The organism is Nocardia sp. NPDC049149 (assembly GCF_043197455.1).
Classification (GTDB): Bacteria; Actinomycetota; Actinomycetes; order Mycobacteriales; family Mycobacteriaceae; genus Nocardia.
Genome location: NZ_JBICTD010000003.1, coordinates 113,065 through 343,750 on the forward strand (window position 1 = coordinate 113,065; position 230,686 = coordinate 343,750).

209 protein-coding genes, 2 tRNA genes and 1 pseudogene (1 of these 212 cut by a window edge) are annotated in these 230,686 nt (G+C 66.4%); 92 read left to right on the forward strand and 120 right to left on the reverse strand.

What is annotated here, in order from left to right:
- The 4 genes from ACGFNJ_RS11405 to ACGFNJ_RS11420 form a co-directional block, all read right to left on the reverse strand.
- On the reverse strand, positions 1-178 hold the 5' portion of the coding sequence (locus tag ACGFNJ_RS11405) for a serine hydrolase domain-containing protein (RefSeq protein WP_393446132.1). Its footprint begins 1,205 nt before the window's first position; only the first 178 of its 1,383 coding nucleotides appear in the window; its start codon is at positions 176-178; its stop codon lies beyond the left edge, outside the window.
- 116 nt (positions 179-294) lie between these two features.
- A complete protein-coding gene (locus ACGFNJ_RS11410) occupies positions 295-1,917 on the reverse strand; it encodes a hypothetical protein (protein WP_393446134.1) in 1,623 nt (540 codons plus the stop codon).
- Between the two features lie 176 nt (positions 1,918-2,093).
- Positions 2,094-2,591, reverse strand: coding sequence for a hypothetical protein (locus tag ACGFNJ_RS11415; RefSeq protein WP_393446136.1), 498 nt, complete (start codon positions 2,589-2,591; stop codon positions 2,094-2,096).
- Positions 2,592-2,758: 167 nt separating this feature from the next.
- Positions 2,759-4,219 carry an aldehyde dehydrogenase family protein gene (locus tag ACGFNJ_RS11420; protein WP_393446138.1) on the reverse strand — a complete coding sequence of 487 codons (1,461 nt, stop codon included), beginning with the start codon at positions 4,217-4,219 and terminating at the stop codon, positions 2,759-2,761.
- A 164-nt stretch (positions 4,220-4,383) separates the two neighbouring features.
- On the opposite strand from ACGFNJ_RS11420, the gene ACGFNJ_RS11425 reads away from it, so the two are divergent.
- The 3 genes from ACGFNJ_RS11425 (at position 4,384) to ACGFNJ_RS11435 (ending at position 6,912) form a co-directional block, all read left to right on the forward strand.
- Positions 4,384-5,211 carry an IclR family transcriptional regulator gene (locus tag ACGFNJ_RS11425; RefSeq protein WP_393446140.1) on the forward strand — a complete coding sequence of 276 codons (828 nt, stop codon included), beginning with the start codon at positions 4,384-4,386 and terminating at the stop codon, positions 5,209-5,211.
- A gap of 74 nt (positions 5,212-5,285) precedes the next feature.
- The gene (locus ACGFNJ_RS11430; RefSeq protein WP_393446142.1) at positions 5,286-6,488 is read left to right on the forward strand and encodes an alkane 1-monooxygenase; all 1,203 of its coding nucleotides are present in this window, start codon (positions 5,286-5,288) and stop codon (positions 6,486-6,488) included.
- An 88-nt stretch (positions 6,489-6,576) separates the two neighbouring features.
- Positions 6,577-6,912 (forward strand): Lsr2 family protein, encoded by a 336-nt coding sequence (locus ACGFNJ_RS11435; RefSeq protein ID WP_393446144.1) that lies wholly within the window; start codon positions 6,577-6,579, stop codon positions 6,910-6,912.
- 7 nt (positions 6,913-6,919) lie between these two features.
- Here the strand turns inward: ACGFNJ_RS11435 and ACGFNJ_RS11440 are convergent, their stop codons facing one another.
- From ACGFNJ_RS11440 to ACGFNJ_RS11455, 4 genes are all read right to left on the reverse strand, one after another.
- The gene (locus tag ACGFNJ_RS11440) at positions 6,920-7,402 is read right to left on the reverse strand and encodes an SRPBCC family protein (RefSeq protein WP_393446146.1); all 483 of its coding nucleotides are present in this window, start codon (positions 7,400-7,402) and stop codon (positions 6,920-6,922) included.
- 67 nt (positions 7,403-7,469) lie between these two features.
- Entirely contained in the window at positions 7,470-8,699 is a 1,230-nt protein-coding gene (locus tag ACGFNJ_RS11445) for an MFS transporter (RefSeq protein ID WP_393446148.1), read from the reverse strand.
- Complete coding sequence (locus tag ACGFNJ_RS11450) at positions 8,692-9,453, reverse strand: DeoR/GlpR family DNA-binding transcription regulator (protein WP_393446150.1); 762 nt, start codon at positions 9,451-9,453, stop codon at positions 8,692-8,694. The genes ACGFNJ_RS11445 and ACGFNJ_RS11450 overlap by 8 nt, the downstream gene beginning before the upstream one ends.
- Positions 9,454-9,613: 160 nt before the next feature.
- Entirely contained in the window at positions 9,614-10,804 is a 1,191-nt protein-coding gene (locus tag ACGFNJ_RS11455) for a serine hydrolase domain-containing protein (protein WP_393446152.1), read from the reverse strand.
- Positions 10,805-10,846: 42 nt separating this feature from the next.
- On the opposite strand from ACGFNJ_RS11455, the gene ACGFNJ_RS11460 reads away from it, so the two are divergent.
- The 4 genes from ACGFNJ_RS11460 (at position 10,847) to ACGFNJ_RS11475 (ending at position 13,515) form a co-directional block, all read left to right on the forward strand.
- On the forward strand, positions 10,847-11,677 hold the full coding sequence (locus ACGFNJ_RS11460) for a serine hydrolase domain-containing protein (RefSeq protein WP_393446154.1): 831 nt from the start codon (positions 10,847-10,849) through the stop codon (positions 11,675-11,677).
- 99 nt (positions 11,678-11,776) lie between these two features.
- Positions 11,777-12,310 (forward strand): DUF3145 domain-containing protein, encoded by a 534-nt coding sequence (locus ACGFNJ_RS11465; protein WP_393446156.1) that lies wholly within the window; start codon positions 11,777-11,779, stop codon positions 12,308-12,310.
- Positions 12,311-12,557: 247 nt separating this feature from the next.
- A complete protein-coding gene (locus ACGFNJ_RS11470) occupies positions 12,558-13,058 on the forward strand; it encodes a GNAT family N-acetyltransferase (protein ID WP_393446158.1) in 501 nt (166 codons plus the stop codon).
- Between the two features lie 85 nt (positions 13,059-13,143).
- Positions 13,144-13,515 carry an iron chaperone gene (locus tag ACGFNJ_RS11475; protein ID WP_393446160.1) on the forward strand — a complete coding sequence of 124 codons (372 nt, stop codon included), beginning with the start codon at positions 13,144-13,146 and terminating at the stop codon, positions 13,513-13,515.
- Between the two features lie 53 nt (positions 13,516-13,568).
- On the opposite strand, the gene ACGFNJ_RS11480 is transcribed toward ACGFNJ_RS11475, so the two are convergent.
- From ACGFNJ_RS11480 to ACGFNJ_RS11490, 3 genes are all read right to left on the reverse strand, one after another.
- Positions 13,569-14,699: an NDMA-dependent alcohol dehydrogenase gene (locus tag ACGFNJ_RS11480; RefSeq protein ID WP_069165244.1), complete on the reverse strand. Its 1,131-nt coding sequence runs from the start codon at positions 14,697-14,699 to the stop codon at positions 13,569-13,571.
- 145 nt (positions 14,700-14,844) lie between these two features.
- A complete protein-coding gene (locus ACGFNJ_RS11485; RefSeq protein WP_393446162.1) occupies positions 14,845-15,375 on the reverse strand; it encodes a DinB family protein in 531 nt (176 codons plus the stop codon).
- 71 nt (positions 15,376-15,446) lie between these two features.
- Positions 15,447-16,511, reverse strand: a complete 1,065-nt coding sequence (locus ACGFNJ_RS11490) for a phosphotransferase family protein (RefSeq protein WP_393446164.1) — start codon at positions 16,509-16,511, stop codon at positions 15,447-15,449.
- Positions 16,512-16,591: 80 nt separating this feature from the next.
- Here ACGFNJ_RS11490 and pabB point away from each other — a divergent pair, with 80 nt between their 5' ends.
- Both pabB and ACGFNJ_RS11500 read left to right on the forward strand, forming a co-directional pair.
- Positions 16,592-18,808 (forward strand): aminodeoxychorismate synthase component I, encoded by a 2,217-nt coding sequence (pabB, locus tag ACGFNJ_RS11495; protein ID WP_393447798.1) that lies wholly within the window; start codon positions 16,592-16,594, stop codon positions 18,806-18,808.
- A 116-nt stretch (positions 18,809-18,924) separates the two neighbouring features.
- Positions 18,925-20,868, forward strand: coding sequence for a TerD family protein (locus tag ACGFNJ_RS11500; protein WP_393446166.1), 1,944 nt, complete (start codon positions 18,925-18,927; stop codon positions 20,866-20,868).
- Between the two features lie 112 nt (positions 20,869-20,980).
- Here ACGFNJ_RS11500 and ACGFNJ_RS11505 read toward each other — a convergent pair whose 3' ends face one another.
- The 4 genes from ACGFNJ_RS11505 to ACGFNJ_RS11520 form a co-directional block, all read right to left on the reverse strand.
- The gene (locus ACGFNJ_RS11505; protein WP_393446168.1) at positions 20,981-21,712 is read right to left on the reverse strand and encodes a TetR/AcrR family transcriptional regulator; all 732 of its coding nucleotides are present in this window, start codon (positions 21,710-21,712) and stop codon (positions 20,981-20,983) included.
- Between the two features lie 24 nt (positions 21,713-21,736).
- Complete coding sequence (locus ACGFNJ_RS11510) at positions 21,737-22,966, reverse strand: cytochrome P450 (RefSeq protein ID WP_393447800.1); 1,230 nt, start codon at positions 22,964-22,966, stop codon at positions 21,737-21,739.
- A gap of 267 nt (positions 22,967-23,233) precedes the next feature.
- Positions 23,234-24,625 (reverse strand): epoxide hydrolase family protein, encoded by a 1,392-nt coding sequence (locus ACGFNJ_RS11515; RefSeq protein WP_393446170.1) that lies wholly within the window; start codon positions 24,623-24,625, stop codon positions 23,234-23,236.
- Between the two features lie 121 nt (positions 24,626-24,746).
- Positions 24,747-25,358: a DUF3592 domain-containing protein gene (locus ACGFNJ_RS11520; RefSeq protein ID WP_393446172.1), complete on the reverse strand. Its 612-nt coding sequence runs from the start codon at positions 25,356-25,358 to the stop codon at positions 24,747-24,749.
- A gap of 213 nt (positions 25,359-25,571) precedes the next feature.
- Between ACGFNJ_RS11520 and ACGFNJ_RS11525 the strand changes: the two genes are divergently transcribed.
- A complete protein-coding gene (locus ACGFNJ_RS11525; protein WP_393446174.1) occupies positions 25,572-26,012 on the forward strand; it encodes a hypothetical protein in 441 nt (146 codons plus the stop codon).
- 98 nt (positions 26,013-26,110) lie between these two features.
- Here the strand turns inward: ACGFNJ_RS11525 and ACGFNJ_RS11530 are convergent, their stop codons facing one another.
- Positions 26,111-26,401, reverse strand: a complete 291-nt coding sequence (locus ACGFNJ_RS11530; protein ID WP_393446176.1) for a hypothetical protein — start codon at positions 26,399-26,401, stop codon at positions 26,111-26,113.
- Between the two features lie 446 nt (positions 26,402-26,847).
- On the opposite strand from ACGFNJ_RS11530, the gene ACGFNJ_RS11535 reads away from it, so the two are divergent.
- A complete protein-coding gene (locus ACGFNJ_RS11535; protein ID WP_069165236.1) occupies positions 26,848-27,126 on the forward strand; it encodes a hypothetical protein in 279 nt (92 codons plus the stop codon).
- A gap of 66 nt (positions 27,127-27,192) precedes the next feature.
- Here the strand turns inward: ACGFNJ_RS11535 and ACGFNJ_RS11540 are convergent, their stop codons facing one another.
- Positions 27,193-28,521 carry a carotenoid oxygenase family protein gene (locus ACGFNJ_RS11540; RefSeq protein WP_393446178.1) on the reverse strand — a complete coding sequence of 443 codons (1,329 nt, stop codon included), beginning with the start codon at positions 28,519-28,521 and terminating at the stop codon, positions 27,193-27,195.
- 157 nt (positions 28,522-28,678) lie between these two features.
- On the opposite strand from ACGFNJ_RS11540, the gene ACGFNJ_RS11545 reads away from it, so the two are divergent.
- Positions 28,679-29,197, forward strand: a complete 519-nt coding sequence (locus ACGFNJ_RS11545) for a PadR family transcriptional regulator (RefSeq protein WP_393446180.1) — start codon at positions 28,679-28,681, stop codon at positions 29,195-29,197.
- A 28-nt stretch (positions 29,198-29,225) separates the two neighbouring features.
- Here the strand turns inward: ACGFNJ_RS11545 and ACGFNJ_RS11550 are convergent, their stop codons facing one another.
- A complete protein-coding gene (locus ACGFNJ_RS11550) occupies positions 29,226-30,494 on the reverse strand; it encodes a VWA domain-containing protein (RefSeq protein WP_393446182.1) in 1,269 nt (422 codons plus the stop codon).
- 138 nt (positions 30,495-30,632) lie between these two features.
- On the opposite strand from ACGFNJ_RS11550, the gene ACGFNJ_RS11555 reads away from it, so the two are divergent.
- Together ACGFNJ_RS11555 and ACGFNJ_RS11560 are read left to right on the forward strand one after the other, a co-directional pair.
- Entirely contained in the window at positions 30,633-32,006 is a 1,374-nt protein-coding gene (locus ACGFNJ_RS11555) for an MFS transporter (RefSeq protein WP_393446184.1), read from the forward strand.
- Positions 31,999-32,418 (forward strand): MarR family winged helix-turn-helix transcriptional regulator, encoded by a 420-nt coding sequence (locus ACGFNJ_RS11560; protein WP_393446186.1) that lies wholly within the window; start codon positions 31,999-32,001, stop codon positions 32,416-32,418. The genes ACGFNJ_RS11555 and ACGFNJ_RS11560 overlap by 8 nt, the downstream gene beginning before the upstream one ends.
- 11 nt (positions 32,419-32,429) lie before the next feature.
- On the opposite strand, the gene ACGFNJ_RS11565 is transcribed toward ACGFNJ_RS11560, so the two are convergent.
- Both ACGFNJ_RS11565 and ACGFNJ_RS11570 read right to left on the reverse strand, forming a co-directional pair.
- Positions 32,430-33,113, reverse strand: a complete 684-nt coding sequence (locus ACGFNJ_RS11565; protein WP_393446188.1) for a hypothetical protein — start codon at positions 33,111-33,113, stop codon at positions 32,430-32,432.
- A gap of 153 nt (positions 33,114-33,266) precedes the next feature.
- Positions 33,267-33,440 (reverse strand): CsbD family protein, encoded by a 174-nt coding sequence (locus tag ACGFNJ_RS11570; RefSeq protein ID WP_393446190.1) that lies wholly within the window; start codon positions 33,438-33,440, stop codon positions 33,267-33,269.
- A 222-nt stretch (positions 33,441-33,662) separates the two neighbouring features.
- Here ACGFNJ_RS11570 and ACGFNJ_RS11575 point away from each other — a divergent pair, with 222 nt between their 5' ends.
- The 8 genes from ACGFNJ_RS11575 (at position 33,663) to ACGFNJ_RS11610 (ending at position 40,766) form a co-directional block, all read left to right on the forward strand.
- Positions 33,663-33,995, forward strand: coding sequence for a hypothetical protein (locus ACGFNJ_RS11575; RefSeq protein ID WP_393446192.1), 333 nt, complete (start codon positions 33,663-33,665; stop codon positions 33,993-33,995).
- Positions 33,992-34,672 (forward strand): chemotaxis protein CheB, encoded by a 681-nt coding sequence (locus tag ACGFNJ_RS11580; protein ID WP_393446194.1) that lies wholly within the window; start codon positions 33,992-33,994, stop codon positions 34,670-34,672. The genes ACGFNJ_RS11575 and ACGFNJ_RS11580 overlap by 4 nt, the downstream gene beginning before the upstream one ends.
- Before the next feature lie 20 nt (positions 34,673-34,692).
- A complete protein-coding gene (locus tag ACGFNJ_RS11585) occupies positions 34,693-36,585 on the forward strand; it encodes a CheR family methyltransferase (RefSeq protein ID WP_393446196.1) in 1,893 nt (630 codons plus the stop codon).
- Positions 36,586-36,649: 64 nt separating this feature from the next.
- Positions 36,650-37,507 (forward strand): GAF domain-containing protein, encoded by an 858-nt coding sequence (locus ACGFNJ_RS11590; RefSeq protein WP_393446198.1) that lies wholly within the window; start codon positions 36,650-36,652, stop codon positions 37,505-37,507.
- Between the two features lie 15 nt (positions 37,508-37,522).
- On the forward strand, positions 37,523-38,275 hold the full coding sequence (locus tag ACGFNJ_RS11595) for a GAF and ANTAR domain-containing protein (protein WP_393446200.1): 753 nt from the start codon (positions 37,523-37,525) through the stop codon (positions 38,273-38,275).
- Between the two features lie 154 nt (positions 38,276-38,429).
- Positions 38,430-39,176, forward strand: a complete 747-nt coding sequence (locus ACGFNJ_RS11600; RefSeq protein ID WP_393446202.1) for a phosphoribosyltransferase — start codon at positions 38,430-38,432, stop codon at positions 39,174-39,176.
- Positions 39,177-39,315: 139 nt separating this feature from the next.
- Positions 39,316-40,215, forward strand: a complete 900-nt coding sequence (locus ACGFNJ_RS11605) for an STAS domain-containing protein (protein ID WP_393446204.1) — start codon at positions 39,316-39,318, stop codon at positions 40,213-40,215.
- Positions 40,216-40,283: 68 nt separating this feature from the next.
- A complete protein-coding gene (locus ACGFNJ_RS11610; RefSeq protein WP_393446206.1) occupies positions 40,284-40,766 on the forward strand; it encodes an anti-sigma factor in 483 nt (160 codons plus the stop codon).
- Between the two features lie 4 nt (positions 40,767-40,770).
- Here the strand turns inward: ACGFNJ_RS11610 and ACGFNJ_RS11615 are convergent, their stop codons facing one another.
- The gene (locus ACGFNJ_RS11615; protein WP_393446208.1) at positions 40,771-41,277 is read right to left on the reverse strand and encodes a flavin reductase family protein; all 507 of its coding nucleotides are present in this window, start codon (positions 41,275-41,277) and stop codon (positions 40,771-40,773) included.
- A gap of 124 nt (positions 41,278-41,401) precedes the next feature.
- Positions 41,402-41,764 (reverse strand): MerR family transcriptional regulator, encoded by a 363-nt coding sequence (locus tag ACGFNJ_RS11620; protein WP_393446210.1) that lies wholly within the window; start codon positions 41,762-41,764, stop codon positions 41,402-41,404.
- 50 nt (positions 41,765-41,814) lie between these two features.
- Between ACGFNJ_RS11620 and ACGFNJ_RS11625 the strand changes: the two genes are divergently transcribed.
- Positions 41,815-42,456, forward strand: coding sequence for an NAD(P)H-dependent oxidoreductase (locus ACGFNJ_RS11625; protein WP_393446212.1), 642 nt, complete (start codon positions 41,815-41,817; stop codon positions 42,454-42,456).
- Between the two features lie 51 nt (positions 42,457-42,507).
- Here ACGFNJ_RS11625 and ACGFNJ_RS11630 read toward each other — a convergent pair whose 3' ends face one another.
- From ACGFNJ_RS11630 to ACGFNJ_RS11655, 6 genes are read right to left on the reverse strand one after another with little or no spacing between them, the layout of a single operon-like run.
- A complete protein-coding gene (locus ACGFNJ_RS11630) occupies positions 42,508-43,524 on the reverse strand; it encodes an N-acetylglucosamine kinase (RefSeq protein WP_393446214.1) in 1,017 nt (338 codons plus the stop codon).
- Positions 43,521-44,804 (reverse strand): 6-phospho-beta-glucosidase, encoded by a 1,284-nt coding sequence (locus ACGFNJ_RS11635; RefSeq protein WP_393446216.1) that lies wholly within the window; start codon positions 44,802-44,804, stop codon positions 43,521-43,523. The genes ACGFNJ_RS11630 and ACGFNJ_RS11635 overlap by 4 nt, the downstream gene beginning before the upstream one ends.
- The gene (locus ACGFNJ_RS11640) at positions 44,804-45,694 is read right to left on the reverse strand and encodes a carbohydrate ABC transporter permease (protein ID WP_393446218.1); all 891 of its coding nucleotides are present in this window, start codon (positions 45,692-45,694) and stop codon (positions 44,804-44,806) included. The genes ACGFNJ_RS11635 and ACGFNJ_RS11640 overlap by 1 nt, the downstream gene beginning before the upstream one ends.
- Positions 45,695-45,697: 3 nt before the next feature.
- Entirely contained in the window at positions 45,698-46,654 is a 957-nt protein-coding gene (locus ACGFNJ_RS11645; RefSeq protein WP_393446220.1) for a carbohydrate ABC transporter permease, read from the reverse strand.
- Between the two features lie 9 nt (positions 46,655-46,663).
- Positions 46,664-48,007 carry an ABC transporter substrate-binding protein gene (locus ACGFNJ_RS11650; RefSeq protein ID WP_393446222.1) on the reverse strand — a complete coding sequence of 448 codons (1,344 nt, stop codon included), beginning with the start codon at positions 48,005-48,007 and terminating at the stop codon, positions 46,664-46,666.
- Positions 48,008-48,048: 41 nt separating this feature from the next.
- Positions 48,049-49,233 (reverse strand): ROK family transcriptional regulator, encoded by a 1,185-nt coding sequence (locus ACGFNJ_RS11655; protein ID WP_393446224.1) that lies wholly within the window; start codon positions 49,231-49,233, stop codon positions 48,049-48,051.
- A gap of 304 nt (positions 49,234-49,537) precedes the next feature.
- On the opposite strand from ACGFNJ_RS11655, the gene ACGFNJ_RS11660 reads away from it, so the two are divergent.
- A complete protein-coding gene (locus tag ACGFNJ_RS11660; RefSeq protein WP_393446226.1) occupies positions 49,538-50,440 on the forward strand; it encodes an SGNH/GDSL hydrolase family protein in 903 nt (300 codons plus the stop codon).
- Here the strand turns inward: ACGFNJ_RS11660 and ACGFNJ_RS11665 are convergent, their stop codons facing one another.
- Positions 50,441-51,058 (reverse strand): phosphotransferase family protein, encoded by a 618-nt coding sequence (locus ACGFNJ_RS11665; RefSeq protein WP_393446228.1) that lies wholly within the window; start codon positions 51,056-51,058, stop codon positions 50,441-50,443.
- Between the two features lie 400 nt (positions 51,059-51,458).
- Entirely contained in the window at positions 51,459-52,403 is a 945-nt protein-coding gene (locus tag ACGFNJ_RS11670) for a CocE/NonD family hydrolase (RefSeq protein ID WP_393446230.1), read from the reverse strand.
- Positions 52,404-52,604: 201 nt separating this feature from the next.
- On the opposite strand from ACGFNJ_RS11670, the gene ACGFNJ_RS11675 reads away from it, so the two are divergent.
- The gene (locus ACGFNJ_RS11675) at positions 52,605-54,275 is read left to right on the forward strand and encodes a bifunctional 3'-5' exonuclease/DNA polymerase (protein ID WP_393446232.1); all 1,671 of its coding nucleotides are present in this window, start codon (positions 52,605-52,607) and stop codon (positions 54,273-54,275) included.
- On the opposite strand, the gene ACGFNJ_RS11680 is transcribed toward ACGFNJ_RS11675, so the two are convergent.
- Positions 54,276-54,695 carry a MerR family transcriptional regulator gene (locus ACGFNJ_RS11680; protein WP_393446234.1) on the reverse strand — a complete coding sequence of 140 codons (420 nt, stop codon included), beginning with the start codon at positions 54,693-54,695 and terminating at the stop codon, positions 54,276-54,278.
- Between the two features lie 130 nt (positions 54,696-54,825).
- On the opposite strand from ACGFNJ_RS11680, the gene ACGFNJ_RS11685 reads away from it, so the two are divergent.
- Positions 54,826-56,136 carry a flavin-containing monooxygenase gene (locus ACGFNJ_RS11685; protein ID WP_393446236.1) on the forward strand — a complete coding sequence of 437 codons (1,311 nt, stop codon included), beginning with the start codon at positions 54,826-54,828 and terminating at the stop codon, positions 56,134-56,136.
- 180 nt (positions 56,137-56,316) lie between these two features.
- Here the strand turns inward: ACGFNJ_RS11685 and ACGFNJ_RS11690 are convergent, their stop codons facing one another.
- Positions 56,317-56,559: a hypothetical protein gene (locus ACGFNJ_RS11690; protein ID WP_393446238.1), complete on the reverse strand. Its 243-nt coding sequence runs from the start codon at positions 56,557-56,559 to the stop codon at positions 56,317-56,319.
- 157 nt (positions 56,560-56,716) lie between these two features.
- Positions 56,717-56,995 carry a hypothetical protein gene (locus ACGFNJ_RS11695; protein WP_393446240.1) on the reverse strand — a complete coding sequence of 93 codons (279 nt, stop codon included), beginning with the start codon at positions 56,993-56,995 and terminating at the stop codon, positions 56,717-56,719.
- 312 nt (positions 56,996-57,307) lie between these two features.
- Here ACGFNJ_RS11695 and ACGFNJ_RS11700 point away from each other — a divergent pair, with 312 nt between their 5' ends.
- A complete protein-coding gene (locus ACGFNJ_RS11700) occupies positions 57,308-58,369 on the forward strand; it encodes a cytochrome D1 domain-containing protein (protein ID WP_393446242.1) in 1,062 nt (353 codons plus the stop codon).
- Positions 58,370-58,440: 71 nt separating this feature from the next.
- Here the strand turns inward: ACGFNJ_RS11700 and ACGFNJ_RS11705 are convergent, their stop codons facing one another.
- The 3 genes from ACGFNJ_RS11705 to ACGFNJ_RS11715 are packed head-to-tail and all read right to left on the reverse strand — an operon-like array spanning position 58,441 to position 62,875.
- Positions 58,441-59,550 (reverse strand): hypothetical protein, encoded by a 1,110-nt coding sequence (locus tag ACGFNJ_RS11705; protein ID WP_393446244.1) that lies wholly within the window; start codon positions 59,548-59,550, stop codon positions 58,441-58,443.
- Entirely contained in the window at positions 59,550-60,665 is a 1,116-nt protein-coding gene (locus tag ACGFNJ_RS11710; RefSeq protein ID WP_393446246.1) for a YncE family protein, read from the reverse strand. The genes ACGFNJ_RS11705 and ACGFNJ_RS11710 overlap by 1 nt, the downstream gene beginning before the upstream one ends.
- Positions 60,666-60,721: 56 nt before the next feature.
- Complete coding sequence (locus ACGFNJ_RS11715) at positions 60,722-62,875, reverse strand: lipoxygenase family protein (RefSeq protein ID WP_393446248.1); 2,154 nt, start codon at positions 62,873-62,875, stop codon at positions 60,722-60,724.
- A gap of 560 nt (positions 62,876-63,435) precedes the next feature.
- Here ACGFNJ_RS11715 and ACGFNJ_RS11720 point away from each other — a divergent pair.
- Together ACGFNJ_RS11720 and ACGFNJ_RS11725 are read left to right on the forward strand one after the other, a co-directional pair.
- On the forward strand, positions 63,436-63,678 hold the full coding sequence (locus tag ACGFNJ_RS11720) for a hypothetical protein (RefSeq protein ID WP_393446250.1): 243 nt from the start codon (positions 63,436-63,438) through the stop codon (positions 63,676-63,678).
- Positions 63,679-63,842: 164 nt separating this feature from the next.
- Positions 63,843-64,808, forward strand: a complete 966-nt coding sequence (locus ACGFNJ_RS11725) for a hypothetical protein (protein ID WP_393446252.1) — start codon at positions 63,843-63,845, stop codon at positions 64,806-64,808.
- Between the two features lie 30 nt (positions 64,809-64,838).
- Here ACGFNJ_RS11725 and ACGFNJ_RS11730 read toward each other — a convergent pair whose 3' ends face one another.
- From ACGFNJ_RS11730 to ACGFNJ_RS11745, 4 genes are all read right to left on the reverse strand, one after another.
- Positions 64,839-65,264 (reverse strand): YbaY family lipoprotein, encoded by a 426-nt coding sequence (locus ACGFNJ_RS11730; RefSeq protein WP_393446254.1) that lies wholly within the window; start codon positions 65,262-65,264, stop codon positions 64,839-64,841.
- Positions 65,265-65,363: 99 nt separating this feature from the next.
- Positions 65,364-66,260: a hypothetical protein gene (locus tag ACGFNJ_RS11735; protein WP_393446256.1), complete on the reverse strand. Its 897-nt coding sequence runs from the start codon at positions 66,258-66,260 to the stop codon at positions 65,364-65,366.
- Positions 66,261-66,565: 305 nt separating this feature from the next.
- Positions 66,566-66,850, reverse strand: a complete 285-nt coding sequence (locus ACGFNJ_RS11740) for a hypothetical protein (RefSeq protein ID WP_393446258.1) — start codon at positions 66,848-66,850, stop codon at positions 66,566-66,568.
- 121 nt (positions 66,851-66,971) lie between these two features.
- Positions 66,972-68,114 (reverse strand): hypothetical protein, encoded by a 1,143-nt coding sequence (locus ACGFNJ_RS11745; RefSeq protein ID WP_393446260.1) that lies wholly within the window; start codon positions 68,112-68,114, stop codon positions 66,972-66,974.
- A gap of 275 nt (positions 68,115-68,389) precedes the next feature.
- Here ACGFNJ_RS11745 and ACGFNJ_RS11750 point away from each other — a divergent pair, with 275 nt between their 5' ends.
- The 6 genes from ACGFNJ_RS11750 (at position 68,390) to ACGFNJ_RS11775 (ending at position 78,680) form a co-directional block, all read left to right on the forward strand.
- Complete coding sequence (locus ACGFNJ_RS11750; RefSeq protein WP_393446262.1) at positions 68,390-69,259, forward strand: hypothetical protein; 870 nt, start codon at positions 68,390-68,392, stop codon at positions 69,257-69,259.
- Between the two features lie 626 nt (positions 69,260-69,885).
- Complete coding sequence (locus tag ACGFNJ_RS11755; RefSeq protein WP_393446264.1) at positions 69,886-72,579, forward strand: ATP-binding protein; 2,694 nt, start codon at positions 69,886-69,888, stop codon at positions 72,577-72,579.
- Positions 72,580-73,180: 601 nt separating this feature from the next.
- On the forward strand, positions 73,181-73,894 hold the full coding sequence (locus ACGFNJ_RS11760; RefSeq protein WP_393446266.1) for a hypothetical protein: 714 nt from the start codon (positions 73,181-73,183) through the stop codon (positions 73,892-73,894).
- 140 nt (positions 73,895-74,034) lie between these two features.
- Positions 74,035-74,490 carry a GNAT family N-acetyltransferase gene (locus ACGFNJ_RS11765; RefSeq protein WP_393446268.1) on the forward strand — a complete coding sequence of 152 codons (456 nt, stop codon included), beginning with the start codon at positions 74,035-74,037 and terminating at the stop codon, positions 74,488-74,490.
- 968 nt (positions 74,491-75,458) lie between these two features.
- Positions 75,459-77,639: a hypothetical protein gene (locus ACGFNJ_RS11770; protein WP_393446270.1), complete on the forward strand. Its 2,181-nt coding sequence runs from the start codon at positions 75,459-75,461 to the stop codon at positions 77,637-77,639.
- Between the two features lie 105 nt (positions 77,640-77,744).
- A complete protein-coding gene (locus ACGFNJ_RS11775; protein WP_393446272.1) occupies positions 77,745-78,680 on the forward strand; it encodes a hypothetical protein in 936 nt (311 codons plus the stop codon).
- 274 nt (positions 78,681-78,954) lie between these two features.
- Here ACGFNJ_RS11775 and ACGFNJ_RS11780 read toward each other — a convergent pair.
- Positions 78,955-79,028 (reverse strand) — tRNA-Ile (locus tag ACGFNJ_RS11780).
- Positions 79,029-79,192: 164 nt separating this feature from the next.
- On the opposite strand from ACGFNJ_RS11780, the gene ACGFNJ_RS11785 reads away from it, so the two are divergent.
- Positions 79,193-79,624, forward strand: a complete 432-nt coding sequence (locus tag ACGFNJ_RS11785) for a nitroreductase family deazaflavin-dependent oxidoreductase (RefSeq protein ID WP_393446274.1) — start codon at positions 79,193-79,195, stop codon at positions 79,622-79,624.
- A 6-nt stretch (positions 79,625-79,630) separates the two neighbouring features.
- Here ACGFNJ_RS11785 and ACGFNJ_RS11790 read toward each other — a convergent pair whose 3' ends face one another.
- Together ACGFNJ_RS11790 and ACGFNJ_RS11795 are read right to left on the reverse strand one after the other, a co-directional pair.
- Complete coding sequence (locus ACGFNJ_RS11790) at positions 79,631-79,795, reverse strand: hypothetical protein (RefSeq protein ID WP_393446276.1); 165 nt, start codon at positions 79,793-79,795, stop codon at positions 79,631-79,633.
- 54 nt (positions 79,796-79,849) lie between these two features.
- A complete protein-coding gene (locus ACGFNJ_RS11795) occupies positions 79,850-80,854 on the reverse strand; it encodes a zinc-binding dehydrogenase (protein ID WP_393446278.1) in 1,005 nt (334 codons plus the stop codon).
- 621 nt (positions 80,855-81,475) lie between these two features.
- Between ACGFNJ_RS11795 and ACGFNJ_RS11800 the strand changes: the two genes are divergently transcribed.
- On the forward strand, positions 81,476-81,982 hold the full coding sequence (locus tag ACGFNJ_RS11800; protein ID WP_393446280.1) for a hypothetical protein: 507 nt from the start codon (positions 81,476-81,478) through the stop codon (positions 81,980-81,982).
- Here the strand turns inward: ACGFNJ_RS11800 and ACGFNJ_RS11805 are convergent.
- From ACGFNJ_RS11805 to ACGFNJ_RS11815, 3 genes are read right to left on the reverse strand one after another with little or no spacing between them, the layout of a single operon-like run.
- Entirely contained in the window at positions 81,979-83,757 is a 1,779-nt protein-coding gene (locus tag ACGFNJ_RS11805; protein ID WP_393446282.1) for an SDR family oxidoreductase, read from the reverse strand. The two genes, ACGFNJ_RS11800 and ACGFNJ_RS11805, sit on opposite strands and share 4 nt — an antisense overlap.
- Before the next feature lie 31 nt (positions 83,758-83,788).
- On the reverse strand, positions 83,789-84,895 hold the full coding sequence (locus tag ACGFNJ_RS11810; RefSeq protein ID WP_393446284.1) for a PDR/VanB family oxidoreductase: 1,107 nt from the start codon (positions 84,893-84,895) through the stop codon (positions 83,789-83,791).
- Between the two features lie 14 nt (positions 84,896-84,909).
- A complete protein-coding gene (locus ACGFNJ_RS11815) occupies positions 84,910-85,812 on the reverse strand; it encodes a metal-dependent hydrolase (RefSeq protein WP_393446286.1) in 903 nt (300 codons plus the stop codon).
- Positions 85,813-86,080: 268 nt separating this feature from the next.
- On the opposite strand from ACGFNJ_RS11815, the gene ACGFNJ_RS11820 reads away from it, so the two are divergent.
- Positions 86,081-87,472: a wax ester/triacylglycerol synthase family O-acyltransferase gene (locus tag ACGFNJ_RS11820; protein WP_393446288.1), complete on the forward strand. Its 1,392-nt coding sequence runs from the start codon at positions 86,081-86,083 to the stop codon at positions 87,470-87,472.
- 44 nt (positions 87,473-87,516) lie between these two features.
- Here the strand turns inward: ACGFNJ_RS11820 and ACGFNJ_RS11825 are convergent, their stop codons facing one another.
- Together ACGFNJ_RS11825 and ACGFNJ_RS11830 are read right to left on the reverse strand one after the other, a co-directional pair.
- Positions 87,517-88,413: an alpha/beta fold hydrolase gene (locus ACGFNJ_RS11825; RefSeq protein WP_393446290.1), complete on the reverse strand. Its 897-nt coding sequence runs from the start codon at positions 88,411-88,413 to the stop codon at positions 87,517-87,519.
- Between the two features lie 92 nt (positions 88,414-88,505).
- Positions 88,506-88,964: a MaoC family dehydratase gene (locus ACGFNJ_RS11830; protein ID WP_393446292.1), complete on the reverse strand. Its 459-nt coding sequence runs from the start codon at positions 88,962-88,964 to the stop codon at positions 88,506-88,508.
- Between the two features lie 310 nt (positions 88,965-89,274).
- Between ACGFNJ_RS11830 and ACGFNJ_RS11835 the strand changes: the two genes are divergently transcribed.
- Positions 89,275-90,018: a glucose 1-dehydrogenase gene (locus tag ACGFNJ_RS11835; RefSeq protein WP_393446294.1), complete on the forward strand. Its 744-nt coding sequence runs from the start codon at positions 89,275-89,277 to the stop codon at positions 90,016-90,018.
- 2 nt (positions 90,019-90,020) lie between these two features.
- On the opposite strand, the gene ACGFNJ_RS11840 is transcribed toward ACGFNJ_RS11835, so the two are convergent.
- Entirely contained in the window at positions 90,021-91,040 is a 1,020-nt protein-coding gene (locus tag ACGFNJ_RS11840; protein WP_393447802.1) for a YdcF family protein, read from the reverse strand.
- A 239-nt stretch (positions 91,041-91,279) separates the two neighbouring features.
- Between ACGFNJ_RS11840 and ACGFNJ_RS11845 the strand changes: the two genes are divergently transcribed.
- Both ACGFNJ_RS11845 and ACGFNJ_RS11850 read left to right on the forward strand, forming a co-directional pair.
- On the forward strand, positions 91,280-92,494 hold the full coding sequence (locus ACGFNJ_RS11845; protein ID WP_393446296.1) for a lipase family protein: 1,215 nt from the start codon (positions 91,280-91,282) through the stop codon (positions 92,492-92,494).
- A 58-nt stretch (positions 92,495-92,552) separates the two neighbouring features.
- A complete protein-coding gene (locus ACGFNJ_RS11850) occupies positions 92,553-93,578 on the forward strand; it encodes an FAD-dependent oxidoreductase (RefSeq protein ID WP_393446298.1) in 1,026 nt (341 codons plus the stop codon).
- Between the two features lie 52 nt (positions 93,579-93,630).
- Here ACGFNJ_RS11850 and ACGFNJ_RS11855 read toward each other — a convergent pair whose 3' ends face one another.
- Both ACGFNJ_RS11855 and ACGFNJ_RS11860 read right to left on the reverse strand, forming a co-directional pair.
- Positions 93,631-93,882: a CsbD family protein gene (locus tag ACGFNJ_RS11855; RefSeq protein WP_393446300.1), complete on the reverse strand. Its 252-nt coding sequence runs from the start codon at positions 93,880-93,882 to the stop codon at positions 93,631-93,633.
- Between the two features lie 179 nt (positions 93,883-94,061).
- A complete protein-coding gene (locus ACGFNJ_RS11860) occupies positions 94,062-94,694 on the reverse strand; it encodes a LysE/ArgO family amino acid transporter (RefSeq protein WP_393446302.1) in 633 nt (210 codons plus the stop codon).
- Positions 94,695-94,767: 73 nt separating this feature from the next.
- Here ACGFNJ_RS11860 and ACGFNJ_RS11865 point away from each other — a divergent pair, with 73 nt between their 5' ends.
- The 3 genes from ACGFNJ_RS11865 (at position 94,768) to ACGFNJ_RS11875 (ending at position 96,894) form a co-directional block, all read left to right on the forward strand.
- Positions 94,768-95,640, forward strand: a complete 873-nt coding sequence (locus tag ACGFNJ_RS11865; protein ID WP_393446304.1) for a LysR family transcriptional regulator ArgP — start codon at positions 94,768-94,770, stop codon at positions 95,638-95,640.
- Positions 95,641-95,761: 121 nt separating this feature from the next.
- Positions 95,762-96,097, forward strand: coding sequence for an Lsr2 family protein (locus tag ACGFNJ_RS11870; protein ID WP_069166776.1), 336 nt, complete (start codon positions 95,762-95,764; stop codon positions 96,095-96,097).
- A gap of 71 nt (positions 96,098-96,168) precedes the next feature.
- Positions 96,169-96,894 (forward strand): PaaX family transcriptional regulator C-terminal domain-containing protein, encoded by a 726-nt coding sequence (locus ACGFNJ_RS11875; RefSeq protein WP_393446307.1) that lies wholly within the window; start codon positions 96,169-96,171, stop codon positions 96,892-96,894.
- Positions 96,895-96,934: 40 nt separating this feature from the next.
- Here ACGFNJ_RS11875 and ACGFNJ_RS11880 read toward each other — a convergent pair whose 3' ends face one another.
- Positions 96,935-98,569 carry an acyl-CoA dehydrogenase family protein gene (locus ACGFNJ_RS11880; RefSeq protein WP_393446309.1) on the reverse strand — a complete coding sequence of 545 codons (1,635 nt, stop codon included), beginning with the start codon at positions 98,567-98,569 and terminating at the stop codon, positions 96,935-96,937.
- 89 nt (positions 98,570-98,658) lie between these two features.
- On the opposite strand from ACGFNJ_RS11880, the gene ACGFNJ_RS11885 reads away from it, so the two are divergent.
- Positions 98,659-99,699, forward strand: coding sequence for a crotonase/enoyl-CoA hydratase family protein (locus tag ACGFNJ_RS11885; RefSeq protein ID WP_393446311.1), 1,041 nt, complete (start codon positions 98,659-98,661; stop codon positions 99,697-99,699).
- A 2-nt stretch (positions 99,700-99,701) separates the two neighbouring features.
- Here the strand turns inward: ACGFNJ_RS11885 and fabD are convergent, their stop codons facing one another.
- The 9 genes from fabD to ACGFNJ_RS11930 all read right to left on the reverse strand — a co-directional run bounded on the left by fabD (position 99,702) and on the right by ACGFNJ_RS11930 (position 117,304).
- Positions 99,702-100,544, reverse strand: a complete 843-nt coding sequence (fabD, locus tag ACGFNJ_RS11890; RefSeq protein ID WP_393446313.1) for an ACP S-malonyltransferase — start codon at positions 100,542-100,544, stop codon at positions 99,702-99,704.
- Positions 100,545-100,550: 6 nt separating this feature from the next.
- Positions 100,551-101,513 (reverse strand): zinc-binding alcohol dehydrogenase family protein, encoded by a 963-nt coding sequence (locus ACGFNJ_RS11895; protein ID WP_393446315.1) that lies wholly within the window; start codon positions 101,511-101,513, stop codon positions 100,551-100,553.
- Positions 101,510-103,177, reverse strand: a complete 1,668-nt coding sequence (locus ACGFNJ_RS11900; protein ID WP_393446317.1) for an FAD-dependent monooxygenase — start codon at positions 103,175-103,177, stop codon at positions 101,510-101,512. The genes ACGFNJ_RS11895 and ACGFNJ_RS11900 overlap by 4 nt, the downstream gene beginning before the upstream one ends.
- Positions 103,174-104,724, reverse strand: coding sequence for an FAD-dependent monooxygenase (locus ACGFNJ_RS11905; RefSeq protein WP_393446319.1), 1,551 nt, complete (start codon positions 104,722-104,724; stop codon positions 103,174-103,176). The genes ACGFNJ_RS11900 and ACGFNJ_RS11905 overlap by 4 nt, the downstream gene beginning before the upstream one ends.
- The gene (locus tag ACGFNJ_RS11910) at positions 104,721-109,202 is read right to left on the reverse strand and encodes a beta-ketoacyl synthase N-terminal-like domain-containing protein (protein WP_393446321.1); all 4,482 of its coding nucleotides are present in this window, start codon (positions 109,200-109,202) and stop codon (positions 104,721-104,723) included. Before ACGFNJ_RS11910 ends, ACGFNJ_RS11905 begins: the two co-directional genes overlap by 4 nt.
- Positions 109,203-109,230: 28 nt before the next feature.
- Positions 109,231-110,325, reverse strand: coding sequence for a phosphopantetheine-binding protein (locus ACGFNJ_RS11915; RefSeq protein ID WP_393446323.1), 1,095 nt, complete (start codon positions 110,323-110,325; stop codon positions 109,231-109,233).
- Entirely contained in the window at positions 110,322-115,070 is a 4,749-nt protein-coding gene (locus ACGFNJ_RS11920) for a beta-ketoacyl synthase N-terminal-like domain-containing protein (RefSeq protein WP_393446325.1), read from the reverse strand. The genes ACGFNJ_RS11915 and ACGFNJ_RS11920 overlap by 4 nt, the downstream gene beginning before the upstream one ends.
- Before the next feature lie 32 nt (positions 115,071-115,102).
- Entirely contained in the window at positions 115,103-116,341 is a 1,239-nt protein-coding gene (locus tag ACGFNJ_RS11925; RefSeq protein WP_393446327.1) for a multidrug effflux MFS transporter, read from the reverse strand.
- 231 nt (positions 116,342-116,572) lie between these two features.
- Positions 116,573-117,304, reverse strand: coding sequence for an AraC family transcriptional regulator (locus tag ACGFNJ_RS11930; protein ID WP_393446329.1), 732 nt, complete (start codon positions 117,302-117,304; stop codon positions 116,573-116,575).
- Positions 117,305-117,381: 77 nt separating this feature from the next.
- Between ACGFNJ_RS11930 and ACGFNJ_RS11935 the strand changes: the two genes are divergently transcribed.
- Positions 117,382-118,566, forward strand: a complete 1,185-nt coding sequence (locus tag ACGFNJ_RS11935) for an MFS transporter (RefSeq protein ID WP_393446331.1) — start codon at positions 117,382-117,384, stop codon at positions 118,564-118,566.
- Here the strand turns inward: ACGFNJ_RS11935 and ACGFNJ_RS11940 are convergent.
- From ACGFNJ_RS11940 to ACGFNJ_RS11980, 9 genes are all read right to left on the reverse strand, one after another.
- Entirely contained in the window at positions 118,548-122,324 is a 3,777-nt protein-coding gene (locus ACGFNJ_RS11940; protein WP_393446333.1) for a hypothetical protein, read from the reverse strand. The genes ACGFNJ_RS11935 and ACGFNJ_RS11940 overlap by 19 nt on opposite strands.
- Before the next feature lie 284 nt (positions 122,325-122,608).
- Positions 122,609-122,884: a hypothetical protein gene (locus tag ACGFNJ_RS11945; protein ID WP_393446335.1), complete on the reverse strand. Its 276-nt coding sequence runs from the start codon at positions 122,882-122,884 to the stop codon at positions 122,609-122,611.
- A gap of 34 nt (positions 122,885-122,918) precedes the next feature.
- Positions 122,919-123,443 (reverse strand): hypothetical protein, encoded by a 525-nt coding sequence (locus ACGFNJ_RS11950; RefSeq protein ID WP_393446337.1) that lies wholly within the window; start codon positions 123,441-123,443, stop codon positions 122,919-122,921.
- Positions 123,444-123,555: 112 nt separating this feature from the next.
- On the reverse strand, positions 123,556-128,679 hold the full coding sequence (locus ACGFNJ_RS11955; RefSeq protein WP_393446339.1) for a hypothetical protein: 5,124 nt from the start codon (positions 128,677-128,679) through the stop codon (positions 123,556-123,558).
- 101 nt (positions 128,680-128,780) lie between these two features.
- On the reverse strand, positions 128,781-129,080 hold the full coding sequence (locus tag ACGFNJ_RS11960; RefSeq protein ID WP_393446341.1) for a hypothetical protein: 300 nt from the start codon (positions 129,078-129,080) through the stop codon (positions 128,781-128,783).
- A gap of 503 nt (positions 129,081-129,583) precedes the next feature.
- Positions 129,584-131,185 carry an FAD-dependent monooxygenase gene (locus tag ACGFNJ_RS11965; protein ID WP_393446343.1) on the reverse strand — a complete coding sequence of 534 codons (1,602 nt, stop codon included), beginning with the start codon at positions 131,183-131,185 and terminating at the stop codon, positions 129,584-129,586.
- 155 nt (positions 131,186-131,340) lie between these two features.
- Positions 131,341-132,174 (reverse strand): class I SAM-dependent methyltransferase, encoded by an 834-nt coding sequence (locus ACGFNJ_RS11970; RefSeq protein WP_393446345.1) that lies wholly within the window; start codon positions 132,172-132,174, stop codon positions 131,341-131,343.
- Between the two features lie 32 nt (positions 132,175-132,206).
- Entirely contained in the window at positions 132,207-133,073 is an 867-nt protein-coding gene (locus ACGFNJ_RS11975; RefSeq protein ID WP_393446347.1) for a hypothetical protein, read from the reverse strand.
- Positions 133,074-133,810: 737 nt separating this feature from the next.
- On the reverse strand, positions 133,811-134,704 hold the full coding sequence (locus tag ACGFNJ_RS11980) for an NADP-dependent oxidoreductase (RefSeq protein WP_393446349.1): 894 nt from the start codon (positions 134,702-134,704) through the stop codon (positions 133,811-133,813).
- A 329-nt stretch (positions 134,705-135,033) separates the two neighbouring features.
- On the opposite strand from ACGFNJ_RS11980, the gene ACGFNJ_RS11985 reads away from it, so the two are divergent.
- Positions 135,034-135,396 (forward strand): hypothetical protein, encoded by a 363-nt coding sequence (locus ACGFNJ_RS11985; protein ID WP_393446351.1) that lies wholly within the window; start codon positions 135,034-135,036, stop codon positions 135,394-135,396.
- Between the two features lie 25 nt (positions 135,397-135,421).
- On the opposite strand, the gene ACGFNJ_RS11990 is transcribed toward ACGFNJ_RS11985, so the two are convergent.
- Positions 135,422-137,143: an amidohydrolase gene (locus ACGFNJ_RS11990; RefSeq protein ID WP_393446353.1), complete on the reverse strand. Its 1,722-nt coding sequence runs from the start codon at positions 137,141-137,143 to the stop codon at positions 135,422-135,424.
- Positions 137,144-137,734: 591 nt separating this feature from the next.
- On the opposite strand from ACGFNJ_RS11990, the gene ACGFNJ_RS11995 reads away from it, so the two are divergent.
- Both ACGFNJ_RS11995 and ACGFNJ_RS12000 read left to right on the forward strand, forming a co-directional pair.
- On the forward strand, positions 137,735-138,649 hold the full coding sequence (locus ACGFNJ_RS11995; protein ID WP_393446356.1) for a TIGR03619 family F420-dependent LLM class oxidoreductase: 915 nt from the start codon (positions 137,735-137,737) through the stop codon (positions 138,647-138,649).
- A gap of 108 nt (positions 138,650-138,757) precedes the next feature.
- On the forward strand, positions 138,758-139,684 hold the full coding sequence (locus tag ACGFNJ_RS12000; protein WP_393446358.1) for a LysR family transcriptional regulator: 927 nt from the start codon (positions 138,758-138,760) through the stop codon (positions 139,682-139,684).
- Here the strand turns inward: ACGFNJ_RS12000 and ACGFNJ_RS12005 are convergent.
- The 3 genes from ACGFNJ_RS12005 to ACGFNJ_RS12015 all read right to left on the reverse strand — a co-directional run bounded on the left by ACGFNJ_RS12005 (position 139,633) and on the right by ACGFNJ_RS12015 (position 142,509).
- Positions 139,633-140,376 carry an SDR family oxidoreductase gene (locus ACGFNJ_RS12005; RefSeq protein ID WP_393446360.1) on the reverse strand — a complete coding sequence of 248 codons (744 nt, stop codon included), beginning with the start codon at positions 140,374-140,376 and terminating at the stop codon, positions 139,633-139,635. The genes ACGFNJ_RS12000 and ACGFNJ_RS12005 overlap by 52 nt on opposite strands.
- 31 nt (positions 140,377-140,407) lie before the next feature.
- Positions 140,408-141,178, reverse strand: coding sequence for an oxidoreductase (locus ACGFNJ_RS12010; protein ID WP_393446362.1), 771 nt, complete (start codon positions 141,176-141,178; stop codon positions 140,408-140,410).
- Positions 141,179-141,594: 416 nt separating this feature from the next.
- Positions 141,595-142,509 (reverse strand): LysR family transcriptional regulator, encoded by a 915-nt coding sequence (locus ACGFNJ_RS12015; RefSeq protein ID WP_393446364.1) that lies wholly within the window; start codon positions 142,507-142,509, stop codon positions 141,595-141,597.
- 168 nt (positions 142,510-142,677) lie between these two features.
- Here ACGFNJ_RS12015 and ACGFNJ_RS12020 point away from each other — a divergent pair, with 168 nt between their 5' ends.
- Together ACGFNJ_RS12020 and ACGFNJ_RS12025 are read left to right on the forward strand one after the other, a co-directional pair.
- Positions 142,678-143,490 (forward strand): TIGR03619 family F420-dependent LLM class oxidoreductase, encoded by an 813-nt coding sequence (locus tag ACGFNJ_RS12020; protein WP_393447804.1) that lies wholly within the window; start codon positions 142,678-142,680, stop codon positions 143,488-143,490.
- 429 nt (positions 143,491-143,919) lie between these two features.
- A complete protein-coding gene (locus tag ACGFNJ_RS12025) occupies positions 143,920-144,876 on the forward strand; it encodes an NAD(P)-dependent alcohol dehydrogenase (protein ID WP_393446366.1) in 957 nt (318 codons plus the stop codon).
- A 237-nt stretch (positions 144,877-145,113) separates the two neighbouring features.
- Here the strand turns inward: ACGFNJ_RS12025 and ACGFNJ_RS12030 are convergent, their stop codons facing one another.
- Entirely contained in the window at positions 145,114-145,365 is a 252-nt protein-coding gene (locus ACGFNJ_RS12030) for a hypothetical protein (protein ID WP_393446368.1), read from the reverse strand.
- A 732-nt stretch (positions 145,366-146,097) separates the two neighbouring features.
- Between ACGFNJ_RS12030 and ACGFNJ_RS12035 the strand changes: the two genes are divergently transcribed.
- Both ACGFNJ_RS12035 and ACGFNJ_RS12040 read left to right on the forward strand, forming a co-directional pair.
- Positions 146,098-146,862: a GNAT family N-acetyltransferase gene (locus ACGFNJ_RS12035; protein ID WP_393446370.1), complete on the forward strand. Its 765-nt coding sequence runs from the start codon at positions 146,098-146,100 to the stop codon at positions 146,860-146,862.
- 255 nt (positions 146,863-147,117) lie between these two features.
- Positions 147,118-147,987: a hypothetical protein gene (locus tag ACGFNJ_RS12040; RefSeq protein ID WP_393446372.1), complete on the forward strand. Its 870-nt coding sequence runs from the start codon at positions 147,118-147,120 to the stop codon at positions 147,985-147,987.
- 146 nt (positions 147,988-148,133) lie between these two features.
- Here the strand turns inward: ACGFNJ_RS12040 and ACGFNJ_RS12045 are convergent.
- Positions 148,134-148,206, reverse strand: a tRNA-Asn gene (locus ACGFNJ_RS12045).
- Between the two features lie 77 nt (positions 148,207-148,283).
- A complete protein-coding gene (locus tag ACGFNJ_RS12050; protein WP_393446374.1) occupies positions 148,284-149,198 on the reverse strand; it encodes an endonuclease/exonuclease/phosphatase family protein in 915 nt (304 codons plus the stop codon).
- A 177-nt stretch (positions 149,199-149,375) separates the two neighbouring features.
- On the opposite strand from ACGFNJ_RS12050, the gene ACGFNJ_RS12055 reads away from it, so the two are divergent.
- On the forward strand, positions 149,376-149,522 hold the full coding sequence (locus ACGFNJ_RS12055) for a hypothetical protein (RefSeq protein WP_167837714.1): 147 nt from the start codon (positions 149,376-149,378) through the stop codon (positions 149,520-149,522).
- A 531-nt stretch (positions 149,523-150,053) separates the two neighbouring features.
- On the forward strand, positions 150,054-150,299 hold the full coding sequence (locus ACGFNJ_RS12060) for a hypothetical protein (RefSeq protein WP_014982787.1): 246 nt from the start codon (positions 150,054-150,056) through the stop codon (positions 150,297-150,299).
- Positions 150,300-150,436: 137 nt separating this feature from the next.
- Here ACGFNJ_RS12060 and ACGFNJ_RS12065 read toward each other — a convergent pair whose 3' ends face one another.
- Positions 150,437-151,072, reverse strand: a complete 636-nt coding sequence (locus tag ACGFNJ_RS12065; protein WP_393446377.1) for a TetR/AcrR family transcriptional regulator — start codon at positions 151,070-151,072, stop codon at positions 150,437-150,439.
- Between the two features lie 134 nt (positions 151,073-151,206).
- Here ACGFNJ_RS12065 and ACGFNJ_RS12070 point away from each other — a divergent pair, with 134 nt between their 5' ends.
- Positions 151,207-152,145: an oxygenase MpaB family protein gene (locus ACGFNJ_RS12070; RefSeq protein WP_393446379.1), complete on the forward strand. Its 939-nt coding sequence runs from the start codon at positions 151,207-151,209 to the stop codon at positions 152,143-152,145.
- On the opposite strand, the gene dnaG is transcribed toward ACGFNJ_RS12070, so the two are convergent.
- The 6 genes from dnaG to ACGFNJ_RS12100 all read right to left on the reverse strand — a co-directional run bounded on the left by dnaG (position 152,142) and on the right by ACGFNJ_RS12100 (position 159,844).
- Positions 152,142-154,073, reverse strand: a complete 1,932-nt coding sequence (gene dnaG, locus ACGFNJ_RS12075) for a DNA primase (RefSeq protein WP_393446382.1) — start codon at positions 154,071-154,073, stop codon at positions 152,142-152,144. The genes ACGFNJ_RS12070 and dnaG overlap by 4 nt on opposite strands.
- Before the next feature lie 115 nt (positions 154,074-154,188).
- Positions 154,189-155,448: a deoxyguanosinetriphosphate triphosphohydrolase gene (locus ACGFNJ_RS12080; protein ID WP_393446384.1), complete on the reverse strand. Its 1,260-nt coding sequence runs from the start codon at positions 155,446-155,448 to the stop codon at positions 154,189-154,191.
- Entirely contained in the window at positions 155,448-156,128 is a 681-nt protein-coding gene (locus ACGFNJ_RS12085) for a YdcF family protein (RefSeq protein WP_393447806.1), read from the reverse strand. Before ACGFNJ_RS12085 ends, ACGFNJ_RS12080 begins: the two co-directional genes overlap by 1 nt.
- 128 nt (positions 156,129-156,256) lie before the next feature.
- A complete protein-coding gene (locus ACGFNJ_RS12090) occupies positions 156,257-156,391 on the reverse strand; it encodes a hypothetical protein (protein WP_393446386.1) in 135 nt (44 codons plus the stop codon).
- Positions 156,381-159,098 carry a class IV lanthionine synthetase LanL gene (gene lanL / locus ACGFNJ_RS12095; RefSeq protein ID WP_393446388.1) on the reverse strand — a complete coding sequence of 906 codons (2,718 nt, stop codon included), beginning with the start codon at positions 159,096-159,098 and terminating at the stop codon, positions 156,381-156,383. Before lanL ends, ACGFNJ_RS12090 begins: the two co-directional genes overlap by 11 nt.
- A 68-nt stretch (positions 159,099-159,166) precedes the next feature.
- On the reverse strand, positions 159,167-159,844 hold the full coding sequence (locus tag ACGFNJ_RS12100; RefSeq protein ID WP_393446390.1) for an MBL fold metallo-hydrolase: 678 nt from the start codon (positions 159,842-159,844) through the stop codon (positions 159,167-159,169).
- Between the two features lie 133 nt (positions 159,845-159,977).
- On the opposite strand from ACGFNJ_RS12100, the gene ACGFNJ_RS12105 reads away from it, so the two are divergent.
- Positions 159,978-161,957: a TPM domain-containing protein gene (locus ACGFNJ_RS12105; RefSeq protein ID WP_393446392.1), complete on the forward strand. Its 1,980-nt coding sequence runs from the start codon at positions 159,978-159,980 to the stop codon at positions 161,955-161,957.
- Positions 161,958-162,145: 188 nt separating this feature from the next.
- Here ACGFNJ_RS12105 and ACGFNJ_RS12110 read toward each other — a convergent pair whose 3' ends face one another.
- Entirely contained in the window at positions 162,146-162,745 is a 600-nt protein-coding gene (locus ACGFNJ_RS12110) for a CGNR zinc finger domain-containing protein (RefSeq protein ID WP_393446394.1), read from the reverse strand.
- 87 nt (positions 162,746-162,832) lie between these two features.
- Here ACGFNJ_RS12110 and ACGFNJ_RS12115 point away from each other — a divergent pair, with 87 nt between their 5' ends.
- From ACGFNJ_RS12115 to ACGFNJ_RS12125, 3 genes are read left to right on the forward strand one after another with little or no spacing between them, the layout of a single operon-like run.
- Positions 162,833-163,612 carry an MBL fold metallo-hydrolase gene (locus tag ACGFNJ_RS12115; protein WP_393446396.1) on the forward strand — a complete coding sequence of 260 codons (780 nt, stop codon included), beginning with the start codon at positions 162,833-162,835 and terminating at the stop codon, positions 163,610-163,612.
- A gap of 7 nt (positions 163,613-163,619) precedes the next feature.
- Positions 163,620-164,921 (forward strand): MFS transporter, encoded by a 1,302-nt coding sequence (locus ACGFNJ_RS12120; RefSeq protein ID WP_393446398.1) that lies wholly within the window; start codon positions 163,620-163,622, stop codon positions 164,919-164,921.
- Positions 164,922-164,942: 21 nt separating this feature from the next.
- Complete coding sequence (locus ACGFNJ_RS12125) at positions 164,943-165,761, forward strand: MerR family transcriptional regulator (RefSeq protein ID WP_393446400.1); 819 nt, start codon at positions 164,943-164,945, stop codon at positions 165,759-165,761.
- A gap of 4 nt (positions 165,762-165,765) precedes the next feature.
- On the opposite strand, the gene ACGFNJ_RS12130 is transcribed toward ACGFNJ_RS12125, so the two are convergent.
- Together ACGFNJ_RS12130 and ACGFNJ_RS12135 are read right to left on the reverse strand one after the other, a co-directional pair.
- A complete protein-coding gene (locus ACGFNJ_RS12130) occupies positions 165,766-167,214 on the reverse strand; it encodes a molybdopterin-dependent oxidoreductase (RefSeq protein ID WP_393446402.1) in 1,449 nt (482 codons plus the stop codon).
- A 92-nt stretch (positions 167,215-167,306) separates the two neighbouring features.
- Positions 167,307-168,611: an acyltransferase gene (locus ACGFNJ_RS12135; protein ID WP_393446404.1), complete on the reverse strand. Its 1,305-nt coding sequence runs from the start codon at positions 168,609-168,611 to the stop codon at positions 167,307-167,309.
- An 83-nt stretch (positions 168,612-168,694) separates the two neighbouring features.
- Between ACGFNJ_RS12135 and ACGFNJ_RS12140 the strand changes: the two genes are divergently transcribed.
- Complete coding sequence (locus ACGFNJ_RS12140) at positions 168,695-169,303, forward strand: TenA family protein (protein ID WP_393446406.1); 609 nt, start codon at positions 168,695-168,697, stop codon at positions 169,301-169,303.
- A gap of 78 nt (positions 169,304-169,381) precedes the next feature.
- On the opposite strand, the pseudogene ACGFNJ_RS12145 reads toward ACGFNJ_RS12140, so the two are convergent.
- Positions 169,382-170,301: pseudogene (locus tag ACGFNJ_RS12145) on the reverse strand (NADP-dependent oxidoreductase).
- A 141-nt stretch (positions 170,302-170,442) separates the two neighbouring features.
- Between ACGFNJ_RS12145 and ACGFNJ_RS12150 the strand changes: the two are divergent.
- A complete protein-coding gene (locus ACGFNJ_RS12150) occupies positions 170,443-170,892 on the forward strand; it encodes a DUF1707 domain-containing protein (protein WP_393446408.1) in 450 nt (149 codons plus the stop codon).
- Between the two features lie 50 nt (positions 170,893-170,942).
- Here ACGFNJ_RS12150 and ACGFNJ_RS12155 read toward each other — a convergent pair whose 3' ends face one another.
- A complete protein-coding gene (locus ACGFNJ_RS12155; RefSeq protein ID WP_393446410.1) occupies positions 170,943-172,334 on the reverse strand; it encodes a glycine--tRNA ligase in 1,392 nt (463 codons plus the stop codon).
- 205 nt (positions 172,335-172,539) lie between these two features.
- Here ACGFNJ_RS12155 and ACGFNJ_RS12160 point away from each other — a divergent pair, with 205 nt between their 5' ends.
- The 3 genes from ACGFNJ_RS12160 (at position 172,540) to ACGFNJ_RS12170 (ending at position 174,455) form a co-directional block, all read left to right on the forward strand.
- Positions 172,540-172,890 carry a helix-turn-helix transcriptional regulator gene (locus tag ACGFNJ_RS12160; protein WP_069164319.1) on the forward strand — a complete coding sequence of 117 codons (351 nt, stop codon included), beginning with the start codon at positions 172,540-172,542 and terminating at the stop codon, positions 172,888-172,890.
- Between the two features lie 3 nt (positions 172,891-172,893).
- Complete coding sequence (locus tag ACGFNJ_RS12165) at positions 172,894-173,340, forward strand: Fur family transcriptional regulator (RefSeq protein WP_393446412.1); 447 nt, start codon at positions 172,894-172,896, stop codon at positions 173,338-173,340.
- A 134-nt stretch (positions 173,341-173,474) separates the two neighbouring features.
- Entirely contained in the window at positions 173,475-174,455 is a 981-nt protein-coding gene (locus ACGFNJ_RS12170) for a hypothetical protein (protein WP_393446414.1), read from the forward strand.
- A 106-nt stretch (positions 174,456-174,561) separates the two neighbouring features.
- Here ACGFNJ_RS12170 and ACGFNJ_RS12175 read toward each other — a convergent pair whose 3' ends face one another.
- On the reverse strand, positions 174,562-175,608 hold the full coding sequence (locus tag ACGFNJ_RS12175) for a hypothetical protein (RefSeq protein ID WP_393446416.1): 1,047 nt from the start codon (positions 175,606-175,608) through the stop codon (positions 174,562-174,564).
- Positions 175,609-175,714: 106 nt separating this feature from the next.
- On the opposite strand from ACGFNJ_RS12175, the gene ACGFNJ_RS12180 reads away from it, so the two are divergent.
- From ACGFNJ_RS12180 to ACGFNJ_RS12190, 3 genes are all read left to right on the forward strand, one after another.
- Entirely contained in the window at positions 175,715-176,320 is a 606-nt protein-coding gene (locus ACGFNJ_RS12180) for a TetR/AcrR family transcriptional regulator (RefSeq protein ID WP_393446418.1), read from the forward strand.
- A 121-nt stretch (positions 176,321-176,441) separates the two neighbouring features.
- Positions 176,442-176,870, forward strand: coding sequence for a hypothetical protein (locus ACGFNJ_RS12185; protein ID WP_393446420.1), 429 nt, complete (start codon positions 176,442-176,444; stop codon positions 176,868-176,870).
- A 152-nt stretch (positions 176,871-177,022) separates the two neighbouring features.
- Positions 177,023-177,589 carry a hypothetical protein gene (locus ACGFNJ_RS12190; RefSeq protein WP_393446422.1) on the forward strand — a complete coding sequence of 189 codons (567 nt, stop codon included), beginning with the start codon at positions 177,023-177,025 and terminating at the stop codon, positions 177,587-177,589.
- Positions 177,590-177,604: 15 nt separating this feature from the next.
- On the opposite strand, the gene ACGFNJ_RS12195 is transcribed toward ACGFNJ_RS12190, so the two are convergent.
- From ACGFNJ_RS12195 to recO, 7 genes are all read right to left on the reverse strand, one after another.
- Positions 177,605-178,210, reverse strand: a complete 606-nt coding sequence (locus ACGFNJ_RS12195; protein WP_393446424.1) for a response regulator — start codon at positions 178,208-178,210, stop codon at positions 177,605-177,607.
- Positions 178,207-179,430 carry a sensor histidine kinase gene (locus tag ACGFNJ_RS12200; RefSeq protein WP_393446426.1) on the reverse strand — a complete coding sequence of 408 codons (1,224 nt, stop codon included), beginning with the start codon at positions 179,428-179,430 and terminating at the stop codon, positions 178,207-178,209. Before ACGFNJ_RS12200 ends, ACGFNJ_RS12195 begins: the two co-directional genes overlap by 4 nt.
- A gap of 180 nt (positions 179,431-179,610) precedes the next feature.
- Positions 179,611-180,399 (reverse strand): ABC transporter permease, encoded by a 789-nt coding sequence (locus ACGFNJ_RS12205; protein ID WP_393446428.1) that lies wholly within the window; start codon positions 180,397-180,399, stop codon positions 179,611-179,613.
- Position 180,400: 1 nt separating this feature from the next.
- Positions 180,401-181,342, reverse strand: coding sequence for an ABC transporter ATP-binding protein (locus ACGFNJ_RS12210; protein WP_393446430.1), 942 nt, complete (start codon positions 181,340-181,342; stop codon positions 180,401-180,403).
- Positions 181,343-181,419: 77 nt separating this feature from the next.
- A complete protein-coding gene (locus tag ACGFNJ_RS12215; protein ID WP_393446432.1) occupies positions 181,420-181,833 on the reverse strand; it encodes a YbjN domain-containing protein in 414 nt (137 codons plus the stop codon).
- 14 nt (positions 181,834-181,847) lie between these two features.
- On the reverse strand, positions 181,848-182,681 hold the full coding sequence (locus ACGFNJ_RS12220) for an isoprenyl transferase (RefSeq protein WP_393446434.1): 834 nt from the start codon (positions 182,679-182,681) through the stop codon (positions 181,848-181,850).
- A 61-nt stretch (positions 182,682-182,742) separates the two neighbouring features.
- Positions 182,743-183,495, reverse strand: a complete 753-nt coding sequence (gene recO / locus ACGFNJ_RS12225; protein ID WP_393446436.1) for a DNA repair protein RecO — start codon at positions 183,493-183,495, stop codon at positions 182,743-182,745.
- 175 nt (positions 183,496-183,670) lie between these two features.
- Here recO and ACGFNJ_RS12230 point away from each other — a divergent pair, with 175 nt between their 5' ends.
- Positions 183,671-184,051, forward strand: coding sequence for a DUF1870 family protein (locus tag ACGFNJ_RS12230; protein WP_167837715.1), 381 nt, complete (start codon positions 183,671-183,673; stop codon positions 184,049-184,051).
- A gap of 4 nt (positions 184,052-184,055) precedes the next feature.
- Here ACGFNJ_RS12230 and ACGFNJ_RS12235 read toward each other — a convergent pair whose 3' ends face one another.
- Genes ACGFNJ_RS12235 through ACGFNJ_RS12245 form a run of 3 tightly spaced genes read right to left on the reverse strand, consistent with a single transcriptional unit; the run spans position 184,056 to position 186,027 of the window.
- The gene (locus tag ACGFNJ_RS12235; RefSeq protein ID WP_393446438.1) at positions 184,056-184,517 is read right to left on the reverse strand and encodes a hypothetical protein; all 462 of its coding nucleotides are present in this window, start codon (positions 184,515-184,517) and stop codon (positions 184,056-184,058) included.
- A gap of 57 nt (positions 184,518-184,574) precedes the next feature.
- Entirely contained in the window at positions 184,575-185,174 is a 600-nt protein-coding gene (locus ACGFNJ_RS12240) for a TetR/AcrR family transcriptional regulator (RefSeq protein WP_393446439.1), read from the reverse strand.
- Positions 185,161-186,027 carry an alpha/beta fold hydrolase gene (locus tag ACGFNJ_RS12245; protein ID WP_393446440.1) on the reverse strand — a complete coding sequence of 289 codons (867 nt, stop codon included), beginning with the start codon at positions 186,025-186,027 and terminating at the stop codon, positions 185,161-185,163. The genes ACGFNJ_RS12240 and ACGFNJ_RS12245 overlap by 14 nt, the downstream gene beginning before the upstream one ends.
- A 220-nt stretch (positions 186,028-186,247) precedes the next feature.
- Here ACGFNJ_RS12245 and ACGFNJ_RS12250 point away from each other — a divergent pair, with 220 nt between their 5' ends.
- Positions 186,248-187,690, forward strand: a complete 1,443-nt coding sequence (locus ACGFNJ_RS12250) for an amidase (protein ID WP_393446442.1) — start codon at positions 186,248-186,250, stop codon at positions 187,688-187,690.
- Here the strand turns inward: ACGFNJ_RS12250 and mtnC are convergent.
- The 7 genes from mtnC to ACGFNJ_RS12285 form a co-directional block, all read right to left on the reverse strand.
- A complete protein-coding gene (mtnC, locus tag ACGFNJ_RS12255; protein WP_393446444.1) occupies positions 187,665-188,348 on the reverse strand; it encodes an acireductone synthase in 684 nt (227 codons plus the stop codon). The genes ACGFNJ_RS12250 and mtnC overlap by 26 nt on opposite strands.
- A 118-nt stretch (positions 188,349-188,466) precedes the next feature.
- Positions 188,467-189,384, reverse strand: coding sequence for a GTPase Era (gene era, locus ACGFNJ_RS12260; RefSeq protein ID WP_393446447.1), 918 nt, complete (start codon positions 189,382-189,384; stop codon positions 188,467-188,469).
- Complete coding sequence (locus ACGFNJ_RS12265; protein WP_393446449.1) at positions 189,377-189,757, reverse strand: cytidine deaminase; 381 nt, start codon at positions 189,755-189,757, stop codon at positions 189,377-189,379. The genes era and ACGFNJ_RS12265 overlap by 8 nt, the downstream gene beginning before the upstream one ends.
- Positions 189,754-191,112, reverse strand: coding sequence for a hemolysin family protein (locus tag ACGFNJ_RS12270; protein WP_393446451.1), 1,359 nt, complete (start codon positions 191,110-191,112; stop codon positions 189,754-189,756). The genes ACGFNJ_RS12265 and ACGFNJ_RS12270 overlap by 4 nt, the downstream gene beginning before the upstream one ends.
- Complete coding sequence (gene ybeY, locus ACGFNJ_RS12275; protein WP_069164339.1) at positions 191,109-191,663, reverse strand: rRNA maturation RNase YbeY; 555 nt, start codon at positions 191,661-191,663, stop codon at positions 191,109-191,111. Before ybeY ends, ACGFNJ_RS12270 begins: the two co-directional genes overlap by 4 nt.
- Positions 191,664-191,738: 75 nt before the next feature.
- Positions 191,739-192,800 carry a PhoH family protein gene (locus ACGFNJ_RS12280; protein ID WP_393447808.1) on the reverse strand — a complete coding sequence of 354 codons (1,062 nt, stop codon included), beginning with the start codon at positions 192,798-192,800 and terminating at the stop codon, positions 191,739-191,741.
- Between the two features lie 162 nt (positions 192,801-192,962).
- A complete protein-coding gene (locus ACGFNJ_RS12285) occupies positions 192,963-193,898 on the reverse strand; it encodes a LysR family transcriptional regulator (protein ID WP_393446454.1) in 936 nt (311 codons plus the stop codon).
- A gap of 155 nt (positions 193,899-194,053) precedes the next feature.
- On the opposite strand from ACGFNJ_RS12285, the gene ACGFNJ_RS12290 reads away from it, so the two are divergent.
- Positions 194,054-195,268, forward strand: a complete 1,215-nt coding sequence (locus ACGFNJ_RS12290) for an MFS transporter (RefSeq protein ID WP_393446456.1) — start codon at positions 194,054-194,056, stop codon at positions 195,266-195,268.
- A 120-nt stretch (positions 195,269-195,388) separates the two neighbouring features.
- Positions 195,389-196,237, forward strand: coding sequence for an alpha/beta fold hydrolase (locus ACGFNJ_RS12295; protein WP_393446458.1), 849 nt, complete (start codon positions 195,389-195,391; stop codon positions 196,235-196,237).
- Positions 196,238-196,373: 136 nt separating this feature from the next.
- Here ACGFNJ_RS12295 and ACGFNJ_RS12300 read toward each other — a convergent pair whose 3' ends face one another.
- From ACGFNJ_RS12300 to hrcA, 3 genes are all read right to left on the reverse strand, one after another.
- Positions 196,374-197,114, reverse strand: coding sequence for a 16S rRNA (uracil(1498)-N(3))-methyltransferase (locus ACGFNJ_RS12300; protein ID WP_393446460.1), 741 nt, complete (start codon positions 197,112-197,114; stop codon positions 196,374-196,376).
- On the reverse strand, positions 197,115-198,272 hold the full coding sequence (gene dnaJ, locus ACGFNJ_RS12305) for a molecular chaperone DnaJ (protein WP_393446462.1): 1,158 nt from the start codon (positions 198,270-198,272) through the stop codon (positions 197,115-197,117).
- A 144-nt stretch (positions 198,273-198,416) separates the two neighbouring features.
- Complete coding sequence (hrcA, locus tag ACGFNJ_RS12310; protein ID WP_393446464.1) at positions 198,417-199,448, reverse strand: heat-inducible transcriptional repressor HrcA; 1,032 nt, start codon at positions 199,446-199,448, stop codon at positions 198,417-198,419.
- Between the two features lie 288 nt (positions 199,449-199,736).
- On the opposite strand from hrcA, the gene ACGFNJ_RS12315 reads away from it, so the two are divergent.
- The 4 genes from ACGFNJ_RS12315 to ACGFNJ_RS12330 are packed head-to-tail and all read left to right on the forward strand — an operon-like array spanning position 199,737 to position 204,763.
- Entirely contained in the window at positions 199,737-200,246 is a 510-nt protein-coding gene (locus ACGFNJ_RS12315) for a YbaB/EbfC family nucleoid-associated protein (RefSeq protein ID WP_393446466.1), read from the forward strand.
- Positions 200,243-200,557 (forward strand): WXG100 family type VII secretion target, encoded by a 315-nt coding sequence (locus ACGFNJ_RS12320; protein ID WP_393446468.1) that lies wholly within the window; start codon positions 200,243-200,245, stop codon positions 200,555-200,557. Before ACGFNJ_RS12315 ends, ACGFNJ_RS12320 begins: the two co-directional genes overlap by 4 nt.
- Positions 200,557-204,237 carry a toxin glutamine deamidase domain-containing protein gene (locus ACGFNJ_RS12325; protein ID WP_393446470.1) on the forward strand — a complete coding sequence of 1,227 codons (3,681 nt, stop codon included), beginning with the start codon at positions 200,557-200,559 and terminating at the stop codon, positions 204,235-204,237. The genes ACGFNJ_RS12320 and ACGFNJ_RS12325 overlap by 1 nt, the downstream gene beginning before the upstream one ends.
- Positions 204,230-204,763, forward strand: a complete 534-nt coding sequence (locus ACGFNJ_RS12330; protein ID WP_393446472.1) for a hypothetical protein — start codon at positions 204,230-204,232, stop codon at positions 204,761-204,763. Before ACGFNJ_RS12325 ends, ACGFNJ_RS12330 begins: the two co-directional genes overlap by 8 nt.
- Positions 204,764-204,927: 164 nt before the next feature.
- Here ACGFNJ_RS12330 and ACGFNJ_RS12335 read toward each other — a convergent pair whose 3' ends face one another.
- Entirely contained in the window at positions 204,928-206,115 is a 1,188-nt protein-coding gene (locus ACGFNJ_RS12335; protein WP_393446474.1) for a hypothetical protein, read from the reverse strand.
- A gap of 137 nt (positions 206,116-206,252) precedes the next feature.
- Positions 206,253-206,672, reverse strand: coding sequence for a DUF4254 domain-containing protein (locus ACGFNJ_RS12340; protein WP_393446476.1), 420 nt, complete (start codon positions 206,670-206,672; stop codon positions 206,253-206,255).
- Between the two features lie 318 nt (positions 206,673-206,990).
- Here ACGFNJ_RS12340 and ACGFNJ_RS12345 point away from each other — a divergent pair, with 318 nt between their 5' ends.
- The 5 genes from ACGFNJ_RS12345 (at position 206,991) to ACGFNJ_RS12365 (ending at position 211,373) form a co-directional block, all read left to right on the forward strand.
- Positions 206,991-207,839 carry a helix-turn-helix domain-containing protein gene (locus tag ACGFNJ_RS12345; RefSeq protein ID WP_393446478.1) on the forward strand — a complete coding sequence of 283 codons (849 nt, stop codon included), beginning with the start codon at positions 206,991-206,993 and terminating at the stop codon, positions 207,837-207,839.
- 199 nt (positions 207,840-208,038) lie between these two features.
- Complete coding sequence (locus ACGFNJ_RS12350; RefSeq protein ID WP_393446480.1) at positions 208,039-208,611, forward strand: DUF3558 domain-containing protein; 573 nt, start codon at positions 208,039-208,041, stop codon at positions 208,609-208,611.
- A gap of 42 nt (positions 208,612-208,653) precedes the next feature.
- On the forward strand, positions 208,654-209,130 hold the full coding sequence (locus ACGFNJ_RS12355; protein WP_393446482.1) for a hypothetical protein: 477 nt from the start codon (positions 208,654-208,656) through the stop codon (positions 209,128-209,130).
- A gap of 104 nt (positions 209,131-209,234) precedes the next feature.
- Entirely contained in the window at positions 209,235-210,329 is a 1,095-nt protein-coding gene (locus ACGFNJ_RS12360) for a hypothetical protein (protein ID WP_393446484.1), read from the forward strand.
- A 267-nt stretch (positions 210,330-210,596) separates the two neighbouring features.
- Positions 210,597-211,373 (forward strand): ESX secretion-associated protein EspG, encoded by a 777-nt coding sequence (locus tag ACGFNJ_RS12365; RefSeq protein ID WP_069164358.1) that lies wholly within the window; start codon positions 210,597-210,599, stop codon positions 211,371-211,373.
- A gap of 102 nt (positions 211,374-211,475) precedes the next feature.
- On the opposite strand, the gene ACGFNJ_RS12370 is transcribed toward ACGFNJ_RS12365, so the two are convergent.
- The gene (locus tag ACGFNJ_RS12370) at positions 211,476-212,603 is read right to left on the reverse strand and encodes a DMT family transporter (protein WP_393446486.1); all 1,128 of its coding nucleotides are present in this window, start codon (positions 212,601-212,603) and stop codon (positions 211,476-211,478) included.
- 587 nt (positions 212,604-213,190) lie between these two features.
- On the opposite strand from ACGFNJ_RS12370, the gene ACGFNJ_RS12375 reads away from it, so the two are divergent.
- Positions 213,191-214,462, forward strand: coding sequence for a helix-turn-helix domain-containing protein (locus ACGFNJ_RS12375; RefSeq protein WP_393446488.1), 1,272 nt, complete (start codon positions 213,191-213,193; stop codon positions 214,460-214,462).
- 2 nt (positions 214,463-214,464) lie between these two features.
- Here the strand turns inward: ACGFNJ_RS12375 and ACGFNJ_RS12380 are convergent, their stop codons facing one another.
- Positions 214,465-215,226: a histidine phosphatase family protein gene (locus ACGFNJ_RS12380; protein WP_393446491.1), complete on the reverse strand. Its 762-nt coding sequence runs from the start codon at positions 215,224-215,226 to the stop codon at positions 214,465-214,467.
- 264 nt (positions 215,227-215,490) lie between these two features.
- Here ACGFNJ_RS12380 and ACGFNJ_RS12385 point away from each other — a divergent pair, with 264 nt between their 5' ends.
- On the forward strand, positions 215,491-216,204 hold the full coding sequence (locus ACGFNJ_RS12385) for a YbaB/EbfC family nucleoid-associated protein (protein WP_393446493.1): 714 nt from the start codon (positions 215,491-215,493) through the stop codon (positions 216,202-216,204).
- A gap of 2 nt (positions 216,205-216,206) precedes the next feature.
- Here ACGFNJ_RS12385 and ACGFNJ_RS12390 read toward each other — a convergent pair whose 3' ends face one another.
- From ACGFNJ_RS12390 to hemW, 4 genes are all read right to left on the reverse strand, one after another.
- Positions 216,207-216,869: a TetR/AcrR family transcriptional regulator gene (locus ACGFNJ_RS12390; RefSeq protein WP_393446495.1), complete on the reverse strand. Its 663-nt coding sequence runs from the start codon at positions 216,867-216,869 to the stop codon at positions 216,207-216,209.
- Positions 216,870-217,054: 185 nt separating this feature from the next.
- The gene (locus ACGFNJ_RS12395; RefSeq protein WP_393446497.1) at positions 217,055-217,858 is read right to left on the reverse strand and encodes an alpha/beta fold hydrolase; all 804 of its coding nucleotides are present in this window, start codon (positions 217,856-217,858) and stop codon (positions 217,055-217,057) included.
- 328 nt (positions 217,859-218,186) lie between these two features.
- Positions 218,187-218,396 (reverse strand): hypothetical protein, encoded by a 210-nt coding sequence (locus ACGFNJ_RS12400; RefSeq protein ID WP_069164364.1) that lies wholly within the window; start codon positions 218,394-218,396, stop codon positions 218,187-218,189.
- A gap of 274 nt (positions 218,397-218,670) precedes the next feature.
- On the reverse strand, positions 218,671-219,846 hold the full coding sequence (gene hemW, locus ACGFNJ_RS12405; RefSeq protein WP_393447810.1) for a radical SAM family heme chaperone HemW: 1,176 nt from the start codon (positions 219,844-219,846) through the stop codon (positions 218,671-218,673).
- 379 nt (positions 219,847-220,225) lie between these two features.
- Between hemW and ACGFNJ_RS12410 the strand changes: the two genes are divergently transcribed.
- The 6 genes from ACGFNJ_RS12410 to ACGFNJ_RS12435 all read left to right on the forward strand — a co-directional run bounded on the left by ACGFNJ_RS12410 (position 220,226) and on the right by ACGFNJ_RS12435 (position 226,221).
- Positions 220,226-220,318, forward strand: a complete 93-nt coding sequence (locus tag ACGFNJ_RS12410) for an Ms4527A family Cys-rich leader peptide (protein WP_393446500.1) — start codon at positions 220,226-220,228, stop codon at positions 220,316-220,318.
- Between the two features lie 137 nt (positions 220,319-220,455).
- Positions 220,456-222,258 (forward strand): nitrite/sulfite reductase, encoded by a 1,803-nt coding sequence (locus ACGFNJ_RS12415; protein ID WP_393446503.1) that lies wholly within the window; start codon positions 220,456-220,458, stop codon positions 222,256-222,258.
- A 45-nt stretch (positions 222,259-222,303) separates the two neighbouring features.
- Positions 222,304-223,023 carry a phosphoadenylyl-sulfate reductase gene (locus ACGFNJ_RS12420; protein WP_393446506.1) on the forward strand — a complete coding sequence of 240 codons (720 nt, stop codon included), beginning with the start codon at positions 222,304-222,306 and terminating at the stop codon, positions 223,021-223,023.
- Positions 223,020-223,991 (forward strand): sulfate adenylyltransferase subunit CysD, encoded by a 972-nt coding sequence (cysD, locus tag ACGFNJ_RS12425; RefSeq protein ID WP_393446509.1) that lies wholly within the window; start codon positions 223,020-223,022, stop codon positions 223,989-223,991. Before ACGFNJ_RS12420 ends, cysD begins: the two co-directional genes overlap by 4 nt.
- A 1-nt stretch (position 223,992) precedes the next feature.
- Positions 223,993-225,288 carry a sulfate adenylyltransferase subunit 1 gene (locus ACGFNJ_RS12430; RefSeq protein WP_393446513.1) on the forward strand — a complete coding sequence of 432 codons (1,296 nt, stop codon included), beginning with the start codon at positions 223,993-223,995 and terminating at the stop codon, positions 225,286-225,288.
- A gap of 177 nt (positions 225,289-225,465) precedes the next feature.
- Positions 225,466-226,221 carry a sirohydrochlorin chelatase gene (locus tag ACGFNJ_RS12435; RefSeq protein ID WP_393447812.1) on the forward strand — a complete coding sequence of 252 codons (756 nt, stop codon included), beginning with the start codon at positions 225,466-225,468 and terminating at the stop codon, positions 226,219-226,221.
- A 4-nt stretch (positions 226,222-226,225) separates the two neighbouring features.
- Here ACGFNJ_RS12435 and ACGFNJ_RS12440 read toward each other — a convergent pair whose 3' ends face one another.
- A complete protein-coding gene (locus tag ACGFNJ_RS12440) occupies positions 226,226-226,849 on the reverse strand; it encodes a TetR/AcrR family transcriptional regulator (protein ID WP_393446516.1) in 624 nt (207 codons plus the stop codon).
- A 179-nt stretch (positions 226,850-227,028) separates the two neighbouring features.
- Positions 227,029-227,973, reverse strand: a complete 945-nt coding sequence (locus ACGFNJ_RS12445; RefSeq protein ID WP_393446519.1) for a helix-turn-helix transcriptional regulator — start codon at positions 227,971-227,973, stop codon at positions 227,029-227,031.
- A 96-nt stretch (positions 227,974-228,069) separates the two neighbouring features.
- Here ACGFNJ_RS12445 and ACGFNJ_RS12450 point away from each other — a divergent pair, with 96 nt between their 5' ends.
- From ACGFNJ_RS12450 to ACGFNJ_RS12460, 3 genes are all read left to right on the forward strand, one after another.
- Positions 228,070-228,474 (forward strand): VOC family protein, encoded by a 405-nt coding sequence (locus ACGFNJ_RS12450; RefSeq protein WP_393446522.1) that lies wholly within the window; start codon positions 228,070-228,072, stop codon positions 228,472-228,474.
- A gap of 492 nt (positions 228,475-228,966) precedes the next feature.
- A complete protein-coding gene (locus tag ACGFNJ_RS12455) occupies positions 228,967-229,563 on the forward strand; it encodes a sigma-70 family RNA polymerase sigma factor (RefSeq protein ID WP_393446525.1) in 597 nt (198 codons plus the stop codon).
- Positions 229,560-230,360, forward strand: a complete 801-nt coding sequence (locus tag ACGFNJ_RS12460) for an anti-sigma factor domain-containing protein (protein ID WP_393446528.1) — start codon at positions 229,560-229,562, stop codon at positions 230,358-230,360. The genes ACGFNJ_RS12455 and ACGFNJ_RS12460 overlap by 4 nt, the downstream gene beginning before the upstream one ends.
- Positions 230,361-230,686: the final 326 nt, after the last annotated feature.

The window sequence follows — 230,686 nt, forward strand, 5'->3', positions numbered from 1 at the left end:
CGGTCGGTCGCCCCGCCGCAGCCCACCCGTCCGCTCGGCCCCGCGAATCCCACCAGGCCAGTTGGCCGTCCCGAACGACAGCGGCAACCAGCGAAGGCACCCGATACGTCGCCTGCTCCACCGCGAGCCGATGCGCCAACGCACGCTCGGTCGTCGGCAACAGCACACTTCCTGGCATCTGACACCTCTTCTTCGTCTGGTCGGGCGCGACGGCTGTCGCCGGGAACGTCCCGAGGGTAACGGCACGAGATTTGCGCGGCGTCTGAAGTTATTGCACGAAAATGGATGCCGCGCTCAGTCCCAGCGATCGAGGGTGTAGCGGACTCGGATGCCACCAGCGGTGACTCGGAAGGTGTGGCCGAGTGTGCCGCCTTTGGAGAGCAGGAGGCCGCAGACTTCTGCTTCGTCTTTGCCGGAGACCACGGCGTCCTTGGCGTAAGCCTCCAGCGTCTTGCGGATTTCATGGAGGTCGCTGGTGAGGAATTCGGGGAAGAAGCCTGCACCGGTCGTGTAGGTCGTGTCTTTCGCGCCTGCGAGGGCGAAGAGGACCGATTGTTCGCGGGCGGTGCGGTCGAATTCGACGTGCCAGGTCGCGGGGTGCGGGATGACGGCGGTCACCTGACGGTGTTCGCCGGGGCGTAGGCCCCACTGGGCGGCTGGGGAGCCGTTGACGTAGACGTACCAGGTCACCGGGTTCCGGGTTTCGAGGTTGTCCCACTGGATGATCGGGGGCGCGTCGGGGTTCGCAGCGGTGACCATCGCGCCGTAGCTGGTTGAGGTAGACGGCACCTCGAATTCGATGCGCTCTGCGGTCGGAAGGACAGTGCGGGCGAACTTCTCCCAGGTCATCACCACCGGCGTGGCGTCGAGATCGGTTTCTCCCCTACGCTTCTCGGCGGGGATCAGGTGGGCGAAGACGCCATCGGAGCGCGAAGGTGTGTCCGTCGGCGACCAGATCGACTGCACGTCGGACAGTTTCGCGAAGCGTCGCTCCAGTGACCCGGCGGCGCCCAGCTCAGCCATGACCTTTTCCGCACGCGCGATCATCGCCGCAGTGGGTGCGGCGGTGGGCCGACGGTACTGGAGCGGGTCCATCTTCTCCGCGAAGCGACGCTTGACGCTGTCGAAGGGAAGGTCGTCGGCGAGATCGGTGAGTAGCGTGCCGATCATGCCGCTTTTGACGTGACAGAAGCTGGCCGGAGCGGTGGCGGCGGCCACCCAGATGAGGTTGTCGCGCTGTCGCTGCGCGGAATCGCCCTGTCCGCGTATCGCATTGAGCTTCTTGTGTAGTTCCAACAGCCATTTGCCTGCGCCGAGAATCGCGTCCGAGCGGTAGAGCTGCTCGGTACGCAGCAGGGCCACTGCCTTTTTCACGACGTCGTGCGGAAATTCCGTGAGGGCGCGCTCGAGCATCTCCCGGTCGGCATTCTTCGCGGCAACGTACTGCGAAGTCGTCGCGAGCACCGACGGCGTATGCACCAATTGTTCAGGCGGAGTGAGCGAAAGGTGGGTCCACGAGCCGCGCTCGGGATGTCCCCACCGGGTCGCGCTCGCGCAGAAGAGCGAGGTGATCGGCCTGCTCTCGACCTGCTCGGCCAACGCAGCGGCCGCTTTCGCGTACTGCGGCGGCGCGCTGTCGGCCGACCACAGCGCGGACTTGGCCTTAGCGTCTTGACCGACGACCACCAGCCCGCCATAGCGCTGCACGAACAATCGGCAAGTGCCACAGTTGTTCTCGGCCGCGAGTTCCGGCGTGAGCGCACCGAGGAAGATCTCGAACAAGTCCTCGCGCCCAACGGTGAACAGTGCGTCGCCTTTGGTCGCGGTCGCCAGGAACCGGCGCTGCACTCCCTCCAGGAACTCGGTGTACCGGTCGTCGACAGGTGGCTCGGCGCCAACCGCGGCATGCGTTGTCATAGTGGGTTTTCGATCTCTAGTGCGGATTTCGTGATCTCGACCCTAGCGCTCGGCGGACCGGCCTCCCGCACGAATATTCCCAGCGCGGCCATGGTCCGCCCGGTCTGATCGCCGCCGGGCGGAACAGGCCAACGCCGCGAACGAGGATGTGGCGTTGACGACCTTCGGGTGCCGGATCAGCTCATGATGATGCCCGACCGCACACCGCCACCGGTCGAGTAGAGCGAGAAGGCATGTCCCTTGGCGGTACAGGACAGGCCAGGACCGGAGTAGTGGCCGCCTGTCGCTACGCAGGTTGCGCCGGCATGAGAGACCGAGATGCTCGCGTAGCCCTCGCCGGTCTTGACGTCGGACATGTTCGGGTTGCCGCCCGGCCGGGTGAAGGCGCCGCGAGCGAAGCCTGGGTGGGCGGGCAGCGCGGGGTGGTCGATGACTACTTGGTCGACCGGGAATGGCACAGGTACCGCGGCGTTGCCGACGGGAATGGCCACGATCCGGCTCGGGGCCACGTCGCATCCGACGGTGCCGTCGCCGGTGATGGCACAGTTGACCTCGGGACCGTAGTTGAAGTACACGGTGTCGGGGGTGTCGGCGTTAGCGGCCGCGACCAGCACGAACGGTGCCACCGCCGCGGCGGCCGCAATCCCGGATAGCTTCTTGCCAATGCTGTTCATGAGCTCTCCTCGATGAGATCGACAATGCAGGTTCCTGTCGGATATCTCTCGATTAATAGCTACAAGATAGCTGAGTGTTACACCGTGTCGCTATCGACACGGAACCAGGCGGACGCCAACCCCGCGAGGCCGGCGCCAATGCGGACCGCGCCAGAGGTCTCCCGCCGTCAGCCGGGGAACGTCGTGTGGACGGTCGCCATCGTGACCCAGCGGGTGTTGGTGAACGCCTCGATCCCCCACCGGCCGCCGAAGCGACCGTAGCCGGAGGTGCCGAAACCGCCGAAGGGTGCGTTCGGTTCGTCGGCGACGGTTTGGTCGTTGATGTGCACGATGCCGGTGCGCAGTTGGCGCATCAGGCGGAGGGCGCGTGCGGTGTTCTCGGTGAGAATGCCTGCGGTGAGGCCGTTTTCGGTGTCGTTGGCCAGCGCGGCGGCTTGCTCGTCGGTGGTGAAGGTGGCGACCGTGCAGACCGGGCCGAAGGCTTCGCTGTAGTAGAGGACGGCGTCCTTGGGCACCCCGGTGAGCACGGTGGCGGGATGCACGTTGCCCTGCGGCACACCACCTCCGGCGGCCACCGTAGCGCCTCGGTCGACGGCGTCCATGATCAGCCAGGAAATCTTCTGCACGGCAGAGTGATTGACCAACGGGCCGATCACGGTGTGCGGCTCGTCCGGGCTGCCTGTCGGCAGACCGGCAACGGCGTCGGCGAACTTGCGGGTGAATTCGGCGGCCACCGACTCGTGTACGAGGATGCGATCGGCGGACATGCAGATCTGACCGGAGTTGGCGAACGCGCCGAAGACCGCCGCCGACACCGCGTAGTCGATATCGGCGTCGTCCAGCACGATCACCGAATTCTTGCCGCCCAATTCGAGCACCGCTGGCTTCAGGTGCTTGGCGGCCAGCGTGCCGATGATCCGGCCGACGTCGGTGGATCCGGTGAAGTTCACCGCGCGCACCCTCGGGTCTGCGATCAACGTCTCGGCGATCGGCGCCGCATACGCCGGATCGTTGGTGACGACGTTCAGCACGCCTGCGGGCAGCCCGGCATCGCGCAGCACGTCGGCGATGAACATCCCGCACGAGAGCGGCGCGGACTCACTCGGCTTGAGCACCACGGTATTTCCGGCCGCCAACGGCGCGGCGACCGCGCGGGCGCCGAGGATGATCGGCGCATTCCACGGCGCGAATGCCGCGACCACACCCATCGGCTCGCGCAGCGAAAGCCCGAGCACACCCTCTTGCTCCGCCGCGAGCACGTCGCCGCGCGGCGCCGTCATCGCCGCCGCGGCCTCCCGAAAGATGTTGGCACCCAACGACACATTGAAGTGGGCCCAGCCGCGGGTGGCGCCGATCTCACCCGCCATGAGCTCGGCCGCCTGCTCGGCACGCTCATCGAGCAGTGCCGCGGCCTTGGTGAAGATCGTCCGCTTGGCGAATGGGCTCAACGCCGACCACTCCCCGAACGCGCCCTGCGCCGCATCGATCGCGGCGGTCACATCCTCGGTGCCCGCCGCCGCGACGGTGGCGTACGGAACACCGGTGTACGGACTGATCACCTCGGTGGTCCGGCCTGCGCTGGCAGCCACTTCTTTGCCGTTGATCATGAGCTCACGAGACACGGTCATGGGGCTTCCTCGAACTCGATGCGCGGGGTCGAAGGCGACCGACAGTGAGGGTCGGCAGGAGGCAGAGCCGAGGGGTTGTCCGTCACTGTGGGTCGCCGCCACCGAGATTCGCGGGACGCCGCCCGGACCACTACATTGATTCCATTCAATGGGAGTAAATGCTCGTGGCTAGATCAACCAGTGGTGAATCGGTGCTGTCTCGGATAGTGCGCCTGTACGAGGCGTTCGATCCGGACGCCACCTCTGTCACCGTTTCCGAACTCGCGCGTCGCGCCGATTTGCCGTTGGCGACGGCGTCGCGGCTGGTGAGTGCCCTCGTCGAACACGAGTGGCTGCACCGCGACAGCAGCAGGCGCGTGCAGATCGGGGTCAGGATGTGGGAGCTCGCCGCCCGCGCCTCACCGACGCTCGGATTGCGCGAGGCCGCGATGCCGTTCATGGAGGACCTGCACGCGGCCGTCGGCCAGCACGTGCAACTCAGTGTGCGCCAACAACACGAGGTGCTGTACGTCGAGCGGCTGTCCGCGCCCGGCTCTGTGCGGATCGTGAACCGGCTCGCCGGGCGGCTCCCGTTGCACGCCTCCTCGCCGGGCTTGGTGTTGCTGGCGCACAGCTCCGCCGAACTCCAAGAGACGATCTTGACCGGTCCACTGCCTGCGTTCACGCCGCACACCGTCACCGATCCAAAGGTGCTGCGCGCAAAGCTGAGTGAGGTCAGGCGTACCGGATATGCCTTCTGCGAGGGTTATATCGATGAGGTATCGACTGCGGTAGCGGCACCGCTGTACGCCTCGCGCGGCCACGTCGTCGCCGCATTGTCGGTGCTGGTGCCCAAGAACGAGTCCGCGCGCACGACGATTCCCGCGGTGCTCGCCGCTGCACACGGCATCTCGCGAGCCCTCGGCAACCGCAGCTCGGAGCGCACTTGCCGCCGAGTAACGGAGTCGCCTGCCGCGACGACTTATCGTGAACGGCAACAAGTCACACCGTGAACCATTCACCTCGTGAAGCACCGGGCACCGCGCCAATCGCCAAGCCTCCTGCCGCCTTTCCATTTGGAGGAGTTATGAAGTTCATCGGCGGGAGTTCCGGCCGCACCGACCCGAAGCGACATCTGTGGATGTTCGGCCTGCTCGCGCCTGCGTGTGCCTTACTTCCGTCGCAGCTGGTGCTGCGGACCGGCGCCCCGGTGTTCTGGTGGATCGGCCCGGTCATCGTGCTGATCGTGATCCCGGTGCTGGACTGGGTCGTTGGCGAGGACGGCACCAATCCGCGCGACGAGGACTACGAATCACTGTCCAACGACCGGTATTACCGCTGGTGCACCTACCTGTTCCTGCCGATCCAATTGACCGGGTTGGGTATTGCCGCCGCCATGTGGACGGGCACCGAGCTTGCGGTGGTCGACAAGCTGGGGTTGGCCGTCACTTTGGGTTTCGTCAGCGGCATCGGCATCAACGCCGCGCACGAACTCGGCCATCGGGTCGAACATCTGGAGCGGTGGCTGGCCAAGATCGCGCTGGCACAGTCGGTGTACGGGCATTTCTTCATCGAGCACAACCGCGGGCATCACGCCAGGGTGGCGACGCCGCAGGATCCCGCGAGCGCGCGGCTCGGCGAGTCGCTGTGGGAGTTTCTGCCGCGCAGCGTGATCGGCGGTTTCCGTTCGGCGGTCAGGCTGGAACGGCGCAGGTTGATGCGGAAAAAACTGCGGTGGTGGAGCATCGACAACCACATCCTGCAGGCATGGTCGATAAGCGTGCTGCTGTTCGGCGCGTTGATCGCGGTGTTCGGCATCGCGGTGCTGCCGTGGCTGCTGCTCCAGGCGGTGATCGCGGTTGGGTTGCTGGAGACAGTGAACTACGTCGAGCATTACGGCCTGCTACGCGCCAAGCGCCCCAACGGACGGTGGGCCCGCTGCTCACCGCGCGACAGCTGGAACAGCGACCGACTGGTCACCAACATCTTCCTGTTCCATCTGCAGCGCCACAGCGATCACCACGCCAACCCTGGACGCCGGTATCAGACCCTGCGCAGCACCATGCAGGCACCGCAGCTGCCCGCGGGCTACCCGACGATGATCGTGCTCGCCGCGATCCCGCCGCTGTGGCGCTCGGTGATGGACCCGAGGGTGCTCGCCCACTACGACGGCGACATCACCCTCGCCAACGTCCAGCCGCGCCGACGGACCGGTGATGCTGAGCCCGAGGCGAAACGGACATCGGCGTCCCTCGGCAAGCGACTTTGGGGCCGTTCGCCCGCGCACTGAAACACGTGCCTGTGGTCAAGTGGAAACATCCTGCCATCGGATGGCTAGGATGGGCCACTCATTCGATTACAACAAAAGGGGAATCTCCATGGCACGCAAGGTCGTCGTAACACTCGTCGATGACTACGACGGCAAGTCTCAGGCCGAAGAGACAGTGCACTTTGCCTTGGACGGAGTCGCATACGAGCTGGATCTGTCGGCGCTCAACGCCAGCCAGCTGCGCGGCATCTTCGAGCAGTGGACGCCCAACGCCCGCAAGGTCGGACGGGCACCTCGGACGAAGGGCACCGCAGCGCGCCCGGCAGCCGGTCGCGAACAGACCGCCGCCATGCGCGAATGGGCACGCAAGAAGGGCATCGAGGTGTCCACGCGTGGCCGGATCTCGGTCGAGGTCGCCGAGGCCTACATGAAGGCGAACGCCTGACGAACGATCAGGCTTGCGCTTCAGCGGTTTTCGCGAACCGGGCAAGCACAGCGGACCAACCGCCACCCTGCTCGACAATGGCGTCACGGAGGGCTTCAGCCGCGACGAGTCGGTCGAGGTGGCGGTGTTCGAGGGTGACGCTGGTCTGTCCGGGACCGGTCGCGGTGAAGCGCACCTCGATCTCACCGGCACGCTCGAGGTCGGGGTCGTACTGCCAGTAGCCGTTGATCTGCCAGGTCACCACCAGTCGGTTCGGCGGCTCCCAGGCGACGACCCGACCCCAGTCGCATTCGCTGCCGTCGGTGCCGCGCTCATGCCAGCGGCCGCCTATCCGGGGTTCCACGATGGCGTCGGCCATTCCGGTTCGTCCGATGTGGTAGACCGCAGGCCACCAGGTGCCGAACGATTCGGTGAAGAACGTGAACGCCTTGTCCAGCGGGAGCGCAACGGTCGCTGCGCCGTGCAAGGCGGTGTCTTCGAGTGCGGTCATGCGGGTTTCTCCTGTTCTGGATCTGTCTCTCGGAACGGCAGTCGACGCATCGTTGTCGGGTTTCGGGTTATCGGAGCAGGCTGTCCGCGGCGTCCACGGCAGGTTGCTCGCTCTTCGATCGGGTAGCGAAGGCTCCGCTGTAGCGGGCGGTCGCGGCGATGGCCAGCGCGAGCAGCGGGAGAACCCACAGGGCGGTGTCCAAGCCGACCACGTCGGCCAGATGACCGATCAGCGGTGGGCCGGAAACATAACCCAGCCAGCCGAGTGCCGCGACCGTGGCGATCGCCGAACCCGCGTTGGTCGGCGAATTGTCTTGGCTCGCGGCGCCTGCGGCACTGAACGCGCTCGGCACGATCAGTGCCAGGCCGATACCCATTGCCGCAAAGCCGACTATCGGCTCGCGCGCGAGCAGCGCGACGCTCATGCCTGCGGCGAAAACCAGTGCCAGTGCCGGAAGCAGCGAGGCGTTGCGGAACCTGCTCTGCAACATGGTTCCGCTCAGGCGCACCGTCACCATCGCCAACGCGTACCCCGCGTAGCCGAGGCCGGCGAGTGCCGCGCCCGCGCCGAGTTCGTCACGCAGGTAGGTCGCCGACCAGTCGGCCGCCGCGCCTTCACCGAGCATCGAGGCAAAAGCGATCCCGCCCAATGTGATAACGATCGGCGCTGGACGTAGTCGACGAGACTTCGTGCCCGACTTATCCTTTCGCACGCGCGGCCCGGCACTGTCCGGAATGAGCGCACGCGACAACACTTCTATCACCACCACCGCCGTGATCCCGAGCACCGCGAACTGAACGCTCAGGTCGATGCCGACCAGGACGGCAGCGGCGCCGACCAGCGCGCCGAGGAACCCGCCGATACTCCAAATACCGTGCAGCCGTGCCATGATCGGCTTGCCGACCGCCCGCTCGACGGTCACCGCCTGGGTATTCATCGCGACGTCGAGCGACCCCTGGAACAGGCCCCAGAAAGCAAGCGCGCCGAACAGTTGTACCGGCGAACCCGCCGAGCCGACAGCAATACCGCCGAGCGCGTAGCCGACGATAGTCAACTGGATCATGCAGCGACTACCCAGGCGTGGCAACAGTCGTGTCGACAGCAGCATGGCCGTCACCGACCCGATCGGCGCGCCGAGCAGCGCGGTCCCCAGCACACCGTCGCTCAGCGCGAGTTCCGCCTTGATGTGCGGGATGTGCGCGGTCCACGAGGCGAACAGCAACGCCTCGGCCAAGAATGTCGCGGCGATCGAAACCTGGATGCGGGCAAGAGAAGAACGGTCGAGCAGGTCAGACACAGTGGACCTCGATGCCGTCCGCGCGCAGCGTGGCGACGGCATCCTCCGGCGCGTCGACATCGGTGACGACCACGTCGATCTCGGCCGTCGCGCAGACCACCGCCAGCGCGGTCCGCGCGAACTTGCTCGAGTCGATCATCGCGATCGTCCGCGCCGACGCGGCCGCCGCGGCCCGCTTCACCGCCGCATCCTGTAAGTCGTGGGCCGTGATCCCGCCGCGCGGACTCAACCCGCAACACGTCATCAGCATCGTGTCCAGCCGCAACATCGAGATGTTCTGCTCCGCCATCGGGCCGACCAGCGACGACTCACCCTTGCGCACCGTCCCGCCCGGCAGCAGCAACGTCACGCTCGGCGCCGACGCGAGCACCACCATCGAGTTGACTGCCAACGGCACCACCGTGACCCGCCGCGCGCACAGTTCGTGCGCAGCCGCTAAACCTGTTGTCCCACTGTCGAGTACGACTGACTCACCCTCGGCGATCAATCCCACCGCCGCGGCCGCGATCCGCGCCTTCGCCGCCGACTGCTCCATCTCGCGCATCGCGAACGGCATCTCCTCCCCGCGCAGCATCGTGCTCACCGCACCGCCGCGCACCCGCCGCAGCACTCCCGTCTGCTCTAGCTCCGCCAGATCCCGCCGCACTGTGACCTCCGACGTCTGCAGCGCCCGCGCCAACTCGGCAACAGTCACCGACTCCGACGCCTTCAATGCCCGAACAATCTCCGCATGCCGATCCTCCGCAACACTCATACTTTCAAACGTACATCAAATCTGATCATTTGAAAGCGAATTTTGATCGATTGCGGACGTCCGTAGGCACGCCGTGGCACCAAAACATGACGCGGCGGATATAGCGGAAGCGCGGCAGACCATGCCTCGCAGCAGGCGGAGTCGCGAAAGACGGTGCGGCTCAGACGCAGCGGAGCATGGCCTCGCGGAGGTTGCGGCTGCGGACGTCGTCGAGGACGGCGAGGCCTAGTCGGTTCATCGCGTACCCGAAGCCGAGACCTGTTGCCGGATCGGCGAATCCGAAGGAACCGCCGAGGCCGGTGGTGCCGTAGGCGCGTTTGTCGGAACCGAAGCGGAAGTCGCCGCCGGACTTGCGGAAGCCGAGGTGGTAGCGAGTCTTGACGTGCAGCACCAGATCACCGGCCGGGACGTCGGTGGCGAAATCGGCGGCGGCCAGCTGGTCGAGCACGGTGTTGTCGATCGGCAGTGCACCGGTGCGGCCCGCGGCGGCGCCGTAGACCTGAGCCAGTGCGCGAGCGTTGCCGACGCCGTTGGAGCCGGGGAGCTCGACCGCGAGGAATTCACGTCGCGTGGCCCGCGCCGGGCTGCCGCAGCGCGGATTCGTCAGCGCCTCATATGCCAGACCGCGTTTCGCGAAGATCTCGGCGCCGATCCGCAGCGGAACGTCGCGCTCAAAGCGCAGCGCGTCGAGCCCGCGAGTCGCGGCCATGGTGGCGATGCGTTCCAGCCCTTGGTCGGCGGGCCAGCCGATATGGAAGTCGACGCCGAGCGGTTTCGCGATGTCCTCGGCGAAGATTCGCCCGAGTGTGCGGCGCTGCTTGTCGACCCGGCGCAGCAGTTCGCCCTGATACAACCCGAGGGTGATCGCGTGATACCCGTGCCTGGTGCCAGGGCGCCAGGCCGGCTTCTGCGCGGCGAGGATCGGTGCGAGACCGTCGAGGTCTGCGATCTGGTGCAGCCGCACCACCGGATTCAGGCCGGACAGCCCGGCCTGATGGTCGATCAGCTGCCGCACCGTGATCGCGCCCTTGCCCTGCGCGGCGAACTCGGGCCAGTACGTCGCCACCGGCTCCTCGTAGTCGAGCAGTCCCTTCGACACCGCGGCCGCGAGCGTGAACGCCGCCAACCCCTTCGTCGACGAGAACACCGGAACGATCGTGTCGCGCTCCCACGGCAGCGTCCGGCGGCGGTCGCGATGGCCTGCCCACAGATCCACCACCGGCCGATCTCCGGCATACACCGCGACGGCGGCGCCGATTTCGCCGTGCTGAGCGAAGTTGCGGCGGAATGCGTCGGCGACGGGCCCGAAGCCGGGTTCGACATCGCCGTGGATCGTGGGGAGCGCGTTCATGGTCATTCGATGGTAGCGGCGTTCTTCTCGTAGGCTCGCTGAGTGCGTTCACTCGAGCAGATCAGGCAGTGGCCGGTCCGGCACGCGGCGGCCGCGGTCGTCACCGCCGACGGCGAGACGACGAGCGAGGGCGACGTCGATCGGGTGTTCCCGCTCGCGTCGGTGACCAAGCCGTTGGTGGCCTACGCGGTGCTTGTCGCGGTGGAGGAGGGCGCGATCGAATTCGATCAGCCCGCAGGCCCACCGGGGTCGACGGTGCGGCACCTGCTCGCCCACACCTCGGGGCTCGCGTTCGACACCACCGATATCCAGGCGGCGCCCGGCACGCGGCGCATCTATTCCAGCATCGGATTCGAGGTGCTTGCCGAGTTCGTCACCGCGGAGACCGGAATCGCGTTCGAGGAATACCTGCGCGACGCGGTATTCGAGCCGCTCGGAATGAAAGACTCGGCGCTGGCCGGATCGGCGGGCCACGCGGGCCGCTCGACAGCAGCTGACCTGTCTCGTTTCGCGGCGGAATTGCTCGATCCTCGTTTGATTTCCGCGCAGACGCACGCCGACGCGACCTCGGTCCAATTTCCCGGCCTCAACGGCGTGCTCCCCGGCTACGGTTCGCAGCGCCCGAACGACTGGGGATTGGGTTTCGAGATCCGTGACGGAAAGTCGCCGCACTGGACCGGCGGCACGAATTCACCGCGCACGTTCGGCCATTTCGGACAGTCCGGGACATTTTTGTGGGTCGACCCCGCGTCGTCTTTGGCGTGTCTTGCATTGACCGATCAGAATTTCGGCGACTGGGCGAGAGCGGCCTGGCCGCCCCTCAGTGATGCCGTTATTGCGGAGGCGACATCCTCGCACGCAACACGGCGGTGAAGTAACACATGTAACATCGGGCACTCCAGTACACTTTGGCAACACCAGCAGACGGGCCGTTGGGGAAGACGTCCCCCGTCGACGCTGGAGGTGTTAGTGGTGCGCGCATCGAGTCAGTTCGCGGACGTGACGGCGGGTGTGGTGTACATCCACTCGTCGCCCGCCGCGCTGTGCCCGCACGTCGAATGGGCGCTCACCTCGGCTCTGAGCTCACCCGCCAAGCTGCGCTGGACCGCACAGCCCGCGGACGGCCAACTGCGCGCGACCAGTGAATGGCTCGGCCCGGTCGGCACCGCCGCGCGGATCGCGCAGTCGCTGCGTTCGTGGCCGGTGCTGCGGTTCGAGGTCACCGAGGACCCCAGCGACGGCGTCGACGGTGAGCGCTACTGCTTCGTACCCGGCCTCGGCCTCTGGCACGGCTCCACCAGCGCCAACGGTGACGTCACGCTCGGTGAGATGCGCCTGCGCGCAATGCTGCGCGCCGCAGGCGAACTCGGCAAATACACCGCCTACGATCTGGCCGCCGAGATCGACCGCGCCCTCGGCACCCCATGGGACGAGGACCTCGAGATCTACCGCTACGGCACCGAATCCGGCGCCGAAGTCACCTGGCTCCGCCGCGACGTCGGCTGACGCAACCCGAAAGCCCTACTCGCTCAACGTTGTACACGAGGTCTTCGCAAAGAATTGCGGCCGAGGACAACGCGATTCGTTTGCTCATCGGACATCCTTTCGCTCGCCCGTCCATTCTTCCCAGAAACCCCACCGTGCACGGATATTTCGGACAACTCCGAGGCCAGCCGAATATCATTCCGCGACAAAGGTTTCGAATCGAGGGCGGGTACCGACCGGTTTCCCGCCCAGCGGGACAATCGTCGTCGTGTCTGCCGAAGGTATCTGGACCGTCGCCCCCGAACCCGTCGACTCTCCTGCCGCCACGGCCCTGTGGCGGGACTACTACACCGAGGTCAGCGACCGCTGGTACCAGCTCAACGAGGGACATGCGACCGATCCCGTCGAGCTGGAACGCGGCCTCGCGGCGACCACCGGCGCCGAGCTCGCACCACCGCGCGGCGTATTGCTGATAGCCCGCCGCGCGGGCGCACCAGCCGGGTCCGCAGGCCTGCACCTGCTCGACAGCGAAACCGCGGAGCTGAAGCGACTCTTCGTCCGCAAGCACCTGCGCGGATTCGGCGGCGCCACAGTTCTCGTCGATGCGGCGGAGTCCGCAGCCCGGGCACTCGGAGCGCGCCGAATCGTGCTGGATACCCGTCGTGATCTGGTCGAGGCGCGGGCGCTGTATGCCCGGCTCGGTTATGCGGAATCGTCACCGCACAACGACCAGATGTATGCCGAGTGCTGGTATCGCAAGGAGCTGTAGAAAGGCGACACGCTGCCTACACTGAGTGTTGCTCCACCTTCTCAACGATGCACATCGGTAGCCGATCACAGATCGGAGGGATCCCGTGGCAGAGCAGCCAACCACAGTCGACACCTATATCGCCTCCTTCCCCGAGGAGGTACGCGGCATCCTGAACGAAATCCGCGACACCATCCAGCGCGCCCTGCCGGACGCGACGGAAGCCATCAGTTACGACATCCCCACCTTCAAGCTCAACGGTCACAGCGTCGTGCACTTCGCGGGATGGAAGAAGCACATCAGTGTGTACCCGATCCCCGAGGGCGACCGCAGCTTCGAGCGCGCGATCGAACCGTATCGAGCGGGCAAGGGAACGTTGAAGTTCCCACTCGCCAAGCCGATCCCCTACGAGCTGATCGCCGCCGTAGCCACCAAACTCGCCAGCCGGAAACCACGGGCGACACTCGAAAGCGTCTGACACCGCCGTGACGTGGCCGAGTTGCGGCTCGGCCGGTCACGAACGCGCGTCGGTTACCAGTCGGCCTCGGTGTACTTGATGATGCCGCGGATGTTCTTGCCGTCGAGCATGTCCTGGTAGCCCTGGTTGATTTCCTCCAGCGAGTAGCTGCGGGTCACCATGTCGTCCAAGTTGAGTTGACCGGACTTGTACAGGCGGAGCAGGTTCGGCGCGTCCTGGCGGGCGTTGCCGCCGCCGAAGATGCAGCCCTTCACCGTCTTCTGCAGCATGGACAGCAGGAAGCTGTTCATCTTGACGTCTCCGTGTTCCATCCGGCCCATCGAGGTGACCACCAGGGTGCCCGCCTTCGCGGTGAGGATGAGACCTTCCTCGATGTAGTCGCCGTGCATTTCGCCCATGGTGAGAATGACCTTCTCGGCCATCCGCCCCTCGGTGGCGTCCATCAGCGGCATGATCGCGGCGGCCATGCTCTCGTAAGTGTGCGTGGCGCCGAACTTCTGCGCCTGCTCGCGCTTCCACGGATTCGGGTCGATGGCAACGACTTTCGACGCGCCGGAGAGCACCGCGCCTTGCAGCGCGCTCATGCCGACACCACCGATCCCTGCGATCACCACGGTGTCGCCCGGCGTCACCTGTGCGACGTGCGTGGCGGAGCCGAAGCCGGTCGGCACGCCGCAGCCGACGAGGCAGGCCACCTCGAACGGGATGGTCGGGTCGATCTTCACCACCGAGGTGTGGTGCACGGTCATGTACGGCGCGAACGTGCCGAGCAGGCACATCGGGATGACGTTCTCGCCGCGTGCCTGGATGCGGTAGGTGCCGTCGCTGATCGCCTGGCCCATCAGCAGGCCTGCACCGAGATCACACAGCGCCATGTTGCCGCTCACGCAGGCCGGACAGCGGCCGCAGGCGGGGATGAACGACAGGATCACGTGATCGCCGACCGCGAGATCGGCGGGCGTGTTCGGTCCGAGCTTGGTGATCACGCCTGCCCCCTCGTGCCCGCCCATCACCGGGTAGGCGGGCATCGGCGTCGCGCCGGTCACGATGTGATGGTCCGAATGGCACATGCCTGCCGTCTCGAGCCGGATCTGCACCTCGCCGGAGACCGGATCGCCGACCTCGATCTCTTCTACCGACCATGGTTGGTCGATCCCCCACAGGATCGCGCCCTTCGTCTTCATTCCTGTCGACCCTCTCGCATGCACGTGCTTATATGTGACTGCACCCACACTACGAGAAAAGTGGAACGCGTTCTAGTACCGGCTCGAAAATTCAGCGGTAACGGTGATCAGACCACCCGAACACGTTCTAGTACGGGGCCAGATCTCAGCCGCGGACGTCGTGCACGTGGTGCACCAGATCGTGAATGAAGTAGCGGGCGAACGAGTCGACCGTGAAGACCGCGCCGTCGCTGCGTTCACCGCGCCGGTCACGATGCGCGAGCGGAACGGACTCGAAGGCGCCAGCCACAACGTCGGCGGCCTGAGCCAGTTCGGTCGCAACCCGCGCGGGGTCTTGCAGGTCGTAACGGTCGTTCACAGCGGTCTCGTCCTGGTCCCAGTTCGTGAACCGCGGGATCGAGCCGTCCGCAGTGCCCGCCAGCATCAGGGCGAGGCGAACATCGAACAGGCGGCACACGTCGCGGACGTGCGCACCGTACTCGAGCGCCGACCAGGTCGAGTCGTCCGGCCGCACTCGGACATCGGGACGGTCGAGAACCTCGGCGAACCGAGCGGCACTGTCGCGCGTCAATGCGGGCACCGCTTCGTAAGCGGTCGCGGTGGGGTCGAAACCACAATCAGGACAAGGGCGTTCGGTCACCCAGGTCCAGTTCTTCACATCAGGAACGATCGGCATGCGCCAAAGATAGCGTGGCCGAATATCTCCAGCGACAGATATTCAGCCAATCAGCCGCAACATCCCGACAATCACTCCATCAGCTGATGGGCACGCTCGAACAACTCGAGCGTGATGGCGTGCAGGAAGTCGCCGACCTGCTTGGGCGCCTTGCCCGCGAACGCGCGGGCGTGCGTCCCCTCCAGCACGATGCCGAGCTTGAAACAGGCGAGCACGGTGTACCAGGACACGGCGCTGAGATCGCGCTCGGAGAACCGACCGTAGTGGGCGACCATCTCCTCCGGCGTCGGCAGCCCGCCTGCCCCACCCAACTTGCCGACCAGCGCCGCGCCGGTGGTCCCAGGCACCGGCCGGGTGGCGATCTGCCAGCCGAGATCGAGCAGCGGATCACCGATGGTCGACATCTCCCAGTCGACCATGGCCGCGACCTCCGGGCCGTCGTAGGAGAACATCATGTTCGCCAGGTGACAGTCGCCGTGCAGGATGCCCGGCGTCCATTGCGCAGGCCGATGGCGATCGAGCCACTCCCCGGTCCGCTCGACGCCGGGGATCTCGGGGCCTGGGTAGCCCTCATTGGTCGAATACGATTCGAGCTCACCGAGCCAGCGCGGCACCTGACGCTCCAGGAAGCCTTCAGGCTTGCCGTAGTCGGCGAGGCCGAGCGCCTGGTAGTCGAGCGCGCCGAGCCTGGCGATCGCCTCGACCGCGGACAGGCCCATCTGCTTGCGGATCTCCGGATCGCCCGCGTGCAAGTCCGGGAGCTCGTTGGCCGGATTGAAGCCGTTGATCGGCTCCATCAGATAGAACACCGCGCCGATCACCGAGTCGTCCGGGCACGCCGCGATCACTCGTGGCGCGCGCACGTCGGTGCCGTTGATCGCGCCGAGCAGGCGCGCCTCCCGGCGGATCACGTCGTTGCTCTTGGCGCGCAGATGCTTCGGGCCGCGCCGCAGCACGTAGTCGCGACCGCCGCGGGTGAATCGGAGCATGACGTTCTGGGTGCCGCCGCCGAGCGCGGCCACCTCCTCGAATTCGCCTGCGGGCAGGCCCTGCTCATCCATCCACTTGCCGACCAAGGCGAAGTCGACGAGTTCCCGATCCACACCGACGGGTTGCGCAACAGACATGCCCAACATTGTGCACCACCCGCCGGCCTAAACTGACGGCACACGACAACAGTTAGGCGAAACGCGTGCGGCGTAGGGTTTCGGGCACCATGCGCACGTTGCTGATCGACAATTACGACTCCTTCACCTACAACCTGTATCAGCTGATCAGCCAGGTGAACGGCATCGAGCCGACCGTCGTGCGGAACGACGAGGTCGGCGAGCTCGAATTGGCGCGCTTCGACAACGTGGTCATCTCCCCTGGCCCAGGCAGGCCGGAGGTGCCCCGCGATATCGGGATCTCGGCGACGGTGATCCGCGAGGCACGATTGCCACTGCTCGGCGTGTGCCTCGGGCATCAGGGCATCGTGGTCGCGGCGGGCGGCACCGTCGCCGTCGCACCGGCGGCGCGGCACGGCTACCTCGATCGGATCGAACACGACGACCGCGACCTGTTCGCCGGACTGCCGCAAGGGTTCACCGCCGTCCGCTACCACTCGCTCTGCGCACAGCGACCGCTGCCGGACCGCCTGGAGATCACCGCGACGGCCGCCGACGGAGTGATCATGGGCGTGCGGCATCGCGATCGGCCGCAGTGGGGCGTGCAGTTCCATCCCGAGTCGATCGCCAGCGAATTCGGCGCGACCATCCTCCGCAATTTCGCGAAACTGACTGCGGCACACCGGGTATCGCCTACCGACCGGGACACGCTTGTCCGGCGCTCCGAGCCGGTGACGATGCGGCTGCGCCCCGTCACCCTCGACCGCCCCGACACCGGATCGCGGCCGACTGCCGCTGTGTCGGCATCTGAGCAATTCCCCTCTGTCGCTACGCGATTCAACGCCCGCCCGCCGCGCACCGAAATTCTGGACCGCTACGGCGGGAGACCGCGGCGATGGCAGTTGCAGCACACCGTGATCGAGCGGCCGATCGATACCGAAAGCGCGTTCGTCCGGCTGTACGGCAACTCCCCCACCGCCTTCTGGCTCGACAGCGAGCATGTCGAGCCGGGACTGGATCGGTTCTCGTTCCTCGGCGATGCCAGCGGGCCACTGGCCGAGGTGGTGCGGTATCGGGTCGGCACCGGCGAGGTGACCGTCGAATCGTCGGACGGGAATCGGCGCGTCGTCGCGGGCGGGGTGCTCGACTATCTGGCCGCCGAATTGCGGCTGCGGCGCCTCGAACTCCCCGACCTGCCTTTCGATTTCGCAGGCGGGTACGTCGGATACCTCGGCTACGAGGTGAAAGCCGACTGCGGCGGGCAGGTCGCGCATCGCGCGCCGACACCGGACGCGCAATGGCTCTTCGCCGACCGGATCGTGGTGGTCGATCATGTCGGCGGCCGCACACACCTGCTGTCGCTGACGGATTCGACACCGGACACCAAAGCCGCGGGCGCCGACTGGCTGCGCGACACCAGGGAAACTCTCGAGTCCCTGCCCACCTGGCGGAATCCGCCCACACTCGAGGTGCCCTCGGACAGCGACCGTGTCGAGCCGTTGCTGACCCGCGGCCACGAGCGGTACCTCGCCGATATCGCGGTCTGCCAGGAGCGGTTGCACGCGGGCGAGTCCTACGAGATCTGCCTCACCGACAGCGCGACCGTGCCCGCCGCGGAGGACGACGGCCTCGACTTCTATCGCACGCTGCGCCGCTGCAACCCCGCGCCCTACGCGGCATACCTGCGGTTCGACGACCTCGAAATCGCCTGCTCCTCACCGGAACGCTTCCTGAAGGTCGATCGCAGGCGCGCGGTGGAGAGCAAGCCGATCAAGGGCACCGCCGCGCGCGGCGCCACCGCGGCCGAGGACAACGAGCTGGCCCGCGCGCTGGCCGACAGCCCGAAGACCAGGGCCGAGAACCTGATGATCGTCGACCTGCTGCGCAACGACCTCGGCCGGGTGTGCGAGATCGGCAGCGTGCACGTCCCCAAGCTGATGGCCATCGAGTCGTACATGACCATGCATCAACTGGTGTCCACCGTGCGCGGCACGCTGCGCCCCGACGTAGACGTGATCGACTGCCTGCGTGCGTGTTTCCCCGGCGGTTCGATGACCGGCGCGCCGAAGCTGCGCACCATGGAGATCATCGACGAGCTGGAAACCGAAGCGCGCGGAGTCTATTCGGGCACCATCGGCTTCCTCGGGCTCGGCGGCACCGCCGATCTCAACATCGTCATCCGGACCGCCGTGCGCTACGACGGTCGCTGGCGGATCGGCGCGGGCGGGGCCATCGTGCTCGATTCCGACGCCGAGGACGAGTTTCACGAGATGGTGCTCAAGGCCGCAGCCACGCTGCGTGCGGCACGCGACCGCGCCAGTCACTGACATCTGCGCGAACCCGCTGTGAGCGTGGGAAATCCCCATCGACGGCCGTGCGCCCCGCCGAGTGAGGGGACCGACGGAGTCGGCGTGTCGGAGGGTCGTGGCATAGTTCGAGCACGATGAAACTCAGCAAAGGCGCCAATGCAGCGGTACCGACATCCCTTCTTGCCGTGGTTGTTTCGTGGCGGTCGGCGCATGCGGTAGATGCGCATGCCCTGCTGCTCGGCCAGGACGGCACGGTGCGCACCGACCGGGATCTGGTGTTCTACAACGCGCCACGCCACGTCTCGCAGGCGGTCACGCTCGATCAGCAGCCCGCACCGCAGACCGCGCGGCTGAGCGTCTCACTGCCCCGCACCGAGGCGGACGTGGCGCGGATCGTGATCAGCGGCTCGGTCGACGAGGCAACGTTCGGCGACATCACCGGGCTCACCCTCACCATCCACGATGCCAACGGCCCGATGGCCGGATTCGACATCGAGAACGCCGACGCGGTCACCGCGCTGATGTTCGGCGAGTTCTACCGCAGGGACGGACAGTGGCGATTCCGCGCCATCGGCCAGGGCTGGGACACCGGATTGACCGGGCTGGTCACCGAATTCGGGGTCAGCGTCGACGATCCGGCCGAGCGGGCGCGGACCGCGCACCCGGCCGACCCGTTCGGTGGTGTTCGTCGGACACCGCAGGCATCGGGGCTCGCACGCGGGCCGGTCCTGGGTGATCCGAGCCGAGAACGCGGCCCGGCGAACATGCCGGACCAGGGTGATCCGAACATGCAAGGCAGCTCGACGGAGGCGCCGAACCTGGGTGATCCGAACCGAGAACGCGACTCAACGGGGGCACTGGACCTGGATGATCTGAACTTGCGCGCCGCCGACCGAGTTTCGGCAGGCTCGCGAACGGACCTGCTCGACGAGCCGCCGGTCCCGGAGGGCCGATGGCACCGGACCGTCGATCTCGCACGACGGCGGGAACCCGCGCCCGCACCCGCACCGCCGCCGAATCCTCAACTCGCCGACTGGCATCTGGACCCGGAAAATCCGGCTCGACTGCGCTGGTGGGATGGCACGGAGTGGACCACCGCCACCCAACAGCACCTGCCGCCGAGCGACCGGCATTGCGCGCGTTGCGGAAACCTGCGCCGCCGCAAACTGTTCGGCGGTCTCGCGCCGTGCCAGTCCTGCGCGGGCGAGATCGAAGAGTTCCTGACGCACTGGCACACTCAGGCGTGGCGCGTCCTCACCACCTATGGACCGCGCGGCCCGGAGTGGGCGGGACTCTGGGCCTCGTTGCGGTATCAGCGGATCGAGGAGTCCGCGGGCCGCGACGCACTGCGCGATGTCGGGCTCAGCTATGCGGAACGGCTGGTCACCTTCACCTTCGCCGACGGCGAGGTCGAGCAGGACGAGCTGGCGGCGTTCGAGCATGCCGTCGCCGAGCTGGCCTTGGCGGGCCCGCTGATCGAGGATCTGCGCAGGCGAATGCATCGCGGCCGCACCCTGTCCCGGCTGCGGGCCGGCGAGCTGCCGGTGATGCGGACGCCGGGCCTGCACCTCGACCCCGAGGAGAAGGTGCACCTCGACCTGCCCGCCGTCCACGTGCGCCAGCTGGCGCGCGGTCCACGGCTGACCGACGGCCGACTCATCGTCAGCAACAAGAAGCTCCGTTTCGTCGGCGACGGCACCGGCACCGAATTGCCGTGGAACCGGGTCGTTTCCGTGCATGCCGAGCAGGATGCCGTGGTGCTGGCCGCGACCTCGGCCCGTGGCGGCGCCACCTTCACCGTCACCGACCCCGACTACGTCGCCGCCGCACTGGAGGGTGCGCTACGGGTCGCCAAACGCCTCATCCTCACCCCTGGCCAGCGGGACACCCGCAGCATCCCGCAGGAGGTGAAAGCCGAAGTGTGGCAACGGGACGGCGGCAAATGCGTCGAATGCGGAGACAGCCACTACCTCGAGTTCGACCACATCATCCCGCTCAGCCGCGGCGGCGCCACCAGCGCGACCAACCTCCAAATCCTCTGCCGCGCCTGCAATCGCGCCAAAGGCGCACGCATCTGAGGTCACGCCGAGGTGCGATCGTGCCCTTCTGAATCCGCACCCTTCTGGGGATCCGCACCGGTTCTGAACGCCCGCAACCGGTGCGGATCCCCAGAAGGAGTACGGATTTCGGCTACTCGCGCTCGTCGAGCAGGCCTATCGTTCGCCCCAGCTCGGCGAGCGTCGCGTCGAACAGGACCTCCGGATTCGACAGCGGGATCGGGTAATTCCCGAAAACCTCCAATGTCACGTGGCCGTAGAGGCGTGCCCACATCTGGATCATCAGATAGGTGACGCCGAGGTCGAGCTTCTCCGCGGGGAACTTCTGCCCGGACTCCGACAGCGAGGCGAGCAGCTCGGTCTGGAAATGCACGAGATCCTCGCGCAACTCCGGCGGAATGACGTCGGTGCGCGGCGTCACGATGTCGTAGTTGGCGAGCAGCCTGCCCGCGGCGGCGAGGAAGATCCGGCCGAACGGCTCGTCGAACCGGCGCAGCGCCCTGGCCTCTCCGCTGCCCGGCGAGGCGAACACCAGGGTGAACTCCCTGGTGTGCGCCAGCGCCCAGCGGCGAAATCCCTGGCAGATGGCGAAGAACTGGACGACGCCGTCGTCCGGCAGCGTCGCGATCTCGGCCGACAGCTCGGCGGCCAGGTCGGCGCAGACGTCGAGGCGCAGTCGTTCGAGCAGGTCGTCCAGTGAGCCGTAGTACCGGTACAGCGCAGGCGCGGTGATGCCGAGCGCGCGGGCGATCGCGCGCAGGCTCACCGCGTCAGGGCCGTGTTCGACCAGCAGCGTCCGGGCCACCCGCCGGATCTCCGCGTCGGTCACGACCGGCGAGCGGCCCCTCGGTTTGGGGTTACTCACACCGCCTCCTTCACGCTTGATCGCTCAAGCGTATTTGACGTCCCATCGTTTGATGCCGTTCAGCCACCCCGAGCGCAGCCGGACCGGATCGGCGACCTGGCTCAGGTTCGGCATCGCGTCGGCGATCGCGTTGAACATCAGATCGATCTGCAGGCGAGCGAGATTGGCGCCGACACAGTAGTGGGTGCCGGTGCCACCGAACCCGACGTGCGGGTTGGGGTTGCGCAGCACATCGAAGGTGAACGGGTCGTTGAACGCCTCCTCGTCGAAATTGGCCGAGCCGTAGAACAATCCGATCCGCTGCCCCTTCTTGATCTGCTGGCCGCCGAGCTCCAGATCCTGGGTCGCGGTGCGCTGGAAGGCATTCACCGGGGTCGCCCAGCGGACGATCTCGTCGGGCGCGGTGCGCGGGCGCTGCTCCTTGTACAGCTCCCATTGCGCCGGGTTGTCCACGAAGGCCTTCATGCCGTGCGTGATCGAGTTGCGGGTGGTCTCGTTGCCTGCCACCGAGAGCAGGATGACGAAGAAGGCGAACTCGTCCGACGCCAGGCCCTCGCCGTCGATATCGGCGTTCACCAGCTGGGTGACGATGTCGTCGGCCGGACACTTGCGGCGTTCCTCGGCCATGTTCCAGGCGTAGCCCATCACCTCGGCGGTGGCGGCCTGGTGATCGCCCTCGAATTCGGGGTCGTCGTAGGAGATCATCTGGTTGGACCAGTCGAAGATCTTCTTGCGGTCGTCCTGCGGGATGCCGATGAGCTCGGCGATCGCCTGCAGCGGCAGTTCGCAGGCGACCTGCTCGACGAAATCGCCGGTGCCGGACTTCTTGGCCTCGTGCACGATTCGCTCGGCGCGCTCGGTGAGCGCGGCGCGCAGGCTCTCGATCGCGCGCGGCGTGAAGCCCTTCGAGATGATCCGGCGGACCTTGGTGTGCTTGGGCGGATCGAGGTTGATCAGCAGCATGTCGCTGAGCATGTCGATCTGCTCGGGGCTGACCTCTTCGTTGAACCGGATGATGGAACCGTTCTCGTGCGACGAGTACAGCTCCGGATGCTTCGAGATCTCTTTGATGTGGTCGAGCTTGGAGACGACCCAGTAGCCACCGTCGTCGAACCCGCTGGACCGGCCGGACTGCGCGCACCACCACACGGGGGCGGTGCGGCGCAGCTCGGCGAACTCCTGAACGGGCAGTCGCTTGGCGAGCATGTCGGGGTCGGTGAAGTCGAATCCTGCGGGGATCGAGGGCGTGGTCACGGTCACGGTTATCTCCTACCGGTCTGGGCTGCAGACCTCACGACATTGTGTGGAACGCGTTCCAATTGAGATGCAACCACAGATCGCGACCTTGTGAACAGTGTTTAGTAAAACCCGTTTACTTGATTCTTCCACTGACTCCACACAGCGCCGATCACCCGCAGAATCGGCACACCCTCCCTGAACACCGCACCCTTTCTGCGGATCCGCACTCACTCTGGACACCCGGAAGAAGTGCGGATCCACGGACGGGGTGTGGATCCTCGGTCACTCGAGCCCGGCGAAGAAGGCGCGGAGGTCTTCGACTACTGCCTTCGGATCTTCCATGGACAGGAAGTGGCCGCCGTGGCCGAGTTCGGTCCAGCGGACGATGTGGTGATCGCGTTCGGCCCAGCGGCGGATGGTGATGTCGTGCGCGGAGACGAGCACGGCAGTCGGCACCGTGCCGCGTGCGGCCGTTGCCCAGTCCGCGGTACCGCCCGATTGTCCGACGCCCCAGTCGGTGCTGTCACTACCGATGGACGCCGCGGTGTCCTGGCTGCCGCCTGCTGCGGCAGCCCATTCGGCGTTGTGGCGCGTTTGCGCGGCACTCGAGTCAGCGCCATCACCTGACGCTGCCGCACCACCGTCCGCACCCGCGCTCGCACCGGATTCCGAAGCGCCCCAACTGTCGTCCGCCGTGTCGGCGGACCAGTCGGCGTTGCTCCAACCGTTCGCGGTGATCTCCTCGTAATAGATCTGCGCTGCCGAGCCCGCGGTGCCGGTCAGCCAATACAGCGAAACGTCGAGGAGCATGCGGTCCCGATCGATGCTGTCCTCCGGCAGCCCGTCCGCGGGCATCGTCAGCTCCTTGAACTTCTCGACGATCCACGCGAGCTGCCCCACCGGAGAATCGTGCAGCCCATAAGTCACCGTCTGCGGACGCTTCGAATTGCATTGCAGATAGCCATCGTTGAAGTTCTGCATGCGCGTCCAGCGCTGCTGCTCGACCTCGGTCAGCCCGTCCATCTCGCCCTCGATACCGATCGGGACGGTGATCATGCCGTTGACATGAACGCCGACAACGCGATCCGGATACTGCTTGCCGAGTTGCGGCGCAACCAACGAACCGGTGTCGTAGCCGTGCACGCCGAACCGGTCGTATCCGAGCCGCGTCATCACCTCCGCGAGCACCGTCGCCATCTTGGCGGCATCCATGCCCGGCCCGGCCAGCGGCGTGGAGAACCCGAACCCGGGCAGCGACGGAATCACCAGATGGAAGGCGTCGGCCGGATCACCGCCGTGCGCACGGGGATCCGACAGCGGACCGATCACATCGAGGAAGTCGGTGACCCCGCCCGGCCAGCCGTGCAGCAACAACAACGGCGTCGCATCCGGTTCGGGCGAGCGGACATGCAGGAAGTGCACGTTCTGCGCATCGACGGTGGTGATGAACTGCGGATGCGCATTGACCAGCGCCTCCTGTGCTCGCCAGTCGAATTCGGTGCGCCAGTAGGTGGCAAGGTCCTTCAGATAGTCGACCGGAACGCCTCGACTCCAGCCGACGCCGGGCACCTCGCCAGGCCAGCGAGTGTTGGCCAGCCGCGCATGCAGGTCGTCGATCTCAGCCTGCGGAATCTCGATACGGAAGGGGCGAATGCTGTCCGGTGTGTTTGTCATGGCCCCCACGGTATGGAGGGCTTAGGACAGGATCATTCCTAAGCAGAAACGGAACCTCCAACACAGCGAAAGCGCTACCCACGCATCACGATCCAGGGCGGCGTTCGATGCGGTGAACGACTCAATAACCACCGAGACGCGGAAAATGACCCTCGAAAGGCGGAAACGGGATCTGCCCGGTGCGACAGACGCGGTCGACACAGTAGATGGTGTTGCGATCGGCCGGAAAAACAGGGTCGTCCACCAAGGCCGTGAAACCGACATACAAAGCGACAAACGCGGCGAGGACAAAGAGCAGCACTCCCATGCCTGCCAGCAGCAGCACCGGCGTGCCCGTCGTTTCGGCCACGCGTCGGGGAGTGCGAGTGGTCGCAGCCCCCTCCTCGCCCTCCGCGTAGTAGACGGTCACGCGGTCGCCCTCGACCCTGGTTGCCGGGCCACCCGTCTCCTCGAACCGAATCACGCGGCCGTCACGGGCGGTGAATTCGTAGACGTGATGCAAGGTCGTGCGCACGCGGAAGTCTCCGCCGCCGCTCGTCGTGGTGAATATCCGCAGGCAACGTCCTTCCGCGGTCACCCCGCTGTCCCATGCGCGCCGGAGCCGGTCCGAGTCCTGGGCCAGCGCCCGGGTTCCCAGGTGCAGGAACATGGCGATGGTCGCAAAGAACCCAGCGATGATCAGCAAGACCCCAGCGATCATCAGACCGATCAGGACGTGGAACGTCTCGTCCATTGCCGCCTCCCCGAGTCAGGACCGCCCGCGATTGCGAACTATTCGGTCTCATCGAGAGTGTGCGCAGGACGTTATGCGCGAAGCATCATTTCCTGATCATCGTGCAGCTCAGGAGCAGGAGGCGCAGCCCAATACGCGGCAAACCGGGGACACCGAAGGATGTGCGGCCTCTAATGAGGGAGATCGATTGCCTCTCCTGTTCGGAGGTCCCCCATGCCCAGTTTGTTCGAACACGTCGGCGGCGAAGAGGTGTTGCACCGCGTCGAATCGGCGTTCTACGACAAGGCACTCGCCGATCCGGTGCTGAAAACCCTGTTCACCGAGCGACTACCGGATCACGTCGACCATCTCACCTGGTTCACCGCCGAATCCTTCGGCGGGCCCGACCGATTCAGCCGCGAACTGGGCTTCGACTATCTCATCGCGGTGCACCGCGGCCTGGCCATCACCGACGCGCAGCGGGAGCGGTTCATCGAGGTGTACATGGAATCCTTCGAGGAGGCAGGACTTTTCGACAACCCCGACTTCCGCCAAGCCGTCTACGAGCACGTCTCGTTCGGATCCCAAGTGGCCCAGCAGAACTCACACGCCAAAACCGACGCGCAACTCCACCCGATCCGCGAAGTACCCCACTGGACGTGGGCGGGCGACTGACCGCCCACCAGCCGTCCCACAAACCCTGTCGACTATTCACAGAGGTTCCCACCTCTGTGAATAGTGCCGAGCCGCTGTGGACGTAACCCACCGCCGAGCTAGCCGACTAGTGCGTTCATGATGGTGCCCGCGCTGGTGGCGACGACGCCGCCGATCATCGCGCCTGCCACCATCTTCGGGGACTGCAATGCGCCGCCCTGCCATTTCTCCCAAGCGAACTTGCCGCCCGCGAAAACGATGGCGAGGACGCCGGACAGGATCGCGAACCAGGTCAGGTACCGAACCATCTGTAACAGCTTGTCCGACAGGGGTGGCGCCTCCGGGGTGGGGTTGCTGATCTGCGCCAGAGTCGTGAAGGTATCTCCGACCGACGCCAGAATGATGCTCACCGTCTACTCCCTACACTCCGCTACAACCATCGAGCTACCACGCGCGAAAGTTGTTAAACCACCGACGAATTCGATCATGGTCGAGGATACGGGTCCGCCGACATGCCATGGGCGCTCTGCGCAGAACAACACAGCACCCGCCGCGATCACCTGCGGAATCAGCCCCCAAGCGGTAGTAGCAACCCGCCGGCGGATCCGGCGGTAGGCGGCGACCCGGGTCTTCGAGCACCCGCCTCTTCCATCATCCCGACCCAGCGCAACCCCGGCAAGGCCCCCACGACACCGAACTTTCCTGTGCCAACCCGCCCCTCGGCGCCGCGGGCAGCGGGCCATGCGCCGACTTCGACCACCTTGCTGTGCAGACGTGACTGCGTAGCAGCGAACAAACCGATACCATCACTGTCAGCGATTATGTCCCGTCCCGAATCCAGAGTGAGCTGACCACGATGATCTTGCTTGCCGTGCACGACACCCTGCTTGCGCAGATCGGAAACCCGCAGCCCGAGGCCCCGCCGGTTTCCGACAAGTTCCTCCAACTGGTCCGGTACTTCACCTGGTTCGTCCTGCTCGCGGGCATCACCGCCATCGTCTACGCAGGCGGCAAGTTCGCCTGGGAGAAATGGACCGGCGGCGGCCTCGACTCCCCGAAGATGGTGGCGGGCGCAATGATCGGTGGCGTCGTCGCCACCAGCGCGGGCACCATCATGAACGCCGTCATCGGCTAGCCGAGCCCCGCACCCCCGCCGCTGAAGCGACGAGGGCTACGAATGCGCTGGTAGCCGGGCGAAAAGTCAGTCGGCGAGCCAGCTTCCGTGGAAGCCGAACGGGACTCGGCGCGGTAGATGGATGGTGGCGACCGGCACTGCGCTCAGGTTGGTGGCGTCCAGGATCACCAGGTCGCTACGGTCGGATTCAGCGTCGTAGACGTAGGTCATCAGGTAGCCGTTGCCGCCGGGGTTCTCGTCCGCCGGGGCGAAGACCGCCTCGCCCGGTGTGCGGCCCGGCCCGAATTCATGGGCAGTACTGCTGCCGGTGTGCAGGTCGTAGCGGAGCAGCGCACCGGAATCTCCGCCGCGCAGCAGTGCACCCGAATCCGGAGCTACCGCGACGTGCCCGAAGCGCGCGTCCAGGCCGATCAGGCGATCGTCCACCCGGGGGAATTCAGCGGCACGATCATCGAGCTGTTCCTCGGCGACGGTGCCCGCGGCGAGATCGATGGTCCAGCGCCAGAGCGTTGCCTTCTCGAAGACATGCGAATCGGTCCGCCACAACTCCGGATAGCGCATCACGAAGAGCACGATCTTCCCCGGCTCGTCGTGCGCGTTGAGCGGATGGAAGACATAGCAGGGGTCGATCGAGAACCAGCGCACCTCGCCGAACGGGTCGTCGCGCCGCAGCACCCCGAGCCTTGCCTGGTAGTCGTCGCTCCAGCGGAACGGCATGCCCGCGCCGGACGCCGCGGTCTCCCTGTCGAAAAGGACTGGCAGATCCATGAATACGACGTGCTCCGCCGTGAGGTTGAAATCGTGGTGCATGGTCGCGGCAGGCACCTCGATGGGGCGGCTGATCAGCAGATTCCCGTCGGCGTCCGCGCGGTGATAGGTCAGGTACGGCTCCCTGACCACCTCGTAGCCGAAGAAGTGCAGTTCGCCGGTGACCGGACAGGTCTTCGGATGCGCGGTCATCGCCGTGCGCAGTTTTCCGTCGAAATCGTAGGAGCCGACGGTGTCCAGCTCACAGGTCAACTCGTACGGATACGACGACTCGACCAACGCGAGCGTGCGTCCGGCATGCCGGACGACGTGGGTGTTGGCCACCCCGGCCGAAAAATCCCGGTTGCCCTCCTCGTCGTAGCCGCGGGCACCGTCGGTGAAGGTGGTCGTGCGTACCCAACGGTTGCGGTACGAGACCGCCCGACCGTTCTCGATCCGCACGCCGTGCACCATGCCGTCGCCGGCGAACCAGTGGCGCGAGGCCGCGGCGTGCGGATTCGGGCCGTTGCGTAGGTACCAGCCGGTGAGCTCGGGCGGAATCTGCCCGGTGACCGGGAGGTCGATGACAGTCAGCTCGTCGGTGACGGGAGCGTAGTTGCCGGTGAGATGGGGAAGCGCAGTAGTCATGGGAGACAACCGATCTGATCGAACGCCTGCAAGCAGCTCGATCCGAAGGTGAGCGACGCGTCGGTTCGCGACGGTCGGTCGCTTATTCCTATTCTGACATGTCAAAAGTAGAATCAGATGATTCGACCTGTCAAGACTGGAATGTAGGGTGACCCGCATGAGTCTCCGGTATGCACTCCTCGGCATGCTGGCCGAGTGCCCGGCCAGCGGCTACGACCTGATCCGGCAGTTCAAGTCCTCGCTGGCCTACGCATGGTCGGGAACGCAGAGCCAGATCTATACCGAACTCAGCGCGCTGGCGGAGGTCGGCTTGATTGCCGTGTCGGACGCGGGCCCGCGCGGCCGCAAGGAATACACGATCTCCGACACCGGCCTGACCGAGCTACGCCGCTGGCTCACCGAAACCAAGCCGAAACCGCTGGCGCGCAACGAGAAGCTACTCCGCGTCTTCTTCCTCGGTGTGCTGTCCAAAAAGCAGGCCGAGTCCTATCTCAACGAACTGGCGATGATCGCCGCCGCCCAGGCGGCCGAACTCAGCGAACTGCGCGAATCCATCGACTGGCCGGACGACGAGTACTCCCGATACGGCCGGATCGCGCTCGAATGGGGCGAGCGGTACAACGCGATGAACGAGGAGTGGGCACGCTGGGCGATAGAGCAGATGCCAAGGCACTGAACATATTTCACAGCACCACTCGGAGGGGTCAGCGCAACACGCCCGCCGCCGTGGCAGCCTTGATCCAATCAGGAAACTCGCTGAGCAGGCGTGCATACAGCTCGGCGTCATCCACCCGATCGATGTCGTCGAGTGCGAAAAAGCCTGCGTTGTCGACGATTCGGTCCGTCATCTCGTCGAGTGACCGCAGGACGCCGTAGTTGGCCTTGCCGAGACCGATGAACTGCCAGAAGGCCGGTAGGTGTGAGGCCTCGCGCATGAGCGCGGCAATCTCCCGCTTCTTCGCGAAGCCGCCGTCGGTGAAGAAGAGGATCAAGGTCGGCCCGGCACCAGGGCGTAACGAGTCCATGATGTCGCGCATGATCGGCAATTCGTCGTTGCGGCCGCCGATCCGGTCATAGTCGATGCCGCCGTGGGTGCCGCCGAGATGCAGGAAGGTCTGCGCCCATGCGTCGCTGTGCTCGACGGTGATGTCGGGCAGCTTGGCGAACGACAGCGCGTAGAGATACGCCTCCAATGCGCCGTTGTCGTCGAGTTGGATCGCCACCGGGACCATCCGCTGCACCACGCGATGCACCACCTTGGTGCGGTACTGCTTGAGCATGCTGCCGGTCTTGTCGATCACCAGCACCACCCGCGCTCGGACTCCGAGGGCATTCTTGTCCAGCAGCACCTTGGCGACGGCACGCTTGCGCAGGTCGAGTTTTTCGCGCTTCTCGAAGGAGAGCGCGGCTTCGCCTGGGACGGTACGGATCTGAGGTTCGGTCGGCGCAGGCTGAGGTTGCGTTTGCGCGGACTCGTCCGCATCGTCCACCCGCACACCGTGATCGGTGACGAGTGCCGCGAAGCCGCCCGCATACCCCTGCCCTACCGCCCGGACCTTCCACTCCGCCCCGCGGCGATAGAGCTCCAACGCGATGACCACAGACTCGCTATCGAGGCCGTCGATCCGGTACTCGTACAACACATTTCCGCTCGCGTCGGCCACGGTCGCCACTGGCGCGCCGTACCGCACGAAGGACTCTGTCGGATCTCCCAAGGTGATGACCGCGCGCAACTGTGCGATCTCGGCAGGCACCTCGTCGAACGAAACCGCCAATGCCCCAGGCGCGCCCGCCTGCAACATGACCCCGGGCGCGCTGGGTTGATTGAAGAACACGAAATCCTGGTCCGAGCGCACTACGCCCGCCTCGGTCACCAACAGCGCCGACACATCGACGGCCGCCTCGGTCCGCACCGACACCACGACCCGCGCCGCGGCAAGCGCCCCGTTCTGCCCCTTGACCAGCGCACCCACCGAGACTCCCTAGAACGGACCAACGAACCGTAGTCAGGGTAGGCCAGTAACCCTCCCACCGAGGAAGAGTCCGCCTTTGAGCTGCGAAGTGGATCACAGCCCTTGCGTCAGGAAAGGTTGTAAGTCCACAATAGTTGTGTGGTTACAACTGTTGACGGGCTGTCGGCGCGGCGAAAGACGCTCGTGCTCGCTACCTGCTGCCTGAGTCTGTTGATCGTGTCGATGGACGCGACCATCGTGAATGTCGCGATACCGACCATTCAGGTCGATCTGCACGCCCCGCTGTCCCGATTGCAGTGGATCGTCGACGTCTACACGCTGACATTGGCCAGCCTGCTGATGCTGGCCGGCGCGGCGGCGGATCGGTTCGGGCGCAAGCGGGTGTTCCGAATCGGACTGACTACCTTTGCGATCGGGTCGCTGCTATGCAGCTTGGCGCCGACGATCGAGGTCCTGATCGGCGCGCGGTTCCTGCAGGCGATCGGCGGGTCGATGCTCAACCCGGTGGCGATGTCGATCATCACCACCGTCTTCACCGGACGGGTGGAACGTGCTCGCGCGATCGGGGTTTGGGGCGCGGTGGTCGGCATCTCGATGGCGCTCGGGCCGACCGTGGGCGGTGTGCTGATCGATACGCTCGGCTGGCAGGCTGTGTTCTGGATCAACCTGCCGATCTGTGCCGTCGCGCTGATTCTGACGACTGTCTTTGTGCCGGAATCGAAGTCCGCGACGGTGCGCGGCATCGACCCGATCGGGCAGGTGCTCGCGGTGGTGTTCCTGTTCTCGACGGTCTTCGGGCTGATCGAACGGCAACCGGTGATCTTCGTGGTCTCGGCGCTCGCGTTGGCGGCATTCGTGTATTACGAGGCACGCAAGCAGGATCCGTTCATCGATCTGCGCTTCTTCCGCAGCGTGCCGTTCAGCTCGGCGACGGTGATCGCCATCTTCTCCTTCGCCACGCTCGGCGCGTTCCTGTTCACCTGCTCGCTGTATCTGCAAACGGTCCGGCACTATTCGGCCGTGCACACCGGCCTGCTGTACCTGGCGATGGCCGTCGCGATGGTGATCTTCTCGCCGCTGTCCGGGCGCCTGGTCGGCAAGTACGGCACCCGGCCGTCGCTGATCGCCGCCGGTGTGATGATGACCGTCGCCGCCGTCCTGCTCAGCACGCTGAACCCGGCCACGCCGGTATGGGCGCTGGTGATCATGTTCGCGATCTTCGGCGTCGGCTTCGGCATGGTGAACGCGCCGATCACCACCACCGCCGTCAGCGGGATGCCACTGGATCGGGCAGGTGCCGCGGCCTCGGTCGCCTCGACCAGCCGTCAGGTGGGCGTGAGCATCGGCGTTGCCCTGTGCGGCGCGTTGACCGGTGCCGGGCTGTGGTGGGTGATCGCGGTGCTCACCGCGGGTGTCGCCATACTTGGCATTGCCGCGAACACCCCGTGGGCCGAACGCTCCAGCGATCGCGTCGCCCCGTTACTCGAACAGAAAGTGCCCGTTCATGCCTGAAGACACCCGTGCCGCCGACGAGGTGTGGGCGCTGCTCACCCGGCTCGTTACGGACAGCCTCGCCCCGTGGCGGCGCGCGGTGAGCGAGCGAACAGGGTTGCCGTTCAGCCGGATTCGAGTACTCAAGCGCCTGCGGCCCGGACCGATGACCGTGAAGGAATTGGCGCACGCCGCCGGGATCGACGCGCCGGCGGCCACCGTCGCGGTCAACGATCTGGAGGAGCGCGGTCTGGTTGTCCGAGAGATCGATCCGACCAACCGACGCCGCAAGCAGGTCTCCATCACCCTGCCGGGCCGGGCCGTGCTCGCCCAGGCATTGGCGACGCCCGACCCCGCGCCCGCGGAAGTCATCGCATTGCCCGACGAGGACCTGCGGACGTTGCGCGACATCCTGCGCAAGATCGAGACGTAACCGAAAGCCCGTCAGGCGCTGACGAACTCGCGATCGCCGTACAGGATGCTCGCCGCGTCCCATGCGCCGCCGAGGCCAGCGACGAACTGCTTGGCCAGCGCCATATCCGCGATCTCGGCCACGAGGATCAACGTGTTCGCCTCCGTGACCGAGCCGCCGACCAGGTGCTCGCGCGCCACCGGATCGGCGACCAGACCGTCATGGAACCGCTGCACGTCAACCCCGGCGACACTCACCGTGAACGCGTCCACCCCAGGCGAATTCGGCGCAAGCCGCTGGAAGGTCAGCACCGATTCCTGCTGGAACCGAACACGCACCTGATCGGCGATCTGCCGCAACTCGGCCTCGTCCACACAGGCCAGATGGAACTCGCGGGAGCGCTCGTAGGTCGCCTGCTGCCGTTCATCCGACCAGAAGACGCCGCTGACCAGAGTCGACCCGACCGGTAATCCGATGTGCTGCACCGCGATACCGTCGACGGCCAGCTCGAATCCGTCGAGCCGATTGCGCAGCCGCTGATCCGCCGGATCGGTGATCGTCGCCGTGTTGTCCGTGGCGAACAGTTCCGCGGTGGGCTGCAACGGATTTCCCGCCGCACACGACGCGGGCCCCGCCGCCGCCGGTCCTACTCCGCCGACCAATCCGGCCCCGACGACTACCGTCGCAACAACAGCCAGCATCCGTGCCGCGATCATCTGTGTTCCTCCCGAGCGTGATCCCGCGATGGACCATTGCACCCTATCCCCGGCACACTCGCGATCGAACGGTTCACTCAACGAACCGGCACGGCCGAGCGGGCGGCGCCCGGTGGGGCGCACGCCCGCTCGGCGGCACAAGCCGGACTTCGATCAGTTACGGAAAGCGTCCTTGACCTTCTCGCCGGCGTCCTTGAGGTTGGACTTGACCTGATCGGCCTTGCCCTCGTTCTTCAGGTCCTGGTCGTCGGTCGCCTTACCGAACTTCTCCTTCGCCTGACCGGCAAGTTCCTCGGCCTTGTTCTTGGCCTTGTCCGCTGTACTCATTGTCTAACCCCTTCCGTTGGGTTCGACCGACCTGCCTTCTTCGGGCCAGTCGGGTGCCGGATAGCCTGCCTGGGCCGAGGCAAACACGCGCGGCTGGTCGCCGGTACCGCCAATAGCCTGCGGTCACGCCCCCTAGCTGCGGCTTCAGGCGTAGAGTTCGAGTTGAAATCCCCCGAGTCCCGAAGCGTGGCTCTCCGTGCCCGCGACCGAACCGGAGGAATCATGACCCTCGTATCGCAGGACGAGACCGTCCACGATCAGCCCCCGCGCCCGCCATCCGCGCAGGCCACGCCGAAGCTCTACGGCGCCGCCGAGTTCACCGAATTGGGCGACCGATTGGTCAGGAACCTGTTCGATGCCGGCCTGCGGCTGGACAGCGTCCGCATGGCGTTCGATCGAGAGACGTTGACCACCGCGGAGATCGACGAACACCGCGTCGCGATTGTCGACATCCTCGCCACTCTCGATTCGATGATCCGCACGACCGGTCTGGCGATGATCGCCATGACCGCCACCGCGCCGATGGGCGGGCCACGAAGCAGACGGCGGCGATGAGTCCCTGGACGTACCGCGCCGCGCCGCGGCCTTCGCCGGGCGGGCATCTGTCGACGCGCTACCCTGAGCACGTGCACCTCACGGCTGGTCGGCCCGACCATGACCAGTACGCCGTCGTTGCCATAGCCTCGTCGGCGGGCGGTATCGCCGCGCTGTTCACGGTTCTCGGCGCTCTGCCTGCCACGTTGCCGGTACCCTTGCTCGTCGTGCAGCACCTCGACCCACGACACAAAACGGTGCTGGCCGAATTGCTCTCACGCCGAACAGAATTGCGGGTGAAGCTGGCGCAGACGGGGGAAACCATCGAGGCTGGAACGGTATACATCGCGCCGCCGAACCACCACCTACTGGTGGAGCCGACCGGGGTCCTCGCGCTGTCGGGTAGCGAGCTCGTCCACTTCGTCCGGCCTTCGGCGGATCTGCTCTTCGAGTCGGTGGCAGGCGCATACGGCACGCGCGCGATCGCCTGTGTGCTGACCGGCTCCGGCAGCGACGGCGCAACGGGGGTGAGCGCGGTCAAGTCCCGTGGCGGCACGGTGGTCGTGCAGGACCCGGCGGAAGCGGAATTCAAGGGCATGCCGGGCGCCGCCGTGGCAACTGGCGACGTGGATCTCGTTGTGCCACTGGACGAGATCGCCGAGGTGATCCGCGGTCTCGTGGTGCAGGGCGCAGCGTGACCGAATCGAGCGAGGAGATCATGACGGAACCGGGTGAAGCCTTCGACACCGTCGACCGCGACGTGGTGCCCGACCCGGCGCTCGAGGATCTGCTGTTGTTCATTCGCGATTCGCGCGGATTCGATTTCACCGGCTACAAGCGCTCGTCGCTGACCAGACGTATCCGCAAGCGCATGCAGGAGGCTCGGGTCGCCGACTACCTCGACTACCGTGATCTGCTGGAAAGCAATGCCGAAGAATTCCGCCACCTGTTCAACACCATCCTGATCAACGTCACCAGCTTCTTCCGCGATCCGGATGCCTGGCAGTACCTGCAACGGGAGGTCTTGCCGGAGCTGATCGCGAATACCGCACCGGACAGCGATATCCGGGTCTGGAGTGCGGGCTGCTCCAGCGGCGAGGAAACCTATTCGCTGGCAATAGCATTCGCTGAGGTGCTCGGCATCGACGAGTGCGTGCGCCGGGTCAAGCTCTATGGCACCGACCTCGACGAAGAGGCACTGCGCGAGGCGCGGTCCGGCGTTTACCCGGCGAAGGCGCTCGATCAGCTGTCCGTCGAACTCCGTGATCGGTATTTCGAGCCCGCGGGCGACAAGTTCGTCTTCCGATCGGACCTGCGCCGCCGGGTGATCTTCGGCCGCCACGACATCACCAGGGACGCGCCCATCTCGCGCCTCGATCTGCTCGTGTGCCGAAACACGTTGATGTACTTCAACGCCGAGGCCCAATCACACATCCTCGACCGGTACCGCTTCGCACTCCGCGACGGCGGATTCCTGTTCCTCGGCAAGGCCGAACTACTGCTCTCCGATGGCGATCGGTTCAGTGTGGCGAGCATGCGGCAGCGGGTGTTCCGGCGCAAGGCCGGTGCGGGCAAGCCGCTACGCCAGCCCCACCTGCCGCGGCTCGATATCGAGATCCAGGGTTTGGCCGTGAAGCGCCAACTCGGCGAACTCGCCATGGAGACAGCACCGTTCGGCATGGTCGGGATCGACACCGAGGGCAAGGTCGCCATCCTCAACAACCAGGTGCGTAGCCAATTCGGCCTGGCCCAACACGATGTCGGCCGGGCGCTGAGCGAATTGGAGATCTCTTACCGACCGGTCGAATTGCGCTCGTTGATCGAGCAGGCCGTCGCCGAACACCGCACCATCCGTCTCAGCGCGGTCGAACGCAAACTGAGCCATGACGAGGTCCAGTATTTCGAGGTGCTCATCCAACCGCTCAGGGCCAGTGATGGTTCGGACGTCGGTGTCGCTATTCATTTCATCGACACCACCGTGCCGACGCGACTCGCCATGGAAGTCAAGGTGAAAGGCGAGGAACTCGAAACGGCGTACGAGGAACTCCAATCCACCAACGAGGAACTCGAGACCACCAACGAGGAACTCCAGTCCAGCATCGAGGAATTGGAGACCACGAACGAAGAGCTCCAATCGACCAACGAGGAGCTCGAGACCACCAACGAGGAACTCCAGTCGGGCAACGAAGAACTCGAAACCATGAACGAGGAGATGCGCATCCGCACCGACGAATTGGATGAGACCCGAACGTTTCTCGAAGGTGTGCTCTCCAGTGTCGCGGCGGGTGTTGTGGTGCTCGACGATCAGCTGCGGGTCCGTAGCTGGAACCGCGGCGCGGAGGAACTCTGGGGGCTGCGCGCCCAGGAGGTGCACCAACACGTCTTCTTCACGTTGGACTTCGGGCTACCGACCCAGCGACTGCACGAAAGCATCCAGCGGTGTCTCGAGACAGGCATGCGGTACGGCCCGGTGGAGATACCGGCGATCAATCGCATTGGGCGCTCGATCATCTGCGCGGTGACCTGCTCGCCGTTGGACGGCAGCCGCGACGGCGTGGTCCTGCTCATGGAGGAGCTCGCCCCGAACATCGTTGCCATCGAGGGCGATTAACGCTCCTGCCAGCACGGAGAGGTAGGCTGAAGCGGTGCGGTCGTATCCGGACGCTCACCGGGAAATGGCTCGAGAGTGGCAGGAATTCGGTGCCGAGCGGGAGCGAGCAGCCCGCGCGGCGGCTGTTGCCGCGAAATACGAGGAGCTCGCCGCTCAGCCACCGCAATCCATGCGCCAGATACGACAGCGGATGGCGGAACTGCATCGGCGGATCGAGGCGCGCCACCGCGCTTGTGCACGCCTGCACCGCTCACATGCGCTTCGTCTGCAGCGGTGGGCCCTCGGCGATCGAGCCACGCTCCGACCGGTTTTCATGGCCGCGGTCGCCGAACAGCTCGGTGCGGACAGCGCCGCGGTCACCCTGTTCGGCCCTGCTGGTGAGGAGCTGCTGATCGCCGCCTCGGATGGCACGGCACGGGCGGCACACGACCTCGAACTGCTCGTCGGCGAGGGTCCGGCCCACGACGCGCTGGTCAGCCGGGAATGTGTCATCGCGGGCAGCACGGAACTGGCCACTCGCTGGCCGGAGTACGGACCGGCGGTTGCCGAGCTCGGCGTGCGGTACGTAGCGGCGGCCCCGCTGCGCTCGTCGGACCTGCTCGGCGTGTTGTGCGCGTTCACCAGCCGCACGGAACTGCGCGACGAGGTCACCATGGCGGCCGCGAGAATGGCTGACGCCCTTGCTCATACGGTGTTGCTTGGTGCGTCGGGGATCGCTCCCGACGGCACCATGCATGGCAGCCTGTTCAACGACGCCGACTACCTGACCACCGTGCATCAGGCCGTGGGGATGGTCGCCGTGCAGTGCACCTGTGATACCCGCGCGGCGTTAGCGCTGCTGCGCGCCAGGGCCTTCGCCGACGGTGTCACCGTCACGGAGGTCGCCCGCCGAGTGCTTGAGGATGGGTACCAATTATGTTGATCGTCAAGGTGTTCCATGACTGACGAGCTCGCACTCGGTATGTCGGAGCTTGCCGCGCTGTTGCTGAATGGCGATGACGTGGCCGACTCACTCGGTGCTGCCGCGGATATCGTCGCGCGCATGCTGCCGGACCAGCCGGAGGTGGGAATCACGCTGACCCGCGAATCCGGAACCGTCCACGGCGCTTCGAGCAGCGCACGCGCGATGCTCGTCGAGGAATCGCGACGCGACACGGCAGAGGATCCGTCCCAGCAGGCAATCAGTACCGCACAACAGGTTTCGGTCCCGGACATGGCCAACGAGCACCGCTGGGGTGGCTATGCCACCCGCATGCTCGCGTGCGGAATCCGATCCCTGCATGCTCAACCGCTGACCGTGTCCGGCGAAACCGTCGGCGCGCTGTCCCTGTATTCTCCCCGCCCGCGCGGCTTCACCGAGCGAGCCAGGCTTGCCGTCACCATGACCGCCGAGCACATCGGTGTGCTGCTCGCTGTCGCGATCGACACCGCCCAGCAGGCCGCGGTCACCGACCAGCTGCGCGCGACACTGGCCTCCCGATCCACCATCGACCAAGCACTCGGCATCCTCATGGCCGAGCACCGATGTTCGCGCGAGGCAGCGTTCCGAATCCTGCGGGAGAAGTCCCAGCGGCACAACACTCGCGTCGCAACCCTGGCCGCAGAGATCATCCAGGCCGTGAGCGGGGGCAAACCGACCCCGCTGCGATTCATCGAACCGGCCAAGCGATCGCCCCGCGGCTGGCTGTGATCTGTCTACTCGCCCAAGGCATTTCGCACGTCCTTCGGATCGCTGATCGGCAATCCGGCGGCACAGCCCTTACCAGCGAGTAGAATTGGTGCCGTTCACCCCGGGTCCCGTAGCGCGGCTTGCGGATCATGCATCTCGATGCCGAGGCACCAGCATGGACGATAGCGCGTTACCCAGCGGCGGCGCCGGTCGCCAGACCCACCCCCGTTCGCCTTTCCTCGATCGCCGTGAGGCCGGCCGTCGACTGGCCGACCGATTGCAGTTCTACCGCGGCCCCGACGTCGTCGTCCTCGGCGTACCACGCGGCGGCGTACCGGTGGCGCACGAGGTCGCCGCCCGCCTGTGCTTGCCCCTCGACGCCATCATCGTCAACAAGCTCCGCGTCCCCTACCAACCGGAGCGCGCGTACGGGGCCATCAGCGAGGACGATACCCGCATCATCGACGATGTCGTCGTGCACAGCACCTTCCTGACCCGCACGGAGCTTGCCGACACCGAACGCAACGAGCACGACCGATTACGCCGCAGGGCCGAACAATTCCGCAGATCCCGGCCGCGGGCGACACTGCGCGGACGTACCGCGTTGATCGTCGACGACACCGTCGAGACCGGCATCACGGCACGCACCGCCTGCCGCGCCGCGTATCGGCACGGCGCGATCCGGGTCGTCCTGGCCGTTCCGATCGCACCGCACCGCATCGTTCGAGCGTTGTCCTACGACGCGGACAAGGTCGTCTGCTTGGCGACGCTGGCCCATGCTCTCCCCCTCGACGACTCCTACCTGCACTGCGAACCGGTCACCGACACCGACGTCACGAACCTGCTCGGTTCGCCCATGCCGATCGCGAGCAGGCATCGGCCGGGGCACCACCATTCGCCTCGCCCAGAAACCGCCATATAGCCGCCGTGCAATGGATCGGCGGCCGGGAATAGGTATACGATTCGGCAGGCGGTGGATGGTCCAAGAAGGCGGCTGGCCACTGGGTTTTCGAGCACGCGAGCCTGCTGCGTTGGATGGACCGGAGGCGACATTGTCCGAAATGTCGATTACTGCGCTTACCGTGGCGGACAACAACTCCACCGGCGCCAGCGAAGGTCTGCTCTCGGAACTGGTGGAGCATCTGCGGCAGAATCGCACCGTCCTACGGGAGGAGTGGGCGCGCCGGATCACCGAGGCGCAGTTGCTCACCGCGATGACGCCCGACGAGATGTTCTCCGAAGTCACCTCGGTGTACGACAACTACATCGAAGTGCTCGAGACCGGTTCGGTCGAAGCGCTGCAGGCCTACGCGCGCGATCTGTCCGAGCGCATCATCCCGAGAGGCGTCGAGACCGACGAGGTGCTCGGCATCGTGCTGCTGCTGCGTGACGTGCTGGCCCGCTCGCTGTTCAAGAAGTATCAATCCGACTTCCAGCTGCTCAACGCGGTGCTCGACGCCTACGAACCCGCCGCGAACCGCATCGCCAACACCGTGGGCGTCTCCTTCGTCGAGGAACGCGAACGCATCATTCGCCAACAGCAAGAAGCGATTCGCGAACTGTCCACGCCGGTGCTTCAGGTGCGTGAACAGTTGCTGATTCTGCCTATCATCGGTGTGCTCGACGGCCAGCGTGCCCGTCAGCTCACCGAGCAACTGCTGCGGGCGATTCGGGCAAACCGCGCCAAGGTGGTCGTCATCGACATCACCGGTGTGCCGCAGATCGACTCGACGGTGGCCAACCACCTGGTGCAGACCGTCGACGCCTCCGGCCTGATGGGCGCGAGCGTGATCATCACCGGTCTCTCCTCGGAGATCGCGCTCACCCTGGTGACCATCGGCCTCGACCTGTCGAAGATGAACGCCGTCGGTGACCTGCAAGGCGGCATCGAAGAGGCGGAACGGCTGCTCGGCTACGAGGTGAGCAGGACCAGCGACAACTCACGGCGACCGGACGCCTGAAGGCCGCGCTCGCGTCGGTGATCTCGGCCACCCTGTGCTGATCGTGGTTAGGCCGCGGTGGCGCGGGTATGGCCACAGTGAATCGATGGGAGGCGGTGCACATGATCAAGGCGATTTCCGAGTCTTCACCGCCACAACCAACAGCCGTGATCACCGAGCGAGTAGCTGTCGATCTGGGCGCTGAGCTGCGCGAACTGGGGATGTTGCGTGCTATCACCGACACGGTATGCATGATGGCCGATGTCACACTCGACGCGATTCCCGATATCCGGCTCGTCCTCAGCGAAGCCGCGACCGCGCTGATCCTCGACGCGGTACCCGGCTCGCGGCTCGGATGTGAATTCAATTACAGCAGACGACGAATGAGCGTGCGGCTCACCGTCACCGCGGCACGGCACGGTGAGCTCAGCCGGGATCCCTTGAGCTGGCGGCTGGTTGAGGTGCTCACCGACTCGGCGGAATTGGTCAGCAGCCCGTTCGATCCCGATACCGGCGGGTACCGGACCACCCTCGAATTCGGTTGGGCGCGTGCGACATCCGGGCAGAGGTGAGCGCTCAGGCCATGTGGCCCGGTTTCAGGTCGGCGACTGCCCGATAGCTCAGCGCGTCGGTGCGTGGCGGCGGTGCGCAGGCGGCGACCGGTTCGATGAGCAGGCCGACATGATCGCCGAGGTCGTAGCGGTCGAGAATGCGGCCGGTGAACCAGCCTGCGGCGGCGTCGAGGATCGGTAGCTCGTCCGGGCCATGATGCCAGGTGCAGTGCGCGAACTTGTTGATGTCATCGCCGGTTTCGGCGCCGAACAGTGCGGCGAGCGAGGACTGGGTCTGGCTCAGCAGGTGCACCGCGAGGTGTTCGGCGCCCGAGGCGACGCCGAAGGTGTAGTTACTCTTGGAGATTCCGACCAGGAACCGCGGCGGTTCGATGCTGACCTGCGAGGTGAAGCCGACCAGGCAACCAGCCTGCTGTCCGCCCGATCGGGTGGTCACGATGAACACCGGGTAGTCGGCGGCGGCGATCACCGCGTCGAAACCGGAACGGTCTGCTGTGGCGTTGTCCGACATGGTCCTCGCGCTCGGCTCGGCCGCACCCCTTCGCGCGCCCGGATTCGGCGCGGTCGAGGTCACGGCAGGTGGACAGTCCCAGACCAGACTACGAGACAACCGGGGTAGTCAGGTCAGTGGAATTTCAGCCACCGGCCGCCACGTCGGCGCGCAGCTTGAGCAGGTTCGCCTTTTCGAAGAGCAGACGCTCGATGCCCGCGTCCAATTGGCGGGTGCGCTCGTCGAGCTGGGACAACACGTCCGCGCGGTCGTCGTCGGTGGCGCTTTGCGGGGCCGTGCAGGCGATGTGGATCAGGACCGCGGCCTCGGAAAGGGACAGCCCCGAGGCGAGTAGGCAGCGAATGTCCGACACCGTCTTGACGTCTTCTTCGCGGTAGTGCCGGTAGCCGTTGGGATCACGATGCGGGGTCAGCACGCCCGCGTTCTCGTAGTGGCGCAGCATCCTCGGGCTCGCGCCGGTGAGTTTGCTCAGGTCACTGATGCGCACCGGACCTTCTCCTTGACATTGACGTTAGTGTCACACTTTAGCGTGGCGATATGACGAACGAACGGAATCGGCCGAACGTCCTGCTTGTGGTCTCGCACCCGGAGCACGACTCGGCCACTTGGGCCATCGCCAGGGCGGTCGAGCAGGGCATCCAAGCGGACGGCAGCACGAAAGCAACCGTCCACGACCTGACCGCATCGGGTTTCGATCCCGTGTGGAACGCGGCCGATCTCGCCGTGCACCGCCATCTCAGCCCGGTGCCCGATGACGTCAAGCGCGAGCAGGAACTGCTCGAGACAGCGGACGTGATCGTGCTGCTGTTCCCGGTCTATTGGTGGTCGCTGCCTGCCCTTGCGAAAGGGTGGATCGACCGGGTGTTCAGCCGAGGTTGGGCGTACGAGAACGGCGCGAACCGGGATCAGAGTGCGCTCACCGAGCTCCATTTCGTCGCGCTGGCCGGCGTCAACCAATCCAGCTACGAACGCCGTGGGTACAAGGACTCGCTGACAACCCAACTGCTGCAAGGCATCTCCGAGTACTCCAACATCGCGGAGTCCTCACTGCAGCTTCTCTACGGCACCGAGACGAGCGACCCGCAGGCACATGTGGAATTGGCGGCGCAGGGTTACAAAGTCGGCGCTGACCTGGCCCAGCGGGCCCAGGCGGCGTTCGACAAGCGGGTGTCGGCCTGACTGTCGATCATCGAACGCAGTGACCCGGGCAGCGACGCTGCCGCGACCGGGTCAGCTCTGGCCGACCCCGTTCGGAGTCTTGGTGGTCGGGTAGGCGGCGCGAAGACGCTGCTGGGCAGCGGGTTTCGCGCCGAGATGATCGAGTCCGAGCAGGGCGGCGCCGAGAACCGGTGGGGCGACGACGATTCGAGGCTCCGCGAGGGGCGCAGCCGCTGCCAGGCGGTCCATCAGATTGTCGATCAGCAGCGGCTGGCGGGCGGCAAGGACACCACCGCCGAGGACAACCGGGGTCGGTTCGTCGAGCAGGCGCAAACGGCGCAGCGCGACGACGGCGAGGCGGGTGATCTCGTCGGCTTGCCGGTCGATCAGGCGCAGGGCGATCGGATCGCCGGCCTCAGCCGTGCGGAACAGGACCCGAACCAGTTCGTGCAGTCGCTGTTTCGGCAACTGGCCGAGATGGATCGCCTCGGCTACTGCGTTTGCGCCGGCCAGGCCGAAGTACGTGCCGATGGCGGCCGACAGCGCGGTCGGCGCGCCACGGCCGTCCTCGGCGCGCGCCGCGTGCCACATGGCCTCGGCCGCCATGCCACCACCACCGCCCCAGTCGCCGGTGAGCCTGCCGAGTGCGGGAAAGCGAGCGGTGGTGCCGTCGGGAAGCAGTCCGACGCAATTGATTCCGGCGCCACACACCACCGCGACCCCGCGCGGGCCGTCAGTGCCCGCGCGGAGCAGGCCGAAGGTGTCGTTGGTGACGGCCACGGTGCTTCCCCACGGCCGGCCCGCGATGGCGGCGTGCAGCCGTTGCTCCTCGACCGGCAGGTCGACGTTGGCCATACAGGCGCTCACCCTGGTGGTCAGCAACCGCCCCGTGGTCAGTCCGGCCTGCTCGGCGGCTTGTTCCACCAACGGCGCCAGCCCGTCGATAGCACGGTCGACCCCGTCGCGTTGCGGTGCGAAGCCGCCGCCACGCGCGGTGCCGAGGACCGTTCCGTCGAGCGCGACCAGCGCCACGTCGACCTTGCTGTTGCCACCGTCGATGGCGAGGACGCCACGAACCTGTTCGTTCACGCCCAGCTCAGATATGCCCGGTTGTGGGCGATCAGCCGGTCGGTCAACCGGTCGGCGAGCTCGAGCTGACCGACCAGGGGGTGCGCAAGCAGCGCGTCGAACACCCGATCACGGCTGCCGTCCAGGGCGGCGCGCAGCGCGAGGTCTTCGTAGGCGGTGACGTGCGCGATCAGACCGGCGAACAGTGGTTCGACCGGGCGCTGCGGCAGCGCGCGTATCGTGCCTGCGTCCACCTGTGCCTGCACCTCGATCACGGCGTCGTCGGGCAGGAACGGCAGGATGTTGTCGTTGCGGACGTTGACTACCTGAACGCCCCCACCGGTACCGAGCAAGGACGCAAGCAGCTGCACTGCGGCCTCGGAATAGAAAGCGCCGCCGCGCTTTGCGAGCAGTTCAGGTTTGTGGTCAAGCGTCGGGTCGGCATACATCGCCAGCAACTGCCGCTCGATCTCCGCGACCTCGGCCGCCCGCGATCCCCCGGCCCGCATCTCTTCTACCACCACGTCGTGCTGATAGAAGTAGCGCAGATAGTACGAGGGCACGACACCGAGCTGCGCGAGTATTGATCGGGGCAGGCGCAGATCCGCCGCGATCTCCGCGCCGAAGTCGGTGAGCAACTTGGGCAATATCTCCTGCCCGGTCGCCGCCGCCGGATGATCGAGCAGGGTGACCCCCCGCTCCCAGGTCAGGTGGTTCAAGCCGACATGGTCGAGGCGGATCAGCTCCGGGTCGACGCCCAAGTGCGCGGCGAAGTTTCGCTGCAGATGGATCGCGACATTGCACAGGCCGACGGCGCGATGGCCCGCGTTCAGCAGGGCGCGCGTGATGATGCCGACCGGGTTCGTGAAGTCGATGATCCACGCGTCCGGGTTGGCCCTGCGGATCGACTCGGCAATGTCGAGCACCACCGGGACCGTGCGCAGCGCCTTCGCCAGGCCGCCCGCCCCGGTGGTTTCCTGTCCGACACAACCGCATTCGAGCGGCCAGGTCTCATCCGAGTTCCGTGCGGCCTGGCCGCCGATGCGCAGCTGCACGAGGACGGCATCGGCGCCGTCGACCCCCGCCGCGATCGAGGTGGCCGTGGAGATCCGTGCGCCGTGACCCTGTGTGGCGAAGATCCGCCTGGCCAGGCCTGCGATCAACGCCAGCCGGTCCTCGGCCGGATCGATCAGGGTGAGCTCGCCGATCGGGAGGGTGTCGCGCAACCGCGCGAAGCCGTCGATCAGCTCCGGCGTATAGGTGGAGCCACCGCCGACGATGGCCAATTTCAGTGCGGGCATCAGCCTTTGACCCCTGTCAGTGTCACGCCTTCGATGAAGGCCTTCTGGGCGAAGAAGAAGAGGATGATCACCGGCGCCATCACCAGCACCGTCGCGGCCATGGTGAGGTTCCAGTTGGTGTGGTGGGCGCCCTTGAACGACTCCAGCCCATAGCTGAGCGTCCAGGCCGCCGGGTTCTCGCTGGCATAGATCTGCGGCCCGAAATAGTCGTTCCAGCAATAGAAGAACTGCAGCAGCGCCACCGCCGCGATGGCGGGCTTGGCCATCGGCAGCACCACCTGCAGCAGGATCCGCAGATGCCCGCAGCCGTCGATGCGCGCCGCCTCGAGATATTCGTCGGGGATGGTCAGCAGGAACTGCCGCAGCAGGAAGATGGCGAAGGCGTCACCGAAGGCCAGCGGGATGATCAGTGGCCAGAGCGAGCCGGTGAGGTGAAACTGCTTGGCCCACACCAGATACATCGGGATCACGGTGACCTGCGGCGGCAGCATCATCATCGAGACGACCGCCATCAGCGCCAGGTTGCGGCCGCGGAAGCGGAACTTGGCCAGCGCGTAGGCGACCGGGATGCTGGAGAGCAACGTCAGCGCGGTGCCGACCCCGGCGTACATCAGCGTGTTACGCCACCAGGTGAGGAAACCCGGTGTCTGCCACACCTCGAGGTAGTTGCCCCACTGCCATTCATGGGGCCACAGGTCCGAGGTCAGCGACTGCCGGTCCGTCATCACCGAGGTGAGGAAGACGAACACGAACGGCAGCAGGAAGATCAGCGCGGCGGCGATCGCCAACGCGTGCACCGCAACCCAATTCAACGCGCGCTTGCGGCGCGGTCCCCTCGGCTCCGCAGGCTGCTCCAGGTCGAAGATCGGCCGGGCCGTAGTCATGGTCATCGCTCAGTCCTCCTGCAGGAAGCCGGATTTGCGCCGCAGCAGCAGTGCGGTGAAAGCCATCGAGATGGCGAAGAGGATCACCGCGACGACGCACGCCGAGCCGGTGTCGAAGCGCTGGAAACCGAGGTTGTAGATCATCTGCGGCAGCGTCCAGGTCGATCCGTGCGGGTAGCCCGGCTCGAAAGGCTCACCGGGACTGCCGATCTTGCCGCTGGCGACCTTGCTGGCCACGATCGCCTGGGTGTAGTACTGCGTCGTCTGGATCACGCCGGTCACCGCGGCGAACAGCACGATGGGGGTGATGTTCGGGAAGGTGATGTACCGGAACTGCTGCCACGGGCCCGCGCCGTCCAGCTTCGCCGCCTCGTACTGTTCCCTCGGCACATCGAGCAACGCCGCCATGAAGATGACCATCAGGTCCCCGATGCCCCAGACCGCGAGCATGGTCAGCGCGGGCTTGGACCAGCTGGGGTCGGTGAACCAACCCGGCTGCGGCAGACCGAGATTGCCGAGCAGATGGTTGACCGGGCCGGTTCCCGGGTTCAGCAGGAACGCGAAGGCCATGGTGGCCGCCACCGGCGGAGCCAGATACGGCAGGTAGAGCACGGTGCGGAAGAAGCCGACCCCGGTCTTGATCTTGGTGACCAGCAGTCCGATGCCGAGCCCGAAGATCACCCGCAGCGACACCATCACCACGATCAGCCACAGGGTGTTGCGCAACCCCGGCCAGAAGAACGGGTACTTGTCGAGGACGTAGGACCAGTTCTTCAAGCCGGTGAAGGTCGGCTCGGTGAATCCGTCGTACTTCGTGAAGGAGAAGTACAGGGTGGCCAGCAGCGGGTAGGCGAAGAAGACGGCGAACCCGATCAACCAGGGTGCGAGAAAAGCCAGGGTGCGGATCCGGTCCCGACGGCGCTTGTGCCGCAGCGCCTTCGGGCCGACCGTGCTCAACAGTGCCATCGTTTCAGGTCACTTCGCCTGGTCGATCGCCTCGTCGATTTCCTTGGCGGTGGCGGCCAGGCCCGCGCGCAGGTCGGGCTGCTTGCCCGCCTCGTATTCGTACCCGAAGTTACGCAGCGAGAGCTGGTATGCGCCGCCGTTGATGCTCGACGGCGTCGTCGAGGAGTTCGGGTTCTTGGCGATCTCGACGAAGGTCCGGAAGTTCGGATCCGTCGTCAGCTTCGGCGAGCCGAGCGCGTCGAACGTGCTCGGCACGTTGTTGATCGCATTGGCGAAGCTGACCAGCGCATCGGTGTCGGTGGTCAGGTACTTCACGAATTGCCATGCGGCGGTTTGCTTCCGGCTCGACTTGGCGATGCCGACGATGGTGCCGGTCTGGTAGCCGCGGCCATAGGTGGCGGCCTGATCGTCCGGGACGGGGAACGGTGCGGTGGCCCAGTCGAAGGTCACCGGGTCGGTGGCGATCGATGCGGTGCGCCACTCGCCGTCGAAGGACATCGCCACCTGGCCGGTGTGGAAGGGGTTCTTGGCACTGAACTCGTCACCGAAGCCGGTGCGGTACTTCTCCAGCTTGTCGAAGCCGCCGAGCTTGGCGATCAGATTCTTCTGCCAGGTGTACATCGCGGCGACCTTCGGGTCGGCGGCCACGGTCGACTTGCCCTGGGCGTCGAAGTATTTCGCGCCGTACTGGCCGAGGTAGTGCATGGGGGTGGTCTCGTAGCCGTGGTAAGTCGGCATGAAGCCGAGCTGTTTGTAGCTGTCGCCCTCGGCGATGGTCAGCTTGACCGCGGCGTCTTCGAATTCGCTGAAGGTCTTGGGCGGCGCGGTGATTCCGGCGGCGGCGAAGGCCGTCTTGTTGTAGTACAGGCCGTAGGCGTCGCTCAGCAACGGCAGCGAGCATTGATTGCCTTGGAACTGACTGTATTCCAGCATCGCGGCCGGGAAGGTCTTGACCGGGTCGATGCCGTCCTTCTTCAGCAACGGATTCAGATCGGCCCACACGTTGGCGGAGCAGAACTTGCCGACCTGGTCGGTGGTGAAGGAGGCGACCACATCCGGTGCGTCGGAGCCCCCCGCCCGCAGTGCCTGCTCGGTCTTGTCGTCGGTGATGTTGCCGACCAGCTTGACGTGAATGTTGGGGTGCAGTTTCTCGAAAGCGGCCACGTTGTTCTCGATGGCCTTGACCTCGTGGTCCTGACTCCAGCCGTGCCAGAACGTGATGGTGACGTCCTTGCCCTGGTCCGAACCGTCGTCACCGCCACCGGTGCTCTGGCCGGTACAGCCTGCGACGAGTAGGGCGACCATGGCGCTTGCGGTGGCGGCGGCGAGCGTGCGGAGCGTTGATCTGCGCATATGAGTGTTCTCCGATGGGTACTGCGTGGGTCTGGCGAGGATCAGTGGGTCGAGAAGACGGCGTCGCGGGCGGACGCCAACGCGCGCTGGAGTGCGCCGTGCAGGACGGGCGAACCGGTCAAGGTGCTGCTGCGCACCTCGGGTCGCAGGACGGTGAGCTCCGCCAACGCGTCCTCGACGAGACCGCGCAGCCGTTCGCCACCGGCACACGGCATTTCGCCGGCCAGGATCAACAGCTCCGGGTCGATCACGGAGACGATCGAGGCGAGCCCGAGGGCCAGCCTGCTCGCGAGTTCGGCGAGGAAGGCATCGCCCTCCCCCGGTGTGTCCGTGGCCTCGGTGACGACCAGTGCACCGGTCGGGGCGGTCAGGCCGTGGCTACGGGCCAGTGCCAAAACCGCTGGCTCCCCGGCCAATTCCTGGAACCCACCGGAGTTCTTCCTGCGGACGTCGTGCACGATCGGCGCGCCGGGCAGCGGCATGTAGCCGACTTCTCCTGCGCCGCCGTTGAAACCGCGATGCAGCTGGCCCGCGATCACGATGGCCGCGCCGATGCCGGTGCCGGTCCAGAGCAGCACGAAGTCTTCGCAGCCCTGTGCCGCGCCATGGGTCTGTTCGGCGATGGCCACCAGGTTGACGTCGTTCTCGATCGACACCGAAGTCCCGATGGCCGTTTCCAATTCGGCGACCAAGCGCGGCGGATGCCAACCCGCCAGGTGGGTGGCGTAGCGCAGCTTGCCGGTGGCCGGATCGAAGACGCCGCCGAGGCCGATCACCGCCTCGCGCAATGCGCCGTCGGCCAGGCCCGCCAGACCCACCGTCTCGGCAACTGCCTCGGCGACTTTGCCGATGGTGCGCGCCGCCGTCCATCCTTTCGTGGGCACCTGATGCTCGGCGAGCACGGTTCCGGTGATGTCCGCGACCGCAATTCGGACCTGCGTGTTGGTGACATCGAGCCCGGCCACATAGCCCGCCGCCGGATTCACCTGGTACAGCTGCGCATTCGGGCCGGGTCCGCCCGTCATCATGCCGACCGGCACGACCAGGCCCGCCGACTCCAGCCGGGCGAACAGCTGCGAGGCGGTGGGCTTCGACAGCCCGGTCATGGCGCCGATCTGGGTCCGCGACAGCGGACCGTTGGTGAGCAGCAACTCCAGCGCGGCGCGATCGTTGATGGCGCGCAACAGGCTTGGTGTCCCGGCGAGGGTGTATCGCGTGGTGGCCACGTGATGCCCGCCCTTCCAGTCCTGCCCGGGCGGCAACGGCCGGGTGAACTATTAGGAAAGTTTCCAATTACTTGAGGAGGGACTGTATGCCCGGTATGACCGGCTGTCAATGACCGCTTCGGCACCGGTGATCACCCGTCACCTGGGTACGCACATGCGGATCACAGTGCCGAGGCGATGGTGAAGGTCGACCTCCCTGCCGGTGGCGCCTCATCGCCGGGCATGTGAGTTGGGTGACATCGGGGCGAGGAATGGGAGGCGGGGAACTATCTTCTGGCGGATAGTCGTCGAACGGAGGTAGCTCGTGTTCCGCTTGCCTGCCGCGCTGTTGGCCGCGGTGACCGCCGTCGGCGTCGGCGCACCGGTCGTTGGCGCCGAAGCCGACATACCGGTCTACCGCGAATATGTCGCACTCGGTGATTCCTATACCGCCGATGTCTTCACGAGCTTGCCGCCGACAACGGAATTCGTGCCATTCAACTGCGATCAGTCCGCGACCGACTATCCGCACCAGGTTGCCGCAGCGCTGCGCGTCGGAGTCTTTCGGGACGCCAGTTGTGGTGGTGCGAAAACCGACAACATGGCCGGTCCACAAACCGTGCCGCTCGGCGTGAATCCGCCCCAGTTCGATCGGCTCACGCCGACAACGGATTTGGTGACGGTCAGCATCGGCGGCAACGACCTGCGGCTGCAAGAACTCATCGACCGGTGCCGCGACCTCGGCACCCTGCTCCCCGGCGCATCCACGTCGAACAGCAACGGCTGCCAAGATTCGCACGACGCATTCGCCGCTCTCGTGGCCGCGACAACACCGAAGGTAACGGCTGTCCTCGCGCAGATACGCGAACGCTCGCCGCGAGCGCGAGTGCTGCTGGTCAACTATTTGAACGCCGTGCCGACCGACGGCACCAGCTGCCCACCCTCACTTCCGGTGCACGATGACGACGTCGCGTATCTCGCTTCGACGATGGCCGACCTCAACACCATGCTGGCCAGGGTGGCCGCCGAGGCGCACGTGCAGTTGGTCGACACTTACGGTCCGTCACTCGGCCACGATGTGTGCCAAAGCCCAGAGGATCGCTATATCGAAGGCCTAATACCGTTCTCGCCCAAGAACCCCCAATTGCTCGCCTTCCCTTTCCATCCCAATGCCGCAGGCGCCAGCGCACAAACCCGAGCCGTGCTCGCCGCAATCACCGATCGATAATCACCCATCGAGCATCACCTTGATATCGGCGGCGATGCCCGGCAAGGGCGCGGTATTGCCGATCTGGGCGAACCAATCCCACAGTTCGAGCGCATGGTAGAGCCGGTAGATGCCGACCCGATCGGACCAGCGCTCCCGAAGCTCGCCATAACCCACCTTCAGGCCGGACAGCTTGGCCGGGTCGCCGTGCATCGCGTAGTAGTCGGCTTTGGCCAGATCCATCAGCGGGTCGGCGGCGATCGCGTTTTCCACATCGATCAGGCCGGTGAGCGCAGGCCCGGCCGGGCGGTCGACTACCAAGAGGTTGCCTTCATGAATATCGTTGTGGCACAGCACAGCTGATGTGCACTGCGCGAACAGTTCGCCGCGTTCGGCAACGTAGTGCTGAATACCCGAATGCAGCTCGGGGTCCCCGCCCAGATCACCGAATTCGGCCAGCTTCTTCTCGAACTGGCGGTGCATGTACGCGGTATTGCTCGACAGCGGGTCGAGGATCCGGTCGGTCAGATACCCGTAGGAGTCCCGGTCGATGGCGTGTATCGCACAAAGCAGCGCACCGAGCTGGCGGTAGATCGAGCGCAGGTCATCGTCATCGAAGCGGCACTCGGAGAGCGGCACCCCCCCGGCAGCAGGCTCATCACCAGGTAGTCGGTGTCGGCATGCAGGATCGTGGGGACCGGGCCGATCGAGTGCTGCTCGAGCAGCTGATAGACATACACCTCTTTCCGCAACTTCCACCGCCATTGAGGCTGGTAGATCTTGACGATGACCGCTGGAACCGCACCGGTACAACGTATTTCGTAGACCGCGCTGAGCTCGCCTCCGGTGCGCGGAATGACGTCGACGAGCGACGCGGCGGGCAATGCCTGGCGCAGTATCTTCTCAGCGGTCCGCGAATCGAGTGTCCCCTCCACGTGAGCCACGGTAGCCCGGTGTGCCACCGCAGCCCACGGAAATTCTGGCTGGCACGGTCAGGAGTGGTAGCGACCTTCCAGAGGTAGCGACGAAGGCGCCGTCGCTACCGCCAGGCGCTGTCGGCGGCACGCCCAAGGGGCAGCACGATTTTGGACGGGAACCGGGCGGAATGCTCGATGGTGGTGGTCGAGCCGAGTAGTCCTGGGATGTCCAGGGGATGCGGCATGCTGGCGGGGAAATTGCTGCTGGAGATCCTGACCCGGAGCCGGTGCCCGGCCTCGATTTTCTGTGCGGTCGGGAAGACCCTGACCTGAACCTCGGTGACCTGACCCGGCACCAGAGGTTGCTGCGAGGACGAAGTGTTCTGGTGGACAGCGGCATAGACGGTGCCGTCGGCGGTTCGCCATGACCGCTCCTCGTCGAGCGCACGCCGCTTGGCGGTGAGCGATCCCTCGGTGAGCTGGCGAACACTACCGTCGGGGGCGACATCTTCGACGGCCACATCGAAGGCGGCGTCGGTCGCGGTCGATGCGGCGAACAGGTCGGCCGTGATCGGCCCCGCGAGTGTCATGCCTTCATCGAATGGCGTTGTGGTGTAGGTCAATCCATTCTGCGGGCCGATTTCGGTCTGGCTGCACGGCTCGTGCAGATTGCCCAGCGAGAGCAGGTTGATCACGAATTCGAAGACACCACCGGTGGCTTTGCCGAACGCGCGACTGCACGGGCTGTTGACCAGGGAGTAGTCCCAGCGGTCCGCCGCCTGATCGCCAGCGGGTGGTGCGATCGAGAGTTGGTTGCCGTCAAGGTAATAGCTCGTCGGGGTGGTATCGGGGAACGGGTAGGCACTGGCGCTCATGCCGTTACCGTTGCCATCGATCACGTTGAGCGGCTTATTGTTTCGATCGATCCCGTTGTCCATACCCTTGAGCCAATGGTCGAACCATGCCGCGGTGTGTTCCTCGGTGCGGATGCGTCCGGTCGGCGCGAACCCCGTGGTGACGTGCGGCCATGGTCCCTGCAGGATTTGGTAGCGCGGGTCCGGCTGCATAGCAGCCTCCTGCGGTCGTCGAGAGGTCGAGCAGTTGTTCAAATGCAGAATATGTACTGACAGTTCCGAGTATGAGCCCATCGAATCGGCACCATATACACCGCGCTGAACATGCCTGTGGTGTTCGCGCCCATCTGCGTTCGGCGCGCACGTCCGGATGGTTCGGGGTTGGTGTCGGTGGCTGATGCGAGACTCTGGGACATGCGATGGGCGGTGATGGAGACCGAGGGTGGGGGTGCGCGTCTTTGCCCGCTTGATCGAGAGGGGCGGGTGGCGGGGGCGGTGGTGTGGGAGCCGTCGTTGGTTGAGGCGGTGCGATCGCGGCCGGAGGTCGAGCGGTGGGTGTGGCGGTCTACCGCGGAGATCTATCGGGGGTTGCTGGCGGGCGGGGTGCGGGTCGAGCGGTGTTATGACGTGCAGGCGGCGGAGGCGCTACTGATCGGGCACGAGGAGGGGCAGTCGGGGCAGGCTCGGTCGTTGGCGGCGGCCTGGGCGCGGCTGCACCGGTTGCCTGTTCCGCCGGATGCGCCGGCGCGGGCTGCGGAGACACAGCCGTCGTTGTTCGAGTCTGGGCCGGTGCCGTTGCCTGCGGGTACCGACGAGTTCACGGCGCTGCTGGAGGTCTACGCGGGGCAGTTGGCGCGGACGGAGAAAGCCGAGCATCCGGAGCGGATGCGATTGCTGCTGGCCGCCGAGTCGGCGGGGATGTTGGTGGCGACGGAGATGTCGCGGGCCGGAATCCCTTGGCGTGCCGATGTTCATCGCGAGCTGTTGGACACGATGCTGGGTGAGCGGTTTGCGGGCAGCATGGAACCGCGGCGGATGGTGGAGTTGGCCGATGCGGTGTCGCAGGCGTTCGGGCACGGCGTCCGGGTTCGGCCGGATCTACCGAACGACATCATCAAGGCCTTCGGGCGCGCAGGAATTCCGTTGTCCTCCACCAGGAAGTGGGAGCTGCAGCAGATCGATCACCCTGCGGTGGAACCACTGCTGGCCTACAAGTCGCTCTACCGCTTGTACACCGCGCACGGCTGGTCGTGGCTCGAGCAGTGGGTGCACGATGGGCGGTTTCGTCCCGAATATTTGCCCGGCGGAACGGTTTCGGGCCGATGGACCACCAATGGCGGTGGCGCCCTGCAGATTCCGAAGGTGATTCGGCAAGCAATCCGGGCGGACCCTGGATGGACGCTGGTGGTTGCCGACGCCGATCAGATGGAACCGCGGGTGCTTGCCGCGATCTCGCGCGATCCGGGCCTGATGGAGGTGGCCGGGCGCGGCGACGATCTGTACGCGGATCTGGCCGCCCGCGCATTCGGCGGCGATCGCGCGCAGGCGAAAATCGCGCTGCTCGGCGCGATTTACGGGCAGACGTCCGGTGATGCACTCACGCACATGGCCGAGCTTCGCCGACGTTATCCGGCCGCGGTGGCCTATGTCGATGACGCGGCGCGCGCCGGCGAGGAGGGCCGACTGGTGCGCACATGGCTGGGCCGCACCTGTCCGCCACTGACCGCCACATCGCTCGACGAGGACCAGGACGACGAGGGTTCCCCTCGCTACGGCAGCACCTCCGCGGCCCGCGCGCGCGGCCGATTCACCCGCAACTTCGTGGTGCAGGGCAGTGCCGCCGACTGGGCTCTGCTGGTCCTGGCCGGCCTGCGGCATGCGATGTCCCAGGCCGGGCTTCGGGCCGAACTGGTCTTCTTCCAGCACGACGAGGTCATCGTGCACTGCCCGGCGGAGGAGGCTGCGACAGTCGCCGAAGCAATAACCGCGGCGGCCGCGACCGCTGGCACGCTCACCTTCGGGCCCACGCCGGTCCGGTTCCCGTGCACGACCGCGATCGTGGAGTGCTACTTCGACGCCAAGTAGTCACTCAGCGGTGGCGGTCATCGCGCGCAAGTACGGACACTCTTCGGCGGGGTTGGCGTCCGGGCAGGTCAGCAGGTGCTCGAGCAACGCCTTCGCAGTCGCCAGTCGTTGCTGCTCCTGTTCGATCTCGTCCAACCGTCCGACGACGGCTTGCCGCCATTCGTGATTGCGGGCAGCGAGGACCGTGCCGATCTCGTCGAGGGTCATCAGGCCGGTTTCGCGCCACATCCGGATCAGGCCGATCCGATGCAATTCATCGCGACCGTAGAGGCGCCAGCGGGACCGGCGCTGCGCCGGGCGCAGCAGACCGCGCTGTTCCCAGTAGCGCAGCGCCGATTCCGCGAGGCCGAATCGCCGTGCCGCCGTGCCGATTCCGACCAAGCCACCTGGCTGACCGGCCACTGCTCGAGTGTCGCTCATCGCACCCGCCGTTCTTGTCGTCGTAGGTCTTGATCTCAAGTCGACTTCAAATGATTTGGTAAGGCAAGCCTAACGAAGAACACGGGTGGTGAATGGCTGCCACCGCACTTGCGACAGAGAGGTAGATCTGGTGAACACCGAATACTCCGAAACCGTCATTGTCGGCGCGGGCCAGCAGGGGTGCGGGGTGGCCGCATCACTGCAAGACATCGGCCATGCGGCGGTGGTCGTCGAGCGGGCCGAGGTCGGGCACGCATGGGCGCATCAGCGTTGGGACAGCTTGCTGGTCGGTAGTGGGAACCGCACGATTCAGTTTCCAGGATGGGAGTACGACGGCACCGACCCTGACGGCACCATGTCGGGGCGAGAACTGGCCAGGCATCTACGCCGCTACGCCACAGAACGACAGCTTCAGGTGTTGCAGCACACCGAGGTTCACGCGGTCGAGTGTCCGCCGGATGCGGCGAATGGCGACGATGTCAGGTTCCGGACGCAGCTGTCCAGCGGCACCATCCTCACCTCGCGCAATCTCGTCGCGGCGGTGGGCGGCTATGCGAACCCTCGAGTACCGGACTTCGCGGCCGCTATCGATCCGGGCGTCCAGCAGGTGCATTCGCGCGACTACCGCAATCCCGAATCATTGCCGGACGGCGCCGTTCTGGTGGTGGGCGCAGGCATCAGCGGACAGCAGATCGCGGACGAACTCGCGGATGCCGGACGCAGCGTGTTCCTTTCGGTCGGTCGCCACCGTGTGTTTCCGCACCGCTATCGTGGCCGGGGCGTGCACGAGTGGATGTACATATTCTCCCTGTACGAGGATTTTGTGACGGCCGAGACCATGCAGGTCGAGGGCGGCACGCCGACCAAGCTGCCCGGCCTGCCGGTGACCGCCGTGACCAACCGCAACGCGGCACTCAACCTCGGCACGCTGGCCGAAAAGGGCGTAGTCCTGGTCGGTTCCGCACGCGCGGCCGACGGCAGCATCCTCTCGGTGGACGACAACGTTGTCGCCATCGCGGAGGACTCGTCTCGGTCGCTGCGCGCGATTCTGCAGAAGATCGATGCCGGAATTCGCCAGCGCGGGTTCGTGGCGCCGGAAGAGCACCCACCGCTCGACGTGAACATGACGCACATAGCCGACTTCGGAAACAAGCTCGACCTGGCGCACCACGGCATCACCTCGATCATCTGGTGCACCGGCTTCGGGCCGGACTATCACTTCCTGCCGAAGCGGGCGCTCGACGAGCACGGCGCGCCCATCCAGCACAAGGGCATGCTCGGCGCATTGCCAGGGCTCTACTACGCGGGGCTACCGGACGGAAACTCGCTGCACCTCACGGGAATCCCCGCGACAGTCGAGTGCGGACGGTTCATCGCACGCCAGATCCACATCGACGCCGTCATGCGATCGGGTTCCTCGGCATCCGTCGTGGTGCACTGAGCGGCCTCAGCACATCAGTCGAACCGTTCCGCAGGTTCCAATGATCCGCACGATCGCGCGCGGATCATTGCAGCCTGCGGCCGAGGTGACCCACGAAGGGCCTGGGTTGTGGGGGCCGTTGCAGGACAGCCTAATTGGCGATCGACAGCGGCGCAGCCCAGGCCCAGCAGGCAACGGTGATCAGCGCACCTTCTGCAGCCACAGATCGGAGCGGCCACCACCGATCTCGACACACTTGCCCGGCGGGGTCCACAGCTTGGCCTCCTTGATGCAGTAGGCCGTCGCCACGTCCGCCTCGCGGCAACTCCACGAACCCCACCCCGGGTTCGACGTACAGTTCGTCCCGGCAGCGGATTCCCCGGCGAACACGAACGCGGACGCGGCGATCGCCGCCGCGACGGACAGCACAACTCGAATGACCATCGTCTGCACCCCTCTTGCTGAAACCTGTTGAATAGCAACACCATATCGATGCTCGAGCCGTCAGAACCCGCAGCAAGGACGGGTTGGCAGTCCCTTGGCAGCCACGGTGGCAGCGCCCACCCACGCCCGGCGGCGTGCACGCCATCACCGTGCGGGGTCAGCGCCCTCGCACCCGCGAAGCGATCTGGACGACAGCGACAAAGAGCAACCACAACACCCAGAGGATCACCGTGCCGATTGCCGTCCCGTACAGGATCACGAACCCTGCATACTCCCCCACTCGACCCCAGTAGTCGCACGGTCCGACATCGACGGGGATAGTGGCGCACTCCGGATGGCGACCAATCGCACCGACCAGTGTGGCGAGCATCGACAGCACGAGCGCCGCGCAGAAACCGCCGACCAGACCCCAGACCACTCGCACCCGCACTGCCACAGCGTCAGACGGTACCTCAGGCTTCGCGCCCGAAGATCCCCCGAGAGCGTCCCAGGATGACCGCTCCCAGCAGCCACGCGAGATCAACACCCGCACCTCGAGTCAAGAGTCCCGACACATCATTCAGGTATCGAAAGTCCGCAAGCGGATAACCCCAAGGCACCACCTAGCGGCAGTTTTACCTGGTCACGGCATGCGGACCGTTGACCGGCACCCCTACCATTGCTGATCGTTAGCTACATGCCATACAAGGTCGGGAACACTCAGAAAGCAGGGAGCTCCAGAAGGTTTGCTGTAGCGGCGAAGGTCGTCGTGTGCCTGTTGGTCACGGTCGGCATGATGAGCCCGATCAACGGGGCCGCGAACCCCGCCATACCTGGCAGTGCCAGCGGTCCGGACGGGCCGATCTGGGTGCCCAATTTCGGGACCGGCGCGGTCGCCGCGGTCGACCCCGCGACGATGCAGCTGGTGTCGGAGATTCCGAACGTGGGCGATCACCCGATGGTGATCAAGGAGCTGCCGGACCACTCACGCCTGTTCGTCGGCAACTTCGGTCCATTGACCTGGAATGTCTCGGTGATCGATACCGCGACGCGCTCGGTCATCGCGCGGATTCCGACGATCGGCGCGGCATACGAGGTGATCCAGCTGTCCCATGACGGCCGCTACCTGTACGTTCCGACGTCGCTGTCGGTGATCGACGTGTTCGACACCCACACCTTGCAGCTGGCGCGCACGCTGCCGATCGCTCTGCCACCCCTGCCCGTTCATGTGGAGATCGCCCCCGACGACTCGGTGCTGTACGCGCTGACCGCCAGCGGCCAAGCGACGAAGTACGACGCGAATACGGGCGCGATGCTCGCACCGCCCATCTTCCTCAACGGCCTGGTCCCCGGGTGGGGTGCGATGAGTCTGTCCGGCGACACGATTTATGCGGTGAACACCCATTCCGGTGTCACCATCATCGACACGAAGAGCTGGTCGGTGACCCGCACCATTTCGCTGCCGTTCGACGCCGAACCGATTTCGGGGACGCTGACCCCCGACGGATCCCGACTGTGGGTGTGCGACTACTACACCAAGGAAATCCTGGTGCTCGACGCGCACACCGGCGACATTCTGAATCGGATAGCAACCCCGAGTTTCCCGGTGTACGCCGGCTTCTCCCCGGACGGGCACACCGCCTACGTCACCGTCGTCTCGGACGGGTTGAAACTCGGGTTCTGGAGCCCACTGACGGATCCGTTCCAGCAGATGATCGCCGAACAGCTGAATCTCGATACCTCACTGATCGCCTACAACGTCGACACCGGCGAACCGGGGCCGAAGCTGACCGTCAAGGGCGCATTCTTCGCGGGTGTTTTCCCCGGCTGAAGCGGCTGCGCTCCCGACCCTCAGGGATGGGGTCGGGAGCGCACTCGGCTCGGCGCCCTAAGGGCGACAACTCATCCCGGATACACGCCGGCGACGAACGCACCCTTGACTGTCATCTCCCGTCCCGGCGTAGCCTGCTCGGTGTCATAGGCAACGAGAAAAGTGTCCAGCTGCAACAGTTTTGCCCAGTAGGCCTCGTAGGACGTCGTGTATTGACCCGTCAACGGAGTCCAGTACGGCAGCGGAACACCCTCGGAGACAAGGGTGACATACGCCGTCGCCCCATCCGATGAGAAGCCGACGTATACCGGATTCCGGTCGGGAGTCGGTATACGCCGCAAGATCTCGCCCGTTCGCGCATTCAGGACATACATTTCCTTGCCCATGTAATCGCAGACCCACAAAGTAGATCCGTCGGGCGTCAATGTCGCCGAAATGGGCCCACCGTCGACCGGTAGGAAAATCGTCCGCACCACCGACCAACTGCGGGTATCGACAATCGTGATGCCGGACCAGAAGTTCACCGCGTAGAGCAGATCACCGTCGGCGCTGATGGCTCCCCATCCTGGCATGAATCCGTTGAGGACGATCGGCGGTGCGAGCACTGCGCCGGTGTGGGCGTCGTACGCGGTCGCGGTGGCGGGAGAGAACACGTACATCGTGGCATCGTCGGCAGAAAGCTCCATGTGCGACGGTCCAGGCGGAAGCAGGACCGGCAGCGTCCGAACCACATCCAGCGTCTGGGTATCGATGACGCTGACCACCGACAGCCCCGTCGGAACGTACACATAGCGGCCGTCGTGCGACATCTGGATCACTGCGTAGGCCGGGCCGATCGTGGGAATTCGCTTGATCACCGTCTGCGTCGCGACGTCGATCACCGAGACGTTCCAGTTGAACGGACCGAAATTGCCGACGAACAACCGCGAGTGATCCGGCACCTCCTTGATCACCATCGAGTGATCGCCGACGTGTGGAATCTCGGTCTGCACAGCCATGGTCTCCGCGTCGACCGCGAACACCGATCCCGTGCCGTAGTTCGGAATCCAGATCGGGCCGTCAATGCCGCTGGTGCTGCCGGGAATCGACGGATTTGCCGAACTGTGCACCGGCACAGCGATAATGCCGATCGCCGCAATCACCAGCGGGACGATCATCCTCGTTCGAAAAAAGCTGATCATCAGATGCTCGGCAACCACACCGGGATCCCCGGACCGGCCGCGGTCGGCACGGTCGAGACGACTTTGTCGGTGGCGGGATCGAAGGTGATGATGCGGCCCGGCCCCAATGCGCCGATGGTGATCAGGTTCATGAAGGTGATGGATTCGCCGGGCGGGCCGGGCAGGTTCCGCGACGTGCGCCCGGAATCGGCGATGTAACCGCGAGAACCGTCCCCGCTGAACGTCATTCCGATGACGTCGCCCTCCGTCGGAATGGTGCCGAGCAACCTGTCGTCGGCGGTGTCGAAGACCAGCACCCCGTCGCCGCCGAACCGTGTCACGTACAGCTTGCGCCCGTCAGGTGAGATCTCCGAGGTGAACGCCCCTGGATTCAAGGGACTGTAGTTGCCGTCCCCGCTGGTGGTGATGACCTTGCTGAGGGACCAGCTCTTGACGTCGATGACACCGATCTGGTTGACGGTGTCGGTGTACAACTTGGCGCCGTCCTGGGTGAAGCTGTACCAGAACGGTGCCAGCCCGCCACTCCAGATCGGCGGCTTGACTGTCGCACCGGTTTTCGGGTCGTAAGCCCCGATCAGGCCCGAGGCGAAACCGACATAGATCAAGCCGCCCGGTCCGGGGAAGGCGCCGGCCGGGATATCGAGGAAGCGCAACCGACGGACGATGGTGTCGGTGGCGACATCCAGCACCTCGATGACGAAACCCATTTCCGGAATGTAGATTTCGGTGCCGTCGGCCGAGGTGAAGATGCCGAGCGCCACCGACTCGATCGGTATGGTCCGAGTAGTTCCGTTGCGGCGGTCGATGATTCCGATTGTCGGCGGGGACACCAGACTGAAATTGTCGGTGTACACCTTGGATCCGTCCGGAGTCTTCGCCAGCACGGCGGGATGCGACAGCCCGATCGGCGCCTTGATGGGTAGCCGATGGGTGATGGTTTCGGTGGCGGTGTCCAGCACCGCGACCGTGTCGTTGTCGACCTCGGGAATGAACAATTCACCGGGCGGCCCCGATTCGGTGGCCATTGCCGCAGGCGCGGCCGTCAGCATCGCGGCGCCGATGAGCACGGTGGCGATGGTGATCCGGCCGATGCCGGGGAGCCTTGGTATACGCACGCGTTGGTCCTAATCATGGGAAGGGGCAAGGGCTTTCGCGCTCTGCAGCGAGAAAGTCAGACGTTGGTGCTTGTCGGGATGTTGCTCGGCAACAGAAACTCGTACGGCTGGAAGCGATTCGGATTTCGTCGCTTGATCTCGTCCTCGGCCTTGCGCAGATTCGCCCGGAACCGCTCCAGCGGTCCGCCCGGTCCGGTGATGCGCGCATCGCCGAAAACCGGTGGGAACGGGAAGGTATTGGTGCGGTAGTCGCCGAGCGGCCGATAGTAGATGTCACCGAGCTGGTGCAGAAAGAAGAACTGCGCCAGCGTGGTGAGCATGCACGGCAGCATCTTGATCCAGTCCGCCTCGGTGTGCCCCGTGGTGTGCACCGGCGCGGGTGCTGCCGTCATGCCTGACACGAACGGGGTGTACGCCATCAGACCGGACTGCGGGAAATTGACCGACGCGTGGTAGGCGCTCGTGGTGTACACGATCATCGTCGCCACTTCCACGAGCTGGTCGACCGAGGTGATCGGCCGGAACCCGTTGATCCTTCCCGCAGTGGCGATTTCCGCGCACCAGGCGGCGAGTTCGGTATCGCCGAGCACGTCGCCGTCGTTCTGGTAGTAGACGCGGAGATAGTCGCCGACCCATTCTTCGATGGCGTCCCAGATCAGCAAGGAGTCGTCGCGGTAGGGAAAGTCCTTCAGCACCGCGGCGTTGTCCACGCCACGCCTGGCGAAGTCGCGGTGCGGCATTCGCTCGTAGAAGTCCCAGGTCTTGCGATCCTCGATAATGGTGCTGACGATGTCGCCGAGTTGCGGCGCCAAGATCAGATCCCCGAAGGTGTTCGGCGCGATGATCACTGTCGCCGCAAGCAGGTTGACCCAGATATCCCCTTCGAAATGCGGCATCAGCAGCATGCCGAGCGGGTGGTTCGGCGCCAATGTGCGATGCGTCGCGACGGTGAGCGCTTCGGAGATCAAGTGTCCTCGGCCTAGATGGGCGAGCATTTCGTGATGGTTGAAATCCGCGGTCTGCACCACAGTCTTGGCCATCTGCCAGCCCCAGAACCGGTCTCGGTCGTCCGGCTTGGGACGAACGAACATCGGTGCGGTAGCGGGATTCTGGCCGCACTGGATCGCCACGGGCTGCAGCCGACCGCCGCCAGGCGGGAGGGCGAACAGCGCTAGCGGGGCGGAGTTGTAGCCGTCTCCGGTGAGGATTTTGTACGTCGCGTGTTCGGACGCCATCCTGCCGAGCTCGGCGTAATTGGTAAGGAAAACCCGCCCCTCGGCGATCGCACGCGACAGATCGTCGGCGACTCCCATACCCTCCCGGTACTGCTCGGCAGTGACGGGGAAGTTGTCGGGGAGCGCGTCGGTCACCCGCTCGATGACGTTCGTGTTGAACCCGCCGACGCGCATGTAGGCGAACAACTCGTCGTCGTGCAGATTGTCGGCAACGTCAGGAATGGACGCGGTCTGCCAGATCGCGTTGTAGCGAGCCAGACCATCCTTGGTACCGAAATCACCGATACCTTGGTTCGCGGCAAGCAGTTCCTGCAGATTCAGCCGAAGATTTCCGATGACGGTTTGCACCTGCCGGAAGAGGTCGAGTAGCTCCCCCTGCATGATCGTGGCCTGGGCCATGTCCTCGGGCGGCGCATCGATATATGCATCACCCGGCCGGTCGCCGAGCTGGTGGTACTTGCCGTTGCCCAGCTCCCTGAATCGAGTCCGCACGCCTTCGAGCTGTTGCCGCTTCGCCAGCAACTGCAGCTTTCCGTCGGCCAGGGTGCCCGTCATCTCGCCGTTGAACATCGGTATCAGCGATCCGACAATGTCGATGCCGGTGGTGACCACCGAATCCACCACGGTGAACAGCCACTCGATGGTCGGGAACGAATCCAGCGGAACCAGGAACGCGACCGGAACACCCTGCAAGGTCGGGAACTCGTAGGTGAAGGTGTAGGACGCCTTCGACGTGACCAATGCTGCCTGCCTGATCCACGGCACGGGGTCGAACTGCGGAAGCACCGGCACCGCGGCGACCTGGGCCAGCGGGGGCGGTAACGGAATGTCCGGAAGCGGCGGCAGCGGAATGTCCGGGAGGAACGGTATCGGACCGGCCTGAGCCGGCGCGCCGGTCAGGCTCGCGCCGACTGCGGCGAGCGGGACCAGCGTGGACGCACCAAGAAGTCGGCGCCGACTGAACTGCATGTTCATCTGCCCTCTCCGTCGATCTTCGGCTGTCGTGGACAGCGGTCACGGTCGCAAACGTCCATTAGCTGAAGATTTGCTACGTGCTCGATGGTGCGGACGGCATGGAGGGCGGTCAACCTCCTTTAAGTGGTGCGCGCGGAATCCGCATGTCGAATGACGTTGTGGGATTTCCGCACGAGGATTTTTCACAGAGAGTCCCCATCGAGGGCCTCTTGATAGGAGTGGCGTTTGCCGATAGAGTGCCCAGCCTTCGCCAATGAGAAGGGTGCAGTGAGCCTTCGACCGGTGGCCCGGTGCCGACTACACCGATCGCTGGCGCCGATCCCTGCACAGTGGCGCCCTCAATGGCAGTCCGGCCGTCACCGGTCCGACAACACCGCGCGGCGGTCATCGGGCTCTCCTTCGTCAGTTCAGCAATTCCCGGACGCTGATCCATTCGCCGGGCGTCAGCGAGCGAAATTCGGGAGTCGGTGCGAGGTTGTGGTTACGCAAGAATTGGCGGACTCGTTTCACTGAACGAACCCCGGCTGGCGCGGACGCCATCCGCCAGTACCGTTGTTTATGTGCTGGCGCTGATCGAGGTATTCATTGTGGTCGCCATGATCTGCGGCGGACTTTTCTTGTTCGTCCATGTGCTGACCGAATGGTCGAGGCGGCCACGCAGCCGCCGCGGCGGCTGGCTGGGCAGCAGCGACCAGACGTGGTCGGCCGGCGAATACGGATCGGGCAACGACGGCAGCGGAAGCAGTTGCGGCGGCGGAAGCAGTTGCGGCGGCGGAAGCAGTTGCGGCGGCGGAAGTTCCTAACCGCCCCCTCATGGACCCACAGACCTCCCGTACGGTTCACAGAGCCTAGAGAGCCTGTGAACCGTATGGAGCCTCTGTGAGCCCAGTTATCCCCAAACGCGGGTTGTGCACATTGAGCTCGGTGGGGGTGGTGGTAGGTGCGGGTCGGGTCGAGGATCGGCCGCATGAACGTAACGGCGCGATGGCGTGCACTCGCGGACGGGTATACCGACCAGGAGTTGCATGGCGGAGGATGGCAGCGGGTTCGACGGGGCTATTACGTCGAATCCGGAGGTACTGCGGATCTGACTGCGGGCCAACAACATCTGCTACGGGTCGACGCGGTTGCGCAAGCTTCCAGCCCGGACGCCGTCATCAGTCACGTCTCGGCGGCCGTGGTGCACGACCTCGACCTCTGGGCCACGCCGTTGACGCGGGTACATCTCATCCGCAATCGTGCAACTGGTGGGCGCGTCAACTCTCAGCTGATGCTGCATTCGATGCAGATCGCGCCCGATGAGGTGGTGCGGGTCGGAGACCGCCGAGTCACCACCGTGGCACGGACCGTCATCGACCTGGCGAGATCGCTCCCGTTCGAACAAGCCGTCGTTGTGGGTGACAGCGCGCTTCGGCTCGGCAAGACCACCAGGGCACAGCTGGCCGAACAGCTCGCGCGTAGCTCAGGGCCCGGCACGCCCGCGGCGCGACGAGTGGTCGATTTCGTTGATGGTCGCTCGGAGAGTCCCGGTGAGTCGCGCAGCCGAGTCGGCCTGCACACCGCCCGTTTCCCTACGCCGGAACTCCAGGCCTGTGTTGTCACGCCCAATCAAAAGTTCGTTGCCAGAGTGGACTTCCTGTTCCCCGAACTGGGAGTCATCGGCGAATTCGACGGACTCGTGAAGTACCGCGATCACCTACGCAGTGGGCAGCCCCCGGAAGACGTCGTCATCGCCGAAAAGGCGCGCGAGGACGCACTCCGCGCACTCGGTTGGCTGGTCGTCCGATGGACCTGGCGCGAACTCGGCACATCGACATGGTTGATCCGCTTAGCCCGCGCCGCCGAAATCGGCCGCCCCACCCGTCGACTCGGCCACTGGTATCCGAAACCCACAGACCTTCCATACGATTCACAGAGCCCAGAACCTCTGTGAATGGCACCGAACCTCTGTGAACCCACCAGATCAGGGGACGGCGATGAGGGGTAGGTGTTGTTCGGGGACAGGGCCTTCCGTGGGCACCGTGTGCCTGGTGTCGGTGATCCAGTGCAGTTTTCCGTCGACCTCTACGGATGCGGAGACCGCCAGCGTGCGATGCGATTCGATGCGTGCACGGTCGACGCGCAGCCTGAAGCGGGCCAAGTCCTTGCCGGACAATTCCTGGCGCGCCAGCTCGATCGATGGTGCATCGGCCATGCTGACGTCGTTGAGGGTCACCGTGATGAGCGCCCGATCCGGCGGCGGCCCGCCTTCGAAGCTCAGGTCGCCTGCCACCACGAGCGGATCTACCGGATCGGCCTGCGCGGTGGGACGCGCGAGCGAGAAGGCCACCGCGCCGGCCAGCACCAGCGCCGCTGCGGCTAGGAGAAGCGATCGCGTGTTCTTCAGCATGACCAAAGATAACCGGATATTTGCCGTGTTCGGCTTGGTCGCGGGGTTCCTCATAAAGCTCTAACCACTTCTGAAGACATCGGCAGGGTGCCCGCTGCGCTACTTGTCGCCACCCTCATGGAGCCACGGCGCCGAGGTAGCCCAGAAGATAATGTTCGCGCCCAGATAGTCGTTGGCGAAATCGACGAAATCTTGCCTCGTGTAAGGCTTTCCGGTGAGCGGATTGGTGTAGTCGAAGTCCGGCTCCTGGACAGCCACTGCCACTGGGCTCAGCTGCCCTCGGTACTGATGGAAGAACCGGTACCCGTTCTCCATGTGCGCCTTGTTGTTCGGAACCAGGTCCGGTCCGCCGACCCCGACACCGTGATCCTTAGCGAACGCGAATGAGCGTTCCAGATAACCGTTTTCGTTGTTCCAATCACACGGCCAGAAGTTGATGTACTGCACGACGGCGCTAGTTCGGAATACGCTCTTCGCGTAAGCCAGGTTCGCCATCTCAGCGTTGAAGTACGCGTCACAGGTGAAGCCCGACTTGCGCTGTTCCGCGTCGATATCGATGTCGATCGCGGTCTCCGGAAGGTTGACGCCGGCGATCCGACCGTCGAACCGCTCCGCCAACGCCTTCAGCAGCTGCTGAAACCGCTGCTGTACGTTCGTGTTCCATTGCATCGCGACGGAGCCGGGCGGGCCGGGGTTCGGCCCATTGTCGTTGGTCTGCACGGCGACCCCGCCCCCGTATTCCGGATCGTTCAGCACATACTTGGGCAGCCGTGTCGGCGGCTCGAAGAACCGATCCTGGATCTGGATAAACAACTTCTTCCCCAGCGGCTCGACCTGCCCCAATACCTCGTCGACAGCCGAGAAGTCGTACCGATCCTTTTCTCGCTCCATCATCGCCCACGGCACCACGACCTGCACCCCGTCGATGTCGGGCCGGCCGAGCAACGGCTTGGCGGCGGTGTCGAATTCTCCGATAGACGTGTACAGATAGTTCACCGCCCGGTCCTGCGACCGGGCCGGTGCTGAGGCCGCCTCTCCCCCACTACAGCCCACCACCCCAGCACCAACCAGCGCAGCGACCGCGCCAGCAATCAGCCCCCGAATCGCTAGCGCCGCACAGCGATTCCGCGACAACTCCCGACCGCTCACCGATCGCGATGTGCGCCCTACCGAGGTGCCGACTCGCGACACCGAACAACCATCTTCCGAACCTGACCTATGCATGTCGGCCACCATGGCCAACCCGCATTAAAGAAAAATGAGAGCCCCCGCCACCTCACAGGCTCACCGAGGATGAGCGGTCAAGCTTGAAAGCCGTACTGGAGCGGCGCATCCCCTATATCGTGCCCGATTCGCCTACGCGCTTCCCGCACCAGCGGACTCACGTAGAACATCTCGTCAGGATCGGATGTGCCCAGGCACGCCCAGTATTCGAGCCTCTCGGCAATCCCTGGCGCTTTGGTGGCCTCCCAGACCGCAACCAAAGTTTCGACCAGCGGCTCGGTCTTGTCAGGCAGATCGTCGTTGGCCGACTCGAGCACCAGATCCAGCAGCCAGAAGCTCAGCTCCCAATCCCGCTTGTTCACATTCAGCAGTCGGAGCGAGGCGAAACCGAAACCGCGACAACCTATCTCGCCCCCTCAGGGTGCGTCCCCCGGAGCGCCACGCCTGTTGCAGCACTCGCATTCAGCCACTGCCGCGGCAAGGTCAATTCGGGTGACGGTGAGCGGAGTCGACCTGTTGTTCGGTGCCGTGGCTTGCCGCTGTGGCGATTGTGGTTGCGGCGGCGCGCTCGGCGTCCTCGACGGTGGATCGGCCGAGTCCACATGCGGTGGCTACGCCGGATGCGGTCCGGCCGAGGGCTTGCTCGAACAGATGCAGGCTCCTGATGCTGTCTTCGGGGTCGGTTGCGGCAGCGACACCGGCGATGACCTGCCACTCAGGGTTCAGTCGCCGAAGGGGTTGGTAGAAGCGAGGATTCAGCGGGGCCGGATGAGCGCCGTACGCGCACGGAATGTGGGCGGGTGGCAGCGGAACGTCGCGTTTGCGGAGGATCCGGGCTAGCGCGTTCAGCAATGCCACCGAGGGTGCTAGTGACCGTGGCGCGAGCAATTCTTGGTGCCGGTGGTCGCCGTAGCACAGGTGCAGGATTGTGCGGGCGCCGATTTCGTGGGCGTCGGCGAGGAACCCCGCCAAGTGCCAGGCGACCATGCGCGCGACGAGTGCCTGGGTGCCGAGACTGGCGGCTTTCACGACAGCGAGTTGTGCGATCGGCGACTCCACTTGAAAGACGAGAGTGTCACCATGGGCTCCGATGAGTTGGGACATTTCGTCGAGTACCGCTTCGGTGAACACCGGCAGGGCGTGTATTGCCGGGAGTATGGAGCCGAAGTGTCGTAGTGCCCGCCCGAGCGGGAGGCCGTCGGTGACGGCCGCTCCGCCGAAAACGAACGCGGCCAGATCCAGTGGGTTCGGTTGGCTGATCTGAAGTCTGGCGTTCGCTGTCTGCGGGCATTGCTGCCGGAGTTCGTGGAAGGCAGCGGCGATCTCGTCGATGCGCTGCCGCCGGTGCATGGCGACGTGCTGGGGTTGCAGTGTCCGGCCTGGCCGGATGCGATAGGACCGCATGTCGGAGTAATCGGCGTACTGGCCGGGGCGGGCGACAGTGAATGCATCGTCGAACTCGATCCGATCCTGTAGGTATTCGACCACCCAGTTCGGGTCGAGATCACATGGTATGGACCGCAATTCGAGACCGCGGCTGCGCTGGGCGAACCACTGCATCGTCTCGGTGTCGGAGGTGATCACGGCGGGCGGCAGACTACCGACGAAATGGGCGTACCTATTCATCGCCGTCTCGCCGTCGATCGGCGAACCACGGGTGATCGGGCAGGTCCGCGCCTGCACTGGGACTGCTGCGTACTCACGTGGCGACTCCAGACTGTTCGGTCGCTTCGTGATATATCACGTATTTCGATACAGCTGCGCCCTACCGTTTTCCACCCTCGAGAAGAGTCGTCGATCAGACGACGCGCCGAGCAAATCGTGATCGCCGAACGCCCTGGTGACGCATAGCAATAGGTCGGCGACCAGAGACGCGCCGAGCAAGGCGTACATTTGTGCTGGTGAAGGGCTCCGCAGAAATCTTCCGGCGGATCGGGCAACACGTGAGCGATCTGGCCGAGCAGGAGGTGCGTGGACTGAGGGACGGGTTGAACGAGATCTCGACCAAGGTCGATGACATGGTGCGGACCACACACGGCGACGACGAGCATGCCGGGCAGCAAATGACGGCCGCGGTGAGCGGCCGCGCTACGGCCGACCTCCCACGCACCGCTCAGCAGCATCCCGACCATTCCCCGTCGAGCGCCGAGCCCATCATCGACCTGGATGCGCGCGCAGGGGACACGACCGCCGCATCCGACCCGACCCGGGCCGCGGGATCGCATCAACCGGACCAGCCGACACTCGACGCCGATGCGGACGATGACTGGCGTCGCAACCCGATGACACTGGATCTGGATGAACCTCTCCGATGGATCACCGATGTGCCGAGCACGAACCGGGGTCAACGCGATTTCACCTTCACACCCAATAAGATCGACGACGACGCAGTCGAATACCTGGGCTACAACCACTGCCACTTCCTGTCGGCAGCGATCCACCGTCTCACCGGCTGGGACATCGTGTCGATCGACCAGCTGCGCGACGGGAAGCCGAATTCGGTGCACAGCGCCGTACTTACGCCGGAAGGCGAACTACTCGACGTCTTCGGCCGTGCCGATGTAGAAACCGCGACGGCGGAGTTGGGCGCTGATTCCCACCGCGTCGTAGCAGTAGGCGACATGCCAGGCGACGTCGTGATCGGAGTCGATCATTTGCGCGGCGACCCTATATGGTGGGCCACTGCGAACCAACGACAAGTCGTCGAAGTAGTCAGCCATTTCGCCCGCTGCGTCCTACGTGAAAACGGCTATGGCGACCTTGTCGACTGAACGCTGGTTCTGACATATAGGGCGTGGGTTTGCGATATGGGATCTGTGCGGATCTCGTTGCTTGCCGAGGTGCATCGCATCCGGGGTGGACTGCGATCCGACCGGCTCGCTGTCGCGAACGGCGTCGCCGACGTGCTCGACCTGCTACTCGCCACCGGGTGCCGTATTGGCGAGGCAATGGCCTGTCCAGGCTGTCCACCAGGGGTGTGTGGGGCTGCTGGGGCTCGAACCCACGACCAACCAAGGGACAATTATGAGTCCACGGCTCTAACCGACTGAGCTACCGCCCCCGAAACCCCTCGCGCCGCAACACGACTCCGCGACAACTCCCGACCGCTTCCTGATCGCGTCGTGCACACCGGCGTGCCGACTCTCGGCACCAAGTAACCATCTTCTGAACCTGAACTATGCATGTCGGCCAACATGACCCACCCGCACTAAGGAAATATGAGACGGCATACACAGGTCTGCCGCCGGTCCAAGATGCCGCCCGCCACCACGAGCGGTTCGCCCACGCCAGTAGCGGCTGGTAGCGAAGCTAATATCGTGTGGGCGTGCGCGGCGACAAGAGTGAGACTGATCGGAATGAGGGTAGTGGCGAAGCCTCTTCCCCACGAACCCTCTTCGTGAGCAGGCTCGCGGAACTCTGGGAGGCCGCAGGCAATCCCACACTGCAGCGGGTCGCGATAGCAACCGAGACACGGATGAAGGCCGCCCGCACACCGGTACAGAGCCACCGTTCATTGATGCAGCGCATCAGCGACTGGCGGACGGGCCGCAATGTGCCCTCCCGATTCGAATCGTTGGAGCCGGTGCTGGTGACGTTGATCGGGCTGGCCAGACAAACATCTGCGCCCGTTCCGTCAGACCTGACGAACCGGTCGGCCTGGCGGCGCTTGTGGAAGACGGCAATCGCCCAGCCGGTGCGCCCGACCGTGGTGACCTCATTGCGACGCGATATCCCGACGCTCATCGGACGTGAAGCCGAGGTGCAGCGAATCCTGGATGCAGCGCAGCCGAATCGGGTGGTGTCCATCCACACTGTCGACGGCATGCCCGGCGTCGGGAAAACCGCTCTGGTCATCCGGGCGGCACATCTGCTGTCCGACCGGTTTCCCGACGGCAGGTTCTTCGTCGAACTGAATTCGCACACACCCGGACAGGTGCCCGCAGATCCCGCCGACGTGCTGTTCACACTGCTCACCGGCCTCGGCATCGCACCTGGTCACATTCCGGACTCCCGGGACGCCCGGCGTGACCTCTGGCGCGATCGCCTTGCCACCAAGCGAGTGCTGCTTGTCCTCGACGACGCCCGAGATCACCATCAAATCGAACCGTTGCTCCCCGCCGGACCCGAATGCCTCACGTTGATCACCAGCCGCCGCAGACTCGTCGCCTTGGACAGCGCCCTCCCGCTACCGCTGGACACCCTCGACCCCGGAAGTGCCATCGATCTGTTCTACCGATTGGCGCAACGAAACCCGCACAAAGACGACCGCGCGGCTGTCGCCGCCATCGTCCGATCGTGTGGATACCTGCCGCTGGCGATCGTGCTGCTTGCCGGTCGGCTCGCCCATCGCCCGGCCTGGACACTCACCGGCTTAGCCGAGGAGTTCACCGCCGCCCAGGATCGGCTCGCCGAACTCGACACAGGTCAGCGCGCAGTTCGTGCCGCGTTCACCGCCTCGTACGAAGGCCTGCCGCCTGAACGGCAGCGATTGTTCCGCAGGCTGGGTCTGCATCCCGGCCCAGATTTCGATGCCTACGCCGTCGCCGCGTTGAACGGCATCTCGCTCCCCGAGGCCCGATCCGAACTCGACGCTCTCTACACCGACCATCTCGTCGAGGAGACGATATTCGGCCGCTATTGCCTGCACGATTTGGTCCGCGAATATGCGGGCACCCTAGCCGCTGCGGCGCCTGACGATGGCACCGAGCCGGTGCGGCGATTACTTGACTACTACTGCCACACCGCCGCTGCTGCGGACCGATCGCTGATCCCAAAGGGACGCCCCGGCGACGAAACCCACACCGCCCACGTGACCGACGCATTGGTGCAGGAATTCGACGACGAGACGCAAGCCCTGGCGTGGATGCGTGCCGAGCGAGCCAACCTATTCGCCTGCGTCGAGTACACCGCAGACCACGATCCTGCGCGGATGGTCAGGCTGACCGCGGTGCTTTCGGCGTTGATGGAACGCGATGGGCCCTGGTCATCGACCCTGCGACTACACCAACGCGCCGCCGAAGCCGCGGACCGGCTCGGCGATCGTCTCGGCCGCGCCGACGCTCTCTACAACCTCAGCATCGTCTATTGGGCGGCAGGGAAGTTCGAGCAATCCGCAGACATGTTCCGGCAGTCCCTCGTCCTGTTCCGAGAGACCGGCTACACCCTCGGCGAAGCCGACACCCTAGCCAAACTCGGCGGCTTACACCGATACTCCGGTGAATATGCGCAGTCCGCCGACCTACTGCGGCAGGCCAACGCCCGGTACCGAGAGATCGGCCACACCCTCGGCGAAGCCGACACCTTGGTCAGACTCGGCAGCATCCATCGCGACATCGGCGACTATGGGCAGGCCGTGGACCTATTCCGCCGAGCGCTGATCCTGTTCCGAGAGACCGGCTACCGTCTTGGCACCGCAGGCACGCTCGGCTTGCTCGGCACCGTGCAGTGCGCGACCGGAGACTACAAACAAGCCGCAGGCTCGCTGCTACGGGCTGTGTCGCTGTTCCGCGAAATCGGGCACCGCATGGGCGAAGCCACCACCCTCAACCATCTCGCGACATTGCATCGGGAAATCGCCGACCACGGGCAGGCGGCAAGTCTGGCCAAGCAGGCCCTGACCTTGCAGCAGGAGGTGGGGTTTCGCCTCGGTGAGGCCGAGGCACTGGCCAACCTGGGTGCCATCTGCCGAGAAGTCGGCGATTACGATCAGGCTGCCGACCTCTCCCGGCAAGCCCTCGGCATGTTCCGGGAGATCGGCTACCGCCTCAAGGAGACCGAGGCGCTCACCAACACCGCGAAAGTGCTGTCGATGTCGGGCAATTCGGATGCGGCGTTGCCAATGTTCACCGCCGCGTTGACCCTAGCCCTCGACATCGGCAGCCGAATCGAGCAGGCCCGCGCCGTGGAGGGCATCGCCCGCTGCCACGCCGCTCTCGACGACACCGCCACCGCTATGACCCACCTCCGCAATGCCATCGACATATATCGCAGTATCGGCGCGGCCGAAACCGATGCCGCGACAACCTATCTCGCCACCCTCGAGGCCATGCCGATGGAATCCGCGAAATCGGCTCCCACACAACGGCTCTGAAAGCTGGAGACGCCGCTGATCCCCTCCACCTGCGGCGCCTCGACCACCAGCTCCGAAGCCTCGTGGATGGCATCGCAATCATCACCCGAGAAACAGAAGCGGCACCAAGCCGGATCTGTCGCTCACCTGGGAAGCGGCAGGTCAGTACCTATGGATCGAAATTCCGGTCCGGAGAACACCGGACGCCGATAGTGCCTGCGCGCCTGTCCCCAAGGAACACCACTCATCGGTTGTCTGGCCTGATCGCCCTCCACCGTCGTCGGGGTGGGACGTCCCGGATTTCGCCTTGCAGCGCAGATTGGGGGCGGGCAATGATCGTTACCGATTGGACGGGTGTTGAGGTAAGTGCGCTCTGGCGCGTCGCTCTACGACTGACACAGGAAGAGTTCGCGGAACGGATCGGCTATGCGCCGGTGACTGTTCGAAGATGGCAGCACACCACGTCGACCCGCCCTGTACGTGGGAAGCCGGCTCAAGACCTGGACACAGAGCTTGCCAGGCTGAACGACGATCAGGCGGAGCGGTTTTGGGTCGCTGTGGGCGCAGCGCGAGGTGAGATTTCAAGGCATCCTGGCGAATACGAGGCCGACGAGAACTGGCGGTGGACGCGGACATGCATCCACTCGCACGGCGCTGTTACTCCGATGCCATGGGGCTGGCGAGCGAAGCGGACAACCCCGATCTCACCGCACATGTGTGCCTGTACACCGCTAACCAATCGATCGCTCTTAGTCGTGTCGGTCAAGCAAGCCCGTACAACGCGTTGAAGCTGATCAATCGGGCGCGTGACCTCATGCGTGGTCGACCGCCCGGTCGCATCCATACATTGATTGCCGTACGGCAGGCACAGGCCGCCAGTTTGCTCGGCGACCGGAACGCATTTGGGCGTGCGATCGCCACAGCATGGCGCGAGGTAGAACAGGCGATTGAGTACCAGCCGCTGGAAGAATGTCCCACCTGGCTGCAATCTGTGAATCACGCCGAGGTACGTGGTCATGAAGCCCGCGGTTACGGGACCATCGGTGAGTTCGGCAAGGCGGTAGACCTCTTGGAGAGGGCTGCCGGTGAGCAAACAATGGTCCGAAATGCTTTGAATACGAGGGCTTGCCTGGCCTCTGCTCGTGTGGCGGCCGGAGATGTGAGTGGCGGAGTAACCGAGGCCGAGCCGATCCTGATCGAGCTGGACAATGCCGTGTCATCGCCGCGCACCCTCAGGGTTCTGTTGCCGGTAAGACGCGCTGTTGAGGGCCTGCATGGTGCAGCTGAGTTTCGCCGTAAGTTCGACGTCCTGGCACAGCTGGCGGTCACTGCGTGAACGGCCATAGTGAGTACGGGTTTCAGCATCTCGACGCCGAGCAGGCTCGACAACTGCGCGCGATCGTCGAGGATATCTACCGGCAGTCCTACATCGACGCGATTGCGTCAGGAGCACCGTTCGATTCGCCCGGACAGTTCATGCACCGGTTCGACCGTTACACGGATCCTGCGTACAGCGACGGCTTTTCGATGCTGATCGTGCGATATGACGGTCAACCAGCAGGACAGACCTGGGGTTGGACGCTCCGTCGTAACGCAGCGTGGTGGAGGAACTTTCAGCCCGATGACACAGGTCTCGACCGTGACAAATCTACCGCTGAGGACGGCTCTCGGACGTTCGCGCTGTCAGAGATCATGGTGTGCGCTCAGCAGTCAGGCCGCGGTCTGGCGCGCAGACTGCACGACGAACTGCTCGGCCGCCGACCTGAACAGCGCGCGACACTATTGGTCGAACCGCACAACGAGCGCGCGTATCGCGCGTACCTGAACTGGGGCTGGACCCGAGTTGGCACTACGAAACCGAGCTGGCCGGATGCACCCGTGCTCGATGTATTGATTCGCGACCTGGACTCATCGGGCCAACAGTTGTTGTGACAGGTGGCCGGTTTGGTCACCCTTAACTGGTCAACTCTCGCGTGCGGGCGCGCGCCCGCACGCGAGAGTTCCCTGGCTTGTCTAAGGCGGGTCGTAGCGTCTGGGGCGCGTGGTGCCCGGGCTGCTATGCCGCACGGTGTGTGTCAGCCGGATGGTCTCAGGTTGTGCTGGAACCGACCCGTACCGCGATCGCCTGCGTGCGTGGCCTGCGCCGAATCGGCGCCGCAAATCGTCGTTCCCCGCGACCCGTGGCCCAGTGGGTTTGGGATCCGCTCGTGTTGAGTTCACCGTCGTCACGCTTGGACGTTAGTGCGGCTACAGACACCAAGGATCTCAGTACAGGCCATTTGGCGAATAGAAGGCTAACCGGCCGTTCGTGATTCATTCCTCAAGCTGAAATGCAAAGTGCCCGTAGCTATTAGTCGAGCTTAAGGCCGTCGTAGGCGCCACGCATTGAATGTTACAAACTGATAACGTCCACGCCTGTTCAAGGATTTCTCATCCAATAGTTATCTTGCGGCGACCCCACGATCGGTCACCGCGACACAGGAAGTGGTATGACCCCCAACCTCTCTCGCTCCCGGCGTGGACCACGCCTGGGAGCCCGAGTGCTGGCGCTTACCGGCGCCGTGCTCTCGACCCTCACTCTCACGGTTACCGTCGCCGCCGAACCACCGACAACGACACCCACGCCTAGCACGTCGGTGACCACCGCGCCGCCCACCCCCGCGGACACAGACACAGACACAGACGAAGACACGGACAACCCTTCCGAATCGCCGACCACAACGCCGGTCGTCCCCGCCCCAGCGCCGACTACCACCGACCCGGCTACCCCGCCCAGTCCGACACCCGCGCCACAACCGAGTCCGGTTCTGCCTGAACCGAATCCCGCAACCCCGCCATCGGATACCCCGAAAACCAAGTCCGATGAGTGGAAGCCGACGGAGAATCCGAACGCGACGATCGTGCCGGGGAAGATGCGATCGGACCGGGAAGAGATCCCCGACGGGTTCACCAAGGCCGACGCCGACAAGGCCGAGACCATGGAAGCCGCCCTCAACACGCGATACCTGCGGGTCGCGCCGGGGTGTCAGGTGTACTGGCCCGCCCCATACGAGGTGTGTGGTGCGATCCGCGACAAGTACAACTCACTCGGCGGCCCCAACGGCTTTCTTTTGCATCCCAAGACCAACGAGCTGACCAACCCCGACGGGCACGGGAAACGCACCGAATTCGTCAACGGCCCCATCTACTGGTCAGCCCAAGGCGGAGCCCACCCGGTCGTCAACCACTTCCTCGCCGCATGGGCACGACACCGGTACGAAGCCGGCTACATCGGATACCCCACCACCGACGAGATCGTCAACCCCGACGGGATCGGTCGCCGTCAGGAATTCCAGGGGGCGGCGATCTACTGGCGACTCAATGAGGCCTATTCGATCGGCGGAGCCATCCGCGACAAGTGGAACAGTGCCGGAGCCGAGCGCGGACCGCTGGGGTACCCGAACACCGACGAACTACCCGCCAAAAAGAACAACGGGCGTTACAACAACTTCGAGAACGGAACCATCACCTGGTCAGGACCAACCGGCACTCGACTGGTGTACGGCGTGTTCCGTGACCGGTGGGCCAAAGCGGGCCGTGAGGACGGCGAACTGGGTTATCCCACAACGGACGAGCAGATCACACCCAACAACCTCGGCCGTTATGCCTTGTTCGAAGGTGGGTCGCTGTACCAAAAGGATGGCGGTCCAGGGCCTTTCGTCGTCAAGGGCGCGATTCGGGACCAGTGGGGGGAGTTCGGGTGGGAAGGTGGCCGATTCGGCTTCCCAACCAGCGAGGAATACGACCTGGACAAGGGCAAGGCCCAGGATTACGAGCACGGCACCCTGGTATGGAATATCGGCGATGAGTCTTCGGACTTCGACCCGCCGACCGGCAAATGCCCGGATTCGGTGTGCGTGAACCCTCCTGCCGGGATACGCAGTCCGCAATCCGAGCCTCGCATGGCGCTATCGCCAGAGGACCGTGGCGTGCCGACCTGTGCAGAGGTTCGCGCCATGCCAGCGAACCCGGGGCTGGAACTGCTGTGTATCGAGGATCCATCTGATGAACGTCAGTTACGCAATCGCCCTGAGTACCCAGAGAAGTCGGCCGTGCAGAAGGCATGTTACGACAAGCAGCCCTACACCTACAGGGAGCGGCTGTACTCATGCTTTGTCTCCAGAGTCACCTACCTCATCAACGCCCCAGGTGAGCCACAGCCGAACGGCGGTGCCGCATTGGTCTTCGAGATGGAGTCCAGAACCCAGTGGAATACAAAGGAATTCACACTTCGGAATCACCTCATCGTCGAGGACACATGGGGAACGATGAAGTACGCGAAGGTCAAGGCCACACCCATCTGTCACGCCATCGGGAAATCGTGTGACATCAAGGGCAAGAAGATGGATTTGTCGGAGATGGAACCCGGGAAGAGATTCTTCTTCGAGTACAAGGTCGAGCCGGACAAAATCGAGCAGGGTCAAATCCTCGCAGTTGATCAACTGGGGGCCGACTTCAACTTCGCGCCGTCCCCGTCATACACATGGAAAGAGGTCCAGCACACCCAAAAGGCGCTGCTGGATACAATGCGCTGCGACAACGACATGTCGGCAAACAAGCCGGGGTGCATCTATCCAGGGGAGATCCCGGTCCTGTCCTACAACGACCGCGCCAGACTCGGCGAGCTTGCCGGACATATCGCGGCCGCACAGAACTCCGGCATCGTGGGTCAACCCGGCGCTGGCCGCGTACCGCTGCACAAGGGAACCAAGGAACTGGAAACCGAAAACCGGGACAACTCATGTACCAAGAACCCCGGGGTGCCCAGTCCACGACCACAAAAGCGCGACTGTGACGAGTACCCGTTCGCATCGACTCGTGAAGGCGCAGCCGCGGGCGGCGCGGAGCGGACGTTTGATGGATGCTTGCTGCCCCAAGTCGCGATCGGGCCGACGGGGCCGGGCTACAGCATCTGCATGATCAACCCGAGCCACAACCGCAGCGGAGGCTCCGACGTGCGCTGGTTCTACCACTGGAACAGGATCCTCAAGGACGATCCGTTCTACGTCGAGGCACTCAACGGATACCTCCCGGCACCGTGAGCCCAGCCGCCATCAGCCGGGCCCAGTAAGAATCCAGGGTGCTGCGTGGTGTCTGACACCACGCAGCACTCTGGCCAGAACAGACGCACAAGGAAGGGATCAGAAATGGTGCGGTGGGAAGTCGGTCTCCAGCACACAGATTCAGCCGGAGGGACTGGCCTTCGCGGGGAAGCCAGCTCGCCGGAGCAGGCGGCTCGCGAGCTCGTCGACGCGGCCAGGACCTACCTGCACGGAAGGACCGAACACTACGGCGACCTGTCGATCGTGCACATCGACGCAATCTTCCAGCTCGAAATATACGGTCTCGCGGACCTCTCTATCCCCGCCGATGCGATCGTCGAACAGATCCTTGCCGCGCTACCGAACGCCAGAAACATCCTAGAACCGTCCGGCGAGAACAGCCCCACCCCGGCCACCCCCCGAACCCTCCTCGGCATCGACCCGGGACCTGGTGGAGTCAGCGGGCAACTCGACCGCATCACCACCTGGACCCAAACCCACCTCGGTCGCGCCGCGTTCCTACCCGCCGCCGACGCAGCAGCCATCACAGCGGCACAACAACATTCGGCAATCCTGTGGCCCCAGGACCTGATCGACCTGTTCACCCACGCCAACGGCTCGGAACTGCCCATCCTGCCCGCACACGACCTCTTATCGCTAGATGACAGCAACTACATCCGCCAACTCTGGCTCGACATCGCGACCGACCTACGCCAACGCCATCCTGAAATGGCCTCCGACTTCGATCCAGAAGCGTTGGGCGCCATGCCTGCCGGTACACCGGCCGGAATCTTCCTACCGCAATTCGTGCCGATCGCCGACCGCGACGGCGCGACCCTGGTCATCGACACCCGGACCGGAGACCTGCACGGTTGCATCATCGAATACACCGCCGAAGGCAGCGACGACGAAGGACCGCTTTGGATCTCACTCGCCGCCATGCTCACCAACCTCGCCGACAGCCTCGAGACAGGCACTGGATTCCTGCGGGACCGACCATCCGTCGTCACAGGCAAATTGACCTGGGAACCGGCGCGATAGTCAGGATGAAACAGTCGACTGGCCAACCTGAATCCTCTCGGGACGTCCGAAGACACCGAGGGTGGACAGTCCGACATCGGTATCGCTGCCGCGCAGCTAGGCAACACCGAGCAAGTCGCCCGGCGGTACTACATCCAGCCCACACATCAGGGTCCAGACGCACGCGACCGCTTCGACGTTTTCGCGCTTCCCGATGAATTTAGAGAGTAAAAAGCGACCTGGCCCGTTTGGGGCCAGGTTCTCCACCCGGCCAGGCTGCTCAGCAGCTGTTTTGTGGGGCGGGTGGGGCTCGAACCCACGACCAATGGATTATGAGTCCACGGCTCTAACCGACTGAGCTACCGCCCCCGACTGCGAGTGGGACCGCAGCTTCGGGGATGGTACCGGGTGGGGTGGGGGGTTCACCAGTTGGACTCGCGGTAGTGGGCGGGCGGACATCCGGCTCGGCGGGCCGAGCGGAGGTGCGGCGGTTAGGGTGAGGGCGTCCGGCGACCGTTGTGGAAGGGTTGGCTATGGCCAGTGTGTTCGCGAATGTGCTGAAGGTGCATCAGTGGGCGTATGAGAACAGTGGCGGGCTGGTCGGTCATCGCCTGCTGTTCGGGAACCCGACGTTGTTGCTGCGGACGGTGGGGCGCAAGACAGGACAGGCGCGGACGTCGGCGCTGACCTATGGGACCGACGGTGCGGACTATTTGGTGACGGCGTCCAATGGTGGCTCGCCGCGGCCGCCGGGCTGGCTGGCGAATCTGAAGGCGCGGCCGGAGTGTGCGATTCAGATCGGGCGGCGCACGGTGAAAGTGGTTGCGCGGCCGACGTATCCGGATGATCCGGAGTACGCTCGCCGGTTCGCGATCGTCGATAAGGTGAACGCGGGACGCTACACCGCCTACCAGAAGCAGACGAAGCGGCCGATTGCTGTGGTGGTGCTGACGCCGGTCGGGTGAGCCGGATCAGTCCCGGTCGTCGTAGCGGTCGTCCCACTCGCCGTCGTAGTCGTCGGGATCGTTGCGGTCCCAACGATTTCCGTCGGTCGGGGGTCTACTTGCGATTTGCACGACAGCAACCACCACGGCCAGCACCAACACCACCACACCCACAACGATCAGAGTCTCCACGCAGGGCACCCTAGCGCCGAGCCCGAGTGCCCGCCAGGGCGTCGTTCTGCCAGTTCAGACAGCCGAACCGATTGTCAGCAGCGTGCGGCCCACCGCCGACCTCGACTCGATGGCCGCGTGCGCGCTGCCGGCTTCGTCGAGCGGAAAGGTTTGGCCTATCACGACTTCGAGCCGTCCGGCGGCCGCCTCGGCCAGCGAACGTTCAGCAAGCCGGTGCCAGTCGGTATCGGGGTCGGTGACGTCCATCAGCCCGTAGACGGTGACGCCGCGCTCCGTCACGGCGGCGTCCGGTGCGGCGAACTCGCCTGCGGACATGCCGTATCCGAGGAACCGGCCGCCGTCGGCGATGGCGACGAGAGCGCCTTCCCCGAGCGCGCCGCCCGCACCGTCCAGCACGACGTGCGCGCCTGCTCCACCGGTGGCCGCCCGAGCGGCGGTGGGCCAGCCGGGTTCGGAGTAGTCGACGACCACGTCGGCGCCGAGACGCTGTGCCAGCGCCAGCTTGGCCTGCCCCCGCGCTGCGGCGATCACCCGCGCACCCGCCGCCCGGACCAACTGGATCAGCAGGGTGCCGAGTCCGCCGCCTGCCGCGGTGATCAGCACCCACTCCCCCGGCTGGATCACGGCCCGCTCCATCAGCGCCAACGCCATCTGACCGTCGTGTGCGAGCGCGACGGCCTGCGGCAAGCCGAGCCTGTCGGGCACGGTGGTCAGGGTCGCGGCCTTGGCGAGCGCCTTCTCGGCGTAGCCGCCGATGGGCTTGCCGCCGCCGATCTTGCTTGCCGCGGTCGCGGTGGTGACTCGCTTGCCGAGCCAGGACGGATCGACGTCGGCACCGACCGCGGTGACGACGCCTGCGACCGCACCACCGGGCACGTAGGGCGTGTCGAGCTGGAAGTAGTCACCGCCCCAGCCGCCGCGCAGCCGGGTGTCGAGGAACATGACGTCGGCCGCGGCCACCTCGACGACGACCTCACCGGGCCCGGCCACCGGCTCGGGCACCTCGTGCACCGTAAGCACTTCCGGCCCACCGAATTCCACTGCCTGCACAGCCCGCATGTCCAACCTCCATCGCTGTCGTTGTCGTCTGACAGGACTCAGCATGGAACCTGAATCGTTGTTGAGGTCAACTCGCGGACACACGGTTACGCTCAGCGCGGAATTTTCGGCGATCAGCCGACCACGATTGAGCGGTCAGGAACTACCGCCGCCACAGCTGCTGCTACTTCCACCACCGCAACTGCTGCTACTTCCACCGCCACAGCTACTGCTGCTACCACCGCTACAGCTACTGCTGCTCCCCCCACCGCAACTACTGCTCCCACCGCTGTCGTGGTGCCCACCGTGATGATGTCCCCCGTGATGTCCCCCATGGCCCGGATCCCAGCCCCCGCCACAGCTGTTCGACGGCCCGGAGTCGATGAACCCGGCGGTGCCCGCCGCCCAGTACGGATCGGAGTTGTTGTAGTACCCCCCGTCGCGCCGACGCTGCGGACCACCGCGCACCCCGAAAGGCGGGATCCCACCATTGCGAGTCGACCGCGTCGCCGCACGGATGATGATGATCGGCACCGCGATCATCATCGCCACCATCGCGAGGATGACGACGAGCAGGAAGAGGAGCACTACACCGTTCATAGATGAACGCTAACCGCGTTGCCCTGCTGCGTACAGTGAACTGTGTCGTCTTTTCGCCTCCGCCGATCCCGGCAGCGCCTCATCGACCTCGACGAGGTGAATGCCGCCGTCGCCGCGCTGGAGTTGCCGGAAGCGGTCTACAAGACCTGCCCGTGGCAACCGCGCGAACTCGTGGAAACCGGTTTGCGCCAGTGGTTGCGCTGCTGCGGCGCGGCCATGCGCGACGGCCAGGTCGTCGGGATGCCCTCGCACGCCGTCGACGAAGCCTGGCACGGGTTCATCCTCTGCACTGAGCGGTACGCCGCGTTCTGCGCGGCCGCCTACGGCCGCTTCCTCCACCATTTCCCGGAAGGCGCTGGGCCGCCGAAGGATTCGCACGGCTCGATGGGCCAGCAGCTCGGCCGCACGGTGGTCGCCTGGCACATGGTCGCCGCACCGGAGGAGACCTGCGTGTTGTGGGACCTCGACAGCAAAGTCGGCGTCGACCGCCCATGGGGCGTCGACGCCGACCGTGTCACGGCCATCGAGGCCGAACTGCGTGCCCTCTAGGTCAGCTTGACCCGCGCCGCAACGAAACGAACGATGCCCGGTGCGACCCGGTTGGCGAGGTACTGCAACCGAGCCTCCGGGGTGACCGGAACGACGCTGCGATCCTTCTCGACGGCCCGCACGATCTGCTTGGCCACCTTCTCGGGACCGTAACTGCGCTTGCGGTAGAGGTTGTCGTAACGCTCCTGCTTACGCTTCTCCTCCTCGACGCTGACGCCCGAGAACCTGGTGGTGGCAACGATATTGGTGTGCACGATGCCGGGGCAGATGGTGTGTACCGAGATACCGCGGCCTGCCAGTTCCGCGCGCAGGCAGTCGGAGAACATGAAGACCGCCGACTTGCTGGTGGAGTAGGCGCTGAACCCCTGCTGCGGGCTGTAGGCCGCCATGCTCGACAGGTTGACGATGTGCCCGCCGAGCCCACGCTCGGCCATCGCAGGCCCGAACGCCCGGCACCCGTTGACCACGCCACCCAGGTTGATCCGCATTACCCGATCGAACTCCACCGCCGTGGTCTCGAAAAACCCACCGGCTTGGCCGATTCCGGCATTGTTGATCAGAATGTCCGGTACGCCGTGGGCCGCGAGCACGGTGGCGGCGTGCTCGTTCATCGCGTCCGCATCAGACACATCGAGCTGATACGCATGCGCCACACCGCTTTCGGCGGCGATCAACGCCACCGTTTCCTTGGCCGCCACGAGATTGATGTCCGACAGCACGATTTCGGCCCCGCCGCGCGCCAAGGCCAGCGCTGTCTCGCGGCCGATGCCGCTCCCGCCGCCGGTGATTACCACGAGTTGATCCTCGAAAGACCTTGCGTCACGGCCGACCTCGGCGCGGCGCAGCGCACGCGGGGCCGCTGCGCCGTTGACCGTGTCGATCAGCTCAGTCGTCGCGGTGGCCAAGGCTTCGGGGTGGGAGAACGGCATCCAGTGCCCGGCGGGCACGTCGCGGCGCCACAGCCGCTGCACCCATTTGCTCTCGTCGTCGTATCCGGCGGGCCGGACCGCGATGTCACGACCGGCCACGATCAGTTGCACCGGCACCTCGGTGTGCCGCTCCCGCGGCGAGAGCAGCCGCTGCACGATGTTGGCCCGGTAGATCAGCAGCCCGTCGACCATGTCGCGTCGGAAGGTCTGGCCGAGCGTCACATTCGACGGCCGCGTCTCGTTCATGATCGAGACGACCCGCTGCCACAGCCGCTCGGTGCCGACCAGACCGAACACGGCCCGTGGCAGCACCGGTGTCATGAAGAAGAACGTGTAGAGCGAGGACAGCACCTGGGTGAACGGCTGCCAGACGTTGCGCGGTGTCGGCCGGGACAGCTTGGCCCGGAACCAATTCGCGAGGTGATCGAGGTTCGGCCCGGACACCGAGGTGAACGACGCGACCCGCTCGGCGGCCGTCGGCTCGCACACCGCCTCCCACACCTGCACCGAACCCCAGTCGTGTGCGAGCACGTGCACCGGACGGTCGGGGCTGACCGCGTCGGCCACCGCGAAGAAGTCGGCGGCCAGGTGGTCGAGCCGGAAGTCTTCGGTCCGCCTGGTCTGGGTGGAGCGCCCGTGCCCGCGGGTGTCGTAGGTGACGACGTGAAAACGGCTGGCCAGCAAGGGCACCACCGCGTCCCAGAGATGGCTGGTGTCGGGCCAGCCGTGCACAAGCAGCACGGTGTCGGCGGCCGGGTTGCCGTATTCATAGACGGCGATATCGAATTCGCCGCTGCGAACCGTGCGCTCGAGGGCAACGAGCTCCGTGGGTTCGGTGGTCGTCATCGATTGTCTCCTTGCTGACCAGTGGTCGTGGTTAGAGGTCGAGCACCAAGCGCTCACCGGACGAACGCGAGACGCAGACCAGCATCTCGCCCGCCGCGTGTTCGGCGTCGGTGAGCACGGCGTCTCGGTGTTCGGGTGCGCCGGACAGCACCCGCACCTTGCAGGTGCGGCAGAAGCCTTGACGGCACGAGTAGGGGCGATCCGGCTGCGTCTCCAGGATGGTCTCCAGCGCGGAACGGTCCGCGGCCACCTCGACCACCTTTCCGGTGGAGGCGAATTCGATCTCGAACGGCACCCCGTTGACGATCGGCGGCGGCGAGAACCGCTCGGAATGCAGTTCCACACCCGGCATTTCGCGCACCGCCGCCGCGATGGCGGAGGTCATCGGCACCGGTCCGCAGCAGTAGACGGCGGTATCGGCGCTCACCCCCGGCAGCAACGTGGCCGCGTCGGGCAGGCCGTGCTCGTCGTCGGTGCGGACAACGACCCGGTCGCCGAACCCGGCGATCTCGTCGAGGAACGGAATGGTGTCGCGGCTGCGGCCGGTGTACACCATCGACCAGTCGATGCCGAGGCGATGCGCCAGCCGCGCCATCGGCAGGATCGGCGTGATCCCGATGCCGCCCGCAACGAAATGCAAACGGGCGGCCGGTGATCCGTGTCCCGGCACGGCGAACGGGAAGGCGTTGCGCGGTCCGCGGACGGTGATCGGCGCACCGATCGGAAGGTGGTCGTGCACCTCGACCGAACCACCGCCGCCGTCCGGAATGCGCCGCACCGCAACGCGATAGGCGCGGGTGTCGGCCGGATCGCCGCACAGCGAGTACTGCCGCAGCCGGCCAGAGGGCAATTCGAGGTCGAGGTGCGCGCCCGGCCGCCACGGCGGCAGCTCGCGCCGATCCGGCGCCTCCAGCCGGAGGCTGACCACATCCTGGTCGTAGGCCTCGACGCGCCGCCCGGTGACCACCAGCGCCAACCGGTGGTCGTCCACCTTCGGCGCCAGCTCGCGCCGGTTGATCAGCGTCGTCCATTTCAGCCGCGCCGACGCCACCGCATCGAGCACGCGCACCGCGCGGTCCCGATCACGCTTGCCGAACAGGTCCGCGGGGACCTGCTCGGGGATGGGCCGCAAATTCATGACGGCACCGTCCGTCACGACGCGGCAGCCTGCGCCGCAGGAGATTTCGCGAGGTACGCCACCGCCTGCGCGGTGGATCCGACCGATTCGGGGTGATAGCCGGGCTGGAAGGTCGACACCGCGCTCCGCAGCAGCGAGGGCACGCCGGGCAGCGCCCCACGCCACATCGAACCGAAGACCCGCAGGATCAGCCGTGGGTAACCGTAGTCGGGCAGCGAAGGGTCTTGGTGCACCATGAATTTGGTGCCGCGCGCCACCAACGTGATGAAGATCGGGAACACGAGCGTCATCAGCGCCGCGCGCCGCACATAGCCCGCACCGAAGTAGACCGCGACGTCGTGCGCGACGTTGCGGTGCTCGACCTCTTCGGCGCCGTGCCAGCGGAACAGGTCCGCGACCTGGGGATGGGCACCGAACTTCTCGAGGTCCGCGTTGAGGATCCAGTCGCCGAGGTATGCGAAGAAATGCTCGAGGCACGCGATGATGGTCAGCCGCTCCACCATCATCTGGTGCTGCGCGACGCCGTCGACTTCTTTGGGGCCGAGCGTCTTTCGGAACAGATACTCGGCCTGCCGCACGTATGGCGCGGGATCGATGCCGTTCGCGGCGAGCACTTCGGTCAGCACCTTGTCGTGCGTCTCCGCGTGCATGGATTCCTGGCCGATGAAGCCGAGCATGGCTTCGCGCAGCTTCTCGTCCTTCACGAACGGCAGCGCCTCGGCGTAGGCCGCGCAGAACATGCGTTCGCCCTCGGGCAACAGCAGATTCAGCGAGTTGATCAGATGCGAAGCGATCGGCTCGTCCGCCATCCAGTGCAGCGGGGTGTCCGCCCACCGGAATTGCACATTGCGGGCATGCAGCGCGACCTCACCGGGATCGGTGTCCGGTCGTCGCTCACCCCTGCGAAGTAGCTTCATCGATACTCCTAGATCCATCTACACCCGGTGGCCCGACTTTGGTCCGCTGCACACCTTCCTTCACCACTGTAGTGAAGATCATACACATACATGCAACTCTTAGTTACATAAAGTTCCGTCGCAGTTCAGGCACCTTTTCGATGCAGGCGGTCGCCGCCCGACCGCAATCACCAATGCCGTTAGCCCGCTTGACGATAGAGGCCTCCACTGTGACTCACCTCCCTCTCATTCGGGCCAAAACTAGAACGCGTTCTAGTAGTCTTTCGCTATGGAACGACTCACCGGATTGGACGCCAGCTTCCTCTACCTGGAAACCGGGACCCAGCACCTGCACGTCTGCGCGCTGCTGCTTCTCGACCCGAGCTCAGGGGACTATTCCTTCGAGAAATTCAAGGCCGAACTCGGCAGGCGGCTACCGCTGATCCCGCAGATGCGCCGCCGCGTCTACGAGGTGCCGTTCAACCTCGATCACCCGGTCTGGGTGGAGGACCAGAACTTCGACCTGGACTACCACGTTCGCCGCATCGGCATCGCCGCGCCGGCCGATCGCGGCGCACTCGCCGAACTCGTCGGCGATATCGCCAGCCGACCGATGGATCGGGATCGTCCGCTCTGGGAGATGTCGGTGGTGGAGGGTCTCGACGACGGAAAGGTCGCCGTCGTCTGCAAATACCATCACGCCGCGGTGGACGGCATCACCGGAACCAACATGATGATGCACCTGTGCGACCTGGAGCCGAACGCCGCCAAGACCCCGCCCGCCGAACCGTGGCAGCCGGAGCCGAGCCCCAACGACTGGCAGCTGTTCGCCACCGCGGTGGCCAAGTTCCCGACCAAGGCAGGCATCGTCGGCATGCTGCCGAAAACACTCGGCATGGTGGCAGGCTTCGCGCAGCGACGCCGAAAGGACAAGGCGGGCATGGCATTGCCGTTCTCGGCGCCGCGCACACCGTTCAACCTGGCCATCACCCCGCATCGCGCGGTGGCGTTCACCGAAGCGGAACTCGGCGCCATCAAGGAGATCAAGTCCGCGTTCGGCGTGAAGATCAACGACGTTGTGCTGACCGTGGTCGCCGGGGTGTTGCGCACCTATCTGGAGAAGCACGACGAACTGCCGGACCGTTCGCTGGTCGCGTCGGTGCCTGTCTCCGTGCATGATTCGTCACGACACACCGAGGGCATCAACAAGGTGTCCACGCTGTTCGCGCGGCTCGGCACCGACATCGCCGACCCGGTGCAGCGCCTGCTGCAGGTGGCCGAGGACAACCGCGGCGCCAAGGAGGAACACGACCTGATCGGCGCCGACTTCCTGCAGGACTGGTCGAAGTACGCGCCGCCGAACACCTTTCAGCTCGCGGCGCGGGTGTACTCGTCGCTGAAGCTGGCCGAACGGCATCCGGTGGTGCACAACCTGGTGGTGTCGAATGTGCCGGGCCCGCCGATGCCGCTGTACTTCCTCGGCGTCCGCGTGGCCGGAATGTATCCGTTCGGCCCGGTCTTTCACGGCGCGGGGCTCACCGTCACGGTGTTGTCGAACAACGACGACCTGGATTTCGGCTTCATCGCATGCAAGGAGCTGGTGCCCGACGTCGCCGAGCTCGCCGACGCGGTCCAGGACGTCGTCGCCGAATTGCTGTCCGCCGCACGCGCATCGGACTGAGCACAACGTCGCGCCTGTTCGCCATCGCCGCCGAACAGGGCACGTCACAACCTTGCCGCGACCGCCTCACAGGCTTCGAGCAGCACCGGCACGAATCGATCGGCCGCGAGCACACAGGCCGCGTGGCCTGCCTTCACCAGATGAATGCTCGCCCCTGGGATCATGGTCGCCATCTCCAACTGCCGATAGACCGGAATCGCCCGGTCCCGCGTCGTAATCACCACGGCGGTCGGCATTGTCAGGGTCGCCAGCCATGCGCTCGCATCGAATCGGCCGACCTCGCCGATCACCTGAGTGATCGCCCATCCGCTGGTGCTGCGCAGCTCCGCGAGCGCCCACTGGTCCAATCTGCCTGGTGCCCAGGCGATCTCCGGCAGCTCCGGGAGCCGGGCGGCGAATTCCTCGGTGCGCCGGAACGAATACGGCCCGACCGCCGCCGCGAAGGCGCCGAACGCTTGATGGAAGGCGCGTTCGCGCCACTTCTCCTGGAATCGATACGGCGTGGCGCACAGCACGAGCCCGTTCACCCGGCTCGGATGCCGGTGCGCGGCAGCCAAACTCACCACGCCGCCGAGTGAGTATCCCGCGCACACCGCCTGGTCGACGCCGAGCACGTCGAGGATCGCGACGACGTCGTCAGCGCAATCGTCCACGGTGAAACGCTCGGAACGGATTCCACGACCGTGCCAGCGCTGATCGAACAGGATCACGCGATACCGCTCGGCCAGCGCCGTCAACGCGGGGAACCAGTTGAGGTAGGCGGTGCACGCGGTGCCGTGCAGCAGGACCAGGGCGGGCGCACCCGCCGGTCCGGCGATGTCGACCACGTAGGTGCTGCCCCGCCCCGGCAGTTCGACCAGCCGCCCGCCCGGCACCTCGGCGATATCGGGCACCCGCTTGGCGAATCGCCGCAGTGCCGCCGAGGATCGTGGGTTCGTCATCGTGCGCCTCCCGCAAGATCGCGGAGAATTAGAACGTGTTCTACACGATGATGCCATACCGGACGGGCGCCGATCAGGCACACGACACAGGGCTAGGCCAGCGCGCGCACAATCGACTCGGCGACACAGGCAGGCTTGGCCGAACCCTCACACTCGATCGTCGTCGCCAGCACCACCTGCACACCACCCGGCATCTCGTCGACGGTGACGATCGCCGCCCGCGCCCGAATCCGGGAACCGACCGGCACCGGGGACGGGAAGCGAACCTTGTTGAGGCCGTAGTTGATCCGCACACCGGCGTCGGTGATCTCGAAGACCTGCCGCATCAGCGCCGGTAGTAGCGACAGCGTCAGATACCCGTGCGCGATCGTGCTGCCGAACGGCCCGTCAGCGGCGCGCCGCGGATCGACATGAATCCACTGACGATCCTCGGTGGCCTCGGCGAAGGCCGTGATCCGCGCCTGGTCGATCTCGATCCACTCGCTCACGCCGAGGTCGGCGCCCGCCGCATTGCGCAGCGCCGCCATGGTGAAAGTGCTTGGCCCACTCATTCGAGGAACCCTAAATCCAGCGGGCCGCCATCGGGCAGGAACCCAATTCCGAAAAGGCCGCAAACCACTGTCTGGGACGGTTAGAGTGAGGAAGCCCGCGGCGCGGAAACAGAATCCGCCGACCGCGCCGCGGGTGCGACAGTCGCACCGTCAGCGCGAATTTCGGCAACCCATACCTCCGATCCACGAGCGCAGATCAACCCAGTCCCGCTGGGTGACACCGTCGAACACGGAACCCCGCGCGACCAACAGCACGTCTGTAACGTGTTTCAGTACAGCGGTCTGCACAAGCGAGAGACGGAGGTGCCGCATGGGGCGGTTGACCGGCAAGGTGGCCTTGATCAGCGGCGGCGCACGCGGCATGGGCGCCGCCCACGCCAAGGCCATGGTGGCCGAGGACGCCAGGGTGGTGCTTGCCGACGTGCTCGACGACGAAGGCGCCACGGTCGCCAAGGAATTGGGTGACGCCGCCGCCTACGTCCACCTCGACGTCCGCGAGCCCGAGCAGTGGAAGGGCGCGGTCGCCGAAGCCGTCCAGCGATTCGGATCGCTGACCGTGCTGGTGAACAACGCGGGCATCGCCAACGGCAACCTGCTCGTCGACTTCGAGCTGGCCGAGTGGCAGCGGATCCTCGACATCAACCTCACCGGAACGTTCCTCGGCATGCAGGCGGCCACGCCGGCCATGATCGAGGCGGGCGGCGGCTCCATCATCAACATCTCCTCGGTCGAAGGCATGCGGGGCAGCCCGGGCCTGCACGGCTACGTGGCGACCAAGTTCGCCGTCCGAGGCCTGACCAAATCCACCGCACTCGAGTTGGCGCAGCACAAGATTCGAGTGAACTCGGTGCATCCCGGCCTGATCAGCACCCCGATGACCGAGGGCATACCGGCCGACTTCCTGCAGATCCCGCTCGGCAGGGCCGCCGAAGCGTCCGAGGTCTCCGCACTGATCACCTTCCTGGCCAGCGACGAATCCTCGTACTCGACCGGGGCCGAGTTCGTCATCGACGGCGGGCTCACCGTGGGGATACCGCACAAGACGTTCGACTGATCTCAGTCGCCGTAGTTGTGCGGCATGTCCTGGGTGAGCAGCAGCGCGAGCACCGGAAGCGCCACCAGCGCAAGGCACGTCAGCACGTTGATCCACTTGTACGCCGCGACGACCGCGGCGAACTCACGCAGGATCGCCGCAGGCAGGTAGTAGAAGGCGGTCCGCGAGCCCGTCACCTCGGCATCCAAGTCGAGGCGGCGGGCCAGGATCGCCGTGCGCAAGATGTGGAAGTTGCTCGTCACCAACACCATTCGGGTGGAGTGACTGCGCTCGCCCAGTAATCGCTTGGTGAAGAGCAGGTTTTCCCTTGTCGTGGCCGAACGGTCCTCCAGCACCACACAATCGGCGGGAACACCGTGGTCGACGAGGTAGCCGGCCATCGCCGAGGCCTCCGACACCGCCTCGTCGGTGCCCTTGCCGCCGCTCGCGATCACCAGCGGCGTGCGTCCCTCGGCGAGCTCGGCGCGATAGACCTCGATGGCCCGGTCCAGGCGACTGGCCAGCAACGGCGGAACTCGGGCACCTACCAGGCCGGAACCGTGCACGACAATCGCGTCCATGCCGGGCCGATACGGCAGTGCCCCGTAGCACAACGAATAGAGCAGGAAACTGGCGAACAGGAATCCGAGATAGCTCACCGCCATCGTCAGTGACGCCAGAATGACGATCACCCAGATATTGCCGGTGAATATGGCCAGCGCCAGCAGCACGTACGGCACCAATAACACGACGCCGAGGCCGAGCGGAAGCAGGTTCGCGACGCGCAGGCCTTCTCGACGAATCAGCTGAACGCCGTTAACCATCAGCAATCCAGCGAGCAGCAGCACGAGGAGTGGCGACAACAGCACAAGCAGGCCCGCAAGCACCACCGGAAGGTCACCCCCAGCTCCCGAGCCGAGCAGCCACACACCGGTGAACGCCAAACCGAGCAGCAGAAACACCCCGTTGCTCAGCCGCCGCCGATCCTTGCCAAACCTCAGCAGGAACACGCCGAGAAAGCCAACGCCGACGATGAGCAGCATCACCCGAGCACCGTAACCCGCTGATCGGCAATCAGATAGCGACGGCACACCAACTGTTCATCTGAACGTCGCATCGGCACGGCGCGGCTCCTCCGGACTTTTCCGTTCTTCACCTAATGTGGCGGTCGACCGAGCACCGGCTGTTCGACTATTCACAGTCACCTTTCGGGTTATTCGACTTTCCAGCATACAAACGTGCCACTCGACGATGCCGCGATGAATGGGGGCCGATCTCCGCTATGCGTCACCACGTCAACACCGCAGTTGCCGCTGTTGTTCTGCTGCTCGCGACCGCACAACTGGCCATCGGGCCGGGTACCGCAGGCGCCGCACCCCTCTACCCGGCGCCTGATCCCGACCCGTTCTACGCCGCACCGGCCGACCTGGATCGGGCTGAGCCCGGCGACGTGCTCGCCGTCCGCCCGATGCCAGGGATACTCGCCTTTCCCGGCACCACCGTCACGATGATCAAATTTCGGTCGACCAACTCGGCAGGCGCACCGATCGCGGCGACCACCACCGTGTTGACCCCGCCCAACCGCGCCCCGAATCGACCGCTGCTGTCCTATCAGCACATCATCAACGGTCTGGGCACCCAGTGTGCGGTCTCACGGGTGCTCTACACCGCCGATCCGAATCTCGCTGTGCGCGAAGCACCTGCGCTCAATACCGTGCTGCTGCGCGGTTGGTCGGTGGCGCTGCCGGATCACCTGGGACCGACCGGCGCCTACGGGGCGGCCAAGCTGGGCGGAATGATCACCCTCGACGGCATTCGGGCGGCGCGCAAGGTCGCGGAGCTCGGTCTCGCCAAGAGCCCGGTCGCGATGTTCGGCTACTCGGGCGGCGGCATGGCCACCGGATGGGCGGCCGCGCTCGCGCCGACCTACGCGCCGGAGCTCGAATTCGTCGGCGCCGCAGAGGGTGGCGTCCCGATGAACCTGGTGAAGATGATCGAGGCACTCGGCTACAACCGGCATCCGGCGTTCGGACTGGCGATGGCGGCGGCCATCGGACTGGAGCGCGAGTACCCGACACAGTTGCCGATCAGCGACAGCATGAATGCCAACGGGCTCGCCATCCGCGCCAGGATGGCCAACGGCTGCACCAACGAGATCCTGGCTGCGGGCGCAGGTCTCAGCGTCACCGACGTCGCCGCCTCCACCTCGCTGGCCGAGGATCCGAACGCACGCGCCGTACTGGAGGACAACAGCCTCGAACTGTTCGGTGGTGTGCCGAAAATGCCTATCTACCAGTGGCGCTCCCACGACGACGCGCTGATTCCCGTTGCCTCCATCGACAACACGATGCGGCGCTACTGCGCGGCGGGGGTGCGAGTGGAATCGGAGCTGTTCCCGAGCCCCGACCATCTCAGCACCGCGGTGCTCGGCGCACCGGAGGCGATCGCCTGGATCGACGACCGGTTCAACGGTAGGGCCGCACCGAGCGGATGCTGAAAACCTGAGTGGCCTGCGGATTCGGTGTCAGCGGAATCCGCAGGCCTAGGGTGGGGAGATGGTCACGATCATCGGCGGGGGCATTGCCGGGACGGTGCTCGCCGGAGCGCTCGCCAGGGCCGAATGCGCGGTCACCGTGTACGAGAGTCAGCCGACCGTTGGTGCGGGCGCGTTTCTGGTGCTCGACGGCCGGGCGCACGCGGCGTTGGCCGGGCTCGGGGTTTCGCTCGATGAACTCCGCGCGGCATCGCATCCGCTGGTCGGGCTCCGGGCCGATGATCTGCCAGGCCCGGGACCGAGCGCTGACGCGGACCGGCGGCTCTACCTACGCGCCGACCTTATGCGGGTGCTGGCCGAATTCGCCACTGACACAAAGGCCGAACTGCATTACGACACCACCGTCACCGACGTGGACACCGTCACGGGAACGATTTTCAGCGGTGATACGTCATTACCCGCAGACGAGGTGATCGTTGCCGCGGACGGCATCGACTCACTCGCCCGGCGCCGCCTCGAGCCCGACCGCACGGCCGAATATGCCGGGCAGATCGTTGTTTACGGCATCACAGAACGTCCAGTACAGCCGCACACCGATCCGTCGGTACTGCACTTCCATCGCAGGATCGACGAAAACGGCCGTCCGACAACCACCTTCGGACACTTCTGGAACGACACTGTCGCCGTGTGGTTCATCCGGCTCACGCGCCAGGAACTCGCCGTGCACGACATCGGTTTTCAGCCCGTCGGGCGGTGGACCGAACCGATCGCGGCGGGCGCGGCCGCCGACCCCGGCCTCGTCGCGGCCATGCTGGCGGCCACCGACACCGTGCACGTATCCAACGCCCGCACGGTGCCGCTCGCCACTGCCCGCGCCCCGCAACCGCCGGTAATCCTGTGTGGCGACGCCGATCACGCCATCACCCCCGCCGCCGGAGTCGGCGCCCGCGACGCGATCGAGGACGCTGCGGCGCTGTACGCGGCCCTTGTCTCCGGCGGTGCACCGGCTACGGCGATGACCGAGCGACGCCGTCAGATTCTCACGGAGCGGGCACAAGCCGCCCGGATGTTCCGCACCGCAACATAATTCGGCGGCGCGGGACGGTAAACCGTCCCGCGCCGCCGCTAGTACAAAGCGATCAGGAGTCCTTGCCGCTCTCGTAAGCGCTCTGTCGCGCCTCGTCGAGAGTGGCTTCGGCACGAGCCTTCTCGGCCTCGGCCTCCTTCTTGGCGGCCTCGCGCTGGGATTCGGCCTTGTCCTGCTGGGCGCGGCCCTCGCTCTTCAGGCCTTCGTTCCCGGTGACGATGCCCGCCGCTTCCTTGGCCTTGCCCTTGACGTCCTCGACGACGCCTTCGACGGCCTCACGGGGTCCGCTGTCGTGCTTGGTCATATAAGAACAACTCCTCCATATTGGGTGTGGGCTGTCATTCGCCGCAATACCCGGCACCCCATGGCCTAATCAGTACCTACCGTTCGATGGCTGTGTCTCGCGTCACGTCGGGTACGCAGCCAACCCCGTTCTCCCAGACCAGCACTCGACCAGCGCTCATCGGCAACGTCCGAGTTTCCTCAGCTCGACGGACCGGCGACCAACAGTCCGACCGCAAGCAGCGTCATCACGACGGCGATCGCGGAATCCATGATGCGCCAGGCGAACGGACGGGCGAAGAGCGGACCGAGCAGCCGCGCACCGTATCCGAGGCCTGCGAACCAGAGGATGCTGCCCACCATCGCGCCTGCGCCGAGAAACCACCGGTCGGGATTGGCGTAGGTATTGGCGAAGGATCCGAGCAGGACAACGGTGTCGAGGTAGACGTGCGGGTTCAGCCAGGTCAGCGCCAGGCTGGTGGCCACGGTGGCGCCGAGCGCGACTGTCGCGCCCGCGGATTCGGCGGTGAGCGCCGTCGCGGCGCAGGCCCGCCGCGCCGCGAGCACGGCGTAGCCGAGCAGGAACGCGGCGCCCGCGTAGCGCACCACCACGACGACCGCAGGCATCGACTGGATGACCACGCCGAAACCGCCGACGCCCGCCGCGATCAGCACCATGTCCGACAGCGCACACACCGCGACCACCGTGAAAATGTGCTGCCCGCGCACGCCCTGGCGCAGCACGAACGCGTTCTGCGCACCGATCGCCACGATCAGCGAGAGTCCGAAGCCGAAACCGGAGAGGGCGGCGAGTGCCGCAGACGAATCTGTCACGTGACCGACGCTAGGAGCAGACATTATCCCCTGGCAAACTAAAGTTTCTGCATTACCATTACGATTCCTTAACATGGACCTGCAGCTGGATCAGCTCCGCGCCTTGCACGCGGCGGTCACCGAGGGCACCTTCGACGCCGCCGCGAAGCGCCTCCAGGTCACACCGTCCGCGATCAGTCAACGCATCAAGGCACTCGAGGATGCGGCAGGCCGGGTCCTGCTGCAACGCACGAAACCGGTGCGCGCCACCGAGTCCGGGCTCGCGGTGCTGCGGCTGGCCAGGCAGGTCGAGTTGCTGGCCGGAGACACCGCCCGTGAACTCGGCGCCGCCCACAGCCCGATCCGGCTGCCCATCGCGGTGAACGCCGATTCGCTGGAGACCTGGGTGTTGCCCGCGCTGGCCGCGGCACCCGCAGGCATCTGCTTCGAGATACACCGCGAGGACGAGGAACACACCACCCGACTGCTCCGTGACGGCACGGTGATGGCGGCGATCACCTCGACCTCGACACCGGTGCAGGGGTGCAAAGTCGAGCGGCTCGGCGCGATGCGCTACCGGCCGATGGCCGAACCTTGTTTTGCCAGAACATGGTTCGGCAACGGCGCGACCGCAGCGGCGTATGCCGTTGCGCCGGTGGTGTTGTTCGACCGCAAAGACGATCTGCAAGACCGGCATTTACGCCGCCGCAGCCGCCAAATGCTTGACCCGCCGCGGCATTACGTTCCTTCCTCGACCGGTTTTGCCGAGGCGCTTCGCCTCGGACTCGGCTGGGGTATGTTGCCCGATCTGCAATCGGCGAATCTGCGGGATACCGAGCTGGTCGCGATCGACGGCGACGCATTCATCGATGTCCCGCTGTACTGGCAGCAATGGCGACTCGACTCACCGGCATTGAGCTCGGTCGCCGCGGCGATAGCCGATGCCGCGGCGGAATCACTGCGATGAGTACCGCACGTTCGGTCTGCGCACACTTCTGCGGCACAGCACTTTTCTCCGTGCCGAGTTGCGTACGATACGGTATTAGTATTTCGAGCAAATACTCGTGACTACGCAAAGGACGCACCCGATGGCCAAGAAAGTCACCGTCACCCTCGTTGACGACTACGACGGCAAGTCGAAAGCGAATGAAACAGTTCAATTTTCGATTGACGGCGTCGCCTACGAGATCGATCTGTCCACCAAGAACGCGGGCAAGCTGCGGGTGACGCTGGAGCCGTGGGCAGAAAAGGCACGCAAGACCGGTCGGGCGTCCAAGCGCAAAGGCACCGGTAAAGCCACCTCCGCGACCGACCGCGAGCAAACCGCGGCGATCCGGGAATGGGCACGGCAGCATGGGCACAACGTATCGACCCGAGGAAGGATCCCCGCAGACATTGTCGCGGCATATAACAACGCGAACTAGCGACATGGCCGAGTCGGATAGCGGACTCGACGAAGGGTGATCCGGCAGGACGGAGTGAGTAGGCAATGCGCATGCGGAAGCTGACCGCTCGGTCCGCAATTCTGAGTGCTTTGCTCGGAGCGCATCCCGCGGAGGCACCGGTCAGCTGGATCGTTTCGGTGGCCGAGGAACTCGGATTGCAACAATCGGCTGTGCGCGTCGCGCTGACTCGGATGGTTGCCATGGGCGATCTGGAACGCGCGAATGGCGTGTATCGGCTCTCGGACCGGCTGATCGAGCGACAGCGCAGGCAGGACGCCTCGGTGAGTCCCGTGGAGCGGGCGTGGCGCGGTGAATGGTATTTGGCGGTGGTGACCGCCGTCGGTGACGACGCCGCGGCCAGAACCGCCTTCCGGGATACGATGCGCACCCGCAAACTCGCCGAATTGCGCGAGGGCGTCTGGACCCGGCCCGCGAACATCGATGTCGTTCTCGGGCCGGAGGCAGGCCGCCGGGTTTCCGTGTTCAGTGCGGTGCCGCAGGATTCACCGGAGATGATGGCGGAAGCCCTTTTCGCGCCCCAACTTTGGGCGCGCGAGGCGGAGCAGTTGCTGCACGCGTTCACGACTTCGGCATCGATGCGGGAACGGTTCGAGGTCGCCGCAGCGGCCGTGCGGCATATTCTCGACGACCCGCTGCTCCCCGCCGCACTGCTACCCACCGACTGGCCGGGCACCAGGCTACGCGCCGAATATGCGGCGTTCCGTACCGAATTCATGGCTTTCGCAGAGCAGCTGCTCGTCACGTCCGACGCCTAGGACCTAACCGGTTCGGTGGCCGACGAACTCCCGATCGATCTCAGTTCCCCGTTTTGGGGGTAACACGTTGAATGATCGCCGCACTATCGATACCGGTCGGTAGTGTCCCGAAAACATCGCCGTGCTCACCACCGAGCCGGCTCACCGTGAACGCGTCAGCAACAGCGGGGTGCCCATAACGGACGAGCAGCGAGGCCTGAAGAATCTGCGCCATGTCGCCGACGATGCGACGCGCGCGGTGCTGGATCGTGTCGAAATCGCCGAATTGTTGTTCGAGACGGGCGATCGCGGCGTCGAGATGCGGATCGGCGCCCGCGGCACGTTTGACCTCGGTGAAGTAAACGTCGAGGGTTTCGGGTTGTTTGGCCATGGCACGCAAGGTGTCGAGCGCCGCGACATTGCCCGAGCCCTCCCAGATCGACATCAGCGGCGCTTCTCGATACAGCCTCGGCATCCGAGATTCTTCGACATAGCCGTTGCCGCCCAGGCATTCCAGCGCCTCGGCGGCGTGGATCGGACCGCGTTTGCACACATAGTATTTGCTGACCGCGAGTGCGATCCGCCGCAGCGGGTCGGCGCCGTCGACGCCGGCGGTCGCCTGGTCGGTGAGGTCGGCGAGCCACAGCGCGACGGTGGTCGCCGCTTCGGCCTCGATTGCCAGGTCGGCGAGCACATTTCGCATCAACGGCTGGTCGGCGAGGGTGGCACCGAAGGCCGTCCGGTGCGCGGCGTGGTGTGCGGCCTGGATGACTCCGGTGCGCATCATGGTCGCGCTGCCGATGGTGCAGTCGAGCCTGGTCAGGTTGACCATCTCGATGATCGTCGGCACGCCGCGGCCTTCGTCGCCGACCAGCCAGCCGACGGTGTTGTCGTATTCGACCTCGCTGCTGGCATTGGAGCGGTTGCCCAGTTTGTCCTTGAGCCGTTGCAGCGCAAAGGCATTGCGAGTGCCGTCGGGCAGCACGCGCGGGACGAGGAAACAGGAGAGCCCGCCTGGCGCCTGGGCCAGCGTCAGGAACAGGTCCGACATCGGCGCCGAGGTGAACCACTTGTGCCCGGCGATCCGGTAGCTGCCGTCGGACATCGCGGTCGCGGTGGTGGTGTTGGCCCGAACATCCGAGCCGCCTTGCTTTTCCGTCATCGACATGCCCGCGATGAGGCCGCGCTTGGTCAGCGGCGCACGCAGACCGGGGTCGTATTCCTTGGCGCACAGCAAAGGTTCGTACTGCGCGGCGAGTTCCGGCGCGGCACGCAGGGCCGGGACCACGGCGTAGGTCATCGAGATCGGGCAGCCGTGGCCTGCGTCCACCGGCCCCCACACGCTCAGTTTCGCGGCGCGCGTCAGATGCGGTTTCGGGTTGGGGTCGGCCCACACCGCGCCGTGCAGTCCGAAGCCGATCGCGTGCGTCATCAGCTGGTGATAGCTCGGGCCGTACACCACCTCGTCGATGCGGTGCCCGTACCGGTCGTGCGTCTTCAGCACCGGCGGGTGCGCCTCGGCGAAGTCGCCGAGCTCGATGGCCTCGGCGCTGCCCGCGAGCCGTCCGATCTCGTGCAGCTCTTCCAGCGCATGGTCGGCGCCTGCGCGCTGCAGCGCTTCGAGGATGACCGGCTGCTCGGCGGCGTCATAGTCGACCAGCGGGGGAACTTGGTTCGTGACCGCATGCGTTGGCATGCCATCAGTATTACAGTCATTCTTCAGTTGACACAAGAATGTAATACCGCAGCGCGCTACTCCGCCCACCGACGCAGTCAGGAAGCCTCATGTCAGATTTCGAGAATCACTCCGGCACCCGGCCGGCGGCGTGGTACGAGGGGCTCACCGAAGCCCCCGGTTCGCCGTGGGCCGACCGCCCGCTGCCGCCGTCGGGGTCCGACTACCGCACGTTGACCTACGAGGTGACCGGGCGGATCGCGCGGATCACGTTCAACCGGCCCGAGCACGGCAACGCGATCACCGCCGACACCCCCACCGAGCTGGCGCACGCGGTCGAGCGGGCCGATCTCGATCCCCGGGTCCACGTGATGGTGGTTTCCGGGCGGGGCAAGGGCTTCTGCGGCGGCTACGACCTGTCGCTCTTCGCCGAGAGCGAGATCGATGCCGGCGCAACGGGTGCACCCGACGGCACCGCGGCGCAGTCGCGGGTCGGCACCGTGCTCGATCCGACGGTGCAGGCCCAGAACCACAATCCTTGGGGCACTTGGGATCCCATGGTCGACTACGCGATGATGAGCCGGTTCAACCGCGGCTTCGCCAGCCTGCTGTATGCCAACAAGCCGACGGTCGCCAAGCTGCACGGCTTCGCCGTCGCGGGCGGCACCGATATCGCGTTGTACGCCGACCAGATCATCTGCGCCGCCGACACCAAGATCGGCTATCCACCCACCCGGGTGTGGGGCATCCCGTCCGCGGGCATGTGGGCGCACCGGCTCGGCGACCAGCGCGCCAAGCGGCTGCTGTTCACCGGAGATTGCCTGTCCGGCAAGCAGGCCGAGGAATGGGGGCTCGCGGTCGAGGCGCCGCCCGCCGCTGAGCTGGACGCGCGCACCGAGGCGTTGCTGGCGCGCATCGCGCGGATGCCGATCAACCAGCTGATGATGGCGAAGCTGGCGCTCAACAGCGCGCTGCTCGCGCAGGGCGTGGCGAACTCCGGCATGGTCAGCACCGTCTTCGACGGCATCTCCCGGCACACTCGCGAGGGCCATGCCTTCCAATTGCGTTCGGCGACCAAGGGTTTCCGGGAGGCCGTGCGGGAGCGCGACGAACCGTACGGCGACTGGAAGCGCACACAGTTCGAGGAGTGAGTTCAGGAGGCGATCTTTTCGATCATCGGCGTCAGCACCCGGCGGGCCCCGGTTTCGATGAACCGGGTCTCGCCGCGATCGAGCAGCAGCCGGATGCTGTCGGCCCAGCGGACGGGGCCGCAGATCTGCGCGGCCAGCGAGTCGCGCAGTCCCGCGTCGGTGTGTGGCGCACCGGTCAGGTTGGCCACCACGGGAATTCGGAGCTCATGCAACGGCGCATCCGCAAGCACGGCGGCGAATCCGGCCTGCGCGGTCGCCATCAGCGGTGAATGGAACGCCCCGCTGACCGGCAAGACGACATAGCGGGTCGCGCCCGCGGCCAGGAAGTGCTCGCGTGCGGCGCGGACCGGTTCGACACCGCCCGAAATGACCACCTGGTCCGGGGTATTCAGGTTCGCCACCCACAATCCGCCGCCCGGCCAGGTCGCCGCGGTGGCCTCGACCTGCTCCGCGGCCAGGCCGACGACCGCGGCCATCGCGCCGTCCTCCGCTTCGGCCATCAGCGCGCCGCGTAGCGCAACCAGCCGCAGTCCGGTCGCGAAATCGAAGGCACCGGCGGCGTACAACGCGCAGTACTCCCCCAGGCTGTGCCCGAGCAGATAGGAGGGCCGCACCGCCGACCTGCGCTGAAAACGGAGATAGGTCAAGACATTCACAACGTAGATGGCCGGTTGCGCATAGCGGGTCTGTGCGAGGCGCGCACCGCCTGGTTCCAGGCACACCTCGGGCACCGAATAGCCGAGGACCGTCTCGGCCTCGCGGACGATCTCGGGAAACTCGTCGAACAGCTCGAGTCCCATCCCGGGAAACTGCGAGCCCTGGCCGGGAAAGACGAAGACAGGCATGGGATGTCAGTCGTTCAGGTCGTTGGTGAGGACGAACTTGTCGGTGGCGCCCTCGGCCAGATCGCGGTAGGTCTCGACGGCCTTGTCCAGCGGCCTGGTGACGATGCCGGTCGGCACCGGCAGCGCACCCGATTCGAACAGCTCGCCGAGGCGGCTCAGCGCGACCGCGCTGGCGATGGTGTCGTGCCTGGCCGAGTTGACGCCGATGAGGGTGGCACCGCGACGGTAGAACTCCAGCACCGGGACTCGCTCGTGACCGTCGGACGGGGCGGCGATCACCGCGAGGTGCCCGCCGCCGCCGAGCGCCTTGATCGCGGTCGGCAGCCAGAATCCGGTGGTGTCGAACACCACCTCGGCACCGTCGGTGAAACGCTCGTGCACCCGTGCGGGGAACTCCTCGTCCAGGACGAGCGCCTTGATGCCACGGTCGTTCAGCTCGTCGGCGTGCTCCGAACGGCGAACGCCGACAAGGACATTGGCGTCGCGGGCGACGGCGAGCAGATATGCGGCCGTGCCGACCGCGCCCATGCCGATGAGCACCACTGTGGAACCCGCGTGGATGCCGGTGCGCTCCACCGCTTCCCACGCGGTCAGGTAGGGCACGCCGGACGCGGCGGCCTCGGCGAAGGACAGCGTTGCGGGCTTGCGGGCCACGCCATCGGCGGGCAGCGCGAGATACTCGGCGTGCGACCCGTCACGGACGAAGCCGAGTTCCCTACCGCTGCCCCACACTTCCTGACCGACGAGTGCACACGGGCCTGCGACCACGACACCGGCGAAATCGCGGCCCGGTATGCGCGGGACCGTGGTGTACGGGAACTTGCCGAGCACATTCTTGAAGTCGCTCGGGTTGACGCCCGCGGCATGGACACGCACGACCACCTCGCCCGCGACGACCTCAGGGCGAAGCACGTCGGTGAGCGTCAGCGCGTCCAGTGAACCGATCCGATCGAATCGCAGTGCCTTCATAGTCTGTCCTCGGGGTGCTGGGTTGGTGTGGTCGATGTGATCAGGTCCCAATAGGTTTCGAGCGCACGATGATCGCCGTTGCGGAACAGCGCCGCGATGTAGCCGTCCGGCCGGATCAGCACACTGGTGTGCGGTGGCACCTCTAGCTGCTCGCGCGAGCGCCCCGACCTGTCGAATAGGACGTCGGCGCCTTCTGGCCGCCGGTATCGCTGTCGCGGTGACGGCCGGTCGTAGACGACATAGCGGGTCACCTCGGACTGCCCGCGTGCCGCAACGGTTTCCGGCGCATCGAGATCCTCGCCGGCAAAGACCAGGAGCAGGTGGCGGCACGCCCCGAGTTCGATGAGCAGCTGGAACGGGGTGCCGTCGGCAGTCTCGAAAACGCAGTGCGGCATGCGGTCTCCGACGCGGAGCCGCGGGCCCGCGGGGTGGGCGCCAGGAGTGGGGCGGGCGAACAGTCCGCCCGCCGGGTAGCCGACGCGATACTGGCTAACCTTCGCGAGCTCTTCAGCGTGGAACGACGGCAGGCGCAGCAAATAGTTCTGGTAGCGCAAGAACTGGCGTTTGAGGCGGTTTCGGCCGAAGATGCGCTCGCTGAGCACGTTGTTGTACTCGAAGAGGCGCTGCGCGACCGGATGGCGCTCCTCGTGATAGCTGTTCAGTACGCCCGTGCCGCCGTGCCGAAGCGCAACGCCGAGCTTCCACGCCAGGTTCATCGAATCTTGGATACCGGTATTCAATCCCTGTGCGCCGATGGGGCTTTGGATGTGCGCGGCATCACCGACGAGGAAGACCCCGTTCGCGTGCAGCTGTTCGGCGAGATACTGACGCGGGTTGAACCGGGTGAGCCAGAACGGATCACCGAGTTTGACGTGTGCGAGGCCGACCGTGCGCAGCAACGCATCGAAGCGGCGCAGGATGAATTCCTCGTCGACCTCCGCCGACGCGATGCGGCAGGTGGAGATGAGCCGGAAGTAGCGCCCGTCGATCGGCAGAATGGTGAAGAAGGTGCCCTCGTCGAGGTAGAAGGCGTGCCGGTCCTCGGGATGGTAAGGGAAGCCTGCCATTTCGATGTCGGCCATGATGAAGGTCTCCGACTGCTCCGCGCCGTCGAACGCGGTGCCGATCAGCTCCCTGACCCGGCTGCGGCTGCCGTCCGCACCCACCACGTAGCGCGCCGCGATCGTGTTGACCGCGCCGTCGGCCGTGGTGACCGTGGACCGGTGACCGCTCCCGGTCGACTCGATCTCGGTGAGCTCGCGGCCGCGTTCCACTTCGATGCCGCGCTCGGCAAGGGCGGCGGCGAGAACCCCGATCGTCCGGCTCTGGCTCAGATGCAGCACGCCGTGGAATTCACCGTCGAGCTTGGCCAGATCGGTGACCGCGATGGGGTTGCGGCGCTCGGTGTAGTGGTGGATGCGGCGCGACAGGATGCCGTCCGCGAGGAAACGGTCGGCGAGGCCCAGCATGCGAAAGCATTCGAGGGTCCGCGGAGTCAGCGTCATCGCCTTGCTCAGCTCCGACCATCCGTCGAGCTTGTCGATGATGCGCGAGCGCACGCCGTTGTCGGCGAGGGCAATCGCCAGCGTGAGGCCGACCGGGCCTGCACCGACAATCAGCACATCCACCGGTTGTTCGGCTGTGCCCGTTGGTCGCTCGCTCATCGCACGCCGCCTGCGGATCGGCGCCAGGCCGACAGCCGCTCGGCCACCTTCGGCGCCTGCTCGTCCCGATACGCGGCGAACACGAAGCGGTCGGGGCGCAGCACCACGAAGTCGGCGGCGCCGATGGCGCGGACCAGCTCGCCGGTCGGATCACCGAGCACGGTGACACCCGGTTCGGCATGCCGCGGACCGTCGAGGGTACGCACCTGGGCAACGAACGTGTCGGGACCGAACAGTGCCCGCCACCCGATCCCTGCGATCCGACTGTTGGTGCGGACAAGCACGGCGAAGCCGGGGCCGAGGACGTCGTCGAGTGGTTGGGTGACACCGTCGCGCACGACCGGCGGCTGCGGGAACATCGCACCCCCGCCTGCCTTTTCATCGAAGAAGCCGGTCGTGTACTCGGGCGCGGGCTTCGCGCGGCGCTGATCGGCGACCGAAAGTTCCTCGGCCACAGGGTCTTCCCCGCTGTCGCCCTCGATGCGGCGAGCCAGGTGCCTGACGAAGGCCACGGTGCGCTTCATGTGGTCACCGCGCTCGCGGTCGTAGCTGTCGAGCACCTCTTTGGGGAGCCTGCCGCCGAGCACGAACGCGAGCTTCCAAGCCAGGTTGATCGCATCGCGGATGCCGGAGCACAGCCCTTGACCGCCGTAGGGCGGCACGAGATGGGCGGCGTCGCCGAGCAGGAAGACGTTGCCGTCGCGCAGGTGCTCGGCATGGCGAAAGTAGCGTTCGTACACGGCGGCTCGCACCACGTCGACCGGATGGTCGGCGACCAAGGGTCGCAATACGTCCCGAATGAGCTCCGGCCCTACGGCCTCGGTGCGCGCGGAGTCCGCCGCGAGTCGGCATTCGATGCGGCGCAGGCCTTCCGGCAGCGTGATCGACACCATCGGCTGCGCGCAGGCGTCCTGATGACGGCTGCGCATCGCCTCGGCGAGGACCTCGTCGTCGCGCACGTCGACCACCAACCACTTCTCTTCCTGGGTCGCGCCGAGCAACTCCACGCCCACCTGCTGGCGGACGCGGCTGCGGCCGCCGTCGCAACCGAGCAGGAATCGGGAAGACGCCCGCAGTTCCCGGCCGTCGGCGTCGCGCATCAGGGTGATGATGCCGCCCGCCTCGTCGAAGTCGACGAACTCGATGCCGGTGCGCAATTCGACCGAGGGCAGTTCGGCCAGCCTGGCCCGCAAGCCTTCCTCGAGTCGCGGCTGCAGGAAGGTCGCCAGGAACGGGTGCCCGTAGGGGCCGGGTGTAGCTGGCGGCTGGAACCGTGAATAGCCGACCGGGGACAGGTATTCGATGGTCGGCGCGTACTTCAGTTGGGGCAGTTGACTGTCCGCGATGCCGATCGCCTGCATCGCGCGCATGGTCTCGTCGTCGATGCCGATCGCGCGCGGATAGGTGTACATCTGCGGCCTGCGTTCCACCACCAGTGTGCGCACGCCGTACTGGCCGAGCAGCACGGCGGTGAACAGGCCGACGGGTCCGGCGCCGATCACGACCACCTCGTATTCCCGTGGTGCCGTTGCCGATCCGGCCGTCATCGGAGCGCCTTCGCGAGAATGTCCAGCACGTCGTCGCGGCGCTGCTCGGTGTGCACGAAGAAGTGATCACCCGCCAGCACGCGCAGATCGAACTCAGCGGAAGTCCACGCCGACCAGCCGCGCATGTGCTCCTCGGTGACCCGATCGTCGGTGTGGCCGTGCAGTGCGGTGATCGGCACGTCGAGCACCTTCGCCTCGGCGTGCCGGAAGCTGCCGACCATGCGGATGTCGTTGGCCAGGATGGGCAGTGCCATCCGGAGGAAGGCAGGGTCGGCATCGGCTGCGGGGAACTTCAGCAGCAAGGCCAGCTCGGCGAGCTGCGGATCGGTCATCGCGCGGATCTGCTCGGCGGTCGGCAGGTCCGGATAACCGGCCTCGCGCAAGTCTTTCCGGCACCCGAGGTAGAAGGGATTGCCGGTGTGATCGGGGCTGCTGAAAGCACCGAGGAACAGGTGACACGGTCCCGGATGCCCCTGCTCGCGCAGGCGCTGCGCGAGCAGGTAACCAATCAATCCGCCCGCGCTGTGCCCGTACAGGGCGAAGGGTCTGTCGACGGTCCGGAGCACTTCGGCGACAAGGTCGTCGACGATGCGATAGACGTCAGGAACCAGGGGTTCGGCAAGCCTGGTGCCGCGGCCGGGCAGGGCGACCGGGCACACCTCGATGTCCGCGGGCAGCCGGTCCTGCCAGCCGTGGAACAGCAGCGTGCTGCCGCCGCCATACGGGAGGCACAGCAGCAGGAGCGGAGCGTCGGACGCACGTGGTCCGAGATACGGCTTGGCGGAAGGACTTTCGACCGTCGGCGCGGGCCCGACGCGCAACCGATCCGCTAGTTCGGCGATGGCGATGCCCTGCACGATGTCGGTCAGCTCGACACGCTCGCGCGGGTTGACCGGTTCGAGTGCCAAGTACAACCGGGTCGCCTGGATCGAATCGATGCCGAGCGCGGCGGTGGTGTCGGCGGCGTTGATCTCCTCGGCCCGCAGCCCGGTCAGCTCGGCGACCAACCGCACAATGGCCGCCTCGAGCAACAGCTGGGCGACCGGCCCGGTGGCCGTGTCGATTTCGTCGAGCTCCGCCTGGCTCAGCCGCAGCGTGTCGGCCAGCACCCCCGAGGCGGCGATGACCGAGTCGATGCCGCTATCGATCCACCGGACCGTGCACTCCTGGCATTCGACGATGACGGCGGCCTCGGCATCGAGCACGGCGAACCGGCCGATGACGCTCTTGCCGTCAGGGGCGAGACGGACGTTGTCGATCCGGATCGTGCGCGGTGCCACCGCCTCGCCGGGGCGCACGATCAGGCCGGCCATCCGGTCGACCATGAAAGCGGCTGTCGGCGCGACGATGTCGGGCATGAGGGCGTGGAAGACCTGCGCGCAGGCGTCGAGAATGCCGGGGGCGACCCGGGTTACGGCACGGTCAGGGCGGATGGCATGGTCGGGGTCGACGTCGGCGATCGCGACGGAACCCGCGCGACGGACCGCGCCGACCGCACGCACGCTCGGGCCCAGTCGCAGGCCGCGGTGCTCCATCGCGGCGTAGAACTCCGACGCGGTGTAGGCGGTGCGGAATTCTGCTGATCCGCCGGTGATTTCGGCGAAGACCGCAGGAGGACCCGACCGTCGGGTGAGGGCACCGGACACGTGGGTGCGCCAGCGATTGGTCGCCGGGTCGGTGAGCGAATAGAAGCCGAATCGTGGTGTGGCGGAGTCGGGATTGTCGAAGACGAGCCTGAGCGAGACCGGCCGCTCGGTCACGACCAGCGCGGTGCTGAAGGTCATCTCCGCGACGTCGAAGCGGGCTCCAGGGGCGGCCTTGGCGATGGCGCGCAGGACCATCTCCACGAAATAGCCGATGTGCACGATGTGGTGGGTGTCGGCCAGCGGGACTGCCGCGGGCGAGAGCACGAAGTCCAGTTCGGAGTTGCCGCGAGGAGAGGGGTGGGTGCGGGGTTCCAGCGGGTCGTCGCCGGGTGCGATATCTCCGTGCGTGGCTTCGAGATCCGGGGCATCGATGACGTATGTCGCCTCTTCGAAGACCGAGGTGGGCACGCGGATGCGGCGTGCCGGTGAGGTCTCGTACCAGGGCGTCCACTCGACTTCCGCACCCAGCTCGTACAGGCGTAGTAGCGCCGTGAGCAGGGCGTCCGGGGAGTCCGGATCGAGCTCGACCACGGAGAGCGACTCGATCGGCGTACTGGCCGAGCCGAGCCCGAGCACGACCGCCACCCGCACCTCGTGCTCGACGCAGCGACGTGCGCTGGTGGCCAGGTCGGGTTCGACGGATGCGGCCGGTGCCCAGTACGCGGGGTCGTGTGCGGTTCGCGGGGTAAGGAATTCGCCGGTGGCCGGGTCGATCACGGCGTCGTCGAACCGAGTTGTCCGCGCGGGCGCCCGGGTTGGGACGGCTACTTCCGGGATGCGGAGAGCGGTAACGCCGGTCGCCAGCAGAGTCGATTGCGGATGTGCGACCGCGAACAGGTCGATCAACTCCGCGATGACGGAATCTGCTGTGCGCGCGCCGGTTTCGATGGCGGTCGCGTACAGGCCGATGCCCTCGGGGCACCAGATCTCCGGCTGGATGCCGAAACTGCGCCACAGGCGGATGAGGCCGGACAGCACGGCGAGCTGATGGCAGGCCGACTCGACGGGCTGCTCGGTCCCGGCACCCGGCGAGAGAGCGGTGCCGCGATGCGCGGTCCACGCCGCGGCGACGGCGTCGAAACCGGCGCGGAATCCGGCGAACGCGCGGTGCCAAGCGGCCGCGCGCGGATCCGGTTGCTGCGGAATCAGTCCCGAAATCACGAAGGCGAGCTTCAGCGGTCCGGTTCGAGTCAGCCGGGATCGGGTGGTGAACTGCGGTGTAGTGGAGAGTGTTTCGAGGGCGGCGAGCAGCTCTTCGCGGTTCGTTCCGGTTACGTGGGTACGGAAGGGGCCGTGCGCGCGGCCGGTGGCGTAGGTGAAGCACACGTCCGCCGCGGTGGCGGACGTGCTGCGGAGGTAGTGCAGAGCGTCGTCGACAGTGGTCGCCAATGCCGAAGCGGATCGGGCGCCGAACACTAGTGCGTGCGTGCGGTTCTCGGTACGCGCCATCGGCGCCTGCGCATCCGGACTGCCGATCACCACATGCGCATTCGTTCCGCTGAAGCCGAACGAGCTGACGGCGGCGAGCACGTCCCCGTCCGGAATGTCGACCTGCGCGTCGGGGACCCGCAATCGCAGCGTGTCGAAGTCGATCGTGCGGCTGAGCGGGTCGGCTCCCGGCTGGGCAGGGATGCGGCGATGCTGGAGCACCAGAACCACTTTGAGCAACGAAGCCAAGCCGGACGCGGCCTCCAGATGGCCGATCTGCGCCTTGTTGGAGGCGACGATCAGTGGGCGATCGGCCGGTCGATCCTGGCAGTACACGGCACTGGCGGCCGTCAGTTCGATCGGGTCGCCCAGTGGTGTTCCGGTGCCGTGGGTTTCGAGGTAGTCCACCTCGGACCCGCGTAAGTTCGCCTTGCGCAATGCCTCGGTCAGCAGGTCCTGTTGCGCCCGGCCGTTCGGCACCGTCAGGCCGCTGCACCGGCCGTCGTGATTGACCGCGGTGGCGCGGACCAGCGCGAGCACATCGTCACGGTCGTTCCTGGCGTCGGCAAGCCGCTTCAGCACGACGACGACGCCACCTTCGCCGCGACCGTAGCCTTGACCGTCCTCGGTGAACGGGCGGCAGCGGCCGTCCATCGACAGTGCGCCGAAACCGGCGAGTGCGCCGACCACCGACGGGTCGAGCAGCAGGTTCACCCCGCCGACCACCGCGACATCGCAGTCCCCGTTGCGAATTCCCTCGCAGGCCAGGTGCAGCGCGACCAGCGACGACGAGCACGCCGTGTCGATGGAGAGCGCGGGCCCGTCGAAGTCGAAGGTGTGGCTGATCCGGCCGGAAACCACGCTGTCCAATGTTCCGGTCGCCACGTAATGGCCAGGCGCCGTCGACTTTCGGGCCAGCGCGCCGTACTCGCCGCCGATGACGCCGAAGTAGACGCCGACCTTGCCGGTCATCCGCCACGGGTTGTAGCCCGCCCGTTCGAGCGCCTGGGTCGTCAACGTCAACGCGAGCCGCTGGGTCGGATCCATCTCACGGGCTTCGTTGGGCGAGATGGCGAAAGGTCGTGGATCGAAACGCATCACGTCGCGTTCGAGATAATTGGCCGGCGCGTAGGCGGCCGCGGCCGGGTGCTGCGCGAAGTATCGGTCGTGCACGCTACGCAGCCACTCGCTCGCGGGCGCGTCACGCTCGCACGACTTTCCGGAGTTCAACAGCTCCCAGAAGGCTTCCGGAGAATCGGCGCCGCCGGGGAGTTCACATGCCGTGCCGATGATCGCGATCGGCGCCGCCGGATCGGTGCCGACGGCCGCGTTCAGCTCGCGGATCGTCGCGAGCGACTTCCGCAGCAGCGCCCTGAGCTGCTCGTTCTCTTCTTCGAGGGTCATCATCGTTCCTTGATCGACAAGCCGGGCGTCACAAGATCGCCGTGAGGACGCGCTCGAGTTCCACCGGCGACAATTGCTCGATGGCGGTGGCGTCCAAGGTGGTCAGCATGTTCGCGTCGTCCGGTGGCACGACGGGGACCTGAATCGGTGCCGCCGCGGCGCTATCGAGCGAGCGTTCGAGATAGTCGGCGAACTCGGTGATCGTCGGATAGTCGAAAGCGGTTGTCTCGCCGGGTTCGAAGCCCACCGCGGCGGTGATCTTGGTGCGGACCTGTTCGAGCTGGATCGAGGTCATGCCGAGATCGAAGAACCCGCGATCCACCGGAGGCAGTTCACCGTCCGGATAGGCGAGGGCTTCGCTGATCCACCGCTGTAACTGAGTGCGCAGGTGGCGGCGGCGCAGTGTCGACGGCAGGTCGGCCAGCTCCGACCGGAACGAGTCGGAGTCGAGCTCAACGACGGCCTCGGATACAGGAGCGACAGCAGGTGCTCGCTCCGGGGTCAACTCGATCCGAATCGACTGCGGGACAACGGACTCGTCCGCACGAGCGAGCGGCGCGACTGTGGGTGCGCTTGGCTCCTGCGGAGAACTCACCCCGGCTTGCACCGTGTGCTGCGGCCAGAAACGCTGGCGCGACAATCGGGTCGGCGGGAGGTAGACGGGGAGTTCCTCGGTGAGTTCCGGATGGACGGCACTCCAGTCGACCGGGAATCCGACAGACCACAGTGCGGCCAGTCGATCGAGATGGCCTGCCGCAACCAGCTGTCGTAGGTACTCGCGGTCGGCCTCCAGCGCGTCGCCGAACTGGTTCGCTTCGGCGCGGCTCGCGTGGATTCCCCTCCCCCGCAGCGACATTCCATTGTCGGACTGTTCGACGAAGTAGCGCAGCTGCTCGACCGCGTCGGCGAGTGTGCTCGCGACGAAGGCGAGGCGGTGCTCGAGCGCCTCCCGGCGCAGCAGGAGCGTTTTCGCGACCGCGGGCAACGTCACGGTCGTGGCGAACGCCGCCCTGCGGCGATCACGCACACTGGACTCCAGATAGTCGGCCAGCGTGCCGGCCTGTGCCAGTAGGGCTTCGGCGGTCCTGCCGGAGACGCCGAAGACGTATCGCGGGGGCGTCATGACTGGTACTCCTCGAGCAGAACATGGACATTGGTGCCACCCGCGCCGATCGACGACATCCCCGCGCGCAACGGCACCTCGCCGGCACCGCCGCACGCGGGATCCCAGTCTTCGAGGGTCTGCTGCAGGTAGACCGGCGAGTTGGCGAAGTCGATCGCCGGATTGGTGCGCTCGGCATGCAGCAGCGACGGCACCAGCGTGCGGTTCTGCAGTTGCAACAACACTTTTGCCAGTTGGGCGACGCCGGCCGCCGCCTCCGCATGCCCGATGTTCGACTTGACCGAGCCGATCGCGCAGTACTGGCGCCGCGATGTGGCGAAAGCGGCACGGACGGCGGCGATCTCGACCGGATCACCGAGTCGCGTTCCGGTGCCGTGCGCTTCGAAGTAGGTGACCGTCTCCGGGCTCCACTCCGCCTGCCGCAAGGCACGTTCGATGGCCGTGGTGTGCGCGGCCGGGCTCGGCACGGTGAAACCGTTCGTGCGGCCGCCGTGCGTGAGCGCGCTGCCGCGAATCACCCCGTAGACCCGGTCGCCGTCATCTACCGCGTCCGCCAACGGCTTCAGCAGGAACGCCCCGACCGCCTCGGCCGGAACATAGCCGTCGCCGCCCTCGCCGAACGCCCGACAACGTCCGTCCGAGGAAAGGAACTGATACTGCGCAAGCATCTGGTACTTCGACGGATGCAGCGTCAGGTTCACCCCGCCCGCGACCGCGACGGAGCACTCACCGCGGCGCAAACTTTCGCAGGCCAAGTGCAGGGCATACAGCGACGACGAGCACGCCGCGTCCACCGTCAGACTCGGACCGCGGAAGTCGTTGAGATAGGACACCCGATTGGCCACCGCGTAGGTCTGCGAGTTGATCGGCACATAGGCGTTCGGTCCGGCGGCCTCGTGCTGTACGAGCTGGTAGTTGTTGAAGCTCGCGCCGACGAAGACCCCGACTTCGTTGTCGTGCTCCGCACCGAGTCGCTCCGGGGTGTACCCCGCGACTTCGAGGCAGCCGCGGGTCGCCTCGAGGAACAACCGCTCCTGCGGATCCATGAACGCCGCCTCGACCGGCGCGATACCGAATGCCGCCGCATCGAAAAGGTCTACGTCGGAAAGGAACCCGCCCCACTTCGCGTACACCTTGCCCGGCACGTTGCGCCGCGGATCGAAGTACCGGTCGTGATCCCATCGTTGCGCCGGAATCTCCCCGACGGAATCGACTCCGGCACACAGGTTCTGCCAGAACTCCGGCACCGAATCGGCCCCGGGAAACCGGCCGTCGAACCCGATCACGGCGATCCCGTCGGTGCCATGCCGCGGTCGCTGAGCACCGGACCGCCGCACCGAAGACCCGAGCCACCGCCCCACCGGACCGGGCCCGGCCGCCGATGAGTCCACTGCGGCAGTCGATTCCGGTCCGCCAGTCGATGCAGTGGCGTGGCCCACCGACTCCACGCCGACCCCTGCCGCTGGATCGGGCCGGATCGTTGCCGTCAGGCCTGCTGGTTCGCGCCTAGTCGCAGGTCGAGTCGCTACCGATCCGGTCGACGGCGGGCCGTCGACGGCCGCCGACGTGCGGGCGGCGTCGAAGTAGGTGCGGACGCCGTCGGCGTAGTCGCGGTGGATTCGAGTGGCGACTTCGTGGATGTCGCGGCATTCGAAGAACAGGGTCGCTGCGATGTCGCCGAATCGCTCGGACAGCTGCAGGTTGACGGTGTGGATGATCAGCGAATCTATCCCGAGGTCGGCGAATGCCGTTGTAGTGCGCAGGGTTTCGCGTGGCGCGCGGGTTGCCTCGGCGACGAGGTCGATCAGCAGTTCTTCCAGGAGCGGGGTTCGGTCGGGTATCGACTCGGGTGCCGCGACGACGCCCGGGTTGTCGACCGGCTCCGGGGTTGGCGCGACCGCTGTGCTCGCTGGTCGCTCAGCAGGGACATGTCCGTCGATGCGCAGGTCGGTATCCTCGTGCCAGAACGAATGCTGGTCGAAGACGTAGCCGGGCAGTCCTGGCAGGCGGGGTGTTTCGTCGAGCTGTGGGCCCGCCCAGTCGACATCGCAACCGCGCAACCATAATTCGAGCAGCGCCGCCGTCAGCACGCCAGGTTCGCTGTCGGCGATCTGCACGACCCCCTGCGGCGCTGCCCCGGCCAAAGGCCCGAGCACGATCACCGCCGACGTCCGTGCACCGGCGGCGGCGATGGCGGCGCCGAGGTCCGCCGAGGCAGGGAGTTCCAGTCGACGCACACGGTAGGCGTCGTCCGTGCGCCGAGTCAGTGCACGGAACTGAGTGAGCCGCGCCGAGCGCACCATCGAGCGCGCACGTGCTTTGTCCGCGAGCGCAGTGAGGTCGGCATCGCCGAAAAGTGCCGCTACCGCATCACTTCGATCGATGATGCCCGTGCAGATCAGCACCGCGAGCTCCGCGGTCGCGGGTGGCAGCCATCCCGGCGGCGTCAACCCCCATGCGCGGTCGATCTCCCCCGCGGCCACATTGACGGCGAGCGCCAGCGCGGCCAGTTGCTCGGGCGTCAGTTCGGGCGCCGCGTCGCCGAATTGCCGAATCGCGTCGGCCGCGGCGAAACCGCGCTCGGCCAGCAGCTCCTCCCAGCGGCCGATGGCGCGCGCGAAGGTGTGCTGGTGGTCGAGCAGCAGCGCCGCCTGCGTCATGTACGGGGTGACCTCGGTCAAGGTTCGCGCGCACCCCCGCACCAGCTCATTCAGGTAACCGGCGTCGATCTCGTTGGGCAGCAAGCATTCCCCGTCGACCACCACGGTGTGTTGCGGCGGCGCGTGCAACACCAGCGGATCATCGACAAGCAGCGCCCCTACTGCCTCCTCCATGGGAATCGCCTGCGCGTGCACCAGCGCCGCCGCGGCACCAACGGCGTCGAGCGCGACCACCTCGGCGATCGGCACCCGGCGCCGGGTCAACACCGCGAGCCCGTCGAGATGCGCGACGAACCGAGCGAGCCGCGCGTCCGCGGCGAACTCGCCGCCTCGATCGGCGATCAACGCGCGCAGCTCACGCTCGGCCGCCGAATCCGGCAGCGCCACCGGCGCGGCCGCGGCGGCCTCGTGCGGTGCGAGCAGCACCACAGGCTCAGGCGAGGTCGACACGTGCCGAATACCGTTGAGCTCAGCCCCTTCCCGTACCGCGGCAAGCAGCGACGCGACGTCCTCGGCCGTCACCCCGATCCGATACGGCAGGCTCAGCAACCGCTGGTTCGCCGCCCGGCACAGCTGCGGAATGAATCCTGGCTCCGCCCACCGTGGTTCAGCAGCCCAGGAAACAAGCGTATTGCGCAGCGCTGCAAAGGTTTTGGCGGCTAGCGTGAAGACAGCGGGCGCGCACCGCGGCGTCGCGCTGTGCCGAGCTCCCGACGGGCAGAAGACGCCATCGGCATTCCGCGCCGGTAGCTCGCCGCCGCCCGCGGCAGCGACGTGACCCCCTGCGGCACTGCGACTGTCGCGAGGTGCGCACTCCTCCACCACCGCATGGCAATTCACGCCGCCGAAGCCGAAGGAGCTGATGCCGGCCACCCGCGGGCCGTCCTCTGCCTGCCAGTCGACGAGGGCACCTGGGAAGCGGATGGTCGCGCCGACCGCGTGCAGCAGCGGGTTGGGGATCTCCATGTTGCGGGTCGGCGCGATCCGGCCGTGGCGCAGCATCAGCAGGACCTTGATCAGGCCCGCCATGCCCGCGCCCGCCTCGACGTGGCCGATGTTGGTCTTCACCGAGCCAACCGCGAGCGGCGCCCTGCGTTCTCGCCCGTAGACGCTGTTCAGCGCCTCGATCTCGATCGGGTCGCCGAGGCTGGTGCCCGTGCCGTGCGCCTCCACGTAGCTGACGTCCGACGGCTCGACTCCGGCGTCCGCCAGCGCCCGCCGGATGACGTCGGTCTGTGCCGCGACGCTCGGTGCGGTGAGGCCGCGGTTGCGGCCGTTGTGGTTCGTGGCGATGCCGCGCAGCACGCCGTAGATGTGGCAACCGAGCCGTTCGGCCTTCGCACGGGTGGTCAGCAGCACCATGCCGACACCCTCGCCGGGGACGTAGCCGTTGGCGCGCCGGTCGAAGGTGAAGCATTGACCGTCGGGGCTGAGCATCCTCGACTGGGCGAACGCCAGGTACCGCCACGGCGAGCAGACCACGTTCACTCCGCCGACCAACGCGAAATCGCAGTCCTCGGTGCGCAGGTCGCTGCGGCCCTGCGCGAGCGCGACCAGCGACGCCGAGCAGGCGGTGTCGACAGTTCTACTCGGCCCGTTCAGGTTGAGCAGGAACGAGATTCGGTTGGCGGCGAGGCAGGCATAGTTGCCGGTGGGGTCGAAGGCGTCGACCGGCTTGTTATTGGTGAGGCCCTTGATCAGGTAGTCCTGCGCCATCAGCCCGACGTTCACCGAGGTGCGCCCGGACTGCAGCAGATCGATCGGCAGACCGGAGTCCTCGATGCAGTGCCACGCCTCCTCGAGCAGCAGCCGATGCTGCGGGTCCATAGCGATCGCTTCGCGCGGCGAAAGGTTGAAGAACGCGTTGTCGAAGTAGCGGGCCCCGGTCAGCCGTCCGAGCCACTTGGTGTTGATCTTGCCGGGATTGCGGTCGCCCTCCGCGTAGAAGCGGTCCCGATCCCACTGGTCGGGGCCGACCTCGTCGATCGCGGAATGCCCGGTCGCCAGCGTCCGCCAGAACTCGCCGGAATCGCGGGCATTCGCATACCGGCAGGCGAGGCCGACCACGACGACATCTTGGTCCATCGTCTTCCACTCCCTGGCCTTCTCGTCGTGCCTCAACCGCGAATATCCCGGCGGCCCAGCGTCATTCGCACAATGACGGCGAACGTGCACAACACAACGGCAAGCACACCCATCGGTATCGCGCTGATCCCGCCGAGGCCGACCAGCGGCGCGACAAGTGCGCCGAACAAGAACTGAGTGCAGCCGAGCACGGCCGACGCGCTGCCCGCGGTGGCGGCGTGCGGCTCGAGCGCGAGCGCGGTGGCATTCGGTTGGATGAAGCCGATCGAGGCCACCATGAGGAACAGCGCGGGCGCCAGGAACCACAGCCCGAGCCCGCTGACCACCACGATGAGCACCGCTACGCCACCGAGCGCCAGACCGAACAACCCGATATCGAGCAGCGCGCGCGGGGTGCGCCGATTCAACAAACGCGCGTTGACCCCGTTGGCGACCAAAATTCCGGCGCCATTGATGGCGAAGAAAAGGCTGAACAGCTGCGGCGACGCCAGGTACACCTCTTGGAATACGAACGACGACGCGGAGATGTAGGCGACCATGGCGCCGAAAGAAAAGCCGACAACAAGGACATAGCCGACGAAGGACCTGTCCCGCATCACTTGGCGCACATCGTGGCCCATCATCACGATTCCGCCGCCGCGGCGCTCCTCGACCGGCAGCGTCTCGGGCACCCACAGATAGGCGAGCGCCAGAAACATCACGCCCAACGCGGCGAGCACCAGAAAGACGCCGCGCCATTCCACGAACCGCAACAGCTGTCCGCCGGCAACCGGCGCGATAATCGGGGCGACACCGTTGACCGCAAGCAGAATCGAGTAGGCCTTTCCCGCTTCCGGACCCTCGTACACGTCGCGGACAACGGCGAACGCGATCACGATGCCCGCCGCCCCCGCGATCCCCTGCAACAGCCGAAACAGGTCGAATACCAGCACGTTCGGCGCGAACGCACACAGCAGCGAGGCGGCGATGAACACCACCATCCCCACCAGCAGTGGCCCGCGCCGCCCCCGGGCGTCGCTGATCGGGCCGACCAGCAATTGCCCGAACGCGAGGCCGATCAGGCACGCGGTGAGCGACGATTGCACGCCCGACTGCGACGTTTGCAACGCGGCGGCAGTTTGCGGCAGGCTCGGCAAATAAAGGTCGGTCGTCACCGGGCCGAACGCGGACAGCGCGCCGAGGACGGCGATCAGCCGAACGCTCCGCATTCCGCCGACGGCACTGCGCTCGACGACACCGTTGGTACTCACGTCACCTACATCGATATTCACGACGAACCTCCTGGCCCTCCAGTGAGGCTCGATCCAGCGATATTCATCCCCCTGTCCCCCTTGGTCGAAAAGTGTAGGGAGGGCTCCATTAACACGCCATGAACGAAGGGTGGACAGAAAAACCCGCGCAAGTCAGGTGCGTCACACCCCATCGGAACCGGACTTATTCGTGCCGCACGTGTACCGAAGTCTTATTCGCCGACATTGCCCGATTCCATTCGAGCGCGTTATTCACCGCATCCGGTATGCGCCAGGGGTGTGGCCGAGCGTGCGCCGATACACCTCGATGAACGCGCTGGCCGAGGACCACCCGCAACGATGCGCGACCACGGTGACCGGCACCTGCTCGGCGAGCATCTGCACGGCGTGATGCAGGCGCAGCTGAGTCCGCCACTGCGGATAAGTCATCGCGAGCTCGGTCCGAAACAAGCGGGTGAGCGTTCGTTCGCCTGCACCGACCTGCCGCCCGAGCGCACCGAGCGTCCACACCTCGGTGAGGTCGGATTCGACAAGGGCGCAAGCCTTTCGGAGGCGCTCGTCGCGCGCCGCAGGCAATCGCAGTGGTTGCTCGGGGCTGCGCCGCAGTTGGTCGAGCAAGGCTTGGCGCAGGGCAACGAGTTCGGTGTCGGGCAGGTCCTCGGCCGTCGAACAGGTGATGATCAGCTCACGCACCAGCGGAAGCGCGGTCAGCACCGACGGCACCGTCCAGTCGGGTGCGAGATCGAAAGGGAAACCCACACAATGGAATTGCGTAGGGCCGTAGAAATGGTGCTCGTGCCAGCACCCGGCCGGGATCCAGATTGCCCTGTCCGCGGGCGCAATCCAGGTGCCCGCCGCGGCGCGCACCTCCGCAACACCCGAACTCGGATACACGACCTGATGCTCGGCATGCCGATGCCGACTGATCCGCGCGCCGCCGTCCAGCACCTGCGCCATCGTCGTGTCGTGGCGGAATATCGACATAGTTAGGCATTTTATCGGAAGTCAGCTGCACCCTGCCGTCCATAGGCTGCTCGAGGGCCTCGGAAAGGAGGACGACAATGGTGCATACAGATGTCGATGCCGTGACCGTCGCGGACCAGACCTCGCCATGGAAACGCATGCGGTACTGGATGATCGCGCACGCAGTCGACGACTTCTACCAAGGTCTGGTACCCGCGGCCATCCCGTTCTTCGTGCTGGAACGGCACTACAGCTACGTCGCAGCCTCGGGTCTCGCGCTCGCCGCGACGCTGGGCAGCTCGCTCCCCCAGCCGGTGCTCGGCGTGCTCGCCGATCGGTGGCGGCTGCTGTGGCTGGCACCGGCGGGCGTGGCGGTCGCTGGGCTCGGCGCGGGACTGGCCGGCCTGGCCCCGACCTACCCGGCAGTGTGGATCTTGTTGTTGCTCTCCGGGATCGGCGTCGCGGCATTTCATCCCTCGGCGGGACGAGACGCGCGCAGGGACGCAGGCGACAGCGCGACGGCGATGAGCCTGTTCGCGGCGGGCGGCAGCATCGGATTCTTCCTCGCACCCGCGCTGGCGACACCGGCGCTGGTGGCCCTCGGCCTCGGCGGCACGGCCCTGTTCATTCCGCCCGCGGTGCTGATGGGTTTCATACTGTGGCGCTATCAGCAACGCCAGGCGTCGGCTTCGCGCGCCACCGCCGTACGCGAGGGCAAGGACCGGTGGACTCCGTTCCTCGTGCTCACCGCCGCCGCGGTGGTCCGCTCGGCCCTCGCCGCGGGCATGAGCACGTTCATCGCGCTGTACTGGATCACCTCGCTCGGCAGTTCCCCTGCGCTCGGCGGCGGCGCGCTGGCGGCGTTCCTCGGCGGCGGCGTGCTCGGCACACTGCTCGGCGGCCGCATCGCCGACCGCCTCGGTGTGCTGCGCACGCTCCACATCGGCAGCGTCGCAGTGCTTCCCGCGCTCGTCGCGTTGCGAGTGGTGCCCGATCCATTGATCGGCCTCGCCTTCGCTGTGCTTGCCGGGGTGACGGTCAACATCCCGTTCGCCGTACTGGTCGCACTGGGGCAGGACTACCTGCCGAGCAGGCCGGGCACCGCGGCAGGCGTCACCCTCGGCCTCGCGGTCAGCGTGGGTGGGCTGTTCGTTCCGCTGCTCGGGATGATCGCCGACCGGCACGGACCACCTGCCGTGCTCACCGTGCTGTGCGTCGTCCCGGTGGTCGCGGTCGGCCTCACGCTGGTGCTGCCCGCGCCCGGTCAGCAGGTGCGGACGTAGGGCACCGACGGAAGCCGCGCCTTCCAGGTCTCCTCGTCGATCTGCGCGGCCGACGCGGCGCACAGCTTCGCCGCAACGTCGTCCGGATCGATGTACCACGACGCGGACATCTGATCGCCGACACCGATCAGGCGCGACTCGTCGTTCGGATCGAAGCGCAGGAACCACATCCAGCCCGCCTGCGCCTCGAGCAGATCGCCGAGCGGCTCGACGTGGGACGGATCGGCGATGTTCCACACCCGGGCCGTCTGGTCGTCACCACCGGAGGCCAGGCGGCGACCGGATTGATCGAGTGCCAAGGTCCGCACGCCTGCGGTGTGCGCGCGCACCTCGCCGAGCTCACGGATGTCGGACAGGTCGGAGGCGTCCCACCAGCGGATCATGCCGTCATCGTCTGCGCCGAACAGCGTTTTGCCGTCGGAGCCGAACAACAACGCGCGCACGTTCGCGCCGTGCACGTCGAGCGAGGCCGGTGGCTTGCGCGGATCGGAGCTGTCCCACACGTGTATTCGCGAATCGTCGTCGGCGGCCGCGACGAGTGAGCGGCCCGGCGCGAACGCCGCGAGCTCGACGTGGCGGTCGTGGCCGGTCGACAGGTTCGCCAACGGTCGCACGGCGGCGGGATCGGACACGTCCCAGACCTGCAACGAGCGGCGATCGATCCCGGTGAGCAGCCGATCCCCCTTCGGCGAGAAGGCAAGGGGGCCACCAACTCCCGCACCCGGCAGCGCGCCGAGTGGGACGGGATGCGCGGGGTCGGCCACATTCCACAGCTTGACCTCGCCGCCGCCTGCCGTCGCGAGCAGCTGCCCGTCCGGGCGCAACGCGACCTCGGTGCCTCTGCGCTCCGGCGGCCCGGCCTGCACCTCACTGACCGAGCGGCTGTAGGCCGGATTGGCGACATTCCATATGTTGACCTGGCCGTCCCGCAGCCCGCTCGCGAGCACCTTGCCCGCCTTGTCGAAGGCGATCGAGCTGAGCGCGCCCGCGAACACGATGGGCACGTCCACCTGCGCGTGACTCCAGGTCCGGAGTCGCCCGTCCGCACCAGCCGTCACCACCTGGGCGTCCGAGACGATCACGAAGGACTGCACCGAACCGCTGTTGCCGCGGATCTCCCTGCCGACCGGGGCGATCCGGTCGGGGCGGTTGGTGTTCAAGCCACGCAGGGTGCCGCCCGCGTCCGCGACGGTGAGCAGCCGCCCGCCCAGCCAGAATTCGAGCCGGGTGATCGGCACGGGACGGCGTTGGTGCTGTCCGATCAGCTGCGGGCGATTCGGGTCCGTCACATTCCAGACCTGCACCATGCCGTCCGCGGTGCCCGCCGCGAATCGGCCGCCGGGACCGAAAGCCGTTGCCTGGACCGCGCCTTCGGCGAGCAACGGAACGCCGAGTGGCGCAGGCCGTTCCGCGTCGCTGATGTCCCACAACCGCACCGTGCGGTCGTCGCCTGCACTGGCAAGCATGCCGGAGTCCTGCGCCAGCGTCAGCGCGCGGACCGCGCCGGTGTGCACGGCGAGAGGCTCCCCCAGCCGCCGAACAGCTTGCGGTGACTCCACATTCAAGAAGGTCACGGTGCCGTCGATGCCACCGACGACCACGGTGCGGCCGGTCGGTAGATAGGCGACGGTGGTGAGGGCCGTGCCGATATCGAACTGACCGACCGGACGCGCCTGCTGCGGATCCCGGACATCCCAGAGCCGCACCGTCCCGTCGCCGCCGACGCTGACCAGCGTGCCGCCATCCGGCGCGAACGCCACCGCTTCGACATGCCCGCGATGACCGCTCAATTCCGGCCCGACCGGGGTGACGGTGAGCGGATCCGCGATGTCCCATAGTCGGATAAAGCCGTCATCTCCCGCACTGGCCAACAACTTTCGGCCCGGGCTCAACGCAAGCTCCCGGACGAGTCCCTTGTGCGCCGCCGCCGAGCCGATGCTCAGCGGCAGCACCTGCGCCGCGAGCAGCCTGGCCCGTGCGGCGGGATCGGCGGGATTCAACCGATAGGCCGCGAGTGCGAGCTGCGCCGACAACCCGCCATCGACGTCCTCGATCCGCTGCGACTGCTCGATGAGCTGACTGCGCAGCACGTCCTTGTGCTCCTGCGCGACCTTAGCGCGCTGCCCGACCACCACCACCGAAAGCACCAGCGCCACCACGGCGAGCATGGCCACGGCGGTCAGGATCAGCCTGCGCCGCACGGTCCGCCCGTGCTGGCGCGACAGCGACGTCGAAATGAACTCGCGGGCAAGCTGATTCGACGACTCGGTGCGCCGCATCCATTCGTCCGCGTCCTCGAGCCGAGTCCTGGAGTACAGCAGCGACGCAGGGCGCTCCTGCCGCGCCCACTCGCGGGCGTCGGCTTCGATGCGCTGGCGGGCCGGCGCGAATTCCTTTTCCTCGGAAAGCCATCCGGCCATCCGAGGCCATCCGGTGAGCAGCAGATCGTGCACCAGCTCGATGTCCTCGCCGCGGCGCACGACCATGCGCAGTTCGGTCAGCCGCGCGATGATGGATCGGACAGCGGCCGGATCCGCGGATTCCTCGATCAGCCCTTGGACCGGCATCCGATTGCGGACAACACCGGTCGGCCCGGTGATCGTCAATGCGATCAGCACATGCCGTGCGCTCTCGTGTTCGGCCTCGGTGAGCCGCGACCAGAACATTTCGCCGCCGACCGCGCAGGCCCGCGCCAAGCCACCCGCTTCGCGGTACGCATCGAGGGTCAGCGTCCGCCCGCGCCGATTCGCCCAGGTCGCGGCGAGCACGAAGGAGACGAGCGGTAGTCGCACCGAGCTGTGTGCGTCGATGGTGGCCAGATCCTGGAGCAGGACCTCGACCAGGCTGTCCTCCACCCGCAGTCCGGTGACCGCGGCGGGCCGGACGATGGCCTCGCGCATTTCCTCGGGCGTCATCGGATTGAGCAGCATGACGTGATCGCGCAGCACCATCATCAGCTCCGGATAGCGCAGGAGCTTGGGCAGGTGCGCGGTGTCGAACGACATCACGACCATGGTCGGCTGCTCGGACTGCGGACCGGCGAGCATCGTCAGCGCAGCCAGGAACCGTTGCCGCAGTGCGTCATTCGCGCACCGGGTGAACAGCTCCTCGCCTTGATCAACCAGCAGCAGGCTCGGTCCGTTCGGGCGGTCGTCCAGCGCGATCGCCAGCGCGGTCATCGGATCGTCGCCCGGCGTCATGGTGATCGGTGTCCGCGCACCCGGCGCGGCGAGCAAGGTGGTGGCCAGCAGCGAGGTCTTGCCGACGCCGGAGGCGCCGAGCAGCAGCACCATCGACACCAGCTCGCTCGACTCGGCGGCCGACATCACCTCCAGCAGTTGCTGTTTCGCCTCGTCGCGACCGAAGAAAAGGTCACTGTCCTCGGGTCGGTACGCCCAGAGTCCGCGGTAGGGCTCGCGATCGATGTCGGGCGCGGGCGGATCGACCCGTGCGCTCTTCCAATCTTCGTGCCAGCGCACCAGATCCAGCAGCGAGGCATCGATGCCGGGTGTGTCGGCGGCCCGGCGCCGCGCATCGGCGATCAAGACCTCGAGCACCGGACGGACCGAGACGAAGGTGGCAGGCGTGCGGTTGCCGCGCCGCCAGTCGCTGATCCGCTGCGCGGTGATCCGGGTCGCGCCCTCCGGGATGCGCGCGTTGGCGGCACGGACCACCGACTTCACCGGCGGTGACCCCGCGGCGACGAACAGCTCGCCGAACCGGACCGCGAAGAGCCGCCGTCCTTCGGGACGGCTCATACCACTCACGAGGTTCCCCAGCATCGAACCGGGGGGCCTGCGGGTAACCTGCCCTTCCATCGGCGGCCTAACGCCGAGGGGCGCGGATCGTGGCTGCCGTGCCGGGCAGCGAACAGGGCAATCGCATGATCTCCACCGAGCTTTCGGGTATCCGGGAAGTGCGGTAGCGAGGTGACGACGCCGAACGGCCAGATGATCTTATCAGCGGGCATCGCCGAACCAGGGTCGCGGCGCGGACGCCGCGACGCCCATCGCCGAGCCGACGATGGGCGCCGCGGATCTGCTCATAGGACGTGGGTAAGCCCCATGAGCAGGGCATTCTGCACCGCAGGCAACAGACCCAGCGTGAGCACCAGTGCCATCCCGACACCGGTTCCGATGAGGCGGTGCCGGTTCCACCACCCGACGGGCCCCGGGCGGGCCTCGTCGCGGAGGCGGACGATGATGTCGGCGTCGGTCGCGTTCTCCTCGTAGTAGCCGAAGTTGACCGGAGCGGAGCTGACATCGAGCAGTCCGGCGAACGGGGCCGCGGTGTTGGCGCTGGATCGGGTCTCGAACATGATCGAACCTCCTGTGCTTGTGGTGGCCGAAGGATCAGAAGATGGTGTCGGACCAGGGGTCCATCAGCGTGTGGTAGATGTCGTCGGTGAAGTCGCCGCGACCGATCAGGTCGCCGAGGACCGCGGCGATGACGGCACGGTTGACGGTGGTGAGTGCGCCGAGTGCACCGAGCGACTTCAGCAGCCCGCCGAAACCGTCGCTGTCGCCGGTGGTCATCGGCGAAATCGCCTGCCCGGCAATGAGACCAGCGACCTGTACCGCGCGAGTGCGGCCGAATTCCTTTGCCGTGTCGGCAGCGATCTGCGTCGCCTTCGAGTCGTCGGTCGACTTGCGGAAGTTCGACAGCAGCCCGGCGAGGCCTTCGCTGCCGGACAGCGACGTCGGCATCCCCTTGTCCGCATGGACATTGAGCAGCTCGATCTCGTCGGAGGTGAGCTGGGCGGCGCGTTCGACGATCTTCACGACCTCACGCCACTGCGGCCCGTACAGGTATTCCAGGTGCAGTGCCGGATCGGATGGGTCGAATCCGGAGTCGGTGTCGGTGGTTTCGGGGTTCATCGGATTTCTCCTGTGTGTGTGGAGGGTATTTCGTTGCGGGACAGAGATTTCGGTTCGCCGATCCGGCCGGAGCCGGTTCCGGCGTTCTCGTGAGAACGCCGGAACCGTTGGATCAGAGGGACACAGCGACCAGGTGGCGGGCCTCCTGGTTCGTGATCCGCCCGTCGGCCGCGTTCGTCCCGACCAGCGGGAGTTCGGCCTCGGCCTCGGCGTCGGTCTCGACCTCGGCCGCCACCTCACATTTCTGCGGGGCGCAGTTGCTCTTCGGGGCGAGCGACTTCTGCAGCGAGGCAACGAGATCCGCGAGGCTCGCAGTGTCCGGGATGTCGTCCAGGAACTGGGTTCCGGTCGGCGCCATGCCGCCGCCGTTGCCGCGCGAGGTGCCCTGATCCTGCCAAGCCCGAATGATCGAAACGAGGTAGGACTGCAGACCCGGGTTGGCCAGCGCGCAGATCGCCGCGATGGCCGCGATGGCTGCCAGCGCCAGTGCCGCCAGTGCGGCGAGCGCAAGCGGAGCCAGCACGGCAGCGGCGGCCAAGCCGAGCACAGCAGCAGTCGCCAGCGCCGCCAGGCCGAGTGCAGCGGCAGTGGCAAGAGCCGCCAAGCCGAGCACGGCAGCAGTGGCAAGAGCCGCCAAGCCGAGTGCAGCGGCGGTAGCCAGGGCCGCCAAGCCGAGTGCAGCGGCAGTGGCAAGAGCCGCCAAGCCGAGTGCAACACCCGCGGCCAGAGCCGCCAGGCCCAGCCCAGCACCCACGGCCAGCGCCGCCAGGCCGAGCACCGCACCGATACCCACCGGCAACGCCAGCGCCAGCAGCGTGCCGAGCAGCGCGACGGCCAACAGCACCGCCAGCGCCGCCGGAATGGCCAAGCCGAACAGCGGGATGGCGATCAGCGCGGCGATCACCGCACCGCCCGCGACCGCCGCAGCGGCGACCGCGGCGAGTCCGGCCACAGCCAGTGCCGTCAGCAGCGCACCGAGCAGCAGGCCACCGATCACGCCTGCGGTGAGCAGTGCCGCCGCCGTAACGACCGCACCGAGCAACAGCGCGCCGAGCACGATCGGCGTCGCGACAGCGAGTGCCACCAGCGCGGTCAGCGCGATCGCGCCGGTCGCGACCAGCAGGCCGAGGCCGATCGCCCCGGCAACGCCGAGCGCGGTCAGCACGGCCACCGTTGCCAGCGCCGCCAGTGCCAGCGCACCGAGCACCGCTGCGCCGATGGCGAGTGCCGGGATCCCGAACAGAATCAGGGCCGGAATCGCCACTGCCGCAAGCGCACCGAGGGCCAGGGCCCCAAGCACGACCGCCGCCCCGAGGGCCAAGGCCCCAAGCACGACCGCGGCCCCGAGCCCGAGCGAAGCCAGCACCGCGAGTCCCGCGATGACGAACGGTGCCGCAACCAGGCCGACCGCGATCAACACCGGAATCGCCGCCAGGGCAAGGGCGCCCAACACGAACGGAGCAGCAACCGCGGCCAATGCGAGCGCACCTAGCACCAGAGCACCGATTACCAAGGCGCCGAGCACAAACGGAGCAGCAAGCACGGCCAGCGCGATCGCACCGAGAATCACCGGAGCTGCCAATGCGGCCAGTGCCAGAGCACCAAGCACCAGTGCGCCGAGCACCACCGCGCCAATCGCCAAGGCACCGAGCACAAACGGAGCAGCAAGCACCGCGAGCGCGATCGCACCGAGAATCACCGGAGCTGCCAATGCGGCCAGTGCCAGAGCACCGAGCACCACCGCGCCGACTGCCAGCGCACCCAGGATGAACGGCGCCGCAACCACGGCCAGCGCGATCAAGCCCAACACGATCGGTGCAGCGAGAACGGCCAGCGCAATGGCACCGAGCACCACCGCACCAATCGCCAACGCACCCAGGATGAACGGAGCAGCAAGCACTGCCAGCGCGATCGCACCGAGCACCAACGCACCAATCGCCAACGCACCGAGGATGAACGGAGCAGCAAGCGCCGCAAGCCCCAGTGCAATCGCACCGAGCACCAACGCGCCGATTACCAACGCGCCCAGGACAACCGGGGCGGCGAGGGCCAGAGCGATCAGCCCAACCACGATCGGCAATGCCAGGGCGGCCAGTGCGGGCGCGCCCAGGACCGCGGCAACGACGACCGCAGCGAACGCCAGTGCACCCAGGGTGGCCAGCAGACCGACGGCGAGTCCGCCGAGCACGATCGCACCGGCAACCACCGCCGCGACGACGACGATCGCCGCCACCACCGCGAGTGCGGCCAGCGCAACCAGCGCGATCGGCCCGGTCCACCAGCCGAAGACCACCACTGCCAGCGCGGCGAGAGCCAGTGCGCCGAGCGTGATCACCGTGCCGAGGGCAAGAGCGGCCACCACGGCGAGACCGGTGACCACCACCGCGGCGATCGCGATGGCCGCGGCCAGTGCCAGCGCGCCGAGCGCGATGGTGCTCGCGACACCGAACACCGTCAGTGCGACCACGGCGGCCAGGGCGAGAGCACCGAGGACGATCGCCCCGGCGACGCCGATGGCGGCCAGGATGACCAGCGCGATCGGCCCGGTCCACCAGAGCAGCGCCACCACGGCGAACGCGGCGAGCGCAAGCACGGCGACCGTGGCAACGGCGGCCAGACCCAGCGCCCCGAGCGTCACGAACCCGGCCAGGCCCAACGCCAGCGCACCGACCCCGACCAGCGCGGCAAGCGCCAGTGCGGGCAGGGCCAGCACGAACGGCGCGAGTACGGCCGCAGCCAGCGCCGCAAGCACGGCAGCGCCTGCGGCGAGCACCGCACCGAACCCGACGACCGCACCGAACGCCAGCGCGGCAAGCACCGCAGGCACCGCCACCAGAGCCAGCGCACCCAGTACCAGCGCACCCAGTACCAGGGCGCCAATTGCCAACGCGCCCAAGATGAACGGCGCAGCAACCACCGCCAGCGCAATCAAGCCGAGCACAATCGGCGCAGCAACCACTGCCAACGCGATCAAACCGAGCACGACCGGCGCAGCCAGCACAGCTAGCGCAATGGCACCAAGCACCACCGCACCAATCGCCAACGCACCCAAGATGAACGGCGCAGCCAGCACAGCCAGCGCGATAGCACCGAGCACCACCGCACCAATCGCCAACGCACCCAGGATGAACGGCGCAGCAAGCACCGCGAGCACCACCGCGATGGGGATCAGGGCAGGAGCCGCGAGCAGTGCGCCGACAGCGAGAGCCGCCAGCGCAAGCAGCACCGGCACCGCCACAGCCAGCAGCACGGGCGCGCCGAGGATTGCGGTCACCACGAACGCCGTGAACGCCAGACCGGCCAGCGCGACCAACCCGGTCACGATGGCGGCCGCGACCACGATCGCCGCGGCAACCGCAGGCACAGCGACGATCACGAGGGCGGCTACCACGGCAGCCGCGACCACGATCGCCGCGACCACCGCGATGGCGGCGAGCGCGACCAACACGAACGGTCCGGTCCACCAGGCAAAGACGACGATGATCAATGCCGCGAGTGCGAGCACAGCGAGGGTCGCCGCGACGCCCACGCCGAGCGCACCGAGAGTCACCAGCGAGGCCAAGGCCAAGCCGAGCACCGCGGCGCCCGCGGCGAAGATCAACGCGCCGACCGTGATCACCGCAGCAAGCGCAAGAGCCGCCAGCGCGATCAAGTTCGCGGTGCCGTACACCAACAACGCAACCACGGCGGCGAAGCCGAGCACGCCGAGCACGATCGCTTCGGCGACACCGAGGACGGCGAGGATCACCAACGCGATCGGCCCGGTCCACCAGAGCAGCGCCACCACGATCAGCGCGACGAGACCGATGCCGAGCGTGGCAACCACCGCCGTGAGGGCGAGCGCGCCGAGAGTGATGATGCCTGCCAGCCCGAGTCCGATGGCTCCGGTGACGACCACCGCCGCCAGCGCGCCGAGGGCAAGGACGATCAGCACCGGCGCCGCGAGCACGGCCAGTGCGACCGCACCGACCACCAGCGCGGCACCGACCAGCAGCACGCCACCGACGATCAGCGCACCGATGATCAACGGCGCGGCCAGGACAGCGACCACGATGATCGCGCCGACCACCAGGGCACCGACGATGCCCGCAGCAATCACGCCGGCGATGATCAACGGGATTGCCAGCAGCGGCAGGACCACGTTGTGGCGGGTGTTTTCCTTCAGCATGGCACCGAGGTCACGGAGTGCGGGCGCCAAGGCCGCGTGCAGCGTGCCCGCCGGGTCCGCGATGAGCTGACGGATCCCGTCGGCCAAGAGCTGCAACGGATCTCCGGCGCCGACGGTCTGGCCGAGCAGCGGAGCGATAGCGTCGCGCAGTGCCTGCAACGGATCCCCTGCACCGCCGACCTGACCGATGACCGGGGCCAGCGCTTCGCGCAGTCCCTGAATCGGATCGGGTCCGTCCTTCGGGAAGTCGAAGAGGGTGCGGGCCTGATCGATCAGGTCCTCGATCGGGTTGCCCTGCGGATCGCGACGGGAGCCCGCCTGCTCGATCGCCTGGCTGACGAAGGACATCAGGTCTTCGACGGGCTGCCGCAGCGGTCCGCTCGGGAAGGTCTGATCGGCCCAGGTGGCCAGCTGCTTCAGATCGATGCCGGGGCTGATCACCTGCTCAGCGACCGCAGCCAACTCGGAAACCTGCGGCGACACGAAGCCGAGCGGGCCCGACGACGGCGTGATGGCGGCAGGCGTCGTGGCGACCGGCCTGGTCGGGTCGACGGCCATGGCCGGGTCGACCGCGGTCTGCGGCTTCGGTTCGGTGAAGTTGCGGATCATATCGGCCGCGCCTTCGACGGGAGTGCCTGCGGTGACGCCGTCCAAGGCGCCGAGCGCCTGATCCACCAGGTTCTCGCCGTTCGGGCTTCCTCCGGTCACGCCGTCCACAGCGCTCAGCGCTTGGTCAACCAGGCTCTGTCCGTTCGGGCCCAGATGCTGCGCGACGACACCGAGGTCGGGCACGCCTGCACCGATGTCAGGTACCGATCGGCCGAATTCGGTCACCGCATTGGTCCTCGACATCGGGTCGTGACCCGGCACCGTCTTGTTCAGGTTGTGCATGAACTCGCCGGGGATGGGGGGCGGCGTCGGCGCATCGGCTGCGGCACGACCGGCCGACATCATGACCGAGGCCATCGAGGCGAATGCAGCCGCGGCGTAGAGACCCTTGCGGTTGCGCTTCACTTCCTTGCGATGGCGCCCGGCGCGCTTGGTTATACGTTCGTGGGCTGCAGACATGGGGGATGAACCTTTCGATCGAACACTGATGCAGCGAAGACACAGCTGGATTCCGACTGAGCAGGCTGAGCGCAGAGCTCTCTTGAAGGCGACCTCGTTGGTTAGACCGGTCCGCTTTCACCGGTCGCACAGACCGCGCGCGACCATCCGCCATTGGCACCGACCGTGGTCCCGATGCGGGTGTGCAGGACGCCGCCGATGTCGCGGCACCGGATGTACGCGTGCTGGCCGACGCCGGCCCCAGGCTCACAGGTGATCGTGAGTTGATTCGGCACGGCGTAGTCGGAGCTGCATCCGGCGGGCGGCGGATCGGCCGAGGCCGGCCCCACCATCACCGCCGTGCACACTGCCGACAGCAGAAACATTGCAGCTAACGCCGCGCTGCTCTTGATTTTGTCCATGAGTACAGGGTTGGGAAGCCATACAACCCCGTCAACGAACAAATTGGTCAAACGCACTATCCGCGCAGGTCAACGTCCTATCCGCACTAATCCGCCGCGGAATACCTCTACAGGATCTTGACGCGGATCCCCCTTGACAGGCCATGCCTGTTACGTTATGTCACACCTATGACAACTCATCATAGCGATCTTTCAGCAAACTTTCTGGGCGGCCACCAAGCGACCATTTGGGCTATCCCACCCCCGCCCACAACGAGCAAACCCGGCACCGCACACATTCGGCGGAACCGGGTTAGCGACCAAGTCCATTGGCCATGAATGCCGGGCGATCAGGTGGTCCAGCGTCTGCCGGCGAGGCCGCCTTGCGTCAGGCATCCCGTCGTCGGTTCGATTCCTGACCGCGTTGAGAACGGCCGGAGTAAGGATGGGCCGACATGTTCGTCGGCCCATCCTCTGCACTATTCGGTTCACCGTGACGCCGCCTTTGTGACGGCCCGGTCGGGTTAGGCGGGGCGGTCGCTGGTCGGAGCGGTCGCTTGCCGCGGCGCGCCGAACCAGTGCGTGAGCGCGTCGCGCAATGCAGCGGCGTCGACAGACTCGTCGCCGGTCGCGGCCCACGCGATGTGTGCGTCGGGGCGGATCAGGATGGCGTCGGCCGGTCGGTCTTCGGACTTGGCGACGTGGAGGTCGATGCGATCGTGCCAGTCTCGGACGATCTCGCGGAGCTCCGGCCGATCGGCCAAGTCGAGGAAGACCGGCCGTGCGGTGTGCATGAGTTCTGCGACGCTCGTGGTGCCCTGCTCGGTGTGCAGCGTGAGGTTGGGTGCGAAAGCGCCGGTCAGCGGGTGCTGGCCCGAGGACGGGTACCGGATGTCTGCGCCAACCAGGGCGCCCATGCGGCGCAACGCCTGCTCGTCGCGAAGCAGTTCCTGGAAGAGTTCGCGCAGCGCCTCGGCGGCCGAATCGAGTCCGCGGCGCAGCGCCACCTGCGACTGGGTCTGCAGCAGTGCACGTCCGCCCGCGAAATGGCGTTCGTCGTGATAGCTGTCCAACAGGTCGGCCGGCGCCCACCCGTGCACCGCGGCGGCCAGCTTCCAAGCCAGGTTGACCGAGTCCTGCATGCCGACGTTGATCGCGGTGCCGGTGGCAGGCAGCATGTGCGCCGCATCGCCGGCGAGCATGATCCGCCCGTCGCGGTACCGCTCGGCCTGGCGCGCCTGGAACTGGTAGCGCGACAGCCGAAGCGGTTCGCCGAGCGGCAGGTCGACACCGAGCACACGGCGAATACTGTCCTGGAGTTCGGACATGGTCAGCGGCACATCGTCATCGACTTCGGTGGGATCTTCTTCGGTGGTCTGGAACGAGACGACACCGTCGACGAGCGGTCCGAGCGCGAAGGTGCCGCCCTCGGTGTGATTGAAGCCGAGCGAAACCCTGCCCACGTCGGGGACGTTGAGATCGCCGTTCTCGAACGTGGTCACCGAATCGGGCATGGTGACCGTCGCGAGCCGGTTGACCTCCGGATAACTGGTGCCGGGGAACGGAATGCCGACCAGGTTGCGGATCCGGCTGCGGCCACCGTCACAACCGACCAAATAACGGGCGGTCACCTGATACGCGCCTTCCGGCCCCTGCACCTCGGCGGTCACCGTGTCGCCGTCTTGGCTGACCCCAACCACTTCGTGCCCGCGACGAACCGCACCGCCGAGTTCGGCGAAACGTTCGGCGAGCAACCGCTCGAGTCGCGCCTGCGGAATCGGAAACGCTTGCATCGGCGACTCTTCCAACTGCGTGAAGTCCAAATGCACGCCGCCGAACGGGAATCGAGGCGCAGGCATCGGACCAGTGGCTGCTTCCGCGACGCGATCCAACAAACCGCGATAACGCAACAGTTCCAGGATCTGCCCGCCGATACCGTGCGCCTTCGGCGTCTCACGCGATTGCGGATTCCGCTCCAAGACCAGCGGCCGCACACCGGCCAGCTGCAGCTCGCCCGCCAACATCAGTCCGGCCGGACCCGCACCCACAATGATCACATCGGCATCCACGGCCTGCTCCCCCTCGAATTCCTTCGCCACAGCTTTGAACGATCCAGTCGTCGACACCAACACACTCCCATTCACACAAGGTCTAGCTTCGACGAGCGATTCTGCGGCATGCCCCGGGTCTTGCCGCAAGCCCCCCGGTGCGCTATATGTTGAGAGTGGAAAGGAACGTTGGCTCCCTTTCACAATCATCATCAAGCCCACGGGGATTCGCGCTACAGCCGCCAAATGTCGACGGCGATCTCGCGCGCCTGCTCACTGAACACTCCGCTCGGGTTGGCATTGCTCAGGAGTTGCCGCAGCTCGGCCTCGAACTCGGCGCGAGCACGGCCGAACAGATGCGGCGCCGAGCTGGACAGCGAGAAGACCGCGGCGACGACATCGGCGCTCACCCGCGTGACAACCCGGCCCGGTACTTCGATTCGGCACGGTCCCGTGAACCCTGCGGCCCGATAGATCGCCGCCTCGTTCCCGACCGTGCCGGACGGGAGCGACCCCTGACCCGCCCGACGGACCGGGCCGAGGTACTTGCGAACCAACTCCGTGATCGCCGAGTGTGGCGGCTGCGGGTGCGGTAGCGCGCTCGTGCTCCGCACCCCTTGATGTGTGGTGGCATGTACATGCACGCAGGCGCCACCGGTGCTCAACATGCCGCGGACCGTTGCCGCGACCCTGGGCCGATCCATCCAATGGAACGACTGCGCAAAGGTGGCCACCGTGAAGCTGCCGAGCTCGGCGGGCAGCTCCTCGGCGCGCAGCCGAACCCACCGGGCATTGCGTATCCCGTCCTCGGCGGCGAGCCGACAGGCTTCGTCGATCATGCCCTGGTCGGCATCGATCCCGACGACCTGTTCGAACCTGTCCGCGAGTAGCAACGTCAAAGAACCAGGGCCGCAACCGACGTCGAGGAGACGACCTGAACCGTCCAAGCTGAGCGCAGTGGCCAACGCCTCAGCGAGCACCTCGGGGTATGGCATTCGTCCTCGCGTGTAGTACCCGGCGCTCCCGGCGTACAGCGACGGATCCCAGTGCCACCCTTCCTCGCTCACACAGCCCAGCCTAGGAACAGCGCAGGATCGTCTCAGCAGGCGGGGAAGTTCTTCTGCAACTGCTCCGGGACGCCGTCGGCCACCGCCTTGGCCCGGCAGACATCGTGCGGGAAGGCAACATAGGTGGACCAGCGGTCGCCGCCGCGCCGGATGATGCGGGCGTTGTCGCCGAGCGCCGCCGGCCAAGAGATGAACGCCCACTTGCCATCACAGTCGGTGACGTCGGCCTTCAGGCCGCGGAGGTGTTCGTAGACGTTGTCGAGTTCGTTGACGACCTTCTTGGGGTCACACAGCGCGGACGGTGCAGGTTCGTTGAAGCGCAGAGTGCCGGAAGTCACGTCTCCGTCGTTGACGAGAAAAAGACTGTGGAGCCCCTCCGGGACCGGTGTGGGATCGACCGGCAGTTTCTCCTTGTTCAGGCCGAAGTAGTAGCAGCCGACGGGCACAAGGAAGGTGGCCAATCCGTCGGCGTCGGTGACACCGTCGCGGCGCTGCAACTCGGTCGACCCTGGCGGAATGTCTTTGGTCGCAGGGTTACACGGCTGCACCTGGCGCAGCACGACCGCTACGTTCGGCACCGGCGCGCCGGAGAGGGTGCGGGTACGGACGAACGCGGTGCCCTGCCCAGGATTGCCGGGCGGCGGTTGATCGGCAGGCGGTTGATTGGCAGGCGGCTTGTTACCTGGCGCCGGTTGATTGGCAGGCGGCTTGTTGTTCGGCGCAGGCTGATTGGCCGACGGTTGCGGGGTTGTCACCGAAGTCGACACCGACGCACTCGTATTGCTCGGCAACGGCGTCCGCGTCGCCGCGGGCCGTTCCGCGTTCCCACCACCGCACGCCGACCCCATCAGCACTGCCGCGGCAAGCACGAATATTTGTAAACCCCGAAGACTCGACATCCCCCCACCTTCTTGATCGATCGACCGCCTTCCGGTCTACCGCCAATGATCGATGAGACGCGTATCCGTCAGCAATCCCCCAAGTCATGGGTCGTAACACCCACGCAGCACGAATCGATCGACATCATCGACCTGCCAGCATCCGTTCGCGCCCAAGCAGCAGCACCGCTGCGAAAGGGTCTGCGCGACAACGGTTCCAGTTCTTCCCACACATGCGCTGGCCGCGCAACCCTCGCCGCGGCCAGGACACGGCACCTGGTCACCGACCGACCCCGGTCGGCCTGGCAAGTCACGCACCCTTGACGAAATCCGTCCTGCGCGAGAGGCCGCCCAGTTCTAGATCTCGGCGTCCACTACCGTTCGGCCCACTCGTATCAGCCGCAGGACGTCGGAGCCAACGACCAGCTAGGTCGGCGGGTCAAAGGGGTGGTTTCGCGCCGAGTGGGAACTGGTGGCGGAGGCTTCTCGGGCGATGCCGCCACCAGTTCCAGTGATCAATCGACCAACTCCAGAACCGGTGCGGACGTTGGCGACGGCGCTTCCGCCGCCTGACGTTTTACCGAGCGCCTGCCTGCTACTGGAGAAGCGTTGCGGCCCTGGGTATTCCGCCTCTGCCGATCTCACGCTGGCTGTTCAGCTTGGCTCGCCGACGGTGACAGTCTGTCGTGCTGGGCGTAGTTCGATGATGTGGTGGTTGACGGACCGTGCGGCTCGATCGCCGCACGTGGGCTCTCCGCTCAGACGAGCAGGACTCGGCGACCGCGAGCATGTCCGGCCTGGCTGTCCGCATGCGCCACCGCAGCCTCAGCCAGCGAGTACGACCGGTCGACCGGAATGTGCAGTTGCCCGCGCCCGAGCAGATCGACCGCTGCGGCGAGCGCGTCGGGCATGCTGCCGCCGACGCCGGCGAAGCGGATGCCGAGCATCGGCGCTTCGAGGTCGGCGATGGTGATCACCTTTTCCGGATCACCGGTCAGGTCGAGGAGCCCGCGGATGACGCCTGCACCGTTCAGGTCGAGAGCGGCATCGACGCGGCCTAGTTGACGCACCCGTTCGACCCAACCTGGGCCGTACGTGGTGGCGACGGCGCCGAGGCTGCGCACGTAGTCCTGGTTCGCGGCACTGGCTGTGCCGATCACGCTGATGCCACGGTCGCGGGCAATCTGCAACACCGCGGATCCGACTCCGCCGGCTGCGCCGCTCACCAGCAGCGTTTGTCCAGGCTGGACTCCGACCAAGCGGATGATCCGCAGCGCCGACTCGACCACGGACGGATAGCCTGCTGCCTCGGCGAAGCTCAATCCGTCGGGCAGCCGCGCCCAGGACGAAAGCACGGCCCGTTCGGCGTAGGTGCTCGAACCTCGGCCGAACACGTTGTCGCCCACCGTGATACCGGTGACACCGGCACCGACCTCGTCCACCACGCCGGACGCGTCCTGTCCGACGCCTGCGGGCAATGGGATCGGGTTGATGCGCTGGAACTGGCCTTCGCGGACCCGCCAATCGTGCGGATTCACGCCCGCCGCCCGCACAGCGATGCGTATCTGACCGGGGCCAGCATGCGGCTCGGCAACCTCTGTCAGCTCGAGGACTTCTGGACCGCCGTACTCGGCGAAGCGCACTGCTCTCATATGTCGACCATAGCGCTAACCGTTAGCTTTTCACAACGGTTAGTGGCTTTGCCGATCGGCTAGCCACTCGTTTCGCTTCCGAATGCCATTCGGAAAACCACTGCCGAGGATTGGCCGGAACCGCGACCACGACACACACGGCGCGGCAGCCGCTACCGCCGACCGGTCGGCAGCAGACAACCGTGCCAGCAGGTCGGCAGCATCCACCCCACCAGGCACGACACCGTTTCACCCCGCTCAGAACCGACGGGATTGACACAGTGCGCAACCGACCGGACACACCGCATGCCGCTTGTCGCGCGACCTTTTCGAAGCGCTACCATTCGAACATGAGTTCGACATCGGATGACATGCCGCGTACTGAGGGCACGGAGCCGGAGTTGAGGTATCCGAATGCGACAGGGCACTTCTATCGGACGGTGACCTATCCACCGCGGCCGGTGTGGGTGCGGCTGGAAGCGATCGTGATCCGCGACCCGGGGACCCCGAAGCACATCAACGGGGCAGGCGTGATCATGCGCGGTGAGCGTCCCGGCGTTCTCACTCATTGGGTGCCGACGGTGGACGGGGATTGGATGGGCCGGGTGACGTTCACGGTGCAGTACGCCGACGGGCGGCCGGATCTGCACGTAGCCGACCAACTGGTCCCGGCGTATGCGCTGCGTCCTCGGCGCGCAGAGGATTCAGGGTAGCGCTGTCGCACAACGAGATTCGGCGCTAGATGACGGTGTGGTCACCGTGCACGAGCTTGCCTGCGACATAGGTTCGCAGCACTCGGATCGAACCGATGCTGCCCGGTTCGACTTCGAGAGGGTTCTTGTCGAGGATCACGAGATCCGCTTGCTTGCCGACCGCGATGCTGCCCGCGATGTCGTCGACGCCGAGGGCAGCGGCCGATCCCATCGTGTAGGCGCGGAACGCCTGTTCGGCAGTGACCGCCTCCTCCGGACTGCACAGCGTTCCGTCGCTGGTGATACGCCGCGTCACCGCAGCCTGAATGGCAGGCAGCACCGCATAATCCGCGGACGGATAATCGGATGCCCCGGCGAGGGTGACACCGGCGGAAGCCAGTGTGCACATCGGTATCGGCGGCAGGTCCGGCACCAATGATGCTGCACCCCTGAATGCTTCACCGAGCTCGTCGAGCCAGATCGGCGAAACCACCGCGATCGCGCCGACATCGGCGACGCGGGTCGCAAGGTGCGGCCCGCAGAACAATGTGTGCTCGAGCCGCGGTCGGCCGGGCAACTTGTCCAGCCGGTCACCGACCGTCCGAAGTGCGCGAGTGGCTTGCGCGATCGCCGCGTTACCCATCGCGTGCTGCGCCGTTTGCAGTCCGTGCTCAGCGGCACTGACAATCGTCGATTCCAACGCCCGTTGATCCCAGAACAACATCCCGCGATGCAGCTTCAAATCGCGCCCCGGGCGAATCATGTTGCCGGACACCGCAGCACGAACAGCTGCAAGACCAGCACCACCCACCGTACTGGTAACAAGCCGCCCAAGCATGCGTACCGTCTCCCCCACCGACAAACACACCGCACACGCCTCACCACCGTCGAGAAACAACTTCGCCGCCCCAACCGGGCTACCTGCTCGACCACTGCCAGTAGCGGGCCCCGTCGTCCGAGCGGCCATCAGCGATTCCGACCCAATCGGCATGCGGTGCAACGTAATCGGCAGCATGCCACCACTGACCGCACGCTCGTACAGGACATCGAACTCCGGCGAAACAGCGGCGTCTCCCACTCGAGTAATCCCGACTGCCGCCAAATCCCGCCCATGCGCCCGAGCTTCGACAAGCCACGCATCACCCCCATTCGCGATCAACGACCCCCGCGACGCGGCTTCCGCCAGATACAACGCCGACTCGATCACCTCACCCCGAGGTAATCCATTGCGGCCAAACGGAATCCGTCCCCCATCCGGCACCGTCTTCGGCGGCAGCCATCCCATCGCATCGAACCCCGCACTATTGAGCGCCCCCGAATGCATCCCCAACGCGATAACAAGCAACGGCCGATCCGGACACACCCGATCCAGCTCTTCCCGAGTCGGATGGCGATGCTCCCGCAAATCAGCAGGCGAATATCCGAACAGCCGAACCCACCCCGCCCCAGGCGTTCTCGCCACATGCTGCTCGATCAGCCCCACTATGTCCGCAACCCCCGCCCCCGCCGGAACACGATGCAGATCAGGACTACGCCGATCCAACGCCCCGAACAAAAAATGATGATGCGCATCGATGAACCCCGGCACCAACGTAGCCCCACCCAAATCCACCTCGGCCGCACCGACATCCCGCGCCCGCCGCCGAACCTCCACCTCACTCCCCACCCCAGCAACCCGCCCACCAGTAACAAGCACAGCCTCGACGATCCCCGCCGAATCCTCCCCCGTCACAACAGATCCCCCGAAAAACACCACAGGCCCGGCCATAAATCCTCCCCCATACGATTAATGGACCCTCAGAAACGGCACACTCCCAGCACCGTCCCCACGGTCCCCCGAATCTAAGACCTCCCCTCCCCCCTGTACACCCCCTGCCACCAACCCGTCAGACTCCAGCCCACTGCCACCGTCCCTGCCACGCCTCGACTTATGTCAGCGGCGTTGTCTCGGTAACGAATTCGACTGGGCCGAACTCGAATCTCACCTGTTCGACAGCGGCAGCAACATCGGCGTGCCAAGTGTCGGTTACGCAGTTCCACCCCGGATCGCAGTAGAACAGGTGGACACCAGGATCGGAGTCGTACTGCGCAATCGCCAGACCGATGAAATGCTCGACGACTTGTCCACTGACCGTATGCCGCGCCGACCCTGTCGGCACGACTCCACGGACGTCCGCTGCGCATAGCACCCGGGCACCATCGATGAACTGCGGAGGTTTCGTCACTACTCCATTGTCGACCAGTACGTCGGAGGCACCTTTGGTGACGTCTGTTGACGGATCATCTGTGGGTCATCAGGGAATCATCAAGCAATCAGCGGCGAATCGAGCGGGTTGAATTGCTGGTTTAACCTCGAGGGATGCGTATTGGTCTTGCTCTCCCGCAGTATGGAGGTTTCGCCGACCCGGCGGCGATTGTGGCGGTGTCGAAGTTCGCCGAAGCGAGTGGATTCGACAGCTTGTGGGTCGGTGACCGACTGCTGGTCGCCAGTGAGCCACGGGGGCAATATCCGGGCGGTCAAATACCGCCGGGGTTCGCTCATTTCCTCGATCCGCTCACCGTGCTGACCGTCGCCGCCGGAGTCACCGACCGGGTTCGGTTGGGCACCAACACACTCAATGCCCTGTGGCAGCCGCCGATGTTGCTGGCCAGGACGGTGGCCTCGCTGGATCAGGTGAGTGCGGGCCGGCTCGACGTGGGGATCGGACTCGGTTGGTCGCCCGACGAATACGAGGCGCTCGGCGTCCCGTGGCCCAAGCGAGGTGCGCGACTCGAAGAGACCTTGGATGTTCTCGAAACAGCATGGGCCCCAGGACCTGTCGAGTATGTCGGCGAACGGTGGACGGTCCCGCACGCACGTATCGACCTGAAACCGCGGCAGACACCGCGGCCGCCGATCCTGCTCGGCGGCCACGCTCCGGCGACCTTGGAGCGGGTCGGGCGCCGAGCCGACGGCTGGCTGGCGGGCCCGCTCCCCATTCCTGTACTCACCGGAATGTGGGCCACCATCGAGCGAACCGCTGAGAAGAACGACCGCGACCCGTCAGCCCTCCGCCTGGTCGTCCGCATCAACCCCGCCGTCGAAACCGACGACGTCGACCCCAAACTGGTTCCGCGCCGCGGCTCCGTCACCCAGCTCGCCGGGTACGCACACGACCTCGAAACGGCAGGCGCACACGAGGTGATGTTCGACCTCCAGACCAGCACGAACACCGTCGACGAGCTGATCGCGACGGCCGCCGAACTACACGCGGCCATCACCGGGCAACGTTGACCAACTGCGGGCAGACCGCGGAGTAAACGCGGTGCCTTCGGCGTTGTAGCGCTTGTTGTCACAGCGATCACAATGGACTGGGCGGTGGTCCGCCTGGAAAGGCCGCCGATGAGTCTTCGTCAGTTCGAATACGCCCTGGCCATCGCCGAGGCCGGTTCGGTCACCGCGGCGGCGGAACTGCTGCACGTCGCTCAACCCTCGATGTCCCAGCAGATCCGCAACCTGGAGCGGGAACTCGGCGTGACACTGTTCGCTCGCACACCGACCGGACTGGTGCCGACCGTGGTAGGTCGTGCGTTCCTGCGGGAAGCGCAGGTGGCGGTGAGCGCGTCGCGGCGGGCACGGGCGACGGCGCGGGCCGGTGCCGACGAACTGGTTGGTGAGTTGGTGGTCGCGGCCCAGATGGGCTTCGGCACCCGGCAGCTGCCCGGCGTGCTGAACACGCTGCGCCGCCGCTTCCCTCGCCTGGAGGTCACCGTCTTCGAGGAGCCGAGTTCCGCTGAGCTGGAGCGGTTGTGTCGCCAGGGCGTCCTGGATCTCGCGTTGATGGCGGCGTGCGAGCGTGGTCCTGCCGGCGCCCACCACCTCGGCTACGAAGAGTTCGTCGTGGTGCTGGGCGCCGGGCACCGGCTGCTCGCCGCGGACCGGGTCGAGCTGGCTGAGCTGGAGGGGGAATCATGGGTGCGGTTCGATCGCGACAGCGCCCTCGACGGCGTGCTGACGGGCGTGCTGCGCGACAACGAGTTGACCCCGACCACGGCCGCCCGTGTCTCCCAAACGAGTACAGCCGTGCGTTGGGCCGCCCATGGACTGGGAGTGACGCTCGTCCCTGCCTCCGCAGTGCCCCACGGTTACGAGCATCTCGCTCGCCCGGCCAGCCCGGTCGTGTCCCAGCCCGTCGTTGCCGTGGTCCGGCAGGAAGCGGGTCCGGCGGAGACGACCCTGCTAGAACTCCTGCGTGCGGAGAACTGGCACGAACCGGCTCAGAGCTGGGTGACACCTCCGTCCACGACGAACTCGGTGCCTGCCGCGTAAGTCGCATCGAAAGCGAGAAACGCTGCCGCTCTGGCGATTTCGTCCGGGCTGCCGAAACGACGCATCGGATTGTCCGCGACCCGCTCGGCTTTGAATTGTTCGGCGGCCGCTGCGGTCATCGTATTCTCCAGAATTCCCGTATCGACGGGGCCGGGGCTGATCGCGTTGACACGAATTCCGCGCGGAAGCAGTTCGCGAGAGAGGCTGCGGGCCATCGACCGTAGCGCCGCCTTACCGGCCGCGTAGACGCTGGTCTCCGGCAGGCCCATGACGTTCGCGTTCGAGGTGGTGAGGACGACACCCGCTCCGCTGCTGAGCAGCGGGGCGAGTTTCTGCACAGTGAAGAAGGCGCCCTTGACGTTGATCGCGAACAGTTCGTCGAACATCTGCTCGGTCGTTGATTCGAAGGGGGTGAGGGTGGCAATGCCTGCGTTCACGAAAAGAGCGTCGATCGTGCCGAGTTCGGCCTGCACCCGGTCGGCCAGAGCCTCCAGATCCGACAGTTCGGTGACATCGCCTCGGACGGCAATCGCGTTCTCGCCCAGCCGCTCCCGTGCCGAGTCGAGTGTGGTTTGCGAACGACCGGTGATCACCACGCGCGCTCCACCTTTCACCAGCAGTTCCGCCAGCGCGAACCCGATGCCGTTGCCGCCACCCGTGATTACTACATTCTTGCCGTGGTACGTACCCATGCCGGGTTCCTGCTTTCCTATCGAATCTTCTTCAGCCTCTGGGGAATTCGCCGCCGTCGACGACGAGACTGCTTCCGGTCAGCCAGCTCGCCTGGTGAGATACGAGGAACAACACCGCGTTGGCGATGTCATCGGGCTGACCATCTCGCCCCAGCGGCGGGGTGGTGTTGTCCTGGCCAGGCCCTGCCTCCAGGCGTGCCCACTGCTCCCGCGTCGCTGCACCGCCAGGGGTGGTGGTCCGACCAGGAGACACCGTGTTGACCCGAATTCCGAACGGCGCCAACTCCGCAGCCAATCCCCGGCTGTAGTTCTCAAGCGCCGCTTTCGCCGTCGTGTAGTGCAGGAACGGCGGTGCGACGGTGGGGACTGCGGCCGAAGAGATATGCACGATCGCCCCCGAGCGCCGTTCACGCATCGCCGGTGCCAGCAACGAGTCCAGTCGCACCGATGCCAAGAAGTTCAGCTCCAGCGCGTCCTGCCACGCCTCATCCGGGATCGCCAGCGCGCCCTGGTACGGACCGGCCCCACCCGCGTTGTGGACCAGGATGTCCACCCCACCGAGCACCTCCTGCGTGGCCGCAGCCAACGCCTCCGCCCCGGCCCGCGTCCGCACGTCAGCCGCCACGAAGGTGGACCCTTCCGGTGCGATGCTCGTCGCGGACCGGGCGGTCGTGAGCACCTCAGCGCCCGCGCCCAGAAGTTGACGCACGACGGCCGCCCCGATCCCGCGAGTACCACCCGTCACCAGGGCCCGCTTCCCCACGAGTTCTCTTGTCCCTGAAACGTTCTCGATCGTGGTCATGCCACCAGTCCTCTCGATTGCGTATGTCGGCTCGACGCAAATACGGATGCCCCAACGCGAAACTTCGGAAATCGCGATGAGTACCTCGTCGAGCTGTTTCACGGTATGTCCGCACGAGAACGACAATCAAAGACCAGAATTCAGCAGCCCCCATAGGCAATTCCTATACCACCACCACACTTTCGCTCGTGGACGACCAACCGAATCGTCCATCAGCAGCTCGGTCGGCACATCATCAGCAAGTTCTGGAGTTGGTCGAGTGATCACCGGGCACTGGTGGCGGCATCGCCCGAGAAGCCCCCGCCACCAGTGCCCCCTCGGCACGAAACCTCCCTGGTATCCCACATACCGGGATCGCGGGTGCGGCCGTGGTCCACGATGCGGTGATCCTCGCCGCGCTGCACCGATAGTCCGCGTCAAGACTTCAGACGCTCCCGCAGTTCGACATTCAACTGCGCACTTGCGTCGAGCAGCGCTTCGCGAACCAGACGAAGGCCGGCATCCTCACTGGGACAATGAGCCAGGACAGTACGGCGCGTTGCCGCGGGGTCATCGATGCCGACCACCGAGACGGTGGCAGGCAGCGCGGAAATGGCCAACCCTGGAACCAGGGTGACACCCAACCCGGCAGCGACCAGTCCCCACTTGGTAACCCAATCACGGGCGACGTGGGCGACAACCGGCTGCCAAGCGGCGCTGTGCCAAGCACCGAGCAACGGGGTATGCCTTTCTTCGCTGCCGACAATCCACGGTTCGTCACGCAGCGCCGAGATCGGTGTGCTCGCGTGACGTGCCAGTCGATGCCCCCGGTGCACGGCAACGTACAGCGCGTCGTGCACCAGCGCAGTCACCTCGACACCATCGGGAACGTCGAATTCTCCGGAAAGCACGGCCAGGTCGATGCGGCGGCGCAGCAACGCGGTCAGCAGCTGGGGGCTCGTGCCCTCGCGGAGTTGCGCAACGAGTAGCGGATTATGTTGTTGCGCAATCGCAATGGCGCGTGGAACCAGCGCGGCCGTTGCGGTCGAGAAGGCCCCGAGCCGGACGCGAGCCGGCACCTGCGAGCTGAGGTCGCGCAGTTCACCCTGCATCTTCTCCAAGGCTTCGAGCACCGTTTCGGCATGCCTCGCCACGGTCAGGCCCGCGTCGGTCGGCCGCACCCCACGGGCATGGCGCTCGAACAGTTGCCGACCGGCGGCCTGTTCCATCAGCGAAACCTGGCGTGAGATCGCCGACTGCGTATAGCCCAACCTCTCCGCTACCGCGGAGAACGAGCCGGTGCGGACCGCCTCGCGGACCACGAGCAAGCCGGGGACCGTGAAATCAGACATGCGAGTTAGTGATATCAGATATGCCAGACTTTCGCTGGTTGCATGTCTGGATCGGACCTACATTTGCTCCGTGCATCGTGACGAGACGAGTAGGTGACGGCGGCCGTGCAGCTTGGACTGTTTGCCATAAATTACGGAGCATGTGCCGACCCGCTGACAGCCGTGCGGGTGGCGCAACACGCCGAGGCGGCGGGGTTCGAATCCCTGTGGAGCGGAGAGCATATCGTCCTGCCTGACCCTGCCCCAGCGGGATTCAGGCTGGCTCCGACGCTGCCGTTGCTGGATACCGTGGTGGGGTTGACTCTTGTTGCCGCACAGACGAGTACGGTGCGAATAGCCAGCGGCATCATTATCCTGCCGCTGCGCAACCCGGTAGTGCTGGCAAAGGAATTGGCCAGCCTCGACCGAGTGGCGGCAGGCAGGCTGATCGTCGGCGTCGGCTCGGGCTACGTCCATGCCGAATTCGACTCCATCGGCGTGGCCAGGTCCGAACGGGCGGCGCGCACCGATGACTACATCGGCGCCATGCGCGCGCTGTGGAGCATGCCCCAGCCCGCCTACCACGGCCCATACGTCAGTTTCTCGGGAATCAATGCGTACCCGAGACCAGTGCAACAACCGGGCCCACCGATAGTCGTCGGCGCGGGCGGACCGATCGCCGACCGCCGAGCCGTCACCATGGCCAACGGCTGGTACGGCTTCGGCCTCGACCTGGAGCAAACCCGCCTGCACCTGCAGAACCTGGAGCTCGCGCACCGGAAGTACCAGCGCCCGGCCGAGCTGGGGCGGTTGGAGATCACGGTGACCCCGGCCGGTCCGCTGCACCGCGAAATCGTCACGCAGTACATGGAACTCGGTGTCGATCGGCTCGTCTTACTACCGAACCAAGCCGCAGAATACTCCGACCGGCACAGACCGGTACCCGTCGAGCAGATCCTGCGCACCATCGATGACGCCGCAGCCAACTACCGCGACATCTGAAACGAGATGCGTCAGGTCCGCCGCGAGTCGGGCGCCAGACCGTCAGTGGACTGGAGCCTCCGCGATGTTGGGCGGTGGCTTCAGAAGCCGTTGGTACCTACGGAATCAGTGACCGGCCACCAAACCGCCAGGAACACGCGGGTCGCAGCAGTTGCGCGCGTTCGCAGACCGGAGTCGTGCATACGACATCGAACTATGGCGAGGTCGGCAGTACTGAACGTCGTGGTTGGCATCGGAGGTTGGAGAGATTGAGTAGCGTTGCGCCGGCTTCTCGAGGCAATCGCTGGGCTGCGGATACGAGATGCGCTATGTCGCACGGAATCTCGCTCGCGCGGAATGCCGACGTGCAGTTCGCCGGTCGGGAAGCGGCCCGCCGACTAGGCTTTGCCGCGTGTCAGGCTGTCGCTCGATCCGCTGTGCCGGAATCACATGAGGGCCATCGTGTATGACCGTTACGGCGGCCCCGAGGTGCTGTCGATCGCGGATATCCCAACGCCTTCGCCAGCGCCGAAACAGGTGCTGGTCCAGGTGCACGCGACGTCGATCAACCTCTCCGACTGGGAGACGCTGCGGGGGACGCCGCTGTACTCGCGCATCGGCGGGCTCCGGGCACCCGGTCGCCCGGTTCTCGGATCCGATATCGCCGGACGAGTCGAGGCCGTCGGCTCCGAGGTCACCCTGTTCGCGCCCGGCGACGATGTCTACGGCGACAACCTCATGCTCAAGGGCGGATTCGCGGAATATGCCGTGGTCCCTGAATCAGCGCTCGCCCACAAACCGGCGTCACTGAGCTTCGCCGAGGCGTCGACCCTACCCCAGGCGGGAGCGATCGCACTGCAGGGCACCGCCGACATCACAGCCGGTATGTCGGTGTTGATCAACGGAGCGGGCGGCGGGTCCGGTGCCTTCGCAATCCAGTTGGCCAAGAACGCCGGGGCACACGTGACCGCGGTCGACAATGCCGACAAGCTGGCGTTCATGCGCACCCTCGGCGCCGACGAGGTCATCGACTATCGCGTCGAGAACTTCACCCGAACCGGACCATACGACCGAGTGCTCGACCTCGTCGCCCACCGGTCGGTCTTCGCCTATCGCAGGTCGGTCGCGCGTGGCGGCCGATACCGCTGCGTCGGCGGCACCACAAGCGCGTTGCTGCGGATGACGACGGTCGGCGTGCTCGCCGGATTGGTGACCGGGCGTTCTCTCGGAGTCCTCGCAGTGAAGGAAGGGCCCGAGCACTTCACACCCCTCGCGGAGTCGTGTGTCGAAGGACGGATCAATATCCACATCGACCGCAGCTTCCCCCTCGATGAGACCGCGACAGCGCTCGCCTACGTCGGTACGGGCCGCGCCCTCGGCAAAGTGGTGGTCGATATCGGCAGATGATCCGCGCCGCGCGGCCACTCGGTTCGCACCACGCATTCACTACAGACTTCCGGGCGTGATCCACAAGATCGGTGGCGGTCGCTGTGATCGCTGCATGCCATTCCTCGAACAGCGACGTCCGACGATCACCGGCACCGCGCGCCTTGAAACACGCCTACACGTCGTCCTGACAGCGTTTACCGACTACGCGAGATGAGCGCGCCGACGAAAACGGTAATCGCGGCGAAGTGGGTTAATTCAGGCCATGCACACCCCGGAAACGATGGACATCAATTCAGCCCACTCCGGATCCATCTCGGACGTGCGCTGATGCCATGAGTGGGTGCCGATCAAATATTGCTTCACGGTCGCAGCGATGTTCTGGATGCGCAGTTTCGCGCCGAAGGCCAGGGTGCAGTCGTACGCGACCTGTTCGATCAGGACGGCCGAGGCCAGCGTGATCGGCCAGCTGAGTGTGGGATCGAAATTGCCGTCGGCGGGCCCCGGCACGCCAACGGCAGCGTTGGGTGCGAGTTGGCTGCCGCATCGGCGACAGCTGATGTAACGGTCTCCTGATACGAATTCGGCCCCCGACCATGATGCACAAGCGCTGGTCAGGGGCCGTTTCGGCTCCCCCATCTGGACTCGAACCAGAAACCTGCCGACTAGCAGAACAACGGGCTACCACAGACAACCCGAAGCAGTCCATGACTACGCGAAAGTCGTTTTCCCCCAGGGCATTACCCACATTACGGACACTCTTGGACAACCCGAGACAATGCCGCACAACTGCCACGATGAGTCACTTAGTGGAGCGTTTCTGGAGCCAGTGCGATTTCTCAGCTGAATAGATCGCAATCCCGGCAACTACTCTCCCCCGTCCTCCTCATACTTGCCAGGCTCAGCGGAGGGAGGTCGGGTCAAGGATGGCGGAGCCACCGCGTAGCGGACACCGAAGGTGGTCCTTGATGCGGCCGAGTGGAGCGAGATACTTCGGCAATGAGGAGGCGGGGTCTTGTCCGCCAGTGTTAGCGGGTGACGCTAGAACCGGCGCGTGCATAGCAGCGTCGTAGTGGACATGACGGATGACGAACGTGTCCGGCGTCGCAACGGTTTCCAGGATGGCCGAGCGATTCCAACGCATCTTGTCCGAAATCGGGGACATACACTCCCGGCGACGACGAGGCAGCGTGAGAAAATCTGCAAGGTTGCGTTGGTTCCAGCGTCGGAGATACAGGTGGTGTGCGGTTGTCGGGGTGGTCTGACGCGCTCGGCGAGCTGGTCCAGGCGGCAAAGAGATTCGTCGACAAGGTCGCGCTCGCCGGGCGGCAACCGCCGCACCAGACCGCGGCCGGATTGAATGAGATAGCCGACACCTTCGAAAGCCAGGACCTTACCGGCAAAGACGCATTCGGTCATCATGCTGCTGCTCACGCTTCCGACATCTCGACCCGCCCGGAGCCGTTGGTCGAATCTGCCTCGGCGACCGCAGATTACGGCGCACGCCGCGAACGCATAAGCCAGGTCGGTGTGCGACAGTTGAGCGAGGACGACTGGCGCCTGGACAGGGAACTGGCACTTCGGTCGATCGAAGACACCCCGTGGGCGTACCGGATGACCTACCAAGAGGCACAAGCCCACCCCGAGCGGTACTGGCGCAACGAAATCGGAAATACTTTTTCGAGCACATTCGTCGCGATGCACGACGGTAAACCAATTGGTCAGATCGGTACTTGGCCAACGAAGGACCGGCCCGGAGTCCTCCAACTCGGCACCATCTGGGTCGCGCCCGAAGCCCGCGGTACCGGGGTCAGTGATCAGTTGATGCACGCCCAACTGCACTGGCTACGCGACAACGGCCATTCCGAGGCAGTGCTGTGGACCCGGGAAGACAACACTTTCATGCAGGACCTGGCAGGCCGGCACGGCTTCAGCCGGACGGGGAATACCAAACTCGATCCCGGACGTGGCGTCCCCAGTATCGAAATGGGATGTAAGTTCACCTAAGCCAGACGCGCAGAGCGGCGGTGAACCAGCTGAACACCAGGGCCATATCGGGCAGTTCCGGCCAGATCAGGTCGACTGCGCGAATCCCGTTGGTGACCACAGCCAGTCACCCCCGTGAGGTGCTGGACGATTCGCGCTCGGGCTGCGGAGGTAGGTCGGGTACGGGCTCACGTCGTGCCCACACTTCCTCGGATATGCCGAAAGCGACCAGGAGTGTCCTGGAGTGGCAGTTGTGAGCGCCCGCGCGGCAACCACATGTGGAAGTGGTGTGTGACAGCGAGAATCGAGTACATGACTGGGCTCTCGCTGACGACTGAGCGACGTACGGAACTGGCAGCACTGCTGGACGACGAGCAGCGGCTGCGGCAGGAGTATCCGAAAGTCGCGGAGTACTTGGATACGACCCCGATGCTCCCGGGGACAGACGATCCGAACGCCGATGCGGCATTCGACCTCAGGCTCGTGCACTACATGACGGGTGGTGTCTCGGAGTCCAGTAACCCGTACTGGGACATCGTCGCGCCGTCTGTTGCAGAGGATGCCGGACGGCGGGTGGTGAATGGCGGCAGGCAGAAGGGCAGTGCCCGTTTGGGGTTCGCGCAGACGATCTTGCAGGCTGCGTACGCCTACGCAGTGCCGTCGCCGGAAACCATCGAGTGGATTGCACAGTTCAGCGAAGGCAAGAAGGTGCTTGAGCTTGGCGCTGGACGTGGCTACTGGGCCGCGCAGCTCGCCGCCCGAGGTGTGGATGTCGCCGCGTTCGACGTAGAGCCACCGGACAGCACCGCGAATGTGTCGTTTCCTGGTGCGGCTGGCCAACTGGATGTGTGGCATCCGGTCGGAGGCTCGGCGGACTTCGACGCAGAGCTCGACGGCGAATCAGTGCTATTCCTGTGCTGGCCACCAGGGTGGGGTGACCCGATGGCATCAACGGCTCTCGAGGAGTTCGAGCGGCGGGGTGGGAATCGCTTGATCTTCATCGGCGAACCGAAGGGCGGGAAGACTGGCGATAACACCTTCTTCGACCGGCTCGCGGAAGGATGGGAGCTGGAATCACAAGACAAGCAACATGTTTCGTGGTGGAACTTGGGAGACATCGCGCAAGGATGGGTTCTGCGGGCGTAGCGGGCGGACGCTGCCTGGTCGGCCTTGTTGAGACGCGCAAGGACGAGTTCCGACTTTTGGGAGCGTTAGTGGAGCGTTTCGGGGTCTGGAAACGAATTCGACCCCCGACCAGTTCCAATGAAGCCCTGGTCAGGGGTCGTTTCAGGCTCCCCCATCTGGACTCGAACCAGAAACCTGCCGATTAACAGTCGGCTGCTCTGCCAATTGAGCTATAGGGGACTATCTTGGCCTGTCCGTATTGGGCGGGCCGAGGAGAAACTCTAGCGTATGGGCGGGCGACGGCCCAAATCGCGTCGCTACCTGCTGACATGTGGGGTGAGGGTGGCGGTGGGGGCTCGGTGGTCGCTGCCGTGGGTGGGGAGGACGGTGGCGGTGCGGGTGGTGAAGCCTCGGGTGAGGATGTGGTCTGGTCGGGTCAGGGGGAAGAGGGCGGGCCAGGTGAAGGCTAGGCCGGTGCGGGCTTCTTGGAGGTGGACGGTCAGAGGGGTGAGGTGGGGGTCGGTTGAGGCGGTGTTGAGGTCGCCGAGGATCAGGAGGCGGGGTGAGTGGTCTTGGGTGACCAGGTCGGTGAGGGTGCGGAGGGTGCGGTTGCGGGAGGCGGTTTCGCCGAGGCGGGTGGATCCCAGGTGGGCGGCGTAGATGGTGATGTCGCCGAAGGGGGTGTCGGCTTGGGCGCGGAGGGCTCGGGGCCAGCCTTGGCCGAGGTCGAGGGGTTGGATGTTGGTGAGGGGGAAGCGACTCCACAGGCCAACGGTGCCGACGGTGGCGGTGTAGGGGTGCTGGGGGTCGAGAGCAGCTGCGACGGCGGCGCGGTTGCGGCCGGTGAGTTCTTGGACGGAAACTATTGCGGCGTCGGTTAATTCGTCTGCCGTACCGTTGGCTCCGAGATTCATTGTGGTGACTTGGAGTTCGGTGCCGGTTGCGTAGGCATGGGGGTGGTCGATGAGTTGGGGGACGAACAGGATGGACCAGGCGACGAGCGGGGCGCAGACGGCGGCCACGCCGACAACGGAGCGCACAGCGAGGGCGAGGGCGGCGAGGAGCAGGGTGGGGACCAGCAGCCAGGGCAGGAAGCTGCAGACGAGCTGGCTGACGCCGCCGAGGTCCGGAAGGACGGGGTTGGCGACCAGTAGTACGCCGAGCACCGCGGCCAGCGATACGAGGCAAGTGTCCCGCGCGATGTTTACTCGAAAGGTCGTCCCATGCAGCATGACCGCAACGATCGACGTTCAGGATGAGAGGTTCATGAAAGTGGCACTCGGCAGCCTGTTGGCGGCGGTAACGGTACGGCAACCATCCGGCGAGGGTATGAACACATTGTGCTGAGCGCCAGGCGAATTGGGAAGTCCTCAGCTACCCCGCTGAGCAAATGGAACGAGGAGGCCGTCATGACGGAATTCGCATGCGGCGATTGCTGGCGCAACGAGAATCTGACCTTCGCACAACGACTGGATCCGGCCCATATCCGCCGCAGCCTCCGACACCTGCTGTGCGACGAGCATCGGGCCCGGCAGGAAGAACTCCGCGCCTCCTGAACCAGGCGTGCAGGGCACCCGCAGCAGCGCAGGGGTGCTTTCGAAGAGGCCGGTACGGCACGATTCGCAGCGAGCTCGGTCCTGTGCGCAAAGTGGGAACTGGTGGCAGCATTTCGCGAGAGACCTCCGCCCCCAGTTCCCACTTTGTCCACCGAGCCGCCGCATCGGCCGCTATAGCTCGGCAGCGGCCTAGCTGCACGGCGCGCTGCTGGTCGACTGCGCCGGTGGTCGGATCGACGCGGACGACCACGCTCACCACCCGGGCGCGCCGGTACTCGGATCGACGCAGACGACGTCACCGACCGTGTGAGCCGCCAGTGCTCAGTCCGATGTGCGGATCTCGCTGACCGCAATGCCGTTCCCGACCGCACCGGTTGAATGCTCAACTGGCGCAGTCGAGACCTGCCCAACCGTCCACTTCCAGCGCACAATCCGCCGTCCGATGAGACCGACCCCCTCCGGATCGACAGGCCTACCGGACGTCGGGCAGGATAGTGGGCGCGAACAGGCAACTGGGAGGAGCACATCGAGATGCTGCGGTTGATCATCGGCGTGGCGGCCGGATACGTACTCGGCAGCAAGGCCGGGCGCGCGCGCTACGAACAGATCAGTGCGGCGACCCGTGCGCTGACGGAAAGCCCGGTGACCCGCAAGCTGGTGCTGGTCGGCAGGCAACGGCTGTCGGACAAACTCAGCACCCGCCCGAAACTGGAGCCGATGGAGCCGCTCGACGAGCGCACCACCGTCCTCGTCCCGCAGGATCAGTTGCGCCGCTGAGCATCTCGACGGATAGACAACTTCCGTCGCCGACCTACCTGTCGCCGAATCATCACTTGATCGGGCAGCCCACCGATCACCGTGGACTGCCGAAACAGAGCTGCGGACGACCGCCGCTCTACTAACGGATTCCGCGCCTACTGCTCGGACGCAGGTAGCGCGGTAGAGATCTCGGCAGCGCCGAGCATCATGGTCGCGATGACATCCGTCAGGTGCTCCCGACTGGTGTCGAACTCCCCACGCAGCCAGGCGGCGACCAACTCCAGCACGCCGCTCACGATGGCGAAGGCAGCAAGCTCACTGTCGAGCTCGTTCGGCGCTGCATCACCTGCCAGTTCCCGATTCATCGCGACCATCGCCTTGGCGATCATCCGGATACTCGCCAAACGCAGTTCGTCGACGACCGCGCTAGCCCTGGCCGCCAACACCATCTGACCGCGCCGCGGATCGGCGATCACGAACCCCAGCGACGCCTCGGCCGCCGCATGCACCTGCGATCGGATATCCCGCGGCGCTTCCAGCGTCGCACTGACCACGACCTGCAGTCCCTGCGCGGTCATGTCCTGCGCAACCGCCGCCAGCAACGCGTCACGGTCGGCGAAGTGTTCGTAGAAGTACCGATCGTTGAGCCGGGCGCGCGCACACACCGCCCGCTTGGTGACCTGATTCAGCCCACCTTCGGCGAACAGGTCCAACGCAGCCTCGACCAACGCCGCCCGGCGCCGGGTCCGGCGTTGTTCCGCGGTCTCACCGCCGTAACTCCGTGATTCCATCTCCCGCATTCTCCCCCAGAACCTCTTGACCGGTGCGCAATTGTGGTGCAGTCTGACACCAGAATATCTGGTGCACCAGGGCACCAGATGTTCGGGTGCGACGCGATCCGGCGTCGGAACAAAGGAGTTCACCGATGACTTGCCCTGTGCGCCACCAGTCGACGTCGGTCTTGCCAGCAGCAGATCGCACCACGCTCAACCCGGTACTCGAGCGGTTCGAGCGATTCAGCGGTTCGGTGTTCGTCGCTTTGTTTGCGGGCGCGCTGTTCGATCAGACCATGTTGCCGGAAGTATCCGCGGCACTGGAGGACACCGGTCGTTTCCGCAAAGCCGAGGCGTTCGGCCGGGCAATCCGATCGGCCGCCTCCGAACAGCTCGCGTTCGCCGGTGACGAGGCCGACCGGCGCGCGGAAATGGACCGACTCAAGCGACTCCATCGCGACGTGAAAGGCGTTGGCTACAACGGAGTTCGGTACAGCGCACTGAATCCACAGTCGTGGAACTGGATCATGATCAGCACGTTCTTCATGCATCTGCGCGGATACGAGGCCCTGATCGGCGAGCGGCTCAGCGAACCGGACCACCAGGCAGCCTGGGATTACTACCGCGAGCTGGTGGAGCAACTACAACTGCCCGGCCGATCCCGGCTCGTGGAAAGCTACCCAGAGCTGTGCGCGTACTACGACCGCATGGTCAGCGAAAAGCTGGAATCCAATGTCACTCTCGAGAATGTCGTCGGCCTGCTCCGGCGCCCACCGCGACCCGACTTCCTGCCACGCGTCGCCGCACCCGCATGGGAGCTGGCCGCCCCGGTCGCCGGGCATGTCGCCGCCGTCCTCGGCTTCGGCATCATGCATCCTGGCGTCCGCACCCTCACCGGCATGCGCTGGACCGCCCGCCACGACCTCGAATTCGCGGTGCTGACAAAGGTTCTCGGGCTGACCTACCGACTGCTTCCACCCGTCGTCACCGACACTCCCCTGGTCCGCAATCGACGCCGATACGCAAAACTGGTCGAGCGCTATCAAGCCGTCGGGCTGAGTTCGTTCGCCCCCGAGAAGCTGAGTTCTTAAGCGCCGGTGGCGAAGTCGTCCGAGTTACCCATCGCCTGGGTGAGCAGACTCTTGCGGTACTGCTCCAGGGCGACCAGATCCCCGAACAACGCCATGTACGCCTCGGGCTCCTCCGTGGACGACACCCGCTGCAGCTTCGACTTCAGCTCGGCGATCTGGCGGCCAACCCACGCCTCCTGGGTGCGGGCAAGCACGCCTGCGACGAAACGCGGAAGACCGGCTTCGGTCTTCACCGGCAGCGGCTCATTCGCCAGCTCGGAGAGCAGCGCGCGCATGGTCAGGTCGTCGGTGCGATCGGCGACGGCGTTGACCCATTCGGCGCCGCCGAGCCCGGCGGCCGTGCCACCGACCTCGGCGATCAGCTGCCGGACGGCCGCGAAGGCGGGGTGCGTGAACGCGTCGGCCTCCAGCGAGTCGAAGACCGACCCTGCCATCGCCGGATATTGCAGCGCCGCAACAAGCAACTGCCGCTGCGGCAGCAGGGTCGGATCGTTCGGATTCGGCCGCGCCGCAGGATGTTCGGCGACCACATCGCTTTCCGGGGCAGCTTGTCGCCCGCCGGCACCGCGGGTAGCGGCGCCACCGCCCATGCGATTGCGCTTGGCCTCCTCGCCGACCCGGCGCACCACGGTCTGGATATCGTCCCAGCCGACCCACCCGGCCAGCTTCGTCGCGTAGGCCTTGCGCAGCGCGTTGTCCTTGATCTGCGCGACCACCGGGATCGCCCGGCGCAGCGACTCGACCTGCCCCTCGGCGGTGTCCAGGTTGTGGTCGGCGAGCAGGCCGCGAATCACGAACTCGTACAGTGGGGTTCGCCGCGCGACCAGGTCGCGGACGGCGCCGTCACCGGAATGCTGGCGTAGCTCGCACGGGTCCTGCCCGTCCGGCGCGATCGCGATGTAGGTCTGCCCGGCCAGCTTCTGGTCGCCTGCAAAGGCTTTCAGCGCGGCGGCCTGGCCCGCGGCGTCACCGTCGAAGGTGTAGATGATCTCGCCGCGCCAGAAGTTGTCGTCGAGCAGCAGCCTGCGCAGCAGCGCGAGATGCTCTTCGCCGAAGGCGGTGCCGCACGAGGCGACGGCGGTCTTCACGCCCGCCAGGTGCATGGCCATCACGTCGGTGTAGCCCTCGACGACGACGGCCTGATGTCCCTTGGCGATGTCGCGTTTGGCCAGGTCGAGGCCGAACAGCACCTGGGACTTCTTGTACAGGATCGTTTCCGGCGTATTGACGTACTTGCCTGGCATGGTGTCGTCGTCGAAGAGCTTGCGCGCGCCGAAGCCGATGACATCGCCGCCGAGGTTGCGGATCGGCCAGAGCAGCCGACGGTGGAACCGGTCGATCGGGCCGCGCTGCCCCTGTCTGGACAGCCCGGCGGCCTCCAGCTCCTTGAACTCGAAACCCTTGCGCAGCAGATGTTTGGTCAGGGTGTCCCAGCCCGCGGGGGCGTACCCGCAGCCGAAATGCTGGGCCGCGGCGGCATCGAAATTGCGGTCGGTGAGGTACTTGCGCGCGGTCTCGGCCTCCGGCTCGCGCAGCTGGGCCATGTAGTACTCGTGCGCAGCCGCGTTGGCGGCGACCAGCCTGGAGCGGGTGCCGCGGTCGCGCTGCACCGAGGTGCCGCCGCCTTCGTAGTTGATCTGGTAGCCGATCCGATCGGCCATCTGCTCGACCGCTTCGACGAACCCGACATGCTCCATCTTCTGCAGGAACGCGAAGACGTCACCGCCTTCGCCGCAGCCGAAGCAGTGGTAGAGGCCGTGATTGGGGCGCACGTGGAACGACGGCGACTTCTCGTCGTGGAACGGGCACAGGCCTTTCATCGAGTCGGCGCCCGCGCGCTTCAGCGCGACGTACTCCCCCACGATGTCTTCGATTCGGACGCGGTCACGTATCGCCGCGATATCGCGATCTGGGAGTCGTCCGGCCACGGCAGTGAGCGTACCCGCCGGGTCCGACGTTCTTCACGTTTGGTTCGGCCGCGAGCGGCGTGGTCACGCGGAAGTCGGAGTCGAGCGTCACCGACGTCACACCGAGCCCGCGATGTCAGTGCCCCAACGCGGCAGCGACCCGCTCGAGCCTGCTCTCGGTGTACGACGCGATCTGGTCGACGATCACCCGCACCCGCGCGGTGTCGTCCGCGGCCGCCGTCCACCACGGCAGCAGCAGCGGATCGAGTCCGTGCGGCGCATCGGCGAGCAGCCGCTCGGCCACCGCACGGATGCGGTCACGCTGCGCGGCCTGCCGAAGCTTGTGATCGGGATCGGACATGACGTATCGCAGCGCGACGGTTTTGAGCACAGCCACCTCCGCGGCCACCACGCGCGGCACCTCGAGATCGGCACCGTACCGGGTCAGTGGCGCACCGCCCGCCACATCGCGGGTGGCGCCGATCGCGGCCGTCGCGAAACGACCGACCAGCTCACTGGTAAGTCTTTTCAGCGCAACAGAACTGCCGAGCGTCCCGTCGTAGCTAGCCACCGCCTTGACCACCGGCAGCTCCGACAACCGCTGCGCCGCGGCAACCAGCTCATCGGCCGACAGTGAGTAATGCTTGTGCCGCCCAAGGCTGCCCAGCGCGTCCTGCTCGACCGGATCGGCCAGCGCACGCAGATCGATCCGCCCCGCGATCACCCCGTCCTCGACGTCGTGCACCGAGTACGCGACATCGTCGGACCAGTCCATGATCTGACATTCCAGGCTCCGCCGCCGCTCCGGCGCATCCTTGCGCACCCAGTCGAGCAGCTCGGTATCGATGTCATAGGCACCGAACTTCGTGCCGGAACCCGTTCTGCCCCAAGGATATTTGAGGGTAGCGTCGAGTGCGGCCCGAGTCAGGTTGAGCCCGGCGCTCACCCCGTCGCCGTCGAGCACCTTCGGTTCGAGACGCATGAGAATCCGCAGATTCTGCGCATTGCCCTCGAATCCGCCGTGCGCGTCGGCGAATATGTCGAGCGCCCGCTCCCCGTTGTGCCCATACGGCGGATGCCCGATGTCGTGCGCGAGCCCGGCCAAATCCACCAGGTCCGCATCACACCCGAGCCCATCGGCGATACTGCGCCCGATCTGAGCGACCTCCAACGAATGCGTCAGTCGCGTCCGCGGCGTGTCCCCGTCCCGCGGACCCATCACCTGCGTCTTGTCGGCAAGTCTGCGCAGCGCCGCGGAGTGCAGCACCCTGGCCCGATCCCGCGCGAACTCGGTCCGATGCCCGGTCTCGAACTCGGTGCGCGGCGGCCCGAGCCCGGCCGTCTTCGCCCCCTCGACGACGAGACGTTCGTAGTCGAGCTCGCTGTAGTCGCCCACTACTGTCCCGCCGTGTATCGGAAATCCGCCGCGAAATGGGTGAGCTGATACCAGAGCAAAGCGCCTGTCTCCCTGGCAATTCCGTGTGCCTGCGACTCACGGGTGTACACCGCGGGCCCGGTCCTGGTCGGCGCGGTCCACGCGTCGATGCCTTCGTCCCGCGCCATCGTCCGGGTGCGCAGCGAATGCCATGGATCGCTGACCAGCACCGCAGCCGACATGTCGCGTGCCTTCATCGCGTTCGCCACCGCCTCGACGCTGCGCAAGGTGTCCGAGCCGGTTTCGACGGCCAGGATCTTGTCGCCGGGCACCCCGCGCGACTGCAGATAGTTCTTCCCGGACGCCGCCTCGGTGTACAGGTCACCCTCCTGCTTGCCGCCGACCGTGATCACCCGCGGCGCCACCCCGAGCCGAAACAGCTTGTAGGCCTGATCCAGTCGCGCCTCGAACACGGTGGACGGTGTGCCGGAATATTGCGCGGCGCCCAGCACGACGATCGCGTCGGCGGTCGCGTAATCGTCGATCCGCGCCACCTGCCACACCCGGAAGGCGGTGCCACCGACCAGCACCAACCCCATCAACACCGACCCGACGAGCAGCCGTCGGAACCAGCGGAACGCCCCAGCACCGGCGCCGCGCGGGCGGGCAGGGTCGGGCGCCGAATCGACCCGAGCGCGCATTGTTGGCGAATCCACGCTCCAAGTCTGCCAGTACGAGTACTCCGAACGGGGTGTTCGGGACCGACCTGAGACGTTCGGTGATGATCATGGCGGTCCGTACGGGAGCACGTCCCGCACGCGAGGACCGGCTAAGCGGTGGGTGCGGTGTAGTCGTCGGCCCACTCGAAACTGCGGGGCTGGGTACGCCAGCAGCACATCTGCGGCGCCAGCGGGTGGTCCTCGGTTTCCGGCAACTCCTGCAGTTCCAGGATGTCAGTGTCCATGCTGGGCCTCTTCCCGATAGGCGTTGACTTCTATTCTTTCGTCATCGTCGACCATTGCCAAGCGGCCGTTGTCGACCTGCCACGAACGCTCGCCTCCATGTCCTAGACGCAGCAAAAAGTCCAGAATTCCGGCGAGCCCGACGTTATAACTCGCGCACACTCCGCGCATGCTGTCGTCGGGGACCAGCAACTTGCCGTCTCGCTCTGTGGCTCGGACGTACAGACAGGTGGCGATTTCCGCCGCCCACCGTCGATAGCGTTGCTGCCCGGTCGCCGCAGCGAGGTCGAGCAGCAGCTCGGCGTTGCCTGCGATGCCGTGACAGGCTCCCGTCCCGAGTCGCCAGCGGTCCAGGTACACCGAGTGCGCCGCGCCTTCGGCGAGCTCGCGGAAGCGCGGCTCCCCGGTGACCTGCCAGAGCCGGACGAGGAAAGTGCCGACACCGGAGGTGCCATTGCACCAGAAGTTCACGTCGGCGGTCGCGGTCTTGCCGGGCCCCGTCGGCCAGCGCACGCTGCCGCCCTCGCGTTCGGCGACGGCGCAGAGCGCGTGCCCGCCACCGATCGCGATGTCGATCAAGTCCGGCCGCTGCAGGTCACGGCCCGCAGCGAGCAGAAAACCCGCGTTTCCTGCGACGCCGTGGCCGAAGCCGTAGGAGGCGGAGCCTGCGAGCTCGTCGCGGAATCGCGGATCGGCCAACCACTCGACCCGCGCGGCAGCGTTGCTGGTCAGCTGGACAAGTCGGTCGGCGCACGCCAAGGTGCGTTCGGCGAACCGGTTGTCCCCGCTCGCGTGCCACAGACGCAGTTGCGCGAGACCGGCTCCGGCCAGACCGTGGGAGATGTCCGGGTTGGTCCAGTCGAGCGGAATGCGCAATGCGTAGTCGAGCGCGCGCTCGGCCAGCACGGCGTCGCCGAGCGTTTCGGCGGCGGCGTGCAACGCCCATGCGGTGCCGGAGCGCCCGAAATAGAGCCCGGGCAGGATCCGGCTCTGCCTGGTCAGCCGATCGTCCAGCCAGCTCGCTGTCGTCGCCAAAGCCGGTGTCACCCAGTCTTTTCCGCTGCGCACCGCACGGTCGAAGACCACGAGCACACCGGCCGCGCCCACATGCACGTTGCACGGATCGCCGGGCGGCAGTGCGAGCGGACGCGGCCACAGGTACCTGGCTCTTGGCTCCATCGTGTGCACCAGGTACGCCAGCCCGTCGTCGGCCAACTGGTCGATCTGGTCGGCAGGCAATGCGGGTCCTGGAACAACGTGCGCCGCAACCGGTTCGGTACGCAAGAAAGCCGCGGCCTCGGGCAACGTCCAGCGGTTCGGCAGATCGGCAGTGAGACCGCGGATGAGTGGCGCCAGCGCATGCAGCGCGGGGCTCGACGGCGCAGCCGCCTCGACAATCGCCGCGATGCGCGCACCGGTAGCACGCTGTCCAGCAGGCGAATCCGCGGCGAGCACCGGATTGATGCCTGCCGCGACGTACAGCAACGTGGCACCGAGGCCGAAGCAGTCGACCTCAGGACCGGGCGCAGGGAGCGCGCCCTCACCCACCCGGTCGACATATTCCGGCGCGGCGAAACCTGGTGTGCCCGCGACGAATGCGCACTGGTCGGCCCGAACCGTGCACTCCATATCGACGAGCACCGGAACGTCGTCAGGCCGCACCATGACATTGCTCGGCGTGAAATCGCGTAGCACGAAGCCCTTTTCGTGCACCGCGTCGATCAACCGGGTGAGCCTGCGCGCCAGCTGCCACACCGCACCCACCGGAACCTGTCTCCCGTTGCGCCGCGCGACCACAGCAGACCACCGCTGGAGGTTCACCCCGGGAACGAGGTCCTCGACGAGAAACACATGCCCGGCAACCTCGACCACCTCACGCAAGGCGGGCGTAATCCCTGTTGGACCAAGCCATTCGAGGACCTCGGCCTCGTGCCGCAACCGATCTCGAACATCCTTCCCGTTCGGATCCGCCGCGATATGCGGGCGTGCCTCCTTGAGCAACACAGCCTCGCCCGTGTGTTCATCGGTGGCCCGGTAGACCCCGCCACGGTTGGAATGCCTGATCGCCTGGGTGACCTGGTAGCGGCCCGCGATGACAATCGGATCCCCGCGTTTGCGCCCATTGGTGCTCGGCGGTTCGAACGGCAGGACGGCCCACTCGGGCGGGGAGAACCACGGGTTGCGCACGTCGGCGCTCAAAGTCCCGTCCGGAGCCCGCAATTGCCCCTCGTAGTACCCCGTGTCGTCCAGCTCGGTCGGCCAGGCGAAGCACCCGAATCGGTAGTGCACCAGGCTGTCCGGCCGATAGCGCCGATCCGAGAGGATCGCAGGCCCGGCCAATCCGACGGTGGCCCGGTGCAATTGGTCGGCGAGCAACCGCAGTTGCTCGTCGTCGGCCGGGTACACGGTGAGGAACTTGCCCGATTGCGCGCGGTCGGCCCGCACCCCGTTGAGTTCGGCCAGCACGCTCGCGGTCGCGGCGAACTTGAACGCGCACTTGTGCTCGACCAGCACGTGCACCGCGTTCGCCAACACCTGCGGCGCCGACGCGGGTGTCGCGGACACATGCAGTTTCCAGCCCTGCCGCCTGGCGACATAGCCGGGTGGCGTGATCATGCACCAGGTGTCATCGACCCGCAGGCGCCACTTCGCGCCGGCACTCGACTCCGCAAGCACCGACATCGCGATCGACCTGAACCCCCGCGTCACGACTCCAGACTGACATAGCAAGGACACGATTCGACCTGGAATTCGCTAGCCAGGCAATAACTTAGGCACTACCAGCCGCGTTCGCGCCACTCGGCGAGGTGCGGGCGCTCGGCGCCGAGGGTGGTGTCGTCGCCGTGGCCTGGATAGACGACGGTGTCGTCGGGGAAGCGGCCGAAGAGCTTGGCGGTGACATCGCCGTAGAGCGAATCGAAGTCCTCCGGGTTGGTGGTGCGGCCGACGCCACCGGGAAACAGCGAGTCGCCGGTGAACAGGTGCACCCGTCCGTCGCCGTCGGTCAGGGCGAGCGCGACCGAGCCGGGGGTGTGTCCGCGCAGGTGAATGACCTCGAGGCGGAGCTCGCCGATGGCGATGTGCTCACCGTCGGCGAGCAGGCGATCGGGGCGGACGGGGAGCGGGTCGGCATCGAGCGGGTGCGCGGCGGTGGGTGCGCCGGTGGCGGCCGTCGTCTCCTTCAGCGCCCACCAGTGGTCGGGATGCTGATGGGTGGTGACGATCAAGCCGATCTGACCTGGCGCGACATAGCCGATGAGCTCCTCGATGCGCTCGGCTTCGTTCGCTGCGTCGATGAGCAGAGCCGCGCCGGTGGCCGCGCATTGCACGAGATAGCAGTTGTTGTTCATGGCGCCGACGGCCATCTTGACGATGCCTGCACCGGCAACGTCGCGCTGCTGTGGATTCGATTCCGGCGAAACCTGACCGGTGTATGGGCGATCTATCGTGATCACGCCCTCGATGCTATCGACCACCGCCGCCGCCTGCCATCTCGCGGGACCCCGCGCAGGTCATGATCGCCGTGGAGCCGTCGTTCCCGAAATGTCCTGCGACCCCGCCACCGACCTCGCACGATAGATTCTTGGCATGCCGCTGCCGAATCGTCTCGCCCGCTGGACCGCCTGGGTGACGCTCAGCATGTTGTTCGCCGCAGCCGCGCTGGTAGGCGCGCCGACGGTGGCGGCAGAGCAGCCGCTACGGATGGACACCTACGTGGTCGACTCGGCGAAGGTGCTCGACGGCGGCCAGGCCGACCGGGTGCGTGCCGCGGTGGACCAGCTGTACGCCGACCAGCAGGTGCGGCTGTGGGTGGTCTATGTGCGCGATTTCGGCGGTCTCACCCCGGAGGCATGGGCCGACAGCACCGCGACAAAGTCCGGATTCGGCAAGCACGACCTGTTGCTCGCGATCGCCACGCAAGACAGCGCGTATTGGCTCTCCGGCGAATTGCCGAGCGGCGTCACCGATTCCGAGCTGGACACCCTGCTGACCCGCACTGTGGAACCCGCCCTCCGCAAAGGCGGCTTGGCCGACGCGGGCGTCGAGATGGCCGACGGTCTGCGCGGCGCGATGAACGGCGGCGGGAGCAATTACCGGGTGCTGCTCGTCCTCGGCGGCGTGCTCGTGCTCATCATCGGTGGGCTCGTGCTGTTTTCACGCACCCGGCGCCGGGCCAGGGCGAAGGACGAGCTCGCCGCGGCACGACAGGTCGACCCGGAGAACACCACCGCCTTGGCCGCACTGCCCCTCGAGGCACTGCATACCCGCTCCCGTGAGGTGCTCGTCGAGCTCGACAACGCGATCCGCACCAGCGCGGAGGAATTGGCGCTGGCGACCGGCGAGTTCGGCGCCACCGCCGCGCTCCCCTTCACCACCGCCCTCGACCACGCGAAAACCGCGGCCGCCAAGGCTTTCTCGATCCGCCAACGGTTGGACGACGACATCCCGGAGACCCCGGAGGAACAGCGCACCCTGCTGGTCGACCTGCTCGGCACGGTCGGGCGGGCCGATCGCGAACTCGATGCCCAGGTCGACGAATTCGACGCCATGCGCAACCTCTTGATCAACGCCGCCGACCGGTTGGACGGGCTGACAAGGGATTTGGTCGAGCTGACGGGCCGCGTCCCCACCTCCGATGCGGAGCTGTCCAGGCTCACCGCCGCACAGCCTGCGAGCGTCCTGGCCCCGATCCACGACAACGTCACGATGGCGCGGGAACGAATCACCTTCGCGGAACAGAACATCGACGCGGGCCGCGCGGCACTCACCCAGCCGGTCGGCAAGCAAGGTGGTGCGGTCGCCGCGATCCGTGCCGCGGAGGCCGCGGTCGGTCAGTCCCGCACCCTGCTCGACGCCGTCGACAACGCCGCGGCCGATATCCAGCAGGCCCGCGACGGCCTGCCCGCCGTGCTGGACGAGCTGCGCCGTGATATCGCTTCGGCCACTGAGCTTTCCGGCTACGGCGGCACGGAACTCGCGGCGGCGATCGCGGCCGCACAGACCGTCCTCGGCACCGCCGAGGCCACCGCGGCAGCCAACCCGCTCGATGCCTTCCACACCGCCGTCGCCACCGATGGCGACCTGGACCGGGCCATCGCCGCGGCCACCGACCGCAAGCTCGCCGACGAGGACCTGCGGCGCCGACTCGACCAGGCGCTCACCGGCGCTCGCGCCCGCATCACCGCCGCCTCGGATTACATCAGCACCCGACGCGGCGGCATCGACGCCGAGGCACGCACCCGGCTGTCCGAGGCGCAGCGCAATCTCGATGCGGCACAACAACTCGGCGCAAGCGACCCCGCCAAGGCGATGTCGCACGCCCAGGCCGCCGCCGACCTCGGCGGACGTGCCCTACAGGCCGCGCAGGCCAGCGTGCGGGCGTGGGAGGCAAGCCAGCCACCATCCGGCACCGCGCAAGCGGGCGCGATCCTCGGCGGCATCCTGATCGACGGGTTCTTGCGCGGTGCGTCCACCGGCAGCCGTCGCTCCGGATCGAGCGACTGGAGCGCAGGTTCCTACGGTGGTTCCTCCGGATCGCGACGGATCAGCCGCGGCGGCCGATTCTGACCCCGCCCTGATCGTGCAGGCCTTTCCTTGCGCCCCTTCGTAATTCATCGGCCCGCCGTCGACCGGTCGCGCCGGGTATAGGCGCGCCGGATCCGCCCATGTGTCCCTTCGCAACTCGCCGGTCCGCGTCGACCAGCCACGCCCGGTGCAGGCGCGTCGGATCCGTCCATGCGCCCCTTCGTAATTCGTCAGTCCGTCTTCGACTGAGTGCGACGGGTGTATGCGCGGGCGGCGCGGACGCGGTCACCGCAGCGTGTTGAGCACCATTGGCGGCGGCCGTGGCGGATCAGGTAGCGGTTGCACGGGGCGGAGTCGCAGGTGGTGAGGAATTCGGCGTCGGCGCCGGTGAGGAGATCGGCGGCGTCGGCAGCGAGGGTGGCGAGAGCGCGATCGAGTATCTCGTTGGGCGGGCAGATCGCGGCTCGGTAAGGGCCGTTCTTCTCGTCCCACTGCAGCAGGGCCGCGGTAGGGGTCCTGCTCATCGCGTCGTTGACGGCGGACAGTGCCGAGGGCAGCACCGGCAGCCCGCCGACGCGGGCCGCGAACAATGCCCTGATGTGTTCGCGCAACGCGCGCAGTTGCGTCGCGCACATCTCCTGCACTCCGGCGTCGGCCGGTGCGAGACCGTGGTCGTTGAGCCAACGATTCGTCGATTCGGGGGTGCCGAGCAGGTCGACGAAATGTCCACCGGGCAGCGTAAAGGCACTATTGGCGAAGTCGAGAGCAAGGTGCTGCTCGGCACCGGGCGCGGGCGGCAACGCAGGCTCGGCGGTCAGCGACTCCCTCACAGCTCTCATGGTACAGCTTGCATTTATCCGTGAGAACCGCGTACTCTTCTCACGCTTAGATAGAGATTTATCCGTGAGGAGTTCGTCATGGCCTTCGCCGACACCACCAGCCAGCAGATCCCCATCAACGTCCTCGGCGGACCGACCGCGCTCTTCGAATACGGCGGCCTGAGGTTTCTCACAGATCCGACGTTCGACGCGCCCCGCGACTATCAGCGACCGGGCGGCTCGGTAACCAAAACGGCACCCCCGGCTGTCGCCCCGGCCGAGCTCGGCTGGATCGACGTGGTTTTGCTCTCGCACGACGAACACCCCGACAACCTCGACAACTCCGGTCGCGCCCTGCTCGCCGACATCCCGCTCACCCTCACCACGCCAGGAGGCGGACAGCGCCTGGGGAACAAGGCCAAGGGGCTGGCCGACTGGGAATCGATCGAGCTCACCCGCCCCGGCGGCGGCACGATCACCGTGACGGGTGTTCCTGCCATCCACGGACCAGGCACCCGCGAAGAGGTCGAGCCGATCACCGGCCAGGTCGTCGGATTCGTCCTGACCGGGACGGACCTGCCGACCGTCTACGTCAGCGGCGACAACGCCTCGCTCGCCGCCGTACAGGAGATCGCCGAACGTTTCGGCCCGGTGGACACCGCAATCCTCTTCGCCGGAGCACCCCGCTTCTCTGTCCTCTTCGACGGCGCGCCGCTCGTCCTCGACAGCGCCGAGGCCGTCGAAGCTGCGCGAATCCTCGGCGCGAAGCGGGTCGTTCCCGTCCACTACGACGGTTGGGCCCACTTCACCGAGGGCCGTACCGAATTGGTCGCCGCGTTCACCGACGCTGGGCTCATCGACCGCCTGGACCTGGTCTGACACGGTCATGACCACCTCCGCACCCGCCAGATTCGACGACCGCCCACCCGCGGAGCAGCAGCGCCGAATCCTGACCGTCCTGGTCGCCGCTCAGGCCCTCAGCGGCGCCGGACTCGCGGCAGGCGTGACCGTCGGCGCCCTGCTGGCACAGGATATGTTCGGCTCCACCAGTTTTGCCGGTCTGCCCGGCGCCCTCGGCACCGCGGGTTCCGCGCTGGCGGCCATCGCCGTCGGACGTATTTCGCAGGCCCGCGGCCGCCGTCCAGGACTTGTCGCCGGGTATCTGACCGGTGCGGTCGGCTGCGCGGGCGTCATCGCCGCCGCTGTCGCGGCCAATCCGGTGCTGCTGTTCCTTGCGATTTTCGTCTACGGCGCGGGCTCGTCGACCAATCTGCAAGCCCGTTATGCCGGAGCCGATCTGGCCGATCCCGCGCACCGCGCCCGCGCCGTATCCACGGTGCTGGTCGCCACCACCCTCGGCGGGGTGATCGGCCCCAACCTCACCGCACCGACCAGCGGCCTCGCGCATGCCATCGGCATCCCGCACCTCGCCGGGCCGTTTCTCCTCGCGGGTGTCGCGTACGCGCTGGCTGCGGTGGTGCTGGGCGTCTGGTTGCGTCCAGATCCGTTGCTGCTGGCCAGGATCCGAGCGGCCGAGCACTCCGCTACGGCTGCGGACGACGTGCCGCATCCTGCGGTCGAAACGCGCGGCTCCGACGTGCTGATCGGCACGCTGATCATGGTGCTCGCCCAGCTCGTCATGGTCGCGATCATGACGATGACACCCGTGCACATGCACGACCATGGCCACGGCGGCGCGGCCACCGGCCTCGTCATCGCCATCCACATCGGCGCGATGTACCTCCCCTCGCCGCTGACCGGCTGGCTCGTCGACCGCTGCGGTCGCTACCCGGTCGCCGCCGCCTCCGGGTTGACCCTGCTTGCCGCCGGAATCGTCGCCGCCAGTGCGCCTTTCGACTCGATCGCCCCATTGGCGGTCGCTCTCGCGCTGCTCGGTATCGGCTGGAACCTCGGCCTGGTCACCGGCAGCGCGCTCATCACCGACGCCGTCCCACTCGCCACCCGCGCCAAGACCCAGGGCCTGATCGACGTCGCCATGGCCGTCGCGGGCGCCGCGGGCAGCATGGCCTCGGGCTACCTCGTCGCCGCCGCAGGCTTTCCCGTCCTGTCCATCGGCGGCGGCATCCTCGCACTGGGTATGGTGCCCGCGGTAGCCTTCGCCGCGCGCCAGGCGGCAATGACGAGCCGCCGGGAGCGGCCCGACACGCTTGACCCTGACACTGTGTGAGGCCGTAAACCAGGAGTCGTCATGTTCAGTATCGGAGACTTCGCCAGACACGGACGGGTGTCGGTGCGCATGCTGCGCCACTACGACGCGATCGGCCTGTTGCGACCGGATCGAGTGGACGAGTCGAGCGGCTACCGCTTCTATTCGGGCGGACAGCTGGCCAGGCTCAATCGTCTTGTCGCACTGAAGGAACTCGGCTTCACCTTGGAACAGGTCGGCCGGATCCTCGACGACCAGGTGAGCGTCGCGGAAATGCGCGGCATGCTCACGCTGCGCCGTGCCGAGCTCGAGCAGCGCATCGCGGGCGACCGCGCGCGACTCGTCCAAGTCGAATCGAGGCTCCGGATCATCGAGAAAGAAGGCACCGTGCCTACCCACGATGTGATCATCAAGTCCATTCCCGCGGTGCGGGTCGCCGAATTGTCCGGCGTTGCCGAGGATTTCGAGCCGGAGTCGATCGGGCCGGTGATCGGGCCGCTGTTCGAGGAGCTGTGCTGCCGGCTGGCGCAGGCCGAAATCGAGATCGTCGGGCACGGCATCGCCTACTACGACGAACGCCAGGACGGCACCGTGCTCGCGCACGCCGCGATGCCGGTCGCCGTCGAACCGGATGCCGCGTACGACTTCACGATCACCGATCTGCCCGCCGTCCCCGAGGCCGCCACCCTGGTCCACCGCGGCGCGATGAAAGAGGTGCTCGAGCCGTGGCAGGCGCTCGGCCGCTGGATCGATGACAACGGTTACCGCATCAGCGGCCCGAGCCGCGAGGTCACCCTGGTGTTCACCGAGGACCAGAGCGGCTGGGTCACCGAACTCCAGGAACCGATCGTCGCGAAATAACCGCTCAGACCTGCACGGTGACCGAGTGGAATCCGGAGGGGCCGGTCGGGAACGGTGGGCGCTGCCTGCCGTCCTGGACCTCGCCGGAGCGGCTGATCGTGCGGGCCTGGACGCGATGCTCCCCCGGCGGCAGTTCCACCGTGGCACGCCAGCGACGCCACGCGGCGGGACCGAGTTCGACACCGAGATCGGCTGGGCGCCACTCTCCTTCGCCGACGCGGACCTCGACACCGGCGACGCCGTGCGGCGGCGCCCAGGCGACTCCGGCGAGGGAGGTGGTGCCCGCGGCGACGCGGCCAGGTGCGGCCACGTCGATGCGTGCCTGCGGTGTCACCCACAGTGGTCCCGCAGGCCAACCGCGTTTCCACCAGTAGTCGACGTGGCTGTCGTCGGTGAGTTCCAGCTCGCCGAGCCACTTCGCGCCGGTGTACTGGCCGTAGAGGCCCGGAACGAAGACGCGGGCGGGGAAGCCGTGCGCGGGTGTCAGCGGCTCGCCGTTCATGCCGACCACCACATAGCCGGGCCACTCCCCCGAGCGCAGTGGCTCGAGCGGCAGCGAAATCGAGTAGCCGTCCACGGCTTTGGTGACCAGCCGAGTGGCGCCCGGCTCCGGAATGACGTGCTTGAGCAGGTCGGCCAGTGGCACGCCGTACCAGCGGCCGTTGCCTGCCCTGCCTTCACCGGGGCGGTTGTGCACGCACACCATCACCGCGTCGAATTCCACCGCGTCCTCGGCTAATTCGGACAGCGACAGCCGTAGCGGATGCGCGACCTTGCCGGTCACCGACAGGCGCCAGTGGCTCGGATCGATCCGGGGCGGGCGGAGATTGACGTCGGCGACGTACATCCGGTGCGCCGCGGTGACCAGCGGCGACAACCCCGGCTCGTCCTCGAGTCCGTCCTCGGGCACCAGCCCGAGTGCGCCCATCGGTCCGATCCGCCGAAGGTCGTTGTCCCGCTTGCGATCCAGATCGTGATGCAGTGTGTGCGCGGCCGCGAACATGCCTGCTCCGGTCGCGGCGAAGGCCAGTGTGCCGAGCACGCCCTTTGGGCGCCTGCGCAATCCGGCCGCCAGCACGCCCGCGGCCGCGACGGCACCGGCCACGGTCGAGGTCGACTGCGTCGCCTGCCGCATCGCCAGCGCGCCTGCGCCCGCACCGAACAGCACGGCGAGTGGGGTGCGCAGTCGCTGCGGCAGCGCACCGATCGCGACGGTGGCCGCGATCCCGGCCACACCGACACCGAGCCGGGTGGCCGCCTTGTCGTGTCTGCCGGATATCTCGACGGTGGCCTCGACAACCGGCACCGGCACCACGTCGATCACCGCCCGGCCGACGGTGTCGATCAGCGAACCGCCCCGGCTCGCGGCGATCGCCTCGCCGACGCCGAGCGCCGCAACGCCGACCGCTGCCGCCCCGAGTCCTCCGCCGCGTTTCCGGTTCTCGTCAGTCACCGCTGGCACACCCGCTTCCAACCCGATCGTCCGCTTTACCGAGCATTCTGCCCGAACAGTCGAACCCAGCTACGACTTTCACCCGTGCCTGGTCAGTCCTCGATCACCGCGTCGGACAATGCCGTCAGTTCCTTGTGCACGGCGACAAGCAGCCGATCGGCATCGCCGCCAGCGAGCACACCGACAGTAAGCATGCCGTGGAAGGTGTAGACGGGGAAGGTGACGACGGCGGCGGATCCGGTGGACCGCCGGGGATGCGCCGAGAGATAGACGATCTCGTAGTCGGTGAGTTCGACGCCGGCGGGCGTGCGGAAACGTGGCACCGCGCCGGTGTTGGTGATCGCAACATGCTTGGCCAGCGAGTGAATTCGATTCGGCCCGTAGAAGTCGGGGAAGTGCAGCACCGACTGCTGCACGATGCCTTCGGACAGATCGTGGCGTAGTCGTCCCGAAATCCGTTGGGCCAGTTCGATCACATCACCGGACGGGTCGATATCGGCGGCGAACGACGCGAGCCCGGCCATATTGGTGCCCGCGGCGGGCGCGACCCGAGGATCGAGCCGCGACCGCAAGTCCACCGGATACAAGCAGCCCAGTCGCACCGAATCGCCTGCGACATCCGATGTCTCGGACGCGTACGCGCGCAACAGCGCGGCGGTGACGAGCCCGTTCACACTGACACCTCGGTGACGACCCAGCTCGACAATCCGCGCCGTTGTCGCCTGATCCAGCCGGATCCGCTGTGGCCTGGCCATCGAACTCGGCCTCGGCTCCCCGGCTGCGGCAGCGCCTGCCTCGGGCGGCGTCGTTCCCGTCACATCCTCGAAGCCGGATACCGCACCTCGAACGATGCCGCGCCGCTCCGCATGCCATTCCAACGACTGCGGATAGTCTTGCGGCACAACATCTATCGGCACCGAATCGACGATGTCGGTGTACCAACCCCACCACCGCGACAGCATGTCCACGCAATGCCCGGCATCCGCGACGCTGTGATGCGCGAACAACGTCACCCGCCACCGGTCTGCGCCTGCCACCACATCCAGGTACGCCAGCTGGGTCGCCGGGTCCAGCTGCTGCGCAGGCAGGCCGAAGCTCTCGACATCCCCTTCGGTCACCGTCGCCTCGACGAGCGAATCTCCTGGGCGCAGTAGGTAACCCGTACCTGAAGCATCCTCCCCGATCCGGCAGGTCACCACCGGAAAAGCTCGCTGCAGCGCGGCGAACGCCGCCGTCGCCGCCGCCCGGTCGAGCGGTCCCGTCACCGACACCGACCGACCCGTGTAAGTCCCATGTCGAACAAACCGTTGTTCCGATGGCGCCAACACCCGCACCACCACAGCCTCATCAGGTACTACTGCCTCATCCCGCAACACAGCGCAAGCGTGCGGCAACATCAGCGAGCGCGCAAACCAGCGCGGACAATCGATCCGGTCGGGAGCCGTTCCCGGTCGGCGCGGCCTGGTGAGAGACTGCGGGTATGAGTCTCGCCGCACATCTGGAAGAACTCGGCCGCCCCCTGGTCGAGCATCAGCTCGACCATCCCACCGTGGCAGGCATCGCCAAGGGCGACCTGCCCGAGCCGATCTTCCGCTCCTGGCTGGAGCAGGACTATCTGTTCCTGCTCGACTACGTCCGCGTGTTCAGCCGCCTCGCCTGGCAGGCGCCCGCGGACCACCTCGGTGACCTGGTCGACCTGGCGCACGCCACCTTGCACGACGAGCTCGCGCTGCACCGCTCCCTGGCCGCCGAGTTCGGCGCCGACCTCGGCGGCGCCACCAAAGGCCCGGCCTGTGTGGCCTATACGTCCTTCCTGCTCGACTCGGCCGCCGACTACGCGGAGGGCCTCGTCGCGCTGTACCCGTGCATGTGGGGGTATTCGACACTCGGTGCCCGGCTGGCCGCCGCCCCGCCCGACGAGCCGCGCTACCGCCGCTGGATCGACACCTACGCCGATCCCGGCTTCGCCGCACTCACCCGCCGCTGCGCCGAGATGATCGACGAGGCGAACGCCCCGCAAGACCGCGCGGAGGCACTGTTCCTGGAGGGCATGCGCCACGAGCTCGCCTTCTGGGACGTCCCGCTCTGACGCTCCGAGGCGAGGCTCAGTGCGCGGAGTTCGACTGAACCTCGTTCTCGCGCACTCGATTCGGGGCGCGGGAGCACGTCAGGGATGCAGCACGATCTTGCCTCGGGTGTGGCGCTGCTCGAGCTCCGGGAAGGCGTCCTGCACCTCGTCCAAGGGATACGCCGCCGCGATCGGCACCTCGATGGTGCCTGCGGCGGCCAGATCCGCCAGCTCGGCGAGCACGTCGATGGTGCCCGCCGCGGCATTGCCCTCGGCCTTCACGCCGTACTTCTCGATCGCAGCCATGTTGATGATGGTGTCGATCCGCTCGACCGGCACCCCGAGTTCCACCGCGATGTCCACATAGTCGGCGCCGAAGGTGTCGATGAACGCATCGATGCCCTCGGGAGCCGCGGCACGCAGCCGATCGAGGAGTCCGGCACCGTAAACGACCGGGGTCGCCCCGAGCGTGCGCAGCCACTCCTGGTTGGCCTCGCCCGCGATACCGATCACCTGCGCGCCGCGTCCCGCAGCAGCTGCACGGCGATCGTGCCGACGCCACCGGCAGCACCGGAGACCGCGACCGTGTCGTCCTTGCCCGCGGCCACGGCGCGCACCGTCGCGAAAGCCGTTGTCCCCGCGACAAAGAGCGCGCCGGCGACATCCCAGCTCAGCCCGGCAGGCTTGGGCGTGACCTGGTCGGCGGGCACCACCACGTGGGTCGCATGACTGGCCCGCTGATGAGTGAACCCGAGCACCTCGTCGCCGACCGCGACGCCGCCGACACCCGCACCGGCCTCGACGATCCGGCCCGCGAAGTCGCTGCCCTGGCCGGAAGGAAAGATCGACGGGTAGATGTCGCGCAGCACACCGGTGCGGATGGCCGCCTCGCCCGGATTGATGCCCGCCGCGACCACGGCGACCACCACCTGATCCGGCCCCGCCGTCGGTGTCGGCACCTCGACAACCGCCAATTCCTCGATCCCACCAAAACGTTCGTATCGCACCGCTCTTGCCATGCCAGCTCCTCGGTATCGGTGATCTATCGCATACCGAACGTCAACGGCTCGGCCGGAGGCGTTATTTCCGCGAGCAGGCCGCACTGCCACTGAATGGATTTCGGTGCGCACGCCACCGTTCACCGCTTTACGCTGGCAAACGTGGCTCCGGAGAACCTGCGGGCGTCTGACGCCGACCGCGAGAAGATCGTCGAACAACTGCGACACGCGATGAACGAGGGCAGGCTGTCCCTGCACGAGTACGACGAGCGCCTGCAACACGCCTATGCGGCAAAGACCTACGGCGAGTTGACCCCGGTCGTTGCGGACCTGCCTCAGCGCCGCACGGGGCCGACGAAGATATCCAAGCGGATACCGCAGTGGGTCGTGATCATGTGGATCCCCTGGGTTTTCGTGAACATGCTGTGCCTGTTGATCTGGGCCGCGACCGGCGCGGGCTACTTCTGGCCGTTCTGGGTCGAAGTGCCGTGGGGCATGGCGCTGCTCATCCCGACGGCGATCGGAATCACGGTGAGCGGCAACAGTTCCAGCCCGCACAACCCACCGACGCCGCCGGTGCCACCGACCCCACCGCTGCCACCACAGCGCTGAATACGAAACGACCCGCACCGATCAGCCGGCGCGGGTCGTTTCGCGAAGACCTAGGAACCCAGCAGATGCTGGGCCAGATAACCCTCGACCTTGTCCAGGGCGATCCGCTCCTGGGTCATCGAATCGCGTTCGCGGATGGTCACCGCCTGATCCTCGAGGGTGTCGAAGTCGACGGTGATGCAGAACGGGGTGCCGATCTCGTCCTGGCGACGGTAGCGGCGGCCGATGGCGCCCGCGTCGTCGAACTCGACGTTCCAGTTCCGGCGCAGCTGTGCGGCAAGGTCTTTCGCCTTCGGCGTCAGATCAGCGTTGCGCGACAACGGCAGCACCGCCGCCTTCACCGGGGCGAGCCTGCGGTCCAGGCGCAGCACGGTGCGAGTGTCGACGCCGCCCTTGGCATTCGGCGCCTCGTCCTCGGCGTACGCGTCGACCAGGAACGCCATCAGCGAGCGGGTCAGGCCCGCCGCGGGCTCGATCACGTACGGCACGTAGCGCTCGTTGGTGGTCTGGTCGAAGAAGCTGAGCTCGGTGCCCGAGTGCTCGGAGTGCGTCTTCAGGTCGAAGTCGGTGCGGTTGGCGATGCCCTCCAGCTCACCCCACTCGTTGCCCTGGAAGCCGAAGCGGTACTCGATATCGGTGGTGCCCGCCGAGTAGTGCGACAGCTTTTCCTTCGGGTGCTCGTAGAGCCGCAGGTTGTCCGGGTTGATGCCGAGGTCGGTGTACCAGGAGAAGCGGGTCTCGATCCAGTACTTGTGCCACTCGGCGTCGTCACCGGGCTTGACGAAGAACTCCATCTCCATCTGCTCGAACTCGCGGGTGCGGAAGATGAAGTTGCCAGGGGTGATTTCGTTGCGGAAGCTCTTGCCGATCTGCGCGATACCGAACGGCGGCTTCTTACGCGCGGTGGTCATCACGTTCGCGAAGTTGACGAAGATGCCCTGCGCCGTCTCCGGCCGCAGGTAGTGCAGACCGTCCTCGGACTCGATCGGGCCGAGGTAGGTCTTGAGCATCATGTTGAAGTCGCGCGGCTCGGTCCACTTGCCGACGGTGCCGCAGTTGGTGCACGCGATCAGTTCCATCGAGACGGAATCGGGATCGTCGACTTTGTTCTTGAGCGCGTACGCCTCCTGCAGGTGGTCCTGCCGGAAACGGTGATGGCAGTTCAGGCATTCCACCAGCGGATCGTTGAACACGCCGACGTGGCCGGAGGCCACCCACACCTGGCGCGGCAGGATCACCGACGAGTCGAGGCCGACGATGTCCTCGCGGCTGGTGACCATGGACCGCCACCACTGCCGCTTGATGTTCTCCTTGAGTTCGACACCCAGCGGACCGTAGTCCCATGCCGATTTGGTGCCTCCGTAGATCTCACCGCTCGGGTACACCAGACCCCGGCGCTTGGCGAGGTTGGCAACGGTGTCCACCTTCGACTTGGGTGCCACTCGAGAATTCTCCATCCACTACGAGTCGGATTAGTTCGGTCCGATCAGACCTCGCCCACAGACTATCGGCCCTGCCCAACCGAGTTTCCACCGCACGGACATCCGCGCGCCGCCGCAGTGGATCATCGACACTCCGGCGCGTCCGTTTGACATGCGCAATTATGCATATCAAAATGGGATCGCTTTCCAATAAGGAGTTGGTGCCATGACCACCGATACTGCCGCTGCCCACCCGCACAACCCCTACCGCTCGCCCGCGCCCGCGCCGGTACCGACGCGGACCGTGCTGGAGGACGCAGGCGAGCTGCTCCGCGCCCTGGCGGCGCCGGTCCGCATCGCCATTGTGCTGCAACTACGCGAGTCACCGCGCTGCGTGCACGAGTTGGTCGACGCGCTGGGTGTCACCCAACCGCTGGTCAGTCAGCATCTGCGCATCCTCAAGTCCGCGGGCGTCGTCCACGGTGAACGGTCGGGTCGCGAGGTGCTCTACGAACTCGTCGACGACCACCTCGCGCATATCGTCGTCGACGCCGTCGCGCACGCCGAGGAAGGGTGATTCGTGCCAGACAACACCGTCGTACCGCAGAAGCCGGTCGGCATCCGCAGCACCAGGCAACGCAGTGCGATCGCCGCACTGCTCGGTGACATCGAGGAGTTCCGCTCCGCCCAGGAATTGCACGACGAATTGCGCAAGCGCGGTGAAGGCATCGGCCTGACCACCGTCTACCGCACCCTGCAGTCGCTGGCCGACGCGGGCATGGTCGACGTATTGCGCATCGACTCCGGCGAATCCGTCTATCGGCAGTGTTCGACCGGGCACCATCACCATCTGGTGTGCAGGCATTGCGGACGCACCGTCGAGGTCGAGGGTCCGACGGTCGAGGCGTGGGCGGGCGCGGTCGCGAAGGAACACGGATTCACCGAGGTCAGCCATACCGTCGAGGTGTTCGGCACCTGCCGGTCCTGCGCGTCGGCGGGCAACGGCGACGGCCGGACGTCGGTGTAGTCCACGATCTGGTCCGCTCAGCGGACCGAGGCCTGGTTAACGTCCGCGCCTCCCGTGCAGATTTCAACGCGAACCGTGAACGCCCGGCGGATCCGGGTGTCAGTCTTGTGGTTTGCACATCTCTGGGAGGCAGCGTGCGCTCGACCCTGATCTCATCCATTGCTCCGGCGCGCCGCCGTCGGATTCGAACGGCCGCAGGAGCATTCGCGCTCCTCAGCGCGGCAACGCTGGCTCTGACAGCCTGCAATGACAAGGACGGCGCGGCAACGCCGAGCCCGTCGGCGCCCGCCTCCAGCGTGGTAGCCAACGGCTCGCCGGGCAGCACCAACACCGGCCAGGCGACGGTGCGCAAGATCGGCAAGACCGGCTGGTTCGAAGGCTTCGACATCACCGTCGACAAGGCCACCGTGGTGCCGGACGAATACGGCGGCGCGAAGGTGCTGATCGACATCACCTACAAGAACACCACGCTCGAGAACAAGACGATGAGCAACAACACCTCGCTGCTGGTCGGCAGCCAGGTGGACGGCGGCGCGAGCTGGGACAACCCGACTGTTCCCGGCGGCGGCGCTGCCGCGGGCAAGGTGAGCACCCCGGTCAAGTCCGCCAAGGACGCCGAGCACCTGCTCGACACGATCACCGTGGTGTACGGGCAGGCCTCGGACAACCAGACCAAGATTCCGCTCGCCGCCGCGGGCAAGGTGGAGAGCATCGAGCCGAAGAAGCTCGCCGTCAGCGGGACGCTGGTGCAGGATCAGACCACGATCACGGTGACCGGCGGCACGCTCAGCCCGAGCTACACCAAGGGCGAGAAGGACAAGTACGAGCTCGCGCTGCACATCAAAATCACTGGTGGACCGAACATTCCGGGCGGCGGTCTCAACATCTTCACCGAATACTTCTCGGTGCAGACCTCCGGTGGACAGGCGCTGGTCGCCGATGATCGCAACCCGATCAACGAGCTGCTCGATGCGAACAAGACCATCGACCTGCCGAAGAACAACGTGGTGTTCGTCGTCCCGGCACCGGGCACCGGCCCGTACGTGCTGACCTACAACGCGCAGAAGTCCGAAGGCGCGGCCACCGCACCGACTCTCGCGTTGACCGTCAACTGAGTTCCGAACACCCCTGTGGGCGAGGAGCTTTCGCCCGGCTCCTCGCTTCCCGAAAACAGCAGGCCCACCCGCGAATGCGGGTGGGCCTGCTGTCTTTTCGCCGTCGTCAGCCCACGGCGACCGGAACCCGTGCGGAAGCCGGGCTTTCGCTGATGCGCCTGGCCCGCAGCGCGCCCACACCGAGCAGTGCGAGTGCGGCGACCGACCAGACCAGCAGAATCGTCAGCGGCGCAGCCGCGCCCGCGCCGTCGAAGAACGCGACCGAGCGGATCAGCGAGGCGGCCGCGCCCGGCGGGAGGTACTGGCCGACGGCGCCCCACGGCTGCGGCAGCAGTTCCGGCGCCGAGGTGGCCGCCGAGAACGGATTCCCGATCAGCAGCATGGTCAACGCGGCAATGCCGATGCCCGCCTGGCCAACTGCGCCCGCGAGCCCGACCACCGCACCCGCCACCGCGAACGAGACGAGCCCCGCCACTGCGGACAGCACCAGATAGTTCCCCGGGATCACCGACATCCAGCCGTGCGCGATCTCCATGCTCAGCAGCCCGCCGACCACACCGAAAGCGGCCAGGCCGACCAGCTTTCCGCGGACCGTCGGAATCACCAGGCTGAGCAGCACGCCCGCCGTGATGCCCGACATCACCAGCGGCAGCACCATCGCGCCGAACGCCGCGCCGCGCGGATCGTCGGCGTCGGCGGCGACCACGTCCTCCACCCGCGGCGCGGGCGCCCCGGACAGCTGCTGCCCGATCTGCGTGAGCTGTTGTGCGACCGCAGGACTCGCGCCGGAGGCGATCAGCACCTTGGGCGGGCCGTCGCCCGTGACGATCGCGCCGTACACCTCGCGGTCCGCGATGGCGGCGCGCGCGGCGGCCTCGTCGGCCGGGCGGGAGATGTCGAACGCGCCGGGGCTGTGGCCGGTCAGCGTGCCGACGATCATCTCGGCCTGCGGGCCGGTGACGGCCAACGGCACGTCGCGCGGGGCGATATTGGCGGCAGGCCAGGCGAAGGCGACGAGCATCAGTGCCTGAAGCAGCGCTGCCCCGACGGCAACGGCGAACGCTCGCTGCATGGTGGTCATGCCTGCGCCTCGCTGGCGCTCGGCTCCGGCATGACCACCACCGGTAGCTGTGTTGATGATTCGCTCGCTCATGATGGGGTTCTCCCAAAAATCGAATGACCGTTCTTTTTCGGTGAATCCACCGTCGCACGCACCCATTCGCCTTGTCAAGAACGGATGTTCGTTTTACATTGAGCAAGTGCCCAGAGTCAGCGAGGAACACCTCACCCGCCGCAGGCAGCAGATACTCGATGCCGCCAAACTGTGTTTCAGCCGCAAGGGCTTCCACGAAACCTCGATGCAAGACGTCTTTACCGAATCCGGGCTCTCGGCAGGCGCGGTCTACCGGTACTTCAAGAGCAAAGACGAGCTGATCGCGGCGCTGGCCACGCAGACAACGGTCGGCCTGCGCCTGGTGATGACCGAGATGATCCACGAGGACCCACTGCCGACACCGGACCGGCTGGTCGGCGCGCTGGCCGAGCACATGGTCGCGAACAGCGGACCCGACGGCTTCCTGCGGCTGGCGCCGCAGGCATGGGCGCTGGCTCTGGTGCATCCCGAGGCGGCCGTGTACGTCAAGGAGGCGATCCTCGCGATTCGCGACTGCTGGTACGAGTACACCGAGCGGATGCGCGACGCGGGCTGGCTGCCGCCGGACACCGACATCCACGCCGTGGCGACCGCCGCGATGGGCGTGCTGCCCGGATTCATGTTGCAGCACTTGATCATCGGCGACATCGACCCGCAAACCCTGGCACGTGGCATCCGCACGCTGCTCCCCTACGGACCCGCCGCCACCTGAGCCCGCCCCGCACACTGTTGGCACATCGATCCAGACCCGGCCATTGATCTTGCGGAGCGCCTGTGCAAGTGTCGGGAAGCCCCGCAGAAGGGGACCCGTCGCCGGAAGGGGATTACCTGCCGTGACCGTTTCGAAGAGGACCGCCGTCGCCGCGACCGCGTTCGGGGCGCTGTGCGCCGCCGCCGCGACCGCCGCGCCCAACGCCGGAGCCTCGGTCAGCAACATCGACATCGCCGTCGGCCTAAGCTTCGGCAGCTCGAGCTTCTACGGCGCGAGCTGCTCGTACCAGGTCACCGCGACCGCGAAGCCGGGCAGCACGGTCGTCTTCCTTGACGAAATCGAAGGCGCGCGTACGGACCTGACGTTCAAGCCGGCCAGTGTGGTCGCGGACACGTCGGGCAAGGCAGTCACCACCTGGACGCCGGCCAGAAAAGGCGGGCACAAGATCTGGGCTGCCGAATACGTCCAGGGCGAGACCTACTTCATCACGCCGATCACCGTCAACTCCGCACTGGGGATCGGACCGATCTGCGCGGTTATGCCGTTCTGACACCGCGGTGCACGGCCCGTGCCGGCCTGCCGCGAATGCAGTGACCGGGTGCCGGGCAGCCATGGCTGCCCGGTACCCGACTGAGCGGCAACAGATTTCGTATTCTGTCGAACCCGGCGAAACGACCGTGGCGCGGGCTTAGACTCGACTCGATGAGTCAGGAACCGTCGGCGCTCGACCGATCGGGACCGCGGCGGCCGCGCCCACCGGATCGGCAGACGCTGCTGCGCTTGGCCGCAGTCCTCGCCATCGCCCTCCTCGCCGTAGGGGTGGCAGTTTTCGTGATCCGCCAGCAGTTGCCGCGCGACTCGACCACCCCGGCAACCAGCACCATCGACTCGCCCGGGGATACCACGCCCGTCACGGCCATTTGGAATGTCCCCCAAGGCTTTCTCGGTACCTGGGAAGGCACCGCAGGCGATGGCGCGCACACGATCGACGTCGTCCTGACCATCATCGCGGGCAAGACCGCCGAGGAGGTCGCGACCTCCGAGGACACCGATCGGCTCTCCGGCAATCGGTGCGAGCGCGCCGAACGCGTGGTGAGCATGGCCGCGACCGAGCTCACCTTTGCGGGCCGCGCCACCGGTGGTGCCGGCTGTCCCGACAACGGCAGGACCACGACGGTCGAACTCCGGCCCGACGGCTCGCTGGGCTACCAGGCCCCGGGGCCCGAAGGGTCCCTACTCGTCGGGACCCTCCACCTGAGCCAGTCCTGAGGTGCCGCAAGCAGATCAGAGCCAGCCGAGGCGTTCGGCCGCGCGAACGGCTTCGGCGCGGGTCGAGCTGCCGGTCTTGCCGATAGCGGACGAAAGATGGTTGCGGACAGTGCCTTCGGACAGATGCAGCTGCTTTGCGATCGCGCCCGCGGTGGCGCCGTCGGCGGCCGCGGCGAGGACCTCGCGTTCCCTGGCGGTGAGCGGCGAGGTGCCTGCGGTCAGAGTTTCGGCCGCGAGCGCGGGGTCGACTACGCGCAAACCCATCTGGACGCGGCGAACGGCGTCGGCGAGTTCCCGGGCCGGGGTGTCCTTGACGACGAACCCGCTGGCGCCCGCGTCGATGGCGCGGCGGAGATAGCCGGGGCGGCCGAACGTGGTGACCATCAAGATCCGCACATCGGGGTGGGCGGTGTGCAGGTGGCCTGCGACGGCGATGCCGTCCATGCCAGGCATTTCCACATCGAGCAGCACCACATCGGGATTCGTGCGCGCGACCGCGTCGAGCACCTCGTCGCCGCGACCGACCTCCCCCACCACCTCCAGATCGGCTTCCAGTCCGAGCAACGCCGCGAGCGCGCCACGCACCAGCGCCTGGTCATCGGCGAGCAACAGCCGGATCATCGGTCTCTCTTCCTGTTTCGGGGCGGTTCAGCGGGCGCAACGGTGGCAGCGACCCGCACTCCGCCCTCCTTCGACGCGGACACGGTCAACGTTCCGCCCGCGGCGCGGACCCGCTCACGCAGGCCGGCGAGCCCAGAGCCGGATGCCGCGCTCGCGCCGAGGCCACGGCCGTCATCGACCACCTCGACAAAGCTGTCGCCGACCCGCACCGTGCAGTGCCTGGCCGCGCTGTGCCGGATCACGTTGGTGACCGCCTCGCGCAGCACCCAGCCGAACAGCTCGCTGTGCGGTGTTTCGGGGAGCTGTGCGGGGTCCGGGAGATCGGCGACGATATCCGCCGCCGCCAGTGCGGTTTTCGCGTTGGCGAGCTCGCCACGCAGCGAGACCTCGCGCAGGCCGCCGACGGTATCGCGCACGCCGGCAAGCGCTTCGCGCGCGAGTCGTTCGATATCGGCGAGCTCGGTCTTGGCCCGTACCAGATCGACATCGATGAGCCGTTGCGCCAGTTCGGTTTTCACGGTGATCACGGTCAGTGAGTGGCCGAGAATGTCGTGCACGTCGCGCGACACCCTGTTGCGCTCCTCGACGATCTCGAGTTCGGCACGCTGTCGCCGCGCCAGCTCCGCGAGCCGCTCGCCGCGCACACCGAGCTGCCTGGCCAACCAGACGGCCACCGGAACGAAGGCCAGATAGAACGGCATCTCCGTCGGCTGCCTGCCAGGCAGGAGCACCGGAAGGAGCAGCATCGCCGACATCACCGCCAGGACCACATACCCGGATTCCCTGGCGGGCAGGGCGAAGATGGCAACGATCGCGATGTAGATCACGGTCGGCAGCGCGACCGGACCGAGCAGCACCACCAGCGCCACAAGCAACGCGATCATCAGCCCGAGCACCGGCCAGATTCGATGGTCGATCGGCTGCTCGACCACGGGATCACGCGGACCGGACCGGCGCGCCATCAGGAACGACCCGAACACCAGCGCTACGAACGCCACAAAGCACGCCGCCGCGAGACCCGCCTGCACGGTGTCCCCCTGCGACCAGCGCTGCATGATCGGCGGTATCAGCCAGACCAGCCACACCACCGCGACGACGATGCCCCACCAGCCGCGACGCCTGCTGTTTATCGCGCCCAACGCCTGATCATCGACCGCCCGATCGAGGAGACCGGAAAATCCGGCGGCCCGCAGCGAAGCGAGCCCTGACCTCACACCCATGCGTCGCTCCCGCACGAGAGGTTGCCGCATGTGCTGCCCGAGCGCTGGTCGATCACGAGGACCGACGCTACCGAACCGGCGTCGGCCCAGGTGAGCCACGTCCTGCCTGGCGCGCCGCCGAAAGCGTCGCGGCCGTCCACCCCGCGAACAGGACGGCCACGACGCGGCGCGCGCAACAGGTCAGCGGGCGGTGTCACGGCGGAACAGCACGGCCGAGCCGCTGACGAACACCGCGGCCCAGACGACGACATTGAGCACCGCGATCGCGATCTCACCGGAACCGGTGTCGCCGAACGGCATTCGCGACAGCGTGGCAACGCCATTGGTCGGGAACACCCGCGAGACCGTCTCGAACCAGCCGTGCAGCGGCATGAACAGCCCACCCGCGAAGGACAGCGCGGCAAGCACCGGCCCGAGCAACTGCATCACGTTCTCCGACGGCAGCAGGTAGCCGACGAACAGCCCGAATGCCGCGAAGACCAGCGAGGTCAGCCAGGCGATCAGGAAGCAGCTCACCCACGCCACCGGCGTGAGGTGCGCGCCGAGCAGCCCACCGACCACGAACACCGCGGTGACCGACACCAGTCCGAGCGCCATCGCGACGGCGACCTTGGTGGCGATGTAGGCGACCGGATGCAGTGGGGTGAGCCGCAATTGGCGGCTCCAACCGGTGGCGCGTTCGATCGCCACCATGGCGCCGCCGCTGGTGGTCGCGAGCATCGCGCCGTAGACGGCCATCGACACCATGATGTAGCCGGTCACATTGCCCGACCCGAAAGACTGTGTCCGGTAGTCCGATTGCAGGCCGAAGATGACGAAGAACAGCGGCGGGATGAGCAGCGTGAAAATCATGGTGCGCCGATTGCGCAGCATGCGCCGCAGTTCGAGACGCAGGAACCCGGCGCTGAAGCCGCCGAAGGGCGTCGGCCGATGGATAGTCGAAACCGCCGGTGCGGCAAGGGTGGTCATGTCAGTTCTCTCCGGTGGTGAGCGCCAGGAACGCGGATTCGAGATTGTGCGAGGTGATTTCGAGATCGACCGCGGTGGTCTCGGTGAGCAGGTAGCGGGCGATCGCGTCGGAGTCACCGGTGTGCACGATGATTCGGTCACCGCGCACCTCCACCTGGTCGACACCGGGGACGGCGAGCAGCGCACTCCGCACCGCGCCTGGCATGGTCGCGCTGACCGCGCGGCCCGAGGCCAGGTTCTTGATCTCGGCGGCACTGCCGTCCGCGACCACCTTTCCTGCCCGGACCAGCACGATCCGATCGGCGTACGCGTCAGCCTCGTCCAGGTAGTGGGTGGCGAACAGAACGGTGCGGCCACGCGCGGCGTCCGCGCGCATCGCGTTCCAGAAGTCCCTTCGCCCTTCGACATCCATGCCGGTGGTGGGTTCGTCGAGCACGATGAGGTCGGGATTGGGCAGCAACGCGAGCGCGAACCGGAGCCGTTGCCGTTGTCCGCCTGAGCATTTGCCGACCAGACGGCCCGCGATCTCGGTGAGGCCTGCCCGCGTGAGCGCCTCGTCGACCGGGCACGGGTTTGCGTGCACACCGGCGACGAGCCGCACGGTTTCGGCGACGGTGAGATCGGGCAGCAACCCGCCGGATTGCAGGACCGCCGAAATCCGGCCCACCGCAAGGGCTTGCGCCGGGGTACCACCGAATACCTCGACCGTGCCCGAGTCCGGCCGCGCCAAGCCGAGCACCATGTCCAGGGAGGTGGTCTTGCCCGCACCGTTGGGGCCGAGGAACGCGACAATCTCGCCCGGTTCGATCACCAGGTCGAGTCCGTCGACGGCCTGCACCACCCCGCCGCCCGGTACCGGAAAGCTCTTACACAGCTCGCGCAGTTCGATCGCGGGCGGCACCCGGTGCTTGCCTGCCGCGCCCGCCTTCAGTGCTGATGTCATGCCTCAACGGTCGCCTGCCAACCGCCGAAAGCCCCCACACACCTGTCACCGATCCCCCATGACACCTGTCATGGACGTCAGGGCGCCAGCAGACCCTGCCTGGCCCGGCCTGCGCCGGACAACACCAGGACCAGCATGGTGGCCAGCGCCTGATCGTCCAGACCGGCGGCCGGGAAGGTGTAGCGCAGGATGACGTCGGCCTGCTTGTCGTGGCCGATCACGGTCAGCGAGCCGAACTGGAGGTCGTTGTTGCGCTCGGCGACCCGCTTGTGCAGCTGCGGCTTCAGCGGGCGATCCCAGGCAAGCACGCAGGTCAGCGTCAGCACATCCAGCCCTGGCGCAAGGCTCACCGCGCGCAACGAGCACAGCGCGCCCTCGTATTCGAAGCCGATCGAGCCTTCGGGATCGACCCGCACCTCGATGTCGTAGAGCGACAGGCACGCGCCGGCCTTCGCCTGCAGTTCGATCTCGGGACTCACCGAAGATTCCATCTCTGTGCCGCCGTTCACTTGGTGCCGCCGAAGCGTCGGTCACGCGAAGCGTACTCGAGGCACGCTTCCCACAGATTGCGCCGGTCGAAATCGGGGAACAGCGTGTGCTGGTAGACGTATTCGGCGTACGCCGACTGCCAGATGAGGAAGTTCGAGCTGCGGAACTCGCCGGAGGGCCGCAGGAACAGATCCACGTCCGGCATGTCCGGCTCGTCGAGGTATTTCGCGACGGTCGCCTCGGTGACCTTCTCGGGGTCGATCTCGCCCGCCGCCACCCGTCGCGCGATTTCCCTTGCCGCATCGGCGATTTCGGCACGGCCGCCGTAGTTGACGCACATGGTGAGGGTCATCACCGTGTTCTTCTTGGTCAGCTCCTCGGCGATCTCCAGCTCGTTGATCACGCTGCGCCACAGCCTCGGTCGCCGCCCCGCCCAGCGCACCCGCACGCCCATCTCGTTCATCTCGTCGCGACGGCGGCGGATGACGTCACGGTTGAACCCCATCAGGAACCGCACCTCGTCGGGGCTGCGCCGCCAGTTCTCGGTGGAGAAGGCGTACGCCGACAGCCACTTCACCCCGATCTCGATACAGCCCTCGACGGTGTCCATCAGCACGGCCTCGCCGCGCTCGTGGCCCGAGGTCCGCGGCAGTCCACGTTCCTGCGCCCACCGGCCGTTGCCGTCCATCACCAGCGCGACATGGTTGGGCACCAGCTCGGCCGGAATCTCCGGCGGCCGGGCGCCCGAGGGATGCGGCGAGGGCGGACGAACGGTGCCGACCGCGTCGGGCCGCGCAGAGCTCGACTTGGTCGCGGTAGAGGAGTCACGGCGCAGGATCACGGCCCCCATCCTGCCTGATGGTTGTGGAGGCCTTGTGTGGGTCTCGGCTCTAGGCGAGCGAAACGCGGACTCAGGCGGGCGAGCTCACCGGCCGCGACCGCTCGATCAGCGGCAATGTCCGCAATTGGCGTTCCAGATGCCATTGCAGATGCGCGGCGACCAGGCCGCTGGCCTGCCTGCGCACCCCGTCGGGCACCGACTCGACGTACTCCCACTCGCCGCGCAGCAGCGCGACCAGGAACTCGAGCACCCCCTGCTGCGGTGTCGCCGCACCGGGCGGACGGCAATGCACGCAGACCGCGCCACCTGCCGCCACATGGAACGCGCGATGCGGACCCGGTGTCGCGCACTTGGCGCATTCGTCCAGCGCGGGCGCCCAACCGGCAAAACCCATGGCACGCAAGAGGAATGCGTCCAGGATCAGCTCGTGCGGCCGCTGTTTGGCCGCGATCGCGCGCAAGGCGCTCGCGGTGAGCGCGTGCAGCCGCGGCGCGGGCGCACGTTCCTCACCGGCCAGCCGCTCGGCGGTTTCCAGCACGGCACAGGCGGTGGTGTAGCGCCCGTAGTCGTCGATGATGTCGGCGGCGAACGCCTCGACCGTGTGCACCTGGGTCACCACATCCAGCGTGCGCCCGGGATGCAGCTGCACGTCGATGTAGGCGAACGGCTCCAGCCGGGCGCCGAACCGCGACTTGGTCCTGCGCACCCCCTTGGCCACCGCGCGCACCAAGCCGTGCTGGCGCGTCAGCAACGTGACAATGCGGTCCGCCTCGCCAAGCTTGTGCTGGCGTACCACCACCGCCACATCCCGATACAAACGCACGCCTCATCCTCCCACGAACACCCGACAGCCAACGGCAGGCGCGGCAATGCGCGCTGACCCCGCCGCCTGCCGTCCCGGTGTTACGGCCTGACTTCCGGCGACGAATCGACCATGCCGCTCCGCGCGCTGTCCTATTCTTTTTCTCTACCGCACTGCTGGGGAGGGGCTTTCAGATTTGGACGACCTATTAGGGACCGGAACCGCCGCTGGCTTCCGTGCCACTCGTGAGTTACTCGGCTTGCCGGTGCCCTGGTGCGCCAGGCTGTTCGCCGTCGCCGAGCGCACCGTGGAACGGTGGGAGAAGGGCTCTTTCCAGATCCCGGACACCGCGGCCCGCGAGCTCGCCGAAATCGCCGACGAGACCGAACAGGTCGTCGAGGCGATGGTCGATGCCATCGGCGCAGGCGAGATCTCACCACGACTACACACCTATCGAACAAACGACGACTACTGCCGCCACGAGCCGGGCACCCGCTACCCGGCCACCTGGCACCGCGCCGTCTGCGCGCGCGTCATGGTCGAATTGCCCCAGGTAGAACTGCAATTCGTCGAATAGCGGATCAGCGGTACACCGTCGGCTCGACGACGAGCTGAAGGACGGGGGTGTCGATACGCACGGGGGGCAGGGCGGTCGCGTCGAGGTCTGCCGGCCTGGCGCCCGCCCCGTCGAACAGGCAGTGCCCGTTCGGATTGATCACCAAGGTCCGGCCGTCGGCCGCACCAGGCACGGTGACGCGCGCCGCACCCTGCACCTCGATCGCGGTATTCGGCGCGACCGGAACAAGGTTGTGCACCCACGGCGCCAGATACGGGTGCGCGACGACGGTTGTCGCATCGCCCCCGCGCTGGACGTCCGGAGCCGGCACCTGGATCGGCGAGAACGCGGGCGTGAGGGTCGGACCGCCGATGTCGCCGATGCCATTCGGCGGCTGGGCGTAGTCGGGCGTCAACGGCTGTGCCTGTGCTGCTCCGGCCAGACCGAAGCCGACCGCGAGACCGATACCTATCGCTACGAGCTTCATTCGCTGATTCTCGGTGGGTGGCCCATCGGCGACGACAATTGCGCTCGAGCTGATTCGTCAGGTGCGCAGCAAGCCGGAGATCAGGAGCAGCACCGATTGCTGCGCCTCGGCACGGGCCGCGTCCTTGTCTTCGGCGTGCGCGACGATCAACGACGCCTCGGTCAGGGCGCTCAGCAACAATTGGGCGAGCACCGGGATGGGCGCGTCGACCAGCATGCCCGCATCGCGGACGCGCTCCAGATGACCGACGATCATGCCGAGGCCGTGCTGGCTCTCGAATTCGCGCCAGGCCTGCCAGCCCATGACGGCAGGCGCGTCGGTGAGGGCGATCCGCAGCATCGCCGGGCGCTGGCACATCTCCAGGAAGAGGCTGAGGCCCACCGCCATACCGCCCATCACATCGTCGGGATCGACAGTGGCGATGGCACTTCCGATCTCCTCGGTGAGTTCGGTCTCGATCTGTTCCAGGACGACGAGGAACAGGCCGCGCTTGTCGCCGTAGTGGTGGTGCAGTGCGCCTCGGGTGACCCCGGCCTCGGTGACCAGCTCCTCCGCGGAGGTCGCGGCAAAGCCGCGCTCGGTGAACAGGCGGCGGCCTGCCTCTTCGAGCGCGGCTCTGGTGGTGCGGGAGCGATCCTCCTGGCTACGGCGTGGCATGCAGCCGAGTGAACTCCAGGATCGCGTCGGTGAGCAACTCGGGCTGGTCCTCCGGGAGGAAGGTGTAGGAATCGTCGACCACCCGCAACGTCGCGTGCGGCAGGTCGCCGGCCAGGCGCTGGGCGAAGGACAGCGGGAAGATCTTGTCCTCGCGCGACCACACCAGCAGCACCGGGAAGTCCACGGACGAGAAGTGCTTGGCGGCTTCCAGCGTGTAGCTGTTGTTCGCCGACTTCAGGAAGCGCCGCAGATCCTTGCGGATCGCGCCGGACCTGCGGCTCGGCAGCAGGTACGAGTCGGCGATCTCCGGCGGCGGCATCCGCTTGGCGACCAGGCCGAAGGCCAGCGGCGTCTTGTGCAGGGCTCGAATGCGCATCGGCTCGATCAGTGGGCGGATCGAACCCGGGATCTTTGCGATCCAGCCGAGCAGGCTGAACGGCATGGGCAGGAAGCCCTCGTAGCTGTCGACCGCGGCGAGCACGACCCGGCCGATCCTGGCCGGATGCCGGGTCATCAGGATCTGGGTGAGGGCGCCGCCGGTGTCGTTGGCGACGAGGGTGACATCGGTCAGGTCGAGCTTGTCGAGGAAGGCCGCGATCAGGTCGGCCACGCCTGCCGGAGTCAAATCCAGGTCGGGGACCGGGATTTCGTGCGCGCCGAGCGGCCAGTCCGGCGTCAGGCAGCGGTAGCCCGCGGCGGCGATGCCGGGGACGACGTTGCGCCACAGGTCCGCGTTCACGAGCAGGCCGTGCACGAAGACGACCGGCGAACCGGTCCCGGTCTCGTGGTAGCGGATGCGGCCGCCGGGCAGGTCTACCTCGTGTGTGTCGCCGAGTGCGGTGCTGAATCCCATGGTTCCCTCCAGTGCCCGATGTGATGCCACCACCTTTACATACATACGGTATGTATGTCTAGAGTGGCTCTGGGTCGGACGAGCGAATCCGAGCTTCCCGGTAGCGAACTCGCCGTACCGACTTGCAGGTGCCGACCGCACTCGTTGCGCGGAGCGCACTGGTCACTTGACCAGACACGCGCTACCGTCGTCGCGGAAGCACGACGAGACGGAGCTCACCATGACGGTGTCCGAACCACCCCGGCCGCGCGCCGAGGCACTGGCCGGCCTCGGGCTGGCCGACCACGCCGCCGCGCTCGCGCAAGGCACCATCAGCTCCGTGGCCGCGGTGCGTGCCGCGCTCGACCGGATCGAGGCCGCGCAGCCGTCGCTCAACGCCTTTCGGATCGTCCGCCGTGAAAAGGCGCTCAGCGAGGCAGCCGATGCCGATCGACAGCTTGCCGCGGGTACCAGATTGCCCTTGCTCGGCGTGCCGATCGCGGTGAAGGACGACACCGATATCGCCGGTGAGCCAACGGCTTTCGGATGCGGTGGCAGCTTCGCGCCGAAGACCACGGACGCCGAATCGGTGCGGCGGCTCCGCGCGGCCGGCGCGGTGATCGTCGGCAAGACCAACACCTGCGAGCTCGGGCAGTGGCCGTTCACCAGCGCGGCGGCCTTCGGCCACACCCGCAATCCCTGGGCCGCCGACCGCACCCCTGGCGGTTCCTCCGGCGGCTCGGCGGCTGCGGTCACGGCCGGATTGGTGCCTGCCGCACTGGGTTCCGACGGCGCAGGCTCCATCCGCATCCCGGCCTCGTGGACCAATCTCGTCGGCATCAAACCGCAGCGTGGCCGCATCTCCACCTGGCCGCACGCCGAAGCGTTCTACGGGCTCACCGTAAACGGCCCGCTGGCAAGGACGGTCGCCGACGCCGCCCTGCTGCTCGATGTGGCGGCAGGGCCGCACTCCGGTGATTTGCACACTCCCACACCAATTTCCGCGACCGATGCGGTCGGCCGCGACCCAGGCAAACTGCGGATCGCGCTGTCGCTGCGCACCCCCTTCACCGCGACCAGGACCGCGCTCGACCCCGAGGTAGCGGCGGCAGTGCGGCGCATCGGCGACACCCTGCGCATGCTCGGCCACACGGTCACCGTCGCGGATCTGCACTACGGCCTGCTGATCGGCGCGTCGTTCCTGCCACGCTCGCTGGCGGGCATCCGCGCGGTCCACCGCAATATGCCCTGCGCCGAGGTGGATCCGCGCACGCTCGCCAATGCCCGCTTCGGCACCCTGCTCGACGGACCCGCCCTGTTGGCCGCCAGGAAGGCAGAGCCCTTCTTGCACAAGCGCATAGGCTCCTTCTTCCGCGACTACGACCTGGTCCTCGCGCCGACCACCGCGACGCCACCGCCGCGCGCCGAGGACATCGACGGCATCGGCGTGCACGCCACCAACAACCTCATCACCGCCGCCTGCCCCTACACCTGGCCGTGGAACGTGCTCGGCTGGCCGAGCGTGAACGTGCCCGCCGGGTTCACCGACGCGGGCCTACCGGTCGGCGCGCAGCTGATGGGCACGGCGTCGACCGAGCCGCTGCTGATTTCGGTTGCGACGCAATTGGAATCGGAACTGCATTGGGAGCGGGAACGACCTAACCCGTGGTGGGAATCTCGCTGAACGACGCGACCCGAGGATGCGCGCCGACCTCCGGTGAACCGTCTTCGACGCGGGAAACACCCACCGTCCGCAGACCTGCGGCGGCCGCGGCGTCCAGCTTCTCGACGGCGCCGGAGACGAACCGAATCCGCTCGGGACTGATGCCGATCACCTTCGCGATCAACCGGTAGGACAACGGATCGTCGTCCTCCCCCTCTGCCGTACTGTCGAAGTGACCGCTCAGCCCGCCGGACAGATCACCGAACTGTGAGTTCGCAAACCAGATCTGTTGCACCAGTTCAGATTCGGCCGAGAACACATACACCTGCACCCCCGCCTGCGCCCAGTTCGCCAGCGCGGGCGGCACATCCGCGTAGAACTGCGCGGCCAACGCCCCGGACGCGAACCCGTCCAACCAGATCAACCCCTGCAACGCCCGCAACGGCTCGGCCCTGATCTCGAGATCGGCCCACTGCTCCAGCCGCCCGGTGACCGCCGCCGCATCGGCGTGCACATCCCCCATCGCCAACCGCAAGGCATCGACGATCCGCCCGATCTCGGGCTCCGGTCTGCGTATCCACTCCGCCAGCCGCGCCCGAGCATAGGGATACAACGAGTCTCGTATAGCGGCAACAGGACTCACCGTGCCTTCGATATCGAGCAGCACAGCCTCACTCATACGACAACCTCATCTCGGTCGGCATTACGGTGGCGATCCGGCCACCCTACCGACCGACTCACCCCGCGACAGCGCCGGAAGTGGCATCATCGATGGCCCACGATTGCCCAGCGGACAATCAGAACCCGAGTTTGCCCAACTGTTTCGGATCCCGCTGCCAATCCTTGGCGACCTTCACGTGCAGGTTGAGGTAGATGCGTGTGCCGAGGATGTGCTCGATCTGCTTGCGGGCGTTGGTGCCGACCTCTTTGAGGCGCGCACCACCCTTGCCGATGATGATCGACTTCTGGCTCGGCCGTTCGACGTAGAGGATGGCGTGCACGTCGAGCATGTCTTCGCGCTCTTCGTACGGGAGGATCTCTTCGATGACGACGGCCAGCGAGTGCGGCAGCTCGTCCCGAACTCCCTCGAGCGCGGCCTCGCGAATGAGCTCCGCCATGAGGGTTTCCTCCGGCTCGTCGGTGAGCTCTCCGTCGGGGTAGAACGCCGGTCCCTCAGGCATTTTCGAGGCGATCACGTCGACGAGTACCTCGACCTGCTCACCCTTGACCGCGGACACAGGCACCACGTCGGCCTCCGGACCGAGCAGTCGCGACAGCGCGAGGAGCTGTTCGGCGATCTGGTCCCGGCTCACCTTGTCGATCTTGGTGACCACACCGAGCACCGTCGTCTTCGGCGCCATCTGCTTGATCTGCTGCACGATCCATCGATCGCCCGGCCCGATCTTCTCGTCGGCGGGCACGCACAGCGTGATCACGTCGACCTCGGAATACGTATCGCGCACAAGGTCGTTCAGCCGCTGGCCGAGCAGGGTGCGCGGCCGATGCAGGCCTGGCGTGTCGACCAGGATGAGCTGCGCGTGGTCGCGGTGCACGATGCCGCGGATGGTGTGCCTGGTGGTCTGCGGGCGCGAGGAGGTGATCGCGATCTTCTGGCCGACAAGCGCGTTGGTCAGCGTCGACTTGCCGGTGTTCGGCCTGCCGACGAAACAGACGAAGCCGGAACGGAATTCGGCGTCCTTGCCGCCGTCAGCCACCGGCCACCTCGCTGGCAGCCTGTGCGTCGACGGCGATTTCCGCGTCATCGACGATCTCGAAGACCGCACCGTTCTGGTCGGTGAAAATGATCCTGGCTTCCGGCGACACCTCACGCACCGCGGCGACCCCGTAGTCGGACAGGCGCCCGCCGACCACCACTGCCGCCTCGAAACCCTCTGCGCCACTGGAGATCGCGGCGGTGACCGCCGCCTGCAGCGCGGTCATCCGCAGCGCGGTCAGGCTCACTTCGCCCGCCGCGTAGGTGCGGCCGTCGGTGTCGCGGATCGCCGCGCCGCTCGTGCCGCCGGTGCGGCCCATCGCGCCGCGCGCCAACACCACCAGTTTGTTGTCCTCGGGATCCAATTCGGTCATTCGGTGTCTCCGTCCTCGTGTCGACCGGCCGGGACTTCCCGATCCGAGCCGTTGCCTTTGCGCTTGCCGTTCGGCTTGCTGCCCTCGCCGCTCTGCGCCTTGTCCGTCGCCTTGCGCACCACCACGGTGTGCACCCGCACCCGCCCACGCGTGTCCGCGCCGCCCTCGCCGCGCAACACCAGCCCGTGCACCACGACCTTCGAACCGGGCAACGGCACCCGGCCGAGTTCGTGCGCCATCAACCCGCCGACCGTGTCGACGTCTTCCTCCTCGATGTCGAGCCCGTACAGCTCGCCGAGGTCTTCGACCGGCAACCGCGCCGACACGCGATAGCGACCGTCGCCGAGGTCTTCGATCGGTGGCGTCTCGTCGATGTCGTATTCGTCGGCGATCTCACCGACGATCTCCTCGAGCACGTCCTCGATCGTCACCAGCCCGGCTATCCCGCCGTATTCATCGACCAACAGCGCCATGTGGTTACGTCTGCGCTGCATTTCGTCGAGCAGGCTGTCCAAGGGTTTCGAGTCGGGCATGAACACCGCGGGCCGCATCACCTCGCCGACGAGCACCTTGCGGCTGCGTTCGGCATACGGCACAAGATCTTTCAGATACACCACGCCGAGGATGTCGTCGACGTTCTCGCCGATCACCGGGATGCGCGAGTGCCCGGACCGCACCGCGAGCGACATCGCCTGTGCCGCAGTCTTGTCCGCCTCGATCCAGACCATCTCGGTGCGCGGCACCATCACCGCACGCGCGGCCGTGTCGCCGAGTTCGAAGACGGACTGGATCATTCGGCGTTCGTCGTCGGCGACCACGCCGCGTTCGCTGGCCATCTCGACCACCTCGCGCAGCTCGATCTCAGAGGCGAACGGGCCGTTGCGGAAACCCTTACCTGGGGTGATCGCGTTACCGAGCAGGATGAGCAGCCTGCTGAGCGGGCCGAGTAGCGCGCCGATGAATTGCAGCGGCAGCGCGGCGATCAGCGCGATCGAATAGGCATGCTGGCGGCCGAGAGTACGCGGGCCGACCCCGATGACCACGTAGGACACCAGCACCATGACAAGGGCGGTGGCCAGCAACGCCCACTCGTCGTTCCACACCGCGATCAGTGCCGCCGCGAGCAGCACGGTGGCGCCGATTTCGCACAGAATGCGCAGCAGCACCATGAGATTCACGTAGCGGGCGCGATCGGCGACGATCTTGCTGAGTCGCACCGCGCCGGGCCGGTCGGCCCGGACCATGTCGTCGACCCGTGCCGGAGAGATGGTGTTCAACGCCGAATCGACACCCGCGAATACCCCGCCCACCGGGACGAGCAGGACCGCGAGCAGGATCAGGGTCAGCGAACTCACGCGGGTCCCAGTGCGTCACCCGGTGTGGTGAAGCCCGCCTTCCCCAGCAACCTGGCGTCCCTGGCGGCGAGTTCGGCCCGCCGCTGTGCCTCGCGCAGGCTCTCGTACCACTCTTCGAGCAGCCGGTCCTGCAGCGCGAACATTTCCTTCTCCTCGTCCGGCTCGGCATGGTCGTAGCCGAGCAGGTGCAGGACGCCGTGCACGGTGAGCAGCGCGAGTTCGTGGTCGAGCGAGTGCCCGGCCTTACGCGCCTGGCCCGCGGCGAACTCGGGGCAGAGCACGATGTCGCCGAGCATGGACGGGCCGGGTTCCGGACTGTCCGGCCGGCCGCCCGGCTCGAGTTCGTCCATCGGGAACGACATGACATCGGTCGGACCGGGTAGGTCCATCCAGCGCATGTGCAAGTCGGCCATGGTGTCGAGATCGACGAGCACCATCGACAGTTCCGCGGCGGGGTGCACGTCCATCCGGCCGATCACGAACCGCGCGACACTGACCAGATCCTCTTCGGGTACGTCGATACCCGACTCGTTGGCGATCTCGATACTCACCCGGTAAGCCTATGTCACCGCAGATGGCCGGTTGCCGCGCAACCCGAGCTCCGGGTCACGCGGCAACCTGCGATGTCAGCGCCGATCGCCGCGGCTCGCGGCACGACGTTGCGCCCGGTTGCCCGGATAGTGCGGGCCGACCTGCGGCCTGGCTTCCGCCTCTGCCCGGTCGTAGGCGTCGACGATGTCGGCGACCAGCCGGTGCCGAACCACGTCGCTGCTGGTGAGGTACGAGAAGTGGATGTCCTCGATATCGGTGAGGATCTCACTCGCCGCCCGCAGCCCCGACCGTGCGCCGGTCGGCAGGTCGACCTGGCTGACGTCGCCGGTCACCACGATCTTCGAGCCGAAGCCGAGTCGGGTGAGGAACATCTTCATCTGCTCGGCCGTGGTGTTCTGCGCCTCGTCGAGCACGATGAACGAATCGTTGAGCGTGCGACCGCGCATGTACGCCAGCGGCGCGACCTCGATGACGCCTGCCGCCATCAACTTCGGGATGGCTTCGGGATCCATCATGTCGTGCAGTGCGTCGTAGAGCGGGCGCAGGTACGGATCGATTTTCTCGTTGAGCGTGCCCGGCAGGAAGCCGAGCCGCTCGCCTGCCTCCACCGCGGGGCGGGTGAGGATGATCCGGTTGACCTGTTTGGTCTGCAACGCCTGCACGGCCTTGGCCATCGCCAGATACGTCTTGCCGGTACCGGCAGGGCCGATGCCGAAGACGATGGTGTTGGCGTCGATCGCGTCGACATAGCGCTTCTGGTTCAAAGTCTTCGGCCGCACGGTCTTGCCGCGCCGGGACAGGATGTCCAGACTGAGCACCTCGGCCGGGGACTCCGAGGAGCCCTCGGTGAGCATGGACACGGTGTGCCGCACCGCTTCCGGCGTCACCACTCGATTCCGCCCGGTCAGCGCGATGAGCTGTTCGATCACTCGCTCGGCGAGCGCGACATCGGCCGCCTTGCCGGTCAGGGTGACGGAATTGCCGCGGACATGAATGTCCGCATCGAGCAACTCTTCGAGTTCACGCAGATTCTGGTCGGCCGAACCGAGGAACGGGAACACGGATTCGGGAGCGAGTTCGATGCTGGAACGCACGGTGCGTGCTGCGGGGCCCGAGCCGTTGTCGTCGGCGCCGATGCCTGCCGTTGATGGAGTGGTCGGGTCGCCGATCTCGCCTTGTGTTCTCAAAAGTGGCTATAGCCTGCTTTCCGGTCTCGACGTGCTGCTGTGTTGAGGAAAGTTTAACGCGCCCCACCGACACCGCCCAGTGAATAAGCCGCTATCGGAGGGACCGGACGATCACGGGATTCCCCGGCGCCGCTGTGCCCAATCCTCGGTGAAATCACGAAAGCGTCGCGTCGCGCCCGACGGCGCGCTCGCGGCCGACCACACCAGGCCGACATCGCGGGTCGCGCCTGCGTCCGCGAGCGGGATCAGCACCGGTCCAGGCAGGCGTTGCTCCGGCTTCGCGCCGGCCACCCGAGGGGTGCCCGCCGGGCCGAGATCCTCCTCCGGCAGCACGCCGACACCGAGACCGGCGGCGACCAGGCCTGCCACGGTGACGAGGTCGCTGGACTCGAAGGCGATGCGCAGGCGCAGGTCGGCGGCGGCGGACAGGTCCTCGACGATCCGGCGCATCCCGTAGCCGGGATGCATGGCGATGAAGTCCTCGTCAGCGATCTCGGCGAGGCGCACCTGCCTGCGGCCGACCAGCCGGTGATCGGCGGGAACGGCAAGGGCGAGCCGCTGGCGCAGCAGGCCGCGCCAGCCGATGCCTGGCACGGTCGGGCGCGGCGAGACGATGCCGAGATCCGAGGTGCCGTCGAGCACATCGGTGGCCACCATTTCCGAAGGACCCTGCCGCAGCGCGAAAGAGATTCGGGCGGAACCACGCCGGAATTCGCCGACCAGTTGCGGGACAAGCCAGCCGCCGAAGGAATGCAAAAAGGACAGGCGCACAACACCGTTGGCCGGACTGTTCAGATCGGCGATGGATTGGCCTGCCGCGTCGAGCTCGGATTGCGCGCGGCGGGCGTGTTCGTAATAGATGCGACCGAACTCGTTGAGGGTGATGCGTTTGCCGCGACGGTCGAACAGTTCGACACCGAGCCTGCGCTCCAACCTGCCGAGCATGCGCGACAAGGTCGGCTGAGCGATGTGCAGGCGCTCGGCGGCCGCACCGACCCGTTCCAATTCGGCCAGCGTGGTGAACCATTCGAGGTCGGCGCCAAGCATGGTTGTCTGCTCCTCAGGTCCGCGTGGTGCTTGTCACACCACCTTCCGGCGTCGCGGTCGGCATCGGCGAGCAGTCTTTCTATATGCGCCCGATGCATGAACTTCTCTATTATTATTCATTTCCCTTCGGAAGACCGGGTGACGATCCTGGATCGGTGACCCTTACGACGACTCGGCCCGCCGCGGTCCGCGACCTCGCGCACGAGCGCCGGATCATCACCGCGCTGTTCGCGGCGGGGTTGGCGACCTTCGCGACGATGTACAGCGCGCAGGCGTTGCTGCCGAGCCTGTCCGCCGAGTTCGGCGCCGCGCCCGCCCACGCGGCGCTTGCGGTTTCGCTCACCACGGGCGTGCTCGCGCTGGCGATCATCCCCGTCAGCGCGCTGTCGTCGCGCATCGGCCGCACCAGGGTGATGACGGTGTCCGCACTGAGTTCGGCGGCGATCGGACTGCTGCTGCCGCTCAGCCCCTCGCTGGAGGTGCTGCTCGCCGGGCGGGCCTTGCAAGGCTTGACCTTGGCCGGAGTGCCCGCCGTCGCGATGGCCTATCTCGCCGAAGAGATCGGCGCCGAGGGGCTCGGCGCCGCGATGGGCGTCTATATCGCGGGCACCAGCATGGGCGGGCTTGCCGGACGGGTGATTCCGGCCTTCACCCTCGGCGTCGGGTCGTGGCGGTGGGCTGAAGCGTCCATCTCGGTGGCGGCGGCAGTGTGCACCTTGTGGTTCGTGCGCGGTCTGCCACCGTCGCGCGGCTTTGTCCCGCAATCGGCCGGAATCCGCACGGTGATAGGCGATCTCGTGGTTCAGCTTCGCCATCGCAGTCTGCTCGCACTGTTCGGGCTCGCGCTGGTCCTCGTCGGCGGATTCGTTGCGCTCTACAACTTCCTCGGCTACCGGCTCACCCAGCCGCCCTTCGAATTACCCAGCGCGGTAGCAGGTTTGGTGTTCGTGCTGTACGCCGCAGGCAGCGGAGCCTCGGCGGTCGCCGGCCGGCTCGCCGATCGCATCGGCCGCCATCGAGTGCTCGCCGCCGCGGTGCTGGTCATGGGGATCGGCCTGGCCATGACGCTCCCCGACAACCTCGTCACCCTGATCCTCGGCATGGCCCTGTGCACCGCAGGCTTTTTCGGCGCGCACTCGGTTGCCAGCGGATGGGTCGGCGCCATGGCGGTCGGCAACCGCGGCGCGGCATCCTCGCTGTACCTGTTCTCGTTCTATGTCGGCAGCGCCGTCCTCGGCGGCGGGAGCGGCATCGCCTACACCCACTACGGCTGGACAGGGCTGGCCGTCTGCGTGGCCGTTCTCCTCGTCATTGCCTGCGGCTTGCTGCTCGCGGTGGCGAGTTCCGCTCGAAATATTTCGAATCGATAACTTTACCGAGCGATCACTCGGTCAACGCGGATCCGTTGCCAGACTGGACCGCATGAGTGAGCGAATCATGTGCCAGCGCGCCTTGCGCATTCCGGAGCCGAACGTGAGCGAGGCGCAGGCATGAGCGGTACCGCCGACATCGTTCCCGTGACCCTGCACGGGCCTGCCGGACCGCTGGCTGCCTGGGAATGCGCGCCGCTGCCCGCTGTCACCGTCCGCGGCACGGCCGTCCTGGTGCCGGGCTTCACCGGTTCCAAGGAAGACTTCGAGGCGATGCTGCCGCTGCTGGCCGCCGCTGGATTCCGCGCCATCGCGTACGACCAGCGTGGGCAGTGGCAGTCGGCGGGACCCGACGATCCCGCCGGCTACACCCTCGGCGACTTCGCGGGCGACCTGGTCGGTGTGGCCGAACAGGTTTCGTCCGACGCACCCGTCCATCTGGTCGGGCACTCGTTCGGCGGTTACGTCGCGCGGGCTGCTCTGCTCCGCAATCCCGAACGCTTCCGCAGCCTCACCCTGCTCGCCTCGGGCCCCTCGTCGGTGCGCGACATCAACTTCCCGCCACCACAATTGGTGGCCCAGATGATCGAAGCCGGTGGCCAGCAGGCGATCTGGGAACAGATGAGTGCGGCGATGACGGCACTCGCCACCATGACCGCGGCCAGGCAGGAATTCCTGCACACTCGCATCCTGACCACCAAGAAGGCGAATCTCCTCGGCATCCTGCGCACGATGGAGACGCCCGCGGATGACGCCGCGGCGCTGCAGGCGAGCGGCGTGCCGATCCTGGTCGGCTACGGCGACACCGGCGATCTGTGGTCCCCGGACGTGCACGAGCGCTTCGCGGCGGACCTCGGTGCGCGTCGCGTGGTCTACGCCGGTGTCGGACATCTGCCGAACGAGGAACGCCCACAACAGGTTTGCGCGGACCTGATCGATTTCTGGTCCGAGGTCGACGCGCGCGTCTAGCCGCTCACCGCCGAACCTGACCGGGCCTCCCATGGGCCCCTCTAGTGAACAGCGATGTGCCGAGTGGGAACTGGTGGCGGCATCGGCCAAGCGAGAGCCCGCCGCCGTCAGTTCCCACTCGATCGTGGTTCAGGGCTTACCAGCGGGGGGTCAGCGCGCCCAGCGCGCCGAGGGCTACCGCGGCCGCTGTCGAGGTCCGCAGGACGGTGGGGCCGAGCAGGACGATGTCCGCGCCCGCCGCGCCGAGTGCGGCGAGCTCGGCGTCGTCGAGGCCGCCTTCGGGGCCGACGATCAGCACGATCTCGGCGACGCCTGTGAACGGGAGCTCGGTGAAGCGGCCGGTGCCGGATTCGTGCAATGCGGCGACAATCGCGCCGTCCGCCTTCGACTTTCGAATCAGGTCGAGGAGGTCACGGGTGCGGTGTAGATCCGCGACCTCGGGGATGTAGGGGCGGCGCGATTGCCGGGCGGCCGAGCGAGCGGCGGCGCGCCACTTGTCAACGGCCTTGCCCGCCTTGCCTTCCCAGTTCGCGATGCAGCGGGCGGCCTGCCACGGGACGATCGCGTCGGCGCCCGCCTCGGTCATCAGCTCGACCGCCAGCTCCGAGCGATCGGATTTCGGCAGCGCCTGCACCACCGTGACCTGCGGCGAAACCGGTGTCGCCACCGTACGATTCAGCACCCGCAGGTCAAGCCGGTCACGTTGCGCCGCAACGACTTCCGATTCGGCGAGCACACCGCGCCCGTCCGACAACGTGATCGGCTCGCCGACCCGGATGCGGCGCACCGTTGCGGCGTGCCTGCCTTCCTGGCCGTCGAGCACGGCGACGGCACCCGGTTCGGGCACCTCGTCGAGGTAGAAGACCGTCGCGGCCAACTAGCGCCCGCTGAACGAGGCCCGCAGCCTGGCGAACAGGCCGCTGTTGTGCTCGGACTGCGTCGACATCACCTCGGCGCGCTCGTTCGGGCGCATGCCCTTGTACTTGCGCAGCAGGTCGGTCTGCTTGCCGTCCAGCTTGGCCGGGATCACGATGTCCAGGTGCGCGAGCAGGTCGCCGCGCGCGCCGGAGCGCAGGCGCGGCATGCCGTGGCCGCGCAGCACCGAAACCTCGCCTGGCTGGGTGCCCGGCGCAATGCTCAGCTCGGTCGGGCCGTCCAGGATCGTGTCGATCACGACGGTGGTGCCGAGGGTCGCGTCGACCATCGGGACGCGGATGGTGCAGTGCAGGTCGTCGCCGTCGCGGACGAACACGTCGTGCGGCTGCTCGACGATCTCGACATACAGGTCACCGGCGTGCCCGCCGCCCGGTCCGACCTCGCCCTGCGCGGCCAGCCGCACCCGCATGCCGTTCGCGACACCGGCGGGGATCGGCGCGGCGATCTCGCGACGCGCGCGCACCCGGCCGTCGCCACCGCACTTGTGGCACGGATCGGGGATGGTCTCGCCTGCCCCGCGGCAGGTCGGGCACGGACGCGAGGTCAGCACCTGGCCGAGGAACGAACGCTGTACGGATTGCACTTCGCCTGCGCCACCGCAGGTTTCGCAACGCACCGGCTTGGATTTGCCGTTGGTGCCAGCGCCGGTGCACACATCGCACAGGATCGCGGTGTCGACCGTCAGGTGCTTGGTCACGCCGACCGCGCATTCGGCCAGGCTCAGCCTGGTCCGCAGCAGCGAGTCCGCGCCGGGCTGCACCCGGCCGCGCGGCTTGCGTGCGCCGCCGCCGGAGGCACTCATGCCGCCGAAGAACGCCTCGAACACATCCCCGAGCCCGCCGAAACCGGCGCCCGAGAAGCCGCCACCAGCGCCGCCGCCGGATTCCAGCGGATCACCGCCCATGTCGACGATGCGGCGCTTCTCCGGATCCGACAGCACCTCGTAGGCGGCCGATACTTCCTTGAACCTGGCCTGCGCCGTCTCGTCCGGGTTGACGTCGGGATGGAGTTCCCGCGCCAGCTTGCGGTAGGCGCGCTTGATCTCCTGGTCGGTCGCGTTCTTCGCGACGCCGAGCAGTCCGTAGTAGTCCCGTGCCACTTGAGTTCTCTAGTCCTTGGTCGTTCTCGACAGTGCCCGACGGTGGCCTTCACCGTTCCAACCGCCATGCTGACAACAGCATTAGTCGGATGCACTCAACTTTATCCGGCCGGAATTACGAGAGTAGCAGCGGTGCCGGTGCCGTCAGCGTTCGGCGAGGACCTCGCCGATGTACCTGGCGACCGCCGCGACCGACGCGATGGTCCCCGGATAGTCCATCCGGGTCGGGCCGAGCACGCCCATGCCGCCGAGCACCGCACCGGAGGTGCCGTAGCCCGTCGACACCACCGAGGTGCCGCGCATCTGCTCGACCTGGGTCTCCTCGCCGATGCGCACGGTCACCGTGCCCGGCTGTTGTGCGGCGGCAAGCAGTTTCAGCACGATCACCTGCTCCTCCAACGCCTCCAGCACATCACGCAGCGAGCCCGGGAAACCGAAGTCGGCAGCGTTGCGTGTCAGGTTGGCAGTACCGCCGAGCACGAGGCGCTCCTCCGGATGCTCGACCAGGGTCTCCACCAGCACCGTCGACACCCGAATCAACACATCCCGCAACCGCAGCGGCGACCGATCAGGCAGCTCCGCGACCGCGGCCGACGCCGCGGCCAGCCGCTTGCCGTCCATCGCGCCGCCGAGCATGCCACGCAACGCGGCCAGGTCCTCGTCATCGATCAGCGCGCCGAGTTCGACCAGTCGCTGGTCGACGCGCCCTGTGTCGGTGATCACCACGAGCAGCAGGCGCGCGGGATTCAACGCGACCACCTCGATATGGCGCACCGTCGACGCGGACACCGACGGGTACTGCACGACCGCGACCTGCCTGGTCAGCTGGGCCAGCAGCCGCACACCGCGGCGCAACACGTCATCGAGGTCGACCCCCGACTCCAAGAACTCCATGATCGCGCGCCGCTCCGCCCCCGACAGCGGCTTCACCTCGGCGATCCGGTCCACGAACTGCCGGTACCCCTTGTCCGTCGGGATGCGCCCGGAACTGGTGTGCGGCTGCGTGATGTACCCCTCCGCCTCCAACACCGCCATGTCGTTGCGCACCGTCGCACTCGACACCCCAAGATTGTGCCGCTCCACCAGGCTCTTCGACCCGATCGGCTCCTTGGTCGCGACATAATCCGCGACGATCGCGCGCAGGACCTCGAAGCGCCTGTCCTCGGTGCTCGACATCGGTCCCACCTCCTCGCTCGTCCTCGGGTACGCCCGCACCATGGCCACCAGCGAACCCGTCCCATCACACAGCCGGAGACCGTTCCCGGCCCAGCCTGTTTATCCAGTCTAATTGCCAGACCCCGAATCGCCCGCTCCCGCGCGCGCGAGACCGGACACCCATCTACGCGCAGTGACCACGATCACCCGCACCGCCCTCCGCGCCGAATTCGACATCGATGGAACCGATCGCCGGCGCGCTGCGTCGGATTCAAGTGACGGATCGAATCTCGAAGCGGGGGTGGACCGGTGCACGACGAACGGCGCGAGATCGCGCAGGCACGCAACGAGGAACTGCGGGATCAGATCGGTGCGCTGCTCGAGACCTTCGACCAGCAACGCCGGGAGCTGGCCGAGGCACAGTCCACGCTCGCCGCGACCACGGTGACAGCGTGGTCCTCCGACAAGTTGATTCGCGTGGAGAGCAACGCGGCCGGGGTTCCGGTGGCGGTGCACGTCGAACCCGACGCGTACAGACGCATCGGCCCCGCCGAGCTCGGACGGTCCATCACCGAGGCGGTGCAGGCGGCTGCACAGCAAGCCAGGGACGTCACCCAGCAGACCATCGCGCCCATCGAGGAACTGGCAGGCGGGATTCCGGACCTCGCCGACCTCGTGCCCGGTGCGCCCGCCATTCGCGATCTCGTTCGCTCGATGCTCCCGGAAACCCCCGCGCCATCGGCGGCCCCCAGAGTGTGGGACGAGGACGCTGAGGACGAGTACTACCGCAACCGGTCCTACCTGCGGGAGCGCCCATGACGAACTTTCGTGCCGACCCGGATGCGTTGCGCGCCACTCGCTCTGGGTTCGCCGACGTCGCGGACAGAATTGCTGCTGCGGCGGCGAACCTGCGGCGGGTGCTCGACGCCGAGGGCGAATGCTGGGGATCGGATCAGATCGGTCAGAGTTTCGCCAAGAACTACACCCCCGGCGTTCCGAAGGCCTTGGACGGCGTCGACAAGCTCGGCACCACGATGAACAACCTCGGTGATCGGGTGGTCGCTGTCGCGAACGCACTGCAGAATCGTGACCAGACCAACGCAGGCGACCTCGACCAGGTCCCCCGCTGATGGGCATCGAGATCCCCGAATCCCTGCAATGGGTCGCCAAATGGATTGTCGGGGCAGGCGATTGGCCCGAAGGCGACGAGACCGCCATGTGGCGGGTCTCCGATGCCTGGTCGGGGATGGCGTCGGCGCTCAACGACATCGACGACGACGCGCACCACACCGTCCAGCAGGTACTGGCCGTGATCGATGGCCAAACCCATGACTCGATCGAGGCGTACCGGGACGAGCTGATGGGCGAGCAGGGCGCCTGGGCGGGCCTGGTCAAATACCTCGACAGCATGGCCGACCAAATCGGTGACGGCGCAGCCGATATCGAGCAGACCAAGCTCGTGATCATCGGCACGATGGTCGTCTTCGCGATCGAGATGGCGCCATTGCTGGCGACCGCGTGGACCGGGATCAGCGCGGCGGGCGCGGTGGCGCTTCGAGCGGGCACCCAGATCGCCATTCGCATGGCGATCAAGGAACTGATCACCCGCATGCTGACCCGCGCGGCGGCCGAAGCCGCCGCCCGCGCCGCATTGCACGGGGCCTTCGCCGAGGCGCTCGAAGAGGGCGGCCTGGAAATCGGCACCAAATTCCTGCAATTGGGCACAGGACACCGCAACGACGTCACCGCTCAGGATTGGAAAGATGCCGGCGTCGCCGCCGCCGCAGGCGCGGCAGGTGGTGCAGTCGGTGCCGGGCTCGGCAGCAACGGGTTGCTCTCCGGAGCGAGCGACGCAGCGTCGAGTCGGCTCAGCCGCGCCACCGTCGAGGGGACCACCGAGGGCGCCACGGGCGTCGCAGGCGAAATCGCCGGCGCCGCAACCACTGCCGCACTCACCGATCAGCCGTTCAACCTCACCCTCGACAGTGTCACCTCCTCCCTGACGCAAGGAGTTCCTGCCGGGGCGCACGCCGCGGGCAACCATCACAGTGACACTGATGCGCCGCCCGCTCCGAATATCGACCGCACCGACAGAAATATGCCGCCAGCACAGACAAGCGATGGCGTCCCGGCGACTGCGCCTAACACGAGTCGGCCCGAAGGCACCGCATCGACAACCGAAAGCCTGGGCGCACAAACCAACCTCGCTGGTGCTGAACAGAACTCGACGCCATCGAGTCCTGTCGACAGCACCAGCCCTGCCAGTGCTGACCGAAGCCCCACAGAGACAACACAAAAACCGGCGGACCCGACCGTGCCGGCGCACAACGAGAACGCTGCCGCTAATGCGACCAGTCCGCAGGCACACAACCTAGCCAACGTCACCCCTGACGCAGTCGCTGTGTCGGACACCAGCTCCGCTTCCGAAAGTGCTCTCGATCAACCGAAACCGAGCTCGACCACCACATCGACGACCACGGACACTCCGACAACGCCTGCACACATTGGCGACACCTCGACAACACCCGCGCACACAGGCGACGCTCCACCCGCGCAGACGCAATCCCTCGCCAGCGTCGGCACCGATACCGCCGCACCCGCAGGCACGACTATTCCGACAGATAACGTTGTAGGACAACCTGTTTCGATCCAGCCGAGCACCGACCCTCCTGGAGAGCAGCCTGCCCAAACGACGCCCTCTCCTGCCGACAACCTCACGAACCCCGCACCGCCAAAACACGACACCCCGCCGGTCGCAGGTTCCACACCGAGCCGAATCGATTCGTCAACCAGCGCACCAACGCCACCGAATCCCACCACGGCACCCCCCGCTCCAAGTGAAAGCCCCACCACTACAACAACACCCGACTCCACCACAGCGGCAACCGCAACCGCCACTCCACTAGGCGCCATCCCCAACACGACCTCAGTAACTCCGACTGGTGAACCCACTCACCGCACTACCACAACGCCCGACCCCGCGAATCCGCCACAGACAACCACCTCTGCACCGAGTACCGCCGCCGCACAGCCCAGCAACATCACGTCGCACGCAACCGGCCCGACACCGCCTGCCCACACCTCCCCACCACCCACGGCAACCTCCGGGCCTGCAACTATCGCGGCGCCACCCCCAACCGGCCCCACACCACCCGCGACCACCTCCACACCACCCGGTGCTGACCCTCGCGCCGCAACCGCCAGCCCAACGCCGTCCGTCGCAGACCACGCGCGCCAGAACGTCGCCACACCAACGACAGCCGACGCAACGCGCTCAGCACCGGCACCTGCTTCCGACCCGGGACGGCCGAACTCGACCAGCCCTGTCCCGTCCGCATCGGACGCTGCACGTCAGCCCGCTCAGGCTCCGATCGCCGCCGAACCGGCACGGCCTACACCGGCGAGGACACCGACGGACCTTCCCCGCCCCGATACACCACCGCGGACCCCCGCGGACCCACCGCGCCACGAAACCCGGCCGCCCATCGACGGATTCATCGCCCACGCCCCTGATTCGCTACCGCAGCAACACCGGCCCGGCCATGCCGGGTACCCGCGACAATCCACCCGTCACCCCGTGAATCCTGTTGCACATCAACCGGATCAGGCTCGCGCCGCACGGGAGCACTTTCGCAACCAAACGCCGGAGGCGGGCAGGGTCACCCCTGTCATCGTCAGCGCTGATCCCTTCGCCGCCAACACACCGGCCTTCGACGTACGCCGCTTCCCGGATCAGTCGATCAGCGTGATCACCATCCGAGTCCACATCGATGCAGGCCCATACGTCTCGTCACAAGACATCCGGAACCTCATCGAAACCGCCCAAACAGCAGCAGATCGCGCCTTCAACTCCGCACCTCGCCTACTCAACGGCGACCGCCTTCTCATCGACGTCGTCTTCGCACCCGACCCCACCACCGCCCACCTCCGAGTCACCGCCAACCAAGCCCCCGGAAATCTCGACAACTGGTCGATCCGCGCCCGCCCCGAATCCCTCATCAACAACATCCGCCAACAACTCGGCCTGTTCCCCCACGAACCCGGCACCAGCCCCGCCCGCACCGCCGAGGACTTGCGACAGCTCAGCAACGACATCGCCGCCGCAAACACACCCGCACACTTCACAGGTCTGCCCAACACCCACACCATCGACCATCATCGGCTCAGCGACCTCGAAGACGCGGCTTACCAGGCGATGGTCGAAGACTCACTGCGAGATGACAACACCTTCACCCGAGGTGCCGACCCTCGCACCCATCCCTACGGCAGACTCATCAACGACGGTGGTCCCACCGTTCGCGGTCGCCGCAACAACTGTCTCGACAACTCACTGGCAGCTCTGTCGTCTTTCTTCGGTCGCCCTCAGGTCGCGCTGCCGAGATGGCCTGACCTACTCCCTAACGGAACCATCGACAACAACAGTGGCGAACGCGGAGGCTTGGAACGCGCCGCCGGTTGGCTCGGCCGTGGACTCTCGGCTTTCACCAACCAGGGCATGTCCGTACCCGAACAGTTCGACGCCGTTCACCACTGGATCTCCCAAATGGGCCCCGGCTCTGCGGCATTGGTTGTCAATGTGTGGCACGCCCGTGGCGCCGATGGGGCATTTCTGTACGACTCGAACGGAGCCCCACTCACGAACGGCAGTCACGCGACTGTCATCGTCTACCCGCCGGGCACATCTGGGCCGGTCTGGTGGGATCCACAGTCGGGCGCTACCTGCGATCATCCGCCCGCTTCGATGGTCGGGAGCTCATCCGCACTGGCGTTCACACCGATTCCACCGGATCAAGGAGCGGGTAATGCCTGAGCAGTACCGGACCAGGGAGCAAGTGGAGCGATACCTGGCGCAGATCTTCAACCCCAACCGCGAGTACCGACTCAACCAGTTCGAGTACGGGTGGGTGGTCAACTCGATCCTGACTCCGGAGGAGATCGCGGCCGGAGCTGAATTGGGATCGACAAGGTTGGTGGTCGACGCTGAGACCGGGGTGGTTATCGAGTACCCGAGTTGGTCGGACCAGATGGTGATGGACGACTACACCGAAGCGAAGCAGACCGGCCGACCGCCGATGGGCGGCCAGGTGTACCCACCCCGGTGGACAGTGAATTTCGAACGGGTACGGGAAGATCCATCCGAAGTGGAATACGCGGTCCACGCCTCGTCACAGACGGAACCAGCGATCAACCATCAGTTGATCATCAACAAACAAACACTCCGCTCCCGAACGAACACGCAAGCGATCCATCCTGCCTGCGCCTACACGAAAGCATGGGCACACGCGAACCGGAGTCCCGACGGGACATGGCCGCCACGAGGAACTTTCGAGTTCTAGCCCCCTCGCCGGAGGATCCGTCCGATCAAGGTTGGCAAGTGGTACATCACTGAGGCGACACGCCGGGAAAGGGCACGGTGATGTACCACTCGTGAGTCAGGAGCGGAGGTAGCGGGCGGTGATGCGGCGACCGCGGGGCCAGGGACCAGCCGACTGAAACGGGCTCAGCGGATCGACTGGAGAACCGTGGGAGCGATTTGGGCGGCTTGGGTGCAGGCGTCGAAGGGGAAGGGTGGGGTGGCGGGGGTCAGATTCAGGGAGACTCGCACCAGGTGGGCGTTGTTCGCAGTGGGTGGGTCGGCGCGGCGGTAGTTGAGGGTGAGACCGCAGCTGGTGTTCTGGCGGGTGGGGTCGGTGGATTGGACCGAGCGAATCTCGATGCCGGTGAGTCCGTCGAGGGTCATGTGGCGGGCGTATTGGATGGATTGCCCGCCGTCGAGCCCGGAGGGGAGCCGCAAGATCTCCCCCGCCTTGACCATCTGCTCGGAGCTCTGCTCGAACGACACTTCGACGGTCGAGCGGTGGGTGCCACCGGTCTGGACGAGCGTGATCGCGCATTTGTACGCCTTGGTCCAACCGACCGAGCTCATCTCCCAGCCGGGGAACTGGGTGGTGATCTGAGGTTGGGCGGCACAGGGGTCGCGCTGCACGAGTGACCGAGGGCCGGGTTCGGTGCCGGGCCGCGCCCGCAGTGCCATCAGGTTGTCGATGGTTGCGGCGAGGTAGTCCTTGGTGAACTGGCACGGCTTCGACCACGGGACCGGCGCCTTGGTCGGGCCGGACACCTTGCTGATCGTCAGGCCGTGCGCGAATCCGGTGTCCTCGACCGGGATTCGATAGTCGCAACTCGAGGCGTCCGGTCTGGCGTCGTCGCTGCCGCTGCCGCTGCCGCGGAACACGACGCGGCCGTTGACCTGTTCCGCGGTGTCGCCGACGCGTTTGTCCGAGGTGTAGACCTTGTCCAGCTCCACGTTGACCAGGTACGAGGCGTCCGGAGCGTCGTTCGCGGCGATGATCAGCCCGCATCCGGTCCAGCCGCCGCCGCGTTCCGCGCCTGGGCTGCGATCGAAGCCTTGAAAGGGGCCTAGGCGTTCGGCGAATTCGCGATTCAGCAGGCTGCACGGGTCGGTCGCCCGTATCCGCGCCATCAGGTCGGCGGTCCCCGGCGCGATGGCGGCGAGTTCGACGGAACCGGGAACCCCTTGCACCTTCGAGGTTTTCGGGTTACGGACCTCGGTGGTGGAACGCACGGTGGGTTCGGTGGTGATGGTGCCGCAGCCGCATACCGCGATGGCGACCGCCATGCTCAACGCCACCACGGTCGCCCAGCGCCGTCTGCCGCCCACGAACACCGGCAACTCCCTCGGCTTATCGAACGATCCCCGGCAGGTTAACCGACCGAGACACTGCATTCTGTCGGTTCGCGAATACCCGGCAGCTGTCAAGTGAATCAGTGGCGGAATCGGCCGCCTCCGCACGAAACTCATGATCAACGCCTGTTGGGCAGGCGACGGCGCCCTGCGGCGAGTTCGACGGCGAGGTCCTCGTAGCCGATCGCCAGCTCAGCGAGGCGTTCCCAGGCGAACCAGATGTCCCACTCGGATACCCCCGCGGCATTGGCGCAGGCGTTCAGCTGAGCGAGGCGGTCGAGGATCGCGCCGACAGTCTCGGTGTGCAGGTAGGCGCCGTTGCGCGGGACCGGCAGGTTCGCCGCGACCCACCGATCGATGTCACGGACCTGCTTGGCGCGATATTCGTCGATCCCGCAGATGTTTTCGTGGATTGTCACCAGTTTCCGTTCGTGCAGGACGGCGAGCTCGCGGGCCGCGCCGAGCACCGGATGGTCGACGTCGTCCTCGCCGCGACATGCTTGCAGCACTTGGCTTCTCGTTGGCAGCTGTTCGGTCATCGGGCAGTCCCCCTTGGGATGGCAGCGTGGCGGTAATGGAATGTCGGTTTTTGTCGGTCTCTCGGTGCGCCCGGCCCGAGTGGACCTGAACCCGCTCTCGCCGATAAGGTTTCAGGACTTCGATGACACGGACCGGGCGCGCTTTCAGTAGAGCACCGGAATTGATCGACGGGACTGTTCCCGAGGGTGGAACAAGGGGAAAAGTCGCAAGGTTCCAAAGAATCCCGTCACAGCGGTTCCAAATTCATACCTGGCCAATAGTGAGGCTACGAAAGGGAATTGCCCGTGCCCCCGACTGGATCCACCCTGCCCCGCCGCATGCTCGCCCGTCAGCTACGCGAACTCAGGGAGCAATCAGGTGTCAGCGCAGAATTCGCCCGCAAGGCGATCGGCGTCGGTAAACAAACGTTGTGGCGGATGGAGACTGGGCAACCGGTCCGGCTGAATCCGTTGTTCATCGCGCGACTGTGCGAGGTGTACGGCGCGCGAGAAGAGCTGGCGCGGAAGTTGCTTGCACTGACCAAGGAGACGTTTCGGACCGGATGGTGGCACGCCTACAGTGATGCGATGCCGAAGCACTTCGACTTGTTCGTGGGATTGGAAGAGGCCGCGCAGCGGGCCATCTCCTTTCAAACCGTGCTGGTGCCGGGAATCCTGCAAACCGCAGCATATCGGCGGGCTCTGATCTGGGTCGACAGCCCGACCTTGCCCGCCGCGGACGTCGAACGCCGCATCGAATTGCTCGCCCGGCGTAAGAGCCGGCTCAGCTGCACCGAAAGCCCTTTGGTGCTCGAGGCCGTTCTGGACGAGGCGGCGCTGCACCGCGCGATCGGCGGGCGTGGTGTCATCACTGAGCAGCTGAAACACCTGTCGGAGGTCGGTGCGCTGCCGAACGTCTCGGTGCGAGTGATTCCGCTTGCCGCCCAGGCGTATTCCGGGCTGACCATCGGCCCCTTCGACATGCTTGAATTCCCGGAACATCCAACTACGGAACTCATGGAACCGCCCCTCGTCTATTTGCAAGGCAAGACCGAGGCGCAGTACCTCGAGAAGGCGGATGAAATACAGGGGTACCAAGATGCATATGCCGATTTGCAACGTTCCGCATTGGACGAGAGTGACAGTCGAGCACTGATCCAGCGGATCGTGCAGGAGCACGAGCGGTAAGCCGACCGCAACCGGGCTGCCCCCGAGACGAAGCCCCGGGACCTCGTCTATGACGAGTCCCGGGCTCAGCCTGCCTATGCCTGCGACACGCTTGCATGCAGGTAGGGCGATCAGTAGCGTCAGGTTGAACTGCAGGGGGCGGAGGAGCCGGTCCGGACCCGTGCGATCGATATGTGGGCACCGGCGGGCGAAGGATCCGATGACGAGCAGGTCGAAATCGTGGCGATTTGGGGCCCTCGCGCTCGGCGCTGTGTTCGTGATCGCCGGGTGTGGGCCGTCGGATGGTGATCCGAAGCCGACGAATAGCTCAGACCGCACTCCAACGCCAAGCATCGCGACAGACGTGCCGTCGGGCTACAACCCCTGCGCTGACATTCCGCAAAGTGTGCTGGATTCGGAAGGGTTGCGCGGCAAGGACAAGGACGATTCGACCGCTTCCGGTGGTGTCAAGTGGCGCGGTTGCGCCTGGATCCAGACCGACGGTTACTCGCCAGTGATCCGGACCACCAACCTCACGGTGGACATGGTTCGTGAGAAGAAGTTCACGGACACGCGCGAGTACACCATCAACAATCGCCGCGCGATCTCGACACGACAAGTCACCGAGCATCCCGATGCCGTATGCACTGTGAATGTGGAGATGAAGGGTGGCAGCCTCGAGTTCTTCCTCAGCAACCCGCCATCGAACCGGAAGACCGGGGGCACCGACACCTGTGAGCTCGCACGGAAGCTGGCAGAAAAGGTTGTGCCAACGATGCCTGCCAACGTTTGATCCAAACTGACCGCACAGGGGACTCACTGGGAGGGAGCAACGATGGGTGACGACCAAGCATCGCCTCGACCGATGGCGAACATGATCAGCGCCGCACGCGAGGGCCAGCTTGCAGTGGAGATGAAGGCAGAGGACTTTGTCTATATCGACCGCGACTGCGAGCACTTCAAAGACTCGATCCGGAAGATACAGCGAACGATGGATTTGGTCGCGCAGCAGGACCACTGGAGTCTGGGCGAGCAAAACACCAAAATGGTGTCAGCCGGCACGATGGTCGGTCGATTCAAAAAGAAGGCGCGGGGAGCCGAGGACGGCAACAGTGTCTACGAAATCATGGAGCAACACTTCCGTGTCGTTGAAGACATCCAAGAAGTCCATCGGGTGGTCCGCGAGCGAATGATGCAGGCGGACAGCAACTTTGCCGCCGAGTTCAACCACTTGAACGACACGCTGCCGGAAAAGCCGCCAGTCCCGTTGAAGCCCGGCCCATACATCCTTCCTGATGGGACGACACGATGACAGGCTACGAACCAACACGGATACCCGGAGGCGGCGAGCATACCGACAGCTGGGAACATTCTGAGATCAAGGACGCCTTCGATCCGCTTAACGCTACCGAGGCGATGGACCAAGCCCAGAAGTACTGGGAAGTGCATCAAAACTGGGAGCAGGGCGTGGAAACCTTCGCGCGCTCGATTCAGAAGTCGATCGCGCAGGCGTGGTCCGGCCCGGCTGCGGAGAAGTCGAAAGAAGCGATCCAGAGCTACACGACCGACGCACACACCCTCACACCTGCACTGGCGGAGCTCCATTCACGCGTCCGCGACGCGGCAGTCGCGATCGTCAACACCAGGAAGGCGATTCCCGATACCGTCGACACCTCATTCGGCTCCCGAGTGTTCCACCCGAGCCGCTGGTCGCTGCAAAGCGAGCAGAACGAGGAGACGCAGAAGGCACGCGTCGCGATGAACGAGCATTACGTGCAGCCGTTCAGCCAGATGGACGGCAAGATCCCGGTGCTTCCGACGCCGACCAGCCCGACGAAGGCGGTCGACATCCCCACTCCCTCGCCGAGCGGGTACCAGAGCGGCGACGGCGGTCAGCCGAACCAGTCGAATGGCACTGGTAACGACTCCAATTCGAACAACTCCACCCCGGGCACCACCGACAAGACCAGCGAACCGGGAACTCAGGACCAACAGTCGGGCGACCAGTCGAAGACCGACCAGACGACCGCTGCCTCGACGAACGGGACCGATTCTCAAACCACTCCGGCAAGTACCACGAGCACACCCACTTCCACCGACCAGACGAAGACCGTGCCCTCGAACACCGGCACCCCGTCCAGTCCTGGAACACCGGGGACTCCCGCCACGGGTGTCCCCGGCAGCCCAAGGGGCACAGGCACACCCAGGGGCACCGGCACACCGGGCTCGCCGAATTCGACTCCACAACCGGGCCGCAGCATTGCGGGCAGTCCGATCGCAACGGGCACACCAACTTCCACCGCCGCTACAGCGGCAACTGGCGCCCGTGGCACTGCGGGCACCCCTGGTGTCGGTGGTGCAGGAATGGGCGCGGGCCGCGGCAAGTCCGACGACGACTCCGAGCACAAGGCCCCCGACTACCTGATCACGCAGGAGAACACCGAGGAACTACTCGGCGAGCTCCCGAAGACCTTGCCGGGCGGCGTAATCGGCGGCGACAACACCACCTGACCGCATGCACCCGCAACCGCTCACCGAACGGGACATCGCCGAGGCGTCACGCGCACTTCGCCGCAGCCATGTCCCGTTCGACGCCCGAGGCGTCAGCCGGGCCCGAGACAACGGAGTGACGGGCAGGGGGCTAGTGGGCGAGGCGAGCCGAAACCTGGGGTCGCCCAGGGCGAACGGCACGGCCGAACCGGACGACGGCCAGGTAAGCGAGCGCGGCCGACGACGACATCTATCGAAGTATGACAAGAAGCGAATTGGGGACCGGCAATGGCGGAATGGACTTGGGACACGGACGATTTCGCGGCCCTGTGGTACTCCGACGCCCATGACCGGTTCCCCAGCCCGCTGCGCTACACCAGCCGCTTCGCCCTACGCGACGAGTTCGCGGCGCACCGCCGCGCGGTCAGAGAACGGTATTCCGGCGACGAGCTGGAGGAAATCCAGCTGGCGCTGCACACCCTCGGCACCTCGGATCTCCGGATCGAAATCCTCGGCGGCACCTGCAAACACAAGAACAGCACCGGCCAGGACGACGTGCGCGAATACCGAATCATCGGCGCACGCAACACCTATCGTGCGGTGACGCTGATGCAGGCGGGCACGGACGGCGAGCACGGCCCGATCCGTGTGCGCATGGTCGGCCCGGACAGCTTGCCCATGCGCATAGTTCAAGCGATTCCGGCCTGCACCCCTGGCAGCGCCGCCGCGGCCACCTTCCACGCCGAGGATCTCGGCCCGCGCCGCGACGGCTACTTCGAGGATGTCGCCCGTCAAACCCCGCGCGAGCAGTATCAGCGCCTGCTCGGCCGTCCTGCCGACGGCGGCGGCAGCGCCGTCCTGCTCGCCGCTCCCCTGCACACGCACGCGCAACCCTCGAATGTCTTGCAATGGCACGACATCACCGACGACGGCCGCTACACCGAGATCCGCGGCCCGCACGTGACCGTCCGCCCCACCACCCCGGCCGACCTGGCCACGCATTTCGCCACGTGGATCGAGCGCGCCATGAAGCGTCTCGAAGAGTCCCGCCTCGACACCTGGTAGCTGACACGACAACTCACCGCGGACAGTCCGAAAGTGTGATGCGCGCATCTCTTCTCGACTAAAACGCATTCTCCATTGTGCAAGACCCGGAATTCGCACATATCACAACGAATCCAGCGAATTCTCCCGGAATGTCCGCTCCTGGACCGGCATACCGCGTTGCCTCAACGCGGGCCGATACGGGTGGGCTTCCTCTGGTTCGGTGTGCAGCGGAGTCAGCACAACAGTTGGCGTCGGTTCGACGGTAGTGAGCTTGATGTAGGCCGGTTTTCTGCGCGTCGCACCTGAATCCGTTTCACCGGTCTCGGTTTCGGCGCCCGGCCGGTCGGCCAGATTCAGTCCGACCGCGCACAGCACAATCAACACCCCGCCCGCGATCCCACTCCACGTGGGTACCTGCTGGAAGAACAACAACCCGAAAAGCAGCCCCCACACACATTCGAGGGTCAACAGGTTGCCGCCTTGCACCGGGTTCACGTGTTCGAACGCGTAGTTCATCAGGAACACATTCAGCACACTGAGCGCCCCGGCGACGCCGATCGCGCCCCACAGCAACCCGGGCGACACGTGCGCCGGAACCTGTGGCAGCCCCTCCCATTGAGCGACGGAGGTCAGCACGACGCCGACGGTGCCGACACCGACGGTCAGCGCGGTGATCTCGTAATTGTTCAGCTGACCACTGTGCCAATCGCGCCCGAGGTAGCTCAAGGAAATCGCCACCATGGCGACCAGCGCGATCACATCGCCCTCGTTGCCCGACACCGCAGCGCCGCCGAAACCGATCCCCAATCCCGACAGGATGGCGACCCCGACCGCGGAGCCGCTGACGAAGAACACCCGAACGGCGGTGACGCGGACCCGGCGCAGCAGCAATCCGAGCGCGGACACCAGCGGTAGTGCAGCGATGAACGAAATGTTGCTCACGGTCGTCATGGTCGCGGCCTTCGCGAACAACGTCGTACCGAATACATAGAGCAGGGCGGTCCGCCCCACGATCACACCCCATTCGCGGAGTCCGATGCGCAGCACGACCCGCCAGCGGATCCAGCGACCGAATGCGACTATCGCGATCAGAAATGCGATACCGGTGCGTAGGTAGACCTGTTGCGCGATGGTGAAACCGCTGTCGAGATAGCGCGAAAAGACCGTCAACATGGCAAACGAGGCGGTCAGCAGTACGAGCGCCCCGATACCACGCAGGTCGATGACATTTCTGCGTTGCGCGAGCACGGAACCGTTGATTCGCTGAGCCTACCCAGCGACTCAGCCAACGGTTCCGTACTAGCGGGTATTTTTCGGTTCGGCTTACCAAACAGCCGCTACCGACAGTGGCACTGTTCTACACGGCTCCTCCCACGGGTTCATGCCTCCGAGGATGCCGATGGTGCCCGCCACAGTGACAGCGCCGGCCACGTGCCAGCCAGCCCGCCGCGACCCATGCCACCGCCAACACCGATACCGTCGTGATATCCAGTGCCGCAGCGCAAGTGACGAACGCCGCCAATGCCGTGATCACGGTCGCGACGGCGGTCATCACGTGTGCCACCTGCATGACAGGTGACGGATGACGATCCTCATCGGCCGCGGGCAGTGCGTGGTGCGTCGCAAACTTTCCGACGATTCCGATTGTTCTCATGCACTCAGCGTGGCCCTCACCGCGCCGACCGGGCCAGTGCCGCAGCGAGCTTGCACGCCTCACGCGCAGAACCGGCGGAGTATAGACGTGAGACCAGGCAAAACGATAGCGTCATCTTCTGGGACGACGCCGAGACCACGTGCGTCCAACCAGCGGAACTGCAGGGGATCCGGAGAAGAGGGTGAGCAGCCAACACAGCATCGCGTGTGGCCGCAGAGTCGTGCGCGAATTCCAAGCCACCGGAGGGTCGACGTGGGAGACCGTCCACGCGGTGAAGTCGCATTGCGGGGTTTCTTTGCTCCGCGCCCATCGAATCACCTACGGCTTCACCCTCGTCGAGGTCGCGCAGCGGCTGCAGCAGCTCGTCAACGACGGCGAATCGTCGGGCCGCGGGCTGTCGCATCAGAGTGTTTCGCGCTGGGAGACCGGCCTCGACATGCCGTCCTATCAATTCCTGGACGCGCTGTGCAGGCTGTATCGCACCCGGCCTGATCGACTCGGCTTCGGCCACGACTACACCGACGACGAGCAGGAAAGGCCGCGCAGCCGTTTGCTTTTGCGCCATGAGCTGCGCGGCGGCCCGACACCGTCGGAGACGGTCCGCGCACTCGAAGACAGCCTCGCACTGTCCGGCTACCTGGTCTACGTGCTGCCGCCGTCGGAGTACATTCCCGCGCGGATGCGCGATCTCGCCCAGATCCATCAGCTGAAGCTGGCCGAACCAACGCCCGACCTACGCCAGCGGCTCCACCGAGTCGAGGCGATCGTCGCGGGGCTCATCGCTTTTCGGCTGAACGACGTCGCCGATCTGCACGACACTTTCATGTGGTTCTACAAGGCCCGTCGCGCCGCACGTCAAGCCGGGGATACAGCTTTGGAAGCCTGGCTGCACGGTCATATGGCGCATACCCACGAGTGCTATCGGCACGCACTCGACCAAGGCTTGGCGGCGGCCAAGTCGGCGCAGGCGGCGGGCGGCCGGGTGCCGACCGCGGCAGGCGTTTTCGGTCTGCTCGCCGAGGCAGGCATCCAGGCCAGGATTCGGCGCCGCCGGGAAACCCTCGTCTCGATCGCCGCCGCGGAGCGGATGTTCACCGAACTGCCCCTCGAGGAGACGACCGACGACAACCTCGGCACCTCCGAATACATCCTGCGCTGGCACCAATCGCACGCGCTGAGTTCGATCGGCGACTGGCGTTCCGCGGAGGAGATCCGCACCCGCATGCTCGAACTGCCGATGGCCGACAAGGACCATGTCGGCCGTTCCCTGCTCGATCTGGACATGGCCGCCGTGTACGCCCGCCAGGGCGATATGGACCACGCCCGCGAACTGATCGGCCAGGTGTGGCGGGCGCTGCCGCCCGAACTGCGCGTCGGCCAGGTGCGGCGCAATGTCTCGCAGCTGGTGGTCGGGCTGCCGAACAGCATGCGGGACGGCATCTTCGAGAAGTGACGTCACGGGCGCGGCAGGTGGGCGCGCTGGTCGTAGCCGACGAGGCGGTAGCCGTCGGGGGTCCGTTGCCAGCTGGTGATCGATCCGTTGCCGACCAAGCCGTCCTCTGTGATCGCTAAAACCTGTGTGGCGGTGAGTTGTTCGAGGATCTGACGCAGGAAGAGCACGACCGCGTCGTGCGCGACGATCAGCACTCGGCGATGCCGGTGTTCGGCCGCGAGCGAGGCGACTACGCCGCGCAGGCGGGCCGCGACATCCTCGAACGATTCGCCGCCCGGTGGCCGGTAGCCGAGCGGATCGTCGGCTTCCTTCGCGGCTTCCTCGGGGAATCGCGCCCGCACAACCAGCGGGGACAGGTGCGCGAAACTGCCGCGGTATCGATCGAAGAGGCGTTGGTCGATGCCGAAACAGGGCGGGTTGCGGTGCGCGGCACGCAGTTCCTGCTCGGCGAGCTGCCAGGTCTGTCGGGCCCGCAGGTACGGCGAGCACAGCACCAGCTCGGGTGGCTGGTCGAGGCCGGCCAGCCACTGCCCGACCGCGACGGCTTGCCGTTCCCCCAGCTCGGTCAGGGCGATGGCCATGTCGTCGGATTCGAGGGTGGCGCCTGCCGCGAAGGCGGCATTGGCGGTGCTTTGGCCGTGCCGGACGGCGTCCAGCCGGGCCACCGTTCCCGAGTGTTCCTGGTGGGGGCAGGGTGCGGCGAAGTCGCCGCGCTCCCAGCCATTGTCGTTGCCCGGCAGCGATACCCGCTCATTCGTGCGCACACCGCATTATCCGTCGGGCGGTGCGTCGGTGGCTGATTCCGCAGCCGCCGCGACTGAAAGTCGAGCAAGTCACATCGAGGATGACCTCACAGGAAAGCTGAGATCGCTGCTGGCGGGCTATTTTCGGGGCATCGACACGGTGGTCTGATAGTCGAGTTGAATAGCCGGGCTTTCCTGGAAACAATGATGTGATGCCACCGTGATTGCGAAAGATCCACTGTCACAACCGGTCCGCTACAACATGAGCCCTCGGGGGGCGACTAGATGGCAAGGGAAAATCTACGGGGCCGCTGCGCGGAAGCGGTCAGCCACCTCAAGGCGCTGCGCAACCGGCTGCGCGCGGTCACGGCGGAGATCGACGCCTGGACGTACGAGGCAGGCGACGGCAACGCGTTCGTCACCGTGTCGGCCGACGGCCGACTCCTCGGGCTCGATCTGCCACGCGGACTGCTGCGCACCGGAACCCTCGACGCCAATGGCAGCATCGTGCTCGACTCGGCGGACACGGACGCCGCCTTGCAGCACACCTGCCTGACCCTGGTCGACGCGATCAACAGCGCGCGGTGCAGCGCTCAGTGCGCGGCCGGTGAGGCGCTGCGCCGAGAGTTCCCGGAGGCCTTTCCGCTCAGGACCGCCGGGGACGGCGGGGACGGTATCGACGCGGTGGTCAAGGACCTCAATCGCGACTGGGACTACGCGGTGCGGTTGATGCGCGTCGGTCGACCCGAACGGTCGTGCGAGCGGCACACCGTCGCGATCGTGGAGAAGTACGCCGACCTCGGCACGGTGACCGTCGACGGCAACGGTGTGTTGCACGCCATCGACCTCGATTCCGACGCCGTGCTCGACGCCCGTGCGGACACCGTCATCGACGCCGTCACGACCGCCGTCAACGCGGCGATCGACATGATTGCCCCCACCGCCGCCAGCGTGCTCATCGACGAAACATGGTCACCGGCAGTAGGAATCGCCGAGTGAGTTCACGAAACGACCGGGCCGTCGAGCGGCATCGAGTCCGTCCGGTCCTTCGGCGCGCCGGTCGCCTGGAGTGCGCCGGTCCACATCGTGACGACGAGCTCGACGACGTCGTCGGTGCGCCGATCCGGTGGCGGCTCGATGATGGCGCCGTGCATCATGGCAGTGATGCCTTGCACGAGAAGCAAACTGGTCAGATAGGGGTCGGATCCGCCGACGTTCATGCGGCGCAGCTGGCGCTCGACTTCGGTCGCGAGGGTCGTTTCGAGTTCGCGCACATGGTCCGCGAAATCCGAGGTGCGCTGCGCCTGCAGGGTGAGCATCCGGTTCAGGTGCGGCTCGTCGTGGTGATGACTCGCCAGTTCGGTGATCACCTGGCGCATGGTGTCGGGCAGCGACGGATTCTCTTCGTGCAGCACGGCGAATCGAGCAAGCAGCACATCCCGGTTGTGGTGGTCGTGCCGGGTGGCGAGGGCGTGCAGCAGCGCGTCCTTGTTCGGGATGTAGTGGTACAGCGTGCCGATGGATATCCCGGCAAGCTCGGCGATCTTGTTGGTCGTGGTGTTCAGGTAGCCGTCACGTTCGAAGAGCTGTGCAGCCGCATCGAGGATGGCCTCGAAGGTGAACTGAGAGCGCTGCTGTCGGGGCCGTTTGCGGGGAGCGGACACGTTGCCTCGGGTCGAGTTGTTAACCGGAATTCTCGAAGCAATCATGTCACGCGGTGGCCGCACCGAAAAATATTCTGGCGAAATCGATTGAGCACCGAACTGAATCTCGTGGACCACGCTGAGCCACCGACCTCCCCGCCCGGGCGAAAACGCCGAGGCCGGCGGCTCGGATCCCTATCAGCGGGTCAGCGCGGAACGGCGGCCTCCACGACCGCGGCGACGCTGTCGGGGCGAGAGACCAGCCCGGCGTGCGACGCGTCCAGTTCACTCGTGCGCGCGCCCATGCGGTTGGCCATGAACCGTTGGGACGCAGGCGGAATGACCCGGTCGGCGCGGGAGACCAGGTACCAGCTCGGCGTGCCCGCCCATGACGGGGCACCGGACGGTTCGAGGTTGGCCGCGATCGCGATGGATTGCTGGTGGGCGAACATGTCGGCGGCGGTGGCCGGACTGACGTCCTGTGCGAAGACGGTGTTGAACTGATCGGCGGCGACGTAGCCGTCGAGGTTCTTGCCGCCGACGCCGTTCGCATCGTCGACGACGGCGACCTGGAGAGCAGGCGGGAGCAATTGGCTGCCCGGGAAGCGGATCGGATCGAGCAGCAGCTGTGCCACCTCACCCTGCACCGGCGCGAAAGCCGCTATGTAGACCAAGGATTCGATCTTCGGGTCGTGCACGTTGCTGATCACGAAGCCGCCGTACGAATGACCTGCCAGCACAACGGGTCCCGAGATGGCGTCGATGGTGCGCTGGATGGCGGCCGCGTCGTGGGCCGGGCCGCGCAGCGGATTGTCCGGTGTCACAACGCGATAGCCGTGCTCGCGGAGGATGGCGGCGACGCCGTCCCAGCTGGTGGCATCGGCGAAGGCGCCGTGCACGAGGACGATGGTCGGCAGCGGGGCGGCGTCGGCGGGCACCGCCGCCAACGTGGTTGCCGCGGCGACGGCCAGCGCCGCGACGGCCGCGCGCAGACTGCGAACGAGGTACATGGGCGTCCTTTCGGTAGGCATTCGCGGGTGCGTGCCACGCTGCACGGGTTCGCGCTCCATCCGAAATGATCTCGCACCAGATGTCGATAGCGGACGACTATCGCGGGAATCGACCGGGCGTCCTAGCGACAGCAGACGCCGCGCGATCGCAATGATCGCGCGGCGCATGGCTTTTCGACGTGCGACACCGCCATGTGCGCGCGACGCCGTATTCAACACCTACCCTGTGCTGCGCGCAGCGGCTTTCGCGACCCGCCACCCAGCGCAACGCACAGGCCATTCCCACGCACGGCGAAGAGTGCCCTCACCGGGACGGGAAGGATTTCAGCTAGTCGCAGACCCTGGCTTGCTTGCCCGCGAGAGCATCGAGTCCGAGCATTGCCAATAGCGACTGACAATCATCGGCATTCTGTGAATAACTGGCGACCGTGCGGGCGGCCACCGCGCTCTGTCGCGCAGATTCGGCCTTTTCCGCTGCCCGCGCCTCGGCGAATTCGCCCGGTTCGTGGATGAGGGTGATGTGTCGTGCCGGGGACATGAATCTCCTTGGGGTTGATCGAAGCCTACAAGGGTCGCCCGCTCCTTGACAGCCGAACCGACCCTGCAGTTCGCTGAACCTCGGAGAACTCGCACGCAAATGCCGCAAACCGACCAGTCTCTGCAACCTCCCCGGCCCCCGGCGCCCAGATGCCGCCCAATCCACCCTCCCCGACCCTTCTCGGGTCGTGACTCACATCACAACCAGTTCGACGAGTGGCACATGGCTGTGGCATTTGCCGAGAGCACCTCTCGACCATGTGCCACTCGTTGCGTCAGGGGACGAGGAGTTGGCGGACTACGCCGTCGGCGAGCAGTCTGCCTCGGTCGGTGAGGACGAGGCGATCTGCGGAACTGGTGGCGAGGCCGTCGGCGATGACGCGGGCGGCCGCAGCGGTGCCGACGGCGTCGAGGTCGGCGAGCGGGAGGCCGGTGCGCAGGCGGACGGCGAGCATGAGGCGTTCGGTGTAGCGCTCGTCGGCGGTGAGCTGCTCCCAGCCCGCGGCGGGCAGACCGCCCGCGGCCACCCGGTCGGCGTAGCGCGCGGGATGTTTGACATTCCACCAGCGGACCCCGCCGACATGACTGTGCGCACCCGGGCCTGCACCGAGCCAGTCACCGCCGTCCCAGTAGCCGAGGTTGTGCCTGCAGGCCGCGGATTCGCCTGCGGCCCAATTGGATACCTCGTACCAAGTGAGCCCGGCCGCGCTGAGGCGAGCATCGATGCGTTCGTAGCGAGCGGCGAGCACGTCGTCATCGGGCGCGGGAAGTTCGCCGCGGCGCACGCGTCGAGCGAGCGCGGTGCCGTCTTCGACGATCAGTGAATAGGCCGAGACGTGATCGACGCCCGCGCTGAGGACCGCGTCGAGGCTGGCATCGAGATCGCTGTCGCGTTCGCCCGGGGTTCCGTAGATCAGGTCGAGGTTGACGTGCTCGAAGCCGGCGGCACGCGCTTCACGCGCGGCGGCGACGGCGCGTCCCGGCGTGTGGGTCCGGTCCAACACCTTCAGCACGTGCGCTGCGGCGGACTGCATGCCGAGCGAGATGCGGGTGAAGCCTGCCGCAAGCAGTCGCTCGAAGAATTCCGGGGAGGTGGATTCCGGGTTGGATTCCGTGGTCACCTCCGCGTCCGGCGCCAGCATGAAGTTCGCCCGCACCGCATCGAGCACCTCGGCCAATCCGGCGCCGCCGAGCAGCGACGGCGTGCCACCGCCGACGAAGATCGTCGACACCTCGGGCGTCGCCGTCGGCAACGCGGCGAACTGCTCTGCCGCCGTGGCCAATTCGCCACGCAATGCAGCCAGCCAGGACTGCGGCGATGCCGAGGTGCCGAGCTCCCCCGCCGTATAGGTATTGAAATCGCAGTACCCGCACCGTGTCGCACAGAACGGCACGTGCACGTAGATCCCGAACGGCCCACCGCCGAAATCACTGAGCTCCGGTCCGGACATCTCGGTGCCGACAGGAATAGCCGCAGGTGAACTCACCCCTCCAGTGTGCAGGTCCCCCACCAGCCGCCCGCTGGCCGGGTGCGCAGGCCCTTGGCCGCCAACTCGAGTGTTGAACTCAGTTCAAACGCGCCACGTTGCCGCGGTGGTGTACCGGCCTGCGACCTGGCTGTCGTTGGACAGGTCAATCGGCAATGGTCGGGTACGGACGCAGTGGTGCGGTTCACTTCGGACCCAGCGGTCATATCACCCGACGCGGGTGCGTGGTGATCTATGACGGCCGTCACAGATCAGGTCAATGGTCCAGGGGATTTCCCGCAAAAATCCGGAAAATACCGACGCGCGGTCGGAAGGCGGCCGCTGACATGGCACAATAAGCTTCATGCGCGCATTGGGAGTACGACTTGTGGCACGTCGCCACGTCGACTACAAGCGCGTCTGTAGTGCCTGCTGTCTGCCCATCTCTTCTCGGTAGCTCAGCGGCGCCCTTTCCCGGGTCTATCCGGCGACTTTCATATCGGCTTCATCGCCTCCGCTGACACCGCAGGTGCGAGCTCAGCCCCTCGCGCCGCCAGACGGATATATCACCAAAAAACTTGCAGGAGCGACCCCATGACGTCGAGTACCGACGCCGGTCAGACCGACCAGTCCGACCCTGAATCCCGGCCAGCCCGCCCGGATCGCCCCGCCTCCGAACGCCGGGTCCGGCCCGACCGGCCGCGTCCCGAAACGCCGGCGGGCCCGCGCGCCCGCACCGGTAAGCCGGTGCGCCGCAAAGCGGAAGGACAGTGGGCGCTCGGCTATCGCGAACCGCTCAACCCGAACGAACAGTCCAAGAAGGACGACAACCCGCTCAACGTCCGCGCCCGGATCGAGAACATCTACTCGAAGGCGGGTTTCGACAGCATCGACAAGGGCGATCTGCGCGGCCGATTCCGCTGGTGGGGCCTCTACACCCAGCGTGAGCAGGGCTACGACGGCACCTGGACCGGCGACGAGAACATCGACCTGCTCGAGGCCAAATACTTCATGATGCGCATCCGCTGCGACGCGGGCGCGCTGAGCGTCGCGCAGCTGCGCACCCTCGGCCAGATCTCCACCGAGTTCGGCCGCGACACCGCCGACCTTTCCGACCGCGAGAACGTGCAGTACCACTGGATCGAGGTGGAGAACGTTCCGGAGATCTGGAAGCGGATCGAAGCGGTCGGCCTCAAGACCACCGAGGCGTGCGGCGACTGCCCGCGCGTTGTCCTCGGCTCGCCGCTGGCCGGTGAATCGTTCGGCGAGATCATCGACCCGACACCGGCGATCGACGAGATCGTGCGCCGCTACATCGGCAAGAAGGAGTACTCCAACCTGCCGCGCAAGTTCAAGACCGCGATCTCGGGCCAGCAGGACGTGGTGCACGAGATCAACGACATCGCGTTCATCGGGGTGGATCATCCCGAGCACGGGCCAGGCCTCGACCTGTGGGTCGGCGGCGGGCTTTCCACCAATCCGATGCTGGCGCAACGCGTCGGCGTGTGGGTGCCGCTCGACGAGGTGCCCGATGTGTGGGAGGCCGTTGTCTCGCTCTACCGCGACTACGGCTACCGCAGGCTGCGGACCAAGGCGCGGCTGAAGTTCCTGGTGAAGGACTGGGGCATCGAGAAGTTCCGCGAGGTGCTCGAGGAGAAGTACCTGAAGCGCAAGCTGATCGACGGCCCGGCGCCGGAGCAGCCGACCAAGCCGATCGACCACGTCGGCGTGCAGAAGCTGAAGAACGGGCTGAACGCCATCGGCTTCTCCCCCATCGCAGGCCGGGTCTCGGGCACGATCTTGACCAAGGTCGCCGACGCGGTCGAGCGGATCGGGTCCGATCGCATCCGGTTCACGCCGTATCAGAAGCTGATCGTGCTCGACGTGGCCGACGACAAGGTCGACGCGCTGATCGATGAGCTCGCGCCGCTCGGACTGCAGGCCCGTCCGTCGCTGTGGCGGCGAAACCTGATGGCCTGCTCCGGGATCGAGTTCTGCAAGCTCTCCTTCGCCGAGACCCGCAAACGGTCCCAGGCGCTGGTGCCCGAGCTCGAGGAGCGGCTGGCGGATCTCAATGCGCAACTGGATGTTCCGGTCACCATCAATATCAACGGCTGCCCGAACTCGTGCGCGCGTGCCCAGATCGCCGACATCGGGTTCAAGGGTCAGCTGGTCGACGACGGCGACGGGAATCACGTCGAGGGCTTCCAGGTTCACCTCGGCGGCAGCCTTGGTTTCGACAGCGCTTTCGGGCGAAAGCTGCGTCAGCACAAGGTGACCAGCGACGAGCTCGGTGACTACATCGAGCGGGTGGTGCGCAATTTCATCAAGCACCGCGAGGACGGCGAGCGGTTCGCCCAGTGGACCGTTCGTGCCGACGAGGCAGATCTGCGATGAGCCTCGCTTGCGACAAGCACGTGTGCTGGTGACGGGAGATCAACTGTGACAACAGAACTGGTGGCAAAGTTGGCCGAGGACGAGCTCAGGGCCATCGCTGAAAAGGGCGCCGCCGACCTGGGTCCGGATGCGTCCGCGCTGGATCTGCTGCAGTGGACCGAGGACAACTTCGGTGGTGGTTACATCGTCGCTTCGAATATGCAGGACGGTGTGCTGGTGCATTTGGCCGCGCAGGTCCATGCGGGTGTGGATGTGTTGTTCCTCGATACCGGCTATCACTTCGCCGAGACGATCGGCACCAGGGACGCCGTTGAAGCGGTGTATGGGGTGAACGTGGTCAACGTGCGTCCGGAACATACTGTCGCTGAACAGGATCAGTTGCTGGGTAAGGATCTGTTCGGGCGTGATCCGGGTGAATGCTGCAGGCTGCGCAAGGTTGTCCCGCTGAAGAAGTCGCTGTCGGGCTACAACGCCTGGGTCACCGGCATCCGCCGGGTGGAGGCGCCGACGCGCGCCAACGCGCCGCTCATCTCGTTCGACGAGGCGTTCGGGCTGGTGAAGATCAATCCGATCGCCGCATGGTCCGACGACGAGATGCAGGCCTATATCGAGGCACACGGCATCCTCGTCAATCCTCTTGTGGAAGAAGGATATCCGTCCATCGGCTGCGCTCCGTGCACGCGGAAGCCGGAGCCGGGATCCGATCCGCGAAGCGGCCGCTGGGCCGGCCTCGCCAAGACCGAATGCGGGTTACACCAGTCATGACGGAGACCTTTGTGAGCGAGCCTTCGAACGAACTCATCGGCGCATCCCCGAGCACCGAACGCGCCTTCGGCATCAGCGATTTCGACACCCTCGCCGCGCTGGAGTCCGAGTCCATCCATATCTTCCGCGAGGTGGCCGGCGAGTTCGAGCGGCCGGTGATCCTGTTCTCCGGCGGCAAGGACTCCACTGTGCTGCTGCACCTGGCGCTCAAAGCCTTTTGGCCCGCGCCGCTGCCTTTCGCGCTGTTGCACGTCGACACCGGGCACAACCTGCCTGAGGTGCTGGAGTTCCGGGACAAGATCGTCGAGCGGTACGGGCTGCGGTTGCACGTGGCCAAGGTCGAGGACTACCTCGCCGACGGCAGGCTCACCGAGCGTCCGGACGGCATCCGCAACCCCTTGCAGACCGTGCCCTTGTTGGACGCGATCAGCGAGCACCGCTTCGACGCGGTGTTCGGCGGCGGCCGCCGCGACGAGGAGCGTTCGCGCGCCAAGGAGCGAATCTTCTCGCTGCGCAACGCCTTCGGGCAGTGGGATCCGAAGCGGCAGCGCCCTGAGCTGTGGAACCTGTACAACGGGCGGCACGCGCCTGGTGAGCACGTCCGGGTGTTCCCGCTGTCCAACTGGACCGAGCTGGATATCTGGCGCTACATCGCCCGCGAGGACATCGACCTGGCCAGCATCTACTACGCGCATCAGCGTCCGGTCTACCAGCGCGACGGCATGTGGATGACCCCTGGCGTCTGGGGCGGACCGCGCGAGGACGAGGTGCTGGAGACGCTGTCGGTGCGGTATCGCACCGTCGGCGACGGATCGTCCACCGGCGCCGTGCTTTCCGACGCGGCCGACAACGCGGCGATCCTCGCCGAGGTGGCCGCGTCCCGATTGACCGAACGCGGTGCGACCCGTGGCGACGACCGAGTGTCGGAGGCCGCGATGGAAGACCGCAAGCGAGAGGGATATTTCTGATATGTCCGACCTACTGAGGCTGGCCACCGCCGGTTCTGTCGACGACGGCAAGTCCACCCTGGTCGGACGCCTGCTCTACGACACCAAATCCGTACTGGCCGACCAGATCGACGCCGTCACCCGCGCGTCGGTCGACAAAGGTCTTGCCACGCCGGATCTTTCGTTGCTCGTCGACGGGCTGCGCGCGGAACGCGAGCAGGGCATCACCATCGACGTCGCCTACCGCTATTTCGCCACGCCGCAGCGGTCTTTCGTCCTCGCCGACACCCCCGGGCACGTGCAGTACACCAGGAACACGGTGTCCGGTGCGTCGACCGCGCAGCTGGTGATCCTGCTCGTCGACGCACGCAAGGGTGTCATCGAGCAGACCCGCAGGCACGCCGCAGTGCTCGCGCTACTCGGGGTGCCGAAGCTGGTGCTCGCGGTGAACAAGATCGACCTCGTCGACGACGCGGCAACCGTATTCGCCGACATCTCGGCCGAATTCAACCAGCTGACCCGCACTCTCGGCTGGTCCGACGACGACGTGCTCGAGATCCCGGTCTCCGCACTGCACGGCGACAACATCGCCACCCGCTCGGACAACACGCCCTACTACAGCGGCCCTTCACTGATCGAGCACCTCGAATCGGTGCCGGTCGATGCCGACAGCACCGGCACTCACACGCTGGGCCTTCGCTTTCCGGTCCAGTACGTGATCCGGCCGCGCACCGCCGAATACCCCGACTACCGCGGCTACGCCGGACAAATCGCCGCGGGTGCGGTCGCGCCCGGCGACGAGGTCGTGGTGCTGCCCTCCGGAATTCGGACCACGGTCGAGCGCATCGACACCCCGGACGGCGAACTCGCGGTGGCGCAAACAGGTCGCAGCGTCACTCTGATCCTGTCCGATGAGGTCGACATCTCCCGTGGCGACATCATCGCCTCGGTCGCCGATGCGCCGGAGCCGATCGACACCTTCGACGCCACCGTCTGCTGGTTGGGTGACAAGCCGCTGCGGGCAGGCGCCCGGTTGCTCTTGAAGCACGGCACCCGCACCACCCAAGCCATCGTCGGCGCGCTGCTCGAGCGCTTCGACGAGCAGCGCCTGATCGCCGATCCGAGCCCGGAGTCGTTGGTGCTCAACGATATCGGCCGCATCTCCCTGCGCGTCGCCGAGCCGCTCGCGGTCGACGACTACCGGGTGAACCGGCACACCGGCAGCTTCCTGCTCATCGACCCGTCCGGCGGCAATACCCTCGCCGCCGGGCTCGTCGGCGACGTGCTGTCGGCGGTCGAGGTCGGCACCGGAGTCTGAGAGGAAGGGGGGCCTCGGATGACACCGTTCGACGGCGTACCTGCGCCGGGGGCCGCGACGGAATCGCGGGCGGCCGCGGCGCCACCTAACATTGTTGCGGCAGTAAACAAGCACACGGGCCGCCGAGAGTCGCGGTGGGAACACTCTGGCGAAGACGAGGTGGCGGTAATGCGAGACCTGCCTGCGCTGATCGCCGTTACGCACGGCAGCCGGGATCCGCGCTCCGCAGCGACCATGGGGGCCGCCGTCGCCCAGGTCGCGGCCCGACGGCCGGATGTGGATGTGCGGCTGGCGTTTCTCGACCTCAGCGCGCCCTCGGTCGAGCAGGTCGTCGATGCCATTGCGCGCAAGGGACATACCCGTGCGGTGGTCGTGCCTGTGTTGCTCGGCGACGCATTTCACGCGCGGGTCGACCTGCCTGAACTGCTTGCTGTCGCGCAGGCCAGGCATCCGCACCTGCACCTGACGCAGGCCGATGTGCTCGGACCCGACAACCGGCTGATCTCCGCGCTGCGCGACCGGGTTTCGGAGGCGTGCGGGCTGCTCGAGGTGACACATGATCCGCTGGCCTGGTCACACAGCAGTGTCGGCATCGCGGTGGCCGCGGTGGGTTCCTCCTCCGCCGCCGCCAACGCCCGCACCGCCGAGGTGGCGCGGCGCCTGGCCCGCCGGACCGGGCATCTCGCCGAGATCTGCTTCGTCACCACGGAACCGAGTGTGTCCCAAGCGATTTCCCGCCTGCACGCCGGTGGTGCCGACAACATCCTCGTCGCGCCGTGGTTCCTGGCGCCTGGCCTGCTCACCGATCGTCTGATCGCCGCGGCCCCGAACCTCACGCACGCCGAGGTGATCGGGCCGCATCCCGCGCTCACCGAAATAATCTGGGACCGCTACGACGCCGCGATCGCGGGCACGCTGACCCTGTCTGCCTAAGGTTTCAGCTCATCAGGTTGTCGACAATGGAGCGGGCAGTGGCCACGCCCCACTCGTTGCCCATCTGGTGCGCGGAGTGGGCGGCACCCAGCACCGCGTCGAGCTCGAAGGCGACGACGTCGGCATTGCGGTCGGTGAGGTGGCCTTGATCCTGGGCGAGCCGGATCTCGTTGGAGAGGAAGGCGAGGAAATCGCGGTTGCCCTCGGCGATGGCGTCGCGGACCGGGCCAGGCCGGCTGTCGAACTCGGCGAGCGTGGCCACCCGGAAGCAGCCGCCAGGGAAGGCAGGCGCGGCGACCTGAGCGAACCAGCGCTCGACCAGCGCCCGCAGCCGTGGCATGCCGCTCGGCTCGGACAGGGCAGGCTTGATCACTTCGTCCATGAACACCTCGTTGGCCGCCTTCACTGCGGCCAGTTGCAGCATTTCCTTGCTGCCGAACAGGGTCGCGATGCCGCTCTTGCTCAGGCCGAGGTCGGTGGCAAGCCTGCCGATGCTCACGCCGGTCAAACCCTCGACGGACGCGACATCGGCGGCGTGTCTGGCGATCGACGCGCGGGAGCGCGCGCCCTTCGCGAGGCGCTGATCGGTACCCGGTTGCTCATTTCCGGCGGATATGGACTCGGACATACTTCTATTCTTCCACGAAATATTTCGAATACGAACGTACGGACACATTGGGCAGCGCACCGCTGATCGGATGAGAACATGGCTGCGGCATCATCCAGAAACGTCACCATAGTGCGCGGTGCAGCGGCTATGCCGCCAAGGAGTGGAACATCACTGAGTCAGAAGTGGGGAAGGTGGGGTCAGGGCTGATACGCCGTGACGAGTTCGGCGCCGATCCGAGCAAGTTCGGCGCGGACCGACTCGGGTTCGACGACCTCGATGTCGGCGCCCCAACCCGCCAACTGCTGGGCCAGCATCCAGGCGGTGGGCGCGGTGACCTGGACGCGGATACGACCATCGGCGATCGGGCCGTCGACGACGCAGTGCCTGCCTTGCTGATTGCGCAGGATCGGCAGCAGACGCTCGGAGATGAGGACGGTCGCCGCGGTCGTGGCGCGGCGCTGCTCCATCTCGTCGACCACCGCGTCCCAGGCGGTCGCAAGGTTGAAATCGGCTGGGCGGTGGGCAGTTTCGTCGGTGACGATCGCCTCGGCGATGCGGTCGACGCGGAACGTGCGCTGGCCACGGTCGGTGCCTGCGAGGAAATACCAGATGGCGTCCTTGTCGACCAGGCCCAACGGGTCGACAAGACGTTCCGTGTGTTCGCCGCCCTTACTGGCGTAGCGCAGGCGAACCTTGTTGCGCTGCACCACCGCTCGTTGCAAGAGCGCGACGACCGGCGGCAGCTCCCGATTCGTCGCACCCCAGCGAGCCGGATCGATCACCACGGCATCGGCGGCGGCCGCGGCATCGGTGCGGAAGGTCTGCGGCAGCGCGCGCACCAACTTGCGTAGCGCGGATTTCGCCTCCGGGACCGAGCCCGCCGACGGACCCGCCAACAGGAACAGCGCTCGCGCCTCGCCCGCCGTCAAACCGGTGAGGTCGGTGCGTGCCCCGCCGACCAGCGACCACCCCCCGCCCCGACCCGGCTGCGGATACACCGGGACACCCGCGGCCGACAGCGCCTCCAGATCACGGCGCGCGGTCGCGACCGATGTCTCCAACTCCCCGGCGACCTCCGCGGCGGTCACCCGCCCTCGGGTCTGCATCATCAGCAGGATCGCCACCAACCTGTCCGCTCGCATGCGCACAATTTTGCCGGAAAAAGTGCTCATTCGGTGCGCACTTTAACTCGGATGATGGTTTTACAAGCAAGCACGAACCGATGAAGGAGACCCGACATGCTGCGAGGAATGGCGACGAGCACGTTCTACGCCGACGACCTGGAGGCCGCGAAGGACTGGTACACCGAGTTCCTCGGGCAGGAGCCCTACTTCCACGTTCCCGGTGGCTACTACGAGTTCCGGATCGGTGACTACCTGCACGAATTCGGCATCATCAACCGCGCCTTTGCACCGGCCCGCGCCACCAAGGGCCCCGGCGGCGCCATCGTCAACTGGCACGTCGACGACTTGCAGGCCACCTTCGACCGCCTGCTTGCCTTGGGCGCCACGGAATACGACCCGATCACACCGCACAGCGAAGGCTTCGTCACCGCCTCCGTCGTCGACCCGTTCGGCAACGTCCTCGGCCTGATGACGAACCCGCACTACCTCGAGGTTCTCGCCAAGACCGGACCTGCATAAGTCAAGGCCAGCGCGCCGCAGACGCTGCGGCGCGCATGGCCGCTGCGGTCCAACAGATGTTCCGTACGGTTCACAGGGCTTCTGGCCTCTGCGGACCGTACGGAGCATTTGTGGGTCTCAGAGAAGCAGTGCTGAGCGAGCTATCACGGGACAGCCGCGACACGCCGTGCGACGGCGGCGAATCGCGCGCTCAGGCGAGACGGGTGCATGATGTGCTCCGCCACCGGCTCATGCTGGTCGGTTTGAACAGTTGCTGAGGCAGGCGCCATGTCCCGCAACGGATTCCGAGTTCGATCGAGGATATCCAGCAGCCGGTTGGTTGTTTGCCGACGTCGGCGGGGGTGGGGCGCCGGGGCCACCAGGTGGCAGGTCCACGGGGTTCAGCGGGGTAGCCGGGGTGTTGCGAACCGGCGGGCATCATATGATCTGGGCCAATCCGCCGTTGTCAGGTGAACGGCTTCCGGCTTGGTCAGGCTTGGAAGGACACACCCTATGGTCATCCCCGCCCGAGCAGTACACGGTGCCGATGCGGCGCGCGGCACAACGAACACTCCGGAGATGCTGATCCGCCGCGTCGGGCGCGGCGACGAGGAGGCGTTCGCCGAGCTCTACGACATCGTGGCGGGCCCGGTGCTCGGCATCGCCACCCGGGTTTTGCGCGATCATGCCCGGTCCGAAGAGGTCACCATGGACGTGCTGATGGAGATCTGGCAGCGGGCACCGGAGTTCGACGCGCAGCGGCAGCGGGTGCTGCCGTGGGCGATGACGGTCGCGCATCGCCGGGCCGTGGATCGGGTGCGCGCCGCCGAAGCCGACACCCGCTGCGACAGTCACGCCGGGCAGTCGGAACTGCGCTGGTGCTTCGACGAGATCGTGGAGACCACGCTGGATCGCATCGAACACGACGCGGTCCGCCGGTCCCTCGACGAACTCACCGAGCTGCAACGCCGTTCACTCGTGCTCGCCTACTACGGCGGCTACACCGACAACGAAGTATCCGAAGCACTCGACAAGCCGGTCGGAACGGTCAAAGCCAGGATGCGCGACGGGCTGATCCGCATGCGTGACGCGATGGCCGGGCAACCATGACCGCCGAGATCCACAGCCGCACCGGCGCCTACGTGCTCGACGCATTGGACGACGACGAACGCGCCGCCTTCGACGAGCATCTCACCGAATGTCGCGCCTGCCGCACCGAGGTCGCCGACCTGCGCCCCGTCGCGGCGCGGCTCGGGATCGCGTTGACACCGATGTCGGCGGTCTCGTTGAAGGATCGGGTGCTCGCCGACCTCGGCGCACACCGGCAATTGCCCTCCACTACGGCACTCGGCAGCACCCAGATCATGCCTGCGGTGGACGACCTGACCAGGACGGCGATCCTGCCGTCGCTGGAAGGATGGACGGACGACGACTATCCGGAAGAAGACCGTCGCTGGTGGACGCATTCGATCACCATCGGCATCGCCGCAGCGGCAGCGGTGATAGTCGTCGTCCTCGGCGGGCTCGCCCTCGTCGACCGGACACCGGCGAGCGAAACCACCGTTGCGATGGAGCAGGTGCGTGACGCGCGCGACGCGGTCACCAAAACCGGGCGGGTGGTCACCGGCAACGGCATGGCGACCGCGGTGCTGTCCCGCAGCCTCGGCAAGATGGTGGTGTCGGCGAACGGCCTACCCGCCGTGGATGATCGGCACGGCTACCAACTGTGGACCATTCCCGCCGACGGAACCCCCTGGTCCGCCGGGATGATGCACACCTCGGGCACGCACGCCGAGCTGGCCACAGACCTGCGCGCAGGCACCACCCAGATCACGATCACCACCGAGCCCACCGAAGGCTCCCCCGAACCCACCACACCGATGGTGGTGCGCATCGACCTGAGTTGATCACCAGGGGCTCGTCGCACGTGCGTGGATTGCTGAACAGGTCTGACCGAACCGGCACCAGCGCAACAGGTCCGCTCGAGACGGGATGCCGACAAAGCACAACCAAAAGACCACTCGCAGCGCGTCCGCCTCGAGCCGAGTTGCCCAACGGAACGTGACCGAACCACCACCGCAACCGGGCCGCTCGATCACGCCGGGAACTCGATCGGTCCCGCCAAGCACCAACAGGACACGACAAAGCCGACACGCGAAACTCAGCTCAGCTATGCCCCGCCCGATCGGTCCCGCCGAACACCAACGGGTCGTGACGGAGCCGACACACGCAA

Bases quoted from the DNA above. Each gene is read 5' to 3' on its own strand.
- ACGFNJ_RS11410 (WP_393446134.1), bottom strand. From the start codon at position 1,917: ATGACAACGCATGCCGCGGTTGGCGCCGAGCCACCTGTCGACGACCGG.
- ACGFNJ_RS11415 (WP_393446136.1), bottom strand. From the start codon at position 2,591: ATGAACAGCATTGGCAAGAAGCTATCCGGGATTGCGGCCGCCGCGGCG.
- ACGFNJ_RS11420 (WP_393446138.1), bottom strand. From the start codon at position 4,219: ATGACCGTGTCTCGTGAGCTCATGATCAACGGCAAAGAAGTGGCTGCC.
- ACGFNJ_RS11430 (WP_393446142.1), top strand. From the start codon at position 5,286: ATGAAGTTCATCGGCGGGAGTTCCGGCCGCACCGACCCGAAGCGACAT.
- ACGFNJ_RS11435 (WP_393446144.1), top strand. From the start codon at position 6,577: ATGGCACGCAAGGTCGTCGTAACACTCGTCGATGACTACGACGGCAAG.
- ACGFNJ_RS11440 (WP_393446146.1), bottom strand. From the start codon at position 7,402: ATGACCGCACTCGAAGACACCGCCTTGCACGGCGCAGCGACCGTTGCG.
- ACGFNJ_RS11450 (WP_393446150.1), bottom strand. From the start codon at position 9,453: ATGAGTGTTGCGGAGGATCGGCATGCGGAGATTGTTCGGGCATTGAAG.
- ACGFNJ_RS11455 (WP_393446152.1), bottom strand. From the start codon at position 10,804: ATGAACGCGCTCCCCACGATCCACGGCGATGTCGAACCCGGCTTCGGG.
- ACGFNJ_RS11480 (WP_069165244.1), bottom strand. From the start codon at position 14,699: ATGAAGACGAAGGGCGCGATCCTGTGGGGGATCGACCAACCATGGTCG.
- ACGFNJ_RS11485 (WP_393446162.1), bottom strand. From the start codon at position 15,375: ATGCCGATCGTTCCTGATGTGAAGAACTGGACCTGGGTGACCGAACGC.
- ACGFNJ_RS11490 (WP_393446164.1), bottom strand. From the start codon at position 16,511: ATGTTGGGCATGTCTGTTGCGCAACCCGTCGGTGTGGATCGGGAACTC.
- pabB (WP_393447798.1), top strand. From the start codon at position 16,592: ATGCGCACGTTGCTGATCGACAATTACGACTCCTTCACCTACAACCTG.
- ACGFNJ_RS11500 (WP_393446166.1), top strand. From the start codon at position 18,925: ATGAAACTCAGCAAAGGCGCCAATGCAGCGGTACCGACATCCCTTCTT.
- ACGFNJ_RS11515 (WP_393446170.1), bottom strand. From the start codon at position 24,625: ATGACAAACACACCGGACAGCATTCGCCCCTTCCGTATCGAGATTCCG.
- ACGFNJ_RS11520 (WP_393446172.1), bottom strand. From the start codon at position 25,358: ATGGACGAGACGTTCCACGTCCTGATCGGTCTGATGATCGCTGGGGTC.
- ACGFNJ_RS11525 (WP_393446174.1), top strand. From the start codon at position 25,572: ATGCCCAGTTTGTTCGAACACGTCGGCGGCGAAGAGGTGTTGCACCGC.
- ACGFNJ_RS11535 (WP_069165236.1), top strand. From the start codon at position 26,848: ATGATCTTGCTTGCCGTGCACGACACCCTGCTTGCGCAGATCGGAAAC.
- ACGFNJ_RS11540 (WP_393446178.1), bottom strand. From the start codon at position 28,521: ATGACTACTGCGCTTCCCCATCTCACCGGCAACTACGCTCCCGTCACC.
- ACGFNJ_RS11545 (WP_393446180.1), top strand. From the start codon at position 28,679: ATGAGTCTCCGGTATGCACTCCTCGGCATGCTGGCCGAGTGCCCGGCC.
- ACGFNJ_RS11560 (WP_393446186.1), top strand. From the start codon at position 31,999: ATGCCTGAAGACACCCGTGCCGCCGACGAGGTGTGGGCGCTGCTCACC.
- ACGFNJ_RS11565 (WP_393446188.1), bottom strand. From the start codon at position 33,113: ATGATCGCGGCACGGATGCTGGCTGTTGTTGCGACGGTAGTCGTCGGG.
- ACGFNJ_RS11570 (WP_393446190.1), bottom strand. From the start codon at position 33,440: ATGAGTACAGCGGACAAGGCCAAGAACAAGGCCGAGGAACTTGCCGGT.
- ACGFNJ_RS11575 (WP_393446192.1), top strand. From the start codon at position 33,663: ATGACCCTCGTATCGCAGGACGAGACCGTCCACGATCAGCCCCCGCGC.
- ACGFNJ_RS11580 (WP_393446194.1), top strand. From the start codon at position 33,992: ATGAGTCCCTGGACGTACCGCGCCGCGCCGCGGCCTTCGCCGGGCGGG.
- ACGFNJ_RS11585 (WP_393446196.1), top strand. From the start codon at position 34,693: ATGACGGAACCGGGTGAAGCCTTCGACACCGTCGACCGCGACGTGGTG.
- ACGFNJ_RS11590 (WP_393446198.1), top strand. From the start codon at position 36,650: ATGGCTCGAGAGTGGCAGGAATTCGGTGCCGAGCGGGAGCGAGCAGCC.
- ACGFNJ_RS11595 (WP_393446200.1), top strand. From the start codon at position 37,523: ATGACTGACGAGCTCGCACTCGGTATGTCGGAGCTTGCCGCGCTGTTG.
- ACGFNJ_RS11600 (WP_393446202.1), top strand. From the start codon at position 38,430: ATGGACGATAGCGCGTTACCCAGCGGCGGCGCCGGTCGCCAGACCCAC.
- ACGFNJ_RS11605 (WP_393446204.1), top strand. From the start codon at position 39,316: ATGTCGATTACTGCGCTTACCGTGGCGGACAACAACTCCACCGGCGCC.
- ACGFNJ_RS11610 (WP_393446206.1), top strand. From the start codon at position 40,284: ATGGCCACAGTGAATCGATGGGAGGCGGTGCACATGATCAAGGCGATT.
- ACGFNJ_RS11615 (WP_393446208.1), bottom strand. From the start codon at position 41,277: ATGTCGGACAACGCCACAGCAGACCGTTCCGGTTTCGACGCGGTGATC.
- ACGFNJ_RS11625 (WP_393446212.1), top strand. From the start codon at position 41,815: ATGACGAACGAACGGAATCGGCCGAACGTCCTGCTTGTGGTCTCGCAC.
- ACGFNJ_RS11635 (WP_393446216.1), bottom strand. From the start codon at position 44,804: ATGCCCGCACTGAAATTGGCCATCGTCGGCGGTGGCTCCACCTATACG.
- ACGFNJ_RS11640 (WP_393446218.1), bottom strand. From the start codon at position 45,694: ATGACCATGACTACGGCCCGGCCGATCTTCGACCTGGAGCAGCCTGCG.
- ACGFNJ_RS11645 (WP_393446220.1), bottom strand. From the start codon at position 46,654: ATGGCACTGTTGAGCACGGTCGGCCCGAAGGCGCTGCGGCACAAGCGC.
- ACGFNJ_RS11650 (WP_393446222.1), bottom strand. From the start codon at position 48,007: ATGCGCAGATCAACGCTCCGCACGCTCGCCGCCGCCACCGCAAGCGCC.
- ACGFNJ_RS11670 (WP_393446230.1), bottom strand. From the start codon at position 52,403: ATGCAGCCGGACCCGCGCTACCAAATCCTGCAGGGACCATGGCCGCAC.
- ACGFNJ_RS11675 (WP_393446232.1), top strand. From the start codon at position 52,605: ATGCGATGGGCGGTGATGGAGACCGAGGGTGGGGGTGCGCGTCTTTGC.
- ACGFNJ_RS11680 (WP_393446234.1), bottom strand. From the start codon at position 54,695: ATGAGCGACACTCGAGCAGTGGCCGGTCAGCCAGGTGGCTTGGTCGGA.
- ACGFNJ_RS11690 (WP_393446238.1), bottom strand. From the start codon at position 56,559: ATGGTCATTCGAGTTGTGCTGTCCGTCGCGGCGGCGATCGCCGCGTCC.
- ACGFNJ_RS11705 (WP_393446244.1), bottom strand. From the start codon at position 59,550: ATGATCAGCTTTTTTCGAACGAGGATGATCGTCCCGCTGGTGATTGCG.
- ACGFNJ_RS11715 (WP_393446248.1), bottom strand. From the start codon at position 62,875: ATGAACATGCAGTTCAGTCGGCGCCGACTTCTTGGTGCGTCCACGCTG.
- ACGFNJ_RS11725 (WP_393446252.1), top strand. From the start codon at position 63,843: ATGAACGTAACGGCGCGATGGCGTGCACTCGCGGACGGGTATACCGAC.
- ACGFNJ_RS11730 (WP_393446254.1), bottom strand. From the start codon at position 65,264: ATGCTGAAGAACACGCGATCGCTTCTCCTAGCCGCAGCGGCGCTGGTG.
- ACGFNJ_RS11745 (WP_393446260.1), bottom strand. From the start codon at position 68,114: ATGAATAGGTACGCCCATTTCGTCGGTAGTCTGCCGCCCGCCGTGATC.
- ACGFNJ_RS11765 (WP_393446268.1), top strand. From the start codon at position 74,035: ATGCACCGGTTCGACCGTTACACGGATCCTGCGTACAGCGACGGCTTT.
- ACGFNJ_RS11775 (WP_393446272.1), top strand. From the start codon at position 77,745: ATGGTGCGGTGGGAAGTCGGTCTCCAGCACACAGATTCAGCCGGAGGG.
- ACGFNJ_RS11785 (WP_393446274.1), top strand. From the start codon at position 79,193: ATGGCCAGTGTGTTCGCGAATGTGCTGAAGGTGCATCAGTGGGCGTAT.
- ACGFNJ_RS11795 (WP_393446278.1), bottom strand. From the start codon at position 80,854: ATGCGGGCTGTGCAGGCAGTGGAATTCGGTGGGCCGGAAGTGCTTACG.
- ACGFNJ_RS11805 (WP_393446282.1), bottom strand. From the start codon at position 83,757: ATGACGACCACCGAACCCACGGAGCTCGTTGCCCTCGAGCGCACGGTT.
- ACGFNJ_RS11810 (WP_393446284.1), bottom strand. From the start codon at position 84,895: ATGAATTTGCGGCCCATCCCCGAGCAGGTCCCCGCGGACCTGTTCGGC.
- ACGFNJ_RS11815 (WP_393446286.1), bottom strand. From the start codon at position 85,812: ATGAAGCTACTTCGCAGGGGTGAGCGACGACCGGACACCGATCCCGGT.
- ACGFNJ_RS11820 (WP_393446288.1), top strand. From the start codon at position 86,081: ATGGAACGACTCACCGGATTGGACGCCAGCTTCCTCTACCTGGAAACC.
- ACGFNJ_RS11825 (WP_393446290.1), bottom strand. From the start codon at position 88,413: ATGACGAACCCACGATCCTCGGCGGCACTGCGGCGATTCGCCAAGCGG.
- ACGFNJ_RS11830 (WP_393446292.1), bottom strand. From the start codon at position 88,964: ATGAGTGGGCCAAGCACTTTCACCATGGCGGCGCTGCGCAATGCGGCG.
- ACGFNJ_RS11835 (WP_393446294.1), top strand. From the start codon at position 89,275: ATGGGGCGGTTGACCGGCAAGGTGGCCTTGATCAGCGGCGGCGCACGC.
- ACGFNJ_RS11840 (WP_393447802.1), bottom strand. From the start codon at position 91,040: ATGCTGCTCATCGTCGGCGTTGGCTTTCTCGGCGTGTTCCTGCTGAGG.
- ACGFNJ_RS11845 (WP_393446296.1), top strand. From the start codon at position 91,280: ATGCGTCACCACGTCAACACCGCAGTTGCCGCTGTTGTTCTGCTGCTC.
- ACGFNJ_RS11850 (WP_393446298.1), top strand. From the start codon at position 92,553: ATGGTCACGATCATCGGCGGGGGCATTGCCGGGACGGTGCTCGCCGGA.
- ACGFNJ_RS11855 (WP_393446300.1), bottom strand. From the start codon at position 93,882: ATGACCAAGCACGACAGCGGACCCCGTGAGGCCGTCGAAGGCGTCGTC.
- ACGFNJ_RS11865 (WP_393446304.1), top strand. From the start codon at position 94,768: ATGGACCTGCAGCTGGATCAGCTCCGCGCCTTGCACGCGGCGGTCACC.
- ACGFNJ_RS11870 (WP_069166776.1), top strand. From the start codon at position 95,762: ATGGCCAAGAAAGTCACCGTCACCCTCGTTGACGACTACGACGGCAAG.
- ACGFNJ_RS11875 (WP_393446307.1), top strand. From the start codon at position 96,169: ATGCGGAAGCTGACCGCTCGGTCCGCAATTCTGAGTGCTTTGCTCGGA.
- ACGFNJ_RS11880 (WP_393446309.1), bottom strand. From the start codon at position 98,569: ATGCCAACGCATGCGGTCACGAACCAAGTTCCCCCGCTGGTCGACTAT.
- ACGFNJ_RS11885 (WP_393446311.1), top strand. From the start codon at position 98,659: ATGTCAGATTTCGAGAATCACTCCGGCACCCGGCCGGCGGCGTGGTAC.
- fabD (WP_393446313.1), bottom strand. From the start codon at position 100,544: ATGCCTGTCTTCGTCTTTCCCGGCCAGGGCTCGCAGTTTCCCGGGATG.
- ACGFNJ_RS11895 (WP_393446315.1), bottom strand. From the start codon at position 101,513: ATGAAGGCACTGCGATTCGATCGGATCGGTTCACTGGACGCGCTGACG.
- ACGFNJ_RS11900 (WP_393446317.1), bottom strand. From the start codon at position 103,177: ATGAGCGAGCGACCAACGGGCACAGCCGAACAACCGGTGGATGTGCTG.
- ACGFNJ_RS11905 (WP_393446319.1), bottom strand. From the start codon at position 104,724: ATGACGGCCGGATCGGCAACGGCACCACGGGAATACGAGGTGGTCGTG.
- ACGFNJ_RS11910 (WP_393446321.1), bottom strand. From the start codon at position 109,202: ATGACCCTCGAAGAAGAGAACGAGCAGCTCAGGGCGCTGCTGCGGAAG.
- ACGFNJ_RS11915 (WP_393446323.1), bottom strand. From the start codon at position 110,325: ATGACGCCCCCGCGATACGTCTTCGGCGTCTCCGGCAGGACCGCCGAA.
- ACGFNJ_RS11920 (WP_393446325.1), bottom strand. From the start codon at position 115,070: ATGGACCAAGATGTCGTCGTGGTCGGCCTCGCCTGCCGGTATGCGAAT.
- ACGFNJ_RS11930 (WP_393446329.1), bottom strand. From the start codon at position 117,304: ATGTCGATATTCCGCCACGACACGACGATGGCGCAGGTGCTGGACGGC.
- ACGFNJ_RS11935 (WP_393446331.1), top strand. From the start codon at position 117,382: ATGGTGCATACAGATGTCGATGCCGTGACCGTCGCGGACCAGACCTCG.
- ACGFNJ_RS11940 (WP_393446333.1), bottom strand. From the start codon at position 122,324: ATGAGCCGTCCCGAAGGACGGCGGCTCTTCGCGGTCCGGTTCGGCGAG.
- ACGFNJ_RS11945 (WP_393446335.1), bottom strand. From the start codon at position 122,884: ATGTTCGAGACCCGATCCAGCGCCAACACCGCGGCCCCGTTCGCCGGA.
- ACGFNJ_RS11950 (WP_393446337.1), bottom strand. From the start codon at position 123,443: ATGAACCCCGAAACCACCGACACCGACTCCGGATTCGACCCATCCGAT.
- ACGFNJ_RS11955 (WP_393446339.1), bottom strand. From the start codon at position 128,679: ATGTCTGCAGCCCACGAACGTATAACCAAGCGCGCCGGGCGCCATCGC.
- ACGFNJ_RS11960 (WP_393446341.1), bottom strand. From the start codon at position 129,080: ATGGACAAAATCAAGAGCAGCGCGGCGTTAGCTGCAATGTTTCTGCTG.
- ACGFNJ_RS11975 (WP_393446347.1), bottom strand. From the start codon at position 133,073: ATGTCGAGTCTTCGGGGTTTACAAATATTCGTGCTTGCCGCGGCAGTG.
- ACGFNJ_RS11980 (WP_393446349.1), bottom strand. From the start codon at position 134,704: ATGAGAGCAGTGCGCTTCGCCGAGTACGGCGGTCCAGAAGTCCTCGAG.
- ACGFNJ_RS11985 (WP_393446351.1), top strand. From the start codon at position 135,034: ATGAGTTCGACATCGGATGACATGCCGCGTACTGAGGGCACGGAGCCG.
- ACGFNJ_RS11990 (WP_393446353.1), bottom strand. From the start codon at position 137,143: ATGGCCGGGCCTGTGGTGTTTTTCGGGGGATCTGTTGTGACGGGGGAG.
- ACGFNJ_RS11995 (WP_393446356.1), top strand. From the start codon at position 137,735: ATGCGTATTGGTCTTGCTCTCCCGCAGTATGGAGGTTTCGCCGACCCG.
- ACGFNJ_RS12000 (WP_393446358.1), top strand. From the start codon at position 138,758: ATGAGTCTTCGTCAGTTCGAATACGCCCTGGCCATCGCCGAGGCCGGT.
- ACGFNJ_RS12005 (WP_393446360.1), bottom strand. From the start codon at position 140,376: ATGGGTACGTACCACGGCAAGAATGTAGTAATCACGGGTGGCGGCAAC.
- ACGFNJ_RS12010 (WP_393446362.1), bottom strand. From the start codon at position 141,178: ATGACCACGATCGAGAACGTTTCAGGGACAAGAGAACTCGTGGGGAAG.
- ACGFNJ_RS12015 (WP_393446364.1), bottom strand. From the start codon at position 142,509: ATGTCTGATTTCACGGTCCCCGGCTTGCTCGTGGTCCGCGAGGCGGTC.
- ACGFNJ_RS12025 (WP_393446366.1), top strand. From the start codon at position 143,920: ATGAGGGCCATCGTGTATGACCGTTACGGCGGCCCCGAGGTGCTGTCG.
- ACGFNJ_RS12040 (WP_393446372.1), top strand. From the start codon at position 147,118: ATGTGGAAGTGGTGTGTGACAGCGAGAATCGAGTACATGACTGGGCTC.
- ACGFNJ_RS12050 (WP_393446374.1), bottom strand. From the start codon at position 149,198: ATGCTGCATGGGACGACCTTTCGAGTAAACATCGCGCGGGACACTTGC.
- ACGFNJ_RS12055 (WP_167837714.1), top strand. From the start codon at position 149,376: ATGACGGAATTCGCATGCGGCGATTGCTGGCGCAACGAGAATCTGACC.
- ACGFNJ_RS12060 (WP_014982787.1), top strand. From the start codon at position 150,054: ATGCTGCGGTTGATCATCGGCGTGGCGGCCGGATACGTACTCGGCAGC.
- ACGFNJ_RS12065 (WP_393446377.1), bottom strand. From the start codon at position 151,072: ATGGAATCACGGAGTTACGGCGGTGAGACCGCGGAACAACGCCGGACC.
- ACGFNJ_RS12070 (WP_393446379.1), top strand. From the start codon at position 151,207: ATGACTTGCCCTGTGCGCCACCAGTCGACGTCGGTCTTGCCAGCAGCA.
- ACGFNJ_RS12085 (WP_393447806.1), bottom strand. From the start codon at position 156,128: ATGCGCGCTCGGGTCGATTCGGCGCCCGACCCTGCCCGCCCGCGCGGC.
- ACGFNJ_RS12090 (WP_393446386.1), bottom strand. From the start codon at position 156,391: ATGGACACTGACATCCTGGAACTGCAGGAGTTGCCGGAAACCGAGGAC.
- ACGFNJ_RS12105 (WP_393446392.1), top strand. From the start codon at position 159,978: ATGCCGCTGCCGAATCGTCTCGCCCGCTGGACCGCCTGGGTGACGCTC.
- ACGFNJ_RS12115 (WP_393446396.1), top strand. From the start codon at position 162,833: ATGGCCTTCGCCGACACCACCAGCCAGCAGATCCCCATCAACGTCCTC.
- ACGFNJ_RS12120 (WP_393446398.1), top strand. From the start codon at position 163,620: ATGACCACCTCCGCACCCGCCAGATTCGACGACCGCCCACCCGCGGAG.
- ACGFNJ_RS12125 (WP_393446400.1), top strand. From the start codon at position 164,943: ATGTTCAGTATCGGAGACTTCGCCAGACACGGACGGGTGTCGGTGCGC.
- ACGFNJ_RS12135 (WP_393446404.1), bottom strand. From the start codon at position 168,611: ATGTTGCCGCACGCTTGCGCTGTGTTGCGGGATGAGGCAGTAGTACCT.
- ACGFNJ_RS12140 (WP_393446406.1), top strand. From the start codon at position 168,695: ATGAGTCTCGCCGCACATCTGGAAGAACTCGGCCGCCCCCTGGTCGAG.
- ACGFNJ_RS12160 (WP_069164319.1), top strand. From the start codon at position 172,540: ATGACCACCGATACTGCCGCTGCCCACCCGCACAACCCCTACCGCTCG.
- ACGFNJ_RS12175 (WP_393446416.1), bottom strand. From the start codon at position 175,608: ATGAGCGAGCGAATCATCAACACAGCTACCGGTGGTGGTCATGCCGGA.
- ACGFNJ_RS12190 (WP_393446422.1), top strand. From the start codon at position 177,023: ATGAGTCAGGAACCGTCGGCGCTCGACCGATCGGGACCGCGGCGGCCG.
- ACGFNJ_RS12195 (WP_393446424.1), bottom strand. From the start codon at position 178,210: ATGATCCGGCTGTTGCTCGCCGATGACCAGGCGCTGGTGCGTGGCGCG.
- ACGFNJ_RS12200 (WP_393446426.1), bottom strand. From the start codon at position 179,430: ATGGGTGTGAGGTCAGGGCTCGCTTCGCTGCGGGCCGCCGGATTTTCC.
- ACGFNJ_RS12205 (WP_393446428.1), bottom strand. From the start codon at position 180,399: ATGACCACCCTTGCCGCACCGGCGGTTTCGACTATCCATCGGCCGACG.
- ACGFNJ_RS12210 (WP_393446430.1), bottom strand. From the start codon at position 181,342: ATGACATCAGCACTGAAGGCGGGCGCGGCAGGCAAGCACCGGGTGCCG.
- ACGFNJ_RS12215 (WP_393446432.1), bottom strand. From the start codon at position 181,833: ATGGAATCTTCGGTGAGTCCCGAGATCGAACTGCAGGCGAAGGCCGGC.
- ACGFNJ_RS12220 (WP_393446434.1), bottom strand. From the start codon at position 182,681: ATGGGGGCCGTGATCCTGCGCCGTGACTCCTCTACCGCGACCAAGTCG.
- ACGFNJ_RS12235 (WP_393446438.1), bottom strand. From the start codon at position 184,517: ATGAAGCTCGTAGCGATAGGTATCGGTCTCGCGGTCGGCTTCGGTCTG.
- ACGFNJ_RS12240 (WP_393446439.1), bottom strand. From the start codon at position 185,174: ATGCCACGCCGTAGCCAGGAGGATCGCTCCCGCACCACCAGAGCCGCG.
- ACGFNJ_RS12245 (WP_393446440.1), bottom strand. From the start codon at position 186,027: ATGGGATTCAGCACCGCACTCGGCGACACACACGAGGTAGACCTGCCC.
- ACGFNJ_RS12250 (WP_393446442.1), top strand. From the start codon at position 186,248: ATGACGGTGTCCGAACCACCCCGGCCGCGCGCCGAGGCACTGGCCGGC.
- mtnC (WP_393446444.1), bottom strand. From the start codon at position 188,348: ATGAGTGAGGCTGTGCTGCTCGATATCGAAGGCACGGTGAGTCCTGTT.
- ACGFNJ_RS12265 (WP_393446449.1), bottom strand. From the start codon at position 189,757: ATGACCGAATTGGATCCCGAGGACAACAAACTGGTGGTGTTGGCGCGC.
- ACGFNJ_RS12285 (WP_393446454.1), bottom strand. From the start codon at position 193,898: ATGCTTGGCGCCGACCTCGAATGGTTCACCACGCTGGCCGAATTGGAA.
- ACGFNJ_RS12295 (WP_393446458.1), top strand. From the start codon at position 195,389: ATGAGCGGTACCGCCGACATCGTTCCCGTGACCCTGCACGGGCCTGCC.
- hrcA (WP_393446464.1), bottom strand. From the start codon at position 199,448: ATGTCGAGCACCGAGGACAGGCGCTTCGAGGTCCTGCGCGCGATCGTC.
- ACGFNJ_RS12320 (WP_393446468.1), top strand. From the start codon at position 200,243: ATGACGAACTTTCGTGCCGACCCGGATGCGTTGCGCGCCACTCGCTCT.
- ACGFNJ_RS12325 (WP_393446470.1), top strand. From the start codon at position 200,557: ATGGGCATCGAGATCCCCGAATCCCTGCAATGGGTCGCCAAATGGATT.
- ACGFNJ_RS12330 (WP_393446472.1), top strand. From the start codon at position 204,230: ATGCCTGAGCAGTACCGGACCAGGGAGCAAGTGGAGCGATACCTGGCG.
- ACGFNJ_RS12340 (WP_393446476.1), bottom strand. From the start codon at position 206,672: ATGACCGAACAGCTGCCAACGAGAAGCCAAGTGCTGCAAGCATGTCGC.
- ACGFNJ_RS12345 (WP_393446478.1), top strand. From the start codon at position 206,991: ATGCTCGCCCGTCAGCTACGCGAACTCAGGGAGCAATCAGGTGTCAGC.
- ACGFNJ_RS12350 (WP_393446480.1), top strand. From the start codon at position 208,039: ATGACGAGCAGGTCGAAATCGTGGCGATTTGGGGCCCTCGCGCTCGGC.
- ACGFNJ_RS12355 (WP_393446482.1), top strand. From the start codon at position 208,654: ATGGGTGACGACCAAGCATCGCCTCGACCGATGGCGAACATGATCAGC.
- ACGFNJ_RS12360 (WP_393446484.1), top strand. From the start codon at position 209,235: ATGGACCAAGCCCAGAAGTACTGGGAAGTGCATCAAAACTGGGAGCAG.
- ACGFNJ_RS12365 (WP_069164358.1), top strand. From the start codon at position 210,597: ATGGCGGAATGGACTTGGGACACGGACGATTTCGCGGCCCTGTGGTAC.
- ACGFNJ_RS12385 (WP_393446493.1), top strand. From the start codon at position 215,491: ATGGCAAGGGAAAATCTACGGGGCCGCTGCGCGGAAGCGGTCAGCCAC.
- ACGFNJ_RS12395 (WP_393446497.1), bottom strand. From the start codon at position 217,858: ATGTACCTCGTTCGCAGTCTGCGCGCGGCCGTCGCGGCGCTGGCCGTC.
- ACGFNJ_RS12400 (WP_069164364.1), bottom strand. From the start codon at position 218,396: ATGTCCCCGGCACGACACATCACCCTCATCCACGAACCGGGCGAATTC.
- hemW (WP_393447810.1), bottom strand. From the start codon at position 219,846: ATGTCCGGACCGGAGCTCAGTGATTTCGGCGGTGGGCCGTTCGGGATC.
- ACGFNJ_RS12410 (WP_393446500.1), top strand. From the start codon at position 220,226: ATGCGCGCATTGGGAGTACGACTTGTGGCACGTCGCCACGTCGACTAC.
- ACGFNJ_RS12415 (WP_393446503.1), top strand. From the start codon at position 220,456: ATGACGTCGAGTACCGACGCCGGTCAGACCGACCAGTCCGACCCTGAA.
- cysD (WP_393446509.1), top strand. From the start codon at position 223,020: ATGACGGAGACCTTTGTGAGCGAGCCTTCGAACGAACTCATCGGCGCA.
- ACGFNJ_RS12430 (WP_393446513.1), top strand. From the start codon at position 223,993: ATGTCCGACCTACTGAGGCTGGCCACCGCCGGTTCTGTCGACGACGGC.
- ACGFNJ_RS12440 (WP_393446516.1), bottom strand. From the start codon at position 226,849: ATGTCCGAGTCCATATCCGCCGGAAATGAGCAACCGGGTACCGATCAG.
- ACGFNJ_RS12445 (WP_393446519.1), bottom strand. From the start codon at position 227,973: ATGCGAGCGGACAGGTTGGTGGCGATCCTGCTGATGATGCAGACCCGA.
- ACGFNJ_RS12450 (WP_393446522.1), top strand. From the start codon at position 228,070: ATGCTGCGAGGAATGGCGACGAGCACGTTCTACGCCGACGACCTGGAG.
- ACGFNJ_RS12455 (WP_393446525.1), top strand. From the start codon at position 228,967: ATGGTCATCCCCGCCCGAGCAGTACACGGTGCCGATGCGGCGCGCGGC.
- ACGFNJ_RS12460 (WP_393446528.1), top strand. From the start codon at position 229,560: ATGACCGCCGAGATCCACAGCCGCACCGGCGCCTACGTGCTCGACGCA.